This is a genomic window from Crenobacter intestini (assembly GCF_004919095.1).
GTDB lineage: Bacteria > Pseudomonadota > Gammaproteobacteria > Burkholderiales > Chromobacteriaceae > Craterilacuibacter > Craterilacuibacter intestini.
This window is the reverse complement of the sequence record NZ_STGJ01000001.1, coordinates 56,982-282,334: the sequence shown is the minus strand read 5'-3', so window position 1 is coordinate 282,334 and position 225,353 is coordinate 56,982. Positions and strand designations below refer to the sequence as shown.

Annotated in this window: 201 protein-coding genes, 1 tRNA gene, 1 other RNA gene and 3 riboswitches (2 of these 206 cut by a window edge); of the genes, 117 read left to right on the top strand and 86 right to left on the bottom strand. The window is 67.3% G+C overall.

Annotated features, from left to right (window positions below; translation table 11 throughout):
• The 5 genes from E5K04_RS01255 to queF all read left to right on the top strand — a co-directional run.
• Positions 1-104, top strand: the final stretch of a protein-coding gene (locus tag E5K04_RS01255; RefSeq protein ID WP_328591009.1) for an endonuclease. The gene continues 697 nt to the left of window position 1, outside the view; only the last 104 of its 801 coding nucleotides appear in the window; the start codon falls outside the window, past its left edge; its stop codon occupies positions 102-104.
• 104 nt (positions 105-208) lie between these two features.
• Complete coding sequence (queC, locus tag E5K04_RS01250; RefSeq protein ID WP_136551084.1) at positions 209-895, top strand: 7-cyano-7-deazaguanine synthase QueC; 687 nt, start codon at positions 209-211, stop codon at positions 893-895.
• A 1-nt stretch (position 896) separates the two neighbouring features.
• Positions 897-1,871: a 6-pyruvoyl trahydropterin synthase family protein gene (locus E5K04_RS17075; RefSeq protein WP_136551083.1), complete on the top strand. Its 975-nt coding sequence runs from the start codon at positions 897-899 to the stop codon at positions 1,869-1,871.
• On the top strand, positions 1,859-2,485 hold the full coding sequence (gene queE / locus E5K04_RS01240) for a 7-carboxy-7-deazaguanine synthase (protein WP_136551082.1): 627 nt from the start codon (positions 1,859-1,861) through the stop codon (positions 2,483-2,485). The genes E5K04_RS17075 and queE overlap by 13 nt, the downstream gene beginning before the upstream one ends.
• 25 nt (positions 2,486-2,510) lie before the next feature.
• A complete protein-coding gene (gene queF / locus E5K04_RS01235) occupies positions 2,511-2,945 on the top strand; it encodes a preQ(1) synthase (protein ID WP_136551081.1) in 435 nt (144 codons plus the stop codon).
• A 55-nt stretch (positions 2,946-3,000) separates the two neighbouring features.
• Here the strand turns inward: queF and E5K04_RS01230 are convergent, their stop codons facing one another.
• Together E5K04_RS01230 and hdeA are read right to left on the bottom strand one after the other, a co-directional pair.
• Positions 3,001-3,207: a glycine zipper 2TM domain-containing protein gene (locus E5K04_RS01230; RefSeq protein ID WP_136551080.1), complete on the bottom strand. Its 207-nt coding sequence runs from the start codon at positions 3,205-3,207 to the stop codon at positions 3,001-3,003.
• Between the two features lie 145 nt (positions 3,208-3,352).
• Complete coding sequence (gene hdeA, locus E5K04_RS01225; protein WP_235844206.1) at positions 3,353-3,670, bottom strand: acid-activated periplasmic chaperone HdeA; 318 nt, start codon at positions 3,668-3,670, stop codon at positions 3,353-3,355.
• A 232-nt stretch (positions 3,671-3,902) separates the two neighbouring features.
• Between hdeA and E5K04_RS01220 the strand changes: the two genes are divergently transcribed.
• Entirely contained in the window at positions 3,903-5,246 is a 1,344-nt protein-coding gene (locus tag E5K04_RS01220) for a ClC family H(+)/Cl(-) exchange transporter (RefSeq protein WP_168929123.1), read from the top strand.
• Positions 5,243-6,853: a chloride channel protein gene (locus E5K04_RS01215; protein ID WP_136551078.1), complete on the top strand. Its 1,611-nt coding sequence runs from the start codon at positions 5,243-5,245 to the stop codon at positions 6,851-6,853. The genes E5K04_RS01220 and E5K04_RS01215 overlap by 4 nt, the downstream gene beginning before the upstream one ends.
• Positions 6,854-6,864: 11 nt before the next feature.
• On the opposite strand, the gene E5K04_RS01210 is transcribed toward E5K04_RS01215, so the two are convergent.
• Complete coding sequence (locus tag E5K04_RS01210) at positions 6,865-7,779, bottom strand: hypothetical protein (protein ID WP_136551077.1); 915 nt, start codon at positions 7,777-7,779, stop codon at positions 6,865-6,867.
• 155 nt (positions 7,780-7,934) lie between these two features.
• Between E5K04_RS01210 and typA the strand changes: the two genes are divergently transcribed.
• The gene (gene typA / locus E5K04_RS01205) at positions 7,935-9,743 is read left to right on the top strand and encodes a translational GTPase TypA (RefSeq protein WP_136551076.1); all 1,809 of its coding nucleotides are present in this window, start codon (positions 7,935-7,937) and stop codon (positions 9,741-9,743) included.
• Between the two features lie 68 nt (positions 9,744-9,811).
• Here typA and E5K04_RS01200 read toward each other — a convergent pair whose 3' ends face one another.
• Genes E5K04_RS01200 through lptF form a run of 3 tightly spaced genes read right to left on the bottom strand, consistent with a single transcriptional unit; the run spans position 9,812 to position 14,566 of the window.
• Positions 9,812-12,385: a [protein-PII] uridylyltransferase gene (locus tag E5K04_RS01200; RefSeq protein ID WP_136551075.1), complete on the bottom strand. Its 2,574-nt coding sequence runs from the start codon at positions 12,383-12,385 to the stop codon at positions 9,812-9,814.
• 1 nt (position 12,386) lies between these two features.
• Positions 12,387-13,460 carry an LPS export ABC transporter permease LptG gene (lptG, locus tag E5K04_RS01195; protein WP_136551074.1) on the bottom strand — a complete coding sequence of 358 codons (1,074 nt, stop codon included), beginning with the start codon at positions 13,458-13,460 and terminating at the stop codon, positions 12,387-12,389.
• Positions 13,457-14,566 (bottom strand): LPS export ABC transporter permease LptF, encoded by a 1,110-nt coding sequence (gene lptF, locus E5K04_RS01190; protein WP_136551073.1) that lies wholly within the window; start codon positions 14,564-14,566, stop codon positions 13,457-13,459. The genes lptG and lptF overlap by 4 nt, the downstream gene beginning before the upstream one ends.
• Positions 14,567-14,734: 168 nt before the next feature.
• Here lptF and E5K04_RS01185 point away from each other — a divergent pair, with 168 nt between their 5' ends.
• The 5 genes from E5K04_RS01185 (at position 14,735) to E5K04_RS01165 (ending at position 20,403) form a co-directional block, all read left to right on the top strand.
• Complete coding sequence (locus tag E5K04_RS01185; RefSeq protein ID WP_136551072.1) at positions 14,735-16,303, top strand: leucyl aminopeptidase; 1,569 nt, start codon at positions 14,735-14,737, stop codon at positions 16,301-16,303.
• Positions 16,290-16,718 carry a DNA polymerase III subunit chi gene (locus E5K04_RS01180; RefSeq protein WP_136551071.1) on the top strand — a complete coding sequence of 143 codons (429 nt, stop codon included), beginning with the start codon at positions 16,290-16,292 and terminating at the stop codon, positions 16,716-16,718. Before E5K04_RS01185 ends, E5K04_RS01180 begins: the two co-directional genes overlap by 14 nt.
• Positions 16,715-19,297: a hypothetical protein gene (locus E5K04_RS01175; RefSeq protein WP_136551070.1), complete on the top strand. Its 2,583-nt coding sequence runs from the start codon at positions 16,715-16,717 to the stop codon at positions 19,295-19,297. Before E5K04_RS01180 ends, E5K04_RS01175 begins: the two co-directional genes overlap by 4 nt.
• The gene (locus tag E5K04_RS01170; protein ID WP_136551069.1) at positions 19,294-19,854 is read left to right on the top strand and encodes a cob(I)yrinic acid a,c-diamide adenosyltransferase; all 561 of its coding nucleotides are present in this window, start codon (positions 19,294-19,296) and stop codon (positions 19,852-19,854) included. The genes E5K04_RS01175 and E5K04_RS01170 overlap by 4 nt, the downstream gene beginning before the upstream one ends.
• A 69-nt stretch (positions 19,855-19,923) precedes the next feature.
• Positions 19,924-20,403, top strand: coding sequence for a thermonuclease family protein (locus E5K04_RS01165; RefSeq protein WP_235844221.1), 480 nt, complete (start codon positions 19,924-19,926; stop codon positions 20,401-20,403).
• Here E5K04_RS01165 and E5K04_RS01160 read toward each other — a convergent pair.
• From E5K04_RS01160 to trxB, 5 genes are all read right to left on the bottom strand, one after another.
• Entirely contained in the window at positions 20,315-21,214 is a 900-nt protein-coding gene (locus E5K04_RS01160) for an alpha/beta hydrolase (RefSeq protein WP_136551067.1), read from the bottom strand. The genes E5K04_RS01165 and E5K04_RS01160 overlap by 89 nt on opposite strands.
• Positions 21,211-22,614 (bottom strand): PhoH family protein, encoded by a 1,404-nt coding sequence (locus tag E5K04_RS01155; RefSeq protein ID WP_136551066.1) that lies wholly within the window; start codon positions 22,612-22,614, stop codon positions 21,211-21,213. The genes E5K04_RS01160 and E5K04_RS01155 overlap by 4 nt, the downstream gene beginning before the upstream one ends.
• A 54-nt stretch (positions 22,615-22,668) precedes the next feature.
• Positions 22,669-23,166: a peroxiredoxin gene (locus E5K04_RS01150; RefSeq protein ID WP_136551065.1), complete on the bottom strand. Its 498-nt coding sequence runs from the start codon at positions 23,164-23,166 to the stop codon at positions 22,669-22,671.
• A gap of 27 nt (positions 23,167-23,193) precedes the next feature.
• Entirely contained in the window at positions 23,194-23,736 is a 543-nt protein-coding gene (locus E5K04_RS01145) for a Smr/MutS family protein (protein WP_235844204.1), read from the bottom strand.
• Positions 23,737-23,819: 83 nt separating this feature from the next.
• Positions 23,820-24,773 carry a thioredoxin-disulfide reductase gene (gene trxB, locus E5K04_RS01140; RefSeq protein WP_136551063.1) on the bottom strand — a complete coding sequence of 318 codons (954 nt, stop codon included), beginning with the start codon at positions 24,771-24,773 and terminating at the stop codon, positions 23,820-23,822.
• Positions 24,774-24,991: 218 nt separating this feature from the next.
• On the opposite strand from trxB, the gene E5K04_RS01135 reads away from it, so the two are divergent.
• Positions 24,992-26,026 carry an aminopeptidase gene (locus tag E5K04_RS01135; RefSeq protein WP_168929121.1) on the top strand — a complete coding sequence of 345 codons (1,035 nt, stop codon included), beginning with the start codon at positions 24,992-24,994 and terminating at the stop codon, positions 26,024-26,026.
• A 58-nt stretch (positions 26,027-26,084) separates the two neighbouring features.
• On the opposite strand, the gene E5K04_RS01130 is transcribed toward E5K04_RS01135, so the two are convergent.
• The 5 genes from E5K04_RS01130 to glnE form a co-directional block, all read right to left on the bottom strand.
• A complete protein-coding gene (locus E5K04_RS01130; RefSeq protein ID WP_136551061.1) occupies positions 26,085-26,663 on the bottom strand; it encodes a TetR/AcrR family transcriptional regulator in 579 nt (192 codons plus the stop codon).
• Positions 26,660-27,700, bottom strand: coding sequence for a lipopolysaccharide heptosyltransferase II (waaF, locus tag E5K04_RS01125; RefSeq protein ID WP_136551060.1), 1,041 nt, complete (start codon positions 27,698-27,700; stop codon positions 26,660-26,662). Before waaF ends, E5K04_RS01130 begins: the two co-directional genes overlap by 4 nt.
• Positions 27,701-27,761: 61 nt before the next feature.
• Positions 27,762-27,962: a zinc-finger domain-containing protein gene (locus tag E5K04_RS01120; protein ID WP_203525638.1), complete on the bottom strand. Its 201-nt coding sequence runs from the start codon at positions 27,960-27,962 to the stop codon at positions 27,762-27,764.
• A 68-nt stretch (positions 27,963-28,030) separates the two neighbouring features.
• Positions 28,031-28,954, bottom strand: a complete 924-nt coding sequence (locus tag E5K04_RS01115; RefSeq protein WP_136551058.1) for a branched-chain amino acid transaminase — start codon at positions 28,952-28,954, stop codon at positions 28,031-28,033.
• A gap of 49 nt (positions 28,955-29,003) precedes the next feature.
• Positions 29,004-31,691 carry a bifunctional [glutamate--ammonia ligase]-adenylyl-L-tyrosine phosphorylase/[glutamate--ammonia-ligase] adenylyltransferase gene (gene glnE / locus E5K04_RS01110; RefSeq protein WP_136551057.1) on the bottom strand — a complete coding sequence of 896 codons (2,688 nt, stop codon included), beginning with the start codon at positions 31,689-31,691 and terminating at the stop codon, positions 29,004-29,006.
• Between the two features lie 30 nt (positions 31,692-31,721).
• Between glnE and E5K04_RS01105 the strand changes: the two genes are divergently transcribed.
• The 4 genes from E5K04_RS01105 to E5K04_RS01090 all read left to right on the top strand — a co-directional run bounded on the left by E5K04_RS01105 (position 31,722) and on the right by E5K04_RS01090 (position 38,421).
• Complete coding sequence (locus tag E5K04_RS01105; RefSeq protein ID WP_168929120.1) at positions 31,722-35,570, top strand: YhdP family protein; 3,849 nt, start codon at positions 31,722-31,724, stop codon at positions 35,568-35,570.
• 23 nt (positions 35,571-35,593) lie between these two features.
• Positions 35,594-36,397, top strand: coding sequence for a carbon-nitrogen hydrolase family protein (locus E5K04_RS01100; protein WP_136551055.1), 804 nt, complete (start codon positions 35,594-35,596; stop codon positions 36,395-36,397).
• A 15-nt stretch (positions 36,398-36,412) separates the two neighbouring features.
• Entirely contained in the window at positions 36,413-37,858 is a 1,446-nt protein-coding gene (gene tldD, locus E5K04_RS01095) for a metalloprotease TldD (protein ID WP_136551054.1), read from the top strand.
• A gap of 353 nt (positions 37,859-38,211) precedes the next feature.
• Positions 38,212-38,421 carry a hypothetical protein gene (locus tag E5K04_RS01090; protein WP_235844202.1) on the top strand — a complete coding sequence of 70 codons (210 nt, stop codon included), beginning with the start codon at positions 38,212-38,214 and terminating at the stop codon, positions 38,419-38,421.
• A gap of 163 nt (positions 38,422-38,584) precedes the next feature.
• Here the strand turns inward: E5K04_RS01090 and bluB are convergent, their stop codons facing one another.
• The 7 genes from bluB to E5K04_RS01055 all read right to left on the bottom strand — a co-directional run bounded on the left by bluB (position 38,585) and on the right by E5K04_RS01055 (position 46,971).
• The gene (bluB, locus tag E5K04_RS01085; RefSeq protein WP_136551053.1) at positions 38,585-39,238 is read right to left on the bottom strand and encodes a 5,6-dimethylbenzimidazole synthase; all 654 of its coding nucleotides are present in this window, start codon (positions 39,236-39,238) and stop codon (positions 38,585-38,587) included.
• A gap of 31 nt (positions 39,239-39,269) precedes the next feature.
• Positions 39,270-41,636: a phosphoketolase family protein gene (locus E5K04_RS01080; protein WP_136551052.1), complete on the bottom strand. Its 2,367-nt coding sequence runs from the start codon at positions 41,634-41,636 to the stop codon at positions 39,270-39,272.
• A gap of 65 nt (positions 41,637-41,701) precedes the next feature.
• Complete coding sequence (locus tag E5K04_RS01075) at positions 41,702-42,856, bottom strand: iron-containing alcohol dehydrogenase (protein ID WP_136551051.1); 1,155 nt, start codon at positions 42,854-42,856, stop codon at positions 41,702-41,704.
• 105 nt (positions 42,857-42,961) lie between these two features.
• Positions 42,962-43,585 carry a PAQR family membrane homeostasis protein TrhA gene (gene trhA, locus E5K04_RS01070; protein WP_136551050.1) on the bottom strand — a complete coding sequence of 208 codons (624 nt, stop codon included), beginning with the start codon at positions 43,583-43,585 and terminating at the stop codon, positions 42,962-42,964.
• A gap of 52 nt (positions 43,586-43,637) precedes the next feature.
• Positions 43,638-45,104, bottom strand: coding sequence for a PIG-L family deacetylase (locus tag E5K04_RS01065; RefSeq protein WP_136551049.1), 1,467 nt, complete (start codon positions 45,102-45,104; stop codon positions 43,638-43,640).
• Between the two features lie 2 nt (positions 45,105-45,106).
• A complete protein-coding gene (locus E5K04_RS01060) occupies positions 45,107-45,931 on the bottom strand; it encodes an SDR family NAD(P)-dependent oxidoreductase (RefSeq protein WP_136551048.1) in 825 nt (274 codons plus the stop codon).
• Positions 45,928-46,971 carry a glycosyltransferase family 2 protein gene (locus E5K04_RS01055; RefSeq protein ID WP_168929119.1) on the bottom strand — a complete coding sequence of 348 codons (1,044 nt, stop codon included), beginning with the start codon at positions 46,969-46,971 and terminating at the stop codon, positions 45,928-45,930. The genes E5K04_RS01060 and E5K04_RS01055 overlap by 4 nt, the downstream gene beginning before the upstream one ends.
• A 237-nt stretch (positions 46,972-47,208) precedes the next feature.
• Between E5K04_RS01055 and E5K04_RS01050 the strand changes: the two genes are divergently transcribed.
• On the top strand, positions 47,209-47,988 hold the full coding sequence (locus tag E5K04_RS01050; RefSeq protein WP_136551046.1) for a hypothetical protein: 780 nt from the start codon (positions 47,209-47,211) through the stop codon (positions 47,986-47,988).
• Positions 47,989-48,035: 47 nt separating this feature from the next.
• On the opposite strand, the gene E5K04_RS01045 is transcribed toward E5K04_RS01050, so the two are convergent.
• The 11 genes from E5K04_RS01045 to siaA form a co-directional block, all read right to left on the bottom strand.
• Positions 48,036-48,767, bottom strand: a complete 732-nt coding sequence (locus E5K04_RS01045) for a peptidylprolyl isomerase (protein WP_136551045.1) — start codon at positions 48,765-48,767, stop codon at positions 48,036-48,038.
• A gap of 93 nt (positions 48,768-48,860) precedes the next feature.
• Positions 48,861-49,259, bottom strand: a complete 399-nt coding sequence (msrB, locus tag E5K04_RS01040) for a peptide-methionine (R)-S-oxide reductase MsrB (protein WP_136551044.1) — start codon at positions 49,257-49,259, stop codon at positions 48,861-48,863.
• Positions 49,260-49,271: 12 nt separating this feature from the next.
• Positions 49,272-50,363: an aromatic ring-hydroxylating oxygenase subunit alpha gene (locus E5K04_RS01035; protein WP_136551043.1), complete on the bottom strand. Its 1,092-nt coding sequence runs from the start codon at positions 50,361-50,363 to the stop codon at positions 49,272-49,274.
• 208 nt (positions 50,364-50,571) lie between these two features.
• Complete coding sequence (locus E5K04_RS01030) at positions 50,572-50,811, bottom strand: DUF2789 family protein (RefSeq protein WP_136551042.1); 240 nt, start codon at positions 50,809-50,811, stop codon at positions 50,572-50,574.
• Positions 50,812-51,035: 224 nt separating this feature from the next.
• Positions 51,036-52,337 carry a hypothetical protein gene (locus tag E5K04_RS01025; protein WP_136551041.1) on the bottom strand — a complete coding sequence of 434 codons (1,302 nt, stop codon included), beginning with the start codon at positions 52,335-52,337 and terminating at the stop codon, positions 51,036-51,038.
• Between the two features lie 205 nt (positions 52,338-52,542).
• Entirely contained in the window at positions 52,543-53,604 is a 1,062-nt protein-coding gene (locus tag E5K04_RS01020) for an AI-2E family transporter (protein WP_136551040.1), read from the bottom strand.
• Positions 53,605-53,662: 58 nt separating this feature from the next.
• A complete protein-coding gene (gene dsbD, locus E5K04_RS01015) occupies positions 53,663-55,438 on the bottom strand; it encodes a protein-disulfide reductase DsbD (protein WP_136551039.1) in 1,776 nt (591 codons plus the stop codon).
• A 42-nt stretch (positions 55,439-55,480) separates the two neighbouring features.
• Positions 55,481-56,260, bottom strand: a complete 780-nt coding sequence (gene siaD, locus E5K04_RS01010; RefSeq protein WP_136551038.1) for a biofilm regulation diguanylate cyclase SiaD — start codon at positions 56,258-56,260, stop codon at positions 55,481-55,483.
• Positions 56,257-56,640, bottom strand: a complete 384-nt coding sequence (gene siaC / locus E5K04_RS01005) for a biofilm regulation phosphoprotein SiaC (protein WP_136551037.1) — start codon at positions 56,638-56,640, stop codon at positions 56,257-56,259. Before siaC ends, siaD begins: the two co-directional genes overlap by 4 nt.
• 17 nt (positions 56,641-56,657) lie before the next feature.
• A complete protein-coding gene (gene siaB / locus E5K04_RS01000; RefSeq protein WP_136551036.1) occupies positions 56,658-57,200 on the bottom strand; it encodes a biofilm regulation protein kinase SiaB in 543 nt (180 codons plus the stop codon).
• Complete coding sequence (gene siaA / locus E5K04_RS00995) at positions 57,197-59,200, bottom strand: biofilm regulation protein phosphatase SiaA (protein ID WP_168929118.1); 2,004 nt, start codon at positions 59,198-59,200, stop codon at positions 57,197-57,199. Before siaA ends, siaB begins: the two co-directional genes overlap by 4 nt.
• Before the next feature lie 132 nt (positions 59,201-59,332).
• On the opposite strand from siaA, the gene E5K04_RS00990 reads away from it, so the two are divergent.
• Positions 59,333-60,151, top strand: a complete 819-nt coding sequence (locus E5K04_RS00990) for an alpha/beta fold hydrolase (protein ID WP_136551034.1) — start codon at positions 59,333-59,335, stop codon at positions 60,149-60,151.
• 46 nt (positions 60,152-60,197) lie between these two features.
• Here E5K04_RS00990 and E5K04_RS00985 read toward each other — a convergent pair whose 3' ends face one another.
• Positions 60,198-61,397 carry a branched-chain amino acid ABC transporter substrate-binding protein gene (locus E5K04_RS00985; RefSeq protein WP_136551033.1) on the bottom strand — a complete coding sequence of 400 codons (1,200 nt, stop codon included), beginning with the start codon at positions 61,395-61,397 and terminating at the stop codon, positions 60,198-60,200.
• 283 nt (positions 61,398-61,680) lie between these two features.
• Between E5K04_RS00985 and E5K04_RS00980 the strand changes: the two genes are divergently transcribed.
• Complete coding sequence (locus tag E5K04_RS00980) at positions 61,681-63,351, top strand: putative bifunctional diguanylate cyclase/phosphodiesterase (protein WP_168929117.1); 1,671 nt, start codon at positions 61,681-61,683, stop codon at positions 63,349-63,351.
• Between the two features lie 46 nt (positions 63,352-63,397).
• Here E5K04_RS00980 and E5K04_RS00975 read toward each other — a convergent pair whose 3' ends face one another.
• The 5 genes from E5K04_RS00975 to E5K04_RS00955 form a co-directional block, all read right to left on the bottom strand.
• On the bottom strand, positions 63,398-64,627 hold the full coding sequence (locus tag E5K04_RS00975; RefSeq protein ID WP_136551031.1) for a branched-chain amino acid ABC transporter substrate-binding protein: 1,230 nt from the start codon (positions 64,625-64,627) through the stop codon (positions 63,398-63,400).
• Between the two features lie 134 nt (positions 64,628-64,761).
• A complete protein-coding gene (gene hemH, locus E5K04_RS00970) occupies positions 64,762-65,850 on the bottom strand; it encodes a ferrochelatase (RefSeq protein ID WP_136551030.1) in 1,089 nt (362 codons plus the stop codon).
• A 44-nt stretch (positions 65,851-65,894) separates the two neighbouring features.
• Complete coding sequence (locus E5K04_RS00965; RefSeq protein ID WP_136551029.1) at positions 65,895-68,189, bottom strand: DNA translocase FtsK; 2,295 nt, start codon at positions 68,187-68,189, stop codon at positions 65,895-65,897.
• 62 nt (positions 68,190-68,251) lie between these two features.
• Positions 68,252-69,352, bottom strand: a complete 1,101-nt coding sequence (locus tag E5K04_RS00960) for an anhydro-N-acetylmuramic acid kinase (RefSeq protein WP_136551028.1) — start codon at positions 69,350-69,352, stop codon at positions 68,252-68,254.
• Between the two features lie 17 nt (positions 69,353-69,369).
• Positions 69,370-70,710, bottom strand: a complete 1,341-nt coding sequence (locus E5K04_RS00955; protein WP_136551027.1) for a M23 family metallopeptidase — start codon at positions 70,708-70,710, stop codon at positions 69,370-69,372.
• Positions 70,711-70,960: 250 nt separating this feature from the next.
• Here E5K04_RS00955 and E5K04_RS00950 point away from each other — a divergent pair, with 250 nt between their 5' ends.
• The 6 genes from E5K04_RS00950 to E5K04_RS00925 all read left to right on the top strand — a co-directional run bounded on the left by E5K04_RS00950 (position 70,961) and on the right by E5K04_RS00925 (position 78,588).
• A complete protein-coding gene (locus tag E5K04_RS00950) occupies positions 70,961-71,989 on the top strand; it encodes a hypothetical protein (protein WP_136551026.1) in 1,029 nt (342 codons plus the stop codon).
• A complete protein-coding gene (gene recJ, locus E5K04_RS00945) occupies positions 71,980-73,662 on the top strand; it encodes a single-stranded-DNA-specific exonuclease RecJ (RefSeq protein ID WP_136551025.1) in 1,683 nt (560 codons plus the stop codon). Before E5K04_RS00950 ends, recJ begins: the two co-directional genes overlap by 10 nt.
• A gap of 9 nt (positions 73,663-73,671) precedes the next feature.
• Positions 73,672-75,135 carry a DNA recombination protein RmuC gene (rmuC, locus tag E5K04_RS00940; protein ID WP_136551024.1) on the top strand — a complete coding sequence of 488 codons (1,464 nt, stop codon included), beginning with the start codon at positions 73,672-73,674 and terminating at the stop codon, positions 75,133-75,135.
• A 3-nt stretch (positions 75,136-75,138) separates the two neighbouring features.
• Complete coding sequence (locus E5K04_RS00935; RefSeq protein ID WP_136551023.1) at positions 75,139-76,065, top strand: LysR substrate-binding domain-containing protein; 927 nt, start codon at positions 75,139-75,141, stop codon at positions 76,063-76,065.
• 76 nt (positions 76,066-76,141) lie between these two features.
• A complete protein-coding gene (locus tag E5K04_RS00930; RefSeq protein ID WP_136551022.1) occupies positions 76,142-77,272 on the top strand; it encodes an adenosine deaminase family protein in 1,131 nt (376 codons plus the stop codon).
• The gene (locus tag E5K04_RS00925) at positions 77,269-78,588 is read left to right on the top strand and encodes an NCS2 family permease (RefSeq protein WP_136551021.1); all 1,320 of its coding nucleotides are present in this window, start codon (positions 77,269-77,271) and stop codon (positions 78,586-78,588) included. Before E5K04_RS00930 ends, E5K04_RS00925 begins: the two co-directional genes overlap by 4 nt.
• A 129-nt stretch (positions 78,589-78,717) precedes the next feature.
• On the opposite strand, the gene E5K04_RS00920 is transcribed toward E5K04_RS00925, so the two are convergent.
• Together E5K04_RS00920 and E5K04_RS00915 are read right to left on the bottom strand one after the other, a co-directional pair.
• Positions 78,718-79,212, bottom strand: coding sequence for a GAF domain-containing protein (locus tag E5K04_RS00920; RefSeq protein WP_136551020.1), 495 nt, complete (start codon positions 79,210-79,212; stop codon positions 78,718-78,720).
• A gap of 2 nt (positions 79,213-79,214) precedes the next feature.
• Positions 79,215-80,114 carry an esterase/lipase family protein gene (locus E5K04_RS00915; protein WP_136551019.1) on the bottom strand — a complete coding sequence of 300 codons (900 nt, stop codon included), beginning with the start codon at positions 80,112-80,114 and terminating at the stop codon, positions 79,215-79,217.
• A 280-nt stretch (positions 80,115-80,394) separates the two neighbouring features.
• On the opposite strand from E5K04_RS00915, the gene E5K04_RS00910 reads away from it, so the two are divergent.
• The 9 genes from E5K04_RS00910 to cobA all read left to right on the top strand — a co-directional run bounded on the left by E5K04_RS00910 (position 80,395) and on the right by cobA (position 92,153).
• A complete protein-coding gene (locus E5K04_RS00910) occupies positions 80,395-81,645 on the top strand; it encodes a CmpA/NrtA family ABC transporter substrate-binding protein (RefSeq protein ID WP_136551018.1) in 1,251 nt (416 codons plus the stop codon).
• A 10-nt stretch (positions 81,646-81,655) separates the two neighbouring features.
• Positions 81,656-82,528 carry a nitrate ABC transporter permease gene (gene ntrB / locus E5K04_RS00905; RefSeq protein ID WP_136551017.1) on the top strand — a complete coding sequence of 291 codons (873 nt, stop codon included), beginning with the start codon at positions 81,656-81,658 and terminating at the stop codon, positions 82,526-82,528.
• A gap of 1 nt (position 82,529) precedes the next feature.
• Positions 82,530-83,324: an ABC transporter ATP-binding protein gene (locus E5K04_RS00900; RefSeq protein WP_136551016.1), complete on the top strand. Its 795-nt coding sequence runs from the start codon at positions 82,530-82,532 to the stop codon at positions 83,322-83,324.
• A gap of 70 nt (positions 83,325-83,394) precedes the next feature.
• Positions 83,395-83,970, top strand: a complete 576-nt coding sequence (locus E5K04_RS00895) for an ANTAR domain-containing response regulator (RefSeq protein ID WP_136551015.1) — start codon at positions 83,395-83,397, stop codon at positions 83,968-83,970.
• Positions 83,971-84,042: 72 nt separating this feature from the next.
• Positions 84,043-85,557, top strand: a complete 1,515-nt coding sequence (locus E5K04_RS00890; RefSeq protein WP_407920068.1) for a helicase HerA-like domain-containing protein — start codon at positions 84,043-84,045, stop codon at positions 85,555-85,557.
• 215 nt (positions 85,558-85,772) lie between these two features.
• Positions 85,773-88,205, top strand: coding sequence for a nitrite reductase large subunit NirB (gene nirB / locus E5K04_RS00885; RefSeq protein ID WP_136551013.1), 2,433 nt, complete (start codon positions 85,773-85,775; stop codon positions 88,203-88,205).
• 25 nt (positions 88,206-88,230) lie between these two features.
• On the top strand, positions 88,231-88,557 hold the full coding sequence (gene nirD, locus E5K04_RS00880; protein WP_136551012.1) for a nitrite reductase small subunit NirD: 327 nt from the start codon (positions 88,231-88,233) through the stop codon (positions 88,555-88,557).
• Positions 88,550-91,237 (top strand): nitrate reductase, encoded by a 2,688-nt coding sequence (locus tag E5K04_RS00875; RefSeq protein ID WP_136551011.1) that lies wholly within the window; start codon positions 88,550-88,552, stop codon positions 91,235-91,237. The genes nirD and E5K04_RS00875 overlap by 8 nt, the downstream gene beginning before the upstream one ends.
• Before the next feature lie 160 nt (positions 91,238-91,397).
• The gene (gene cobA, locus E5K04_RS00870; RefSeq protein ID WP_136551010.1) at positions 91,398-92,153 is read left to right on the top strand and encodes a uroporphyrinogen-III C-methyltransferase; all 756 of its coding nucleotides are present in this window, start codon (positions 91,398-91,400) and stop codon (positions 92,151-92,153) included.
• 111 nt (positions 92,154-92,264) lie between these two features.
• Here cobA and E5K04_RS00865 read toward each other — a convergent pair whose 3' ends face one another.
• From E5K04_RS00865 to E5K04_RS00855, 3 genes are read right to left on the bottom strand one after another with little or no spacing between them, the layout of a single operon-like run.
• Entirely contained in the window at positions 92,265-93,677 is a 1,413-nt protein-coding gene (locus E5K04_RS00865) for an efflux transporter outer membrane subunit (RefSeq protein ID WP_136551009.1), read from the bottom strand.
• A complete protein-coding gene (locus E5K04_RS00860) occupies positions 93,674-96,838 on the bottom strand; it encodes an efflux RND transporter permease subunit (protein ID WP_136551008.1) in 3,165 nt (1,054 codons plus the stop codon). The genes E5K04_RS00865 and E5K04_RS00860 overlap by 4 nt, the downstream gene beginning before the upstream one ends.
• Positions 96,839-96,854: 16 nt before the next feature.
• A complete protein-coding gene (locus tag E5K04_RS00855; RefSeq protein WP_136551007.1) occupies positions 96,855-98,048 on the bottom strand; it encodes an efflux RND transporter periplasmic adaptor subunit in 1,194 nt (397 codons plus the stop codon).
• 443 nt (positions 98,049-98,491) lie between these two features.
• On the opposite strand from E5K04_RS00855, the gene E5K04_RS00850 reads away from it, so the two are divergent.
• The 9 genes from E5K04_RS00850 (at position 98,492) to E5K04_RS00810 (ending at position 110,141) form a co-directional block, all read left to right on the top strand.
• Positions 98,492-99,949, top strand: a complete 1,458-nt coding sequence (locus E5K04_RS00850; RefSeq protein WP_136551006.1) for an OmpP1/FadL family transporter — start codon at positions 98,492-98,494, stop codon at positions 99,947-99,949.
• 130 nt (positions 99,950-100,079) lie between these two features.
• On the top strand, positions 100,080-102,455 hold the full coding sequence (locus E5K04_RS00845) for a 3-hydroxyacyl-CoA dehydrogenase/enoyl-CoA hydratase family protein (RefSeq protein ID WP_136551005.1): 2,376 nt from the start codon (positions 100,080-100,082) through the stop codon (positions 102,453-102,455).
• Between the two features lie 100 nt (positions 102,456-102,555).
• The gene (locus E5K04_RS00840) at positions 102,556-103,758 is read left to right on the top strand and encodes an acetyl-CoA C-acyltransferase (protein WP_136551004.1); all 1,203 of its coding nucleotides are present in this window, start codon (positions 102,556-102,558) and stop codon (positions 103,756-103,758) included.
• Between the two features lie 469 nt (positions 103,759-104,227).
• Positions 104,228-104,662 (top strand): type IV pilin protein, encoded by a 435-nt coding sequence (locus E5K04_RS00835; protein WP_136551003.1) that lies wholly within the window; start codon positions 104,228-104,230, stop codon positions 104,660-104,662.
• A complete protein-coding gene (locus E5K04_RS00830) occupies positions 104,626-105,147 on the top strand; it encodes a GspH/FimT family pseudopilin (protein ID WP_136551002.1) in 522 nt (173 codons plus the stop codon). The genes E5K04_RS00835 and E5K04_RS00830 overlap by 37 nt, the downstream gene beginning before the upstream one ends.
• Complete coding sequence (gene pilV, locus E5K04_RS00825) at positions 105,147-105,566, top strand: type IV pilus modification protein PilV (RefSeq protein WP_136551001.1); 420 nt, start codon at positions 105,147-105,149, stop codon at positions 105,564-105,566. Before E5K04_RS00830 ends, pilV begins: the two co-directional genes overlap by 1 nt.
• A gap of 17 nt (positions 105,567-105,583) precedes the next feature.
• Positions 105,584-106,783 carry a PilW family protein gene (locus E5K04_RS00820; protein ID WP_136551000.1) on the top strand — a complete coding sequence of 400 codons (1,200 nt, stop codon included), beginning with the start codon at positions 105,584-105,586 and terminating at the stop codon, positions 106,781-106,783.
• Positions 106,771-107,349 (top strand): pilus assembly PilX family protein, encoded by a 579-nt coding sequence (locus E5K04_RS00815; protein ID WP_136550999.1) that lies wholly within the window; start codon positions 106,771-106,773, stop codon positions 107,347-107,349. Before E5K04_RS00820 ends, E5K04_RS00815 begins: the two co-directional genes overlap by 13 nt.
• A complete protein-coding gene (locus E5K04_RS00810) occupies positions 107,346-110,141 on the top strand; it encodes a PilC/PilY family type IV pilus protein (protein WP_136550998.1) in 2,796 nt (931 codons plus the stop codon). The genes E5K04_RS00815 and E5K04_RS00810 overlap by 4 nt, the downstream gene beginning before the upstream one ends.
• Positions 110,142-110,173: 32 nt before the next feature.
• Here the strand turns inward: E5K04_RS00810 and E5K04_RS00805 are convergent, their stop codons facing one another.
• Positions 110,174-111,352 carry a vWA domain-containing protein gene (locus E5K04_RS00805; protein WP_136550997.1) on the bottom strand — a complete coding sequence of 393 codons (1,179 nt, stop codon included), beginning with the start codon at positions 111,350-111,352 and terminating at the stop codon, positions 110,174-110,176.
• A gap of 101 nt (positions 111,353-111,453) precedes the next feature.
• Here E5K04_RS00805 and E5K04_RS00800 point away from each other — a divergent pair, with 101 nt between their 5' ends.
• The 9 genes from E5K04_RS00800 (at position 111,454) to E5K04_RS00760 (ending at position 123,607) form a co-directional block, all read left to right on the top strand.
• Positions 111,454-112,881, top strand: a complete 1,428-nt coding sequence (locus tag E5K04_RS00800) for a coniferyl aldehyde dehydrogenase (protein ID WP_136550996.1) — start codon at positions 111,454-111,456, stop codon at positions 112,879-112,881.
• Positions 112,878-113,399: a hypothetical protein gene (locus E5K04_RS00795; protein ID WP_136550995.1), complete on the top strand. Its 522-nt coding sequence runs from the start codon at positions 112,878-112,880 to the stop codon at positions 113,397-113,399. The genes E5K04_RS00800 and E5K04_RS00795 overlap by 4 nt, the downstream gene beginning before the upstream one ends.
• Positions 113,396-114,991 (top strand): GMC family oxidoreductase, encoded by a 1,596-nt coding sequence (locus E5K04_RS00790; protein WP_136550994.1) that lies wholly within the window; start codon positions 113,396-113,398, stop codon positions 114,989-114,991. The genes E5K04_RS00795 and E5K04_RS00790 overlap by 4 nt, the downstream gene beginning before the upstream one ends.
• Before the next feature lie 154 nt (positions 114,992-115,145).
• Entirely contained in the window at positions 115,146-116,450 is a 1,305-nt protein-coding gene (locus E5K04_RS00785) for a TolC family protein (protein WP_136550993.1), read from the top strand.
• Positions 116,451-116,460: 10 nt separating this feature from the next.
• Entirely contained in the window at positions 116,461-117,375 is a 915-nt protein-coding gene (locus E5K04_RS00780) for an HlyD family secretion protein (protein ID WP_136550992.1), read from the top strand.
• A gap of 5 nt (positions 117,376-117,380) precedes the next feature.
• Positions 117,381-119,300: an ATP-binding cassette domain-containing protein gene (locus E5K04_RS00775; RefSeq protein ID WP_205700257.1), complete on the top strand. Its 1,920-nt coding sequence runs from the start codon at positions 117,381-117,383 to the stop codon at positions 119,298-119,300.
• Positions 119,297-120,451, top strand: coding sequence for an ABC transporter permease (locus tag E5K04_RS00770; protein ID WP_136550990.1), 1,155 nt, complete (start codon positions 119,297-119,299; stop codon positions 120,449-120,451). The genes E5K04_RS00775 and E5K04_RS00770 overlap by 4 nt, the downstream gene beginning before the upstream one ends.
• Complete coding sequence (locus E5K04_RS00765) at positions 120,448-121,575, top strand: ABC transporter permease (protein WP_136550989.1); 1,128 nt, start codon at positions 120,448-120,450, stop codon at positions 121,573-121,575. Before E5K04_RS00770 ends, E5K04_RS00765 begins: the two co-directional genes overlap by 4 nt.
• Positions 121,576-121,627: 52 nt before the next feature.
• Positions 121,628-123,607: a diguanylate cyclase domain-containing protein gene (locus E5K04_RS00760; RefSeq protein WP_136550988.1), complete on the top strand. Its 1,980-nt coding sequence runs from the start codon at positions 121,628-121,630 to the stop codon at positions 123,605-123,607.
• Positions 123,608-123,688: 81 nt separating this feature from the next.
• Here the strand turns inward: E5K04_RS00760 and E5K04_RS00755 are convergent, their stop codons facing one another.
• From E5K04_RS00755 to E5K04_RS00745, 3 genes are read right to left on the bottom strand one after another with little or no spacing between them, the layout of a single operon-like run.
• Positions 123,689-124,333: a TetR/AcrR family transcriptional regulator gene (locus E5K04_RS00755; protein WP_136550987.1), complete on the bottom strand. Its 645-nt coding sequence runs from the start codon at positions 124,331-124,333 to the stop codon at positions 123,689-123,691.
• 5 nt (positions 124,334-124,338) lie between these two features.
• Positions 124,339-125,235, bottom strand: a complete 897-nt coding sequence (locus E5K04_RS00750; RefSeq protein WP_136550986.1) for a mechanosensitive ion channel family protein — start codon at positions 125,233-125,235, stop codon at positions 124,339-124,341.
• A 16-nt stretch (positions 125,236-125,251) separates the two neighbouring features.
• A complete protein-coding gene (locus E5K04_RS00745; protein WP_136550985.1) occupies positions 125,252-126,862 on the bottom strand; it encodes a peptide chain release factor 3 in 1,611 nt (536 codons plus the stop codon).
• 127 nt (positions 126,863-126,989) lie between these two features.
• Between E5K04_RS00745 and E5K04_RS00740 the strand changes: the two genes are divergently transcribed.
• The 9 genes from E5K04_RS00740 (at position 126,990) to E5K04_RS00700 (ending at position 133,485) form a co-directional block, all read left to right on the top strand.
• Positions 126,990-127,604, top strand: coding sequence for a riboflavin synthase subunit alpha (locus E5K04_RS00740; RefSeq protein WP_136550984.1), 615 nt, complete (start codon positions 126,990-126,992; stop codon positions 127,602-127,604).
• On the top strand, positions 127,601-128,272 hold the full coding sequence (locus E5K04_RS00735; protein WP_136550983.1) for a Dph6-related ATP pyrophosphatase: 672 nt from the start codon (positions 127,601-127,603) through the stop codon (positions 128,270-128,272). Before E5K04_RS00740 ends, E5K04_RS00735 begins: the two co-directional genes overlap by 4 nt.
• Before the next feature lie 50 nt (positions 128,273-128,322).
• A complete protein-coding gene (gene ribBA, locus E5K04_RS00730; protein WP_136550982.1) occupies positions 128,323-129,435 on the top strand; it encodes a bifunctional 3,4-dihydroxy-2-butanone-4-phosphate synthase/GTP cyclohydrolase II in 1,113 nt (370 codons plus the stop codon).
• Positions 129,436-129,547: 112 nt separating this feature from the next.
• Entirely contained in the window at positions 129,548-130,015 is a 468-nt protein-coding gene (gene ribH / locus E5K04_RS00725; RefSeq protein ID WP_136550981.1) for a 6,7-dimethyl-8-ribityllumazine synthase, read from the top strand.
• 37 nt (positions 130,016-130,052) lie between these two features.
• Positions 130,053-130,508: a transcription antitermination factor NusB gene (gene nusB, locus E5K04_RS00720; protein ID WP_136550980.1), complete on the top strand. Its 456-nt coding sequence runs from the start codon at positions 130,053-130,055 to the stop codon at positions 130,506-130,508.
• 52 nt (positions 130,509-130,560) lie between these two features.
• A complete protein-coding gene (gene thiL / locus E5K04_RS00715; protein ID WP_136550979.1) occupies positions 130,561-131,514 on the top strand; it encodes a thiamine-phosphate kinase in 954 nt (317 codons plus the stop codon).
• The gene (locus E5K04_RS00710; protein ID WP_136550978.1) at positions 131,511-131,996 is read left to right on the top strand and encodes a phosphatidylglycerophosphatase A family protein; all 486 of its coding nucleotides are present in this window, start codon (positions 131,511-131,513) and stop codon (positions 131,994-131,996) included. Before thiL ends, E5K04_RS00710 begins: the two co-directional genes overlap by 4 nt.
• Before the next feature lie 58 nt (positions 131,997-132,054).
• Entirely contained in the window at positions 132,055-133,050 is a 996-nt protein-coding gene (locus E5K04_RS00705) for an FUSC family protein (protein WP_205700255.1), read from the top strand.
• Positions 133,051-133,122: 72 nt separating this feature from the next.
• Positions 133,123-133,485: a hypothetical protein gene (locus E5K04_RS00700; protein WP_136550977.1), complete on the top strand. Its 363-nt coding sequence runs from the start codon at positions 133,123-133,125 to the stop codon at positions 133,483-133,485.
• Between the two features lie 4 nt (positions 133,486-133,489).
• Here E5K04_RS00700 and E5K04_RS16610 read toward each other — a convergent pair whose 3' ends face one another.
• Entirely contained in the window at positions 133,490-135,004 is a 1,515-nt protein-coding gene (locus tag E5K04_RS16610; protein ID WP_168929115.1) for a PilZ domain-containing protein, read from the bottom strand.
• 96 nt (positions 135,005-135,100) lie between these two features.
• Between E5K04_RS16610 and E5K04_RS00690 the strand changes: the two genes are divergently transcribed.
• From E5K04_RS00690 to E5K04_RS00665, 7 genes are all read left to right on the top strand, one after another.
• Entirely contained in the window at positions 135,101-137,287 is a 2,187-nt protein-coding gene (locus tag E5K04_RS00690; RefSeq protein WP_168929114.1) for a patatin-like phospholipase family protein, read from the top strand.
• A 73-nt stretch (positions 137,288-137,360) separates the two neighbouring features.
• On the top strand, positions 137,361-137,792 hold the full coding sequence (locus tag E5K04_RS00685) for a Fur family transcriptional regulator (RefSeq protein ID WP_136550974.1): 432 nt from the start codon (positions 137,361-137,363) through the stop codon (positions 137,790-137,792).
• Entirely contained in the window at positions 137,789-138,721 is a 933-nt protein-coding gene (locus E5K04_RS00680; RefSeq protein WP_136550973.1) for a CobW family GTP-binding protein, read from the top strand. Before E5K04_RS00685 ends, E5K04_RS00680 begins: the two co-directional genes overlap by 4 nt.
• Positions 138,718-138,846, top strand: coding sequence for a hypothetical protein (locus E5K04_RS16985; protein ID WP_268907619.1), 129 nt, complete (start codon positions 138,718-138,720; stop codon positions 138,844-138,846). The genes E5K04_RS00680 and E5K04_RS16985 overlap by 4 nt, the downstream gene beginning before the upstream one ends.
• Positions 138,843-139,586, top strand: coding sequence for a metal ABC transporter ATP-binding protein (locus E5K04_RS00675; RefSeq protein ID WP_136550972.1), 744 nt, complete (start codon positions 138,843-138,845; stop codon positions 139,584-139,586). Before E5K04_RS16985 ends, E5K04_RS00675 begins: the two co-directional genes overlap by 4 nt.
• Positions 139,583-140,464 (top strand): metal ABC transporter permease, encoded by an 882-nt coding sequence (locus E5K04_RS00670; RefSeq protein ID WP_205700253.1) that lies wholly within the window; start codon positions 139,583-139,585, stop codon positions 140,462-140,464. Before E5K04_RS00675 ends, E5K04_RS00670 begins: the two co-directional genes overlap by 4 nt.
• A gap of 30 nt (positions 140,465-140,494) precedes the next feature.
• The gene (locus E5K04_RS00665; RefSeq protein ID WP_136550971.1) at positions 140,495-141,379 is read left to right on the top strand and encodes a metal ABC transporter solute-binding protein, Zn/Mn family; all 885 of its coding nucleotides are present in this window, start codon (positions 140,495-140,497) and stop codon (positions 141,377-141,379) included.
• Here E5K04_RS00665 and E5K04_RS00660 read toward each other — a convergent pair.
• Positions 141,363-142,037 carry a sulfite exporter TauE/SafE family protein gene (locus E5K04_RS00660; protein WP_136550970.1) on the bottom strand — a complete coding sequence of 225 codons (675 nt, stop codon included), beginning with the start codon at positions 142,035-142,037 and terminating at the stop codon, positions 141,363-141,365. The two genes, E5K04_RS00665 and E5K04_RS00660, sit on opposite strands and share 17 nt — an antisense overlap.
• Positions 142,038-142,243: 206 nt before the next feature.
• Between E5K04_RS00660 and E5K04_RS00655 the strand changes: the two genes are divergently transcribed.
• A complete protein-coding gene (locus E5K04_RS00655; protein WP_136550969.1) occupies positions 142,244-143,026 on the top strand; it encodes an enoyl-CoA hydratase in 783 nt (260 codons plus the stop codon).
• Here the strand turns inward: E5K04_RS00655 and E5K04_RS00650 are convergent.
• From E5K04_RS00650 to dapF, 3 genes are read right to left on the bottom strand one after another with little or no spacing between them, the layout of a single operon-like run.
• The gene (locus E5K04_RS00650) at positions 143,023-143,595 is read right to left on the bottom strand and encodes a hypothetical protein (RefSeq protein ID WP_136550968.1); all 573 of its coding nucleotides are present in this window, start codon (positions 143,593-143,595) and stop codon (positions 143,023-143,025) included. The two genes, E5K04_RS00655 and E5K04_RS00650, sit on opposite strands and share 4 nt — an antisense overlap.
• Positions 143,574-144,179 (bottom strand): DUF484 family protein, encoded by a 606-nt coding sequence (locus tag E5K04_RS00645; RefSeq protein WP_136550967.1) that lies wholly within the window; start codon positions 144,177-144,179, stop codon positions 143,574-143,576. Before E5K04_RS00645 ends, E5K04_RS00650 begins: the two co-directional genes overlap by 22 nt.
• Before the next feature lie 3 nt (positions 144,180-144,182).
• A complete protein-coding gene (gene dapF, locus E5K04_RS00640; RefSeq protein WP_136550966.1) occupies positions 144,183-145,013 on the bottom strand; it encodes a diaminopimelate epimerase in 831 nt (276 codons plus the stop codon).
• Between the two features lie 107 nt (positions 145,014-145,120).
• Between dapF and E5K04_RS00635 the strand changes: the two genes are divergently transcribed.
• The 4 genes from E5K04_RS00635 to E5K04_RS00620 all read left to right on the top strand — a co-directional run bounded on the left by E5K04_RS00635 (position 145,121) and on the right by E5K04_RS00620 (position 147,922).
• The gene (locus E5K04_RS00635; protein ID WP_136550965.1) at positions 145,121-145,732 is read left to right on the top strand and encodes a TetR/AcrR family transcriptional regulator; all 612 of its coding nucleotides are present in this window, start codon (positions 145,121-145,123) and stop codon (positions 145,730-145,732) included.
• Between the two features lie 46 nt (positions 145,733-145,778).
• Complete coding sequence (locus tag E5K04_RS00630) at positions 145,779-146,282, top strand: DUF4442 domain-containing protein (protein ID WP_136550964.1); 504 nt, start codon at positions 145,779-145,781, stop codon at positions 146,280-146,282.
• On the top strand, positions 146,279-147,124 hold the full coding sequence (locus E5K04_RS00625; RefSeq protein ID WP_136550963.1) for a crotonase/enoyl-CoA hydratase family protein: 846 nt from the start codon (positions 146,279-146,281) through the stop codon (positions 147,122-147,124). Before E5K04_RS00630 ends, E5K04_RS00625 begins: the two co-directional genes overlap by 4 nt.
• 234 nt (positions 147,125-147,358) lie before the next feature.
• Entirely contained in the window at positions 147,359-147,922 is a 564-nt protein-coding gene (locus E5K04_RS00620) for a DJ-1/PfpI family protein (protein ID WP_136550962.1), read from the top strand.
• Here E5K04_RS00620 and E5K04_RS00615 read toward each other — a convergent pair.
• Together E5K04_RS00615 and E5K04_RS00610 are read right to left on the bottom strand one after the other, a co-directional pair.
• Positions 147,903-148,181 (bottom strand): ribbon-helix-helix domain-containing protein, encoded by a 279-nt coding sequence (locus E5K04_RS00615; RefSeq protein ID WP_136550961.1) that lies wholly within the window; start codon positions 148,179-148,181, stop codon positions 147,903-147,905. The genes E5K04_RS00620 and E5K04_RS00615 overlap by 20 nt on opposite strands.
• A 109-nt stretch (positions 148,182-148,290) precedes the next feature.
• A complete protein-coding gene (locus E5K04_RS00610; protein WP_136550960.1) occupies positions 148,291-149,055 on the bottom strand; it encodes a sulfite exporter TauE/SafE family protein in 765 nt (254 codons plus the stop codon).
• A 117-nt stretch (positions 149,056-149,172) separates the two neighbouring features.
• Here E5K04_RS00610 and E5K04_RS00605 point away from each other — a divergent pair, with 117 nt between their 5' ends.
• On the top strand, positions 149,173-149,862 hold the full coding sequence (locus E5K04_RS00605) for a Clp protease ClpP (RefSeq protein ID WP_136550959.1): 690 nt from the start codon (positions 149,173-149,175) through the stop codon (positions 149,860-149,862).
• Positions 149,863-149,883: 21 nt separating this feature from the next.
• On the opposite strand, the gene E5K04_RS00600 is transcribed toward E5K04_RS00605, so the two are convergent.
• The 3 genes from E5K04_RS00600 to argE all read right to left on the bottom strand — a co-directional run bounded on the left by E5K04_RS00600 (position 149,884) and on the right by argE (position 153,036).
• Positions 149,884-150,411 (bottom strand): hypothetical protein, encoded by a 528-nt coding sequence (locus E5K04_RS00600; RefSeq protein WP_136550958.1) that lies wholly within the window; start codon positions 150,409-150,411, stop codon positions 149,884-149,886.
• Between the two features lie 2 nt (positions 150,412-150,413).
• Positions 150,414-151,787 carry a sodium-dependent transporter gene (locus E5K04_RS00595; RefSeq protein WP_136550957.1) on the bottom strand — a complete coding sequence of 458 codons (1,374 nt, stop codon included), beginning with the start codon at positions 151,785-151,787 and terminating at the stop codon, positions 150,414-150,416.
• Between the two features lie 76 nt (positions 151,788-151,863).
• Entirely contained in the window at positions 151,864-153,036 is a 1,173-nt protein-coding gene (gene argE / locus E5K04_RS00590; RefSeq protein ID WP_136550956.1) for an acetylornithine deacetylase, read from the bottom strand.
• Positions 153,037-153,134: 98 nt separating this feature from the next.
• Here argE and ffs point away from each other — a divergent pair.
• Both ffs and E5K04_RS00580 read left to right on the top strand, forming a co-directional pair.
• Positions 153,135-153,233: signal recognition particle sRNA small type (ffs, locus tag E5K04_RS00585), an RNA gene on the top strand.
• A gap of 273 nt (positions 153,234-153,506) precedes the next feature.
• On the top strand, positions 153,507-153,839 hold the full coding sequence (locus tag E5K04_RS00580; protein ID WP_136550955.1) for a helix-turn-helix domain-containing protein: 333 nt from the start codon (positions 153,507-153,509) through the stop codon (positions 153,837-153,839).
• Positions 153,840-153,948: 109 nt separating this feature from the next.
• On the opposite strand, the gene E5K04_RS00575 is transcribed toward E5K04_RS00580, so the two are convergent.
• On the bottom strand, positions 153,949-154,401 hold the full coding sequence (locus E5K04_RS00575; RefSeq protein WP_136550954.1) for a universal stress protein: 453 nt from the start codon (positions 154,399-154,401) through the stop codon (positions 153,949-153,951).
• Positions 154,402-154,526: 125 nt separating this feature from the next.
• Between E5K04_RS00575 and E5K04_RS00570 the strand changes: the two genes are divergently transcribed.
• The 4 genes from E5K04_RS00570 (at position 154,527) to E5K04_RS00555 (ending at position 157,286) form a co-directional block, all read left to right on the top strand.
• Positions 154,527-154,970: an acyl-CoA thioesterase gene (locus E5K04_RS00570; RefSeq protein ID WP_136550953.1), complete on the top strand. Its 444-nt coding sequence runs from the start codon at positions 154,527-154,529 to the stop codon at positions 154,968-154,970.
• Entirely contained in the window at positions 154,967-155,383 is a 417-nt protein-coding gene (locus E5K04_RS00565) for a tellurite resistance TerB family protein (RefSeq protein ID WP_205700251.1), read from the top strand. The genes E5K04_RS00570 and E5K04_RS00565 overlap by 4 nt, the downstream gene beginning before the upstream one ends.
• A gap of 84 nt (positions 155,384-155,467) precedes the next feature.
• The gene (locus tag E5K04_RS00560) at positions 155,468-156,322 is read left to right on the top strand and encodes an AAA family ATPase (RefSeq protein ID WP_136550952.1); all 855 of its coding nucleotides are present in this window, start codon (positions 155,468-155,470) and stop codon (positions 156,320-156,322) included.
• 1 nt (position 156,323) lies between these two features.
• Positions 156,324-157,286, top strand: coding sequence for a tyrosine recombinase XerC (locus tag E5K04_RS00555; RefSeq protein WP_136550951.1), 963 nt, complete (start codon positions 156,324-156,326; stop codon positions 157,284-157,286).
• On the opposite strand, the gene E5K04_RS00550 is transcribed toward E5K04_RS00555, so the two are convergent.
• On the bottom strand, positions 157,218-157,877 hold the full coding sequence (locus E5K04_RS00550; RefSeq protein ID WP_136550950.1) for a DUF1345 domain-containing protein: 660 nt from the start codon (positions 157,875-157,877) through the stop codon (positions 157,218-157,220). The genes E5K04_RS00555 and E5K04_RS00550 overlap by 69 nt on opposite strands.
• Positions 157,878-158,056: 179 nt before the next feature.
• On the opposite strand from E5K04_RS00550, the gene E5K04_RS00545 reads away from it, so the two are divergent.
• The 4 genes from E5K04_RS00545 to prmB all read left to right on the top strand — a co-directional run bounded on the left by E5K04_RS00545 (position 158,057) and on the right by prmB (position 162,081).
• Positions 158,057-158,650, top strand: coding sequence for an aminodeoxychorismate/anthranilate synthase component II (locus E5K04_RS00545; protein WP_136550949.1), 594 nt, complete (start codon positions 158,057-158,059; stop codon positions 158,648-158,650).
• A gap of 4 nt (positions 158,651-158,654) precedes the next feature.
• Positions 158,655-159,683: an anthranilate phosphoribosyltransferase gene (gene trpD / locus E5K04_RS00540; RefSeq protein ID WP_136550948.1), complete on the top strand. Its 1,029-nt coding sequence runs from the start codon at positions 158,655-158,657 to the stop codon at positions 159,681-159,683.
• 51 nt (positions 159,684-159,734) lie between these two features.
• On the top strand, positions 159,735-161,114 hold the full coding sequence (locus E5K04_RS00535) for a phosphomannomutase/phosphoglucomutase (protein WP_136550947.1): 1,380 nt from the start codon (positions 159,735-159,737) through the stop codon (positions 161,112-161,114).
• 64 nt (positions 161,115-161,178) lie between these two features.
• Entirely contained in the window at positions 161,179-162,081 is a 903-nt protein-coding gene (gene prmB, locus E5K04_RS00530; protein ID WP_136550946.1) for a 50S ribosomal protein L3 N(5)-glutamine methyltransferase, read from the top strand.
• Between the two features lie 49 nt (positions 162,082-162,130).
• On the opposite strand, the gene E5K04_RS00525 is transcribed toward prmB, so the two are convergent.
• Complete coding sequence (locus E5K04_RS00525) at positions 162,131-164,308, bottom strand: putative bifunctional diguanylate cyclase/phosphodiesterase (protein WP_136550945.1); 2,178 nt, start codon at positions 164,306-164,308, stop codon at positions 162,131-162,133.
• A 180-nt stretch (positions 164,309-164,488) separates the two neighbouring features.
• Positions 164,489-168,445, bottom strand: a complete 3,957-nt coding sequence (gene purL / locus E5K04_RS00520) for a phosphoribosylformylglycinamidine synthase (protein WP_136550944.1) — start codon at positions 168,443-168,445, stop codon at positions 164,489-164,491.
• Between the two features lie 148 nt (positions 168,446-168,593).
• Here purL and E5K04_RS00515 point away from each other — a divergent pair, with 148 nt between their 5' ends.
• A complete protein-coding gene (locus E5K04_RS00515) occupies positions 168,594-168,932 on the top strand; it encodes a P-II family nitrogen regulator (protein WP_136550943.1) in 339 nt (112 codons plus the stop codon).
• 147 nt (positions 168,933-169,079) lie between these two features.
• Here E5K04_RS00515 and E5K04_RS00510 read toward each other — a convergent pair whose 3' ends face one another.
• Positions 169,080-170,072: a zinc-dependent alcohol dehydrogenase family protein gene (locus tag E5K04_RS00510; protein WP_136550942.1), complete on the bottom strand. Its 993-nt coding sequence runs from the start codon at positions 170,070-170,072 to the stop codon at positions 169,080-169,082.
• An 88-nt stretch (positions 170,073-170,160) separates the two neighbouring features.
• The gene (locus tag E5K04_RS00505; protein ID WP_136550941.1) at positions 170,161-170,952 is read right to left on the bottom strand and encodes an outer membrane protein assembly factor BamD; all 792 of its coding nucleotides are present in this window, start codon (positions 170,950-170,952) and stop codon (positions 170,161-170,163) included.
• On the opposite strand from E5K04_RS00505, the gene rluD reads away from it, so the two are divergent.
• The 9 genes from rluD to fghA all read left to right on the top strand — a co-directional run bounded on the left by rluD (position 170,951) and on the right by fghA (position 181,785).
• On the top strand, positions 170,951-172,039 hold the full coding sequence (rluD, locus tag E5K04_RS00500; RefSeq protein WP_136550940.1) for a 23S rRNA pseudouridine(1911/1915/1917) synthase RluD: 1,089 nt from the start codon (positions 170,951-170,953) through the stop codon (positions 172,037-172,039). The two genes, E5K04_RS00505 and rluD, sit on opposite strands and share 2 nt — an antisense overlap.
• Complete coding sequence (gene pgeF / locus E5K04_RS00495; protein ID WP_136550939.1) at positions 172,026-172,763, top strand: peptidoglycan editing factor PgeF; 738 nt, start codon at positions 172,026-172,028, stop codon at positions 172,761-172,763. Before rluD ends, pgeF begins: the two co-directional genes overlap by 14 nt.
• A 312-nt stretch (positions 172,764-173,075) precedes the next feature.
• Positions 173,076-175,892: a ribonucleoside-diphosphate reductase subunit alpha gene (locus E5K04_RS00490; RefSeq protein ID WP_136550938.1), complete on the top strand. Its 2,817-nt coding sequence runs from the start codon at positions 173,076-173,078 to the stop codon at positions 175,890-175,892.
• A gap of 63 nt (positions 175,893-175,955) precedes the next feature.
• Entirely contained in the window at positions 175,956-176,531 is a 576-nt protein-coding gene (locus E5K04_RS00485; RefSeq protein WP_136550937.1) for a hypothetical protein, read from the top strand.
• Positions 176,532-176,547: 16 nt separating this feature from the next.
• A complete protein-coding gene (locus E5K04_RS00480) occupies positions 176,548-177,612 on the top strand; it encodes a ribonucleotide-diphosphate reductase subunit beta (protein WP_136550936.1) in 1,065 nt (354 codons plus the stop codon).
• 659 nt (positions 177,613-178,271) lie between these two features.
• Positions 178,272-179,111: a macro domain-containing protein gene (locus E5K04_RS00475; protein ID WP_136550935.1), complete on the top strand. Its 840-nt coding sequence runs from the start codon at positions 178,272-178,274 to the stop codon at positions 179,109-179,111.
• A gap of 1 nt (position 179,112) precedes the next feature.
• Positions 179,113-179,673, top strand: a complete 561-nt coding sequence (locus tag E5K04_RS00470; protein ID WP_136550934.1) for a TIR domain-containing protein — start codon at positions 179,113-179,115, stop codon at positions 179,671-179,673.
• A gap of 93 nt (positions 179,674-179,766) precedes the next feature.
• Positions 179,767-180,882 carry an S-(hydroxymethyl)glutathione dehydrogenase/class III alcohol dehydrogenase gene (locus E5K04_RS00465; protein WP_136550933.1) on the top strand — a complete coding sequence of 372 codons (1,116 nt, stop codon included), beginning with the start codon at positions 179,767-179,769 and terminating at the stop codon, positions 180,880-180,882.
• Positions 180,883-180,936: 54 nt separating this feature from the next.
• A complete protein-coding gene (gene fghA, locus E5K04_RS00460; RefSeq protein WP_407920067.1) occupies positions 180,937-181,785 on the top strand; it encodes an S-formylglutathione hydrolase in 849 nt (282 codons plus the stop codon).
• 522 nt (positions 181,786-182,307) lie between these two features.
• Here the strand turns inward: fghA and E5K04_RS00455 are convergent.
• Complete coding sequence (locus E5K04_RS00455) at positions 182,308-184,188, bottom strand: methyl-accepting chemotaxis protein (RefSeq protein ID WP_168929113.1); 1,881 nt, start codon at positions 184,186-184,188, stop codon at positions 182,308-182,310.
• A gap of 201 nt (positions 184,189-184,389) precedes the next feature.
• Between E5K04_RS00455 and E5K04_RS00450 the strand changes: the two genes are divergently transcribed.
• The 3 genes from E5K04_RS00450 to E5K04_RS00440 all read left to right on the top strand — a co-directional run bounded on the left by E5K04_RS00450 (position 184,390) and on the right by E5K04_RS00440 (position 188,284).
• Entirely contained in the window at positions 184,390-184,884 is a 495-nt protein-coding gene (locus tag E5K04_RS00450) for a prolyl-tRNA synthetase associated domain-containing protein (RefSeq protein ID WP_136550930.1), read from the top strand.
• Between the two features lie 57 nt (positions 184,885-184,941).
• The gene (locus E5K04_RS00445; RefSeq protein ID WP_136550929.1) at positions 184,942-186,537 is read left to right on the top strand and encodes an EAL domain-containing protein; all 1,596 of its coding nucleotides are present in this window, start codon (positions 184,942-184,944) and stop codon (positions 186,535-186,537) included.
• 217 nt (positions 186,538-186,754) lie between these two features.
• A complete protein-coding gene (locus tag E5K04_RS00440; RefSeq protein WP_136550928.1) occupies positions 186,755-188,284 on the top strand; it encodes a YfcC family protein in 1,530 nt (509 codons plus the stop codon).
• A 49-nt stretch (positions 188,285-188,333) separates the two neighbouring features.
• On the opposite strand, the gene E5K04_RS00435 is transcribed toward E5K04_RS00440, so the two are convergent.
• From E5K04_RS00435 to E5K04_RS00425, 3 genes are all read right to left on the bottom strand, one after another.
• Positions 188,334-188,759: a hypothetical protein gene (locus tag E5K04_RS00435; protein WP_136550927.1), complete on the bottom strand. Its 426-nt coding sequence runs from the start codon at positions 188,757-188,759 to the stop codon at positions 188,334-188,336.
• A 28-nt stretch (positions 188,760-188,787) separates the two neighbouring features.
• On the bottom strand, positions 188,788-189,306 hold the full coding sequence (locus E5K04_RS00430; RefSeq protein ID WP_136550926.1) for a nucleoside 2-deoxyribosyltransferase: 519 nt from the start codon (positions 189,304-189,306) through the stop codon (positions 188,788-188,790).
• A gap of 66 nt (positions 189,307-189,372) precedes the next feature.
• On the bottom strand, positions 189,373-189,702 hold the full coding sequence (locus tag E5K04_RS00425) for a hypothetical protein (RefSeq protein WP_136550925.1): 330 nt from the start codon (positions 189,700-189,702) through the stop codon (positions 189,373-189,375).
• Between the two features lie 67 nt (positions 189,703-189,769).
• On the opposite strand from E5K04_RS00425, the gene E5K04_RS00420 reads away from it, so the two are divergent.
• A complete protein-coding gene (locus E5K04_RS00420; RefSeq protein ID WP_136550924.1) occupies positions 189,770-190,474 on the top strand; it encodes a hypothetical protein in 705 nt (234 codons plus the stop codon).
• On the opposite strand, the gene E5K04_RS00415 is transcribed toward E5K04_RS00420, so the two are convergent.
• The 4 genes from E5K04_RS00415 to sbcD all read right to left on the bottom strand — a co-directional run bounded on the left by E5K04_RS00415 (position 190,471) and on the right by sbcD (position 197,097).
• Entirely contained in the window at positions 190,471-190,863 is a 393-nt protein-coding gene (locus E5K04_RS00415) for a hypothetical protein (protein WP_136550923.1), read from the bottom strand. The two genes, E5K04_RS00420 and E5K04_RS00415, sit on opposite strands and share 4 nt — an antisense overlap.
• Positions 190,860-192,335 carry a hypothetical protein gene (locus tag E5K04_RS00410; RefSeq protein WP_136550922.1) on the bottom strand — a complete coding sequence of 492 codons (1,476 nt, stop codon included), beginning with the start codon at positions 192,333-192,335 and terminating at the stop codon, positions 190,860-190,862. Before E5K04_RS00410 ends, E5K04_RS00415 begins: the two co-directional genes overlap by 4 nt.
• Positions 192,336-192,496: 161 nt before the next feature.
• The gene (locus tag E5K04_RS00405; RefSeq protein WP_136550921.1) at positions 192,497-195,880 is read right to left on the bottom strand and encodes an AAA family ATPase; all 3,384 of its coding nucleotides are present in this window, start codon (positions 195,878-195,880) and stop codon (positions 192,497-192,499) included.
• A complete protein-coding gene (gene sbcD / locus E5K04_RS00400; RefSeq protein ID WP_136550920.1) occupies positions 195,877-197,097 on the bottom strand; it encodes an exonuclease subunit SbcD in 1,221 nt (406 codons plus the stop codon). Before sbcD ends, E5K04_RS00405 begins: the two co-directional genes overlap by 4 nt.
• 150 nt (positions 197,098-197,247) lie before the next feature.
• Here sbcD and E5K04_RS00395 point away from each other — a divergent pair, with 150 nt between their 5' ends.
• From E5K04_RS00395 to E5K04_RS00385, 3 genes are read left to right on the top strand one after another with little or no spacing between them, the layout of a single operon-like run.
• Positions 197,248-197,757, top strand: a complete 510-nt coding sequence (locus E5K04_RS00395) for an Mpo1 family 2-hydroxy fatty acid dioxygenase (protein WP_136550919.1) — start codon at positions 197,248-197,250, stop codon at positions 197,755-197,757.
• Positions 197,754-198,395, top strand: a complete 642-nt coding sequence (locus E5K04_RS00390) for a phosphoribosyltransferase (RefSeq protein WP_136550918.1) — start codon at positions 197,754-197,756, stop codon at positions 198,393-198,395. The genes E5K04_RS00395 and E5K04_RS00390 overlap by 4 nt, the downstream gene beginning before the upstream one ends.
• A gap of 11 nt (positions 198,396-198,406) precedes the next feature.
• A complete protein-coding gene (locus tag E5K04_RS00385; protein WP_136550917.1) occupies positions 198,407-198,691 on the top strand; it encodes a hypothetical protein in 285 nt (94 codons plus the stop codon).
• Between the two features lie 3 nt (positions 198,692-198,694).
• On the opposite strand, the gene E5K04_RS00380 is transcribed toward E5K04_RS00385, so the two are convergent.
• Positions 198,695-200,059 (bottom strand): MBL fold metallo-hydrolase RNA specificity domain-containing protein, encoded by a 1,365-nt coding sequence (locus E5K04_RS00380; protein ID WP_136550916.1) that lies wholly within the window; start codon positions 200,057-200,059, stop codon positions 198,695-198,697.
• An 11-nt stretch (positions 200,060-200,070) separates the two neighbouring features.
• The gene (locus tag E5K04_RS00375; RefSeq protein WP_205700249.1) at positions 200,071-201,069 is read right to left on the bottom strand and encodes a zinc-dependent alcohol dehydrogenase family protein; all 999 of its coding nucleotides are present in this window, start codon (positions 201,067-201,069) and stop codon (positions 200,071-200,073) included.
• Positions 201,070-201,185: 116 nt separating this feature from the next.
• On the opposite strand from E5K04_RS00375, the gene E5K04_RS00370 reads away from it, so the two are divergent.
• The 3 genes from E5K04_RS00370 (at position 201,186) to E5K04_RS00360 (ending at position 203,432) form a co-directional block, all read left to right on the top strand.
• The gene (locus tag E5K04_RS00370; RefSeq protein ID WP_205700248.1) at positions 201,186-202,208 is read left to right on the top strand and encodes an NAD(P)H-dependent amine dehydrogenase family protein; all 1,023 of its coding nucleotides are present in this window, start codon (positions 201,186-201,188) and stop codon (positions 202,206-202,208) included.
• Positions 202,209-202,262: 54 nt separating this feature from the next.
• Positions 202,263-202,961, top strand: a complete 699-nt coding sequence (gene aqpZ / locus E5K04_RS00365) for an aquaporin Z (RefSeq protein WP_268907617.1) — start codon at positions 202,263-202,265, stop codon at positions 202,959-202,961.
• A 165-nt stretch (positions 202,962-203,126) separates the two neighbouring features.
• Positions 203,127-203,432 carry a cupin domain-containing protein gene (locus E5K04_RS00360; protein WP_136550915.1) on the top strand — a complete coding sequence of 102 codons (306 nt, stop codon included), beginning with the start codon at positions 203,127-203,129 and terminating at the stop codon, positions 203,430-203,432.
• Here the strand turns inward: E5K04_RS00360 and E5K04_RS00355 are convergent.
• Entirely contained in the window at positions 203,401-204,432 is a 1,032-nt protein-coding gene (locus E5K04_RS00355) for a DNA-binding protein (RefSeq protein ID WP_136550914.1), read from the bottom strand. The two genes, E5K04_RS00360 and E5K04_RS00355, sit on opposite strands and share 32 nt — an antisense overlap.
• 147 nt (positions 204,433-204,579) lie before the next feature.
• Between E5K04_RS00355 and moaA the strand changes: the two genes are divergently transcribed.
• On the top strand, positions 204,580-205,554 hold the full coding sequence (gene moaA, locus E5K04_RS00350) for a GTP 3',8-cyclase MoaA (RefSeq protein WP_136550913.1): 975 nt from the start codon (positions 204,580-204,582) through the stop codon (positions 205,552-205,554).
• Between the two features lie 64 nt (positions 205,555-205,618).
• Here the strand turns inward: moaA and E5K04_RS00345 are convergent, their stop codons facing one another.
• Positions 205,619-205,822 (bottom strand): cold-shock protein, encoded by a 204-nt coding sequence (locus E5K04_RS00345; RefSeq protein ID WP_136550912.1) that lies wholly within the window; start codon positions 205,820-205,822, stop codon positions 205,619-205,621.
• A 90-nt stretch (positions 205,823-205,912) separates the two neighbouring features.
• Between E5K04_RS00345 and E5K04_RS00340 the strand changes: the two genes are divergently transcribed.
• Complete coding sequence (locus tag E5K04_RS00340) at positions 205,913-206,815, top strand: DUF3313 domain-containing protein (protein ID WP_168929112.1); 903 nt, start codon at positions 205,913-205,915, stop codon at positions 206,813-206,815.
• 23 nt (positions 206,816-206,838) lie between these two features.
• On the opposite strand, the gene E5K04_RS00335 is transcribed toward E5K04_RS00340, so the two are convergent.
• The 5 genes from E5K04_RS00335 to thiC are packed head-to-tail and all read right to left on the bottom strand — an operon-like array spanning position 206,839 to position 211,733.
• Positions 206,839-207,804: a thiamine phosphate synthase gene (locus E5K04_RS00335; protein ID WP_136550910.1), complete on the bottom strand. Its 966-nt coding sequence runs from the start codon at positions 207,802-207,804 to the stop codon at positions 206,839-206,841.
• Positions 207,805-207,807: 3 nt separating this feature from the next.
• Positions 207,808-208,602 (bottom strand): thiazole synthase, encoded by a 795-nt coding sequence (locus E5K04_RS00330; RefSeq protein ID WP_136550909.1) that lies wholly within the window; start codon positions 208,600-208,602, stop codon positions 207,808-207,810.
• A 1-nt stretch (position 208,603) separates the two neighbouring features.
• Positions 208,604-208,807, bottom strand: coding sequence for a sulfur carrier protein ThiS (thiS, locus tag E5K04_RS00325; RefSeq protein ID WP_136550908.1), 204 nt, complete (start codon positions 208,805-208,807; stop codon positions 208,604-208,606).
• A gap of 10 nt (positions 208,808-208,817) precedes the next feature.
• The gene (locus E5K04_RS00320; RefSeq protein ID WP_136550907.1) at positions 208,818-209,864 is read right to left on the bottom strand and encodes an FAD-dependent oxidoreductase; all 1,047 of its coding nucleotides are present in this window, start codon (positions 209,862-209,864) and stop codon (positions 208,818-208,820) included.
• A 3-nt stretch (positions 209,865-209,867) separates the two neighbouring features.
• Positions 209,868-211,733 (bottom strand): phosphomethylpyrimidine synthase ThiC, encoded by a 1,866-nt coding sequence (gene thiC / locus E5K04_RS00315; RefSeq protein ID WP_136550906.1) that lies wholly within the window; start codon positions 211,731-211,733, stop codon positions 209,868-209,870.
• Between the two features lie 106 nt (positions 211,734-211,839).
• Positions 211,840-211,950, bottom strand: a riboswitch (TPP riboswitch).
• Positions 211,951-212,118: 168 nt separating this feature from the next.
• Between thiC and E5K04_RS00310 the strand changes: the two genes are divergently transcribed.
• A tRNA-Tyr gene (locus tag E5K04_RS00310) sits at positions 212,119-212,203 on the top strand.
• 49 nt (positions 212,204-212,252) lie between these two features.
• Here the strand turns inward: E5K04_RS00310 and E5K04_RS00305 are convergent.
• Positions 212,253-213,548 carry a D-serine ammonia-lyase gene (locus E5K04_RS00305; protein ID WP_136550905.1) on the bottom strand — a complete coding sequence of 432 codons (1,296 nt, stop codon included), beginning with the start codon at positions 213,546-213,548 and terminating at the stop codon, positions 212,253-212,255.
• 147 nt (positions 213,549-213,695) lie between these two features.
• Positions 213,696-213,780, top strand: a riboswitch (glycine riboswitch).
• 1 nt (position 213,781) lies between these two features.
• Positions 213,782-213,874: riboswitch (glycine riboswitch) on the top strand.
• A 96-nt stretch (positions 213,875-213,970) separates the two neighbouring features.
• Here E5K04_RS00305 and E5K04_RS00300 point away from each other — a divergent pair.
• The 3 genes from E5K04_RS00300 to E5K04_RS16980 all read left to right on the top strand — a co-directional run bounded on the left by E5K04_RS00300 (position 213,971) and on the right by E5K04_RS16980 (position 215,025).
• Entirely contained in the window at positions 213,971-214,585 is a 615-nt protein-coding gene (locus E5K04_RS00300) for a trimeric intracellular cation channel family protein (protein WP_136550904.1), read from the top strand.
• Between the two features lie 79 nt (positions 214,586-214,664).
• Complete coding sequence (locus E5K04_RS16605; RefSeq protein ID WP_168929111.1) at positions 214,665-214,811, top strand: hypothetical protein; 147 nt, start codon at positions 214,665-214,667, stop codon at positions 214,809-214,811.
• A gap of 88 nt (positions 214,812-214,899) precedes the next feature.
• On the top strand, positions 214,900-215,025 hold the full coding sequence (locus E5K04_RS16980) for a hypothetical protein (protein ID WP_268907616.1): 126 nt from the start codon (positions 214,900-214,902) through the stop codon (positions 215,023-215,025).
• Between the two features lie 68 nt (positions 215,026-215,093).
• Here the strand turns inward: E5K04_RS16980 and E5K04_RS00295 are convergent, their stop codons facing one another.
• The gene (locus E5K04_RS00295; RefSeq protein WP_136550903.1) at positions 215,094-217,940 is read right to left on the bottom strand and encodes a DNA translocase FtsK; all 2,847 of its coding nucleotides are present in this window, start codon (positions 217,938-217,940) and stop codon (positions 215,094-215,096) included.
• Between the two features lie 79 nt (positions 217,941-218,019).
• Entirely contained in the window at positions 218,020-218,853 is an 834-nt protein-coding gene (locus E5K04_RS00290) for a hypothetical protein (protein ID WP_136550902.1), read from the bottom strand.
• Between the two features lie 140 nt (positions 218,854-218,993).
• Between E5K04_RS00290 and E5K04_RS00285 the strand changes: the two genes are divergently transcribed.
• The 5 genes from E5K04_RS00285 (at position 218,994) to E5K04_RS00265 (ending at position 225,065) form a co-directional block, all read left to right on the top strand.
• Positions 218,994-219,863 carry an NAD(P)-dependent oxidoreductase gene (locus tag E5K04_RS00285; protein ID WP_136550901.1) on the top strand — a complete coding sequence of 290 codons (870 nt, stop codon included), beginning with the start codon at positions 218,994-218,996 and terminating at the stop codon, positions 219,861-219,863.
• Positions 219,857-220,648, top strand: coding sequence for a hydroxypyruvate isomerase family protein (locus E5K04_RS00280; RefSeq protein WP_136550900.1), 792 nt, complete (start codon positions 219,857-219,859; stop codon positions 220,646-220,648). The genes E5K04_RS00285 and E5K04_RS00280 overlap by 7 nt, the downstream gene beginning before the upstream one ends.
• A gap of 59 nt (positions 220,649-220,707) precedes the next feature.
• Positions 220,708-221,874 (top strand): pyridoxal phosphate-dependent aminotransferase, encoded by a 1,167-nt coding sequence (locus tag E5K04_RS00275; protein WP_136550899.1) that lies wholly within the window; start codon positions 220,708-220,710, stop codon positions 221,872-221,874.
• A gap of 372 nt (positions 221,875-222,246) precedes the next feature.
• Positions 222,247-223,764, top strand: coding sequence for a DEAD/DEAH box helicase (locus E5K04_RS00270; RefSeq protein ID WP_136550898.1), 1,518 nt, complete (start codon positions 222,247-222,249; stop codon positions 223,762-223,764).
• Positions 223,765-223,868: 104 nt separating this feature from the next.
• Positions 223,869-225,065, top strand: a complete 1,197-nt coding sequence (locus tag E5K04_RS00265; RefSeq protein ID WP_168929110.1) for an alkaline phosphatase family protein — start codon at positions 223,869-223,871, stop codon at positions 225,063-225,065.
• On the opposite strand, the gene E5K04_RS00260 is transcribed toward E5K04_RS00265, so the two are convergent.
• Positions 225,066-225,353 carry the 3' end of a hypothetical protein gene (locus tag E5K04_RS00260; protein WP_136550896.1) on the bottom strand. The gene runs 702 nt beyond the window's last position, so 288 of the gene's 990 nt are visible here — the last part of the coding sequence; the start codon falls outside the window, past its right edge — the gene reads right to left on this strand; it ends in the stop codon at positions 225,066-225,068.

Below are 225,353 nucleotides of genomic sequence, written 5' to 3'. Positions count from 1 at the left end.
GGGAGCGCGAGCGCGACGCGCGCATCGTGCGCGTGCAAGGCTCGGGCAACCCCTTCGTCAGCCAGGGCGCGCGCATCGACAGCGTCTGCCCGCGGGCAAGCTGAGGGCAGGGTGGCCACCTCGATGACGTCAAGGTAGAATCGCCGGCGCGCCGCGGGACCTCGCGGTTGCGCCCGATCCACTTCGACTGTTTTTCGAAGGACCCACCATGAACCACGCCTTACCGGACCCGGCGTGCGCGCTTGTCGTGCTCTCCGGCGGGCAGGACTCGACCACCTGCCTTTACTGGGCCCTCGCGCGCTACCGGCGCGTCGAGGCCGTCACCTTCGATTACGGCCAGCGCCACCGCGTCGAGCTCGATGCCGCCCGCACCATCGCCCGGATGGCTGGCGTCAGCCAAACCGTGCTGCCGATCGACACCTTTGCCGCACTGGGCGGCAACGCGCTGACCGACAGCGGCATCGCCCCCGCCGCGGTTGAAGCGGGCGCCTTGCCCAACACCTTCGTGCCCGGCCGCAACCTGGTCTTCCTCACTTTCGCCGCCGCGCTCGCCTACCAGCGTGGACTGGGCGAGATTGTCACCGGCGTCGCCGAAGCCGATTACTCGGGCTACCCGGACTGCCGCGCGCATACCCTGGCCGCGCTGGAGGGGGCGATCAACCTCGGCATGGATACCCGCATCCGGCTGGTTGCGCCCCTGATGGCGCTCTCCAAGGCCGAAACGGTCGCGCTCGCTGCGGAAGTCGGCGCGCTGGACGCGCTCGCGTACAGCCACACCTGTTACGAGGGGGAAGTGCCGCCTTGCGGGCGTTGCGTGTCGTGCGAGCTGCGCGCGAAGGGCTTCGCCGAGGCCGGCGTCGCTGACCCGTTGATTTCCCGAACCCGGGGGCGCTGACATGACCGTGCTCTCTTGTAGCGGCGCCGGATTCGACGCCGCGCGCACCCTTGCGCGCGTGCGCCACGGCCATGGCTTCTTCGCGCAGGCAATCTCGCCGCAGCCGCTGGAGATGCTTGCCGGCGAGCTGGCCGCGGCCTGCGCCTCGCTCACCCTGTGCGACCTCGACCCGCTGTTCGCGTCCCCCGACGATCTGACGCTCGCGCGCCACCTCGCGTCCTGCCTGTCCGCGCCCGCGGAGCTTGCGCTGCGCTCGGCGCCGGAGCTGGGCGTCAGGCGTCTCGCGGGCGGGGATGAACACGTGTGGTTCGACACCCGCTTCGAGGCGGCGCACCAGTTGCCCAATGTGCCCGCCGGCCACCCGTGCGGCCGCCTGCACGGCCACGGCTTTGGCGTGCGCATCGAGGCGGACGCGGCTCGCGCGACGCACGCGTCGCTAGCTGCCGCCTGGCAGCCGCTTGCCGCGCGGCTCGAACACCGCCTGCTCAACGAGATTGCCGGCCTTGCAAACCCGACCAGCGAGGTGCTCGCCGCCTGGCTGTTCGCCGAGCTGGACGTCGACGGGCTGGTGGCGGTCGAGGTGTACGAGACGGCGAGCGCCGGCAGCCGTTTTGACGGCGGGCGCTGGACGATCTGGAAGACGCTGCGCTTCGAGGCGGCGCGCGCCTTCGACGCCGCCGGCCGCTACACCGGCCACAGCTACCGGCTGCGGCTGAGACTCGCCGGCGACGCGCTGGACGCCGAGCTTGGCTGGCTGCGCGACTTCGGCGACGTCAAGCGCGCGTTCGCGCCGCTCTACGACGCGCTCGACCATCACCTGCTCGACACCTTGCCGGGGCTCGCCGCGACCGACTGCGCGTCGCTGGCGTCTTATATCGGCGAGCGTTTCGCCATGCCGGCGCTCGCGGGTGTCGACGTGCTGCAAAACGGCCACGACGGCGCGCTGTGGCGCAAGGAGGCGGCGTGTACACGGTAAGGGAGCTCTTCTACACCTTGCAGGGCGAGGGCGCGCAAGTCGGCCGCGCGGCGGTGTTCTGCCGCTTTGCCGGCTGCAATCTGTGGAGCGGGCGCGAGGCCGACCGCGAGCGCGCTGTCTGCCGCTTCTGTGATACCGACTTTGTCGGGGTTGGCCCGGACGGCGGCCGCTTTGCCGACGCAGCTTCGCTCGCCCGAGCGATCGCCGGCTGCTGGCAGGGTGGCGACGGCGCGCGCCTGGTGGTGTTCACCGGTGGCGAGCCCCTGCTGCAACTGGATGCGGCGCTGATCGGCGCCGTGCACGCGGCGGGTTTCAAGATCGCCGTCGAGACCAACGGCACGCTTGAGGCGCCGGATGGCATCGACTGGCTGTGCGTGAGCCCGAAGGCCGGTGCCGACTGGGTGCAGCGGTGCGGCGACGAGATCAAGCTCGTCTACCCGCAGCCTGGCCTGATACCGGCTGCGGTCGACGCCTCGGGCTTCACGCACGCGTGGCTGCAGCCGATGGACGGCCCCGATCGCGCCGCCAACACGCAAGCCGCGATCGACTACTGCCTGCAGCACCCGCGCTGGCGGCTGTCGCTGCAGAACCACAAACTCGTCGGCCTGCGCTGAGCAGGCCTTGAATGGAAAGAACGACATGCAATTGCACCAGAACCTTCACGCGCTGGGGAACGGCCAGACGCGTTACCGCTACGACTGTCCGGACGCGTCCTTGCTCGAGCGCTTTCCCAACCCTTTCGCGCGCGGCGAGCTGAACCCCGCCGGGGTGAGCGGCAGCCTGAACATCAGCTGCCCGGAATTCACCAGCCTGTGCCCGATGACCGGCCAGCCGGACTTCGCGACCATCGTGATCGACATGGTGCCCGACGCGTGGTGCGTGGAGTCCAAGTCGCTCAAGCTCTATCTCGGTTCGTTCCGCCAGCACGGCGAATTCCACGAGGCGTGCATCTGCCGCATCTGCAACGATTTGGTGGCGCTGCTCGAACCCCGCGAAATCGTCGTCGAGGGACGCTTCACGCCGCGCGGCGGCATCCCGCTGTGGCCGCGCGCGAGCTGGCGCAAGGGAGCCTGACACACAATAAAGACACGCCCGCGAAGCGGGCGTGTCTTTTTGACGGACAGACGACTTATTTGACGCCGTGGCCGATCGCGCCGCCGATCGCGGCGCCGCCGACGGTGCCCAGCGTGCTGCCGTCGGTCAGCACCGAACCTGCGACGCCGCCGATGGCCGCGCCGACGGCGGCGTTTTTCTGTTTCTGCGTCATGCCGGCGCAGCCGCTGAGCACGGCGGCAAAGGTCAGCATCAACAGCGATTTGGTCAGGACGGGTTTCATTCTTGATCTCCTTGGATTTGCGCAGCGTATGCGCGGACGGGTATGCGCTATGACAGACGGCGGCTCCCGCGGTTCCGCGGCCTGGCCTGCTCAAAACCAAACACCGCCAGCGTGCTGGCGGTGTTTTTTTCGTGGCAACGCGGGCTTAAATTTTGGCCTTGGCCTTGTCCCAGCCGGCCTTGAGCTTGTCCCAGAAGCTGGCCTTCGGCGCCTTCTGGCATTCCTGCACGACTACCGGCACGACCTTCTCGATGCCGTCCATGTCCATCACCGCGTCGACCGGCTTGTTCTTCTTGTTGAAGCCTTCGGCGAAGTAGATCGCCTTGGGTTGGTAGCTTTCGTCGAGCGCCAGGAAGTCTTCGCATTTCCACTGGGAAACCGGCTTCTTGGCGGCAGTGGTGGCGGCCATGCTCAGGCTGCTGGCGGCAAGCAAGGTCGCGACGACCAGGGTCTTCTTCATCATCTGTCTGACTCCGTATGGGTGAGGGAGGCCGACGCGGCGGGGAGGGTGCCGCGTCGCCTCTAACGGCATAGGTGTTACGCGCATGTTTTGCAAACTGCTAGCTGTACGTCATTGGTAATCCACGCTCGCATTATCTAAACCCTAGTAATACGGGCAAATCGGCCCGGCTTGAATTCAGGGGGATGCATGGACAGGCGCGATGAGTGGCGGGCGGCTTGCCAGGGAGGCGTGGATGAGTGAGCCGCTGCCACCGGGCAAGCCGGGCGAGGGTACCGACCACCTGGCGGGTATCGTGCCGCTGGCGCTGGTCGCCGTGTCCGCCGGCGTGCTGATCGGCCTGGTCGGCGGGAGCTTCCGCGTCGCGGTCGAGCATGCCGGCACGCTGTTTAACGAGGTGTACGCGTGGCTGCGCACGCTGCCGCCGGCGTACGGCTTTGCGGGGACCTTGGCGGTCGCCTTGTTGCTGACCGCGCTACCGCTTTGGCTGACCGTGCGCTTCGCGCCAGAGGCTGCCGGCAGCGGCATCCAGCGGGTCGAGGCGGTGTGGCTGGGCGAGATCGCGCCGGTGAAGAACCGCGCGTTCTTGCCGGTCAAGTTCTTCGGCGGCATCCTCACGCTGTCGTCCGGTTACGCGCTCGGGCGCGAGGGGCCGGTCGTGCAGATGGGCTCGGCGATCGGCGCCTGGGCCGGCCGCCGCTTCGGGCTGAGCGTGCCCGAGCAGCGCAACCTGATCGCGGCGAGCGCGGGCGCGGGGCTCGCGGTGGCGTTCAGCGCGCCCTTGGGGGGCTTGCTGTTCACCATCGAGGAGCTGACCCGCTCGGCCGGCGCGCGGCTGGTGATCGCCGGCATGATTACCTGCGCGGTCGGCGTGCCGGTCGCGCAGTACTTGGTCGGCGACGCACCGGTGTTCGCGCTGGCGATGCCGGATGAACCCAGGCTCGCTTCGCTGCCAGTGTATTTCCTGTTCGGTGTCGCCTGCGGCGTGCTGGGCACCTTCTACAACCGGGTGGTGATGGGCACGCTGAACCTGATGGGGCGGGTGCGGCCGCTGTGGCGCGCTCCGGCCAGCGCCCTGGTGCTCGCCTTGACGCTGTGGTACCTGCCCTTTGTCGGCGGCAACGGCGAGGCGCTCAACCAGGCGGTGCTAGGCGGCGCCTTCAGTGGCGGCGCGCTGGCGATCCTGCTGTTCACCCGCTTCCTGTTCGGCCCGTTCAGTTACGGGGTCGGCCTGCCCGGCGGCCTGTTCGCGCCGATGCTGGCGCTGGGTGCCGTGGCCGGTGCCTTGCTCGGGCTTGCCGGCGAACATGTATGGAGCGGGCTGGGGCTTTCGATGAGCGCGTGCGCGGTGGTCGGCATGGCGGCGCTCTTTTCGGCGTCGGTGCGCGCGCCCCTGACCGGCATCGTGCTGATCATCGAGATGACGGGCGCGAGTTCGCTGACCCTGCCCCTGCTGCTTGCTTGCCTGCCGGCGGCAATCGTGCCGTTCTGGCTGGGTGACGCGCCGATCTACGAGTCGCTGCGCGAGCGCATGCTCGCCGCGCGCGCAGCAGCGGCAAGTGATGAGGGCGCGAAATGAACGACGCGCACCTGCGCATGCCGCCGGCCTTGCGGTTGCTGTTGCTCGCCTTGGTGGTCGGCGTGGTCGCCGGCGCCGGCGCGGTGCTGTTTCGCGCGCTGATCGCCCTCTTTCACAATCTTTTGTTTCTGGGGCGCTTCTCGTTCGCCTACGACGCCAACGTGCATACGGCCGCCTCGCCGTGGGGCTGGGCGGTCGTGCTGGTGCCGGTACTGGGTGCAGCGGGCGTCGCCTACCTCGTGAAGAACTACGCGCCCGAGGCTAAGGGGCACGGCGTGCCCGAGGTGATCGACGCGATCTATTTCAACGACGCGCGGATCCGGCCGCAGGTGGCGGTGGTCAAGTCGCTCGCCTCGGCGCTGTCGATCGGCAGCGGCGGCTCGGTCGGACGCGAAGGCCCGATCATCCAGATCGGCGCCGCGTTCGGCTCCACGCTCGGCCAGTGGCTGCCGCTGCACACCCGCGAACGGGCAGTGCTGGTCGCGGCAGGCGCCGGCGGTGGCATCGCGGCGACGTTCAACACGCCGCTGGGCGGCGTGGTGTTCGCCATCGAGCTGATGCTGCCCTTTGTCACCGCGTCGACGTTGTTGCCGGTGGTGGTGGCGACCTTGACCGCCACCGCGATAGGCCGGGCCTTCTTCGGCGTGCTGCCCTCGTTCAGCGTGCCGGCTCTCGAACACGCGGTCGGCGCGTCCGTGCCGGTCACCGCCTACCCCTGGTTCCTGCTGCTGGGCGTGATCGTCGGGGCTCTGGCATGGGCGATGACGCGGGGCGTGTACTGGATGGAAGACAGGTTCGACGCCCTGCCGGGCAACTACTACACCCGCCATATGGGCGGCATGCTGCTGGTCGGCCTGGTGCTCGCGCTCTTCATGCATTTCTCGCCGTTGCTGGGGCAGCCGGCGCACTACTACGTCGAGGGTGTCGGTTACGCGACGATCATGGACATCCTGCGCGGCGAGCTTGCCGCGCCGGGCTTCCTGGTCTTGCTGGTCGTGGCCAAGCTGCTGCTCACGCTGCTGACGCTGGGCTCGGGCGCGTCGGGCGGGATCTTCTCGCCGGCGATGTTCATCGGCGCCGCCGCCGGCGCCGCCTTCGGCGTGCTCGTCTCGCCGTGGCTGCCCGGCGTGTCGCCGGCGCACTTCGCTTTGGCGGCGATGGCCGGCATGGTTGGCGGGACGACCGGCGCGGTGGTGACCGCGGTGGTGATGGTGTTCGAGATGACCCGCGACTACACGGTGATCATGCCGATGATCCTGACCGTCGCGGTCGCCGCGGCGCTGCGCGAGCGGCTGTTGCCGGCGACCATCTACACGCTCAAGCTGGTCAGGCGCGGCCACAAGGTGCCGCAGGGGCTGCAGGGGTTTGCCGGTACGCTGAGTTGCCGCGACGTGATGTCGCCGGTGACCGGCGAAGAAGAGGGCCCCAGCCTGCTGTTGGACGCCGGTTTGCCGCTGACGCACGCGCTTGCCCGCATGCAGGCGGCGGGGAGTGATTACGCGGTGGTCACCGAGGCGGCCGAATCCGGCGGCGTGCGCCGGATCGGCGTGATCGGCCCGCGCGAGGTGGCGCGTGCGCTGTCGCGCGACGCGCACCTCGCGCCCTGAGTGGGCCAGTCTCAGCGCGCCGGGGCGAGCGCCTCGATCAGCGCGACTTCCTGCGTGTAGGAGAGCGCCTTGAGCTTGTCGAGCAGGGCCTCGCCGTCGACCTTGAAGCGGCGGTCGAGTTCCTCGTCGAGGATGCGCGCCTCGATGGCCAGCCACAGGCCTCGGCAAGACGCCGCTTCTTCGAAGTGCACGCCCTCGAGTACGGTGGCGACCAGCTTGAGTTCGGCGTCATCAAAGCGGCGCGACAGCATCAGCTGCTCGCGGCGGATGATCTCGGCGTAGCGCTCGAGCATCTCGTGGGTGCGCGCGTCGCCGGCAGCCGGTGCTTCGGTGCTGGCCGTGGCGGCCTGCGCTGCCTGTGCCGCCTGCGCGCGCAAGGCCGGGTCGAACCACGCCTCGATCTCGGGGGCGAGCGCCGGCAGGTCGTGCTGCCAGGCTTCGTACAGCGCGTCGCGAAAGCGCGAATTGTCGGTGAACGAGAGCTCGTCGAACGACATCGCCGGCATCAGGCCTTCATCCAGGCGGCGGTTGCCGATCCAGATATTGCCCTGCTTGTCCTTGGTCACCGGCGCGCGCCAGAGCCCGTGTTCGCCGGTGGCCAGGTTGTCGACCGCGAGCTCGAGCCTCGGCGCCGGGCAGTCCGCCTCGTCGCTGCCGTCCGCCTCGGGGACGAAATGCAGGGTCAGGTCGAACAGCTCCTGCTTGCGGATATGCAAGAGTTGCAGCCCGTCGTGGTAGCCGGCAAGCGTGAAGCGGCCGTCTTCCTCGTAGACCGCGACGTCGTGCGGCCCCTTGGCCGGGTGGATCAGGCGGGCGCCCAGCTCGTCGGCCAGCGCGTTCAGTTCGCCTTCGGCGGTGTCAGACTTGGCGGTGTAGCCGGTGCGGTAACCGGCGTGTTGGTGCCATAGTGCGTTCCAGTCGTACATGTATCCTCCGTCATTTTTTGCCGTTAAATCGGCATTCGCCGGCATTATAAGCGAGGTATCTGCCTGAGCCGGCGGCAAATTTTTCTTGGTGATGGGTCAGTCGTGATACTATCTGACCCATTTTTCGCTCCAGCTCCTTTGAGTACGCAGAGACAATGAACCGACAGATCCGCAATATCGCCATCATCGCGCACGTTGACCACGGCAAGACCACCCTGGTCGACCAGTTGCTGCGCCAGTCCGGCACCTTCCGTGATAACCAGCAGGTCGCCGAGCGCGTCATGGACAGCAACGACCTCGAAAAGGAACGTGGCATCACCATTCTGGCCAAGAATACGGCCATCGAATACCAGGGCATCCACATCAACATCGTCGACACCCCTGGACACGCCGACTTCGGCGGTGAGGTCGAGCGCGTGCTGGGCATGGTCGACGGCGTCGTCCTGCTGGTCGACGCGGTCGAAGGCCCGATGCCGCAGACCCGCTTCGTGACCAAGAAGGCGCTGGCGCTGGGACTCAAGCCCATCGTCGCGATCAACAAGATCGACCGTCCGGGCGCGCGTCCGGACTGGGTGGTCGACCAGACGTTCGACCTGTTCGACAAGCTCGGCGCGACCGACGAGCAGCTCGACTTCCCGATCATCTACGCGTCCGGCCTGAACGGCTTCGCCAAGCTTGAGCTGGAAGACGAGTCGGCCGATATGCGCCCGATGTTCGACATGATCCTCGAGAAGGTGCCGGCGCCGGAAGGCGACGTCGACGCGCCGCTGCAGCTGCAAATCTCCGCGCTCGACTACTCGACCTATACCGGCCGCCTGGGCCTGGGCCGCATCCTGAACGGCCGCATCAAGCCCGGCCAGGTCGTCGCCGTGATGAACCACGAAGAACAGGTCGCGCAGGGCCGCATCAACCAGGTGCTGGGCTTCAAGGGTCTCGAGCGCGTGGCCGTCGAAGAAGCCGCTGCCGGCGACATCGTGGTGATCTCGGGTCTGGAAGACATCGGCATCGGCGTGACGGTGTGCGACCGTGACCAGCCGATCGGCCTGCCGGTGCTGTCGGTCGACGAGCCGACGCTGACCATGGACTTCATGGTCAACACGTCGCCGCTCGCCGGTACCGAAGGCAAGTTCGTGACCAGCCGCCAGATCCGCGACCGCCTGACCAAGGAACTGTTGACCAACGTCGCGCTGCGCGTCGAGGATACCGAAGACGCGGACATCTTCCGCGTGTCCGGCCGTGGCGAACTACACCTGACCATCCTCTTGGAAAACATGCGCCGCGAAGGCTTCGAGATGGCCGTCGGCAAGCCGCGCGTGGTGTTCAAGGACATCAACGGCGAGAAGTGCGAGCCGTACGAGAACCTGACCGTCGACGTCGAGGACAGCTGCCAGGGCGCGGTGATGGAAGAACTCGGCCGTCGTCGCGGCGAGCTGACCAATATGGAATCCGACGGCCAGGGTCGTACCCGCCTCGAGTACCACATCCCGGCACGCGGCCTGATCGGTTTCCAGGGTGACTTCATGACCATGACCCGCGGCACCGGCCTGATGAGCCACGTGTTCGACGACTACGCGCCGGTGAAAGCCGACATGCCAGGCCGTCACAACGGCGTGCTGATCTCGCAGGAAAACGGCGAAGCTGTCGCCTACGCTCTGTGGAACCTGGAAGACCGCGGCCGCATGTTCGTGTCGCCGGGCGACAAGATCTATGAAGGCATGATCATCGGCATCCACAGCCGCGACAACGACCTGGTCGTCAACCCACTCAAGGGCAAGAAGCTGACCAACGTGCGCGCGTCCGGTACCGACGAAGCGGTGCGCCTGACCACGCCGATCAAGATGACGCTGGAGTCTGCAGTCGAGTTCATCGACGACGACGAAATCGTCGAGATCACCCCGCAGTCGATCCGCATGCGCAAGCGCTTCCTGCAGGAGCACGAGCGCCGCAAGTCGAAAAACGCCTGATCGTAGCGTCAAGAAAGCCCGGTTCTAAGAACCGGGCTTTTTTGTGATTAGAGCAGCGAGGCGTATGTTCAGAGCTGCAGCGCGGCTATCAGCTCGCCTTCCAGCGCGAGCAGGGTCTTGTCGTCGTCGGCGCCGTCGGCGCGCAGCAGGAACGCGTCCTCGACGCGGCTGCCCAGGGTCATGATCTTCGCCGAGTGCACGCTGAAGCGGTAGGCCGAGAGCAGGGCGGTGACGCGGGCGAGCAGCCCGGGGCGGTCGCCGGCGACGATGGACAGCACATAGCGGCGCGGCGAGTCGTCCGGCTGCAGCGAGACCTGCGGCTGGATCGGGAAGTGCCTGAGGTGGCGGTCGAGGCGGCCGCCGCGCGGGGGCGGCAGCGCGTCGCCGCGCAGCAGTGCCGCGGCGAGCTCGAACTCGATGAAGTTGATCATGTCTCGGTAGTCGTCTTCGTGGTGTTCGGGGATGAACACGTGGAAGGTGTCGAGCGCGTAGCCTTGCGTGGTGGTGTGTACGCGCGCGTCGGCGATGCTGTAATGGGTGCGCCCGAAGAACGCGCAGATGCGCGCGAAGAGTTCCGGCGCGTCGTGCGTGTAGACCAGCACCTCGATGCCGTCGCGGGTGGCGGCGAGCCGCGCGCGCACCACGGGCTCGGCGCTGTCGACGCTGCGGCCCAGCACGCGTGCGTGCCAGGCGATGGTCGACGCCTCGTGGCGCAGGAAGTAGACGGTGTCGAGCGTCTGCCACAGCCTCGTCTCGGCTCCGTCCGGGATCGCGCGCAGGCGCAGTTCGGTGCGGGCCTGCGCCTTGCGCTCGTCGACGACCGACTCGCGGTCGACCTGGCCGCCGTGTTCGAGCACGCGCAGCGTCGCGTGGTAGAGGTCCTCGAGCAGCTTGGCCTTCCAGCTGTTCCACACCTTGGGGCTGGTGCCGCGGATGTCGGCGACGGTGAGCAGGTAAAGCGCGGTCAGCCGGCGAGGGGTGGCGGCAATTTCGGCGAAGGCGACGACGGTGGCCGGATCGTAGATGTCCTGCTTTTGCGCGACCGCCGACATGGTCAGGTGCTCGCGCACCAGCCAGACCACCAGTTCGCGGTCCTCGAACGGCAGGCCGTGCGTCTGGCAGAATTCGGCGGCGTCGACCGTGCCCAGCAGCGAGTGGTCGCCGCCGCGGCCCTTGGCGATGTCGTGGAACAGCGCGGCGATATACAGGGTTTCGGGGCGCTCGAAGTCGCCGATCAGGCGGCTTAACAGCGGGTATTCATGGTTGAACGCCGGCACGGCGAGACGCCTGAGGTTGCGCACCACCATCAGGATGTGCATGTCCACCGTGTACGCGTGGAAGAGGTCGTGCTGCATGCGCCCGATGATGCGGCCGAACGCAGGCAGGTATTTACCCAGCACGCCGTACAGGTTCATCCGCCTGAGCGTGTGGGTGAGCCCGCTCTCGCGGAAGATCTGCACGAAGCGTTCGCGGTTGCGTAGCTGGCGGCGGAAGCGCTCGTTGATGTGCCGGCGCGCCCGCCACAGCGCGCGCAGCGTGCGCGGCGCCATGCCGGTGAGCTCGGGGTGGCGCTGCAGGTGCAGGAAGGCGTCGAGGATGGCGCCCGGGTCTTCCTCGAACACGTCCGGCCGGCGGATGCCCAGTAGGTCGTTGACCGTGTAGAAGCGCTCGTCCAGCTCGCGCACCACGCGCGGCAGCGGGCAGAAGATCAGCGCGCGCAGATTCGGCAACAGCACGCCCGAGAGCTGGCTGACCGTGCGCGAGGCCTTGTAGTAGGCCTGCATCATCTCTTCGCTGGCGCGCCGCGCGCTGGCGTCTGCGTAGCCGATTGCCTGCGCGGTCTGCTGTTGCAGGTCGAAAATCAGCCGGTCTTCGCGGCGCCTCGCCTGCAGGTGCAGCTCGATGCGCAGCCGCTCGAGCTCGCGTTCGCTGACGCGCAGCATGCGCGCCTCGCTCGGCGTGATCACGTCGCGCTCGACCAGCATCTGCCAGCTGCTGCCAAGGCCGATCGCGCGGGCGAGCCACAGGATGGTGTGCAGGTCGCGCAGGCCGCCCGGGCTCTCCTTGATATTGGGTTCGAGGTTGCTGGTGCCGGCCAGGTTCTTGTTGTGGCGCTGCTGTTGCTCGAGCAGCTTGCCCTCGAGAAAGCGCAAGGGTTCGCGGGTTTTTTCGAGCGCGGCGATCAGCGTGCCGTGCAGCCCGGGGTCGCCGGCGAGCAGGCGGTTTTCGAGGAGGGTGGTCTCGACGGTGATGTCGGCGCGCGCCTCGGTCAGGCATTCACCGTGCGTGCGCACGCTGTGCCCGACTTCTAGGCCGATGTCCCACAGGATGCCGACAAAGCGGCTCAGCGTCTCGTCGAGCGCATCGTCGTGGTTGTCCGGCAGCAGGACCAGAAGGTCGATGTCGGACGCGGGAAACAGCTGGCCGCGGCCGTAGCCGCCGACGGCGACGAGCGAGGCGCGCGCGCCCAGTTCGAGCGCGTGCCAGATGCCGGTGAGCAGGGTGTCGATCAGCGCGGCGTGGCGGCTCAGGTAGTCGCGCGGCTCGCTATGTTGCCGGTAACGCTCGGCGAGCGCCTGACGGCCCTGCTGCAGTTTTTGACGCCAAAGTTGGCACTGGGCAAAGCCGTCGCAGGCACTCATGCTAGCGTTTCTCCTGTCGGGAAATGGCGAAGAGTCCGGCGATCAGGAAGACGAGTGAGGGGACGGTCGCCGACAGGATGGGGTTCCAGTCGTACAGCAGGCCCAGGTGTCCGAACAGCCGGTTGCTGAAATGGAAGGTGATGCCGAGGCAAATGCCGGTAAAGAGCTTGATCCCCATCTCGCTGTGCCGGCTTTGCACCGGCGTGAACGCCAGTGCGACCAGCGCCATCGAGATGCACGCGAGCGGGTAGAAGAGCTTGCTCCACAACGCGATCTCGTAGCGCTGCGTCTTCTGGTGGTTAGCCTTTAGGTGCTCGATATAGGAAAACAGGTTGTACGCCGACATCTGCTCGGGCACGACCAGCAGCACCGACAGGATGTCCGGTTGCAGCACCGACTTCCATTCAAGCGTCGGGTAGTCCTTCACCAGGATGCGGTCGGGGGTGATCGTCGAGTCGCGCACGCCGGTGAGTTCCCACACGCCGTCACCGACGTAGCGGCCGCTCTCGGCGTAGCGCTGGCGGGTCAGCGAGAAGGCGGCGTCGTAGGTGTAGATGCGGACCTTGCGCAGCGTGGTGTCCGGCAGCATCTCGTCGATATTGATGAAGTTGTTGTCGTCCTTCGCCCAGACACCCGAGCTGAATTCACGCGTCACCAGCGACTGGGTGCGTTCGAGCTTGAAGCGCTCGGCGGTACGCTCGGACCACGGCGCGCCGAATTCGCCGAGCAGCAGCGCGGCGGTCGCCGCGAACGCGCCGAACAGCAGCAGGGTGCGTGCGACCTGGCCGAGCGAGACGCCGGCGGTGCGGATCGCCGCATACTCGGAGGTGGTCGCCAGCTGGGTCATCGCGACCATGCAGCCGATCAGCACCGCCAGCGGCATCAGCTCGTATGCGTGGCCGGGCATCAACAGGGCGACGTAGGCGAGCATCGCCGCCGCGTCGTAGTCGCCGCGGCCCACGCGCGGCAATTCCTTGATCACGTCGAAGAACGCGTAGAGGCCGACCAGCGCGATCAGCGTGAAGATGCTCGCCGCGACAAAGCGCGACAGCAAGTATTGGCGCAACTGTTTCATCGCTGGCCTCCGGTCTTCTGCTTGCCAAGGCGGGCGCCGATGAAGCCCGTCGGGCGGCTGCGGTACCAGATCAGCGCGAGCGCGATCGCGAGCATGATGAAGTGCATGGGCAGGATGCCGAGCGCCGAGCCCAGCTTGTCGGCCTTGATCCAGTCACGGAACAGCCACAGGCCGTTCTGGTAGGCAAGGTAGGCGCCCAGCGCGACGAGCAGGTTGTACGCGTGGCCGGCGCGCGGGTTGTAGTAGGCAAGCGGGATGGCCATGAGCGCGAGGATGAGCGAGGAGAGCGGCAGCGACAAGCGCCACGCCAGCTCGGCACGCGCCTTGGGCGAATTTTCGGCCAGAAGGGCGGCAGTCGGCATCATGTCGACGTCGGCGATCGCCTCGATCAGCTTGGGTGGCGCGCCGATGCGTACCGTGTAGCGCTCGAACTTGCCGACCTCGAAGTCGCCGCGGCCGGCCTCGCCCAGGTAGCGGTGGCCGTTTTCAAGCACCAGTTCGCGCTCGCCCTTTTCGTTTGTGCGCACGAAACCGCGTTCGGAGAAGATCGTCGACAGGCCGTTTTCCTCGACCGAACGCACGAACAGGTTGCGCGCGGCTCCCGTGGCCGGGTCGAAGCGTTCAATGAAATAGATGCGCCGCCCGCCTTGCGCCTCCTTGAATACGCCCGGCGCGATCGCGCTGATTTCCTCGCGCTGCTTGAGCGTCTGCGCGTATTCGCTGCTGCGCGTCTGCGCCCACGGGCCGATCACGGTGGTGCCCAGCCCGATCAGCAGCGTGAAGGGCAGGGTGAAACGCAGTACCGGGCCGATCCAGGCAGACAGCGGCTGGCCGGCGGCGAACCAGACCGCCATCTCGTGGTCGCGCCAGGCGCGGCCGAGCACGACCAGCACGCTGACGAACACGGTCAGGATCAGCACGACGGGGAAGAAGCCGAGCGACCAGAAGCCGACCAGCGCGGCGACTGCTTCGTTGGCGACGCGTCCTTGCGCGGCGCGGCCGAGCATATTGATGGTCTGGGTGGTCAGGAGGATCAGGAACAGCACGAGAAAGACCCCGATGCTGGTCGTCGTCAGCTCGCGCGTGAGGCTTTTTCGGAAAAGCATGTGCTAAAGCGCCTGTTTTTGACAATTTGTCAAAAGCGTATGGATAATGGGAAATACACTCGGTAACGGGTTTGTTCTGGCTTTTTTGCGCTCCGTCAGGAGCCCCGCCCGCCGGCGGCATCCCGCCGGTGCCCAGTTCTGGATACGCCAAGCATCGGGAGCAGTCTTATGGAGTTTAACATCAAAAGTGGCAGCCCGGAGAAGCAGCGCGTTGCCTGCGTGATCGTCGGGATTTACGAAACCCGCAAGCTTACGCTGGCGGCCGACCTGCTCGACCGGATCTCCAATGGTTTCATCAGCGACGTGATCCGCCGCGGCGACATGGAGGGCAAGCTCGGCAGTACCCTGCTGCTGCACTCGGTGCCGCATACGCTGTGCGACCGCGTGTTGCTGGTCGGGCTGGGCAAGGAGCGCGAATTCCGCGCCAAGGAATACCGCGAGGCGACCCGCGCGGCGGTGCGCGCGCTGGGGCAGACCGCGTCGGGCGAGGCGGTCAGCTACCTGTCCGAACTGACGGTCAAGAAGCACGACGTCGAATGGATGATCGAGCAGGCGTGCGTGGTCACCCTCGATACGCTGTACCGTTTCGACACCTACCGCAGCAAGGCGGACGAGCACGGCCGCGAGCTGCGCAAGCTGACGCTGGCCGTACCGCGCCGCAGCGACCTCGCCGACGGCGAGCGCGGCCTCGCGCGCGGCCTCTCGATTGCCGCCGGCATGAAACTCGCGAAGGATCTGGGCAACACGCCGGGCAACGTGTGCACGCCGGCCTACCTCGCCGAGACTGCGCGCACGCTGGCGGCCGATTTCGGCGCCGAGACCAAGGTGCTCGGCCGCGAGGAAATCTCGGCGCTGGGCATGGGCGCCTTCCTGGCCGTTGCGCAGGGGGCGGACACCGAGCCGCAGTTCATCGAGCTCGTGTACCGCGGCGCGGCCGACGCCGAAGAGAAGCCGCTGGTGCTGGTCGGCAAGGGCATCACCTTCGACTCGGGCGGCATTTCGCTCAAGCCCGGCGAGGGCATGGACGAGATGAAGTACGACATGGGCGGCGCCGCCGCCGTGCTCGGCACCTTCCGTGCGGTGGTCGAGATGAAGCTGCCGATCAACCTGGTCGCGCTGGTGCCGACCTGCGAGAACATGCCGTCCGGCCGCGCGCTCAAGCCCGGCGACATTGTCACCTCGATGGCCGGCAAGACCATCGAAGTGCTGAACACCGACGCCGAGGGCCGGCTGATCCTGTGCGACGCGCTGACTTACGCCGAACGCTTCGAGCCTGCCGCGGTGATCGACGTGGCGACGCTGACCGGCGCGTGCATCATCGCGCTGGGGCATGTGGCGACCGGACTTTACAGCAACCAGGACAGCCTGGCGCGCGATCTGGCCGCGGCCGGCGAGGAAGTCGGCGACCGCGCATGGCACATGCCGCTGTGGGACGAGTACCAGGAACTCCTGAAGAGCCCGTTCGCGGACATGGCGAACATCGGCGGCCGCCCGGGTGGCAGCATCACCGCCGCCTGCTTCCTTGCGCGCTTTGCCAAGGCGTACGACTGGGCGCACCTCGATATCGCGGGCACCGCGTGGAAGAGCGGCAAGGACAAGGGTTCGACCGGTCGTCCGGTGCCCCTGCTCGTGCAGTTCCTGCAGGACAGGGCCGATATCGCGCTGGGCCGTACCGTCCGCCGCGGCCGTCCGCGCCGAGACGCGCACGATACGCACGACGTCCATGACGCGGATTGATTTTTACACCAAGGTCGCCGACCCGGCCGCGTTCGCGTGCCGCCTGGCGGCGACCGTCCAGCGCAAGGGCGAGCAGCTCTTCGTGCTGCTGCCCGACGAGGACGCGCTCGGACGGTTTTCTACCCGGCTGTGGAGCATCGCCGATACCGCCTTCGTGCCGAACTGCCGCTTTGACGCGCCCGAGGCCGCCCAGACGCCGGTCTGGCTCGGCCTCTCGGCGGCCGACGGCGTTTCGCGCAAGGTGTTGCTGAACCTGGGCGACGCAGCGCTTGCGCGACCCGGCGAGTTTGAGCGTATCCTCGAAGTGATCGGCGTCGACGACGCCTCGCTTGCGCGCGCCCGCGAGCGTTTCCGCCAGTACCGTGCGGCGGGCTTCCCCATCGAACACCACGACATGCAGCACCTGAAACCATGAGCCAAGCCAACCGCCCCGCTGGCGTGCCCGACAACCTGCCTGTGCTGACCGAAGTCGTCGAGTACGCGGACGACGCGCCAACAGCGGCAGACGAGCCGCTCGCGCTCGAGATGCCCGCCGAACTCACGCTGGACGAACTGTTGCCGCCGCCGGCGGCCGCCGTGTTCGAGACGCTGCCCTCGCTCGACCTCGACATCCCGGAGCCGGCCGAAGCGCTGCCGGCCGCTGACATCGATGTCGCGCCCGAAACCGCGCCGCTGGCGACTCGCTGGAGCGAGCCGGTGGTCAGCCCCAAGGCCTGGCAGGCGACGCCGGCGGACGAGCTCTTCGCAAGCCCGTGGGTGGCCGCGCCGCGTGCGCTGCCACCGGCTGCCAGTGCCGAGCCGCAACTCGAGGCGGTGGTGGACGCAGAGATTCCCGAACTCTCGCTCGACGACCTGCTGTTCGAAGCCGATATGCCGGCGAGTGGGCAGGTGAGTGAAGCCGCGGCCGAAATGGCGGCCGCGTGGGCGCAGCTTGCGCCCGCCGGTGCCGTGTCGCCTGAGCCGGAGCAGGTGTCCGGACTTGAGTTGCCGCCAGCAGAGGCCGCCGGGGAGCCGCCGCTCGACGAGTTGCTGGGTGAGCTGGCGTGGCCGCAGGCGACGGCCGATACGCTCGAGCCCGCTTTGCGCATGCCCGAAGCGCTCGCTTTCGCTGAGGCTGCCCCAGTCATGGCGGCGTCCGCTGCGATGGCGGCCCCCGAGTCCGGGAGCGAAGAGGCGGTCAGCGCACTGCCGCTGGTCGAGAACCCGTTGCAGGCGGCCGGCTTTGCCAGAGAGTCCCCGGTTGAGCCAGCCCAGGCCGTCGAGCCGTTGGACGCGGCCCCGTCAATTGGCGCGGCGCCGGTGGGCTTGCAGCCCGAAGCGCAGGCCCATGCAGTGGATGCGGACGCCGCCGAAGCTGAACCGCGTGCCGATCTGCTAGTTCAGGCCTTGCCGGAGGTAGCAGCGTCTGCGCCAGCGGTGCCGCTCGTGCCGCCGGCCGCCCAGCCCCTCGAGGCGGTGTCCGATGGGCAAATGCCGGGTTCGGAACAGTTTGAGGCGCCGTCGGCGTGGCCGGTTGAGCCTGAACTTGCCGTGCCGGACCTGCAAGCAGTCAATGAAGACACAGAGGCCCTGGCTCCTGCCGCAGGGCTGGCAGCGGCCGGTGCGTGGATGGCGCCCACGGATATTGCCGTGCCGGCAGCACCGGAAAGCGTACCGTCCCTGCCCGACGTCGTGCTGCCGGCCGCGGCCGAAGCGGGGCTGGAATCTTTCGCGCCGGCAGCGCAGGAAGCCGTAGCTGAAGACGTCATGCCGGTGCCGGCAGAAGCCGCGTTGCCCGAGCCGCTGGCGCCCGCTGTGGGCTTGGGGTTCGCGCACGAATCGGCGCCAGCCGAGGCGGAAGCCGGCTTGCCGGCCATGTCTGCCGCGCCCGCCGGGTGTGCCGATGTTGCCCCACAGCCAGCCGACAACCTCCCTGCCGGTGACTGGCCGCAGGAAGTCGAGGCGCCTGCATTCGCAGCGTCTATGCAGCCCGAGGTTGCACCACTTGATCTGGAACCAGCGCTGGGAGCGGTCGGGCAGCTTGCGATGCAGCCCGACTTGCCGGAGGTGGCTGACGTTGCCCTGCCGGCCGGTGCCGAAGCCATGCCGGCAACCCTTGCCGCCGTGCAGCTCGAAGCCGCGTCCGGCGAGGTGCTGCCGGAAACCTTTGCCGGCTTGGGCGCAGGCAGCCTGTCCGGCGTGGTGGCGCCAGTTGCCGGCTTCGAGCCGGCCGCCGGGGTGCCGGCTATGAACGCAGCGCCCGCTCTTTCAATCACGCCGCCTGAACTGGCCGAGCCTGAACAGCCTTTCGGCCTGGCCGAAGCGTTCTTCGACGCGCCGGCAGTCCAGTCGTTATCGACGGCGCTCGAGGTCAGCCTGCCCGAAGCCGTGGATGCGCCTGCCGCGCTGCCGGTAGCCGGGTGTGTGGTCGAGGCTCAGCCGGACGCGGCCGCGTCGGCGGCGATGCCCGAGGCGGTGTACGCCGAGCAGCTTGAAGCGCTGCAGGCCGAGCCGCAAGCCCCCGTGCCGGAGCCGGAGCTGCCTGATGCCGCGCAGCCGGTCGCAGGGATGGCCGAGGTGGCAGCGGACGAGTCCGCGCCTGCGGTGGAGAGCGCGGCGGTGATCGCGGAGGGCCTTGCAGAGCCGGAACTGGCGCAGGATGTACAGGCCGTGGCAGGGGCTGCCGCCGTGGCTGGTCTTGCCGTTCACTCGGGTGCCCAAGTTGCCGCGGACGAAGATGTAGCTGTCCAGCCAAAGGAAAGCACTGCGGAACGGGTCGCCGTTGTCGACGAGGCGGCGCTCTTGGAGGCGATCTACCAGCGTATCCTGCCCAGGATGCGGGTCGAGCTGTCGCTGTGGCTGCAGGACGCGATCGAGAACCAGACCCGCCACCTGCTCGTCGGCGTGATGCAGCAGATGCGGGAAGACTACGACATGCTGTTCGGCGAGACGCTGCGCGAGAGCATCCGCCAGGCGATCAACGACATCGAGACCAAACATAAGGACGAGCAATGACTGACCGGCTGACCAGTATCGTGACCCGTGGCGGGGACGACGGATCGACTTCGCTGGGCGATGGCCGGCGCGAGCACAAGGACGCGCCGCGCATCTGCGCGCTGGGTGAGGTCGACGAGCTCAACTGCGTGGTCGGGCTGCTGCGCGCGCAAGACGGCGCGTTGGCGCACGACGCGCTGTTGTGCGCGATCCAGCACGACCTGTTCGACCTGGGCTCTGAGCTCGCCGTCCCCGGCTATTCGGCGCTGACCGACGCCGCCGTCGACCGGCTGGAGGCGGCCGTCGAGGCGCTGAACGCCGCCTTGCCGGCGCTCAAGGAATTCATCCTGCCAGGTGGCAGCCAGGCCGCCGCGGTGGCGCATCAGGCGCGTTCGGTCGCCCGCCGCGCCGAGCGCGCGCTGGTCGCACTCTCGCGTTTCGAGGAAGTGTCGATGAGCGCGCGCCGCTATCTGAACCGCCTCTCCGACCTGATGTTCGTGCTCTCGCGCGTGCTCAACCGAGAGGCCGGCGTGCCCGACGTGTTGTGGCAGCCGCGCCGCGATACGTCCGGCGGGTAAGGCGCGATGCGCCGCCTGCTCCGTTTGTGGTCGGCCGCGCCCCTTACCCGGAAATTAGCCGCCGTGGCCATGCTGGTCGCGGCGGTTTTCGTTTTATGGCCGCATGAGGCGGGGCAGTGGCGGGTCGCCGCCGTCGCCGACGGCGATACCCTGCGCCTGCTGTCTCCAGCGGGAGAGACGGTGCGCGCGCGGCTGCAGTTTGTCGACGCGCCGGAGCTTGCGCAGGCGGGCGGCCCGGCCGCCCGCGACGTGCTGTTGCGGCTGGTCCGAAGCGGGGCGATCGTCTGGCGCAAGGCGTCGACCGACGCTTACGGGCGCGAACTAGGGTCGCTGGAAGTGGCGGGCGAAGACGTCGCGCTGGCACTGCTCGGCGAGGGCTGGGCGTGGCATTACCGGCGCTATGCGCAGGCGGAGCAGCCGGCGGCCGACTACCGGCGTTACCGGCAGGCTGAGGTGGCCGCTAGGCAGGCACGGCGAGGGCTGTGGGTAGATCCGGCGGCCGAGCCGCCCTGGCGCTGGCGCCAGCGTCACCGTGACCGGCGGCCGTAGCGGGAAGGGTTACCTCGAGCCAGTTGAAGATGCGCTGGCAGGCGGCCTCCCAGCCCGCGTCCAGCATCAGCATGTGTCCGGCACCGGGCAGTATTTCCGCCGTGCCGCCGAGTGCCCGTGCGGTGTCGGCGATGTCCTGTGGCGCGACGATGCGGTCGAGCCCGCCGCCGAGCACCAGCGTGGGCGGCGGTGCGCTGCAGGTGTCCGGCCACTGCAGCCACGGCGCCCAGCACTGCATGTCGATGATGGCGCGGGTGCTTTCGTGCTGCGCGCGCTCGGCCATCAGCCGCATGTCCTCGACCGCCGTGTCCGGCGAAAACAGCAGTTCGCGCAGCGACGCCTCGGCATCGGCATCGGTGCGCCCCGCCGAACCCTGGAAGCGGTTAAGCGCGGCGAGCAGCGCCGGCGCCTCCGAGGCCAGGCGCAGCGTCGATCCGGCCAGCCCGGCAGGCGGTACCGGCGCGAGCAGCGCAAGGCCGGGCAGCGCATGGCGGCGGATCAGCTGCTGCGCGACGTAGCCGCCCATCGAGTGCGCGATAAGGACCGGCAACGCGGGCAGGCGTGGCAGCGTGGCTGCGACGTCCGCCATGTAGTCGTCGATGCTTGCCGCGTCCAGCCAGTCGCGCCCCTCGCTTGCGCCGTGGCCGGACAGGCTCAGCGCGTAGCAGTCGAAACCGTGCGCGGCGAACCACGGCATGAAGTGGCGCTGCCAGCACCACGCCGCGCAAAACGCGCCATGCACGAAAAGGAGCGGCTGCGGCCGGGCAGTGCCGGCTGCAGCCTGTTGCACGAGTTCGAGCTTGCGCGTCACAGGGCGTCCGCCGCGAAGTCGGCGAGGCGCGAGCGCTCGCCGCGTTGCAGGGTGATGTGGCCGCCGTGCGCCCAGCCCTTGAAGCGGTCGACCACGTAGGTGAGTCCCGAGCTGCCTTCGCTCAGATACGGCGTGTCGATCTGCGCGATATTGCCCAGGCACACCACCTTGGTGCCGGGGCCGGCGCGGGTGATCAGCGTCTTCATCTGCTTGGGCGTGAGGTTCTGCGCCTCGTCGATGATCAGGAACTTGTCCTGGAAGGTGCGCCCGCGCATGAAGTTCAGGCTCTTCACGCGGATGCGCGAGCGCAGGAAGTCGCCGGTTGCCGCGCGCCCCCAGTCGCCGCCGTCGTCCTCGCTCTTGCCCAGCACCTCGAGGTTGTCCTCGAGCGCGCCCATCCACGGCGCCATCTTCTCTTCCTCGGTGCCCGGCAAGAAGCCGATGTCCTCGCCGACCGGGATGGTCACCCGGGTCATGATGATCTCGTTGTAGCGCTTGCTCTCCAGTACCTGCGAGAGGCCGGCCGCCAGCGTCAGCAGCGTCTTGCCGGTGCCGGCCTGGCCCAATAGCGACACGAAGTCGACCTCGGGGTCGAGCAGCAGGTTCAGCGCGAAATTCTGCTCGCGGTTGCGCGCGGTGATGCCGAACACGTTGTTCTTGGCGTGGCCGTAGTCCTTCAGCGTCTGCAAGGTCGCCTGCCGGCCCTGCTGGGCGACGACCCTGACCGTCAGCGGGCTGGCGCCTTCCTGCCACAACAGCTGGTTGAGATAAAGCGCGGGGACGTCCGGCCCCTCGATGCGGTAGTGGTTGCGGCCGTGCTCGGCCCACGACTCGATCTCGCGGCCGTTGCGCTCCCAGAACGCCTCGTCCAGCTCGCGCGCGCCCGAGTACAGCAGGTCGGTGTCCTCGAGCACCTTGTCGTTGAAGTAGTCTTCGGCGTCGAGCCCGAGCGCGCGCGCCTTGATGCGCATATTGATGTCTTTGGACACCAGGATCACGCCGCGATCGGGGTGCAGTTCCTTGAGCGCCATCACGATGCCGAGGATCTGGTTGTCGGCCTTGCCCACCGGCATCGAGCCGGGCAGCACGCTGTGGATCGCCTGCGTCTGCAGGATCAGCCGGCCGCTCGCCTGCTCGTGGCTGGCCGGAGCGAGCGGGATGCCGGATTCGATGCGGGCGGGGGAAGACTTGAGGATCTCGTCGATGAAGCGGCTGGTCTGGCGGGCGTTGCGCGCGACCTCGGACATGCCGGTCTTGTGCATGTCCAGCTCTTCGAGCGTGATGATGGGGATGAAGACGTCGTGCTCGGCGAAGTGGAACAGACAGGTCGGGTCGTGCAGCAGCACGTTGGTGTCGAGGACGAACAACTTGTCGGGACGGGACTTCTTGCGCGTGGCCATGAGACTTTCCCCTCGGTTGGCGGCGCCGCGGGCGCGGCGCCCGGTTTCTTGCGTTTACAGCGACTGCAGGTAGGCAAGCACCTCCTGGGCGTGGCCGTCGACCTTCACCTTGCGCCAGGCGCGCAGCACTCGGCCGTTCTCCCCGATGACAAAGGTGCTGCGCTCGATGCCGCGCACCTGTTTGCCGTACATGTTCTTCTGGCGGATCACGTCGAAGGCCTGGCAGGCGACTTCGTCCGGGTCGGACGCAAGCTCGAAGGGCAGGGTGAACTTCGCCTTGAAATTCTCGTGCGACTTGAGGCTGTCGCGCGAGAGGCCGACCACGGTCGCGCCGGCGCCAGAGAAGGCGGCAAAGAGGTCGCGGAAGGCGGCCGCCTCGTTGCTGCAGCCTGGCGTGTTGTCTTTCGGGTAGAAGTAGAGCACCAGCGGCTTCGCCGCGGTCGCCGGGTTGAAGGTGGTGCCGGAGGTGGCGGCCAGCTCGAAATCGGGGCAGGTGCCGCCCTCCGCGAGCGGTGCGCCTGCGATGACTTCAGCCTGTTTTACGTTTTCCATTGATGACATTGTATATACCCGTTGCTTTCAAGCATAGTCGGTGGAAGGGGGCGCCGCGCGGCGCAACAGCACCAGCAAGGCGCCCTGGCCGCCGGAGGCGGCCGGTGCCGGGGTGAACGCGAGCACATGCGGATGGCAGGCGAGCCAGCGGCGCACCATGCGCGGCAGCACCGGTTCGCCGCGCGAGCCGTAGCCCATGCCGTGCACGACGCGCACGCAGGCGCCGCGGCTGCGCGCGCGGTGCAGGAACAGCGCGAGCGCGCCGTGCGCCGCATAACGGTCCATGCCGTGCAGGTCCAGCGTCGCGACGACCGGGAAGTGGCCGGCGACAAGTCGTTTGAGGGTGGCACGCGCGACGCCCGAGGCGAGGTGGGTGTCCGGCTCGTCGCCGCGGTCTAACCAGCCGCTCATCTGCTGGACGATCGCCGCGTCGGGCAGGGCGCCGCTGCTCGGCTCTGTCCCCGCGCGGCGCGGCCAGTGCGGCGGCGCCGGGCGTGCCGGGTAGGCGCGCTGGCTGTCCTTGAGCGGGCGCACGTCGGCGTGGAGCGCGGCAAAGTCGGGCTCCGGCACGGGGGCGGGCGCCGACGGCAAAACAGCCGGAGCTTTGGGCTCCAGCTGTTTTTTCAGCGCCTTCAGTTGTGCGCGGTGCGCTTTCACTTCAGGGCGTCAAGGTAGCGCTCGGCGTCGAGCGCGGCCTGGCAGCCGGAGGCCGCGCTGGTGACCGCCTGGCGGTAGATATGGTCCTGCACGTCGCCGGCGGCGAACACGCCTTCGATGCTGGTCGCCGTCGCGTTGCCGTCGCGGCCGCCGCGGGTGATCAGGTAGCCGGTCGCGTCCATCTCGAGCTGGCCCTTGAAGATGTCGGTGTTCGGCTTGTGGCCGATCGCGATGAACACGCCCATCAGCGCGATCTCTTCCAGGGTGCCGTCGTTGAAGCGCAGGCGCGCGCCGGTCACGCCGGAGGCGTCGCCGAGCACTTCGTCGAGCTGGGCGTCGAGTTTCAGCGTGATCTTGCCTTCGGCGACGCGTGCCATCAGCTTGTCGACCATGATCTTCTCGGCGCGGAAGGTGTCGCGGCGGTGGATCAGCGTGACGTGGCGGGCGATATTGGCCAGGTACAGCGCCTCTTCGACCGCGGTATTGCCGCCGCCGACCACGGCGACGTCCTGGCCGCGGTAGAAGAAGCCGTCGCAGGTCGCGCAGGCGGACACGCCCTTGCCCATGAAGGCTTCTTCGGACGGCAGGCCAAGGTACTGGGCGGACGCGCCGGTGGCGACGATCAGCGCGTCGCAGCTATAGGTGCCCATGTCGCCGATCAGGCGGAACGGTTTCTGGCCCAGCTCTACGCGGTGGATCTGGTCGAACAGCATTTCGGTGCCGAAGCGCTCGGCGTGCTGCAAGAAGCGCTGCATCAGCTCGGGTCCCATCACGCCGTCGGCGTCGGCCGGCCAGTTGTCGACCTCGGTCGTCGTCATCAGCTGGCCGCCCTGTGCCATGCCGGTGATCAGCACCGGCTTGAGGTTGGCGCGCGCGGCGTAGACGGCGGCGGTGTAGCCGGCCGGGCCGGAACCGAGGATCAGCAACGGGCTGTGGCGGGTTTCGCTCATGGTGCAAAGTCCTGTCTGACGTGGGATGTCGCCGATTCTACCAGTTCGCGCCCTGCTCGGTGTTTAAACGCCGCAATCGGACGATAGGATCTGGCTATGCTGTGAAACTGATGACTGGCGGATTGCTTGACGCAGGTCACATGAAAGCCATCCAATCAAAATTAGTATATGCACATGTTTTGTCGATTAGGCCAAGCGCCTTACTAGGAGCCACAAGCATGCCACGCAATCTGTTCAAGTTGTCCGCCTTCGCCCTCGCGCTGGGTTTCTCCGCCGTCGCGCAGGCCGCGCCGCACGGTGAGGTAGCCGCGCGCGAGATGGTCCACGTCGCGACCGCGTTCAAGGGCCGCATGGCCGGCACCGCGCAGGAGAAGGCCGTCGCCGACTATCTGGCCGGCAAGTTCCGCGCGATGGGCTATCAGGTGGTCGAGCAGCCGTTCACTTCCTCGTTCGAATACGAGAAGGCCGACAAGCAGAAGGAAAAGCGCGAGGTGAAGTCGCTCAACGTGATCGCGACCAAGCCGGGCAAGGACGACAAGGTGGTGATCGTCGGCGCGCACTTCGACTCGCGCACGCCGAAGAAAGACGGCGACATCGGCAAGATCGGCGGTGCGGGCCTCGAGGGGCTGGACGACAACGCGTCCGGCGTCGGCATGCTGCTCGAACTGGCAGACCAGCTCAAATCCGTGAAGACCAAGCATACGATCAAGTTCGTCGGCTTCGGCGCCGAGGAGCTGGGCCTCTTGGGCGCCAAGGACTACGTCGCGCGCATGACCGACACCGAGCGCGGCAATCTGGTCGCGATGGTCAATATGGACAGCCTGATCACCGGCGACAAGATGTACTTCCACGCCGGCAAGAACACCGTCGCCAAGGACGCCAAGGCCGGCCACGCGCGCGACCGTGCGCTGGCAATCGCCAAGAAACTGGGGGTTCAGGCCAGCACCAACCCGGGCCTCAACAAGGAATACCCGAAGGGTACCGGCTGCTGCTCGGACCAGGAAGTATTCGACGAGGCCGGCGTGCCGGTGCTCGCGGTCGAGGCGACCAACTGGGAGATCGGCGACAAGGATGGCTATGAGCAGACCACCAACAAGGCGATCAAGGACGGCATGAGCTGGCACCGCCCGGACGTCGACAACGTCGCCAACCTCAAGCGCGTGTTCCCGAACCGTGTCGAACAGCGCGCGCGCGACTTCAGCCGCGTGCTGACCCCGCTGGTGATCGAGTTGGCCGGTGGCAAGGCCAAGTAAGCCGATACGGCGCAATGAAAAACGGCCCCGGAAGGGGCCGTTTTTCATTGCGCCGGCGTCAGTCTTTCAGCGTCAGCGCCATGATCTGGTCGGCCAGCTCGGCGACGCCCAGCGTGCCTGATCGGTTGTACCACTGTACCGTCCAGTGCAGGCTGCCCAGCAGCGTGCGCCTGAGCAGGCGGGTATTGGCCTTGACGAGGCCGGCGGCGGCCGCCTCGTCGAGCACCTGCTGCCACAGCGCCTCGTAGCGGTCGCGCAGCACGATGAGGCCGGGGCGGGACTCTGACGACACGCTGCGCCACTCGTAGAGCATCACCTCGAGCGCGGCCTGGTTCTCGCCGAGCAGCGAATTGAGGTGCACGTGAAAGAGCGCGCGCACCCGTTCGAGCGGTTTGTTTTCGCGTGCAAGTGCGGCGGCCAGCTGTTCGGTGGTGCGGGTGATGCCCAGCGCCATCACCGCGACCAGGATCTCCTCCTTGGTGCGGAAATGGTAGAACAGGCTGCCGGACTGCATGCCGGCGGCGGTGCCGATGTCGCGCACGGTGGTGCGCTCGTAGCCCTGGTCGCGGAACAGGCGGGCGGCGATGCGGACAAGTTCCATCCGCCGGGTGTTGTCTTCTGGCAGGGTCAGGCTCATGGTGCGGGCGTGGTGGTGGGCGGGTGGCGGGCGATCAGTTGCAAGGCGGCGTCCCATACCTGCTGGGGCATGAGCTTTTGCAGGCAGTCGGTGTGGCCCAGCGGGCAGTTGCGCTCGAAGCACGGGCTGCACTCGAGGTTCAGCGAGACGATGCGTGCCTTGTCGGTGAGCGGCGGGGTGAAGTCGGGGCTCGACGAGCCGTACAGGGCGACCAGCGGCTTGCCCAGGGCCGCTGCGACGTGCATCAGCCCCGAGTCGTTGCAGACGGCGAGGTCGATGCGCCCCATCAGGTCGATCGCGTCGGCCAGCGAGGTCGCGCCGCACAGGTTGTGCGCCGCGCCGCCCGACAGCGTGGCGATCTCCTCGCCGATTGCCGCGTCCTTGTCCGAGCCGAACAGCCAGGCCTGCCAGCCCGCGTCGGCAAACGCGCGCGCGAGCGCGGCAAAGTGCCGGGAGGGCCAGCGCTTGGCCGGGCCGTACTCGGCACCCGGGCACAGCGCGACGGCGGGCTTTTGCGCGTCAAGCCCCAGACGGGCGGCGACTTTGGCGCCGGCTTCACTGTTGGCGTGCAAGGCGGGGTAGGGAATGGGCGCGGCGGGTGCTGTGCCCGGCGCCTCGGCCAGCGCGCAGAAGCGCTCGACCATGCGCGGCAGCGCGTCCTCGTCCAGCTCGCGCATGTCGTTGATCAGGCCGTAGCGCATCTCGCCGGTGAAACCGGTGCGCTTGGGGATGCCGGCTAAGGCCGGGATCAGCGCGGCCTTGAGCGAGCCGGGCAACACCACCGCCTGGTCGAAGTCCTGTGCGGCGAGCTTGCGCGCGACGCGCCAGCGCTCGGCGAGCCTCAGGGCGCCGTGGCCGAAGGGGTTGAGGTGGGAGGCGGTCACCTCGGGCATGCGCTCGAGCAAGGGGCGCGTCCACGCCGGCGCGAATACATGCACTTCGGCGCCGGGGTTGCGCTCGATCAGGCGGCGGTACAGCGGTTGCGCCATCACGCCGTCGCCGACCCACGAGGGGCCGATCACCAGGATTTTCTTCATAGAGTGGTCAAGCAAAAAAGGTGCGGCAAGCGCACCTTCGCCAGCCGGTACGGGCCGCCTGTCAGTGGTGGTGGCCGACCGGGCCGGTCAGTTTGTAAAGGGTGCCGCAGTAAGGGCAGCGGGCCTCGCCGCCGAGTTTCACGATCGGCAGGAAGACGCGCGGGTGCGCGTTCCATTTGACCATGTCGGGCATCGGGCAGGCCAGCGGCAGGTCCTTGGCCGTCACTTCGATCACGCGTTGGGTGTTTTCGGTCAGTTCCATGATGGTTCTTTGTTGCGTTGGTTGTGGTTGTTCTGCCGCGCAAGGGGCCGAGTATAGCGCCGGCGGCCTCAGCCGACCAAGGTCAGCCAGTGCGCGTAGCGCGCGTCCTCGCCCTTGACGATCGCGAAGTAGCGGCGCTGGATCTCTGTGGTGACCGGGCCGCGGCTACCCGCGCCGATCACTCGGTTGTCCAGCTCGCGGATCGGCGTGATCTCGGCGGCGGTGCCGGTGAAGAACGCCTCGTCCGCGCTGTACACCTCGTCGCGGGTGATGCGTTTCTCGACCAGTTCGAGGCCCATTTCGGCGGCGATGGCCAGCACGGTGTCGCGGGTGATGCCCTCGAGCGCGGAGGTGAGGTCCGGCGTGTAGAGCTTGCCGCGGCGCACGAGGAAGACGTTCTCGCCCGAGCCTTCGGCGACGAAGCCGTCGACGTCCAGGAGCAGCGCCTCGTCGTAGCCGTCGCGCGTCGCCTCCTGGTTGGCGAGTATGGAATTCATGTAGTTGCCGTTGGCCTTCGCCTTGCACATGGTCACGTTGACATGGTGGCGGGCGAACGAGCTGGTCTTCACGCGGATGCCCGTCTCCAGGCCTTCCTCGCCAAGGTAGGCGCCCCACGGCCAGGCGGCGACGATCAGGTGCACGTCGTTTGCCGGCGGCGCGACGCCCAGCTTGCCCGAGCCGTAGAACGCCATCGGCCGGAAGTAGCAGGACTTGAGGCCGTTCTCGCGCACGACGGCCAGGTGCGCGTCGTTGATCGCGTCGCGGCCAAACGGGATGTCGATGCCGAGGATGTGCGCCGAGCGCAGCAGGCGGTCGGTGTGGTCGGCCAGGCGGAAGATCGCCGGCCCCTTGGCCGTCTCGTACGCGCGCACGCCCTCGAACACGCCCATGCCGTAGTGCAGCGTATGCGTGAGTACATGCGTGGTCGCCTCGCGCCACGGCACCAGTTTGCCGTCGTACCAGATCCAGCCGTCACGGTCAGCCATCGACATCGTCTTGCTCCTGAGGTGGGCGATATACCATGCGATTATACAGGCCGAATCAGGTTTGCGGCGCACCGGTCCCGGCAAACAGCGTGTCCCACAGCGCCGCGACCTGCCGGTAGTGCGCGCGCAGGGCGTCGTCGACCTCAACCGCGCGCACTTCGGCGAGGCGCGAGGCGTGCTGCAGGCGCCGGAAGTGGCGGTAGGCGGCCTGGGCGTCGGCGGCGAGCGTGGGGGCTATCAGCCCTGCCTGGGCCGCGACGGCCAGCAGCGCGATGGTGCCGGTGTTCGCGGTCAGCGCGGGGAGCTTGTGCGCGTGGGCGAGGATCAGGTACTGGACGATGAACTCGGCGTCGATGATGCCGCCCGTGGCGTTCTTCACGTCGCTGTCCACCGCCGGGTGGCTCTCGCGCATGCGCGCGCGCATCGCGACCACTTCGGCGGCCAGCGCTTCGGGCACGCGGCGCTGGCACAGCACCGCGCGGCGGATCGCCTCGAAACTTGCGCCGATGGTTTCGTCGCCGGCGACAAAGCGCGCGCGGGTCAGCGCCTGGTGCTCCCACACCCAGGCCTCGCTTTGCTGGTAATGCTCGAACGCGTCGACGGTGCTCACCAGCAGCCCGCTTTGTCCGTTCGGGCGCAGCCTCAGGTCGATGTCGTACAGGACGCCCGCGCTGGTGGTGCTGGTCAGCCAGGTGGTCATCTTGCGCGCGAGCCGCGCGTAGAGTTCCGGCGCGTCGGCGTGCACGTCGTCGTAGAGGAAGATCAGGTCGAGGTCAGACGCGTAGCCCAGTTCCTTGCCGCCGAGCTTGCCGTAGCCGACGATGGCGAAGCGCGGGGTGTCGGTGTGCCGGCTACGGATGTCCAGCCACGCGTACTTGAGTGTCGCGGCCAGGGTGACGTCGGCCAGGCGCGACAGTTCGTCCGACAGCGCTTCCAGCGTCCACATCCCGGCGATGTCCTGCGCGACCAGGCGGAACACCTGCGCGTGCTGGAAGTGGCGCAGCGTATCCATCTGCGCCTCGGCGTCGCCTGCGTTCTCCTGCATGCCGGCGTCGAGTTCATGCGCGAGCCTGTCCCAGTCGGGGCTCGCGTAGAGCACGCGCGCGTCGAGCAGCTCGTCAAGCAGGATGGGGTGGCGCATCAGGTAGCCCGACACCCAGCTGCTCGCCGAGCACAGCTGCGCGAGCCTTTGCAGCGTCTGGGGGTACTCGGTGAGCAGCGCGAGGTAGGACGCGCGCCGGCTGACCGCCTCCAGGAGCGCGAGGATGCGCGAGAGCGTCGCGTCCGGCTGCGCGAGGCCGCCGGCGACCTCGATCAGCGGCGGCAGCAGCGCGTCGAACTTGTGCTGGCTGGTGGCCGGTAGCTGGCGGTAGCGCTGGCTGCCGGCCAGGGCGGCGAGCTGGCGGGCGACGGCCGCGGCGTCCTCGTAGCCCAGGCGCGCAAGCGCAGGGGCTGGGTCGGTCTCGCCGTTTTCCCGGATGTCGCGCCACAGACCGGCAAGCGGGTGTGCGGGCGCGTTCTCGGTCGGCAGGAAGAACACCTGCTCGAAGTGGCGCGTCACGTGGCGGCGGTGCACGTTGAGCGCGGCCATGAAGGCGTCCCAGCCCTCCGCGCCCATGCTGTGCGCGATGGCGCGCCGTGCGTCTTCGGTCTCGGGCAGTGTTTGCGTCTGCGCGTCGTCAACATACTGCAGCCGGTGCTCGAGGCGGCGCAGGTAGTCGTAGGCGGCTTCGAGCTCGGACACCGCGTCGTCTTCCATCAGGTGCATCGCCTTGAGGGCGGCGAGCGTCTCGCGGGTGCCCTTGAGCTGCAGCCGCTTCTCGCGGCCGCCGCGGATCAGCTGGAACACCTGCGCGATGAACTCGACCTCGCGGATGCCGCCCGGCCCCAGCTTGATATTGGCCGCCATGTCGCGGCGGGCGACCTCGCGGCGGATCTGCGCGTGCAGTTCGCGCATCGCGCCGTACGCGCCGTAGTCGAGGTATTTGCGGTAAACGAAGGGGCGCACCAGCTCGGCGAGCCCCGCCGCGTCGCCGGTGACGGCGCGGCCCTTGATCCACGCGTAGCGCTCCCACTCGCGGCCCTGGGTGAGCAGGTAGTTTTCCAGCGCGGCAAAACTCATCACCAGCGGGCCCGAGTCGCCGTAGGGGCGCAGGCGCATGTCGACGCGGAATACCAGTCCGTCGGCGGTGGTCTCGCTGATGATGCGTATGATCTCCTTGCCCAGCCGCGTGAAGTACTCGTGGTTGGAGGTGACGCGCGCGCCGGTGGTCTCGCCGTCCTCGGGGTAGACGAAGATCAGGTCGATGTCGGACGAGACGTTCAGCTCGAAGCCGCCCAGCTTGCCCATCGTGACGACGATCAGCTGTTGCGCATCGCCACTGTCCTCGCCGGTCGGCGTGCCGTAGCGCGCCAGGGACGCGCGCGCGGCGGCCTCGGCGCGCACGATGGAAAAGTCGGCCAGCTGGCTGATGGTGGTCACCACCTCGTCCAGCGGGGCGAGGCCGGCGAGGTCGCGCGCGATCAGGCGCGCCATTACCGCCTGGCGCAGCCGGCGCAGCGCCCCGATCAGCGCGTCCGCACCATCCAGCGTGTCCCAGCTGGCGAAGGCGGCCATTTCTTCGGGCGTGAACGGCTGTTGCAGGTGAGCCTCGAGCTCGGCGAGGCGCTCGGGTCTAGCCTGAAAAAGTCGTTCCAGATAGAAGCTGAAGCGGCGGGCGCCGGCGATGGCCGTCTCTGGCATATAATACGGACCCCAAGTGATGACAAGATCGTGACCGAGCATTCTAACCCCACGCCCGCGACGCCGCTCAAGCGTTTGCGTGCCGCATTCGGCGCCCTGCCGCTGTCCGCGCTATTGCGCTGGGGCGGCCGCGCCTTGCTCGCGTTCGCCGCGCTGTGGGTGCTCGTCGCGCTCGCGCTGACGCTCGCGTGGAACTTCTGGCTGCAACCAAGGTTGCCCGAGGTGAAGGCGAGGCTCGCCGCCGAGCTGGGCGCGCTGATCGGCCGGCCGCTCACCATCGGCACTCTCTCGGCGAGCTGGCAGGCGCTGGAGCCCACGCTTGCCGTCGGTGACATCCGCATCCGCAACGCCGACGGCAGCGACCTGCGCGTGGGTGAGGTGGCGTTGACGCCTTCGTGGTCGTCGCTGTGGCACTGGCAGCCGCGCTTTGCCAGCATCCGCGTGCAGGGGCTGGAGCTTGCGCTGACGCGCGCGCGCGACGGCAAGTTGAGCCTCAACGGCATCCCGCTCTCGGGCGAAGGCGGCAAGGGCGAGGGCGAGCGCGTCGTCAACTGGCTGATCGCCCAGCCGTCCATCGTCGTCGATGCCAAGCGGCTCGCCTGGCACGACCTGCAGGTCGGCGTCGGCCCGCTGACGGTGTCGGACACCCGGTTGACCCTCAAGGACACCCTGCTTGGCCACCGGCTGCGCCTGGAAGGCCGCCCCGACAGCCGTTTTCTCGGCAGCTTCCTGTTCACCCTTAGCTGGCGCGGCGACGAGCTCTCGCGCTGGCGCGAATGGATGGGCGACGCGCAGCTGGTCGCGCGCGACGGCCGCTTCGGCTGGTGGGAGCGCTACGCGCCCGAGTTGCCGCTGGCCAGGCGCGGGCGCGCCAGCGTTGACATGCGCGCAGCGTTTGCCGGCGGCGAGCTGACCGTGCTGGCCGGCACCGCCCTGCTCGAACAGGCGGCGCTGGCGGGGCAGGGGGGAGAACAGCTTGCCCTGCCCAAGGTGGCCGGGCGCATCGACTACCGGCTGGAGGGGAACGGCGAACATGTGCTCGCCGCCGACCAGCTCTATCTCACCACCTCGCGCGGCCCATTGTTCGAGAACAGCCGGCTGAGCGCACGCTGGGGGACGCAGGGCGGCGAGGCCAGCGCGAGCGGGCTCGACCTTGCGCCCCTGTTGCCGGTGCTGATCGCGGCGCGCTTGCTGCCGGAGAAACCCTGGTCGACCGCGGCGCTGACCGGCAACCTGAGCGAGCTTGCCGCGTACTGGCAGGGTAAACCGTCCGCGCCGCAAGGCTACCGGGTCAGCGGGCGGTTCAGCGACCTTGGCTGGCACACGGTCGGTGCCTTACCCGGTGTGGCCGGCGGCTTCTCCGGCCGCGTTGCGTTCAGCGATCAAGGCGGCTCGGTGGTGCTCGCCGGCCGCGACGTGACGGTCAGCGCGCCGGAAATCTTCGAGCGGCCGTGGCAGCTGTTGCGCGCCGACGGCGAGGTGAGCTGGCAAAAGCAAGGCAACGCCTGGCAAGTGAAGTTACCTGGCCTGAAACTGGTCACCGGCGACTTCGAGGGCGAGGTCGGCGGCACGCTGGGCGTGCAGTCCGGCGGCGCGCTGCTGGCCGACTTCAAGGCGCGCGTGCCTGAGGTTGCGTTGACCCGTGTCGAGCGCTACCTGCCACGCGAATTGGGCGAGGAGACCCTGCTCTGGTTGCGCGAAGCGCTGCTTGGCGGACAGGGGCGTGAGGTCGAGGCGGTGCTGCAGGGCGACCTGAACGCCTTCCCGTTTGCCAAGGGCGAGGGCGGCCGCTTCGCGCTAAACGCGAAGATCGTCGACGGCGCCTTGCGCTTCGAGCCTGACTGGCCGGCGATCGGCAAGATAGACGGGCGGCTCGAACTCTTGAACGACAACGTGACGGTGCGCGCGAAAAGCGCGCAAAGCGCGGGCGCGGCGCTTGCCGACGTGGTGGTGCGTCTGCCCGACCTTGCTACGCAGGACGCGCGCCTCGACATCGCGGGGCGGGTCGACGCGCCGCTGTCCACCATGCTCGCGTATACGGTGAAGAGCCCGGTTAACGGCTATCTGGACGGTTTCCTTGGCGAGATTTCCGCCACCGGGCAGGCGAAGCTCGGCCTCAAACTCGACATCCCGCTGGAGGCGCCCGAGAACACCCGCGTGAAGGGGACGCTCGCGCTCGCAGGGAACGACTTGCGTTTTACCGGCCTGCCGATCCCGCCGGTGACGCGCGCGAAGGGCGAGCTCGTTTTTACCGAGTACGGCGTCGACATCGCCGGCATGTCGGCCGAGGTGTTCGGCGCGGCGCAGCGGCTGAGCGCCCGGAGCACGCCGGACGGCGTGTCGCGTTTTGCCATCCGCGGCGAGGCCGACACCCGGCGCCTGGTCGGCTACTACCTCCCGCCGCTCGAGCGTTTCGTGGGGGGTGTTAGCCCGATCGACATCGACTTCACGCTGAAAGACGGCGACCTGGTCTCGCTCCTGGCGAAAAGTCCGCTGACCGGCACCCGCATCGACGTGCCACCCCCCGCCTTCAAGGCCGCCGACGCGCGCTGGCCGCTTGCGTTGTCGATCAAGCCGGTGCGCGAGGACCTGGAAATCGACTGGTCACTGGAAGGGCACGCCGCAGGCGTGGTCCGGCTTGACGGGCGCGGCGATTTGAAGGGCGCCAGCGTCGGCGTCGGCCGCGCTCCGCCAGCCTTGCCCGCGCACGGGCTCGCCGTCGGCGTTGCCGCGCCCGCCCTCGACGCCAGCGCGTGGCTGGCGCGGTTGGGCGGCGCAGGCGGTGCTGCTTCGCACGCAGGGCCTAGCCTGCCACCTTGGCCGGTCAGCGTCGACGTGAGGACGGCCAACATTGTTGCCGGCGGCAAGCCGCTGGGCGCAGTAGATTTTTCCACGCTGGTCGATGCGCACGGCGCGCACGGCGACGTGGACAGCGCCCTGCTGGCTGGCCGCTACCGCTATGACGCGCAGGCCGCCGCGCTGCAACTCGACCTGGACCGCCTCAAGCTGCCGCTGCCCGAGCTGGGCGGCGCGGGGGCTACGCCCGCCAGGCTGCCGGCGCAGCTGGTCCGGCTGGTCGACGTGAAGATCGCCAACGTCTACTACAAGCAGCTCGATCTGGGGCGCCTGAACGCGCGCCTGAGCGCGCTCTCTGGCCAGTTGCGGCTGGGTTCGGCCTCGCTGGTGTCGCCGGCCGGTGCGATCGAGCTGACCGGTACCGGTCTTGCTCCTGACGCCGGACGTTTTGCGCTGGCGGTGCGCTCGGCCGATATCGGCGCGCTGCTGACCCGCTTCGGCATGCCCGGCGCGGTCAGCGGCGGGCAGGGCGCGCTGACCGGCGAGCTTGGCTGGCCGGGGGCGCTCGGCGACTTTTCGGTCGAGAAGCTCAGCGGCAACCTGCGGCTGGACGTGAAGGACGGGCGTTTCGCCGGTTACGACCCGAGCGTCGCGCGCCTGTTGTCGGTGTTGTCGTTGCAGTCGGTCGGCAAGTTGTTGAGGCTCGATTTTGCCGGCGTGTTTGACAGGGGCTTTGCGTTTGACAGCATCAAGGGCAATATCGCGGTGAACGACGGGGTGTTCGCGACGGAAAGCCTGCAACTGAAAAGCGTGCCGGCGACGGTGGCGATCGCGGGCAAGGTCAACCTCAAGACCGACACGCAGGCCTTGACGGTGACGGTGACGCCGAGGCTCAGCCAGGGCGTCGCGCTGGCGGCGGGCGCGGCGATGCTCAACCCGATTGCCGGGATCGCGACGCTGGCGGCCGAGACCATCCTCGGCAATCCGTTCGACAAGGTGTTCCGCAGTGTCTACAAGGTCAGCGGGCCGATCGCGGACCCCAGAGTCGAGCGGGTCGAGTCGGCGCTGGCAAGGCCCAAATGACGGCCATGGCAAAAGGAGGGGGGATGGATCGCTTGAAGGTCGCCGCGGTGCAGATGGTGTCGACCACCTCGGTGGACGGGAACCTCGCTCGGGCGCAGGCGCTGGTGGCAGAAGCCGCGGCAACTGGCGCGCGCCTGGTCGTGCTGCCCGAGTATTTCTGCCTGATGGGGCAGCGCGACACCGACAAGCTGGGTGTCGCCGAGGCGCACGGCGACGGCCACTTGCAGCGCGCGCTGGCCGAACTGGCGCGCGAGCACCGCATCTGGCTGGTCGCCGGCACCCTGCCGCTTCTCTCGCCCGAGCCGGGCAAGGTCTACAACAGCACGCTCGTCTACGCGCCTGACGGGCGCGAGGCGTGCCGCTACGACAAGGTGCATTTGTTCGGCTTCTCCGGCTTGGGCGAGCGTTACGCCGAGGCGGACACCATCCTGCCGGGCGATGCCCCCGCGAGTTTCGGGATGCCCGGCGCGCAGGTCGCGCTCGGCGTCTGCTACGATCTGCGCTTTGCCGAGCTCTTCCGCTCGCTAGCGCCGTTCGACGTGCTGGTGTTGCCGGCTGCATTCACCGCGATTACCGGCGAGGCACACTGGGAGGTGCTCCTGCGCGCACGCGCGATCGAGAACCAGTGTTACGTTGTCGCCAGCGCGCAGGGGGGCTTGCACGAAAACGGCCGGCGCACCTGGGGTCACAGCATGATCATTGACCCCTGGGGCCGTATCGAGGCCTGCCTGCCCGAGGGCGAGGGCGTCGTGGTCGCCGAACTTGACCCGGCGCGGCTCTCTTCGGTGCGTGCCCGGTTGCCGGCGCTGGATCACCGCGTCTTTTGAGAATCCAAGGAAACCATGAACCCACAACACGAACAACTGGCGCAGGAACTGATACTCGCACCGGGCAGCGTCGACGAGGCGGTGCTCGAGGCGACTTTCGCGCGCCTCTCCGCGCCCGGCGTCGACTACGCCGACCTCTACTTCCAGCGCACCCGCAACGAGGGCTGGAGCCTGGAGGAGGGCATCGTCAAGGCCGGCAGCTTCAGCATCGACCAGGGCGTCGGCGTGCGTGCGGTCAGCGGCGACAAGACGGCGTTCGCGTACGCCGACGAGATCAGCGCGGCGTCGCTTACGCGCGCGGCCGACACCGTGCGCGCGATCGGCCACGGCAGCGGCGTGCTGCAAGTCGGTGCCCCCAGGCCCACGCGCGGCACCGTGCTTTACCCGGCGAGCGACCCGGGCAACGCGCTTGATGCGGCCGCCAAGGTCGAGCTCCTGCACCGCATCGAAAAAATCGCGCGCGCGATGGACCCCCGCATCATCCAGGTGATGGCGAGCGTCGCCGCCGAGTACGACGTGGTGTATATCGCGCGTGCCGACGGCGTGCGCGCGGCCGACGTGCGCCCGTTGACCCGGGTTTCGGTGCTGGTGATCGTCGAGGAAGACGGCCGGCGCGAGCAGGCCGGTGCCGGCGGCGGCGGCCGTTTCGATCTCGCGTACTTCACCGACGAAGTGGTGACCGGCTACGTCGAGCGCGCGGTTCGCGAGGCGACCACCAATTTGCGCGCGCAGGCGGCGCCGGCCGGGCAGATGACGGTGGTGCTCGGCGCAGGTTGGCCGGGGGTGCTGCTGCACGAGGCGATCGGCCACGGACTGGAGGGCGACTTCAACCGCAAGGGCACCAGCGCGTTCGCCGGGCGCATCGGCGAGCGGGTCGCCGCGCCGGGGGTGACCATCGTCGACGACGGCACCTTGCAAGGCCGGCGCGGCTCGCTTTCGGTCGATGACGAGGGCGAACTCACCCGTACGACGACGCTGATCGAGGACGGCATCCTCAAGGGCTATATGCAGGACGCGATGAACGCGCGCTTGATGGGGATGGCGCCGACCGGCAACGGCCGGCGCGAGTCGTACGCGCACATCCCGATGCCGAGGATGACCAACACCTATATGCATGCCGGCTCGCACGACCCCGAGGAGATCATCGCGTCGGTCAAGGATGGCCTCTACGCGGTCAACTTCGGTGGCGGCCAGGTCGACATCACCAGCGGCAAGTTCGTGTTCTCCGCGTCCGAGGCGTGGAAGATCGAGAACGGCAAGCTCGCCTACCCGGTCAAGGGTGCGACGCTGATCGGCAACGGCCCGGAAGTGCTCAAGTACGTGGGGATGATAGGCAACGACCTCGCGCTGGATACCGGCGTCGGCGTGTGCGGCAAGGAAGGGCAGAGCGTGCCGGTCGGCGTCGGCCAGCCTACCCTGCGTATCGACGGCGGGCTGACGGTCGGCGGCACCGGCGGCTGACCCGGCACGGCCGGCCGCAAGCCTTGCGCTTGACGGCCGGCCGTTCTTGCTGTAAAAACCACGGCCTTGCAGGTTTTTTGACGTTCACGCTTCATCCTCACGCGCCTTCGGCGCTCCTTCACGGGGTTCTACCCCCTGTCTTCAAGCGGATGATTCCCCTGGCCGGGCTGGTTCCCGCGCCACACTGCGTTCGTCCACGCAAACCTTCAAATCGAGACCGCGGCTGGCAGGATGCTGGCCGCAACTTTTGGATCGCGCCCGCCCCGCCGTCGCATTGCCGTCACATTCGGCAGGCACACTGGCACTCGCATGAGCCATGGGAGGACGCAGCAATGACAAGAAAGACAAACGAAATGACCGAGAAAACCGGAACCCTGATGACCATCGCCCAACTGAAGGCGGGCTACCGCGTGTGCGAACACCTGGACTGCGGCGCGGTACGCCACTACGAAGTGCTGAAAGTCGCGCCGGCCGGACGCCGCGTGGAAGTGACCTTCGCGACCCATTGCGGCGCGGACAGCGTCAGCTACCCCGCCGACGCCTTCCTGTACGCGCACGTCTAAGGGCGTGCCCGCCAGCTCGCGCTCTGACGCGAGACAAGGCAAAAACGGCTGGGGAAGCGCAGTGCACAGAGGGCCATGCGCATTCCTGAACCGTCTTTAACGCCGCATCGCGGCCGCACGGATTCCGGGCGGCCGCGCCCGCCTCAGCCAAGCAAGGGCGGCTTCATTCGCCCGCCTGTCCCCAGCCGTTTTCAAACACCAGCGCCTCGCGCGCGCGCGGGCTGTCCCAGCCGGCGCTCTTGAGCATGGGCTCCGGGTAGAACTCGGGCACCGGCCCGATGCACAAGAGCGCGACCGGCGCGCTGCCCGCGGGCAGCCCGAACATTTCGCCGACCACCTCCGGGTCGAAGATCGACACCCACCCCAGGCCCAGCCCCTCGGCGCGCGCGGCGAGCCACATGTTCTGGATCGCGCACGCGACCGACGCTACGTCCATCTCGGGCAGTGTGCGCCGGCCGAGCACGTACTGTTCGCGCGCGTTCGGCAAGGCGACCAAGAGCAGCTCGGTGCACTCGCGGATCCCTTCCAGCTTGAGCCGGCGCACCTCTTCTGCGCGCTCGGGGATCGCCGCCGCGGTGCGCGCGCATTCTTCCTTCACATGGCAGTGCAGCGCCTCGCGAAGGCGGGCGTCCGTCACCCGCACGAAGCGCCACGGTTGCATGTAGCCGACGCTGGGCGCGAGCAGCGCGGCGTCGATCAGCCTGCCCAATTGCCCGTCTTCCATCGGCGCGCCGGTAAAGTGGCGCATGTCGCGCCGCTCGCGCATCACGCGGTAGATGGCGGCGATATCGGCGTCTGGGTAGCGGTGCGCGTTCATGGCGGGGTCTCTCGGCTAAGGGGGCGACATTCTAGCAAAGCGGCGCGCCGTCTTGCGAGCGCCCCAGCGCTGCGAGGATGGCCGCCTTGTCGCAACGGTTGGCCGCGAGCATGCCGGCCTCGTCGAGGGTGCCGCCCGCGTTGAGGTAGCCCAGCGCGTGCCAGGCGCCGGCGCTGTTCGCGATCGGCCACAAGAGCCCGGTCAGCGTATGCGCGCGGGTGTGGCCGCACAGCACGCGCGTCGCGCCGGCCGGGAACGCCGCCTCGCGCGCCGCGGGCGGCACGCAGTACGCGCGCTCGGTGTCATCCCGCCCGTCCTGCAGTCGGGCAGGCTCGATCAGCGCGACCACCTCGTGCGCGACGCCTTGCATGGAGAGCGCGGCGGACGCGGCGAGGCACTCGCGTAGCTGCGGCGCACCCACCGCGATCAGTTGCAAGGCCTTGGGCGCGTCGCCCACGCTTTGCACCACCGCCCAGCCTTGCGCGACGGCCTCGCGCGCGGCCTCGGCGTCCAGCACGCGTGCGTGCACGCGCTTGGGGACGACCAGGTGGTAGATACGGCCGCTGCTCGCGTAACAGGCGTGCAGCGCGGCGACCGCGCTGTCGGCGTCGACCGGGTACAGCACGCGGCAACTGTCGGCCATCTCGCCCAACAGCGCCTCGGCGAGCGTCGGGTCCTGGTGCGACTGCTCGTTCTTGCCGTTCTCCCAGGTGTGTGAGGTCGAGATCACCGGCAGCGAGCGCCAACCGGTGGCCTGCCCGGCCTCGCGCAGGTGGCGCGCGAAGATGATGTCCTGGCGCAGCGCGCCGAGCATCTTGACCGCGAACGCCTCGTAGCTGGCGACCAGCGCGAGCCCGCCCTTGTTGGCGATCGCCGCGCACACCACCGCTTCCTCGTTGAGCGCGGTGATCACCGCCCCGTCAAGGCTTTCGGCGATGCCAGGTTCAGGCGCGAGCACGCGGTGCTTCAACTTGTCGAGCGTGCGGCACAGCCTGTTGCTGCGCATCTCGTCGGGGTTGCCCACGCGCACGCGAAGCCCAGGGTTGGCGTCGACGATGTCACAGAACGCCAGGTCGATCGCGTCCATCGGCGAGAGCGGGCCTGCCGGCAAGCGGGTGTGAGGCAAGGCGGGGCAGGGTACGTCGCGCCTGGCGAGCGGATGGTCACGCTCGGGCGGCCGCCCCTGCGTTTCGTGGGTGGCGAGCGCCGCGCGCGCCTCCTCGATCGCCTGAGGGCTTTGCCAGAGGAGTGCAGCGCCCGCGTTGAAGAGCGCGCGCGCGTCGGCGTCGGTGGCCGGGTTGGCGGGCAGCGGCAGGTTGTGCGCGGCCTGCGTGCCCGCGCCGGGGAAGCCCCAGCCCTTGTCGGTGACCGCGATTACATACGGCAGCGGCACCGGCAGGCGGGTGCGGCCGGCAGCGAGCGCGCCGGCGGTCGCCTGCAATCTCTCCTCGGCGTCTATGACCGCGCAGGCGTAGGCAGCCGGGTCGCGCCCGTCGATCAGTACCGGCGCGAAGCCGTTGAGCCTCAGGTGCGCGTCGAACCAGGCGACGCCGTCCGTCCGGCCCATGCTGGTCTTCTGGTCGATGCGCCGGCCGTTGGCGATCATCACCGGCACCGCCAGCCCGCAGTCATCGGGCCGCCACCAGCGCGCCATCCAGTCGCTGCCGCGCTGCTCCTCGAACGCGCCGTCCGACAGGAAGGCGACCAGCCGCTCACCCGGCAGCGGCAGGTGCACGTACTGCAGTTCGGCAAAACCGAGGTAGCCGCCCTCGATCAGCGCGCCGGCAGTGTGCGCGTTGACGTGGCTGCCCAAGGGAGAGGCTGGACGTCCGTGCGGGTCGGTCTCGTACGAGTAGAAGTCCTGCGCCAGACGGCTCAGCCCCGCGTCGCTGACGTCGTAGCGCGCGGCGTGCGCGGCGCCCATGTTGCCGGCGAGCACGTTCAGCGCGTCGACGCCGGCCACGCAGTGGCCTTGTCCCATCAGCCAGGCGCGGGTGTGGCCGCTCAGGGCGTTCGCCGCGAGGTAGCCCGCGTAGGCGACGGCGATGTTCAGCGAGCCGCCGGTGTGGCCTTCCGGGGCGCTCTTGAAGTCCTCGGCAGCGAGCGGCGCGCCGTCCAGCCGCACCCGCCGCGCGTAAGTCATGTGCGCGACCAGCCACATGCCGGCAGAGGCGAGGGTGTCGGCCGCCTCGAAGCGGCGGTAGACGGCGGCGACGTCGGCGGCGAGCCCCCCGGCGACGAGGCGCGCGGCGAGCGCGTGCACCGCGAGCTGCACGCGCTCGCCGTGGCGGATCGGCCCCTTGCCCGCCGCCCAGCGCGCGAAGGCGGGGTCGGCGCTGCGCAGCAAGGCGGCGTGGCGCTCGGCGCGGAACAGGGTCTCTTCGCTCTCGGTGCTCATCGTGCGCTCCTTCCGGCGGGCGTGATGAGAAAAGCATACGCCGGCGCAGGCCGGCGGTCACCCGCTTACAGCGCGATCTCGAGCACCCGGCGGATGCGCGCCTCATCGAGGTCGCCGCGCTCGCCCAGCCGGGTGAGGCCATGTTCGGCGAGCTTGGCGATAACCGGTGCGATGTCCGCCGCCTGCATGCCGTCGTCTGCCAGGTGCGCGGGCGCGCCAAGCTCAGCGAAGAAGCGGCCCGTCGCGGCGATGGCCGCGCCCACGCGTTCATCGGCGCTGCCGCCGGTGATGCCCCACACCCGCTCGCCGTATTGCAGCAGCTTGTCGTGCTTGCCCCCGCGCTGGACGGCGAGCACGGCCGGGTAGAGCGCGCCCAGCGTCCTGCCGTGGTCGATGCCCAGGCGCGCGGTCACCGCGTGGCCGATCATGTGCGCGGCCCAGTCGTGCGGCACGCCGACGCCGATCAGCCGGTTAAGCCCCAGTGTCGCGCACCACATCATGGTGCCGCGCAAGGCCAGGTCGTCTGGCTTGGCCAAAAGCGCGGGGCCGGTCTCGATGAGCGTCAACAGCAGGCCCTCGGCGAAGCGGTCCTGCACCGGCGCGCCGGCAGGGTAGGTCAGGTACTGTTCGAGCACGTGCACGAAGGTGTCGACGACGCCGTTGGCCGTTTGTCTTGCCGGCAGTGACAGCGTGGTCGCCGGGTCAAGCAGCGCGAAACGGGGGAACAGCAGGGGGGACGAGAAGTCGAGCTTGTCGCCGCTGGCGCGGCGGCTGATCACCGCGCCGTCGTTCGACTCGGAACCGGTCGCAGGCAGGGTCAGCACTACGCCCAGCGGCAGCGCGCGGGCGAGCGGCTCCTGGGCAGAAACCAGTTGCCACGCGTCGCCGTCGTGGCAGGCGGCCGCGGCGATGAACTTGCAGCCGTCGGCGACCGAACCGCCGCCGACCGCCAGGATGAAGTTAAGCGATTGTTCCCGGCACAGGCTTGCCGCGCGCAGCAGGGTATCGGCGTCAGGGTTGGCTTCGATGCCGGAAAATTCGGTGACGTGAAAGCCGGCGAGCGCGCGGCGGATGGCAGGCAGCGTGCCGTTTCGCTCGGCGCTGCCGCCGCCGCTAGCCAGCAGCACGCGGCTGCCGGACGGGATCAGATGGGCGACTTCAGGCAGGCGGCCGGCGCCGAAAACGATGCGGGTAGGGTTGTAGTAATCGAAGGCTTGCATGGCGGATCGGGCTCAAGGCTTGTGCGCGGACGGGATGCCCGCGCCTTGCCCAACCGTAACGCCGGCCTTGCCGTGCAGGTGTTGCGCAAAATCAGACAGGCCCGCTTACAGCACCCAGCCTGCCACGCTGACCACCATGCACAGGCTGCCGCCCAGCACGAAGAGATGCCAGATGCCGTGGCCGTGGCGGATCTTCTCGTCGTTGATGAACCAGTACACGCCCACGCTGTAGGTGACGCCGCCGGCTACCAGCCAGGCGAGCCCCGCCGTGTCGAGGTTCTCGGACAGGGGGCTCGCGGCCACCACCGCGACCCAGCCCATCACCAGGTAGATCAGCAGTGACAGCCAGCGGCTCGGGCTTTTGCGCCCGTAGGTGAGCTCCTGCACGATGCCGACGATGGCAAGCCCCCACACCACGCCCAGCAGGCTCCAGCCCCACGGCCCCTGCAGGGTGACCAGCGTGTAGGGCGTGTAGCTGCCGGCGATCAACAGGTAGATCGCGCAGTGGTCGAACTTCTGCAGCACGCGCTTGGCGCGCCCCTGCACCGAGTGGTACAGGGTGGAAATCAGGTAGAGCAGGACCAGCGTGCCACCGAACACGCTGGCGCCGACGATGCGGTACGGGTCGCTGCTGCCGACGGCGACCGTCAGCATCCAGAGCAGCGCGCCGACGCTGGCAACGGTGCCCAGCAGATGGCTGATCGCGTTGAAGCGTTCCCCTTGGTACATGGCAGGTCCGATCGTATGGGTGGTTGTTTGCCGTGGCGGCGTGTTCTGGTGGCTATGGTCGCCCGCCCGCGGTGTCCGGGTCAAGGCTGGGCTGTGCCGCTTCGCCCGCTGCCGGCGCCGGCAGTGCCGACCTAAGCCCTGCAAACGACGCGAAGGCGTGGACGCGGGCGAGCCTGGCTAGGCAGAGCAGCCTGGCCGCCTGCTGCCAGCGGCGCGGCCCGACCAGCAGGCCGAGCGTGGCGCGGTCCTGCCTTGCCAGAAGGCGCAAGGTGTCGAGCCCCTTGTCCGGCAAGGGGCGCAGTGTGAGCCGCGGGTCGGCCAGGCGTGCGCACTCCGCGGCGGCTTCCGGCGCGGCGTAGACGTCGATGCGCGCGTGCGGGTAGGCAGCGCGCAACGCCGGCAGGTCTTCCGCCCAGCGCCCGGATGGCGTGAACGCGTAAAGCGCGAGCGCTTGCGGGCAACTTGCCGGCAGCAAGGGCGCCGTGGCCGGGCGTGCCTGCCAGAAATCCGGGCCGGGTAGCCTGTCCAGCGTGTGCAGCACCTCGCCGCGGCCCTTGCTCGCCGCCAGCAGCTCTTGCCAGATGGCCTGCGGCTCGAATTGCGAGCGGTAGAGCCCGCACAGCCGGCGTTTGGCTTCCTCGGTGTCGCCCAGCCCCAGCTGTTCGCTCTTGATGCGGCAGCCGGCCGCCCTGAGCCTGGCCAGCACCTGATGGGCGGCGCCCGGCACCCGCGCCGCGTAAGGCAGGTCCTCGTACAGCCTGACCGTCGGCGTGGCGGCGCCCGCGCGCGACAACACGCTGAGCCAGGCGTCGCGCGTCGCGACATGGTCGGCGTGGCCAAGCCCCAGCGGCAGCCACACTTCCGCGTAGCGGGAAAGGTCGACCGTTTCGCTGATCAGCGTTTTGAGCGTGTCGATGTCGGCAGTACTCGGTGGCCGCCCGACAAAGGCGCCGATCGCCGCGAGCGCGCGCTCGATCACGGCCGCATCGTCCGCGTCCAGCCCGTACGGGCGCAGGTGGCGCAGCGGCGCATCCTCGAAACCGAGGGCAAGGTGGTGCCCGGCCAGCATCGCGGCGGCGAGCCTTGACTCGGCGCAGCGCAGCGCGCTGACCTCGCGGGTGCGCGGCAGCGGGTTGCCGGGCTGCCCTGCGCTGCGGGTGAAATTGCTGCGGCCGACGGCGCTGACGAGGGTAAAGACGCACGATTCGCGCAGCGAGAGCATGTGCGCGCCGATGCTGAAGACCGCGTCATCCATATGTGGCTCGGCCACCAGCACAGGCCGCCGCGTCGCGGGGAGGTCGGCAGGCGCGGCCTCGATGCACCAGCCAAGCGCGGCGAAGGCCGCGAGCCGCCCGTTTTCGTACTCGTTGGCAGGGCTGAGTTCGCCCGCTTGCTGCAGGCGCCGCCAGAGGCCGGCGTCGGCCGCGTCAAGCGTGGCCAGCGTGCCGCCCGTCAGCTCGCCAAGCCGCCCCTCGGCGTCAAGGCGCAGGTTGGGGTTGGCCAGGAAGCGCGTACGCATGCCTAGCCCGCCGCGGGTATCGGCATGGGAAGCAGCGCGACGGCCTGCGCGCGACAGAGCGCAAGCACGTCCTGCTGGTAGCCGGCATCCAGCAGCGGCGGAGGCGCAAGCCACCGCCCATCGCTGACGATGCCGGCCGGTGGGCCACCCGCGCCGAGCATGGTGACCAGTTCGCGGGCGGCCGCGTCCGGCGTGCGCATGCGCACGAAGTGTCTCAGCAGCAAACGCCACGGCATGCCGCGGCCGAGCGTCATCGGCGTGCGGCAACTGCCCGGGTCGAAGCCGCAGACTCGGATGTCGTCTTTCGCGTAAGCAGCTTGTAGCGCGAGACCCAGTGCGGCGAGCGCGCGCTTGCTGCGCGCGTACGGGCCGAATACCGGCACGAAGGGCTGGGTGGGGCGGGCCAGCTGGTCGATTTCGCTGGCGCGGGTGTCCGCCTCGTAGATCACGGCCGAAACCAGGTTGACGATGCGGCCGTTGCCGGCTCGCGCGAGTGAGGCGCGCAGGGCCTGCATCAGGACGAAGGGCGCGAGCGTGTTGACGGCGAAGTGGGCTTCGACACCATCTGCGGTGTAGCGGTAGTCGCCGAGCATCAGGGCCGCGTTGTTGACCAGCAGGTCGACGCACGGGTAGTCCCGCGCGATCGCGTGCGCGGTGTGCGCGAGATGCGCGGTATCCGTGAGGTCCGCGAGGCGCGCGTCGTCGCCTGGGCCGGCGCGCCGGTTGACCGAGACCACGTGATAGCCCGCGTGGGCCAGACGTCGGGCCAGTTGGCAGCCGATGCCGGAGGTGGTGCCGGTGACGACGGCGACCGGGCGCCGCGTCATTCGGTTCTTACGCCGCCGCCGCCCTGGCCCGCCAGCGGCGTGTAGCCAAGGCGACCGGCCACCCTCTTGGCCAGCCGCCCGCCCTGTTTGAGCAGGCGGCCCAGGCTATGGTTGAGCGCGTAGGCGTGGGCGAGCAGGCGCTTGCCCCGGTTAAGCCGTACCGGCAGGTCCTGCCGTACTGCCGCAACCTCCATCAGGTGCGGGTAATCCTTGCGGAGCTGCCGGTATTCGGCGGCGTGCCAGGGTTCATTGCCGCCGGCGCCAAGCAGACCCAGGAAAACCTTGCGAAAGGCCAGGTAGGCCAGCTCGTCCGGGTAGCGCCCGAGCAGGCCCTGCTCATCCAGTGTCTTGCGTACGTAGTGGTAGGCGCGGATGTCGTCGTGGATATAGCGGCCGGCCTGTCCGGTCAGGCTGCCTTGCCGGCGCACGTAGTGGTAGCAGGCGCCGTCCAGCTTGCTAACGCTGCTTGCGTGGCAGAAGGCGGCCACGTCGACGCACATGTCCTCTGAGTAGCGGATGTGTTCGGGGTAGCGGATGGCGTTCTCGACCAGCAAGGCGCGCCGGTAGACACGGGTCGGCGGCCACGACGGTGCCTGCAGCGACAGGACGTTGGACAGCCATCCGGCCTGGCTGGCGGCGGCGGGTAGCGTGATTAGCTCGCTGTGTTCGGGGTAATCGACCCTGAGGTCGGTCACCAGGATGTCGCACGGTGTCTCGGCTAGTTGGCGCGCGATGCGTGCAAGGGCGCCTGCGTCGATCCAGTCGTCACCGTCGAGTTGCCAGAGGTAGTGGCCCCGTGCCGCGTCCAGCGCCGCGTTTCTTGCTGCCGAAACGCCGCGGTTGGGCTGGGTTAAGACACGCAGGCGAGCGCACTGGTAGATGGCGATGACTTCGCTGGTGCGGTCGGTCGAGCCGTCGTCGATCACGATCAGCTCGTAATCGTCGAAGTCCTGTGTCAATACCGAGCGCAGGCAGCGGCCGATGTATTTCTCGATATTGTGCGCGGTCACGACGACCGAGAGCAGGGGCGCTTTGGGCATGGATTTTTGTGTATGGAAAAGGTCAGGTCGAGCAAATGTTTGTGTTTCCTTCTGTTGAAATAGACCTTGCGGCCATACCCGGCAAGCCCCTGTCATGAATATTGTCAGCTTGAATATCCATGGGTATCGCTTAGCGTTGAGGAATAGGGGTGCGGCGCTCGCTGGTGCTAAGACGTGTGCCGCGGCCTGTCGGCGCAGGGACGCGGCAGGGGGCAGCCGGAAAGGCGAGGGGGTGCTATGTCTGCGAAGGTCATCAGGTTCGACGTCGACCGTATCGTCCGCGTATTGTGTGCGGCGGTGGTCGCGCTATTGGTGCTGAGTGTGCTGTTCGAGTGGCTGAAAATGCACAGAGGAGCCGAGCGGGTGTTCGGCATCCGCAACTTCTTTGCCGTCGACGAAGAATACAACCTGCCTAGCGTGTTCTCGTTCCTCGACATGCTGTTTGCGGCCCTGCTGCTTCTCCTGCAGGCGAGGCTGGAGCCGGCCGCCAGATTGAAACGCTACTGGACGGGGCTGGGCTGCGTGTTTGTCTATCTGGCATTTGACGAGTTGCTGCAGATTCACGAGCGGCTGGGGCCGATCATGCGAGCCGAGTTCGGCGTCACCCACGGCGTGTTCTACTTTGCCTGGTTGCTGGCCGTGCTGCCGCTGGTCGCCGTATTCGGGCTGGTCTACCTGCGCTTCCTGTTGTGGCTGCCCAGACGGCTGGCGTGGGGGCTGGTGCTGGCAGGTGCCGTCTTCCTGTGCGGTGCGGTCGGTGTGGAGATGTTCGGCGGCTGGTACTCGGAGCAGTACGGCGAGACGAACCTCGGCTACAAGCTGATCACGACTCTGGAAGAAGGCTGCGAGATGTTCGGCGTCTTGTTGCTGGTCAGGTTGATGCTGCACCAACTGGCGCCCAGGGGTGCCGTCAGTGTCGACTTCAACGTAGCGGCGCTGCCGGCGCCACAGGCAGGTACGGACAGGGTCGCGTCCGGCAGCGCGGCAGGCCGCGGGCCGTGGCAGAAGCGCGGCTAGGCGCGGGCAAGAAAAAACCGGGACAAGCCCGGTTTTCTCGTTCCGGCTTACAGGGCCGGCATCGTGTAGCCTTCGATCTTGGCGTCGCGCACCAGCGAGGCCAGGTACTCGTGCATTGCCTTGCGGCCGGCCATCTCGTTCAGGTACTGGACCAGGCGCGGCTTGATCTCGTCGAACGACACGCTGCCACCTTCGTGGCGGGCGTCGACCTGGACAATGTGGTAGCCGAACTGGGTCTTCACCAGCGCAGGGGCGAGTTCGCCAGCGGCGGTGCCGAACACGGCCTGCTCGAACTCGGGGACCATCTGGCCGCGGCCGAAACGGCCGAGGCTGCCGCCTTGCTGGCCGGACGGGCAGGTCGAGTGTTCGCGGGCGAGCGTCTCGAAGCGCTCCGGGTTGGTTTGCAGCTCGGCGAGCACGCCCTCGGCCTTGGCCTTGACCATGGAGTCGGCGAAGTCGTCGGCGCCTGCGGCAAACAGGATGTGGCGCGCTTCGGCGCTGTCGCCCTGGCTGAACTGCTCGGGGTATTGCTGGTAGAACGCCAGCGCGTCTTCTTCGCTCACCGGGGTGTAGGCGAGTTCCTTGTCGAGCAGGGCGCCGATCACCTCGCCCTCGTTGTCGCCTTCGATGCCGCTCGCGCGCGCCTTTTGCAGCAGCAGCTGGTGCAGGACAAGCTGCTGGATGGCGCCGTCGCGCGGGCTCGGGTTGTCCTGGTGGTTGGCAAGTTCTGCCTCGATCTGCGCTTCGCTGAGTTCGACGCCGTTAACGGTAATGGCCATGAAAAATCCTGTCTGAAAAAAAAAGGCGCGCCGCCTGGCGCGCGCGGGAAACTTACCACAGCCAGATGGGGGCTGTCGTGGGAAAGGCAAGCGCTAATCATCCGCGTCGAAGCTGAGCGCGAGTGAGTTGATGCAGTAGCGCTCGCCGGTCGGCGGCGGGCCGTCCGGGAATACATGCCCGAGGTGCGCGTCGCAGCGCGCGCAGCGCACCTCGGTGCGCAGCATGCCGTGGCTGGTGTCCTCAAGCCGCCGGATCGCGCCTTGTGCCGCCTCGTGCCAGAAGCTCGGCCAGCCGCAGTGCGATTCGAACTTGGCGGTCGACGGGAACAGCTGCGCGCCGCAGCAGGCGCACAGGTAGCGGCCGCGGCGCGTCTCGGCGAGCAGGGCGCCGGAGAACGGCGGCTCGGTGCCGCCTAGCCGGGTGACGCGGAAAGTCGGCGCGGGGAGCCTGTCGCGCCACGCCTCAAGGTCCAGTTCCAGTTTGTCGGTCACGGAGGCCTCCTGTCAGAGCTTGCCCATCCGGGCGCGGTACCAGCGGTGGAAGTGCTGCATGCCAAGCTCGGTCGGGTCCTGGTAGGGGCCGGTCTCGTCAAGCCCCGCCTGCCACAGCGCCTTGCGCCCTTCGTGCATGCGCAGGCAGATCTCGTCGTCTTCGCTGGCCGTCTCGAAGTAGGCGGCCTGCTCGGCGGCGATGAACTCGGGCTCGAACCAGACGATGTCTTCCGGGTAGTAGAATTCGGTGGTCACCGTACACTTGTCGACGCCGCGAGGCAGCGCGCAGCTGACGACGATGCAGTGCGGATAGCACTCGACCATGATGTTGGGGTAGTAGACCAGCCAGATCGCGCCGAACTCGGGCATGCGGCCGGCGTAGCGGCGCAGCACCTCGTCGTGCCACTGGCCGTATACCTTGCTGCCGGCGCGCGCGAGGCGGTTCTTGATGCCGACTGTCTGCACATGGTAGTGCTCGCCCCATTCCCAGCTGAGCGCCCCGCAGTCGACGAAGTTGCCCAGCCCCGGGTGGAAGGGGTCGACGTGGTAGTCCTCCGAGTACACCTCGACGAAGGTCTTCCAGTTGAAGTCGTAGTCGGTGCTGTGGCTCGAGTGCCAGGCGAAGCCGGAGAAATCGATATGGTGGGCGACGCCCAGTTGCTCGAGGTCGCGCGCGACATCGCGGCGCGCGTCGAACGCCAGGCCGTGCCACTCGGTGAGCGGCGTCTGCGCGAGCCCGACGCAAGGCGTTTCCGGGAAGTGCGGCGCGCCGATCAGCTCGCCCTTGCCGTCGTACGTCCAGCCGTGCAGGTTGCAGGTGATGGTGCGCCCGTTGCCGCGGCCCTGGTAGATCAGCGCCTGGCGGTGGCGGCAGACATTGGAAACGACCCTGAGCCTGCCCTCGACGTTGCGCAGCATGCGCGCGTGGCCTGTCCAGGCGAGCGTGTGGTAGTCGTCGGGCTTGGGCACCATCAGGCGGTGGCCAAGGTAGATGGGCGCGTCGGCGAACAGCCGCGCCTCTTCCTGCGCGTGCACGGCAGGGTCGAAGTAGCAGCGCACCGGCAGTTGCGGCGCGTCGAGTGATGGTGTTGCCAGATCAGACATTATTCCCACACCCCCAAAGATCCGAAGATATAAGACCAGCCGAATCCCGCCCGCGTCACTTGCGCGGGCGCTGCCACCGGTGAAGGCGGCGGGTTTCGAGGGGGGGGATTGTGCCCACTAAGCCGCCCCGGGGCAAGATGCAATTTGTATAAACAGGCCTCTTGCACGGCGCGAGGGCCGAAGGCACGACTCTTGCACTTTTGGAAGCTTAAGGCGCGCGCCTGAGTTCGGCGTCGAGCAGGTCGACCGCCTCGGCCCAGTCTGCGTCCTCGTCGCGCTCCTCGCGCAACAGCTCGCTTTGCGCGGGACGCCAGAACGGCGCGTCTTCCAGCCGGACCGCAGGGGGCAGCGGCGCATGCGTGCGGATGAAGGCGTCGATCGACGCGTGGTCGGCGGCGAGGCCGAGCTGGGCAAACAGCAGGTGCAGCGGGTGGCGGTGCGGGTGCATGGCGCGGCTCCGGGTGGGTAGATGACGAGACCAGCGTAGACGCAGCCGGCGAGCCTTGCCCGGCTTGCGTAATTTTTGTACGGATGCTGTGCCGGCCTTGATTGGAAAAGGTTTTTTGTAGAAATGTGCGTAAATTTGAGTGGTTTTTCCACAGTTTCTGTGGAAAAACAGTGAGCGCAAAAAAACGCGCACCGAAGTGCGCGTTGGAAAAAGCTACCGATGCCTTACTTGACGCGGGTAAATTTAACCGGGCCATCAACGGCATTGACTGTCAGTTCGTCACCGCTGACCGCCATGGGCAGGCTTTGCAGGACATCCTTGGTAGACACCGGGTTACCCACCGTGCCCTTGTTTGCCGTTTCCGCCGTCGCGTGAGACAGGCCCCACCAGCCCGTTTGGTCGTACATCACACTGTACTTGAGCAGGTTGTCCTTCCATTCGTAGCGGCCTTTTTCGAAGCCGTTACAGTTAGACGTGCTCTTGTTGGCGATGTGGGTAGGCTCCAGCGGCGATGCACGGTCACATTCGTTGCTGCCTACTTCGGTGATCACGTATTTCGTCTTGAAACCGAACACCGGATCCGGGTCACTGTTAAGGCCTGTGTTGTAGAAGCTCAGCAGCACCTTGTTGTTTCCTGCCTGAGCCACCCACGAGCCGAACAACGGCAGGTCGGCACGCGGCGCCAGCTTGTAGAAGGTCGGCTTGTCCACGCTGTCGGCGATGGTCAACAGGCCATCCTTGTCTAGGCTTGCCCTGAACTTGCCGATCGGGTGCGACAACCCCCATTCGCCGTTGGTGTCTACCTCCCGGGTGGTGGCCAGCGTGCCGTCTACAGCGTTCCAGTCGTATTTGCCCCACTCGATGCCAGCCTGGCCCAAACTGTCCGCTGTACCCTCGTGTGCAAGGACATAGCTGCCGTCCGCCATGAAGGTCACCAGTACCATCGGTGCGATTTCATCGTTGAGCCGCCAGGTGCCGACCAGCTGCTTGCCAAGTTCAGGCTGAACGTTCCCCAGCGTTTCGTTCAGATGTTCGGCGGCGGCATCGTCGTCGACCCAGGCAAGCCCTGTGGTCAGTGCCTTGGCCTTGTCGTCGAAGTCGGGCGCCTTGAAGTCGAGCACTGCGTTCTTCAGCCGTTCGATGTCCTCCGTGCCGATACTGATGCGCCCGTCGCTGGCGTCGTCCAGCGTCTGCAAGAGCTGGGCGATGTTGACGGCGACCGTTCCGTTGCCCGCGGCCAGCGTCAGCGGTGTCACCAGTTCGCCTGCCTTGGCTGGCGGCAGAACGACGCTACCGATGCTGAAGGTGACCGTCTCGCCAGGGCGGTACTGGAAGGTGCCGCCGCTGCCGGTCGTGCCGCTCAGCGTTTCGGTGCGGTACGCGATGCCCTCGACGGGGGCGTCGATGAACTTGCCGGTCAGCGTGGGCGCTTGCGTGCCGCCGGACGATCCTCCACCTCCGCCACCACCACAAGCCGCCAATGCGAGCGGAACCAGAAGGGCGAGCCATGTTTTGCGTGCAGACATTTTCGTTCTCCTCGTACGGGGTTTATCCCCAGCTCATCTTCAACATATGCTTGGCATAAATGGCGGGTTTGATTTAAGTCAAGCGCCATGATGGGTGAGCGCGAAACGTCGCATTTCTGCAGCGCCACGGCGCTAAAGCTGTTGCGAAAAATAAAAAGACCCGCCAAAGGCGGGCCGGTGCGTGTTGTGGCGCAGGGGAAAGCGTTCAGCCGGCGGGGTGCTCGGCCTCGCCCAGCCAGTGGCGGTACAGCGTCAGCGCGACCGCGAGCAGGGTAGGCCCGATGAAGAGGCCGATCACGCCCCACGCCAACAGGCCGCCGATCACGCCCATGAAGATCATGATCAGCGGCATCTGCGCGCCCTGGCTGATCAGCAAGGGCCTCAACACATTGTCGACGGTGTTCACGAGCAGGAAGCCCCACAACAGCAGGAACACGCCGTACGCGTTGTCACCGGTGTAGAACACCCAGCCGGCGGCGGGCAGCCAGACCAGCAGGGTCGGCAACTGGGCGACGGCGAACACGAAGCACAGGAAGCCCAGCGCCAGCGCGCCTGGCACGCCGGCGATCAAGAGGCCGATCACGCACAGGATGGTCTGCGCGAGCGCGGTGCCGACCACGCCGTTGGAGACGCTGCGCACGGTGCGTGCGACCACTTCGGCAAGGTCCCCTGCGGGGGAGCCGCCCAGCTTGCTCAGGGTCAGGTTGGCGCCGTCCCACAATTCGTCGCCCTTGGTCAGCAAAAAACCGGACAGCACGATGGCGAGGATGATCTCGAGCAGGCTGAAGCCGACGCTGGCGCCTTGTTCGAGGATCCACAGCGCGACCTTGTTGACGGTCGGCCTGAGTTTCTCGAGCATGCCCGGCAAGTCGCCCTGTACCGACAGCCAGAACTGGGTCAGCTTGTCGCCGGCAAGCGGGATGCGCTCGAGCCAGGCGGGCGGCGGCGGCAGCGGCGCGTGGCTGAGCGTCTCCAGCGACTGCGCGTCGGGCAGTACGTGCGCGAGCTTGACCGCCATCAGGCTGATCGGCCCGGCGATGGACAGCATCAGCAAGGACGAGACCAGCAGCGCGGCGAGCCCACGCCGGTGGCCGATCAGGTGCGCGAGGCGCAGGTACCACGGCCAGACCGAGATCGAGATGATGGCGGCCCAGATCAGGGCGCCGGTGAACGGCAAGATCACTTTCAGGCAGGCGCCGAGCAACAGCAGCACCGCGCCGATGCGCAGCACGGTCATCACGTTGATGGCAGGGGTTTCGTTTTGCATGGTTTCCGGTCGCAATGGGATGCGTACAGTCTGGCACGCGCGCGCGCGTGCCGCAGGGTCAGGCCTTCAGCGCCGCGGCGAGCGTGGCCGCGTCGACAAAGCCGGTGTAGCGGGCGCGCTCCTGGCTTGCCGCGTCGAGGATGATCAGGCCGGGTGGCCCCCATAGCCCGTAGCGTTTGAGCAGCGCCTGTTGTTCGGGGCTATTGGCGGTGACGTCGACCCGGATCGCGGTGTAGGGCGCGAGCGCGGCGCGCACGGCGGGGTCGGGAAAGGTGTCCGCGTCCATCTCCTTGCAGCTCACGCACCACTGCGCGGTAAAGTCGATCACCGCCGGGCGGTTTGCCGCGCGCGCGTCGGCAAGTTGGCGGTCAAGCCCGGCGCTGTCGGTGACGGTCTGCCAGTTGTCGGGCGGGCGCTTGTCCTCGGCGGACGCCTGCGCGGCGAGCCAGGCCAGCGGCCGGGCAGGGTCGCGCTCGCCGGCGAGTACGCCGGCCAGTTGCGCGGCGCCGACGATAAACAGCGCAAGGCCAAGCGCCTTGCCCAGCTTGCGTGCGGCGCCCGCGTTGCCGGGCAAAGCCTCGAAGGCGCGCAGGAAGACGGCCGAGCCGATCGCAAGCGCCGCCCACGCGAGCATGACAAGTGCCGGCGGCAGGAAGGGCGCAGCCATGCGGATGGCCAGCGCCAGCATCACCACGCCGAACACCGCCTTCACCGTCTTCATCCACGCGCCGGCACGCGGCAGCGCGTGCCCGCCGAACAGCCCCAGCAGCAATAGGGGGGCGCCCAGCCCCAGGGCCATCGCGTACAGGGCCGCGCCGCCGAACAGCGCGTCCCCGCTCGCGCCGATATAGCCAAGCGCCAGCGCGAGCGGCGGTGCGACGCAGGGGCCGACCAAGAGCGCGGAGAGCGCGCCCATCAGCGCGACGCGTGCGAGGCGCCCGCCGCCGATGCGGTTGGAGCGCTCGGCGATACGCGACTGCCAGCTGCTGGGCAACTGCAGGGCGAACACGTCGAACATCGACAGCGCCATCAGCACCAGGAGGGCGCTGGCCGTCAAAACGACGGCCGGCTGCTGCAACCAGACGGTCAGCAAGGCGCCGGTCATGCCGGCGGCCACGCCGACGGCGGTATAGGTCAGCGCGAGGCCCTGCACGTAGGCAAAAGCGAGCACGAAGCCACGGCGGCGGGTGATGGCGGCGCCTTCGCCGGCGATCAGCGCCGAGACGATGGGTAGCAGCGGGTACATGCAAGCGGTCAGCGCCATGCCCAGGCCCGCAGCAAAGAAGAGCGCGAGGGTGGCCAGCGGCGGGCCGTCGCCGAGGCTGGGTCCGGCGCCGCCTGAGGCCGGCGCGCCAAGCCACGCGGCGAGTGCACCCTGCTTGGTGTTGTCACCTACTTTCAGCGTCTGCGTGACCGGCGGATAGCAGACGCCGACGTCCGCGCAGCCCTGGTAGCGCACCTCGAGCGCGGTGTCTGCCGGCGCGTCGGCCGAAAGCGGCAGGGTGATGGACAGTGTGCTGGTGTAGATCTGCTGCAGGCCGAAGAAGGGGTCGTCCTTCTCCTTGCCCGCGGGCAGCGCGGGGACCGTGACGGCGCCTGCCGGGATCGGGCGGATGCTGATGCGTTCGCGGTACAGGTAGTAGCCCGGCGCGATCTCGAAGCCGAGCCTGAGGGTATTGCCGTCGCGGCTCAGGCTGGGGGCGAACGCCTTTTCCGGCGGCAGCAAATCGTCCTGCTCGACGGCTTGGGCCGGCAAGGCGAACAGCACGATGAGCAGGGCGGCAAAGACGGCAAACAGGCGGGTGCGGGTCAGGCCGCAGGATGTATTCGGCATGGCTGGATTGTCGGGGGGCGCGCGCCCGCTGGCAAGCCTCAACTACGCATCGACGGCGACCCGGTCCCGCCCGGCGCGCTTGGCGCCGTACATCGCGCGGTCGGCGCCGGCCAGCAACTGGGTGAGCGTCTGGCCTGCGTGGGCCTGGGCGACGCCGAAGCTCATCGTCATCGCGGGCAATGCGCCGTCAGGCGCCGGCGCAAGCGCCTTGAGCGCCACGCGCAAGGATTCGACCAGCGTCAGCGCGCCGGCGAGCGCGGTCTGCGGCATCAGCAGCAGGAACTCCTCGCCGCCCCAGCGCGCGCACAGGTCGCTCGCGCGGATCCGTCCTTCCAGCGTGCAGGCGACCAGGCGCAAGGCCTCGTCTCCCGCGCCGTGCCCCCAGCCGTCGTTGATGCGTTTGAAGTGGTCGACGTCGCCCAGCGCGATGCAGAAGGGCTCGCCGCCGCGGGCGAGCCGCTGCAACTCGGCCTCGATCCGGCAGTACATGTAGCGCCGGTTGTAAAGGCCGGTCAGCTCGTCGCGCTCGGACTGCTCGCGCAATTCGTCGTTGAGCTCCTGCAAAGACTTCTGGTAGCGGTCTGAAATGCGCAACAGCCGCGTGAGCTGGCGCAGCTGGCGCTCGTAGCGGTCGGCGTACCCCATCCCGCGCTCGCGCTCGGCGCTCTGGTAGCGGTCGGCGATGCGGGTGAGCCGTTCCAGCGCGTGGGCGTGTTCGCCGTAGCGCCGGTAGAGCTCGGCCAGCGCGTCATGCAATGGATGGTCCTGCCATTGCGGGTCGGCCAGCAGCGCGGCAATCCGCGTATCCAGAAGGTCGCTCATCGGGTTTCGCAGGCCTCGATGGTGAAGGGGAAAGTGCAGTCTTCGCGGAACTCCTCGGCCAGTTCGGCGACCCGCTCGTTGTCGCTGTCGTAGCGCCAGGTCAGGCTGACGTCGCGCCCGGCCTGGAACGCCTCTTCGGCCTGGTCGAGGATGTCCATCAGGATGCGAACGCTGCTGGTGTTCAGGTAGAGCAGGGCAAGCTCGAGCCGCAGCGGCGCGTCGCCCTGCGCGAGGTGCTGCTTGACCCACGCCATCAGCGGCGCGAAGAATTCGAACGCGTGCTCTGGGTAGGAGTCGCCGGCCAGTTGCAGGGTGCCGCTTGTGCTGTCGGTGCGGATCATCGGGGTCGAGTTGGTCGCGATAATGTTCAGTTCGTTCACTTTGTTGCCTCCAAAATTCAGATGACGACCTGCAGGCTGAAAAAGCCCAGCGCCGGGTCCATGCGCTGCAGGAAGGCCGCCGGCGGCTGGCTGGCACGCCGGGCGATGTCGATCAGGCCTAGCCCCGCGCCGCTGGCCGAGTCAGGTTCGATCGGCGCGCGCAACTGCGCCTTGTAGGCTGCCTTGAGCGCGGCCTTGTCGAGCTCCGCCAGTGCCTCGACGCGGGCGAGCAGCGCTTCGCCGTCCGCGTACTGCACCACGTTGCCGGCGCACACCTCGTAGCGGCCGTCGGCGCGGTGCGAGATGACCAGCGTCGCGCCGGTGTGCACGTCGGGGACCGCGTTGCGCGACGTGTAGTGACGGATGTTCTGCGTCAGCTCGATGTAGATCGCGAACACGTCGGTGATGGACGAAGGGGAAGCCTCCAGTGCCTCGAGGTGGCGCCTGAGCGCGAGGCCGATCTCCTCGATCAGCGTGGCCGAAAACGGGCCGTTGAAGCTCATCAGGATGGCGTTGCGGTCGAAGGTCTCTCTGAGGGCGAGCAGGTCCTGTGGTTTCATGCGGTCTCCAGGGCGCAGGGCGCGACACCGAATACGGCGATGTCGTCCAGTTGGGCGTTGTGGGTCTGGTAAGCGTCAAGCGTGGCGGCGAGCGCGACTCCGCGTTCCGGCCAGGGCAGGCGGGCAAGAGATGAGAGCGCCGCTTCGAAGCGGGCGCGGCCAAACGCGCGCAGCGGCTCTCCGCCGCGCTGGTCGAGCAGGCCATCGCTAGTCATGTACAGCGCGAGGCTCGGGCTCAGCGCGAGGCGCTGGTTGACGGGGGCGGGCGGGCGCTTGTCCCCCAGTGCACGTCGGTCGCCGCCGAGCACGTGCACGGCGTCGCCGTCGGCGCAGTAGAGATCCATGTGCGCGCCTGCGAAGGTCGCGCTGCCGCTTTCGTGGCAGACATGGCAAAGCCCCGCGTCCATCGTGGTGCTTACCTGGGCATTGTCCGCGGCGAAGCGGCCGCGTACGGCGGCGTCCATCGCGCAGAGCAGGGCGGCAGGGTCGTCGTCCGGCGCCTCGAGCAGGGCGGTCTTGAACGCGGCGTGCGCGAGCATGGTCATCAGCGCGCCGGATACGCCGTGGCCGGCGCAATCGACCAGACCGAACAGGAAACCGTGGCGGGTCGGTGCAAACAGGTAAAGGTCGCCGCTGACCACGTCGCGCGGGCGCCACAGCAGCAGGTGGCGGGCCGGGAGCGCCGCGCCGAGCGCGGCATCCGGCAGGATGCCCTGCTGGATCAGGCTCGCGTAACGGATGCTGTCGGACACCTTGCGGTGCGTCTCGCTGAGCGTGCGGTGGGCGTCGCCCAGCGCCTGCGTGCGCTCGGCGACCTTGTCCTCGAGTTCGTGTGTATGCGCCTCGATGGTCGCCGAGAGCTGGCGGCAGGCGTCGGCGAGCTGGCCCACTTCGTCGCTGCGGTGAACCGGCACCCGGGTCGTGTAGTCGCCAGCGGCCATGCGCCGTACCGCTGCAGTCAGCCGGGTCAGGGGCCTGAGCAACTGGTGGTCGAGGCTGGCGGTGAGCAAGAGCAGGCTCAGCAATAGCAGCACGCCTACCGCGGCGAACGCGCCCCATAGCAGCGAAGCGTCGCCCGCAGCGACTTGCTGCGGGTCGACCGTGGTCACGTTGAACCAGTCAAGCAGGGGCAGGTAGGCCACGGCGATCACCTGTTCGCGCCCGTCGAGCCGGCCGACCAGCGTCTTGACCCTGCCGTCCGCGGCGGCGGACGCGAGCGCCGCGGCCAGCGCATCGCGTGCCGCGGGTTCAGCCAGGTGGCCGGCGAGGCGCTGCGCGTCGGAGGTCGGCCCTGCCGTGCCGAAAGCGATGTTGGCGCGGTCCTGGTGCGCGCGGATCACGCCTGCGCGGTCGAGCAGCAGGCCGCCCACCCCGGGACGGCTGCCGTGCACATACTGCTCGACAAAGGGTTGCAGCGACAGGCCGGTGCCGATCACGCCGAGGCCCTGGCCGCCGTCGCGCACCTGCACGTTGAACCACAGCATGCTGCGCTGCAGCGTCTGGTTGACGTCGATATTGACGCGGTAAGCCTTCTTGCCGTGCAAGGTGGTGTAGAACCAGCGGTCGTCCGCCTTGCCCGCCTGCAGGCCGTAGCGGGCGGCGTCGCTGAACGGCAGTTTGTTGTCGTTGTAGTAGTAGTAGCCGGAGGCGGCGGGCACCACGAAATAGGACTGGTCGGTGAACAGCTGGCGGTACGATTCGGCTTCGGCAAAGAAGATCCGGCGGTTGTCCGGGTCGTCCTCGTCGCGCATGAAGGTGCGGGTCAGCTCGGCGTCGGCCAGCTTGCGCGCGAGCGCGAGTTCCCGGCCGATCGGGGCGAGCAGTTTCTCGCGGTTGAGCGCCGCGTGCTCGCGCGCGAAGGATTCAGCCAGCCGCGTCTGCACGCGGTCCATCGCGAACAGGCCGACCGCCGCGGCGATGGCCAGCGTGAGCACGGCAAGCAGCGCGGTCATGAGGACGACGCGGGCGCGGATGCCCAGATGGCGAAGGATGTTCGGCATGCGCTTGATCGGTTGCTCCGGAGCGGCGGTGGGCGGATTGTAACGATACGCCATCGCAATGACAAACAGTTGATATCATTGCAGGCTGCATGACATCAAAGCAAAAAGAAGACCAGCACGAGGACGAAAATCATGTCGTACACCGCGCACCTTCCGCGGCCACCGCTACACTTCGCGCACGCCAACAGCTTCCCGGCGAGCGTGTACCGCAAACTGCTCGCCGAGCTCTCCCTGCACTACGAGGTGGGCTTCATCGACGCCATCGGCCATAACCCGGCGTTTCCGGTTTCCGATTGCTGGCCGCACCTGGTGCGCGAGACGATCGCGCATATCGAGGCGAACTACCGCGAGCCGGTATGGGGCGTCGGGCACTCGCTGGGCGGCTTCATGGTGTTCTACGCGGCGATCGAGCGGCCCGACCTCTTTCGCGGCATCGCGATCCTCGACTCGCCGCTGATGGGGCCGATGCGCTCGCGCGGCATCTGGCTTGCCAAGCGGCTGGGCTTCATCCACAAGGTGACGCCGGGCAAGAATACGCTCACCCGGCGCGACAACTGGGCGGGGGTCGACAGCGTGCGCGACTATTTCGCGAGAAAGCCGATGTTCGCGCGCTGGGACGCCGACTGCCTGGCCGACTACGCGCGGCACGGCACGGTCGACAACGGCGCGGGCGGGCGCCGCCTGAAGTTCAGGCCAGCCATCGAACACGCGATCTACTGCACCTTGCCGCACAACCACCCGCGACTTAGCGGCCGGCTCAAGGTGCCTGGCGTGTTCGTCGCCGGCGCCGACTCGGACGTGCTCCGCAAGGGGGACCTTGCGTGGATGCAGCGCCATTTCGGGCTGCACGTCGTCCACCAGCGCGGCAGCCACCTGTTTCCGCTCGAGCACCCGCTGGAGACCGCGCATCTGCTGCGCGCCCAACTGGAGCGGCTGGCAGGGCGCGCGTGAAAAAGCCCGGCAGTGGCCGGGCTCGGGCAGGGCGTGTGTGTGGGGGTTACTTGGCCGCGGACGCCGCCTGTGCGGCAGGGGCTTCGACCGTCTTCCAGGCGCCGTTCTCCAGCCGGTACAGGGTGACGGTGCCGCCGACGATATCGCCCTTGGCGTCGAAGGCGATCGGGCCGGTCACGCCGTCGAGCTTGGTCTTCGGCAGTTCGGCAAGGTACTTGGCCGGCTCGGCCGAGTCCGCGCGCTTCATCGCGTCGATCAGCACGCGGGTCGCGTCGTAGGTGTACGGCGCGTACGCCTGGATGTCGCCGCCGAAGCGCTTCTTGAAGCGCTCGCTGAACGCCGCGTAACCGGGCATCTTTTCCTTGGACGCGCCTGCGCTCGACGCGTAGCTGCCGTTGGCCGCCTCGCCGCCGAGCTTGACGAATTCGGCGGTGTTCACGCCGTCCGCGCCCATGTACGGCACGGTGAGGCCGACCTTCTTCATCTGCTTGACCATCGGGCCTGCCTGCGCGTCCATGCCGCCGTAGAACACCAGGTCAGGCTGGCTGCCCTTGATCGAGGTGAGGATGGCCATGAAGTCGCTGGCGCTGTTGGTGGTGTACTCGCGCTTGACCACCTTGCCGCCGGCCGCCTCGACCGCGCGCGCGAAGTCGTCGGCCAGGCCCTGGCCGTAGGTGCTGCGGTCGTCGATCACCGCGATCTTCTTCGCACCGAGTGCGCCCACCGCATGCGCAGCCAGCGCGTTACCCTGCTGGGTGTCGTTGGCGATGATGCGGAAGGTGTTGGCGTAGCCTTGCTGGGTAAACTTCGGGCTGGTCACCGACGCGGCGACCATCGGCACGCCGGCGTCCGAATAGATGCGCGAGGCCGGGATGGTCGCGCCGGAGGTCAGGTGGCCGACGACGCCGGCGACGCCGGCGTCGACAAAGCGCTGCGCGACCTGGGTAGCGACCTTGGGGTCGGCCTGGTCATCTTCAGAGACCACCTCGAACTTGACCTTCTGCCCGCCAAGCGTCACGCCTGCCGCGTTGGCTTCCTCGATGGCGAGTACCACGCCGTTGTCGCTGTCGCGGCCCCAGTGGGCAAACGGGCCGGTCAGGGGGTTGGCCGAGCCGATCTTGACGACCTGGACGTTGTCGGCTGCCGCAGACGACGCGTCGCCGGCCGCGGTTTCGGTAGCCTGCTTGCCGCAGGCGGCGAGGGTGGCGAGCGCCAGTGCGCCCAGGGTGAAACGGAATGCTTGCATGGTGTGCCCTTTGATATGAAATGGAGGTTTCGTTTTTAGGGTCCAGCAGCGTTCAATGCTTGTGGCACTGTATGCTTCGGCGCGGCGGCTTGCCGTACCGGCTTTAATCGATTGGATGCAATCGATTAATGACATGCCGTTATATTTATCGCACTGTGGCCATCAGGTCAATTGTATTGCCGGTTTATAAAAGATTGTTAATGTTGCGTGGCGCTATCAAAAGAGAGTAATTTCGCGCACAATGATTAGGGATTACTTAACCTTGCCAAAGGCCTTTGTGCTGATGAACTCTCTGCCTGCTCTGACACAGGTCCCAGATGAAGACATCCGTAGTGACCTCGTGTTGCCGTTGCTGCTAGAAAACTCCCCCGAGAGCATTGTCGTCACCGACGCCGGCGCGAATATCGTCTATGCCAACCCGCGTTTTTGTGCTTTGACCGGTTACCGGATGGACGAATTGATTGGCTGTAATCCCCGTGTGTTGAAGACCGGTCACATGGATGACGAAGCCTATCGCCAGATGTGGCAACAGTTGAGTCGGGGGGAGCCGTGGCGCGGTACCTTCCTGAACCGGAAGAAAAACGGCGAGGTGTATTGGGAAGACGCGCGCATCCTGCCGGTATGTGACGAAAGGGGTCTGATCGTTCGCTATCTGGGAATCAAGGAAGAAATCAGTGAGCACCTGCGCATGCAGGAGAAGCTTGCGCGTCTCGTCCATTACGACGCGTTGACTGGGCTTGCCAACAGTGAGCGGCTTGGGGCGGAACTGAGTCGGCTGAGTCTCGACAGCCGTGACGGTTTGCTGCTTTTCTGCATGGACCTCGACGGCTTCGGGAAACTGGCTACCCGGCTTGGGGCGCTTGGCACAGATGCGTTGGTCTGTGAACTGGCCGACGGTCTGTCCTTGCTGGCGGGCGAGGGCGGGGTCGCCGCGCGGCTGGGTGACGACGAATTTGCATTGCTCGTAAACGCCAGCGAAGGGTCTCATCTCGCGACGGCCATTCCCGAATTACTTGCCACGCTGACCACGCCCTTGTCCGCGAGTATCGGTGAGGCTCGCCTGCCGGCTTCGCTAGCCGGACAACAACCTGCGGCGCATCTGGTCAGGCATGCAATGGAGGCCATGCATGCGGCCAAGCACGCCGGAGGTAACCGCCTAGTCGTGTACGGCAATACTGGCACTCACGAAGCGCCGCCGTACTGTCCGTCGCGAAACATGCTCGAAGATGGATCGCTCATCCTGTTCTACCAGCCCATCGTCCATTCGGACGGCTCGCTCGCCGGCGTGGAGGCTCTGCTGCGCAGGCGGCGGCCCGGTGGCATCTACCTGCCGCCTGCGGACGTACTCACCACATTCGCCGCCGATGGCATGGAGTGCGAACTCGACCTCTATGTGCTAGGTCTGGCGCTTTCACAAATCGTCTGCTGGCTGAAGTCCGGACGTGGGGTCGACGTATCCGTCAACCTGCATGCGCAGACACTGCAGTCACCTAGATTTGTCGATACGCTGGCTTCAATGCTGAAGGCTCATGGGCTCTCCGACAAGCCACACCTAACGCTCGAGATTCTGGAGGGCGTCGCTCTGACTGACCTTGCGTATGCGAGGAAAGTCGTCTCTGAATGTAGAGCGCTGGGTGTCGGGGTCGCAATTGATGACTTCGGCAGTGCGTATGCGTCGCTCGGTTACCTGAGGAGCCTGCCGGTTACCCGAGTCAAGCTTGAGCGCACTTTCGTGCAGTCGATGTTCGACGACGAGGGCGCACGGGTGATCGTCGAGAGCGTGCATGCCTTGGCCGGCGCCTTCGGTGCAGAGCTGGTCGCCGAAGGCGTTGAAACCGAGCGTCACGTACGGCACCTGGCGACATTGGGTCCGATGCTGATGCAAGGCTACGCGTTTGCGCACCCCATGACGGTCGCTGATTTCGACGCCTGGCGTGCTACCCGCTCGCCATAAAAAAGAAAAGCCGCCCTGGTGGGCGGCTTTGCGAGGCTAGGCAGGCTTACTGGGCGGCGCTGGCAGCCGGCGCGGAAGCCGCTGCGGCCGGGGCGGCGGCGCCGCCGACGGTGGTCAGCACTTCCCACTTGCCGTTCTTGACCTGATAGACGGTGACCGAACCGTTCTTGATGTCGCCAACCTCGTCAAACTGCAGGTTGCCGGTCACGCCGTCGTGGTTGGTCTTGCCGACTTCCGGCAGGTACTTGGCCGGTTCGGTCGAGCCGGCGCGCTTCATCGCGTCGACCAGGATCATCACCGCGTCGTACTCGTACGGTGCGTAGATCTGGATTTCCTGGCCGTTGAAACGCTTCTTGAACTTGTCGTTGAAGTTCGCGAAGCCCGGCAGTTTTTCCTTCGGCTGGCCCGGGCTGGCGGCCAGCTGGCCTTCGCTCGACTCGCCGGCGAGCTTGATGAATTCCGGGGTCTGCCAGCCGTCGCCACCCATCAGCTTGGCCTTGATGCCCAGGCGCTGCATCTGCTTGGCCAAGGGGCCTGCCTGCGCGTCCATGCCGCCGTAGAAGATCACGTCCGGGTTGGTCGCCTTGATCGAGGTCAGGATCGCGTTGAAGTCGGTCGCGTTGTTGGTGGTGAACTCGCGCTTGACGACCTGTGCGCCCTTGGCCTTGACCGCGCCTTCGAACTGGTCGGCCAGGCCCTGGCCGTAGGCGGTGCGGTCGTCGATGATCGCGACTTTCTTCGCCTTCAGATTGTCGACCGCGAATTCGCCCAGCGCCTTGCCCTGCTGGATGTCGTTGGCGATCACGCGGAAGGTGGTCTTGAAGCCCTGCTTGGTGTAGTCAGGGTTGGTCGCCGACGGCGAGATCTGCGGGATGCCCGCGTCGGAGTAGATCTTGGACGCCGGGATGGTGGTACCCGAGTTCAGGTGGCCGACCACGCCGGCGACGCCCGCGTCAACCAGACGCTGCGCGACCTGGGTGCCGATCTTCGGGTCAGCCTGGTCGTCCTCGGACACCAGTTCGAACTTGACCTTCTCGCCGCCGATTTCGGTGCCTTGTGCGTTCAGCTCCTCGATAGCGAGGATGGCGCCGGCTTCGTTGTCCTTGCCGAGGTGGGCGATCGGGCCGGTCATCGGCGAGACCTGGCCGATCTTGACGACCTTCTCGCCGGCCGCTGCCGGTGCCGATGCGTCGCCGGTCTTGGCTTCTTCCTTGCCGCAGGCGGCGAGGGTCATGACGGCGGCGGCGATGATGCTCAGACGGGCAATGTTTTTCATCCCTGTGTTTCCCCTGGTTGTCCTTGTTGGGTTGGCCGGCGATGTCGCCGGCATGAGCACAGTTTATGTTATTCGCCCGCCGGTATGTCAATCGGGTTTCGTGCGCGTTATGGCTTTCAAAACAAATAAAAATTTTATTGCGTCGCACCGACGGATTTGGCAATTTCCAATCGGTTAACCGGTTTAACCTTGGTATTTTGAGTCCAGTCGCCGAGTGAGGCGACGGTGATCCGTCCGAGCGCGGCGATCCAGTCGGCACTTTCGTTCAGGCAATCGATATAGCGGTAGTCGCGCCCGCCCGCCGCCATGAAGGCCTGCTTGCCTTCCATCGCGATTTCCTCGAGCGTCTCCAGGCAGTCGGCGACAAAGCCCGGGCACGCGATGTCGACGCTGTGCACACCCTCTTTGGCGAGTTTCTCCAGAGTCGGCTCGGTGTAGGGCTGCAGCCATTCGGCGCGCCCAAAGCGGCTCTGGAAGGTCACGATATAGTCGTCACGGCTCAGTTCCAGCGCCTCGGCGAGCAGGCGGCCGGTCTTCAGGCATTCGCAGTGGTAGGGGTCGCCCATCTCCAGCGTGCGGTGCGGTACGCCGTGAAAGCTCAGCACCAGCTTTTGCGCGCGGCCGTGGATCGCCCAGTGCGCGCGGATGCGTCCGGCCAGCGCGCCGATATAGCCCGCGTCGTCGTGGAAGTGCCGTACCGTGCGCACTTCCGGCATGTTGCGCATCTTTTGCAGCAGGCGGAACACCGCGTCGAGCGCGGTGCCGCTGGAAGAGCCTGCGTACTGCGGGTAGAGCGGAACCACCACCAGCCGCTCGACGCCTTGCTTGCGCATGCGCGTGAGGGTGTCCGCCACCGACGGGTTGCCGTAGCGCATCGCGAAGTCGACCACCACGTCCTGCAGGCCGTGCTCGCCGAGCCAGCCCTTGAGCAGTTTTGTCTGGCGCTGCGTATGCACGAGCAAAGGCGAGCCTTCCGCGGTCCACACCGACGCGTACTTGGCGGCGGATTTCTTGGGCCTCAAGGTGAGGATCACGCCGTTGAGGATGGGCCACCAGAGTAGACGCGGGATCTCGACGACGCGCCTGTCCGACAGGAATTCCTTCAGGTAGGGGCGCAGCGCCTTGGCCGTCGGCGCCTCGGGGGTGCCCAGGTTGATCAGCAAGACGCCTGTCTTGGGCGTGTAATCGTGGCGGAACTCTGGCTCTGGCAGGAAGTCGGGCATGGCGTCTGTTTTTTATGGGTTGGCCCGGCGTTTGCCGGGCGGTTTCACATTTCTTCGCGGGCGGGCACCAGTACGGTGCGGTTGCCGTTGGTCTCCATCGCGGAGACGATGCCGGCCGCTTCCATCTGCTCGATCAGCCGCGCGGCACGGTTGTAGCCGATGCGCAGGTGGCGCTGCACCGAAGAGATCGACGCCTTGCGCGTCTTCATCACGATGGCGACCGCCTCGTCGTACAGCGCGTCCGCTTCGCCGTCCGGTGCCGCGCCACCGGCCGCGTCGCCCGTTTCGCCGTCGCAGCCGCCGGTGAGGATGCCCTCGACGTAGTCGGGCGCGCCGGTGGATTTGAGGTACTCGACCACATGGTGCACCTCTTCGTCGGCGACGAAAGCGCCGTGCACGCGGTTGGGGTAGCCGGTGCCCGGCGGCAGGAACAGCATGTCGCCCATGCCCAGCAGCGCCTCGGCGCCCATCTGGTCGAGGATGGTGCGGCTGTCGATCTTGCTCGATACCTGGAAGGCGACGCGGGTCGGGATGTTGGCCTTGATCAGGCCGGTGATCACGTCGACCGACGGGCGCTGGGTGGCGAGGATCAGGTGGATGCCTGCCGCGCGCGCCTTCTGCGCGAGGCGGGCGATCAGCTCCTCGATCTTCTTGCCGGCGACCATCATCAGGTCGGCGAGCTCGTCGATCACCACCACGATCAAGGGCAGGGTATCCAGCGGCTCCGGCGTCTCGGGGGTCAGGCTGAACGGGTTGGGGATCTTCTCACCGGCCTTTTCGGCCTCGCGGATCTTCTGGTTGTAACCGGCGAGGTTGCGTACGCCCAGCTTGGACATCAGCCGGTAGCGCTTCTCCATCTCGGCCACGCACCAGTTCAGCGCGTTGGCCGCGTGCTTCATGTCGGTGACCACCGGTGCCAACAGGTGCGGGATGTCCTCGTAGATCGACAACTCGAGCATCTTCGGGTCGACCATGATCAGGCGCACTTCCTTCGGGGTCGCCTTGTAGAGGAGGGACAGGATCATCGCATTGATCGCGACCGACTTGCCCGAGCCGGTGGTGCCGGCCACCAGCATGTGTGGCATCTTGGCGAGATCCGCGATCACCGGCTGGCCGGCGATGTCCTTGCCCATCGCCATAGTGAGCTTGGACGCGTTGTCCTGGTAGAGCCCAGAGCCGACGATCTCGGAGAGCCGCACGATCTGCCGCTTGGGGTTGGGTAGTTCGAGGCCCATGTGGGTCTTGCCGGGGATGGTCTCGACCACGCGGATCGACACCAGCGAGAGCGCGCGCGCCAGATCCTTCATCAGGTTGACGATCTGCGCGCCCTTGACGCCGACCGCCGGCTCGATCTCGTAGCGGGTGATCACCGGGCCCGGGTAGGCGGCGACCACCTTCACTTCGACGCCGAAGTCGGCGAGCTTGCGTTCAATCAGGCGCGAGTTGAATTCGACCGTGTCCGGCGAGACCGGGTCCTGCTGCGCCTTGGCCGGCTCGAGTAAAGTGAGCGCCGGCAGTTCGGTGTGTTCACCGTCGGCAAACAGCGACGCCTGCACTGGCTTGGCGAGCGCGGGGGCGAGCGGGATGTCGAGCACCGGCGGCTCGATGCGCACCGGCGGCTTGTCGGCCTGCTTCTGCTTTTCTTCCTGTACCTTGCTTTCGCGCTTTTCCTTGATGAGAGCGCCGACCTTGCGGTCTTCCCGCGCCTGGTGGCGCTGGTAGAGGCGCAGCACGAAGTCCTCTAGTGCGCCGCCGACGCGCTCGGAGAGCTCGAGCCAGGACAGGCCGGTCCACAGGGAGACGCCGGAGGCGAAGGTGACGATCAGCAACAGTCCCGCGCCGGTGGTGCCGAAGGCGTGGGTCAGCAAGTTGGCGACGCTCTCGCCGAACAGGCCGCCGGCGGTCAGCGGCAGCGACAAGGCCTTGTCCGAGAGCAGCATGGATTCGATGCCGGCGCTGCCGACCATCAGGCAGGCGAAGCCGGCCAGCGTCGGCCACGGCGGCGGCGCCTCGTTGGCGCCCTGGCCCAGCTTGCGGTAGCCCAGCGCGATGCCGGCCAGGCACAGCACGATCAGCCACCACGCCGAGTAGCCCCACAGGTAGAGCAGCACGTCGGAGAGCCAGGCGCCGAAGCTGCCGCCGTAGTTGCTGATCTCGCCTCCGTCGACGCTGTGCGACCAGGAAGGATCGGTGATCGAATAGCTGGCGAGGCTGATCACGAGGTAGACGGCGCTGGCGGCCATCAGCAGCCACCACGCCTCGCGCAGCAGGCTGGCGAGATGCGGGGGCAGGGGAGTCTTGGAGTTTTTTACGGCTGCTTTGCGTTTGAATAGACGCATGTCACTTGTTCATGTCCTGTGGTTGCGCCCGATTATAACGGCTTGTGCCGTGTTGCGACGCGTCAGCGCGGGTAGAGTGCGCCGAGTACCCGGTTTCCGGCGGCGCCGGTGACCGCAGGCAGGTTGCCGGACAGGCGGTGGACCAGGCGGCGGGCGAGCCAGGCAAACGCGGCGGCCTCGACCTGGTGCACGGGCAGCCCGAGCGCGGCGGTGTCGCCGACGGTAGCTTCGGGCAGGCGCGCAGCCAGGCGGCGTACCAGCGCCCCGTTCAGCGCGCCGCCACCGCACAGGTAGAGCTCGCGGGTCGCCGGCGCGTGCTGGCGCACCGCGTCGGCGATGGACGCGGCGGTCAATTCGAGCAGCGTCGCCTGCACGTCGGCGGGTGCCACATGCGGGTGGTGCGCGAGGTGCGCGTCCAGCCAGGCAAGGTCGAACAGGTCGCGGCCGGTGCTCTTGGGCAGCGGCGCGGCGAAGTAGGGCTCGGCGGCGAAACGCGCGTAGAGCGCCGCGTCGACACGGCCGCTGGCGGCCCACGCGCCGTCCGCGTCGTAGGGCTGGCCGGTGTGGCGCCGGCACCACGCGTCCATCAGCATATTGCCCGGGCCGCTGTCAAAGCCGGTCACCGTCTCGCCCGGGGTGAGCCGCGTCAGGTTGGCGATGCCGCCGATATTGACGATGGCGCGCGCGGCGCCCGGGTGCGCGAAGCATTCGTGGTGGAAGGCCGGCACCAGCGGCGCACCCTGGCCGCCAGCGGCGATGTCGCGCGAACGGAAGTCGCAGCCGACGTCGATGCCGCAGTGCTCGGCGAGCAGCGCGCCGTTGACGATCTGCAAGGTGTAGCCGTCTTGCGGCGCGTGGCGCACGGTCTGGCCGTGGCAGCCGACAGCGGTGACGTCGCCTGAGGCCACGCCGGCCTTCGCGAGCACCGCGGCGACGGCCGCCGCGTAATGGCGGGAGAGGGTGTTGGCGAGCAAGGCCGCGCGCGCGAGCTCGTCGGCACCGACCGGCTGCAGCGCGAGCACCGCGTCCCGCAGTTCTGCTGAAAACGGCACGAAGGCGTCGGCCTCGACGGCCAGCGTGCCGGCCTCGTCAAATCGCACCAGCACCGCGTCGACGCCGTCGAGGCTGGTGCCGGACATCAGCCCGATATAGCGTTCGGCCATGGCTCGCCCCTGTTTGCCTAGTCGAGCTGGGCGACGTTGACCGGCAGTGCGCGCAACAGCGCGAGGCGGGTCTCCAGCGCCTTCTGGTTGGCGGCGAACTTGCCCTTCTCGGCGCGGGTGAGTTCGCGGGCCGGCATCGCGACGGTGACCGGGTTGACCGTGTCGCCGCCGACGCGCACTTCCATATGCAGGTGCGGGCCGGTCGAGCGGCCGGTGCTGCCGACGTAGCCGATCAACTCGCCGGCCTTCACCGTCTTGCCGGACTTCATGCCCGGCGCGAAGCGGCTCATGTGCGCGTACAGCGTGGTGATGCCCTTGCTGTGCGCGAGGCGCACCACGTTGCCGTAGCCGCTGTCGCGGCTGGCCGAGGCGACGCGGCCGTCGGCCGGCGCGTAGATCGGCGTGCCGGTCGGCGCGGCGTAGTCGATGCCCTTGTGCATGCGCATCCGCTTGAGGATGGGGTGGAAGCGGAAGCCGTAGCCCGAGCTGACCCGCGCGCCCTTGACCGCCTGCAAGGAGAAGCCCTTCTTCAGCGGCTTGCCGTTTTCGTCGAAATAGGCGCCGGTTTCGCTGTCGAAGGCGTGGTAGAACGCGCTGTGGCGCTCGCCACCCTTGATGATCTCTACCGCGTCGATGTTGCCGCTGCTGATCGGCATGCCTTCGTAGTACATGGTCTGGTACACGAGGTTGACGCGGTCGCCGCGCTTGAGCGACTTGAAGTCGAAGCTGTCCGAGAAGATGTCCGAGAGCTGCGCACGCACTTCGGAGGGGACGCCGGCCTGCGCGAGCGCGCCGTAGGCGCTGCCCTTGATCTCGACCGAGCGCACCGTGGCGATGGTCTCGGTCGGCAGCGGGTCGGTGCTCGCCTGCCAGACGCCGCCACGGTTCTCCAGCACCACCAGGACCTGTTCGCCGTTCTCGTCGTCGTTCAGGAAGCGCAGGGTGAAGAGTTCGCCCTTGTCGTTGGTCTGCACCGACAGTGTCGCGCCGGCCCGCAGCTTGAGCACGTCGGCCGGCACGCTGCCCGAATACAGGAAGCGCCGTGCGTCGGCGTCGCCGATGCCCAGCCGGTTGAGCAGGTGGCCCAGCGTCTCGCCGCGCTGGATCTGTGCTTCGCGCCAGTAGCGGGTGGTGTCCGGCGCGGTGCTGGTGAAGGCGGGCAGCGCGAGGCGTTCGCTGATCTGCTGCACGGTCGGCAGCGGCTGTTCGGCGGCGCTTTTCTCGTCGGCGGCGACGGCGACCGTGGTCACCACGCCAAACAGCGGCAGCGCGGCGACCACGCCCAGCCATGCGAATTTGTGGTTGGCGATGAAGCCGGCCATCTTTTGCGGGATGGCCTGCAGTTTGCGATAATCCATGTCCTGCCTGTCCTGTGCCCCTAAGGGCTTTGGCGCCATTGCCGGCGTGTTGCGGCAACGGGCAAAAAATTCGAAAAGCCGATGCTATCAAAAAAGTGTCGGCGCTAAAAGAAAAAATCCCACTCAAAACAAGGGGATGGTGCGCGTGCGCCGGCGATGCTTATGGCAAGACTAATTTGGTGCGCCGAGGTTCCGTGCCATGAATTTTGTTTTGCGCGCCTATCTCCCATTTTTATCCGGATTGAAACCGATGAAGTTGACGCTGGCCCTGCCCGGCCTGGTCTGGCCGGACGGCCACGACGCGAAGGAAGTGCTCTCAGGCCTGCCGCTCCCCGCGCTCGCCTACCTGCTTGGCCGCGGGGCGCTCTGCCCGGCGCCTGCCGCCTTGTCCGCCTTGCAGGCTGGCCTGTTCGGCGCCGGGGCGCTCGCGCCGGCCCGCGCGCTGGCCGCCCAGGCCGGCCTTGACGCGGCAGGTGGCGACTACCTGCTGGCCGACCCGGTGCACCTGCGGGTGAACCGTGACCGCGCGGAGCTCGCCGACGTGGGCATCATGAAGCTGACGCAGGCCGAGGCGGACAGCCTGGTCGCGGCGCTGAACAAGCTGTTCGGCGAGGATGGGCTTTGCTTTCACGCGCCCGAACCCGGGCGCTGGCTCCTGCATGTGCCGGCGCTGCCCGACGCCCGCCTGACGCCCTTGTGCGACGCGCTGGGCGAAGACGTCAACCGCCTGCTGCCTGCCGGCGCGGACGGCCTGCGTTGGAGCAAGCTCCTGGGCGAGATACAGATGCTGCTCTATACGCATCCGGTCAACGACGCGCGCGCGGCGCGCGGCGAGCCGACCGTCAACAGCGTGTGGCTGTGGGGCGGTGGCGCGCCCGAAGCGGCCGCCGCACTCGAAGGTCCGGTTTACTGCGACGACGCGTGGCTTGCTAGCTGCGCCAAGGCGCGCGGTGCGGCGGTGCAGCCCTTGCCGTGGGAGGCGGACGCCGTGCTGGAGGGCGGGCAGGACGCGCTGGTATGGCTAGACCGCTTGCTCGCGCCGGCCCGCTACCGCGACGCGTGGGGCTACCGCGAGGCGCTCGCCGAGCTTGAACGCGCTTGGTTCGCCCCCTTGCTGGCTGCGCTTAAAGCAGGCCGGTTGTCCGAGCTTGAAATCCTGTGCGACGGCGAGTCGGGCTTCGCGCTGACCGTCCGCGCGGCCGACCGCTGGCGCTTCTGGCGCAAGGCAAGGCCGCTCGCCTCGGTGGTAGGCGAAACACTGGAGGCGCCATGTCCTTGATCCGTACCCGTGAGGCGCCGTCCGCGGCGACGCGCGCGCTCGCCGAGCAGGGCGTACACCCCTTGCTTGCGCGGGTGTTCGCCGCCCGCGGCGTCACCGACGCGTCCGACGTCGATTATCCGCTCGCCGGCTTGTTGCCGTGGCAGACGCTGAAAAACATCCACGCGATGGCGGCGCGGCTGGCCGGCGCGATCGCGCGGCGCGAGAAGCTGCTGGTGGTCGCCGACTACGACGCCGACGGCGCGACCGCCTGCGCGCTGGCGGTGGAGGGGCTCTCGCGGATGGGCGCGGTGGTCGACTACATCGTCCCCAACCGCTTCGAGTACGGCTACGGGTTGTCGCCGCAGATCGTCGAGCTGGCCGCCGGCCTCTCGCCCGACGTGATTGTCACCGTCGACAACGGCATCGCCAGCGTCGACGGCGTGCAGGCAGCGCGCGCACGCGGCATCGAGGTGCTGGTCACCGACCACCACCTGCCGGGCGACAGCCTGCCCGACGCTTTGATCGTCAACCCAAACCAGGGCGATTGCCCGTTTCCGTCCAAGAACCTGGCCGGCGTCGGCGTGATGTTCTACGTGCTGCTGGCGCTGCGCGCGCATATGCGCGAGACGGGCGCGTTTGCCGACGGCAAGGGCCCCAACCTTGCCGAACTCCTGGACCTGGTCGCGCTGGGCACTGTCGCCGACGTGGTGAGGCTGGACCGCAACAACCGCATCCTGGTCGAGCACGGCCTGCGCCGCATGCGCGCAGGCAAGATGTCGCCGGGGGTCGCCGCGCTGTTCCGCGTCGCCGCGCGCGACGCGAAGAAGGCCAATACATTCGACCTCGGGTTCACGCTGGGGCCGCGTCTGAATGCCGCCGGCCGGCTGGACGACATGAGCCTCGGCATCGCCTGCCTGCTGTCCCGCGACGAGGAGAACGCGACGGCGCTGGCTGGCGAGCTCGACCGCCTGAACCGCGAGCGGCGCAATATCGAGGCGGGCATGCAGGAGGAGGCGCTCGCCGACCTGGCGCTGGTCGATGCCGAGGGGCGCTATACGCTCTCGCTGTTCCACGACGACTGGCACCAGGGCGTGGTCGGCATCGTCGCCTCCCGCCTGAAAGAGCGGTTCCACCGGCCGACCATCGTGTTCGCGCCGGGCGACGACGGCGAGATCAAGGGCTCCGGCCGTTCGATCGCGGGCTTTCACCTGCGCGACGCGCTCGACCTGGTCTCAAAGCGCCACCCGGGGCTGATCGTCAAGTTCGGCGGCCACGCGATGGCGGCCGGACTGACCGTCAACGCGCACGCCTTCGATGACTTCTGCCGCGCGTTCGAGGCGGTCGGCCGCGAGCTTTTGACGGCGGACACCCTCGAGCGGCTGATCGAGACCGACGGTGCGCTGCCGGCCGACTGCATGGTGCTTTCCTTTGCCGAGCAACTGGGCGCGATGGTGTGGGGGCAGGGCTTCCCGGCGCCGACCTTCCAGGGGCGCTTTTACGTGGTCAGCCAGCGCGTGGTCGGCGGCAAGCACCTGAAGCTCAGGCTGATGCGTGACGACGCCGAATTCGACGGCATGTTCTTCAACCACGGCGAATGGCTGCCCGAGACGGTGGACGCGGTCTACCACCTGGCCGCCAACGAGTGGCAGGGCCGCAAGGAATTGCAGGTGTATATCGACCATGTGCTGTAAGGAGCGGACATGGGGTGGCTGATCGGGCTGATGGGCGGCGTGCTGGCGGGCGGCGGCGTCGCGGCCTTGTGCCTGCGCGGCCGCGCCGCGCAGGCTTTCCGTCAGGGGCAGGACGAGGGCCGGCTGGCAGCCGCCGCGCTCGAAGGGCGGCTTGATGCGCTGACAGGCCAGCTGGCCGACGCGCGCGCGCGCGAGGCCGCGCAGGGCGAGGCGTGCGAGGAGATGCGCGCGCTGCTGGCCGACGCGCAGCAGAAGCTCGGCGCCTACGGCGCGCGCGCGGCGCGGGTGCCGGAACTCGAGGCGCGCACAGGGCAACTGGAAGCCGCGCTGGGGGAGGCGCGCAGCCACGCGGCCAGCCTGCAAAGCCAGCTCGCGGCGCAGGCGGCGCATCACGAGGAAAAGCTCGCGATGCTCGCGTCGGCGCGCGCCGAACTCTCCGACCAGTTCCGTGCGCTGGCGGGCGAAATCCTGGAAGAGAAGACGCAGCGCTTCACCGAGCACAACCGCGAGCAGGTCGGCCTGCTGCTCACGCCCCTGTCCGAGCGGCTGGGCGAATTCGGCCGTCTGGTGCAGGACACCTACGACAAGGACAGCAAGGAGCGGCTGACGCTGGAGAACGAACTCAAGCGGCTGACCGCGATGAACGCGCAGCTCGGGGAGGACGCGCTGGCGCTGACCCGCGCGCTGACCGGTGGCAACAACAAGGCGCAGGGCACCTGGGGCGAGATGGTGCTGGAGAAGGTGCTCGAGGCCTCGGGCCTCACGCGCGACCGCGAGTACCGCGTGCAGGTGGCGGACACGGTCGACACCGGCGAGGGCGTGCGCCGCTACCAGCCGGACGTGGTGATCGACTTGCCCGAGGGCAAGCAGCTGGTGGTCGACGCCAAGGTGTCGCTCAATGCCTACGTGCGCTACACGGCGGCCAGCGACGAGGCCGAACGAGCGCGCGAGCTCGCCGCGCATATCGCCGCCTTGCGCACGCATATCCGCACGCTGTCCGAGAAGCGCTACCAGGACCTCTACCAGCTCAAGACGCTGGACTTCGTCTTCATGTTCGTGCCGGTCGAACCGGCTTACCTTCTGGCCGTGCAGCACGACATGTCCCTCTTTAGTGAGGCGTTCGAGCGGCGGATCATGATCGTCGGTCCGTCGACCCTGCTGGCCACCCTGCGCACCGTCGAGAGCATCTGGCGTTACGAGCACCAGAACCGCAACGCGCAGGAGATCGCGCGCCAGGGCGGGCTGCTGTACGACAAGTTTGCCGGCTTCGCCGAGACCTTGGAGAAGGTCGGCCGCCAGCTCGACACCGCGCGCGACAGCCACGCGCAGGCGATGCGCCAGTTGAAGGACGGCCGCGGCAACCTGATGTCTCGCGCCGAGAACCTGCGCCTGATGGGCGTCAAGGCGAGCCGCCAGCTGCCCGCGCACCTGCTGCCGGACAGCGCCGACCCAGGCGGCGCAGACGAGGACTAGCCGGTGGACACCAAGTGGCTGCTCGATTTTGTCGCGCTCGCCGAAGAGCGGCATTTCTCGCGCGCGGCCGCGCGCCGGCATGTCACCCAGCCGGCGTTCGGCCGGCGCATCCAGGCGCTCGAGGCGGCGGTTGGCACGCCGCTGGTCGAACGCGGCACCTCGCCGGTCACGCTGACCGGCGCCGGGCGGCAGTTCCACGCGCTAGCGCGCGGCCTGCTCGCGCAACTGGACGAGGGGCTCGAACTGGTTCGCGGCGAAGAAAACGCGCTTGAGACGCCCATCCGCGTCGCCGCGCCGCACGCGCTCGCCTCGCGGCTGCTGCTTGACTTGCTGCAGGCGGGCGCCGGCGGTTGCCGCACGGCGGTCGAGGTGATGCGGGTGGACGAGGCGGCCGAGGCGCTGCTCGACGGCCGCATCGACTTCGTGCTCGGCTTCGACGTGATGGCGCTGATGGCGCCGCCTTACCGTCACCTCGCGCTGGGCGACGGGCATTTCCTGCTGGTGTCGGCGCCGGGGTCGGCCGGCAAGCCGTGCTTCGATCCGCGCGTGTCCAGCGTGCCCTACCTGCGCTACAGCGCCGACGCCTACGGGGCACGGCTGATCGCGCGGCACAATGCCGACGCCGGCCTGCAACTCGCGCCGGTGTTCGAGACGTCGATGTGCCAGTTGCTGGCCGAAATGGCCTTGCGCGGGCAGGGCGTCGCCTGGCTGCCCGACGCGCTGATCGAACACGAGCTGGCCGCGGGCCGGCTAGCCGCCGTCGCGCCCGGCATCCTGCGCATCCCCTACCAGGTGCGGCTCTACCGCTCGCCCGCCCGCCAGGGCGAGGCGGCCGAGCGGATGTGGGCGTCGCTCGAGGCACGGCTCGCCGGCAACTGGCGGCTGCTTGCGCCGTGGCGAGCGCAGCTTGCCGATGCCGATCCGGCATAAGGCGTTGCGAATCAGCATTTCACAGCGCGCGGCCGATCCGGACAATCGCCCGGGTCGTCCATCCGTCCCTGTTGCCATGAAACCCGATTCGCTGTCCTTGGCCGACTTCTACCGGCTCATTCCCAAGGTTGAACTGCACTACCACCTGTTAGGCGGCGTGCGCGTTGCCACCATGCTCGATCTCGCCCGCAAGTACGCGGTGCCGCTGACCGGGCGCGACGCCAAATGCTATTACCGCGCCCACCAGGCCGAGACCGGCGAGGCGCGAGGCGGCATCGCCGCGCTCGAGTGCCTGTACGGCCTGATGCGCGAGGCGGACGACTACGCGCGGGTGCTCGAAGAAGTGGCCGAGGACGCGCACGCGTGCGCGGTGCGCTACCTCGAGCTCTTCTGGAACCCGAGCGACACCGTGCCGGCCACCGCCGACGTCGTCGCGGCGCTTGCGTCGGCCATCGTCCGGGTCGAGGCGCGCTTAGGGATGCGGGTGCGGCTGATCGCGTCGATCAACCGCGAGAAGTCGCCGGAAGAGGCGGCCGCGATGGTGCGGGAAGTCGCCCTGCTGGCGCACCCCTTGGTGATCGGCGTCGGCATCGACTACCGCGAGGAAAACGCGCCGATCGAGCGCTTCTGGAAGGCGTACCGGCTAGCCGCCGCCGCCGGCCTGCGCCTGACCGGCCATTGCAGCGAATTCGGCCTGCACTGGCGCAACGTGGAGACCGGCGTCGAGCTGATCGGGCTGGACCGCGTCGACCACGGCTACACCATCGTCGACGCGCCCGAGCTTGCCGCGCGCTACGCGCTTGAGGGCGTGCCCTTCACCGTGGTGCCGTCGAACACCTGGTACCTCCGCCAGTGGCCCGACCACGCAGAGTGGCGGCGCCGCCACCCGATCCGCGCGATGGGCCAGCTGGGCCTGTCCATCGTGCCGGCCACCGACGACTGGCATATCCACGCGACCGACGCCGCCAACTGCTACCGCACCCTGGTCGAGGATTTCGGTTTTGACCTCGACAGCCTGCGCGCGATGCTGGAAGTCTCGGTGCGCGCAAGCTGGCTGCCGGAGCAAGACAAGGCGCGGCTGGGCGACGCCTGGCTCGCCGAATTCGACGCGCTGCGCGCGCGCCTTGCGTTTGAACCCGACATCGACGAGGCGTGGCGCATCACCTACCGGCCGCGCTTTGCCGTAGCTGCGGAGGGCCAGCCATGAACACGCTCGCCCACAAGCTCGATACCTGTTTCTCGTTGACGGCGCAGCACAGCAGCGTGCGCCAGGAGCTGATCGCCGGGCTGACCACCTTCACGACCATGGCGTATATGGTCGCGGTGGTGCCGGGCATGCTCGCCAAGGCGGGGCTGCCGTTCGGCGCCGCGCTGACCGCGGTGATCCTGATGACGGTGCTGACCACGCTGGCGATGGGGCTCTACACCAACCGGCCCTTCGTGCTGGGGCCGGGCTTGGGCAGCGTCGCCATCTACTCCTACACCCTGCTCGGTGGCGGCGTGCCGCTGGCGGTCGCCAACGGCATCGTGCTGGTCAGCGGCCTGCTCTTCATGGCGGTGTCCTTCCTTGGCGTGCGCGACTTCGTGGTGCGGGTGATCCCGCACGGGGTCAAGGTGTCGGTCGGCGTCGGCATCGGCCTCTTCATCGCGCTGCTCGGCTGCAAGCAGGCGGGCATCGTCGTCGCCGACGCCAGGAAGAACGTGCTGGTGTTCGGTGACCTGTCGGCGCCTTCGACCCTGCTGGCGATCGCCGGCTTCTTCCTGGTGCTGGGCCTGTCGGTGCGCAAAATACGCGGGGCGATCATCCTCGCCATCGCGCTAATCACGCTGGCCGCCCTGCCGCTGGGGCTGACCCGGCTGCCGGCGTCGCCCCTGTCGATGCCCGAGTCGATCGCGGACTTGTCCTTCCAGGTCGATCTCATGTCGGCGCTGTCGCCGGCCTACCTGCCTTTCCTGCTTGCCTTCTTCATCCCGGACTTCTTCTCGACGCTCGGCACCCTGCTCGGGGTCGGCGCGCAGGCGGGCTACCTCGACAAGGACGGCAACCTGCCGGGCATCGACCGCAACTTCCATGTCGACTCGACCGCGACCGCAGCGGGCGCGCTGGTTTCCTGCCCGGTGCTGACGACTTACGTCGAGAGTTCGGCCGGGGTCGAGGCGGGCGGGCGCACCGGCCTGACCGCGGTGTTTGCCGCGCTGTGCTTCGCGCTCGCGCTGTTTGCCGCGCCCTTGGCCGGGATGATCCCGACCGCCGCCACCGCGCCGGTGCTGATCTATATCGGCGTCGGCATGATGGCGTCGATCCGCAAGGTGAACTTCGACGACGTGACCGAATGCCTGCCGGCCTTCGTCTGCATCGCGGTGAGCATCTTCAGCTTCAACGCGGGCAACGGCATCGCCGCCGCGATGCTGGTGTACGCCTTCATGAAGCTCGCGACCGGCCGTTACCGCGAAGACCACTGGTCGGTGTACGCGATCGCGCTGCTGATGGTGTACTACTTCTCCGTCGTCGCCAGGCATTGAGCGGGCTGGGGTTTGGGAGCGCCCGGCCGGGTATGCGCTGAAATACGGCCCTGTCCAACAGCCCGTAGCCCACTCGCCCAAAAACAGACCCCCTGTCGATGACAGGGGGTTTTGTGTTTAAGGGGTCGGTCAGCCCTGCGCGCTCAGGCAGGGCGCGAACAGCGGGATCAGCGCCTCCAGCGAGGCGCGGTCGGTGTCGTCGAAGTCGGCCAGATGCACGGAGTCGATGTCGAGCACCGCGGCGACGCGGCCCGCGCAGTCGGTGAGCGGCACCACGATCTCGGAGCGCGACAGTGACGAGCACGCGATATGGCCGGGGAAGGCGTCGACGTCGGCGACCACCAGCGTTTCATTTCTTGCCCACGCGCTGCCGCACACGCCGCGCCCGTGCGGGATGCGCGTGCACGCGACCGGCCCCTGGAAGGGGCCGAGCACCAGCGTGTCGCCCTCGACCCGGTAAAAGCCGACCCAGTGCCAGCCGAAGGCCTCCTTCAGCGCAGCGGACACGTTCGCCATCACCGCGATGGCGTCGGTGTCCGAGCCGATCAGGGCAGCGAGTTGCGGCAAGAGTTCGCGGTAGCGGCCGGCCTTGTCGGCGGCGGTAACAGTCAAGCTGGCGGACATTTTTAGTTTCTTTCTGGTGGATGGGTGGCGGCGAGCGACGCGCAAGCATGCGCGAGCGCGCGGCCGGAAAAGAGCAGCGCGAGGTGGCCGACGCCGGCGAGTGGCACGTCCTGCATGCCGGGAAGCTTCTGGCCATCCTGCGGGCAGACGAAGTCGTCGTGCGTCGCGCGCAGCGAGACCGCGTGCGGCGGCAACGGCCCTTTAGCGAGCGCGGCGAGGAAGGGCGAGGCGGGTTCCATCTGCCGGGCGTTGCGGCCCATCCCCAGGCGGGCGAGCGCGCTGCCCCGGTGCGGCGTCGCCAGCGTCATGAGTAGCGGCACCCGCGCGTCCGGATTGTCCTTGAGGTAGGCGCGCGACACCAGACCGCCCATGCTGTGGCCGATCAGCAGTACTTCTTCGGCACCGGTCGCGGCCGAGACTTCGCGGATGCGGGCAGATAGTACGCCGGCCAGGGCGTCGATATCCGCCCACGGCGGATCCAGGCTGACGGTGGCGACCACGTGGCCGGCGGCCTCCAGGCGGCGGCGCCACCACCACCACACGCCGCGGCTGCAACCGTAGCCGTGCACCAGCAGCACCACCCGGCGTGCCGGGCGCAGCCTGTCCGGCCGCATCCACAAGCCTTCCAGCGGCAGCAGCACGACAAAGCACGCGAGATACGCAGCGAACTCGGTGAGCAGCATCGTCAGCCAGCCCCAGGCCCCCAAGCGCGGCGCAGCCGACGCGTGCGCGCGCGAGAAGCCCCAGATGAAGGTCTGCTGCAATGCACGCACGGCAAGCACGGCGGCCAGGGCGAAGGCGAAAGCGGCAGGCCAGGCGTGCCCCAGCACGCCGTGACCGACGGTGGTCCAGATCAGGAGTTCCAGCGCGATCAGCGCGAAGAGCAGGGCAGGCATCGTCATGACGAAAGCTTCGCGGCAAACGGCACGGCGCGTCAAGTTGCCGCCTTTGGTGCACGCCTTGCACTTGTGCGGTGCATCAAAACCCCGGACCGGTGTGCAGGCACACCTGTAGGCCAGTATCCATGCGCCTTGCACTGCTTGGCACGCCCCTTGCTAAGGATGGGGCAAGGCCCGCCAACGGCGGCGGGTTTCAGGCGGACAACGGCGTCCGCCGGCGTGAGCCCCCCCGGGGCCCGCGCCGGCGGACGCCTTTTTCATGGGAAGACGAAGGAGGCACACGATGGGCATGGACGACAAGGCAGGCAACACGGGCGGCGCGCGCCGCGACTTCCTCAGGGGCGCCGTTGCGGTGCTGGGTGCGGTGCTGGCGCCAACGCTGCCGGGCGTCGCGATGGCGTCGGCGCTGAAGCCGGAGAAGACCGAGGTCAAGGTCGGCTTCATCCCGCTGACCGACTGCGCATCGGTGATCGTCGCCTCGAAGATGGGCTTCGACAAGAAGTACGGCATCACCATCGTCCCGTCCAAGGAGGCGAGCTGGGCCGCGGTACGCGACAAGCTGGTCAACGGCGAACTCGACGCGTCGCACGCCCTGTACGGGCTGGTTTACGGCGTGCACCTGGGCATCGGCGGGCAGAAGAAGGACATGGCCGTGCTGATGACGCTCAACCAGAACGGGCAGGGCATCACCCTCTCCAAGCAGCTCAAGGACAAGGGCGTCACCAGCGGTGCGGCGCTGGCCAAGCTCGTCAAGGCCGAGCCGCGCGAGTACACCTTCGCGCAGACCTTCCCGACCGGCACCCACGCGATGTGGCTCTACTACTGGCTGGCCGCGCAGGGCATCAACCCCTTGAGCGAGGTCAAGACCATCGTGGTGCCGCCGCCGCAGATGGTCGCCAACATGCGCGTCGACAATATGGACGGCTACTGCGTGGGCGAGCCGTGGAACGCGCGCGCGATCGCCGACAACATCGGCTTTACCGTTGCCACCACCCAGGAGGTGTGGCCGGACCACCCGGAAAAGGTGCTCGGCACCACCGGCGACTGGGTCAGGCAGAACCCGAACACCGCGCGCGCGCTGGTCGCCGCGCTGCTTGAGGCGTCGCGCTATATCGACGACCCGAAGAACCGCCCGGCAGTGGCGCGCATGATCGCCGATAAGGCCTTTGTCAACGCGCCGGCGCCGGTGATCGAGGGGCGCTTTACCGGCGCTTACGAAGACGGGCTCGGCCGCAAGTGGCAGGACGCGAAGCCCATGAAGTTCTTCGACGGCGGCAAGGTCAACTTCCCCTACCTGTCGGACGGCATGTGGTTCCTGACCCAGCACAAGCGCTGGGGCCTCATCAAAACCGACCCGGACTACCTGGGCGTCGCGCGGCAGATCAACCAGCTGGCCGTCTACCGTGACGCGGCGAAGCTCGCCGGCGTGCCGGTGCCCAAGTCCGAGATGCGTACTTCCAGGCTGATCGACGGCGTGGTGTGGGACGGCAAGAACCCGGCGGCGTACGCGGCCAGCTTCAAGATCAAGGCGTAGGGGGTAGACCATGATGAGCAAGACCCTGGACATCCGCGTGGCAAGGGGCAAGGCGGCTAGGCGAGCCTTGCCGCTGCCGGCGCTCCTGGAGCCGCTGCGCGCACCCTTTGTCGCCGTGACGCGCACGCTGGTACCGCCCGCGCTCGGCATCGTCACCTTTTTGCTTCTGTGGGTGCTGGTCGCGCAGGGCAGCGGCGGCAGTCTGCCCGGCCCTGCCAGCACCTGGCGGGCCGCCGTGCTGCTGTTCGCCGACCCCTTCTACCAGAACGGCCCGAACGACCAGGGCATAGGCTGGAACGTGCTGATGTCGCTGGGCCGTGTCGGCGCGGGCTTCGGCCTTGCCGCGCTTGTCGGTATCCCGCTGGGCTTCATGATCGGCCGCTTCGACTTCCTCTCCCGCATGAGCGCACCGGTGATCAGCCTGCTCAGGCCCGTCTCGCCGCTGGCGTGGCTGCCGATCGGCCTCTTGGTATTCAAGGCTGCGGGGCCCGCGTCGATCTGGGTGATCTTCATCTCGAGCATCTGGCCGATGATCCTCAACACCGCGGCCGGCGTGCGCGCGGTGCCGCAGGACTACCTGAACGTCGCCCGGGTGCTGCGCCTGTCCGAATGGAAGGTGTTCGCGGTGATCCTGCTGCCCTCGGCGCTGCCGGCCATGCTGACCGGCGTGCGCTTGGCCGTCGGCGTCGCGTGGCTGGTGATCGTCGCCGCCGAGATGCTGACCGGCGGCGTCGGCCTCGGCTTCTGGGTGTGGGACGAGTGGAACAACCTCAACGTCGAACACATCATCATCGCGATTTTCGTCGTCGGCATCGTCGGGCTGCTGCTCGAGCAGGCGCTGGTCTGGCTCGCACGCAAGGCAAGCTTCGGGGAGGAACACTGAAATGGAACGTTATGTGGAGCTAGACCAGGTCGGCATGCACTTTGACGGCAAGAAGGGACGCTTTGTCGCGCTCAAGGACGTGAACCTGACCATCGCCCGTGGCGAGTTCGTCTCGCTGATCGGCCACTCCGGCTGCGGCAAGTCGACCGTGCTTAACCTGATCGCCGGCCTGCTGCTGCCGACCGACGGCATCGCGCTGGCCAATGGGCGCGAGATCGCCGGGCCTGGGCCTGAGCGCGCGGTGGTGTTCCAGAACCACAGCCTGCTGCCCTGGCTCTCCTGCTGGGGGAACGTGCACCTTGCGGTCGAGCGGGTGTTCGGTGCGCGCGAGACCCGCGCCCAACTGGCCGAACGCACCGACGCGGCGCTGGCGCTGGTCGGCCTCACCCACGCCCGCGACAAGCACCCGCACGAGGTGTCAGGCGGCATGAAGCAGCGGGTCGGCATCGCGCGGGCGCTGGCGATGGCACCCAAGGTGCTGCTCTTGGACGAACCCTTCGGTGCGCTGGACGCGCTGACGCGCGCTCACCTGCAGGACGAGCTGATGGGCATCGTCGAGGACACCGGCAGCACGGTGGTGATGGTCACCCACGACGTAGACGAGGCGGTGCTGCTGTCCGACCGCATCGTGATGATGAGCAACGGCCCGGCGGCGACCATCGGCGACATCCTCGAGGTGCCGGTTGAGCGACCGCGCGACCGACTTGCGCTCGCGACCGACCCCGAGTACCAGCGCCTGCGCGCCGAGGTGCTTGACTTCCTGTACCGCCGCCACGCGCGCCCCGAGGCCGCGTAAGCCGGCAACTCCGCCGCCGTGCCCGTTTTCGGGCACGGCGTTTGCTCTTTAAGATGCAGGAGGCGCAACCATGCTCAAAATTCTGCTGGTCAACGACGGCGAGGGCCGTACCCGGCTGCTCAGGGACGCGCTGGGCGCGGCCGGCGTGCGCGTGATCGGCGAGATCGAGGCGTGCGCGGACCTTGCGCGGGTGCTCGACGCGCTGCGCCCCGACATGGTGCTGATCGACACCGACGCTCCCTCGCGCGACACGCTGGAGGCGGTCTGCGTGGCCAGCGAACACGGTGGCCGGCCGGTGGTGATGTTCACCGACGACGGCCGGCGCGACAGCCTCCGCGCGGCGATCCGCGCCGGGGTGTCGGCCTACGTGGTCGGTACGGTCGACGGCGCGCGGGTGGAGAACGTGCTCGCGGTCGCCGCCGAGCGCTTCGAGGTGGAGCGCACGCTGAAAGACGAGCTGGCCGAGACGCGCACCCGGCTCGCCGAGCGGCAATGGGTCGATAAGGCCAAGGGTCTGCTGATGCGCCTGAAGCAGCTCGACGAAGACGAGGCGTTCCGCCTACTGCGCACGCAGGCGATGCGCGAGCAAAAACGCATCGGCGAGGTCGCGCAGGCGATGGTCGAGGCGGCGGGCTGGCTCGCCTAGCAGGCAGGCGGCGCCAACGGCGGCTAGGCTCAATCAGGATGGTTATTTCTGCCTGAAGGAGCTGCCATGAGCATTCCCCCGCTGCGCATCGCGCGCGCATCCGCGACCGACCTTGAACTGTTGCCCGCCCTGGCCAACCGCCACGGCCTGATCACCGGCGCGACCGGCACCGGCAAGACCGTCACCCTGATGCGCATGGCCGAGGCGTTTTCGCGCATCGGCACCCCGGTATTCGTCTCCGACGTCAAGGGCGACCTCGCGGGGCTGGGCGCCGCGGGCGAAGCCGGCGTCAAGCTCGCCGAGCGTTGTGAAAAGCTGGGGATGCCGCTGCCGGAGATGGCCGCGTGCCCCGTGGTGTGCTGGGACGTGTTCGGCGAGCTGGGCCACCCCTTGCGCGCGACGGTGTCCGACATGGGCCCCTTGCTGCTGGCGCGGCTGATGGGGCTCAACGACCTGCAGCGCGACCTGCTGCAGATGGTGTTCCGCATCGCCGACGACAACGGCCTGTTGCTGTTGGACCTGAAAGATTTGCGCGCGATGCTCGCGCATGTGGCCGAGCACGCGAAGGACTACGCGGCGCGTTACGGCAACGCGAACGCGGCGTCGGTCGGCGCGATCCAGCGCGCCTTGCTCGCGCTGGAAGAGGAAGGCGGCGACGCCTTCTTCGGCGAGCCGATGCTGGACATCCGCGATCTGATGCGCCGCGACGCAGCCGGGCACGGCGTCGTCAACGTGCTGGCCGCCGAGCGGCTGATCCGCTCGCCGCGCGTCTACGCAACTTTCCTTTTGTGGCTGCTCGCCGAACTCTACGAGACCCTGCCCGAAATCGGCGACGCCGACGCGCCGGTGCTGGTGTTCTTCTTCGACGAGGCGCATTTGTTGTTCGACGACGCGCCGCCGGCGCTTATCGACAAGGTCGAGCTGATCGTGCGCCTGGTGCGCTCGAAGGGCGTCGGCGTCTATTTCGTCAGCCAGAACCCGCTCGACATCCCGGAAACCGTACTCGGCCAGTTGGGCAACCGCGTGCAGCACGCGCTGCGCGCGTACAGCCCGCGCGACCAGAAGGCGGTGCGCGTTGCCGCCCAGACGCTGCGCGCCAACCCGGCGTTCGACGCGGAACAGGTGATCGCCGAACTTGCCGTCGGCGAGGCGCTGGTGTCCTTCCTGCAGGCAGACGGCGCGCCGTCGGTCGTCGAACGCGCGTGGGTCTACCCGCCAGGCTGCCGGCTGGGGCCGTTAAGCAGCGACGAACGTGCGGCGCTGGCGCGCGCCTCGGGCATGGCCAGCCGCTACGATACCCCGCTCGACCGGGAATCCGCGTACGAGAAGCTCGCCGCGGGGTACGCCGCGGATGCCTCCGGCACGCCAAACGGCGCCACCGCACAGACGCCCGAGGCCGGGGGAGAGGGCGGCGGGCTCGCCGCCACCTTGTCGGGCATCCTGTTCGGCAGCCGCGGGCCGCGCGGCGGCCGCCACGAGGGCGTGCTCGAGTCGGCCGCCAAGAGCGTCGCCCGCGCCGCCGGCTCCAGCGTCGGGCGCGAGCTGGTCCGCGGCATCCTGGGGTCCTTGCTCGGGCGGCGGCGTTAAAAGGGTGCAGGGGCACCGCTTTGGTGCACTGCAGCGGGGAATCGGACGGGCCTGGCCGGCAAAGCAGGGGGTGAGCGGCTGGCACGGCAGTTGCTAAGGAGGGGCAGGGGCGCGCGCCAACGGCGGTGCGGGCCATCGCAAGGACAACGGGGTCCGCTGGCGCAAGGCGCCGGCGGGCCCTTTTTTCATTCTGCCTGTCAGGCAAGGAGAACACGATGGGCCGCAAGAAACTCGTCATGGTCGGCAACGGCATGGCCGGGGTGCGTACGCTGGAGGAGCTGTTGAAGCTCGCGCCCGACGCGTACGACATCACGGTATTCGGCGCCGAGCCGTGGGGTAACTACAACCGCATCCTGCTCTCGGCGGTCCTCTCGGGCGAGCAGGCCTTCGACGACATCATCCTCAACGACCCGGCGTGGTACGCCGACAACGGCATCACGCTGCACCTGAACGCCCGGGTCAGCCAGATCGACCGCGCGCGCCGCGTGGTGCGCACCGACGACGGCCTAGAGGCGCCGTACGACCGCCTGTTGCTCGCGACCGGCTCCAACGCCTTCGCGCTGCCGGTGCCGGGCAAGGATCTTGAGGGCGTTGTCGCCTACCGTGACTACCACGACGTCTGCGCGATGCTTGACGCCGCAGCCAGCCACCGCCACGCGGTGGTGATCGGTGGCGGCCTGTTGGGGCTGGAGGCGGCTAACGGGCTGGCCGCCCGCGGCATGCAGGTAACGGTGGTGCACCTCGCGCCGTGGCTGATGGAGCGCCAGCTCGACGCGCAGGCGGGGGGGCTGCTCAGGGGCTCGCTGGAAGCGCGCGGCATCACCTTCGCGCTCTCGGCGCAGACGTCGGCGCTGCTGGGCGACGAGACGGGTCGCGTGCGCGCCCTGCGCCTCGACAACGGCACCGAGATCGCCGCCGACCTGGTGGTGATGGCCGCCGGCATCCGCCCGAACACCGCGCTTGCCGAGCAGGCCGGCCTCTATTGCCACCGCGGCGTCACGGTCGACGACACCCTGCAGACGTTCGACCCGCGCATCTACGCGGTCGGCGAGTGCGCGAGCCACCGCGGCGTCGCCTACGGCCTGGTTGCGCCGCTGTTCGAACAGGCGAAAGTGGCGGCCAACCACCTGGCCGGCCACGGCATCGGCCGCTACCTGGGCAGCGTGACTTCGACCAAGCTCAAGGTGACCGGCATCGACCTCTTCTCCGCCGGCGACTTCATGGGCGGCGAGGGCACCGAGGCGATCACCCTGTCCGACCCGATCGGCGGCGTCTACAAGAAGCTGGTGATCCGCGGCGACCGCCTGGTCGGCGCCTGCCTGTACGGCGACACCGCCGACGGCGCGTGGTACTTCCGCCTGATCCGCGAGGGCAAACCGGTGCACGAGATCCGCGAGGCGCTGGTGTTCGGCGAGTCGGCACTGGGGGATGTCGGCCACGGCGGCGAGAACCGCGCGGCGTCGCTGCCGGACTCGGCCGAGATCTGCGGCTGCAACGGCGTGTGCAAGGGCACCATCGTCAAGGCGATCCGCGACAAGGGCCTGTTTACCGTCGACGCGATCAAGCAGCACACCAAGGCAGCCAGCTCGTGCGGCTCGTGCACCCAGCTGGTCGAGCAGGTGCTGATCAACACGGTGGGCGGCGCGGCGGACGTGACGCCCAAGGGCGAGAAGCCGGTGTGCGGCTGCACCGCCCTCAACCACGCCCAGTTGCGCCAGGAAATCCGCGACCGCCACCTCACCAGCATTCCCGAGGCGATGCGGGTGCTTGAGTGGCGGGCCGCGGACGGCTGCGCGACCTGCCGCCCGGCGCTCAACTACTACCTGATCTCGACCTGGCCGGGCGAGGCGAAGGACGACGCGCAGGCGCGGCTGATCAACGAGCGCGCGCACGCCAACATCCAGAAGGACGGCACTTATTCGGTGGTGCCGCGCATGTGGGGCGGCGTCACCAGCGCCGACGAGCTGCGCCGCATCGCCGACGCGGCCGACAAGTACCAGGTGCCGCTGGTCAAGGTGACCGGCGGCCAGCGTATTGACCTTCTGGGCGTGAAGAAGGAAGACCTGCCCGCAATCTGGCAGGACCTGGCGATGCCGTCCGGCCACGCCTACGGCAAGAGCTTGCGCACGGTGAAGACCTGCGTCGGCAGCGCGTTCTGCCGCTTCGGCACCCAGGACTCGACCGCGATGGGCATCGCGCTGGAAAAGGACCTGTTCGGCATGTGGAGCCCGGCCAAGGTCAAGCTCGCGGTGTCCGGTTGTCCGCGCAACTGCGCAGAGTCCGGCATCAAGGACGTCGGCTTGATCGCGGTCGACTCGGGCTGGGAAATCTACGTCGGCGGCAACGGCGGCATCAAGACCGAAGTCGCGCAGTTCCTTTGCAAGGTCGCCTCGTCCGACGAGGTGCTCGAAGTCACCGGCGCCTTCCTGCAGCTTTACCGGGAAGAGGCGTTCTATCTGGAGCGCACCGTGCACTACCTGACACGGGTCGGCCTGGACCACGTGAAGGCGCGGGTGCTGGACGACGGCGAGGCGCGCGCGGCGCTCTACGCGCGGCTCAAGTTCGCGCTGGGCTTCGAATCCGACCCGTGGCAGGCGCAGATCGCCGACGCTGCCAAGCGCCGCCAGTTCGAAACGCTGGCGGTGTAGGCCGGCGCAACAGGAGATAGGACAAATGAACGACTGGATCAGGGTGTGTACGGTAGAGGAAATCCCGGCGCAGGGCGCACGCGTGCTCAGGCAGGCGGGGGACATCGACATCGCGGTGTTCCGCACCGCGGCCGACGAGGTGTTCGCGTTGCGTGACCGTTGCCCGCACAAGGGCGGCCCGCTCTCGCAAGGTCTGGTGCACGGCAAAACCGTCACCTGTCCGCTGCACAGCTGGACGATTGAGCTTGACACCGGCAACGTGCGCGCGCCGGACACCGGCTGCGCCGGCCACCTGCCGGTGCGCGTCGAGGCGGGCGAGGTGTTCGTCCGGTTGGGCCGCCGCCATGGCTAGCGAAGACGGCGGGATCGGCAGGACGGTCGCGTCGGTGTGCTGCTACTGCGGCACCGGCTGCGGGGTCAGCCTCACGGTGAAGGACGGGCAGCTTGCCGCCGTGGACGGGGACGCGTCCCACCCGGCCAACTTCGGCCGCCTGTGCAGCAAGGGGCGCACCCTCGGGCTGACCGTGCGGCGCGACGAGGCGCGGGTGCTGTCGGCGCAGCTGCGCAGGACGCGCGGCGCGCCGCTTTTGGCTGTGCCGCTCACCACCGCGCTCGATGCAGCCGCGGACAGGCTCGCCGACATCATCCGGCGCGACGGACCGGACGCGGTGGCGTTTTACCTGTCGGGCCAGTTGCTGACCGAAGACTATGTGGTGTTCAACCAGCTGGCGCGGGGCCTGGTCGGCACCCGCCATATCGACAGCAATTCGCGGCTTTGCATGTCGAGCGCGGTGTCGGCGTACAAGGCGTCGTTCGGCGCCGACGCGCCGCCTTGCAGCTACGAGGACCTGGATTTCGCCGACTGCGTGCTGATCGCCGGCGCCAATCCGGCGTACGCACACCCGGTGCTGTTCAGGCGGCTGGAAGAGGCGAAGGCGCGCCGCCCCGGCATGAAGGTGGTCGTCATCGATCCCAGGCGCACCGATAGCGCGGAACTGGCCGACCTGCACCTGGCCATCGCGCCGGGCACCGACGTCGTGCTGTTTCACGCGATGCTGAACCAGCTGGTCTGGGATGGCCTCATCGACGAGGCGTATGTCGAGCGCCACTGCGAGGGTTATCTGGAAGCCAAGTCGCGGGTGCGCGAATTCACCCCCGAGCTCGCCGCCGGCGTGTGCGGGTTGGCCGCGGCCGACATCGTCCAGGCCGCGCGCTGGTTCGGCGAGGCGGGCGCGGCGCTGTCGCTCTACACCATGGGTCTCAACCAGTCGGCCGCCGGCGTCGACAAGAACCGCGCGCTGATCAACCTGCACCTCGCCTGCGGCCAGCTGGGCAAGCCCGGCGCCGGCCCCTTCTCGCTGACCGGCCAGCCCAACGCGATGGGCGGGCGCGAAGCCGGCGCGATGGCGACGCTGCTGCCCGGCCACCGCGACCCGGACAACGCGGTGCACCGCGCCGAGGTCGCCGCTGCGTGGGGGGTTGCGTCGCTGCCCGCGGGCCCGGGGCTGACCGCGGTCGAACTCTTCGACGCGGTGGGCGCCGGGCGCGTGAAGGCGGTGTGGATCGCGGCGACCAACCCGGCGGCCAGCCTGCCCGAGCAGGCGAAGGTGCGCGCGGCGCTTCAGAAGGCGGAGCTGGTGATCGTCTCCGAGGCGTTCGCCGGCACCGACACCCTCGCGTTCGCCGACATCGTGCTGCCGGCGGCGACCTGGCCGGAGAAGGACGGCACGCTGACCAACAGCGAGCGGCGCGTCTCGCGGGTACGCGCGGCCTTGCCGCCGCCGGGCGACGCGCAGGCGGACTGGCAGCTCGCCTGCGCCGTCGGCACGCGGCTGGCCGCGCGCATCGCGCCGGAGCGTGCGCATCTCTTCGCCTACACGGCGCCGGCCGACATCTTCGCCGGACACGCGGCGCTGACCGCCGGGCGCGACCTCGACTATTCGGCGTTAAGCCATGCGCTGATCGACGCGCAAGGCCCGCAGCAGTGGCCGTTCCGGCAGGGGGCGGGGCAGGTGCGGCTGTACACGGACGGCGTGTTCGCCACTGAAGGCGGCCGTGCGCGCTTCGCCGCGCCGGCCTACACGCCGGTGGCCGACGTGGTCAACGCGCATTTTCCGCTGCGCCTGACCAGCGGCCGGCTGCGTGACCAGTGGCATACCGCGGCGCGCACCTCATTGGCGGCGCCCCTGTTGCGCCACGTCGAGGCGCCCGCGCTGTCGATGAACCCGGCCGACCTTGCGCGCCTCAGGCTCGCGCCCGGCGCACTCGCCCGCGTGCGCTCGCGCCGCGGCGAACTGGTGCTGCCGGTGGCCGCCGAGGAGGCCGTGCGCGCCGGCCACGCCTTTGTCCCCATGCACTGGGGACGCGCGTGGATGGCGGGGGACGGCGTCAATGTATTGATGAATGGCGCGCTCGACCCGATGTCGCGCCAGCCCGAACTCAAGCACGCCGCGGTCGCGGTGACGCCGGCGAACCTTGGCTGGCAGGCCGAGGCCTTCGTCGCCGGCGACGCGCCGCTGTTGCGCGGGCGGCTCGCGCACTGGCTCGGGGCGTTCCCCTTCGCGCAGCTGGTGGCGGTCGCCGACGCGGGCGGCGGGGTGTGGCTGCGCGTGGCGGCGCAACAGGCGCCCGACGCGGCGCTGCTCTCCGGGCTTGCGCGCGACTTCGGCGTAACCGACGCCGACCTGAAACTGGACGACGCCGCGCGCGGCGTGCTGCGCCGGGTCGCGCTGGATGCGGGGCGGCCCCGTGCCTGGCTGCTGTGCGGCGACACCCGCGCGCGCGACGCGCTGCGTGACTGGGCCGACGGCGGCGCGGCGCCGCAAAGCGCGGCGGCCCTGTTCGGCGCGGCGACGGGCGCGCGAGGCCGCGTGGTATGCGCGTGCATGGGGGTGCGCGAGGACGCGATCGACGCGGCGATCGGCCGTGGCGCCGACCTGGCGGGCCTGAAACAGGAACTGGGTTGCGGCACCGGCTGTGGCTCGTGCGTGCCGGAAATCAATGGGCGGCTGAACAGGGTGTGTGCCGTGTAAGAGTGTGTTCACGCTCTCGCGAGCGAGGGCGAGGCAAGGTGAAAACGGCTGAGAAAGCAGAATGTACAGCTTGTACATGAGCATTTCGAAACCGTTTTCAACGCCGTATCGGTGATGCACAGCAGATCGTGAACAGGCTCTGAGGGCAAGGAGGCAGGACATGGGACAGGGAAAGGTTTGGCTGGTGGGCGCGGGGCCTGGGGACGCCGAGTGGCTGACGCTGAAGGCGGCGCGCGTGCTCGCCGCGTGCGAGGTGTGGCTCATCGACGACTTGGTCGACAAGAGCGTGCTTGAGCTTGCCGGGCCTCAGACCCGCGTCGTGCGGGTGGGCAAGCGCGGCGGCTGCAAGAGCACGCCGCAGGCCTTCATCCTGCGCCTGATGTTGCGTTACGCGCGGCAGGGGCGCTCGGTCGCCCGCGTCAAGGGGGGCGACCCCTTCGTGTTCGGTCGCGGCGGCGAGGAATGGGCGTGGCTGGCCGAACGCGGCGTGGAGGTCGACGCGGTGGCGGGCGTCAGCGCCGGGCTTGCCCTGGGCGCGGCGCTGGGTCTGCCGCTGACGCACAGGCAGACGGCACGCGGCGTCGCGCTGGTGACCGCGCACACCACCGACGGCACGCGTCCCAACTGGCAGGCGCTCGCACAAAGCGCGCTGACGCTGGTCATCTATATGGGGATGCAGGACATCGCGGCGCTGCAGGCAGAGTTGCAGGACGCGGGGCTGCCCGAGCACACGCCAGTGCTGGTCGCCGAGCGGGTCGGCTGTGCCGGCCCGCGTTCGCGCGCCATGGTGCTGGGCACGCTTGCACGCTCCGTGCGTGAGGCGGGCCTGGCGAGCCCCGCGCTGGTGGTGGTCGGCGAAGTGGCCGCGCTGGCAGCACGGCTGGGGCAGGCGGCGGCCGACCGGCGCTGCGCGTAGCATCCTGTCACGCAAGAGGGGCGATCGGGCAAGGAAGCGGCCGGTCAGACGGTGTGCACTTGGGTACACACCGCCTGGCCGGCCGATTTACTGCCGCCGCAGGGAAGGGGCTTAGCGCGCCGGTGGCGGCGTATTGAGCATGGCCGCGCGGTCGACCCAAGTGCCGCCGAACACCAGGTAGAGCTTGGCCGCGTCGCCGAGCTGGCTGGTGCGCGCCTGTGCCTGGCTGATCTCGGCCGCGTACAGCTGGCGGCGGGCGTCGAGCACGGTCAGGTAGGGCGCGAGGCCACCGTCGTACTGCAGCCAGGCAAGGTCTGCGTACTCCTTGCTGCTGCGCGTGAGCGCCACTTCCGACGCGAGCTTGCGCCCGTCCGCGCTGTACTGGCTCAGCGCATTCTCGACGTCGGCGAATGCCTGCTGCACGGTCTTCAGATACGTCTGCTCCGCAGCGCGCTTCTTCGCCTCGGCGCTGCGCACCTGGCCGAGCGTCGAGCCGCCGGAGAACACCGTGCCGGCCACCGCGGCGCCGACGCCCCAGATCGAGGTGCCGCCCTTGAAGAGGTCGCTCAGCGCGAGGCTGACGTTGCCCGCGTTGCCGGTCAGGCTGATGGTCGGGAAGAACTGCGCGCGGGCGACGCCGATCTGTGCGTTGGCCGCCACCAGTTGCCGCTCGGCCTCCAGGATGTCCGGCCGCTGGGTGAGCAGGGACGACGGCAGTGCCGCCGGTACCTGCGGCAGCGTCAGCGCGTCGATATCCTTGCCGCGTTTGATCGGGCCGGGGTTGCGCCCGAGCAGGAGGCTCAGCGCGTTCTCGCTCTGCGCGATCGACGCCTCCAAGGGCGGGATCGCCGAAAGCGCCTGCTGGTACTGGCTCTTCACCTGTTCGACGTTGATGCGCGCGACCGCGCCGTAACGGAACTGCAGCTCGAAGAGCTTGACCGTCTCCTCGTAGCTTTGCGCGGTGCGCCGGGTGATCTCGAGCTGGCGGTCCAGCCCGCGCAGTTGCAGATAGCCCTGCACCACGGTGCCGGTCACGCTCAGGAGCACCCCGCGGCGCGCCTGTTCGCTCGCGGCAAGCTGTGCCTTGGCCGCCTCTCGCTGCCGGCGCAAACCGCCCCACAGGTCAATCTCCCAGCTGGCGTTGCCGAGGAACTGGTAGCTGTCGGAGCTGCTGCTGTCGCCGGCGAGCCTTTGCGTAGAGGTCACCCCTCGCTGGCCGTTCAGCTGGTAACCCAGTTGCGGGTAGAGTGCGGCCGACGCCGTCGTCAGTTGCCCGGCGGCGGCCTCGACGTTGGCCAGCGCAATCGCGAGGTCGCGGTTGTTACGCAAGGCCTCGTCGACGTAGGCGTCGAGCACCGGGTCGCCGAAGGCGCGCCACCAGGCGTCGTCCAGTACCGCCGCCTGCGCGTCCTTGGGCAGGCCGCTGAAGGCTTGCGGAGTGTCAATGGCCGGCTGGCGGTAGTCGGGGCCGACCGCGCAGCCTGAGACCAGCGCGAAGAGGGTCAGGTAGGCGATGTTCTTCATGGCTGGCCCTCCTTGTGGCCGGCGGTAGCCGGCTCGGGCGTTTCGCTAGCCTTGTCTTTACCTTTCTCGCGCCAGCGCTCGAACAGATAGTAGAAAAGCGGCACGAAAATCAGTGCGAGTGTCGAGAGCAAGATCATGCCGCCGACGATGCCGGTGCCGATCGAATGCCGCGAGTTGGCGCCACTACCGGTGGCGAGCGCCAGGGGCAGTGTGCCGAAGATGAACGCGAGCGAGGTCATGATGATCGCGCGCAGGCGAAGCTCGCCCGCGTCGACCGCTGCCTCGACCAGGCTCTTGCCGGCCTGGCGCTGGATCACCGCGAATTCGACGATCAGGATCGCGTTCTTGGCGGCCAGACCCACCAGCACCAACAGGCCGATCTGCATGTAGACGTCGTTGTCCAGCCCACGCAGCCAGGTGGCGAGCAAGGCGCCCAACAGGCCGAACGGCACTGCCGAAATCACCGCCGCCGGCAACGCCCAAGACTCGAACATCGCGGCGAGGATCAGGAACACCATCAGCATGCCCAGCACGAAGATGAAGATCGAGTCGTTGCCCGAGGTGGTCTCCGAGTACGACAGGCCGCTCCACGCGTAGCTGTAGCTGGAGGGAAGTGCCTCGGCAGCGGTTTCCTCAAGCGCCTTGATCGCCTGCCCCGAGCTGTAGCCGGGCGCCGGCGAGCCGGTTACCTGTACCGCCGGGAAACTGTTGAAGTGCGACATCAGCGCCGGGCCGTTGGTGAAGCGCGTGTTCACCAGTGCCGAGAGCGGCACCATGTCGCCGCTTTGCGAGCGGGTATACACATGCGCGATGTCCTCGGGCGTCTGCCGGAACTTGGCGTCGGACTGCAGGGTGACGTCCCACACCCGGCTGAACTGGTTGAACTGGCTGGCCCGCAGCGAGCCGAACTGCGCCTGCAGGGTGGACAGCACGTCGTTCACCGGTACGCCGATCAGGTTGCTGCGCGCGCGGTCGATGGTCACCTTCAGTTGCGGGCTGTTGGCGTTGAAGGTGCTGGTCATGCGGCCAAGTTCCGGCCGCTTGGACGCCGCCTGGATGAAGCGCTGCACGGTCGCCTGCATCTGCTCGGGGCCGTCGGTGCCGCGGTTCTGGATCCAGAGCTCGAACCCGCCTTGCGTGCCGATGCCGGGGATGGGCGGCGGCACGATGGGGATCACCGTGCCCGCAGTCATCGACTGTGCCTGCGCGCCGATCTTGCCAGAGACTGCAAACACCGATTCATCTTCTCCGCTGCGTTCGCTGAATGGTTTGAGGCCGATGAAGGCGGTCGCCGCGTTCGACTTGACCTGGCCGTCGAGCAGACTGAAGCCGTCGATCAGTGTGTTGAACTGGACAGCGGGCTGGTCACGGATGATCTTGTCCATTTCTTCGCCGGCTTTGGTCGTACGCTGCAGGCTGGCCGCTTCCGGCATGATCAGTGCGGCCATCATGTAGCCTTGGTCTTCCTGCGGCACGAAGCTGGTCGGCACCGTGCGGAACAGCTGCCACAGCCCGACCAGCATCACGGCAAGGCACAGCAGGGAAAAGAACGCCTTGCGGATCACCAGGTGTGACAGCCGGCCGTAGGACTTGGTGGTGCGCTCGAAGAAGCGGTTGAACGCGGCGAACGGGCCCTTGGTCGGCGGTGGGGTGCGCTTGAGCAGCAGCGCGCACAGCATCGGGGTGAGGGTCAGCGCCGAGATGCCCGACACCAGCACGCCACTGGCGATGGTCGCCGCGAACTGCTTGTAGAGCTGGCCGGTGGTGCCCGAGATGAACAGCGCCGGGATGAACACCGCCGAGAGCACCAGCGTCATGCTGATCACCGCGCCGGAGACTTCCTCCATCGACGCGATCGCCGCCTCCTTGGGCGTCATCTCCGGGTGGTCGTGCATCATCTTCTCGACGTTCTCGATTACCACGATCGCGTCGTCGACCACCAGACCGATCGCCAGCACCAGTCCGAACAGCGTGAGCAGGTTGATCGAGAAGCCCAGCGCGTAAAGGCCGATAAAGCCGCCCAGTAGCGACACCACGATGGCGACGCCGGCGATCAGCGTCGCGCGCAGGTTCTGCAGGAACAGGTAGATCACCACGATGACGAGCACCATTGCCTCGATCAGCGTCTTGACCACCTCCTTGATCGAGTCGCGCACGAAGTCGGTGGTGTCCAGCGCGATGTTGTATTGCATCCCCTGTGGAAAGTTTGCTTTAAGGCCTTCAAGCGTATTTCGGACCGCGTCAGAAACATCTAGTGCGTTGGCACCTGGCGCGAGGTAGATACCGATCGCCGAAGTCGGCTTGCCGTTGAAGTAGCTAGAGCTGTTGTAGTACTGGCGGCCCACCTCAACACGCGCGACGTCCTTCAGGCGCACCACCGCGTTGCCATCCTGCGAGGCCTTGAGGATCATGTCCTCGTAGACGGATAGGTCGGAGAATGCGCCGTCGGTGACCACCGGGAAGGTCATCTGCACCTCGCCCTCGCTCGGTGCCTGGCCGATCTGGCCGGCGCCGACCAGCGCGTTCTGCGAGGAGACCGCGTTCTTCACGTCGGTGGTGGTAACGCCGAGCGACGCCATGTTGCGCGGATTCAGCCAGATGCGGATCGCCTGGTTGGGCGTGCCGAACAGCGAGGCCTGGCCGGCGCCAGGCACGCGTTTGATCGCGTCCAGGATGTTGACGTTGGTGTAGTTGTCCAGCTGCTGCGCGTTCATCTTGCCGCTCTGGTCGGTGATGGTCAGTACCATCAGGATGCTCGACGACTTTTTCTGCACCGACACCCCGTTCTGGGTGACAATTTGCGGCAGTTGCGGCGTGGCGAGGTTGACCCGGTTCTGCACCTGCACCTGCGCGATGTCCGGGTCGGTCGCCAGGTCGAAGTACGCACTGATGGTGACGTTGCCGCTGGAGGAGCTGCTGGAGCTCATGTAGAGCAGGTTGTCGACACCGGTGATCTGCTGTTCGATCGGCGCGGCGACGGTCTGCGCGGCGGTCTGCGCGTCGGCGCCGGGATAGTTGGCGGTGACCTGCACCTGTACCGGCGCGATGGTCGGGTACTGCTCGATCGGCAGGCCGGACATCGCCAGCACGCCGATCAGCGAGATCACGATCGACACCACCGCCGCGAAGATCGGCCGTTCGATAAAGAAGCGGGAGAACATGGTTATCCTCCCGGGTTCAGGGTTGGGTGGCGGCCGGGGCAAGGCCCAGCTCGGCGTTGACTTGCGCGTCGCTCAAGGGCTTGATCTTGAGCGGGGTGTCCGGGCGCAAGGTGGCGACGCCGTCGACGACCACCTGCTCGCCGGGTTTCAGCCCGCTCTCGATGAACCAGCCCTTGTCTTGCCACGGGCCGACCTCGACCGTGCGGTACTCCGACTTGCCGCCCTTGCCGACCACCCACACGTAGTTGCTGCCCGCACCCTGTTGGACGACCTTTTGCGGGACGAGGATCGCGTTGGGGCGGGTGGCGCCGGTCAGGCGGATGTTCACGTACTGGTTGGGCATCAACACGCCGTCCGGGTTGGGGACCGACGCGCGGACCATGAAGGTGCCGGTGTCGCTGTTGTAGAAGGGCGACGCGAAGGTGATCTTGCCGGTCTGCCCGTACTGCTGGCCTTCGCCGAGCAGGATCTCGGCGTTGAACACGCCGCCGGGCGGCGTCTTGAGCAGGCCCTTGCGCGCGGCGGCGTCCAGACTCTGACGTTGGCTCTCGGACATGCTGAAGTTCACCCACATCGGCGAGAGCGTCGCCACCGTCGTCATCTTGCTGTTGGTCGCGCTGATATAGGTGCCGACCGACGGGATCGCCATGCCCGACACCCCGTCGACCGGCGAGGTGATCACCGTGTAGCTGAGGTTGAGCTCGGCCTGCGTCACCGCCGCCTCGGCCTGCTTCACGCTGGCCATCGCCTGCTGGTAAGTGCCGGTCGCGTTGTCTAGGTCGGCCTGCGCCGCTGCGCCCCTCGGGGTCAGCTCCTGGTAGCGCTTGAGGGTGAGCCGTGCCGTCTCCAGCGCCGCCTGGCTATTGGCCAGTTGCGCGCGCGCGGAATCGAGCGCGGCCTTGAACGGGCGCTGGTCGAGCACGAACAGCGTCTGCCCCTTCTTCACGCGGCCGCCTTCGGTGTACTGCTTGCTGTCGAGATACCCTGCGACCCGCGCGTTGATATCGACGTTCTGCGAGCTCTCGACCCGCGCGACGTAGGTGAAGCTGACCGGCACGTCGCGCGCGGCGACCTTCATCGCGGTCACGGCGGTTGCCGCCTGTTGTGGAGGCGCCTGCTCCTTGCCGCAGCCGCTGACGGCGATGGCCAGCAAGAGCAAGGGCAGGGTGCTGCCGGCCTGCGCAAGTCGCAATTCTGTTTTTGGTTTCATGCCCGCTCCTGAGGGTCGGTCGATCGGATGCCGGCCGCGTTGCACGCCGGCTACACTACGAACATCGTGCCGACCAGCTGGTCTGGCACTGAGATCCGGGGGCCGCCTGCGTGGAAGCGCAGACGGCCCTTTTTATCTTTACACCCTAGTGCAAGCGGGCAAGATTGCACGCTGCGTATGCATTGGAGGTGGCTTGTCGACGGGGCGTGGCAGGGAGCGGGTGCGGCGGGATGGCCCGCATCATGCTGCGGGGGTATTCACACGAAATAAAATCGGGTACATTCACCCGCATGGATTCAAACGTTCGTTTGGAACGCGCAATTAGAACGATCAATCTAAAAACTGGTGGAAATACTCTAGGGCTCTGGTAGTATCGCATTGCCTTGCAATATGCGGGCAACATAGGCAAACAACATCAAAGTCGCACACAGAGGGACACACACATGAAGCTCAAGCACCTCAGCCTGTCCGTGATGCTGATCGGAGCCACTTCCACCGTTTTCGCTTCCGGCTACCACTTCGGTACCCAGTCGGTCAGCTCGCAGTCGACTGCCAACGCGAGCGCCGCCGAGGCGTCCGACGCGTCGACCATCTTCTACAACGCCGCTGGCATGACCAAGCTGGAAGGCACCAATTTCTCCGGCGCGCTCAATGTTGTCGCCCCGAGCGTTAAGTACAGCAATGCCAAGGGTACCTACCCAAGTGGGGTTGCGATCAAGGGGTCTACCGACGGCAAGTTGACCGACGATGTCGTTCCGGTTGCCCACCTCTACCTGACTCAGCAGCTCAATGACAAAGTGACGGCGGGTCTCGGTATCTACGTGCCTTTCGCATCGAAAACTGAGTATCAGCGAGACTCCGTGCTTCGTTACAACCTGAACGAAACCGAACTCAAGACAATCGACATCAATCCGACTATCGCGTTCAAGCTGAATGACCAGCACTCGGTGGCCGTAGGTGTGGTGGCGCAGTATGCGGAAGCCAAACTGCGTCAATACGCAAACTTCGGTGCGCGCGTGCCTGCTCTTGCTGGCGCGTTGGGCTTGACGCTGCCCCCGCTGCCTCCCGGCATGACTACCGATGGCACGGCTGATGGCTACGCGACGGTCAAGGGCGATGACTGGGGCTTCGGTTTTAATCTGGCCTGGCTGTGGGACATCAATGATAACGCTCGCGTAGGTGTGAACTATCGTTCGGCCGTGAAACATACGCTGGAGGGTAATGCCCAATGGACGTTACCATCCAATGTGGTCATCGGTGGAAAACCGGTCTTGACACCTACGCAGGCTGCGCAGGCGCAAGCCACGTTGCGTAAGCTCGGCTACGCTGCTGACGAGTCTGCCAAAGTTGACATCAAGACTCCCGAATCGCTGTCGCTGCACGGCATGTACAAGTTTGATCCGAAGTGGACCGGCTTTGCAGATCTGACCTGGACCCGCCACTCACAGTTTGACCGGGCAGAGATCGTGTACGGCAACGCTAAGCCCGGTCCTGGTGGACTGACGCCGAATACGAACAAGACGATTTTGACTCCGTCCTGGCGTAACACCTACAAGGTGTCGCTAGGGGGTGCCTACGATTACAGCGAGCCGCTGCAACTGCGTGCTGGTATCGCCTACGACAAGACCCCAGTGCCGTCGGAAGACAAGCGTCTCGCGACCATGCCTGACAACGACCGTATCTGGTTCTCGTTTGGAGGCAACTACAAACTGAACAAGGCCTCTTCGATCGATGCGGCGTACAGCTTCATCAAGATCCGTGACGGCTCGGCCAAGGTCAACGGCTACTGCGGTGGTTCGGTGCCTGGCCAAGTTAACTGCGTCTCCAGCTACACCAAGGGCTCCGCTGACTACAAAGCCTACGCCAACATCCTTGGCGTGCAGTACAACTACCGCTTCTAAGTCCCCTCCGGTGGATTTGGGAGCGTGAGTTCTCGGGGTGGGGCGCCGCAAGGCGGCCCACCCTCAGATGCAAGACGGCCCTGGAGGGGCGCCGTCTGATGATTGTTGTGTTTCAACCAACGAGGAAACCATGTCTCAATCCAAATTCATCGTACGCAAGGTCGCCGTGCTCGGCGCCGGCGTGATGGGCGCGCAGATCGCTGCCCATCTCGTGAACGCCAAGGTGCCGACCGTGCTGTTCGACCTGCCGGCGAAAGAAGGCGACAAGAACGGCATCGTACTCAAGGCCGTCGACGCGTTGAAGAAGCAGAAGCCGTCCCCGTTGTCGAACAAGGAAGCCGTGCTGCACATCACGCCGGCCAACTACGAAGACCACCTGCACCTCCTGAAGGACTGCGACCTGGTGATCGAGGCGATCGCCGAGCGCGCCGACTGGAAAGCCGACCTCTACCGCAAGGTCGCACCGCACCTGGGCGAACACACCATCTTCGCCACCAATACCTCCGGCCTGAGCATCAACATGCTCGCCGACGCCTGCCCGGAAAGCGTCCGTCCGCGCTTCTGCGGCGTGCACTTCTTCAACCCGCCGCGCTACATGCACCTGGTCGAGATCATCCCGTGCGTGACCAGCGAGGCAGGCATGCTCGACAACCTCGAGCGCTTCCTGGTGACCACCCTTGGCAAGGGCGTGATCCGTGCCAAGGACACCCCGAACTTCGTCGCCAACCGCATCGGCGTGTTCTCGATGCTGGCGACCATCGCCAACGCCGAAAAATTCGGCATCCGCTTTGACGTGGTCGACGACCTGACCGGCCCGCGCCTGGGCCGCCCGAAGTCCGCCACCTTCCGTACCGCCGACGTGGTCGGCCTCGACACCTTCGCCCATGTGGTCAAGACCATGGACGATACGCTGCCGGCCGACCCGTGGCACCCGCTCTTCAAGTCGCCCGAGTGGCTGCAGAAGCTGATCGCCGACGGCGCGCTGGGCGCCAAGGCCAAGCGCGGCATCTACAAGAAGGACGGCAAGATGATGCTGGTGTTCGACCCCGCTGCGGGCGAATACGTGGCAGGCGGCCAGAAGGGCGACGACGCGGTTAAGGAAATCCTGAAGATTTCCAACCCGGCCGAGAAATTCAAGAAGTTGCGCGAAAGCAGCCACCCGCAGGCACAGTTCCTGTGGGCGTGCTTCCGCGATGTGTTCCACTACATCGGCTTCCACCTGGCCGACATCGCCAACTGCGCGCGCGACGTCGACTTCGCGATCCGCTGGGGCTTCGGCTGGAGCGTCGGCCCGTTCGAGACCTGGCAGGGCGCCGGCTGGCAGCAGATCGCCGCTTGGGTGGCCGAAGACATCGCCGCAGGCAAGTCGCTGGGTAACGCGCCGCTGCCGGCCTGGGTGCTGGAAGGCGACCGTGCGGGTGTCCACTTCGACGCGGGTTCGTTCGACGCCGCCTCCGGCAAGCTGGTCGGCCGCTCGCAGCTTGACGTCTACGCACGCCAGCTCGCACCTGCCAAGGTGCTGGGCGAAACCAACGCGCCGCTGGGCGAGACCGTGTTCGAGAACGCCGGCGTGCGCGCGTTCACCACCGGGGACGACGTGCTGGTGGTGTCGTTCAAGTCCAAGGCACACGCGATCGGCCCGGACGTGATCGACGGCCTGAACGCCGCGCTCGACATCGCCGAAGACCGCTTCAAGGCGCTGGTGATCTGGCAGACCGAAGAGCCGTTCTCGGTCGGCGCCGACCTCGCCTCGATGATGCCGGCCTTCATGATGGGCGACTGGGACGCGATCGAGAACGCGGTGACCCGCTTCCAGGCCATGTCGATGCGCCTGCGCTACAGCCAGGTGCCGGTGGTCGCGGCGACCCAGGGTTACGTGTTCGGCGGCGGCTGCGAATTCGTGCTGCACGCGGACCGCGTGGTGTCGCACCTCGAGAGCTATATCGGCCTCGTCGAAGTCGGCGTCGGCCTGCTGCCGGGTGGCGGCGGCTGCAAGGAATTCGCGATGCGCGCGGCTGCCGAGGCGCGCGGCGACATCCTGTCCGCGCTGAAGGAATACTTCATGACCATCGCCATGGCCAAGGTCGCCACCAGCGCCGCCGAGGCGCAGGAAATGGGCTTCCTGAAGAAGGCCGACGTGGTGGTGTTCAACGCGTTCGAACTGCTGTTCGTCGCCAAGAGCGAAGCGCTGGCGCTCGCCAACGCAGGCTACCGCCCGCCGCTCAAGAGCAAGGGCTTCCCGGTGGCCGGCCGCGCCGGTGCCGCGTCGATCAAGGGCCAGCTCGTCAACATGCTGGAAGGCCGCTTCATCTCCGAGCACGACTACTTCATCTCCGGCCTGATCGCCGACGTGATGTGTGGCGGCGACGTGGAGCAGGGTACGCTGGTCGACGAGCAGTGGCTGCTGGGCCTCGAGCGCAAGGCGTTCATCACGCTCCTGAAGCACCCGAAGACGCAGGCGCGCATCGCTAACATGCTGACCACCGGCAAGCCGCTGCGCAACTGACGCGACGCTCGCAACGCATAGACAGACTTAAAGCGGCAGGGCGGCCGGCCACGAGGGGCCGCCCGGCGCGCCAGACGCGCACCGCAGGAGAAAACAAGGTATGACCAAGCAAGTACAAGAAGCGTATATCGTCGCCGCCACCCGCACCCCGGTGGGCAAGGCGCCGCGCGGCATGATGCGCAACGTGCGCCCGGACGACATGCTCGCGCATGTGATCCGTAGCGCCATGGCGCAGGTGCCGGAACTCGACCCGGCGCTGGTCGCCGACGTGGTGACCGGCTGCGCGTTCCCGGAAGCCGAGCAGGGCCTCAACATGGCGCGTATCGGCGCGCTGCTGGCTGGCCTGCCGGACACCGTCGGCGGCATCACCATCAACCGCTACTGCTCATCCGGCATCAACGCCGTGCAGATGGCGGCCGACCGCATCCGCCTGGGTGAAGCCGACGTGGTGATCGCCAGCGGTTCCGAGTCGATGTCGATGGTGCCGATGATGGGCAACAAGGTGTCGCTCAACCCGGAAATCTTCGCCCGCGACGAAAACCTGGCCATCGCCTACGGCATGGGCCTGACCGCCGAGAAGGTTGCCCAGCAGTGGGGCATCTCGCGTGAAGACCAGGACGCGTTCGCCGTCGAATCGCACCGCCGCGCCATCGCCGCCATCGAGTCCGGCGCGTTCAAGGCCGAGATAAGCCCGCTGACCGCGACCTACCGCACCCCGAACCTCGAGACCGGCGAAGTCATCGTCAAGACCCGCGTGCTCGACACCGACGAAGGCCCGCGCGAGGGCACCTCGATCGAGGGCCTGGCCAAGCTGAAAACCGTGTTCGACGCCAAGGGTTCGGTCACCGCCGGCAACAGCTCGCAGATGTCCGACGGCGCAGGCGCCGTGGTGCTGGTCTCCGAGAAGGTGCTCAAGCAATTCAACCTGACCCCGCTCGCGCGTTACGTGACCTTCTCGGTCAAGGGCGTGCCGCCGGCGATCATGGGCATCGGCCCGAAAGAGGCGATCCCCGCCGCGCTGCGCCAGGCCGGCATCTCGCTCGCCGACATCAAGTGGATGGAGCTGAACGAGGCGTTCGCCGCACAGGCGCTGGCGGTTGCGCGTGACCTGGAGCTCGACATGAGCGTGGTCAACCCGCACGGCGGCGCGATCGCCCTGGGTCACCCGCTGGGCGCCACCGGCGCGATCCGCGCGGCGACCCTGGTGCACGGCATGCGCGGCCGCGGCGAAACGGGTTACGGCATGGTCACCATGTGCATCGGCACCGGCATGGGCGCCGCAGGCATCCTCGAGATCCTGTAAGCCTGACTCTATGTGCCGGTTCAGCCGGTGCTCCCGTAAAGCCCCCGGCCTTGGTCGGGGGCTTTTGTTGGCGGGTACCCTTGAGCAAAGTCATGTGGCTTGCAGAAAGAGGCGGGCGATGGAGGCTGACGCGTGGGGCGATTTCAGTTACGACCATCTCGGCCGTAAGACAGTTGCTGGTGAGGATGCCGTGGGCGCGACGGCTGGGTTGTTGCAAATAAGTAACAAGAAATTTCTGTCGCCTACATAGGCAAAACTGTGCGCAGCGCACCGCTGACGTGCGTAAGCCCTTGTATCGTTGGCTTTGCGGTGTTCAGGGGCGGCCACGGGTAATCACCCTTTTCCTGCTCGCCTAGGAGTAACCTACCATGCGGGTGTTTCATGCGTACGAAGTTCAGCCTGGCGAAGTAAAATCCAAATTGGGTGATTGGCTATTGCCATAAAAAGGGGCGCATAGGCTGGGGGCAACATGAAAAACGGATTTACCCTGATCGAGATGATGATCACGGTCGCGATCATCGGCATTCTCGCTGCGATCGCATGGCCAGCGTATACGGATTATCTGGTCAGGGGGCGCATCAGCGAGGCGCACGGCATCCTGTCGACCTGGCGGGTTCGTCTCGACCAGTTCTATCAGGACAACCGGCACTACGGTTCGAGTGCAAACGCTTGCGGTGTATCAGAAGCGATACCCGCCAACTCTCCCTTTACCTACAGCTGTAACTGGGGTGCAGTCGGAACCAACCAGGGCTTCACAGTCACCGCCACTGGCACTGCCGGCGGCGTAATGGCTGGCTACACCTTCACGATCGATCAGACCGGCACCAGGGCAACTACCGCGTTCCCGGGCTTGTCCGGCAGCGCAGCATGCTGGTTTACCAGCAATGGACAGACATCATGCTGAGGCGTTTTGCCGGTTTCACGCTGGTCGAGGCAATGGTCAGCGTGGTCATCCTGTCCATCCTCGCCGCGCTGGCCTTGCCGTCATTCAACCAGATGGTCGCCAACTTCCGGGTTCGCACGGCGGCCGAAGCGATGCTGAACGGACTGAAACTTGCGCGCTCCGAAGCGGTGCGCCGCAATGCGCAGGTCAGTTTTACCGCCAGCGGTACTGGTTGGACTGTCGCACAAGTCGCGCCGGCGGCAACCCTGCAGACACGTCCGGCCGCAGAAGGCGGGCGCGGACTGACGACGAGTTATGCCGGCGGAAATACTGCCGTGACTTTCCAGGCAAACGGGCGGGTGCTAGCCGGTGCGGCATTGACCGAGATCACCGTTTCCTCCGCTGTCACGGGGGCCGATACGCTGAGGGTGAATCTCGGGCTGGGTGGTTTGGCCCGTCTGTGCAACCCGGCAATCACCGCTGCCAACGATCCGCGAGGCTGCTGATGGCTGTATTTCATTCCAGACAACGTGGCGTGTCGCTGATCGAAGCGCTGGTCGCTATCTTGCTGTTTTCGCTGGGCGTACTTGGTCTGATCGCACTGCAGGGGCGTGCGGTCTACTTGAGTTCGGATGCCAAATACCGGGCCGATGCGGCTTTTCTGGCCGACAGCCTGATCGGCCACATTGCGGTAGCTGATCAAAGCAACCTCGACGTTTTCGCGACGCCAGCAGCCAGCGGGACGATCACCGGCGATTGGGTGGCTGAAGTGGTGGCGACCCTGCCAAATGCCACAGCGCAGACACAGACGGTTGCCGTCAATAAGGCAGCGCGCGAGGTCACGGTCACCCTGCAGTGGCGGTCAAACCCGAATGAAGACCCGCCGCGCAAACATCAAGTCATTACCGTGCTGCCACCGCAATAAAACCAGGGAGAAACAGCGTGAAAGCACTGAGCATTCATCGAAGCAGCCGGGGGTTTACCTTGGTCGAGCTGATGGTCGGCATCACGGTCGGCCTGCTGGTCGTGCTGGCGGTCACCCAGTCGGTCGCTTTCGTCAGCCAGCAGCGCAAGGCAACCACCGGCGGCAACGATGCGCAGGAGAATGCGCAAGCTGCGCTGGTTTATCTGGACCGCGCCCTGCGCAATGCTGGCTACGGCTTGTACGGGCGGAGTAGTGAGATGTCCTGCACGTCTTATAACGTGAAATATGATAATCCAAGTGGCGCAGATATTATTGTTAATGGGGGAGCAGATATATCGACAGTCCCGGGTATTGTGACGCCACTTAATGGAATGGTGGTGCGTATCGAAAGTGGGGTTGATAGCGCGCCTGATGGGTTGACATTCTATCAGGCAGGCCCTTCGGCAGTGACCCCGCTGGGGGATGATGGCTCAATTAGAATTGTCGGGAATAAACCACAAGAGTCGGCAAATTTCGATGTGGATAAGACTGTCGGAGTCTCTGATGGAGACGTTGTTTTAATCCGGGATCCAAATAATTCGGCCACACCGTGCACTCTTTTTACGGTAACTAAAGTTACCAGTGCAGGGCCTGACTCAAAGATCCAGCATAATTCAGGGCAAAAGGGAGCTTACAATCTCCCTGGTGGTCAAATTAACAAAACATTTACTAACTACAGTTACCCTGCGGGCTCAATTATTCAGCGCGCAAATACGACATCTGTTAGCACGTATCTGATTTCTTCGAACCAGCTGGCGGCCTGCATGTCCAGTTTGACCGCGTGTGTCGGCAATAGCCAAACCCCACTGGTCGACGGCATCGTCCAGCTACAGGCGCAGTACGGTATCAGCGCCAACGCAACCTCCAAAGAAGTGACTGAATGGAAAGATCCGATCGGCGTTTGGGCAAACCCGAGCCGCGAGGACGCCAAACGTATCCGCGCGGTGCGCTTGGTAGTGGTCGCCCGCAGCGCAGAGGCTGCTCCCGACGAAGTAACGGCCGCGTGCACCAATGCCGCCAAGGTCGCCAACTTCGGACCGTGCTCTTTCCAGGATGCGGCGGCGCCAGTGATTGACCTGCGTAATGTCCCCCGTCCGACTGGTCGCGATTGGCAAAACTACCGCTACCGCGTGTACACCGCAGTGATACCGCTGAGGAACGTCGTATGGAACCTCTAAGCAAAGGGCGTCGCCAACGCGGGGCGGTGCTGTTTGTCACGCTGATCGTGCTGGTGGTGTTGATGCTTGCCGGCGTCGCCGTGGTGCGCTCGATGGAAACGTCCAGCCAGATCGCCGCCAATACTGCCTTCCGGCAGGCGACCATGCAGGCGGCGGATCGCGCGATCGTCCATGCACTCAACAAAATGCCCAGCCTTGTCAACGATAGTGCGGGCAATACGGGGGTCGCCAACCTCTACCTTGCTACACGCTCGACCAATAAAGACGATTTTGATACACGTGGCATCCCCAAGGCGATCAATTGGGCCAACGTCAGCTGCACCAACGATGACGGTACCAACGGCAATTGCGCGGCGAACAACGGTGACTACCGCTTCCAGTACGTGATCGAACGGCAGTGCTCGTCCAACCCGACTTTAACCGATGAAGTAGACGTCAAGAAAAAGTGCGCGTACGAATTGACGGGTGGGGCGGTTGAGGTCAGGTACCGCGTGTATATCCGGGCACAGGGGCCGCGTGGCACCGAGTCGTTTTACGAGGTGATGTTGGGAGGGGCATACAATTGAAAAACGCTCGAAATATTTTACTGGCAGGTACGGTCGCCGCTTTCCTGCCCGTTTTTTCGGTAGCTGCGGTGTCAATTAGCGATGTGCCGCTGGCGGTTAAAAATAACGTCCGCACAAATTTCATATTCATGCTTGACGATTCTGCTTCGATGGGGAGTATGAGCCCAAAAATTGGCAATAAGTACCGAATCGATATAGTCAAGAGCGCCTCCACGGCTGTATTGGATAAGCTACCAAAAGATAAGTCGCGAGTCGCATTAGTAACCTTCGCTAATGCAAAATCTGGCTATGGTAAAAATGGTGGGGAGCTTGATTATGCATTGACCGATTTGACATATGCATCTTTGACTGATATTAAAGAAAGTATTCAACAGCTGTCTGCTAGTAACTACACGCCTTTGTCCGAAACGTTGTCAGGAATCGGAAATTATCTTGCACGTGAATCAGGCTCAGAGTCTATAAAATTTGTTGATTCGAATGGAATGAGTCAAGCTGTCTCGCGAACGGATTTCTTTGCTCAAAATAACACTGGGAGGGGCGAACTAGTCGGGGCATCAACGGCCACACCTGCGGTGCAATATTGGTGCCAGCGCTCGAATATTATAGTGATGACCGATGGAAATCCGACGGAAGATGTAGGGCTGTCAGACAATAGATATCTGCGTGACTATGACGGTGATTGTTCAAAACCTACTAGTGGCTGTGGACAATACGATAGAAAAGGCACTCTGACTACAGAAAATAGTCATCCAAATACTAAGCACCCAGTTGGTACAGTCCACGATTACGAAGATGGCGAATTGAAGGGTAGTAAAAAAACACTTGAGTATGGCAGCGATTACCTGGATGACGTGGCGCAAGCCCTGCACGAGGTTGACTTGAGGCCGGATTTAAAGCCGCCGCCAGGCAAGAATAAAGGGAAGTTAATTTCCGTTTACATGATCGGCTTTGCAGATTCGACGCTAAAAAATTCACCGCTCATGCAGGAGGCGGCTTGGCAAGGTGGCGGTGGCAAGCTGTTGTTTGCCACCGACGAAGCTGAGCTTACGAAAACTTTTCAGGAAGCGATCGACGACGCATTCTCCAAGGAAAATGCTGCAGCGGCAATTGCAGTCGTCAATCCTCACGTCGAGGTCGACGATGCCGCGTATGCGTCGCGCTACAGTTCGGCCAACTGGAGCGGCGACCTGAGGGCCTACCGGCTTGACCCCAGCACCGGTATCCCTGTTGTAACACCTGAGAAAGAGTACGAGTGGTCTGCTGCCAAAATGCTCGCCTCACGCCAAGCGAATACTCGCTATGTAGTGACTCATAACGGCAGCACGGTTACGAGCCAGCCAAAGGGTGCGACTTTTGGTAATACAGCAACGACAGGGCAATCTGTTGCAGCTCTTCGAACGGTCCCCCTTGGCGATATCGTCAATGCCGAGCCGGTGATCGTCAAATACCCGGATGGACGCACTGTCGTGTTTCAGGCTGCCAACGACGGCATGTTGCACGCATTCGAGGGCAAACTGGACGGTGGTGGCACCGAACTGTTCGCCTATGTGCCGCGCGCGCTGTATACGGGATCGACTCCGGCACTGTCGGCGACTACGCGCCCGCTCGCCTCCGTCGCCGATCATAAATTTTTGCTCGATGCGACTCCCGCTGTCGCCGACATCGATGGTAAAAAGCTCTTGGTTGGTGGGCTTGGCAAGGGCGGCAAGGCGTATTACGCGCTTGACATTACCAGTCTGCCTGCTGATCCCATCAAAGCTAAAGAGACCGATTACATCGGCACGGTGAAGTGGGAAGTCACCCCACCCAACGCAGGCTTCAGCTTTGCGACGCCGCTGATGGTCAATACCAGCAATGGCTGGCGCGTGGTGGTGCCTTCCGGCTACCGCGCGCAAGGCGACAATGGTTCTGGTTACGTGTTCCTGCTCGACCCGGCGGACGGCAGCGTGAAAATGACCATCCCGACAGGTGAGGCTGGAGACCTTGCCTACCTTGCCAAACTGCAGGACGCTGGGGCAGCAGCCGTGGTCGACGTGATCTACGGCGGTGACACCCAAGGCAACCTGTTCCGCTTCAACCTGAAGGACGGCAAGGCGATACGCGTCGCACAACTAAAGGATGGCAGCGGTGTGGCGCAACCGGTCACTTCGCCGCCGCTGGTGACCGCTGGCAGCAAGGCCGGCGAGTACAAGGTGTTTGTCGGCACCGGCCAGTATTTGGACGAAGCCGATATCACTTCGACGCAGTTGCAGACGCTGTACGGAGTGATCGATGACAGTAGCGTGGCTGCACCAGTGTTGCCCTCCATCCGAGGTAGCAATGGCGCCAGCTGCCCGACGGGCGGTGGTGATGGTGCATTCGTCTGCCAAACCCTGACCGGCGACGATTCGTCAGGCTATACGGTGAGCGCCAACGCCCTTGGTAGTAAGAAGGGCTGGTACGTCGACCTGCCGGTCAGCGGGTCTCGCATCATCTCGCAGGGGGCGCTGTCGCGCGGCGGCGTGCTGGTCTACACCGCCAACAAGCCGACCAATAAGCCGTGCGAACCCGGCGGCACAAGCTATTTGTTGACGGTCAGCCCGAGCAACGGCGGCCAGTTGGCCGACAAAGAGAAGGGGATGGTAAAGATCAGCACTGCGTTGGGTAGCCGGCCGGTGCTGGTCGAGACCGCCGACGGCGAGCGTGCGCTGGTGCGTCATGCCGACCAGACTTTTACCAGCACCAAATTGTGGTCTCCCCAAGTGCCGGGCAAGGCGAAATTCAGAGTCCTGTCGTGGCGGGAACTGTTGTAGCTGCTGCGAGCGGGGGGGCGGCTGGGCAATGCTCAGCCCCGCCTGAGCCCCCGCATCGCGCGGGTGAGGCCGTCTACCGTCAGCGGGAACATGCGGCCTTCCATGCGTTCCTGCAGCATGGCAATCGACTGCACGTAGGGCCAGCGCGACGCGTCCTCGGGGTTCAGCCACGCCGCGTGGCGAAAATGCTGGGTGAGGCGTTTGAGCCACACTTCGCCGGCTTCCTCGTTCATGTGTTCGACGCTGCCGCCGGGGTAGGCGATCTCGTACGGGCTCATCGTCGCGTCGCCGACGATCACCAGCTTGTAGTCCTGGCCGTAGGTGTGGATCAGGTCCCACACCGGCAGGGAGCTGGAGTGCCTGCGCGCGTTGTCTCGCCACACCGTCTCGTACACGCAGTTGTGGAAGTAGAAGGTCTCCAGGTGCTTGAACTCGCTGCGCGCGGCGGCAAACAGCGATTCGCACACGCGGATGTGGTCGTCCATCGACCCGCCGATGTCGAACAGCACGATCACCTTCACCGCGTTGTGTAGCTCGGGCTCCATTTGCAGCGAAAGATGGCCGGCGTTGTGCGCGGTGGCGGCGATGGTCGCGGGCAGGTCGAGCACTTCGGCGCTACCTTCGCGCGCGAATTCGCGCAAGCTGCGCAGCGCGACCTTCAGGTTGCGGGTATCGAGTTCGCTGTCGCCGTCCAGGTTGCGAAATTCGCGCTTGTCCCACACCTTGACCGCACGGCGGTGGCGCGACTTCTCCTGCCCGACGCGGATGCCTTCCGGGTGGTAACCCCAGGCGCCGAACGGGCTGGTGCCGCCGGTGCCTATCCACTTGTTGCCGCCCTGGTGCCGGCCGTGCTGCTCCGCCAGCCGCGCCTTCAGCGTCTCCATCAGCTTGTCCCAGCCCAGCGCCTTCAGCGCCTGCTTCTCTTCGTCGCTCAGGAATTTCTCGACTTGTTTTCTTAGCCATTCCTCGGGCAGTTCGCGCGCGTCGTCAGCGAGCGACGATTCGATGCCGTGCGCGAAGCGCGCGAACACCTGGTCGAAGCGGTCGAAGTGGCGCTCATCCTTGACCAGCACGAGCTTGGCCAGGGTGTAGAAGTCATCGACGCGGCCGAAGGCGAGGTGTCGGCGCAGCGCGTCCATCAGCACCAGCCATTCCTTGATCGAGACGGGGACGCCGGCTTCGCGCAGCGCGTAGAAGAAGTCGAGTAGCATGATATGCGGGTGGTGACAGCGTCAGGCGATTGGCTTAGAGTGAAAATACTATGACAAACGACCGTTTGAACGGTCGCCCGGCCACACGAGGATAACATCATATGGACGCACCGACCGCCCCGCTCATGCTTTCCGGCGACCTTGCCGCGCGGCTCGACGCCCTGCGCGGCGCGTGGCGCGCCGACCCCGACCCCCCGCTCGCCGCGCGGCAGCGGGTGCTGGATGCGCTTGGCGAAATGCTGCTGAACCATAAGGGCGAGTGGGGTGCCGCGGTATCTGCCGACTTCGGCCACCGGAGCGACACCGAGACGCGGCTTGCCGAGCTGTTTCCGTCGATGGAAGGCATCCGCCACGCGAAGAAACACCTGGCGCGCTGGATGAAGCCGCAAGGACGGCCGGTGTCTTTCTGGTTCAAGCCGGCGCGTGCCCATGTCCGGCCCCAGCCGCTGGGCGTCATCGGCGTGATCGTGCCGTGGAACTACCCCGTCTACCTCGCGGTAGGGCCGATGTTGGCCGCGCTTGCCGCCGGCAACCGGGTGATGGTCAAGATGTCGGAGTTCACGCCCAAGACCGGCGCGCTGATGGCCGCGCTTTGCAAGCGTTACCTCGCCGGCTGGGTCGACGTGGTGGAGGGCGACGCGAACGTCGCCGCCGCTTTCTCGGCGCTGCCGTTCGACCATCTGCTGTTCACCGGGTCGACCGCGGTGGGCCGCCACGTGATGCGCGCGGCGAGCGAGCACCTCACGCCGGTGACGCTGGAGCTGGGCGGCAAGTCGCCGTGCATCGTCGCGCCGGGGTTCGACGCGCGCCGCGCGGCCGAGGGCATCGTGGTCGGCAAGATGCTGAACGCAGGGCAGACCTGCGTCGCGCCGGACTACCTGCTGGTGCCAGAGGGCGAGGCACCGGCGCTTGTCGACGCGGTCAAGGCCGCCGCCGCGCGCATGTACCCGACGCTCGCCGCCAACCCAGACTACACGGCCATCGTCAACTCGCGCCACCACGCGCGGCTCACCGGTTTGCTCTCTGAGGCGGCCGCGCAGGGCGCACGGCTCACCGAGGTCAACCCCAAGGCGGAAGACCTGGCTGCCTGCGGCAAGCTTGCGCTCACGCTGGTCGAGGGTGCGCCGGAGGGCACGCGGCTGATGCGGGACGAGATCTTCGGCCCGCTGTTGCCCATCGTGCCTTACCGCAGCTTCGACGAGGCGCTCGCCTACGTGAACGCGCGGCCGCGCCCGCTGGCGCTCTACCTCTTCGACACCGACAAGGCGCGCATCGCCCGCGCCGAGCGCGAGACGATCGCCGGCGGCATGTGCGTGAACACCACGGTGCTGCACGTCGCGCAGGACGACTTGCCGTTCGGCGGCGTCGGCGCGTCCGGCATCGGCCACTACCACGGCCACGAGGGCTTCCTCACCTTCTCCAAGCTCAAGCCGGTGCTGACCATGCCGCGCCTCAATACGCTGTGGCTGCTGCATGCGCCGTACGGCGCGCGCGCGCGCTGGCTGCTCGCAAGGATGCTCGGCCGATGAGGGCCGACCGCCGCCGTTTCATTAAGGGAAGCCTCGCCGCTTCTCTGCTGCTCGCCGGCGCGGCCTGGCTCGCCCGGCCCGACGCGACGCAGCCCGTGCCGCTTGCCGGTGCGCGTTTCCTGCAGGGGCAGGACGCGCCCATGCTCGGCGCGCTGGCCTCCCCCATGTTGGGGCTCTCGCTCACCGCAAGCGAGCGCGAGGCCGTGCTGCGCGGGGTGGACGCGGCGGTGGCCGGCATGCCGCTGGCGGTGCAGGCCGAGGTGAGGCAGCTGTTCGACCTGATAGGCTCCAACTGGGGCCGGCGCTACTTGGCCCGGGTCACGCCCGCCTGGGGTGAGGCCAGCGCCGCCGAGGCCGCGGCCTTTCTCGAGCGCTGGCGTACCGCGCCTATTGCGTTGTTGCGCGCCGGCTATCAGGCCTTGCACGCGCTGATTAATGCCGCGTGGTACGGGCAGGCGCCAAGCCACGCCGCCATCGGCTACGCGCGGCCCGAGTTCGCGAGGCGCTTGTTCGAATGACCAGCCCAATCCAAGACACCTCGCTGGATGGCCTCGCCCGCGGCTGGCGGGTCACCGACGCGTCCACGCTCAAGGCGAACCAGAACCTCGAATGCGACGTGGTGATCATCGGCAGCGGCGCCGGCGGCGGCATGGCGGCCGAATCGCTGGCGCGGCGCGGCCTCTCGGTGGTACTCATCGAGGAGGGTGGCTTGCTTGGCGCGAGCCGCTTCAGGATGGACGAGGCGCTCGCCTACCCGGAGCTCTACCAGGAGTCCGCCGGGCGGCAGACGGCGGACAAGGCGATCACCATCCTGCAGGGGCGCACCGTCGGCGGCTCGACCACCGTCAACTGGACGAGCTCGTTCCGTACGCCCGCCACCACGCTGGCCTGGTGGCGCGACGCGCACGGCCTCGCGGGGCTGACCGACGCCGAGATGGCGCCGTGGTTCGCGCAGGTGGAGGCGCGCCTGTCGATCGACACCTGGGCGCTGCCGCCCAACCCCAATAACAGCGTGCTGGAGAAGGGTTGTGCGGCGCTGGGTCTCTCCAGTGCGCGCATGCGCCGCAACGTGAAGGGCTGCTGGAACCTCGGCTACTGCGGGATGGGCTGCCCGACCAACGCCAAGCAAAGCATGCTGGTGACCACCATCCCCGCCGCGCTCGACGCGGGCGCGCATCTGCTTACCCGCACCCGTGCCGAGCGCCTGCTGCTGCAGGGCCGCCGTGTGACGGGGGTGTCGCTTGCCGCCTTGGGCGCGGACGGCATCCGCCCAAGCGGGCCAGTGCTGACCGTGCGCGCGCGCGAGGTGGTGCTCGCCGCAGGCGCCATCGGCACGCCGGCGATCCTGCTGCGCAGCGGCGCGGCCGACGCGTCGGGCCAGACCGGCAAGCGTACCTTCCTGCACCCGGTGGTGCTCTCCGGCGCGGTGATGCCCGAGGCGATCCGGCCGTGGCAGGGCGCGCCGCAAAGCGTGTACTCGGACGAATTCCTGCACCGCTGGCCGCTGGCCGAGCGTGTCGGCTACAAGCTCGAAGTGCCGCCCATCCACCCGGTGCTGCTCGGCACCACCCTGACCGGCTTCGGCAGCGCGCACCGCGAGCAGATGCGGCAGATGCCCAACCTCAACGTGATGCTCGCGCTCACCCGCGACGGCTTCCACCCGGACAGCCAGGGCGGGCAGGTGAAGCTCAGGGGCGACGGCTCGCCGCTGCTCGACTACCCGCTGAGCGAACCCTTGTGGGACGCGTTCCGCCACGCCTGGCTGACCATGGCCGAGCTGCAATTCGCCGCCGGCGCGCAAAGCGTGCTGACCGTGCACGAGGACGCCGCGCCTGCGCGCACGCTTGCCGAGGCGCACGCGCAGCTGCAGGCGCTGCCGCTCGAGGTACTGCGCGCGCGGGTGGTCAGCGCGCATGTGATGGGCGGCGCGGCGATGGGGCAGGACGAGCAAAGCGGGGTGGTCGACGCGTACGGCCGCCACTGGCAGTACGACAACCTCACGGTGGTCGACGGCTCGGTGTTCCCCACCAGCATCGGTGCCAACCCGCAGCTGTCGGTGTACGCCTTCGCGGCGCGCAGTGCCGACGCGCTGGGCAAGCGGCTGGCCTAGCGCGCGCGCTGCGCTTGCCCGCCCCTGCACCCGGCCCGCGCTGGGTGTCGTTTTTTTGGCGCAGCAGAGCAAGGCTGTCTGACCCAGCTCAAGCCCGGATCATGCCTATGTGTTAAAATGCTAATGAATAGTCATTCATTTATCAGGGGTCGGCATGAAGGCCTTGCTCGGTGGTGTATGCCTGTGTGCGGCGTTCGCCGCGCACGCGGAATCACTGGAACAGGCGTGGCAGGCGGCGCTCGCCAATAACCAGGCGCTGTTTGCTGCGGGTCTCAGGGTCGAGGCTGGCGCGGCGACGCTCGAGGCCGCGCAGGCGGCGGCGGGCCCGGCGCTGGCGGTGAACGCCGACCTGCGCCGCTTTGACCGCGCGCCGCAAGGCCGGGTCGACCTCTCCGCGCTGAGCGGCGTGCCGCAGCTTGCGCCGCTTGGCCTGCCTGCCGAGGCGAGGTTCGACTTGACCGACCGCGTGAACACCTATGCCGGCGTGCGGGCGACACTGCCCCTCTATACCGGCGGCGCGCTGGACGCGATGGCGGCGGGCGCACGCGCCGGGCAGGACGCGGCGCGCGCGCGCGAGGACGCGCTGCGCCAGTCGCTCAAGCTTGCGGTCGGGCTCGCCTACCTGGACGTGCTGCGCGCCGAGGCGCTTGGCAAGGTCGCCTTGCAGCAGGTCGCGACGCTGAGCGCCTACCGGCGCGACGTCGGCAACTTCTACCGCGAGGGCGTGGTGGCGCGGGTCGACGTGCTGGGCGCGGACACCGCGCTTGCCGCCGCACAGGGGCGGCGCATCGAGGCGGACAACGCGCTGGAACTTGCGCGTGCCGCGTACAACCGCTATCTGGGCCGTCCGCCGGCAAGCGCGGTGAGCGTCAGCGACCCGCAGCTTGCCGCGCCGGGGCTTACCGCCGCTTACCTTGCCGGGCGCGCCGGCAGCCGCGCCGAACTGGCCGGGCTGGAGAAGCTCGCCCAGGCGCGCAGCGAAGCGGCGCGCGCCAAACGCGCCGACGCGGCGCCGCAGCTGGCCGCGTTCGCCGCGTACGACTGGCTGGACAACCCCAACCTCGTGCGCAAGGGCGCGGCGTCGGTCGGCGTCGGCATGCACTGGCAGCTGTTCGACGGCGGACTCGCGCGCGCCCAGGCGCGCGCGCTCGAACGCGAGGCCGACGCGCTGCTGGCCGAACGTGCCGACACCGAGCGCGCGATCACGCTCGAGCTTGCGCAGGCGGCAAGCGAGCTTGCCAACGCCGAGGCCCGCTTCAAGGTGGCCGACAGCGCACTTGCCCAGGCCGCCGAGCAGCTGAAGATCCAGACCAACCGCTACCGCAACGGCCTCGCGACGCAGACCGACGTGCTCGCCGCGCAGACCATGCATTTTGACAGCCAACGCAACGCCGAAGACGCCCGCTATGGGTGGCAGGCCGCCAGCCTGCGCCTGCGCCGCGCCGCGGGCCTCCTGTAAGGGGACGAAAATGCCGAAGAAAACACGAATCCTTGCCGTAGCGGGACTTGCCCTGGTCGCCGTGCTGGCGGTTGGCGCGTGGTGGCTGAACCGCGCCCCCGAGCTGCCGGCGGGGCTCTTAGCCGTTAACGGCCGCGTCGAGGGTGACCGCACGCTAATCAGCACCAAATATCCGGGACGGCTCTCCGAGGTGCTGGTCGGCGAAGGCGACACGGTGCGCGCGGGCGACGTGCTGGCCCGCCTGTCGTCGGAGGAAGTCGACGCGCGCAAGGCGGCGCTCGACGCGAAAGTGATGCAGGCTGAGGCGGCGCTCTCCCGTGCCCGCGCGCAGGCGGCGCAGGCCGAGCGCGACGCACGCCGTTTCGAGGCCTTGCTCGCGCAAGGCTCGGTCGAGCGGATGCGTGCCGAGCAGATGCGCCTGATGGCGACCCACGCGCACGAGGCCGTGACCCAGGCACGCGCGCAACTGCAGGAGGCGCAAGCGGGCGCCCGCGAAGTTGACAGCATGCAGGCCGAGCTGACCCTCAAGGCGCCCACGGCAGGCGTGGTGCTCAGCCGCCTGCGCGAGCCGGGCGAAGTGCTCGCCGGTGGTGGTTCGGTGTTCGAGCTTGTCGACCTCGACAAGCTGCACCTGAAAGTCTACGTGCCCGAGCGCGAGATCGGCCGCGTCGCGCGCGGCCAGGCGGCCAGGCTATGGATAGACGCGCTGCCGGACGCGCCGTTCGACGCGAAGGTCAGCCAGATCGCCGCGCGCGCCGAATTCACGCCCAAGGAAGTGCAGACCGCCGACGAGCGGGTCAAGCTCGTGTACGCGGTGAAGCTGAATGTCGCGGCCAACCCCGGCCACCGTCTCACCCCCGGGGTGCCGGCCGACGCGGTGATCCGCATCGACTCAGCGACCCCGTGGCAGAAACCGCGCTGGTAGACGCCATGCCAGACTGGGTGATCCGCAGCGAAGGCTTCGGCAAGCGATACGGCAAGCGCCAGGCGGTGTCCGGCATCAGCCTCGCCGTGCGCGCGGGCGAGCTGTTCGGGCTGATCGGCCCGGACGGCGCGGGCAAGTCCAGCCTGATGAAGGCCGTCGCCGGCGTGCTCAAGTACGACAGCGGCACGCTTGAGGTATTCGGCACCGACATGGCGCGCGACGCGGCGGCCGAGTCGGTCAAGGCGCGCATCGGGCTGATGCCGCAGGGGCTGGGGCAGAACCTGTACGGCGACCTCTCCGTCGAGGAGAACGTCGACTTCTTCGCGAAGCTGCGCCTGGTGCCCGATGAGCTTGCGCGCGAGCGCAAGGAGAAGCTGCTCGGGGTGACCCGGCTCGCCAACTTCCGTACGCGGCCGATGAAGCAGCTCTCCGGCGGCATGAAGCAGAAGCTTGGTCTGGTGTGCACGCTGATCCACGCGCCTGAGCTGATCGTGCTAGACGAGCCGACCACCGGCGTCGACCCGGTGTCGCGCCGCGACTTCTGGCAGATCCTCGCCGAGCTGGTTTCTTCGCAAGGGCTGTCCGCCCTGGTGTCGACCGCGTACATGGACGAGGCGAGCCGCTTTGCGCGGATGGCGCTGATGCACGAGGGCAGGGTGCTCGCGCAGGGGCAGCCCAAGGAGATCCTCGCGCTGCGCGCGGGCAGCGTGGTCAGCTGCGTGCCGCACGAGCAGGTGCGCGCCCGCGCGGCGCTCGCCGCGAACTACGCGCAGGTCGAGGCGCTCGGGCCGCGCCTGCGGGTGTTCGTGCCCGAGCTTGCGCGCGAGGCGGCCGAGGGCGCGGTCACCCGGCTGATCGACGCCGCGGGCGGCGCCACCGCCTACGACTCGGGCGAGGCGGAGCTGGAAGACGTGTTCGTCGCGCTCCTGGCCGGCAGCCACACGAGCGCGGACGCGGGCGAGGCGTCGGCAGCGCCTGCCGCCGCGGGTAACGCGGCGGCACCGGCGATCGAGGCGATCTCGCTGGCGCGCCGTTTCGGCGATTTCGTCGCGGTGTCGGACGTGAGCTTCACCGTGCGCGAGGGCGAGATCTTCGGCCTGCTGGGCGCCAACGGCGCCGGCAAGACCACTGCGATCAAGATGCTGACCGGCATCCTGCCGCCGAGTAGCGGCGGCGGGCGCATCGCCGGCGTCGACATCGCCCGCGAGCTTGGGTGCGTCAAGTCGCGCATCGGCTATATGTCGCAGGCGTTCTCGCTCTACCTCGACCTGACGGTCAGCGAGAACATCCGCCTGTACGCCGGGTTGTACGGGCTTACGCGCGCCGAGCGCGCCGCGAGGCTGGACTGGGTGCTCGAGATGGCCGGCCTGCATGCGCTCGCCGACACGCTGGCTGCCGAGCTGCCGATGGGCCAGCGCCAGCGCCTCGCGCTCGGGTGCGCGCTGGTGCACCGTCCGCGCGTGCTGTTCCTGGACGAGCCGACCTCCGGGGTCGACCCTGTCGGCCGGCGCGCGTTCTGGGACGTGCTGTTCCGCCTCTCGCGCGTCGACGGGGTCGCCTTGCTGGTGACCACCCACTACATGAGCGAGGCCGAGCACTGCGACCATCTGGCGCTGATGTTCGCCGGGCGCATCGTCGCCGACGCGACGCCCGGGGCGATGAAGGCGGCGCTCGAGCAAGACATGGGCGCGCTGTACGAGGTCAGCGGCGAGAAGGCGCCGGCCTTCGCGCCGGTGCTCGCCGCCGCCGGCATCACCGGGGTGTCCGTACACGGGCGCAACCTGCACGTACTGTGCCGCGATGGCGCGCGCCTGACGGCGCTGGCGGGCGGGCAAGGCGGCTTGCAGGTGCGCGCGCGCGCGCTGACGATGGAGGACGTGTTCGTCGAGCGGGTGCGGGCGCTGGAGAAGGAGGCCGGGCGATGAAGCTTGAGCGGGTACGGGCGCTGGCGTGGAAGGAGTGGCGCGAGATCGTGCGCGACCGGCTCTTTTTCGCGCTCGCCTTCGTGGTGCCGGCGCTGTTGATGGTGCTGTTCGGTTACGGGCTGTCGTTCGACGTGGAAAATGTGCCGTTCGCGCTCATCGACCACGACCGGAGCGTGCAAAGCCGCGACTACGGCTACCGCTTCATCGGCTCGCGCTACTTCGACTTCAAGGGCTACGCCGCGGACGAGGCGGACGCCTACGACTTGATCGCGGGCGGCGAGGTGCGCGCGGTGCTGGTGATCCCGCCCGGTTTCGGGCGCGACCTCGCGCAAGGCCGGCCTGCCCGGGTGCAGACGCTGATCGACGGCACCTTCCCCAACCGCGCGCTGACCATCCGCGGCTACGTGAGCGCGATCAACGCCGAGCGTTCGCTCGACTCGGCCGCGAACTATCTGGCCGCGCGCAGCGGCACGCCTTACGCCGACGTGCGCGCGCGATTGCAACCGGTCTCGCTCGAGGTGCGCTACCTCTTCAACGAGGCGGTGCTGAGCATCTGGTCGCTCGCGCCCAAGCTGATCATGCTGATCCTGATGATCTCGCCGCCCTTCCTGACCGCGCTGGGGGTGGTGCGCGAGAAGGAGAACGGCTCAATCTTCAATATCTACGCGTCCGATATCAGCCGCGGCGAGTTCCTGCTGGGCAAGCTTGCGCCCTACGTGGCGATCTCCTGCGTGAACAGCCTGTTGCTGTGGCTGATGGCGGTCGGCCTCTACCGGGTGCCGTTCAAGGGTGACTTCGCGTTCTTCGCGCTCGCCAGCATGGTGTACGTGGCGTGCACCACCGGCATCGGCCTCGTGGTGTCGGTGCTGGTGCGCACGCAGATCGCCGCGATGATCGTCACCATGGTGATCACGCTGATCCCGGCGGTGCTCTATTCGGGGCTGATCATCCCGGTGGCCTCCCTGTCGGACGCTGCGTCCTTCGTCGCGCACGCAATGCCGGCGATGTACTACGCGGACATCGTGGCCGGCTGCTTCCTCAAGGGGGCAGGGGGCGCCGAGCTGTGGCGGCCGCTGCTGGTACTCGCGCTCTACGCCTGCGCGCTGTTTGCCGCCGGCTACGCGCTTTTCAGCAAGAGGCCCGCATCATGAACGCGCTGTCACGCTGGTGCTTGCAACTGAGGGTGATGTTCGGCAAGGAGCTGCGCCAGCTGGGACGCGACCGCGTGCTGCTCGCCTTCATCGTGTACGCGTTCACCGTCGACATCTTCCTCGCCGCGTCCGGGGTGTCGCTGCAACTGAAGCTGGCGTCGACCTTTGTGCAGGACGTCGACCACAGCAGCGCCTCGCGCGAACTGGCCAGCCGTTTCTTGCCGCCTTACTTCCAGGTGAAGGGCGCGCTGGAAGACGAGCGCGCGGCGGACGCGGCGCTCTCAAGCGGGCGGGCGATGCTGGTGCTGACAGTGCCGGCGGGCTTCGGCGAAGACCTCGCGCGCGGCGAGCCTACCCACGTGCAGCTGCAGGTCGATACCAGCAACGCGGTGCTCGGCTTCCTGGCCGCCAGCTACGCCGAGCAGATCGTCGCGCGCTTCGGCCTGGAAACGCAGCAGGCGGGCAAGACGCCGCTGCCCGTGATCGAGAACCGCACGCGGGTCTGGTTCAACCCCAACCAGGAAGACAGCTGGTTCATGGGCATCTCGGAGCTCCTGAACGTGATCACCATCTTCTCGGTGCTGTTGCCGGCGGCCGCCGCCGTGCGCGAGAAGGAGCGCGGCACCATCGAGCAGTTGCTGGTCAGCCCGCTCACCCCGCTGCAGATCCTGTTGCCCAAGGTGCTGTCGATGACGGTGGTGATCCTGGCCGGCACGGCGCTCGCGCTGTTCTGCGTGCTCAGGCCGTGCTTCGGCGTGCCGATGGCCGGCAGCGTGCCGGCGTTCTTCGCGCTGACCGCGCTTTACGTGTTCACCAGCGCGGGCTTCGGCCTGCTGGCGGCGACCGTCGCGCGCAACCTCGCGCAGGCTGGGATGCTGACCATCCTGATCCTCGCGCCGATGCTGTTCCTCTCTGGTGCGTGGACGCCGCCGGAGGCGATGCCCGAATGGCTTGCGGTATTCACACACTTTTCTCCGTTGTATTATTTCATCAATATTTCATTTGGCCTGCTACTGAAGGGACAAAGCGTCGCCGCGTTATGGCCTTCGGTGTTCGACATGATGGCGCTGGGCATGGCTGCTTTCGCTGCCGGCTTGTTGCGCTTCAGAAGGCAGTTCGGTTAATTTGCCCATTTTGGATATATTTGTCCGCCAAGGGCGGGCGACGCCCGTCATCATGCTCTCATTCCGTCAACGCTTGTATTGCCCGGGCACGCTGGCCCGCCAGGCCGCGCTTTGGGTCTGCGCGCTGTCGCTGCTGGTGGCCGCGCTGGTCTGGGCGCTGGGCAGGCTATGGCTGATTCCGGCCATCGAGACAGGCGAACGTGCCGCCGCCAGCGCCGAGGCACTGCGCATGCGCGACAGCTACCTTGAGGCCGCGTCGGGCATGGTGCGCGCACAACGGGACTGGACGCGCTGGCAGCAACTGGCCGACGCCGCCAACGGCGTGGGGCTCGAGCACCTGCTACCCTACGTCAGCCCGGCGCGCCTGGCCGACCTCGGCGTCGACTGGGTGGCCCTCTTCAAGCCTGACGCCTCTACCGTCTTCACGGCAGAACTCTCCGGGCGGCAGGTGATTTTCGACAGCCAGCGCCTGGCCGGCGCGCTGCGCCCGGACAGCGAGTTCGGCCGCCACCTGTACCGTCTTGCCGCCTCGGGCGACCCGTATGTGATCTCGGGCATCGTCCGCTTTCCGACCGGCCCTTACTATATTTCGCTCGCGCCGGTGCAGGGCCTGCACGCGAGCGGCGAGCCGGCCGGCTTCCTGCTGTGGGCCTCCCGCGCCGACCGCATCGTGCTCAGGAGCCAATCGACCTTCCTGCGCAACAACACCCGCGTGCTGTCGCTGACCTCGCGTCAATTGCCTGACGAGGTGGTCGCGTGGCGGAATGCAGGCCGGACCACCGATGCGCCGCTGACGCTGATGCGCAGTTATCGTGTCGACAGCTGGATAGGCGTGAGCGACCTGGACGGCCGCCCCGCGCTCTTCCTCGGCCAGAGCCTGCGCCGGGACCAGTCGCAGCTTGCCTCCGCGCAGGTCAACCGGCTGGCCCTCATCGCCGTCGCCGCGATCCTGCTGGTCGGTCTGGCCGCGGTATGGGTCGTGCAAAGCCGGCTGGGCGCGCGCCTCGCCGCGCTGGGCGGCGCGCTGCGGCGCCTGGAACGCCCGGGTCAGGTCGAACCGCTGGCGATCCGCGCCGACGACGAGCTTGGCGAAGTGGTCCGCGCGGTCAACACCCTGATCGGCCGCAAGAATGCCGCCGAGGCGGGACGGGTGATCAGCGAGCAGCGTTTCGAGCACCTGTTCGAGCACCTGGCGCACGGGCTGCTGCTGGTCGAAGGCGGGCGGGTCGTCCAGGCCAATCCGGCTGCCGGCGAGCAGTTTGGCGACTGTCTGCCGGGCACGGCACTTGCCGGGCTTTTCTGCGATGACGACGCGCGGGCGATGGCGATATGCGCGCGCTGCGCGGAGCCCGCGGGCCAGCAGGTGTCCTGGCGCGGTCAGTGCCGGCTGCTCGGACGTAGCGGTGCGTTCGAAGCGGAATTGACGGCCACCCGCCTGCCCGGCGCGGACGGAGGCGGCTTGTTGCTGCAGGTCGACGACATCAGTGAACGCGAGGCGAACTGGCACGCGGTTCGCCAGCTGGCGTTCCACGACGCGCTGACCGGCCTCGTCAACCGGACATTATTCCTCGACCGTCTCGAGCACAGGCTGGCGCAGGACGCGCGCGCGGGTGGCACATTCGTGCTGATGTATATGGACCTGGACGGCTTCAAGGCGGTCAACGACCATCTGGGGCACGCGGCGGGCGACAGGGTGCTGCAGGTCGCCGCTCAAAGGATGGCTGCCTGCCTGCGCGACGGGGATACCCTGGCACGCCTGTCGGGGGACGAGTTTGCCTTGCTGCTGGAGGGCGAGCCGGGGCACGGGAGGGTCGTGCAGATCGCAAACAGGCTGCTCGCCGAGCTGAAAGCGCCGATCGTGCTTGACGGCGGGCCGGTGAGGGTGTCGGCCAGTATCGGCGTGCTCCTCGCGCAGGCTGCCGGCATGTGCGCGGCGACCGCGCTCGAGCGGGCGGACGCCGCGATGTACCGGGCCAAGCACGCGGGCAAGGCGGGCATCGCCTTCTGGGACGGGACGCCCCTGACTGCCTGAACCCATCGGCCGGCGCCTGTGCGCGCGCAGACTCGGCCCAAGTAGCCGGTGCCGGCCAGGGCTGCCGGCCTGGACAAGAGGCTAGCGGTAGCGCGCGTCGAGCGCCTTGAAGCTTTCGAGGTGGTCGGCGCTGACGTAGGGGCGCATCAGCGCGAGCACCTGGCGTGCGCCGCGCCGGCCGGTGTCCGGCGAGATCGGCACCTTGGGCTTGGCCGACTGCTCGAACGCGTACCAGAACTTGACGACGATCCAGATATTGACCGCCAACAGGCTGATGGTTTCCTCGTCGTCGAAACGGAGGAAGCCCGACTGCTGGAAGCCCTTCAGGAAGGCGATCATCATCGGCTGCAGTTCGGTACCGATGAAGTGGTGGTACTCGGCCTGCATCTGCGGGTTGCGCGAGAGCAGCCCCGGCAGGTCGTCGAACATGAAGCGGAAGCGCCAGAAACCCTGGAAGATCGCGTCGAGGTAGCGCGACAAGTCGTCGACCGTCGGCGCGCGGTCCGCCGGCGGCGTCAGCTGCTCACGGATGAAGGCCTCGTACTCGCGGAAGATCTGGAAGACGATCTCTTCCTTGTTGCGGAAGTGGTAGTACAGATTGCCCGGGCTGATGCCCAGGTGCGCCGAAATATGGTTGGTGGTGATCGCCCGTTCGCCGTGCTCGTTGAACAGCTTGAGGCTCTCGATGATGATCTTGTCGTAGGTTTTGATCCGGGTCTTGCTCATGGGAATCAAGCCTGTTGGGAAGGTGAAGGTTGGACGTTGCCTGCCGAAGCGTCGTCGGCAGGCTCGGGGAAGGCCTCGCGCAGGAAATGCTTGAGGATGAGCTGCTCGGTCCGCTGACGCGACTTGGCGGGCAGCGCGATGCGCAGGCTCAAGAGATAGCTCGTGTCGTTCAGCGTCTGCACCGACACCCGCGGCTCGACCGACGGGGTGTCCAGGTGGTGGATCGCCTCGATGCGCGACATATGCCTTTGCGCGGCGGCAAGGAAGGGCGCGACGGCGTCCTGGGCGGCGGCGAGCAGCAGGCGTTCGGCGCGCGCGGGCGGCAGGCTCAAGGGCAGGGTCAGCTTGACCGTGTGCACGACGTACTCGCCCATGTAGTTTTCCTGGATCACCGGCTGCGTCAGCAGCAGGCTGTGCGGGAAGGCGAGGGCGCGGCCGGTCATCTGGTGGCTGTCGTGCTCGGGGCCGATTTCCATCACCGTGGTGGTCAAGAGGCCGATGTCGACCACCCGCCCGCGGATGTGGGCGACCTCGATGTGGTCACCGAGGCCGTAGCTGTTCGACGCGCTCCGAAGCAGGCCGCCGGTCAGGCACATGATCAGCTCCTTGGTCGCCAGGATCACCGCGGCGGCAAACGCGAGCATCGACACCGCGATGGTCTGCAGCTCGGACGCCCAGATCAGCGCGATGCCGGCGACGCCGGTGATGAACAGCACGTTGCGCGCGGTGATCGACCAGCGCCGCCTGTCGTCCAGCGTCCAGTCGGTGTTGGCGCCGATGGCGCGGCCGATCGCGATCCTGAGCGCGACCAGCACGGCGACGAGCACGCCCGAGCGCACGATGTCCGCGGCGTAGCTGCCGCGCATCGTCTGCCAGAATTCGTACAAGTCACCCGCCGCCATGTCCGCTCCGCAATGCTCAGTCGTTCAGCTTGACCGCGTGTTCGCGCGTCTCGTGGAACACGATGTCCGGCCAGCGCTCCTGCGTGAGCTGCAGGTTCACACGGTTGGGCGCGAGGTAGGCAAGGTTGCCGCCGGCGTCGACCGCGATATTGCCCGCCAGCGCCTTGACGAAGTCGTCGAGCTTCCTGCGGTCATCGCAGCTGAACCAGCGCGCCGACCAGATGCTGGCTGACTCGAAGATCGCGTCGACGCCGTACTCGGCCGCCAGACGCGAGGCGACCACCTCGAACTGCAGCACGCCGACTGCCCCCAGGATCAGGTCGCCGCCGGTCTCCGGCTTGAACACCTGCACCGCGCCTTCCTCGCCCAGCTGCTGCAGGCCCTTGGCCAGTTGCTTGAGTTTGAGCGGGTTGCGGATGCGCACCGAGCGGAACATCTCCGGCGCGAAGAACGGGATGCCGGTGAACGACAGCGCCTCGCCCTCGGAGAACGAGTCGCCGATCTGGATGTTGCCGTGGTTGGGGATGCCGATGATGTCGCCGGCAAACGCTTCCTCGACGATCTCGCGGTCGTGCGACATAAAGGTCACCACGCTGGACGCCGCGATGTCGCGGTTCAGGCGCAGGTGCTTCATCTTCATGCCGCGCTCGAAGCGACCCGAGCACACGCGCATGAAAGCGATGCGGTCGCGGTGCTTGGGGTCCATATTGGCCTGGATCTTGAACACGAAGCCGGAGAATTTCTCCTCGGCCGGGTCGACCACGCGCACCGTCGCGTCGCGTGGCTGCGGGGCGGGCGCCCAGTCGATCAGCGCGTCGAGGATCTCGCGCACGCCGAAGTTGTTGATCGCCGAGCCGAAGAACACCGGGGTGAGCTCGCCGGCGAGGAATTCCTCGAGGTTCCACTCGTTGGACGCGCCCTTGACGAGCTCGATCTCCATGCGCAGCTGTTCCATTTCCAGCGGGAAACGCTGGTCGAGCTCGGGGTTGTCTATGCCCTCGATCAGCTCGATATCGGTGATCAGCCGGTCGGAGCCGGCCTCGAACAGGATCACCTGATCGGTCAACAGCGAGTAGACACCGCGGAAATTCTTGCCCATGCCGATCGGCCAGGTGATCGGCGCGCAGCGGATCTTCAGCACGTTCTCGACCTCGTCAAGCAGCTCCAGGCTGTCGCGCACTTCACGGTCGTACTTGTTCATGAAGGTGACGATAGGCGTGTCGCGCAGTCGGCATACGTTCAGAAGCTTGATCGTCTGCTCCTCGACGCCCTTGGCCGCGTCGATCACCATCAGCGCGGCGTCGACCGCGGTCAGCACGCGGTAGGTGTCTTCCGAGAAGTCCTGGTGGCCCGGGGTGTCCAGCAGGTTGACCGTGTGTTCGCGGTAGTCGAACTGCATCACGCTCGAGGCGACCGAGATGCCGCGCTGCTTCTCGATCTCCATCCAGTCGGAAGTCGCGAACTTGCCGCCCTTCTTGCCCTTGACCGTGCCGGCCATCTGGATCGCGCCGGAGAACAGCAACAGCTTCTCGGTCAGCGTGGTCTTGCCCGCGTCGGGGTGGGAGATGATGGCGAAGGTGCGCCGGCGGGCGGCCTCGGCGGCGATACGGGTCAACTCGGTGGACATTGCGCGTTCGGGGTGGGGATTTCGTAAACCGCGCATTGTACCGAATTTTGCCAAGGCTCGCCGGGCAGCCATTTCATGGTGTTGCAGGTACAATGTCGGCATCCGATTTTGCGCAGGATCTTCCAGAATGTTTACCGGGATCGTCCAGGGGATGGCCGAGCTTGTCGCCGTCGCCGAAAAGGAAAATTTCCGCACCCACAAGGTGCGCCTGCCCGAGGCTTTGCTGCCCGGCCTGCAACTGGGCGCATCGGTCGCGCACAACGGCGTGTGCCTGACCGTGACAGGGATCGAAGGCGACGTCGTCGCGTTCGACCTGATGCAGGAGACGCTGCGCGCGACCAACCTGGGCGCACTGAAGGTTGGCGACCGGGTGAACGTCGAGCGCGCCGCGCGTTTCGGCGATGAGATCGGCGGCCATGCGATGTCCGGCCACGTGCTGTGCACGGCGCCCATCGTCAGCGTGATTGACACGCCGAACAACCGCACCGTGCGCTTCGCCTTGCCCGAACCTGTCCGCAAATACGTGTTCGACAAGGGCTACATCGGCATCGACGGCGTCAGCCTGACCGTCGGTGACGTGAAAAACGGCGAGTTTTCCGTCTTCCTGATCCCCGAGACACTGGCGCGCACCAAGCTGGGTGGCTGCGCGGTGGGCGACATCGTCAATATCGAAGTCGACCCGCAGACGCAGGCGATCGTCGACACCGTCGAGCGCGTGCTCGCGCAAAGGGCGTCCGCATGATCGCGAAAGACACGCCGTTTGTCGCGTCGTACAGCGGCGGCAAGGATTCGACGCTCGCCCTGTGGCGCGCGGTGCGCGCGGGCGCACGTCCGCTTGCGCTGCTGACCATGCTCGACGAGACGGGCGAGCGCAGCCGCTCGCACGGCGTCTCCCCTGCGGTACTGGACGCGCAGGCCGCCCTGCTGGGCTTGCCGCGCATCAGCGGGCACGCGAGCTGGGGCGATTACGAACGCGTGTTCGTCGAGAAGCTGGGGCACGCGCGAGAGATGGGTGCTGCGGCCGCGGTGTTCGGCGACATCGACCTCGTTGCGCACCGGCAATGGGAAGAGCAGGTGTGCTTAGCGGCGGGCCTTGCGCCGGAGCTGCCGCTATGGGGCGAGGACAGGCTTGCCCTGGTGCGCGAGTTTGTCGACGCGGGCTTTACCGCGCGCATCGTGGTGATCCGCCGCGACCTGATGGCCGACGATTATCTGGGGCAGGTGCTGGACCACGCGCTGATCGCGCGGATGCTCGCCGAGGGGATAGACCCGTGCGGCGAGGCAGGCGAATTCCATACGCTGGTGACCGGCGGCCCCTTGTTTGGCGCACCGCTCGCGCTGGATGTGCGCGGGGTGCGCGCGGATGGTAATTACCTGAGCCTTGATTTTGGGCTTGCCGCCAGCATTTGAAGTTTGCATACATAGAACGCAGGGATGGTCCCTGTTACAAAGGCTGAAAAATGAAGATCTCCCCCATCCAGGACATCATCGACGATATCCGTGCCGGCAAGATGGTCGTGCTCGCCGACGCCGAAGACCGCGAGAACGAGGGTGACCTCGTGATGGCGGCCGAGCATGTGAGCGCCGACGCGATCAACTTCATGGCCAAGCACGGCCGCGGCCTGATCTGCCTCACGCTGACCGCCGACAAGTGCGAGGCGCTCGAGCTGCCGCTGATGACCAGCAAGAACGGCACGCCCTTGGGTACCAACTTCACGGTCTCGATCGAGGCCGCGCGCGGGGTGACCACCGGCATTTCGGCGGCCGACCGCGCGCGCACCGTGCAGGCGGCCGTCGCGCGCGACGCGCAACCGTCTGACCTGGTGCAGCCGGGGCATATCTTCCCGCTCAAAGCGGTCGAGGGTGGGGTGCTTGCGCGCGCCGGGCATACCGAGGCGGGTTGCGACCTGGCCGGGCTCGCCGGGCTCGCGCCGGCGTCGGTGATCTGCGAGATCATGAACGACGACGGCACCATGGCGCGCATGCCAGAGCTGATCGCGTTCGCCGAGCAGCATGGCCTGAAGGTGGGCACCATCGCCGACTTGATCGCCTACCGCAGCCGCACCGAGAGCCTGGTCACCCGTACCGGCTCGCGCGAGATCGTCACCCCGTTCGGCGAGTTCGAGCTGCACGTGTTCCGCGACACCACCGGCGAGGACACCCATCTCGCGCTGGTCAAGGGCGACATCCGCGCCGACGATGAGGTACTGGTGCGCGTGCACGAGCCCTTGTCGGTGATGGACCTGCTCGATCCGCTCGCCAGCGCGCACAGCTGGACGCTGCCCTTCGCGCTGGAGACCATCGAAGAGGCGGGCAAGGGCGTGGTCATCCTGCTGCACCGCACCGAGAGCGGCGACGACCTGGCCGCGCGCGCGTTGCCGGTGCCTGGCGAGGCGACCCCGCGTGCCGCCTGGGACAGTAAGTTCTTCGGCATCGGTGCGCAAATGCTCAAGGCGGTCGGCGTCGGACGCATGCGCCTGATGGCCTCGCCGGTTAGCCTGCCGTCGATGGTCGGTTTCGACCTGGAGGTCGCCGGCTTCTGCCAGCCGCAATCGCTGCATATCGACATCTGACCCTTGTTTTGCCCGTGCCCGCCGCCGCCCGCGTGCACGGGCACGTGTTTTCCGGTAAAATCCCGCGCCTTGCCGCGCAAGGCGCGCCCACCCCCATGAGCAGGAGAGCAGCATGCTGGACGCCGTCCGTCGTATCGAATCCAACCTCAACGGCCAGGGCCTTCGTGTCGGCGTCGTGATGAGCCGCTTCAACGAGGATGTCTGCCACGGCCTGCGCGACGCCTGCCTGTCCGAGCTGTCCGTGCTGGGCGTCGCTCCGGCCGACATCACGCTCGCCTCGGTGCCCGGCGCGCTGGAAATCCCGCTGGTGCTCAAGACCATGGCCGAAAGCGGCCGCTTCGACGCGCTGGTCGCGCTGGGTGCGGTGATCCGCGGCGAGACCTACCATTTCGAGCTGGTTTCCAACGAGTCCGGCGCCGCCGTCACCCGCGTGACGCTGGACGCCGCCTTGCCGATCGCCAACGCGATCCTGACCACCGAGACCGACGAGCAGGCCGAGGTGAGGATGGAAGAGAAGGGCCGCGACGCGGCCCGCGTGGCGGTCGAGATGGCCAACCTGCAAAAAGCCCTGCGCGGCTGAACACCTGCCGCGCCCGATCTTTAATAAGGACAACACCATGAAAACCGCACGCCGCCGTGCCCGCGAGTTTGCCGTACAAGGCATCTACGAGTGGCTGCTGAACCCGGAAACCCCGGCTTCGCTGATCGAGAAGCACCTGCGCGAGAACGACTACTTCGTCAAGGCTGACGAGGCGCTGTTCCGCAACCTCCTGTACACCGTGATCAAGGACGCGGCCGAACTCGGCCCGCTGGTGGACCGCTACCACGAGCGCAAGGCCGAAGAGGTCAGCCCGGTCGAGCGTTCGGTGCTGCTGATGGCCGCGATGGAACTGACCCAGCTGCCGGAGACGCCGTACCCGGTGATCATCAACGAGGCGATCGAGATCACCAAGACCTTCGGTGGCACCGACGGCCACAAGTTCGTCAACGGCGTGCTCGACAAGCTCGCTGCCGACGTGCGCGCCGAAGAGGTCGCCCGCCAGAAGTCGCGCCGCCAGGGCGCGCAGGGCTGAGTCTGCCACCCGCTACACGCACACCCGCCACGGCGGGTGTTTTTTTGCCCAGATGAACGAATTCCAATTGATACGCCGCTATTTCGACCGTCCCGCGCCGGGCGCCGTGCTCGGGGTGGGCGACGACGCGGCCATCCTCGCACCCGCGCCCGGCATGGAACTGGTGGTGACCACCGACATGCTGGTCGAAGGAAGGCACTTCTTTGCCGGTACCGACCCCGCGTCGCTCGGCCACAAGACGCTGGCGGTCAACCTGTCCGACGTTGCCGCGATGGGTGCGCGCGCGCGCTGGGCGACACTGGCCGTCGCCCTGCCGGCGGCCGACGAGGCGTGGCTCGCCGCTTTTTCACGTGGATTTTTCTCGCTGGCCGATCGCCATGACGTCGACCTGGTCGGTGGCGACACCACCCGCGGCCCCTTAACGCTGTCGGTCACGCTGATCGGCGAAGTGCCGGCCGGGCAGGCGATCCGCCGCGACGGCGCAGTGGCCGGCGACGACATCTGGGTCAGTGGCGAGCTGGGTGGGGCGGCGCTGGCGGTCGCGGCGCGCTACGGCCGCGCGCCGGACGTAGGCTTAGACACCCTCCGTAATGCGGCGCGGCGGCTGGACTGGCCCGAGCCGCGCCTGCAGCTGGGTGAGCGCCTGCGGGGGCTGGCCAGTGCCGCGCTGGATGTCTCCGACGGGCTCACTGGCGATCTTGCGCACCTATGCGAACGCTCGGGCGTCGCCGCCGAGCTGTGGCTATCCGCGCTGCCTTGTGCCGAAGCGTTGTTGGCACTGCGATCCTCGGCACCGGCGCTGTTCGCCGCTGGCGGCGACGATTACGAGCTGTGCTTCACCGCGCCGCGTGCGCACCGTGCGGCCATCGAGGCCTTGCCGGCCGAGCTTGGTCTGCGGCTCACCCGTGTCGGCAGGGTGGCGGCGGGCGAGGGTGTTCGCCTCTTGGACGCGCCTGATGGTGCGCCCGTCCTTCTCACGCACACGAGCTACGACCACTTCCGATGACCAAACCCGACTTGCGTTTCCTGCTGGCCCATCCGGCCCACTTCCTGGCCCTGGGCTTCGGCAGTGGCCTCGCGCCGCGGGCGCCCGGCACCTTCGGCACGCTCGCCGCTTTTCCGCTTTTCGTCTTGTGGCTGTGGCTGGGGCTGCCCGAGGGACTGATGCTGCTGCTCACCGCCTTCCTGTTTGTCGCGGGGGTGCCGATCTGTGCGCGGGCAGGGCGCTCGCTCGGCGCGCACGACCCCGGCGCCATCGTGTGGGACGAGATCGTCGCCATGCTGCTGGTGCTGATCTACGCGCCGCCCACCGCGGCGGGCTGGCTGCTGGCCTTCGCCCTGTTCCGCCTGTTCGACATCGTCAAGCCCTGGCCGATCCGCGTGGTCGACGCGCGTGTCGGTGGCGGGCTGGGCGTGATGCTCGACGACCTGTTTGCCGCCGTGTTCGCGCTGGCCGTGCAGGCCGCCGTGTGGCGCGTGCTCGCCTAGGTGAGCGCGATACCTTGTGCGCGTCTACAACGGCAGGGTTGCCGGGAGATCCTGACCGATGGACGCCACGCGCCCTTTACCTTCGCCGACCCGCGCCGATATGCGTCGTGGCGTGTTGTTCGCGCTCGCACTCGGCATGCCTGCGCTCGGCGGCATCGCCTGCGGCGAGCCGCTGCTGGGCGCCTTCGTCGCACTGGGTGGCCTGTTTGCGTTGACCATAGACCCCCGCGCGCGCGCCGTTTCGCGCACGGTCGCGGTGCTGGCGGGTGCCCTGCTGGTGATCGGCTGCGCGGCGCTGGGGCTCTGGTTTGCCGGCCATCGCTGGGCGGCGCTGTCCGCGCTGCTGCTGGTGAGCTTCCTCGCCGGCCAACCCAAGCCCGAGCACGCCTACCTGAGCCTGCTGGGCAAGTATGCGGCGTCTGCGCTGGTGCTGGCCGAGCTGGGGTTTCCGGCGACGATGGCGCTGGGCGTCGCTTACTTTGCAGGGGCGGTTCTTGCGCTCGCGCTCGCGCTGGCCGCCGGCTTCGAGCAGGCGACCGCATCCCCCTGGCGCGAGATCGGCGCGGTGCTGGGCGGCGACACCAACGGCCCCTTGTACGGGCTGACGCTGCCGCTGACCATCCTGCTGGGCACGCTCAGCGCCCAGGCGCTTGACTTCGTCGAGCCCGGCTGGGTTGCGCTGACCATCCTCTTTGTCATGCATGTTGACGACGCGCTGGCGTGGCGGCGCATCCGCGAGCGCATCATCGGCACCGTCGCCGGCGTGGCGCTTGCCTGGCTGCTACTCGTGTTCCTGCCGGGGAACTGGCCGCTGCTGGCGTCGATTGCCTTGCTATCGGCTGCGTATCCCTACGCCTTGCGTGCCGACTACCTGGCCTTCAGCGCGGTGGTGACCGCGCTCGTGTTGCTGCTGATCGACGTCGCCCGCCTGCCGGGCGGCGATCTCGGACTGGTTGGCTGGCGCTTGTGGGCGACCTTGCTGGGCTGTGCCTGGGTCGGCGCCTCGCTGGTGATCATGCACGCGTTGCGGCGTTTCATCCCGCGCTGGCGCTAAGCGGCAACTCGCCGAAAGGCCCGGTGCGTGCTATGATTCCGCCCCTTTGTCGTGACCCGTCACCTATAGCGCATGAGAGACCCCTGCGACCATTACACCGGCGACCTGATCGGCGGCCTGCGCAAGAAGCCGGGCCGCAAGCCGCTGGGCGAGCGCGCGATGACCGTGGCCGAGCGCAAGCGCCGCAGCCGCGAATTGCGCCGCCGCCGCCTGCAGGAGCTGTCGGTGACGGTCGAGCTCTCGCGCGAGGCGCAGAAGTCGCTCGACAAGATGATCGAGTGGTGGGGGGTCAGCAAGAAGGAGGCAATCAACCGGGCCTTGCTGATCGCCTGTGCGTCGCAAACCGGCCGGATCGGCACCCTGTTCGATACCGACCCCGCCTTTTACCAGCACCTACCCCCGGTTGACGCCAAGTCGGGCGGGGGCAGGCGCTGAGGCCTCAGGCGCCGACCCTGTCCAGGGTCTCGAAGTCGACCTGCGCGGCCTCCTCGAAGGCCGCGGTGCGCTGCTTGACGCGGATCTGGTATGCCTTGCCGTTGGCGCTGAAAATCAGCGGCAGGTCCTGCCTGGCCAGCCGCTCGGGGATCAGCAGCATCCTCGCCGAATTGCGCGCGTTGGCCTGGGTGACATAGAGCGCAGGCAGCGGCGCCGAGTTCTCCCCGGGCTCGCCTTCGGACAGGCCGACCACCAGCGGGTTCTCCGCGATGATCTCGACCCCGACGCGGGTGCCGCCTTCGGCCAGCCGCTGAATGCGGCGGATCATGCCCAGCGTGCTGTCCAGCGAGGCGCTGGACAGCCAGATCAGGCGGCCGAGCTTCAACTGGTCGATGTCGCGGCCGAGAAATACCAGGCCGACGCCGGTCGGGCTCACGTCGCTGATCTTCCAGTTGTCTTCCTGCGCGCTGCCGGCGCCCTGGTAGAGCTTGAGTGCGAGGGCGATGCGTTCGAGGCCAACCTCGACGCGGGCGTCGGTATAGGTCGTCGTGCGCTCGTGGCGGCGCATCGACTTGCCGCCGTCCTGGCTCCAGCGGGTAGACAGTTTCTCCAGCAGCAACTGCCAGTCAGGCTCGGCAAGCCTGGGGACCGCAGTGAGCAGGCTGTCTGGGATCTTCTGCTCGAAGGCCAGCATCAGGTCGGCCAACCGGTTAAGGACAGACTCGCCAGACCAGTAGCGGCAACCATTGCCGGTGGTGCCGCGGCGCATCAGTTGCGGCGGCTGCGGCTTGTCGAGGTTGATCACGTACTGGAAGTCGGTCGCGACCGGGTCCCGCGTCAGGTGGACTTCCTCAATCAGGCGCTGCAGCAGGCGGTCGACCCCCTCGATCTCTTGCGGCAGCAGGTTGTCGGTCTGCGCCAGATGCAGCATCGCCGCACGGATCAGCGTCGCCTCGCAACTGGCGGGGCTTTGCGTCTCGTACGCGCGGATGGCTTCGCGGGCAAAACCCTGCGATTCGGCAAATGCGTAGATGTGGTAAGCCTGCTGCCAGGTCGACCCGTCGGCGGACAGGTAGCGCAGGGCGCTCCACTTGATCAGGCTGAGCTGGTGCTGCAGCGCGCGCAACGCGCACTGCTTGAGCGCGCCGTCGGTCGGCACCTTGCCGCGCTGCGCCTGGCGCAGGCAGATCTGGTAGCCGTTGGAGAGCTCGGACAGGTAGGACAGGATGCTCGGCAGGTGCAGCTGCGGGCGGCCGGTGTTGGCCAACAGGTCGCGGCAGATCTTCTCGTGGAAGCTGTACGCCTTGTCGTCGACGTAAGCGAGTGCCTGCATGCGCTCGGGCAGCGGCACCTCGACGTCGGCGTTGAGCTTGGCGACCGCCTTGATGATTTCGATGAAGGTACTGTAGAACTCGGCCTCGGGCAGGTTCTTGGCAAGCTGGGTGACGCTGGTGGCCGTGGCGTGGGACGTCGAACCACGACCGGCGAGCGTGCCGAAAAAAGCCTTGAGGTCAAACATATCGTAAGATACTCGCTGTCTACAGTTTTTTTTAAGAATAGGCGATTCTACCCGTTTGCCGCCTTGCCGCGAAGGGATGCGCCGCCGTTAATCGCCATGAAACGCTTACTGATTGTTGCAATCCTGCTCGGGCGGTTCGCCAGTTCGGCGCTGGCCGCGGATGCGGCCCCGGCGCCGCGGATCGGCGTCGTGCTGGGCGGCGGCGGCGCGCGGGGCTTTGCCCACCTAGGCGTACTGCAGGAACTCGACCGCCTGGGCATCCCGATCAGCTGCATCGCCGGCACCAGCGCAGGCGCCCTGATCGGCGGCATCTACGCGAGCGGCCAGCCGCTGGACAGGCTGGAGGAAACCTTCGCGCACACCGACTGGGACCAGCTGACGTCCGGCAAACCCAGGCGCGAGGACGTACCCTTTTCGCGCAAGCGCGAGGATGTCCGCAACTACCTAGACCTGAGCGTAGGCATCGAGGACGGCAAGCTCAAGCTGCCGCGCGGCGCGATCAACTCGCAGCCTGTCGACCTCTATATCCGCTACCTGACCCAGGGCATTCCGGCCGGCGACTTCGACCGGTTGCCCATCCCGTTCAGGGCGGTGGCGACCGACCTTGCCAACGGCGACGCCGTCGTTTTCGACAAGGGAGACCTCGCGACTGCCTTGCGTGCCAGCATGGCGGTGCCGGGCGTGTTCGACGCGGTCGAAGTCGACGGGCGCTTGCTGGTGGACGGCCTGCTCGCGCGCAACCTGCCGGTGTCCGACATCAAGGGGCGCTGCGCGGACGTGGTGATCGCCGTCGACGTCGGCGAGCCGCTGAAGAAGACCGAAGACATCCGCTCGTGGTTCGACGTGCTCACCCAGAGCCTGAATTTCGGCGTCAGCCGCAACGTCGCCGAGCAGAAGAAGCTGCTGGGCCCGGACGACATCCTGATCACGCCCGCGCTGGGCGACACGCCGGTCACCGCGTTTGCAGACAGCCCGCGCATCGTCGAGGCCGGTCGGGCCGCAGTGCGCGCGCAGGCGGCACAACTGGCACGCTACGCGGCAGACCCCGCGGCCTACCAGCTCTGGAGGGCTTCGCTCCCGCAAACGACGCCGGGGCGGATTGAATCGGTCAAGGTCGACGCGCCTGCCGGCCGCAGCCGGCGCCTGCTCGAGGACAAGCTGGCCGTGCCCGCGGGTGGCCAGTCGCAATCGGCCTTTCTCGCCAATTTGCAGGACGTGTTCGCCGAGGGCGACTACGACCGGCTCGCCTACCGCGTCGAGGGCGACAATGGCGAGCGCGCCGTCGTCACGCCGAAGCCGCGTGCGACCGGACCCGACCTGTTGCGTTTTGGCGTCAGCATGGAAGGGGCCAGCAACGGCGACGCGACCTTCGCGGTACTGGCGAGCCACCGGCGCACCTGGGTGAACGAGGCGGGGGCGACCTGGTTCAACGAGGCGAGGATAGGCGAGAGCCTGTATTTCGGCAGCGAGCTCTACCAGCCGCTGAGCCCGACTTCCCCGTTCTTCCTTGCCGGCGGTTTGCGCGTGAGCAAGGATGCCTTCTCGCTGTATACGCCAGAGCACGACCGCCGCGCCGACCTGAGCCTGCGCGACTCGCGGGTGTCGCTGGCCTCTGGCGTCGCGCTGGGGCGTTACGGCGAATGGCGGCTGGGTCTCTTCAGGGGGCAGGTCGATACCGGGCTCAGAGTCGGCGACCCGGGCGAGTTTCCTAGCGCGAGCTACCGGCTGGGCGGTGTGGAGACCCGGCTGACGATCGACCAGGTCGACAATCCGCGCTGGCCGCGCAATGGCTACGCGGTAAGGGTCGACGTGCAGCGCGCGCTGCCTGACTGGAGCGCGAAAGACTACGAACAGCTGGTCAGCTACGACACCGGCTTCGATTACGTGCACACCACGGGCGCAGACCTGACCTGGCGGCTGACCGGCAAGGCCCGCGGCAGCACGCAGGAAGGCGCCAACATCGCCTCGCTCGGCGGCTTCCTCAACCTGTCGGGCTACCAGAACGACGAACTGCTCGGCCAGCGCGCGGCGCTGGCGCGGCTGATGGGCTACTGGCGGGTCGCCTCGCTGCCCTCCGCGCTGGGTACCGGCATCTACGTCGGCGCGTCGGCCGAGGTCGGCCGTATCTGGAACGGCCTGTGGGACGGCAAGGACAGCGAGTGGCTGCCGGCCGCCTCGGCCTTCGTCGGTGCGGACACCCTGTTCGGTCCGCTGTTCCTCGGGGTCGGTAACGGCAGGGGCGGGCGCTGGACGGCCTATTTCTACCTCGGGGCAGACTACTGAGCCTCTCCGGCGGCTTGACGAGGCAATGTTATAGTATAACAATCGCGTGTTTCGATCCGACCGGAACGCGCCGATGAACACAAGCGACTATCTGGCCGCCGCCGACGCCACCTGCGCGGCGAGCGGCACCAGGCTGACCGCGTTGCGCCGCCGTGTGCTCGAGCTGGTGCTGGGCTACCCCGGGGTGGTCAAGGCCTACCAGGTGCTCGCCGACTTGCAGGCCGAGCGCGGTGTCGTCGCGCCCCCCACCGTCTACCGCGCGCTCGACTATCTGGCGCAGCAGGGCATGCTGCACCGGGTGGACGCGCTCAACGGCTATATCGTCTGCCACCATTTCGAGTGCAGCCACCGCGCGTTGATCCTCGCCTGCGAGCGTTGCGGCAAGGTCACCGAACTCTCCGGCGACGACGCCTTCGCCGCGCTGTCGGCCTCGGCCAGCGCCGCCGGTTTCGTGCCGCGCGAACAGACGCTGGTGCTCACCGGTTGCTGCAAGGAGTGCGCATGAACAAGACCCCGATCAACCTGATCACCGGCTTCCTGGGCGTGGGCAAGACCACGGCCCTGCGCCACCTGCTCGCGAACCGTCCGGCCGGCGAGCGCTGGGCGGTCATCGTCAACGAATTCGGCGAAATCGGCATCGACGGTGCTGTCCTTGACGACGGCGAATTGCCCGTCGCCGAGATCGCCGGCGGCTGCCTGTGCTGCGCGGCCGGCCCGCAATTGACGGTGACGGTCGCCAACCTGATCCGCCGCCACCGCCCGCAGCGACTGCTGATCGAGGCGAGCGGGCTCGCGCACGCGGCCGGCGTGATCGACGAACTGCGAGAGAAGCCGCTCGCTGACGGCGTCGAGGTCGCCGCGACGCTGACGCTGGTCGACCCGCGCCAGTTCGTCGACCCCGGCTACGCCCGCAACCCGCTGTACCGCGACCAGATCGCCGTCGCCGACGTCCTTATCGCGACCAAGTGCGACCTGGCCGACGCGACGACGCTTGAGCGTTTCGCCCAACAGGCGGCCGCGCTGTTTCCGGCCAAGGCGCTTGTCGCAGAGGTATCCAACGGCGCGGCCGACCCTGTCTGGCTTGCCATGCCCGCTGCACCGCGCCCGCGTTACCGGCCGGCCGTGCCCAGCGGCGAGACGGGGGGCTGGGTAAGCGCCGGCTGGTCGTTCGCCGCGGACCGCGACTTCAACGGCGAGCGTTTGACCGCGTTTTTCGACGAATTGCCGGGCCGGGTGCCCGGACTGGTCCGCGCCAAGGGCGTGTTCCGCGTGCTGGGTAGCTGGGTGTGGCTTAACTGGAGCGCCGGGCAATGGGGGGCAAGCCAGTTCGCGTGGCGGCGCGACAGCCGTTTCGAGTTGATCGCACCGGCCATCGATGAGGCGACCCTCGAGGCCGCGCTCGCCGGGTGCCTGGAGCCGGAGGCTCAGCCATGAGCGCGAACCACCGTCCGCTGCGCACCTTGTTGATGCGCTCTGCGCTCGAGCGTTTGCTGGGCGCCGCCGTGCTGCTGGCCCTGTTGTGGCTGCTCGTATTCTGGGCACTGGGAGAGGTCGCGTGAAGATCATCCTCGACAACCTGACCGTCTCCTACCGCCGCCACCCGGCGGTCCACCACGCCAGCGGCACCTTCGCCGAGGGCGAGGCGACCGCCATCTTCGGCCCCAACGGCGCTGGCAAGAGCACGCTGCTCAAGACCATGATCGGTGCGTTGAGGCCGGACGAGGGGCATGTCCGCTTTGACGGCGGCTCACTCGCCGATATCGCGTACCTGCCGCAGCAGTCGGAAATCGACCGCTCCTTGCCGGTGACGGTGACCGACCTGGTCGCCACCGGCCTGTGGCGGCGCACCGGCGCCTTCGGCGGTGTCGACACGGCCTCGCTTGCCAGGGTCAGCGAGGCGCTGGCGACCGTCGGCCTGTCCGGTTTCGCCTCGCGGACCATCGATGCGCTCTCCAACGGCCAGTTCCAGCGCGTGCTGTTCGCCCGCATCCTGGTGCAGGACGCCCGGCTGATCCTGCTCGACGAGCCCTTCAACGCGGTCGACGCCAAGACCACCTTCGACCTGCTCGAACTGGTACGGCGCTGGAAAGAAGAGGGCCGCACGGTGGTCGCCGTGCTGCACGACTACGAACAGGTGCGCGCCTATTTCGCGCAGACCCTGCTGTTGGCGCGCGAAGTGGTTGCGTGGGGCGCGACCGCGTCGGTGCTCACCGACGACAACCTGCGCCGCGCGCTCGACAAGGTCGCCGTCTGGCACGCGCACGCGCCGGTCTGCGAAACCGCCAGGGAGGGGGCATGATCCTGCACATGCTGTACGAGACGCTGATCGCGCCGTTTGCCGAATTCGCCTTCATGCGCCGTGCGCTGGTCGCGTCAGTCGCGCTGGCGCTGGGCTCTGCACCGATCGGCCTGTTGCTGGTGATGCGCCGCATGAGCCTGATGGGCGACGCGATGAGCCACGCGGTGCTGCCGGGCGCCGCCATCGGCTTCATGCTGGCCGGCCTTTCCCTGCCCGCGATGAGCATCGGCGGCTTTGTCGCCGGCGTGCTGGTCGCCGCGCTCGCCGGCATCGCCACCCGCTACACCTCGGTGCGCGAGGACGCGAGCTTCGCCGCCTTCTACCTGATGTCGCTGGCGGCGGGCGTGCTGCTCGTGTCGGTCAGCGGCAGCAACGTCGACTTGATGCACATCCTGTTCGGCTCGGTGCTCGCCGTCGACGACGCGGCGCTGCTCCTGGTCGCCTCCGTCGCGACGGTGACGCTGCTCACGCTGGCCGTGATCTGGCGCGCGCTCCTGATCGAGTGCCTGGACCCGGTGTTCCTCTTCTCGATGCGCGGGCACGGGCCGTGGTGGCACCAGCTCTTCCTGCTGCTGGTGGTGCTTAACCTGGTCGCTGGCTTCCAGGCGCTGGGCACCCTGATGGCGGTCGGCCTGATGATGCTGCCCGCGATCAGCGCCCGGCTATGGGCGCGCAGCGTGGGCGGCATGCTGGTCGCATCGGTTCTGATCGCGACAGTCAGCGGCGTGGGCGGCCTGTTGCTGTCCTATCACGTCGAGTTGCCGTCCGGCCCCGCGATCATCCTGCTCGCCGGCGTGATCTATTTGTTGTCGCTGCTGGTCGGCAAGCAAGGTGGCGCCTTGCCGCGCTACCTACGCGGGCGCCATCTCGCCGAGTAGCTGCGGCGACCCCCATTCATTGGAATCCAAATGAAAAAAAATCTGTTGTTATGCGCCGTGTTCGCGTTGGCGGGCACGGCTTGGGCCGCGGCGCCCATGCCGGTTGTTGCGAGCTTCAGCATCCTCGCCGACCTGACCCGCGAAGTAGGCGGGGAGCGGGTCGACGTGGTGCCGCTGGTTGGCGCCGACCAGGACGCGCACGTCTACCAGCCGCGGCCGGCCGACGTGAAGAAACTGGGTGCGGCGAAGGTCTTCGTCGTCAACGGGCTGGGCTACGAGGGCTGGGTCAGCCGGCTGGCGAAGACCTCAGGCTTCAAGGGCGTCAACATCGTCGCGACCCAGGGGGTAAAACCCCTGCAAGCCGGGCACGACGATCACGGCCATGACCACGGCGGTGTCGACCCGCATGCCTGGCACGATCCAAAACGCGTGGTTCAGTACGTGAAGAATATCGAAGCGGGGCTCGCCAAGGCGGACCCGGCCGGGCGCGACTATTACCGCACCCGCGCTGCCGCGTATACGCAAAAAGTCGAGGCGGCCGACGCGTGGGCGGCGAAAGCGTTCGCGGCCGTGCCGGCCGCGCAACGCAAGGTGCTGACCTCGCACGACGCGTTCGCCTACCTTGGGGACCGCTACCAGATCCGCTTCCTGTCCCCGCGCGGCGTCTCGACCGAGGCCGAGGCGTCGGCGAAGACGGTCGCCACCCTGATCCGGCAGGTCAGGCAGGACAAGGTGAAGGCCGTGTTTGTCGAAAACATGAGCGACCCGCGCCTGATCGAGCAGCTGTCGCGTGAGGCTGGCGTCAAGGTCGGCGGCCGGCTGTACTCGGATGCGCTCGCCGGCAGCGCGCCGGCCAACAGCTACCTCGGCCTGTTCCGCACCAACGTCGGCGCCATCGTCAGTGCGCTGCGCTGATTAACAGGCGTGCCAGCGGCCACGCGCCGCTGGCGACTACCGCCAGGCCGGCCACACGGCGCAGCCAGGGTTTTTGCAGCCAGGCGCGCAAGCGGCTGGCAAACCAGCCCATCAGCAGCAGGTTGGGCAGTGTGCCGGCGCCGAAGGCCAGCATGGCCAGCGCGCCGCCGGATGCGCTGCCGCTGGCCAGCGCCGAGAGCGACGCGCTATAGACCAGCCCGCAAGGCAGCCAGCCCCATAAGGCGCCGACCAGTAGCGCCTGCTGCGGCGAGCGTACCGGGATCAGCTTGCGCGCGAGTGGCTGCAGGCGCCGCCACAAGGGCACGCCCAGTCGCTCGATGCGCGTGGTCCACCCCGACCAGCCGGCGATATACAGGCCCATCAGCACGATCACCAGGTTGGCGACCACGAAGAGCGCGACGCGCACGCTGGTAAACGCGGCGTGTTCCAGGAGAAGTGCGCCGGCAGCGCCGAGCAGGGCGCCAACGAGCGTGTAGCTGGCGACGCGCCCCGTGTTGTAGCCAAGCAGCAGCGGCCACGGCACGCGCCCTTGTCCGCCGGCGCTCAGCGCGGCGACGATGCCGCCGCACATGCCAAGACAGTGGCCACCGCCGAGCAGGCCTGCCATCAGCAAGGCAAGGTAACTGGTTTCGAGCATGGTCAGTCCGGAGAAACCCGCATTTTAACAGCGAAGTTGACGCTAGACTTCACGTTGGCTTGTCTATAACGCATGAGATACCCATTCGGGAAATCTGGGGTTGTTGCAAATGGGAGGCCTTTCATTTGCATTGACTGATTTTCAAGGGATAATTGACAGAGCTTCGTCAGCAGCGCATGCCGGCGGTTAATGGAACAGGAGACACTATGAAACCCGTCGTCGTCGAGAAACTGGGCTCGACCGCGATCGTCACGATCGCACACACGCCGGTCAACACGCTGAACGAGCAGGTGCTGCTCGAGATCGAGCAGACGGTCGGGCAACTGGCGCTGGACGAACACGTCCGGGCCATCGTCCTCACCGGTGCCGGCGAACAGTATTTCTGCGCGGGCATCGACATGACCATGTTCATCAGCGGCGACAAGGCGCATGCAGCCGAAGTGGTCGACGCCTTCCGCCGCGCTCAAGGCGCGATCAAGTCGTTCGCCGGGGTGACCATCGCCGCGATCAACGGTTACGCCTTGGGCGGCGGTCTTGAGCTTGCGCTCAGTTGTGATTACATGGTCGCCGAGCGCGGCGCGGTGCTGGGCATGCCCGAGGCAAGCGCGGGGCTGGTGCCCTTTGGCGGCGGCAGCAAGTCACTCGCGCAGAAGGTCGGACTCGCCTGGGCCAAGCGCATGATGCTCGGCGGCGAGACGCTGGACGCGGGCAAGGCGTACGACATCGGCCTGATCGAGGAGGTGGTCGAGCCTGGCTTCTCGAAAATCGTCGCGGTCAGCCTTGCCGGCAAGGTCGCGCGGCAGGGCGAGCAGGCAGTCATCCTGACCCGCAAACTGATCGACGACAGCGTCTCGCACGACATGGACGCCCAGCTTGCCGCCGAAAAGTCGGCCTTCATCAGCCTGGTCGGCAGTGCCGAGCAACTGGAAGGCGTGCACGCTTTCCTCGAAAAACGCAGTCCGTCTTGGGTGGTCGAGGACGAGGATTAAGCCCAGACCAGCACGAGCCAGCTCACCAGCTGACGCAGGGGCTCGGCCACCGCAGCCGCCATCGCGCAAAACAGCGCGCAGCCGGCCAGCGCCACATGGCTGACCGAGCGCCCGTCACTGCACGCGCCAAGGAAAGCCCAGCCTGCGTACAGGATGGCCGCCGTCGCGCCGGGCGAGAACAGGTAGGTCGCGAGCAGAGACGGGGTGTGCAGCGCGCCCAGCAGGATCCCCGTTTGGCCAGCGACGCAAGCGAGCAGGAACAAGGCGCCGCGCCCCGAGAGCTGCGTGCGGGTCAGGCCCGGGCGCACGCAGGCGGGCAGCCAGATCAGCGCGAACAGTGCGAGCCACAGGTAACCGTAACTTAAGGGCAGCAACCAGCGGCCGGACTGCCAGGGCAGTAGCGTATCGAATGCACCGGCGAGCAACAGGTAAGCACTGCCAGCTGCCAGCAACAACAAGCCATGCGGGCGGGCGCGTGACAGGCACAGGCCGTGCAGCGCGTACAGGACGGGCAGTGCGGCCAGCAACCAGTGCGCCGCGATGCCCGTCAGGACGCGCGGGTCCGCCACAGCGCCGCCGACAGCAGCTCGGCAATCCGCACCAGATAGTCGGTGGCGACACCGGCACAAAAGCGTCGGCTGTCTTCACTCGCGAATACGGCAAGGCCGAAGGCCGTGCCGTCCGGGCTTCTTAACGTAGCCAAAGCGAACGACTCGGGCGCCGGGCCTGCCGGCAGCAGGGCGATCACGCGCTCGCTGGCGTAAGGGCCGCAGTAGGGCGCCGAGAGCCGTTCGGCGTAATCGGCAAGCGGGTCGGCTGCACCAGGGAAAAGGTGCAAAGCCGTACGCGGCAGCCCGAAGGTTTCGGCAAAGCAGGTGAGCGACGCCCGGATGCAGGCATCCTGGCTGTCGGCGCCCGCAAGCAGGCAGGCGAGCCTGTGCAGGCGTGCGAGCAATATATCGTTCTCGCGGGCCCGCTCGAGCAGGGTGTCCAGCTCGTCACCCAACTGGGCGACGCGGCCTTGCCAGGCCCGCAGTTGCAGTTGGGAGAGCGGCAAGACCTTGCCTTCACCCACGGTGATCGGCAAGTTGGCGTGCTCGCGCACGAAATCGGGGTTGGCCTGCAGCCACGCGCGTACCTGGGCTTCCTGCATCGCTCAAACCTCGACTTCGCCGGTGAACACCGTGACGGCGGGGCCGGTCATCCGTACCGGCGTGTCGTCGCCTTGCCAGCTGATAGTGAGGTCGCCGCCACGGGTGTGCACCTTGACTTCATTCTCGAGCAGCCCCTGGCGGATGCCGGCGACCACCGCCGCGCAGGCGCCAGTGCCGCAGGCGAAGGTTTCGCCTGCGCCGCGCTCAAACACGCGCAGGCGGATTTCGGTGCGGTTCAACACCTGCATGAAACCTGCATTGACGCGCTGCGGGAAGCACGGGTGCGACTCGACGCGCGGCCCGACATCGCCGACCGGGTAGCTATCCACGTCATCGACCACGATCACCGCGTGCGGGTTGCCCATCGATACGCAACTGACCTCGACGGCCTCGCTGCCGAGGTTCAGCGGGTAGCGCAGCCCTGGCGCCTCGGCGACAAACGGGATCTCTTCCGGCGCGAAGCGGGGCCGCCCCATGTCGACGCTGATCGCGCCTTGCGCGTCCATTTCCGGCACGATCACGCCGCGCTGTGTTTCCACCCGGAGCGCGCGCTTGTTGGTCAGCCGCTGCTCTGTCACGAATTTCACGAAACAGCGCGCTCCGTTGCCGCATTGCTCGACTTCGCCGCCGTCGTTATTGAAGATGCGGTAGCGGAAGTCGTTGTCCGCCGACTCGGGCGACTCGACCAGCAATAGCTGGTCGAAACCGACGCCGAAGTGGCGGTCGCCCAGCTGGCGGATTTTTTCCGTGGTAAGGGTGACGGTCTGGCGCACGCCATCGATGACGATGAAGTCGTTGCCTAGCCCGTGCATCTTGCTGAATTTTACTTTCATGCATGCGGCCCGATTGAGACAGCCGACATCATAAACGATGTTGCCGCACTGCGGCACTTAACGACATCGGCATTGACAGCTTACTGACCGGTAAGTAGAGTCGCCGCATGAAATGCGACCCGTCCGCACGCGGCGATACGCGCCGCAAGATCCTCGACCTCGCCGAAGGGCTGTTCCTTTCGCGCGGCTTCGCCGCCTTGAGCTACCAGCAGGTCAGCAAGGTGCTCGGCGTACGCAACGCAGCCATCCACTACCATTTTCCGCACAAGACCGACCTGGGCGTCGCGCTGATCCAGCGCTACCGCCGCCGCTTCGAGCGCTTTGTCGAAAGCCAGGCGGAACTCGGGGCGGTCGAGCAGCTCATCAACTATTTCGAGCTGTCGACCGTCTATTTCAGCCGCGACCGGCAGATCTGCCCGAGCGGCGTGCTGTCGACCGAATATCCTGCCTTGCCGGACGAGATGCAGCAGGAGGCGCTGGGCTTTGTCGGGCAGATGCGTGCGTGGGCGGTCGCCATCGCGGGCAAGGGCAGGGCGGAGGGCTGCATGCGCTACCCGGGCGAGCCCGAGGCGATGGGGCTTTTGATGTTCAGCGCGCTACAAGGCGCGCTGCAGCTCGCACGCGTCGAGCCTGACGTGCTGCTTGCAGTGAAGGCGCAGATTTGCCGGCTGCTGGACCTGCCGCCTGACGCCATCGACGCGGGCAGCACCACACCATAACAAGACGCCAAACAACCGGGCTTCGCGCCCGCACACGGGGAAATCCATGGCCTTTGTCCAAAACCGCATGAGCCGGATCGCCGGCAAGACCCGCGCCCTGCCGGCATCGCTGCGCAGCATGGTACTCAGCCGCGTGTTCGGCCGCGTCGTGCCGTTCCTTTCAACGGCGGGGGTGCGTTTCGAGGAAGTCGGCAGCCACCGCCTCGCCGTCTCGATCGCCAACCGCCGCCGCGCGCAGAACCATATCCGCGGCGTGCACGCGGCAGCGATGGCGCTACTGGCGGAAACCGCGACCGGCTTCGTGGTCGGCATGAACATGCCCGACGACAAGCTGATGCTGCTCAAGTCGATGCACGTCGACTACCTGAAGCGTTCGCAAGGCGCGATGCGCGCGGTCGCCACCTTGCGCGACGACGACATCGTGCGCTTTCACCACGAGGAGCGCGGCGAGATCAAGGTGCCGGTCACCGTGACCGACGAATCCGGGCAGGCGCCGATCGAATGTACGATGGTCTGGGCCTGGCTGCCCAAGAAGAGGGAGGAGAAATGAGCGAAACAAACAAGGGCTGCGCGGAGGTGCCCGCGCTGGAGACGTTCCGGGTCGAGCTGGTCGGCCAGGTCGCACATGTGCGCTTCGCGCGCGCCGACAAGGCCAACGCGCTGAACGAGACGATGTGGCGAGAACTGGGCGAGGCCTTCGCCTGGTGTGACGAGACGCCTGAAGTGCGCGCCGTGGTGCTGTCCGGCGAAGGGCGGCATTTTTCCTCGGGCATCGACCTCTCCATGCTGATAGGCGTGCAGCAGGCCGTCGCCGACAAGTGCGACACGCGCAAACGCGAGAAACTGCGCAAGCTGATCCTGCAACTGCAAGACAGCGTCAGCAGCCTGGAGATGTGCGGCAAGCCGGTGATCGCCGCGATCCACGGCGCTTGTGTCGGAGGCGGGCTGGATATCGCGCTGGCGGCCGACTTCCGGTACGCGAGCCGCGACGCGGTGTTCAGCGTTAAGGAAGTCGACATGGGCATGGTGGCCGACGTCGGCACCTTGCAGCGGCTGCACCATGTGGTCGGCCAAGGCGTCGCGCGCGAAATGGCGCTGACCGGTTGCGACGTGGACGCTAGCCAGGCGCTGTCGTGGGGGCTTATCAACCGGGTGTTCGATGACGCGCAGTCGCTGATCGACGCCGCGCTGTCGGTAGCGGCGTCGATCGCCGCCAAGAGTCCGGTCGCGGTGCGCGGCAGCAAGCACGTGATCAACTACAGCCGCGACCACAGCGTCGCCGACGGCCTGCAATATATCGCGACGTGGAACGCGGCGATGCTGATGTCGGAAGACATCCAGCAGGCGATGATGGCGTCGATGAGCCGGCAGGTGCCGCAATTCCGAGACTGAAGTCTTGTAGGGTGCGGGCGGCGCGGAATGCGCCGCCCTTTATTCTGACCTATGACTTCGCATAATGTACATTATGTAAAATAATGTGGCTGTTCTCGTGGAGCTATGCTGCCCGTCTTCATGCGTAGTAACCGGCTACTACCCTGCGGCCTGCTGAAACCGGCATGCTCCTGCCGAGGCTGCCGCACCCGCTGCGGGCGGCCTCTAGCCGATACAACAACATGGAGAACACCGATGAGCAAGCGCATCCTGATTATCTGCGGCGACTACGTCGAAGACTACGAATTGATGGTGCCTTTCCAGACGCTGCAGGCCTTCGGCCACCACGTCGACGCGGTCTGTCCCGGCAAGGCCAGTGGCGAGCAGGTCCGCACCGCGATCCACGACTTCGAGGGCGACCAGACGTACAGCGAAAAGCGCGGCCACAATTTCACGCTGAACGCGAGCTTCGACGAGGTCGACGTTGCTTCGTACGACGCGTTGCTGGTGCCCGGTGGCCGTGCGCCCGAGTATCTGCGGCTCAACGCGCGCGTGCTGGACATCGTGCGCACGATGGTCGACGCGGGCAAGCCCATCGCCGCCATCTGCCATGGCGCGCAATTGCTGACGGCGGCCGAAGTGGTGCGTGGCCGCCGCATCTCGGCCTATCCGGCCTGTGCGCCCGAGGTCACGCAGGCCGGTGGCGAATATGTGGGTATCGGCCTTGCCGAGGCGCTGGTCGACGGGCAGTTCGTGACCGCGCCGGCCTGGCCTGCGCACCCCGCTTGGCTCAAGGCCTTCAACGCACTGCTTGGCTGAGCCTGCGCTCAAGGTAGGTCGTGCAGACGACGCGCAGCAAGGAGGCGAGGTTGCCGACCTCGCCCCTTCGCTGCGTGACTTCCGACTGGAGTTCGGCAATGAACGAGCTGGTCTTGCGCCCTTCCCCATCAGCCATCTCGTCGAGCAGTTGCCAGAAGCGGCGTTCGAGGCGGACGCTGGTCACCTGGCCTTGTAGGCGTAGCGAACGGGACTGCACCTCGTAGAGGGAAGGATCGGTCGAAGCGTAGAGTTCGCACATGGACGCACCTGCGAGGCGGCTGGGAGCAGGCAGTCTGCCAGTCTTGCGGCGCCTCCGGCAACTCTATTGTCATGATGGACTTGATGCGATCCCGCACGCCCTCTTCCCGCTAAGCGCCGGTAAACGTGTCCCAGGCCAGCTTGCAGATCAGCGTGCTGGTCAGCAGCAAAAAGAGGATGCGCACGAAGCCGGCGCCCTTGGTGATCGCCAGCCGGGTGCCGACCATCGCGCCGGCCATATTGCACGCGGCCATCGGCAGCGCGTACGCGAAAATCACGTTGCCGCTGGGGATGAAGAACAGCAGCGCGGCGACGTTGGTCGACAGGTTGACCACCTTGGCCGACGCGGATGCGTGCAGGAAGTCGAACGCGAAGAAGCGAATGAACAGGAACATCAGGAAGCTGCCGGTGCCCGGCCCGAACAGGCCGTCGTAAAAGCCGATCGCGCCGCCGATCAGCACGCCGAGCGCCATTTCACGGCGTCCGATGGCCACCGGCTTGTGCAGCTTGCCGAAATCCTTCTTCCATAGCGTGTAGACCGCCATCACCACCAGCAGCACCAGTACCATCGGCCGCAATAGCGCCTTGGGCAGCAGGCTGACCGCAGCCGCCCCTGCAAACGACATCACGAAGGCGGCGATGGCGGCCGGCAGCACCAGCGGCCACGCGATGTTCACCCGGCGCAGGTAGCTGCGCGCCGCCGACAGGGTGCCGACCGCCGAGGCGAACTTGTTGGTGCCGAACAGCGTCGGCGCGGAGACTTGCGGTAGCGCGTTGAAGAGCGCCGGGATCTGGATCAGGCCGCCGCCGCCGACGGCCGCGTCGATCAGCCCAGCCATGAAGGCGAATACGCACAGGAAGGAAAGGGTCAGCATGGGGGTGTTGGCGTGATGAGTACGATATTCTATGCCATAACGCTGCGCTGCCTTCGCACTTTATTGCTTCAAAATGGTCTAAGAAACATGGAGCGACCCATGAACTAGGAGCACGCCATGAGCAGACGTTACCCCCTGCCCGAACAGGCGCCGGAAGAGGAAGAGGGAATGGACACGATCGTGCCGGCCTATCAGCGTTTCGAGAGCCAGATCACCGCGCGCCAGATTTCGTTCTACCTGTCCGGCGAGATCCTCGAGCCGCGCTATTACGCGGAAATCCTTTACACGCTGCGCACGGCGAGCGAGCACGACGTGGTGTTCTTCCACCTGAATACGCCGGGCGGTAACTTCGACAGCGGGCTGCAACTGATCAACAACATGCTGGCGACCCGCGCGCACGTGGTGACCGTGCTCGAGGCGCGCGCGTACTCGATGGGTGCCCTGCTCTTCCTGTCGGGCGACGAATTGATCGTGCACGACAACTGCCAGCTGATGTTCCACAACTACACCTCGGCGCTGATGGGCAAGGGCAACGAGCAGCAGGCGCAGGTGCTGGCGATCGGCAAGTGGTTCGCCAAGGTGATGCAGAACATCTGCCTGCCCTTCCTCAAGGACGAGGAACTCGCGCGCATCCTGCGCGGTGAGGATATCTGGATGGAGTCGGAGGAGATCCGGCGCCGTCTGGTACGCATGCTGCCGGACGAGGCGGAAGACAAGCCCAAGCGTCGCGGCCGCAAGAGCCTGCCGGCGACGCTGGAGGCCGAAGCGGTTCCCTCCCCGACCGAGCCTGCCAAGAACAAGGCCTAGCCAGGTAGTGACGGGCGCGGGTCAGCCGGCCATCGCCGCAGGGTCGAAGTCGCACGGCGCGTTGTCGTGCTCCCACGGGCGCTCCCCCCTGCCCGCTTCCGCCTTCTTTAGCGCCGCCCTGCGCGCGGGCGTGTCAAACAGCGCGTCCCGGATCCGCGCGATGGCCGCGTACATGTCCTGCGGCCCCATCCGCGAGCGCGCGAGCACCCCGGGGCTGTAGGCGCAGTCGAACGCCCGGGTCAGGCGGTTGCCGGCGGCAAACTGCTGGTCGGGCTTCGCGTCGGCGAGCGTCGCCAGCTTCTGCCAGCTTCTCGCGACCTGCATCAACGCCGCGTGGGACACCCCTGAGTAATCCTGACGGATCATGCGCCCCACGTCGTCGCGGACCAGGTCGCCGTCCCGGTCCGGCGAAAACAGCCTGCCGGCCTCCTTGGCAGGCCGGGCCAGGCGCCCAAGCTCGGGCGCCGGCACCAGCGCTGCCAACGTGGCAAACACCGCCAGCAGCAACAAGACCTGCCACAGGCGCCGGCGCACGTGCAAGGAGGCCACGGTCAGATCAGCCCCAGCCCGCTGAGCATCACCGCCAGTACCAACAGCGGCGTCACGTAGCGCAGCAGGAAGAACAACTTGCGCAGCAAGGCTTCGTTGGTGAGCGCGCCGTGGTTGGACAGTTCGGCCTTCATCTTGTCAAAGCCCCACACCCAGCCGACGAACAGGCACAGCGCGATGCCGCCGGCCGGCATGATCAGCTTCGAGCTTACTTCGTCAAACAGGTCGAACATGTTGAAGCCGAACAGCTTGAAGTCGGCCAGCAGGCTGCCGGAGAGCGCGCAGGTCGAGCCGATCAGCGCGAGCAGCAGCAAGGTTGCCACCACCGCCTTCGGGCGGCTGATACCGAAACGGCCGTTGAGTACCGATACCGGCACCTCGAGGATGGACAGCATCGCGCCGGTCGCTGCGATCGCGGTCAGCACGAAGAACAGCACCATGAACACATGGCCGAACGGCATGCTGGCGAACACGGCCGGGATGGTGATGAAGACCAGCGACGGGCCGGCGGCCGGCTCGAAGCCGAAGGAGAACACCGCCGGGAAGATCGCGATGCCGGCGAGCATCGACACGAAGAGGTCGGCCGCCATCACGCGCACCGTGGTCGCCGGGATGTTCTGGTCGTCACGGAAGTAGCTGCCGTAGGTGATCATCGTGCCCATGCCGATCGACAGCTTGAAGAAGGCGAGCCCCATCGCGGTCAGGATCACCGCACCGCTGATCTTGGAGAAGTCGGGCGTAAAGAGGAAGGACAGGCCCTCGGCCGCACCGGGCAGCATCAGGCTGCGCACGCACAGCACGATCAGGAGCAGGAACAGGATGGGCATCAGCTTCTTGGTCACCGCCTCGATCCCCTTGGAGACACCCATCAGCAGGATGCCGCCGATGAAGGCGAGCACCAGCCACTGCCAGAGCAGCGACTGTACCGGGTCGGAGACCAGCTGGCCGAACGCGGCCGAGGTGACCGCCGGGTCGCTGGAGAGGATGCTGCCGCCGATTGCCTTGAACACGTAGGCAAACACCCAGGCTGCCACCTCGGAGTAAAAGGCCATGATCAGGAAAGCCGCCAGCACGCCGAAGGCGCCGACCAGCCACCAGGGCTGTCCGCGCGGCGAGAACTGCACCAGGGTGGTCACCGCGTCACGTTTGGCGGCCCGGCCGAGCATGATCTCGGAAATCATCACCGGCAGGCCGACCAGCAGGGTCGCCAGCAGGTAGACGACCAGGAAGCCCGCGCCGCCGTTAGCGCCGGTCAGGTAGGGAAATTTCCAGATATTGCCGAGGCCGACGGCCGAACCGAGTGTCGCGGCGAGGACGCCGAAGCTGGAGGTGAAGCCGTCGCGGACGGCTTTGGCGGAAGCATCTTGTTGTGTCATGTCGGTGCTTGCTATTTGGTTGGATGGAATCTTGCCGCGCGAATTTAGCTTGGCCGCCGCGCGGGCGCAAACGGTTTCAGGCCCGCCGCTCGATCAGTTGCGCCGCCAGCCTGTCCAGCCAGCGGTCACACAGGGCGAGCTGGCTGCGCTCGACAAATTCGTCGGGCTTGTGCGCCTGCTCGATCGAGCCTGGGCCGCACACCACGGCCGGCACGCCCAGCCGGCTGAAATGGCCGGCCTCGGTGGTATACGCGACGCCGAGGCCGCTGCCGTGTTCGCCCTGCGCGGTCAGCCAGTCGCGTAGCGGGTTGTGCTCGCCGCTTTCGAAGGCGGGGCAATGCACCAGCGACTCAAACGCGATCGCGGATTCGGGCGCGGTCATGCGCATCTCTTGCTGCAGCCGTTCGGCCTCGGCGGCGACCTGCCGGTAGAAGTGCTGCGGATCGTCACCTGGCAGCCAGCGGCACTCGAAGATGAAGTCGCACGCGCGCGGCACGATGTTCGGTGCACTGCCTCCCGAGATCCAGCCCGTCTGCAGCGTGTTGTAGGGGACGTCGAACAGCGGCGCGCGCCGGCCCGCCTGCTTTTCGTTGTCGGCCAGGCGGCGGATGAAGCCCACCAGTTGCGCGGCGTACTCGATGGCGTTGACGCCCTGATGGGTCAGCGAGGAGTGCGCGGCGCGCCCATGCACCTGGCAGCGCCAGTGGGCGATGCCCTTGTGCGCGACGATGGCCTGCATCAAGGTCGGCTCGCCGACGATGCAGCCGGCCAGCGCCTCCCCGCTCTCGAGCACGTCGTCGATCATGCGCGACACCCCCAGGCAGCCGACTTCCTCGTCGTAGCTGACCGCGATCGCCAGCGGCAGTCGCTTGGCAACGCCGGCTTCGGCAAAACGCGCGAACGCCGCCAGCACGCAGGCGAGGAAGCCCTTCATGTCGGCGCTGCCGCGGCCAAACAGACGTCCGTCGCGCAAGTCGAGCTTGAACGGGTCGGACGCCCAGTGCTGCCCGTCGACCGGCACGGTGTCGCTGTGGCCGGACAGCACCACGGCGTCCTGCCCTGCCCCACCCAGCCGCGCGTACAGGTTGGCCTTGCCGCCGGTGTCGTCGTGCGTGAGGCGCACGCTCACGCCCAGCGCTTCGAGCTGGCCGGCCACCTCGTCGATCAGCGCGAGGTTGCTGTTGCGGCTGGTGGTATCAAAGGCGATCAGGCGGGCGAGCAGCTGCTCGCTGGGTGTCAGTTCGAACATGGCATCCGGGGGCGAAAGGATAGGCAGCCCTACCTTATCATGCGGGACTACGGTTGGGGTTGCTGTTAATCACTTTTGTCTATATAGTGCGAAGCCGTGGCGGGTCTCCCCGCATTGCACCGTAGTGAAACTGGTCAGGTCCGGAAGGAAGCAGCCACAGCTATCACGTGCAAGTGCCGGGGGTTAGGCTCGCCACCCTCACGTTCTACCCTCCTGTTGTACCCCTTCCTCTTGAAGAACCCTGGCTGTAACCCCACTTGAATTTTGTTATTGCGACGGAATGTTTCATTTCCGCGTCATTAAGCTCGTATACCGCTGTACTTCTACATTAGCCGTACCTAAAATTAGATCCAGATAATATTTCAGCACCCAACATGCATTGTACTTGGTCACTTGCTGATATTTGCTATGGTACAGGGTGTGCAACGCCCATAACGACAATTACTCTTTCATAAGCTGAGGAATTCACCATGAAACTCTTTGAAAAGATCGCGAACCCGCGCGAAATCCGCCGCAAACTTGGCCTGAACCAGCAGGAATTCTGGAGCCGCATCGGCGTGACCCAGTCCGGCGGCTCCCGCTACGAGAGCGGCCGCAACATGCCCAAGCCGGTACGCGAACTGCTGCGTCTCGTGCATATCGAGCAGATCGACCTGGCCAAGGTCAAGCGCGAAGACTTCGAGATCGTCGAGTATCTGAAGGAAACCCATCCGGACCTGTACAAGAGCCTGCGCAAGGCGGTGCGTGCCCGCATCGAAGCCCAGGAAGGCGAAGCGACCGACGCGGTCGGCGTGCACGGCTAAGCCGTCCGCATCATCGCCACGCAAAAGGCCCGCCCGGAACCACCCGGCGGGCCTTTTGCTGCGCTCGTCATGCCGCCAGGCAAGACCGGCGGCATGCACAAGGCCAGCTTCAGTCTTCTTCCTGACTACGCACCAGCAGCACCGGCACGTCCGTCAGCTTGAGCAGACCCTCGGCGACGCTGCCCATCAGGATATGCATCAGGCCGCTGTAGCCGTGGGTGCCCATCACGATCAGGTCGGCGCCCCACGCGTTGGCGTCATCCATCAGCACCGCGGAGATCTTGTCGCCCCAGCTCTCGAGGATCTGCATCTCCGGCTCGACGCCCTGCTCCCGCGCGACCTGCGACGCCTGCTCGAGCACCTGACCACCGGCCTGCTTGATCGAATCCTGCAATTCGCTGGCGTCGAGAAACTCCGTGCCACCCCAGCCGAATTGCGCGAGGTCGACCACATGCACCAGACGGACGCCGGCCTGCATAGTCTTGGCCAGCTGGCAGGCCTCGACCAGCGCCTGCTTGGACGTCTGGCTGTCGTCGACCGGGACGAAAATACGGTTGTACATTCTGCTCTCCTGAGGTTTCGTAATGCCTTATGAGACTAGTCTAACAAAACAGAATGCTCCGCACTTGATTCAGGTTAAGGACGCCCGTATTCTGCCCCGACCTCTTCCTGAACCTGCATCCCGCCATGGCCCGATTGCAACTGCCCGCCCCGTCGCCCATCCTGTTCGAGACCCGGCTTGAGGTCAGGATCGGCGACATCAACTACGGCGGCCACCTCGCCAACGATGCCGTGCTCGGTCTCGCGCACGAGGCGCGCGTGCGTTTTCTGAAGAGCCTGGGCTACAGCGAGATGGACGTCGAAGGGCTTGGCATCATCATGGCCGACGCGGCGATCTGTTACAAAAACCAGGCCTTTCACGGTGACGCGCTTTGCGTGCGGGTCGGCCTCGCCGACTTCAACCGTTATGGTTGCGACATCCTCTACCAGATTGTCGATGACAACGGCAGCAAGGAAGTGGCAAGATTGAAAACAGGGGTCGTGTTCTTCGATTACACGGCCCAGAAGGTAGCCCGCATTCCGGCGGCTTTCGCCGCCCGCTTCGCGGACCTGACTGGAGAATTGACTTGAACCGTTACGCGAACAACTCACCCGAAGCGATCGCCCGCCTGGTCGCCCTCTTCATGGTGACCGACGGCCATATGGACGAGCGGGAACTGGATACGCTCGAGAAGCTGCACGTGTACGAGCTGATCGGCCTGCCGCGCAAGCGCTTCTTGACCATCCTCACCGAACTGTGCGACGCCTTCGCGGACGCCGAGCGTGAAGACGGCTCGATCGCGCTGCTCGACAAGGAACGCGTCGACGACTACCTCTCGCTGGTGACCGACCGCACCAAGCGCCTGCTCACCTGTGCGCTCGCGCTGGATGTATGCAAGTCCGACGGCAGCATCGGCGACGCCGAGATGGCGCTGTTGCGCTACATGATGGGCAGCTGGCGGATCTCCCTGGATGACCTGGAAGCCGAGCTGATCCGCCGCTGAGCCCGCAGGTTATCCGACAGAGCCGCCCAAGGGCGGCTCTTTGCATGGACAGCCAGCGCAAGACACGACAAGGAAAACCGACCCATGAAGCAACGCTTTACCGGCAGCAGCCAGTATGTCGCCACCGACGACCTGATGCTCGCCGTCAACGCCTCGATCACTCTCGAGCGGCCCCTGCTGATCAAGGGCGAGCCAGGCACAGGCAAGACCATGCTCGCCGAGGAGATCGCGCGCGAGCTTGGCCGTGAGCTGATCGTCTGGCCGATCAAGTCGACGACCAAGGCACAGCACGGCCTGTACGAATACGACGCGGTGTCCCGCCTGCGCGACTCGCAACTGGGGGACGCGCGCGTCAACGAGATCCGCAACTACATCGTCAAGGGCAAGCTGTGGCAGGCGTTCGAGGCCGATACCGCGCCGGTGCTGCTGATCGACGAGATCGACAAGGCCGACATCGAGTTCCCGAACGACTTGCTGCGCGAACTGGACCAGATGGAATTCTTCGTGCACGAGACGCAGGAATTCGTGCGCGCGCGCGTGCGCCCAATCATCCTGATCACCTCGAACAACGAGAAGGAGCTGCCGGACGCCTTCCTGCGCCGCTGCTTCTTCCACTACATCCGCTTCCCGGAGCGCGACACCATGCAGGCCATCGTCGACGCGCACTACCCGGGGCTCGCGCCGCAGCTGGTCAGCGAGGCGCTCGAGCTCTTCTTCGGTATCCGCGAATTGCCGGGGCTCAAGAAAAAGCCGTCGACGTCCGAGTTGCTCGACTGGCTGCGCCTGCTTGACGCCGAAGCGGTCAGCACCGAGCAATTGAGGCAGAGCCAGGCCGCTCAGGCGTTGCCGCCGCTGGCAGGCGCGCTGCTGAAAAACGAGCAGGATACGCAGCTGTTCGGCCGCCTGCTGCAGATGGCCCGCCTGCGCCGGGGGGCCTGACATGGACTGGGCCGCGGCAAGGCAGGGCTTTTGCTCGACGCTCGCGCTCGCCGGGCGTAGCCCGGACACGCTTGCCGCGTATACGCGCGACATCGGCCTGCTGGCCTCTGCCTACCCCGACGTCGCGCCCGGGTGCCTTGGCCGCGCGCAACTCGCGCGCGAGCTCGCGCGCATGGCGCAGCGCGGGCGCTCGCCGCGCACCATAGCGCGCACCCTGTCGGCCTGGCGGGCCTTCCAGCGTTACCTGATCGACCAGGGCGCGCGTGACGACGATCCCTGCCACGGCCTCAAGGCACCCAAGGCGGCGTCCCGCCTGCCCAAGTCGCTGCCGGTCGAACGCACCATGCAGTTGCTCGACGCGTCGCAAGACGGCGACGAGGCACTGCTCGCACGCGACCTCGCGATGTTCGAGCTGTTCTACTCGGGGGGCTTGCGCCTGTCTGAGCTGGCCGGTCTGACGCTTGCCGACCTTGACCTCGCCGGCGACGCTGTCAAGGTGCTGGGCAAGGGCGGCAAGGAGCGTGTCTGCGCGGTCGGCGCCAAGGCGAAAGACGCGATCCGGGCCTGGCTTGCGCTGCGCGCGCCGATGGCCCGCTGCGACGCGCTGTTTGTCGGCGCGCACGGCGCGCCGCTGGGCAAACGGCAGATCCAGCTGCGGCTGGCCGCGTGGGCCCGGCAAAGCGGGGTGGGCCGCCACGTGCACCCGCACATGCTGCGGCACTCGTTTGCCAGCCACCTGTTGCAGTCGTCGGGCGACTTGCGCGCGGTGCAGGAGATGCTGGGGCACGCCAACCTGTCGACCACCCAGGTCTACACCTCGCTCGACTTCCAGCACCTGGCCCGCACGTACGACCAGGCGCACCCGCGCGCGCACCTCGCGGGCCGCACCCCCGTCTCAGCCGCCAAGCAGCCCGGCCGCCAGGTTGACGGTCAGTCCGAGGATGAACAGGTTGAAGACGAATGAGAGCATGCCCTGCAGCAGCACCAGCCGTCGCACGCGGGCGCTGGCGATGCCGACGTCGGCCGTCTGGTTGGTCGCCGCGATGGTGAACGAGAAATACAGGAAGTCCCAGTAGTCGGGCTCTGCCGGTTCGTCGGGAAACTGCAGGATGGGTTTGGCGGGGTCGGCAAGATAAAAGAGGTGCGCGTAGTGGACCGCGAAGCAGGTCGGCAGCAGCAGCCACGCGCTCGTGAGCGTGACGACAGTGAGCGCCACATGCCAGGCACCGTGACTGGCCATCGCAAGCTCGATGACGATCGCGGCGACGCTCATCAAGGAACCCGTGCAGACCAGGGCGAGCACCAGCGCGGCGCTTTCGTCCTCGCGTACCGCGTGGCGGCGGATATGGTGCGGCCGCGCGGAAAAGACGACCAGCCACAGGCCGATCAGGTAGGTCCACGCCGTGACGTTCCACGCGAGCAAGGCCCTGAGCAGCAGGGGGCTGTCGGCAGGCAGCAAGAACCACGCCGCCGCGCCCAGCGCCAGCGCGAAGGTGAGCCTGGGGCGCGTACCGACCAGGGCACGGACCCGCTGGGAAAACGACGCTTTACGCATGCGCTTGACCGGTGAAAAACCATATCGTACTGCGCAAGGGGTGGGCGGGTCATCCAATGCCGTTAGCGCAGTTGTTTAACTTGAGTCGCCGTTGCATGATGTTGTGATTGCTGCGGCAGTCTACGGGCGATGCGTGGCCAAGGCCGTGCAGCCCCTCACTTGAAGGCTTTGTTCAAACCATGCTGTTGATGATCGACAACTATGACTCGTTTACCTACAACCTCGTGCAGTACTTCGGCGAGCTCGGGCAGCGAGTGCGCATCCACCGCAACGACGAGATCACGCTCGACGAGATCGAGGCGCTCGCGCCCGACTACCTGGTGATCTCGCCCGGCCCCTGTTCGCCTGCCGAGGCGGGCATTTCGGTGCCGGCGATCCGCCATTTCGCGGGCAAGCTGCCCATCCTCGGCGTCTGCCTCGGCCACCAGAGCATAGGCGCGGCGTTCGGCGGCGAGATCGTGCACGCCAAGGAATTGATGCACGGCAAGGTGTCCGACGTGCACCACCGCGACCTCGGCATGTTCCGCGGCCTGCCCGACCCAGTGGTGTGCACCCGCTACCACTCGCTGGTGATCCGCCGCGAGACGATGCCGGATTGCCTGGAAGTGACCGCGTGGACCGACGACGGCGAGATCATGGGCGTACGCCACAAGACGCTGCCGATCGAGGGCGTGCAGTTCCACCCGGAGGCCATCCTCACCCAGCACGGCCACCGCATGCTGGAAAACTTCCTGACCGAATTCGCCCCCGCGGCACGCCAGCAACAAGGATGAAGCGATGATCACCGCCCAGGCCGCCCTCAACCGTCTGATCGACGGCAACGAACTCTTCTACGACGAGATGCTCGACCTGATGCGCCAGATCATGCGCGGCGAGATCCCGCCCGCGCTGACCGCGGCGATCCTGGTCGGCCTGCGCGTCAAGACCGAAACCGTGCTCGAGATCGCCGCCGCGGCCGCCGCGATGCGCGAATTCGCGACGCCGGTCCCGCTCACGCGCCGCGAGCACCTGATCGACATCGTCGGCACCGGTGGCGACAAGTCGCATACCTTCAATATCTCGACCACGGCGATGTTCGTGGTCGCCGCCGCCGGCGGGCGCGTCGCCAAGCACGGCAACCGCGCGGTCAGCTCCAGCTCCGGCAGCGCCGACGTGCTCGAGGCACTCGGCATCCGGCTGACGCTGAAGCCCGGGCAGGTCGGCCAGTGCATCGACGAGCTGGGCGTCGGCTTCATGTTCGCGCCCAACCACCACAGCGCGATGCGCCATGTCGCGCCGGTGCGCAAGGAGCTGGGCGTGCGCACCATCTTCAACATCCTGGGCCCGCTGACCAACCCGGCCGGCGCCGACAACCAGTTGATGGGCGTGTTCCACCCCGATCTCGTCGGCATCCAGGCGCGCGTGCTGCAGCAACTGGGCAGCCGCCACGTGATGGTCGTGCACGGCCGCGACGGGCTGGACGAGATCACCATCTCGGCGCCGACCATGGTGTGCGAACTGAAGGACGGCTGGATCCGCGAATACGAGATCGCGCCGGAAGACTTCGGCTTTGCGCGTGCGGAGCTCTCGGCGATCCGCGCCGAGACGCCGGAACAATCCCGCCAGACGCTGCTTGCGGTTCTTGACGGCGCGCACGGTCCGGCGCGCGACATCGTGCTCCTCAACGCGGGGGCGGCGATCTACACCGCCGGCCTCACCGACACGCTGCCGGACGGCGTGGGGCTCGCCCGCAGCGTGCTCGACAGCGGTGCCGCGCGTGCAAGGCTCGATCAACTGGTACAATTGAGCCAATCCCTCGCCGCATGAACTGACCGACGGCCGCCAGCAGGCGGCCGCCGCATTTTGGAAGCAAGACTGATGAGCCACTCGCTTAGCAAAGACATCTTCAAGGCCTACGACATCCGCGGTGTCGTCGGCAAGACGCTGACCCTGGACGCGGCCCGCCTGATCGGCCAGGCGCTGGGTTCGCTCGCGCGCGAACAGGGTGTTGCCGCGCTGGTGGTCGGCCGCGACGGCCGCCTGTCCGGCCCCGACCTGTCCCGTTCGCTGTCCGACGGCATCCGCGCCGCAGGTGTCGACGTGATCGACGTCGGCCGTGTCGCCACGCCCATGCTGTATTTTGCCGCGTACGAGCTGGGCACCCTCTCCGGCGTGATGGTGACCGGCAGCCACAACCCGCCCGAGTACAACGGCTTCAAGATGATGATGGCCGGCGGCACGCTCTCCGGCGACGAGATCCAGGCGCTATTGCGCCGCATCGAGACGGGCGAGTTAGCTACCGGAGATGGCGGCTACCGCGAGCAGGACATCAGTGCCGCCTACCTTGACCGCATCACCGGCGACATCAAGCTCGCACGCCCGATGAACGTCGTCATCGACTGCGGCAACGGCGTCGCCGGCGCCTTCGCGCCGACGCTGTACCGCCGCCTTGGCTGCAAGGTGCGCGAGCTCTTCTGCGAAGTCGACGGCAACTTCCCCAACCACCATCCGGACCCGGCCAAGCCGGAGAACCTGCAGGACGTCACCGTGGCCCTGGCCAAGACCGACGCCGAGATCGGCCTCGCCTTCGACGGCGACGGCGACCGGCTGGGCGTGGTCACCAAGGAAGGCAACATCATCTGGCCGGACCGCCAGCTGATGCTGTTCGCCGCCGACGTGCTCGAGCGCAACCCGGGCGCGCAGGTGATCTACGACGTGAAGTCGACCCGCCTGCTCGCGCCGTGGATCCGCGACAACGGCGGCGTACCGGTGATGTGCCGTACCGGCCACAGTTTCATCAAGGCCAAGATCAAGGAGACCGGCGCGCTGATGGCCGGCGAGATGAGCGGCCACGTGTTCTTCAAGGAACGCTGGTACGGTTTCGACGACGGCCTGTACGCCGGCGCCCGCCTCCTGGAGATCCTCTCCAGGGTGGAAGATCCGTCTGCGCTGCTGAACGCGCTGCCCAACGCGGTGTCGACCCCCGAGCTCAACATCAAGCTCTCGGCCGAGGGCGAGAACCACGCGCTGATCGAGCGCCTGCAGCAGAGCGCGCGCTTTGACGGTGCTGAAGAGGTCATCACGCTGGACGGCCTGCGCGTCGAATACCAGGACGGCTTCGGCCTCGCGCGTGCGTCGAACACCACGCCGGTGATCGTGCTGCGCTTCGAGGCCGACAATGCCGACGCGCTCGAGCGCATCAAGGCCAACTTCAGGCAGGTGCTCGCCGCCGTCACCGACGCCGAACTGCCGTTCTGACGCGCCTGCCCTTCCCTTTGCGGGCGTGCCTGGGGCACGCCCTTCTCACTGGAAACGTAAAAACATGTACGAACAAGCCGCCAAGGAACTGACCACGGTACGCGACTTGCTGCGCTTTGCGGTGTCGCGCTTCAACGAGGCCGGGCTGAGCTACGGCCACGGCACCGACAACGCGCACGACGAAGCCGCCTACCTGATCCTGTCGCTGCTCAAGCTGCCGATCGACACGCTCGAGCCCTACCTCGACGCCCGCCTGCTGCCCAGCGAAGTGACGACCGTGCTCGACGCGATCGCACGGCGCGCGCTCGAGCGCGTGCCGGTCGCCTACCTCACGCACGAGGCGTGGCAGGGTGAATTCAGCTTCTACGTCGACGAGCGCGTGCTGGTGCCCCGCTCCTTCATCTACGAACTCCTGGGTGAGCCCCTCACGCCGTGGATCGAGCACCCCGAGCTCGTGCACCGCGCGCTCGACCTGTGCACCGGCTCCGGCTGCCTGGCCATCCAGCTCGCGCACCACTACCCGGACGCCGAAGTCGACGCGGTCGACATCTCGCTCGATGCGCTGGAAGTCGCCGCGATCAATGTCGAACACTACGGCCTGGATGAACAGATCCAGCTGATCCACACCGACATGACCGAGGGGCTGGAGGAGACGTACGACCTGATCGTCTCCAACCCGCCGTACGTGGACGAGGAGTCGGTCGACGAGCTGCCGCCCGAGTACCTGCACGAACCGGAAATCGCGCTGGGTTCCGGCCGCGACGGGCTCGACGCGACCCGCGTGATCCTCGCCGAGGCAAGCCGTCTGCTCAACCCCAAGGGCGTGCTGCTGGTCGAGGTCGGCCACAACCGCGACGTGCTCGAGGCCGCCTACCCGGCCCTGCCGTTCACCTGGCTCGAGACCAGCAGCGGCGACGGCTTCGTGTTCCTGCTCACCCGCGAGGAGCTGGTCGAAGCCGGCCTGTAAGCGCTGGGCTCGCAAGAAAAAACCGGGGCTTGCCCCGGTTTTTTCTTGGTCAGGCGGCGACCTCCTCGGAGCAGCGCCAGTCCTCAAGCCAGAGCTCGAGCGTCTCGGCCGACATCGGCGGCGAGATCTCGTAGCCCTGCCCGTCTTCGCACCCCAATTCGAGCAGCCGCTGCCAGATCGCCTGGCTCTCGATGCCCTCGGCCACCAGCCGGCGGCGGGTGTGGCCGGCGTAGGCAACCATGCTGCGGATGATCGCCTCGTTCTCGGGCGAGTCGATCAGGATGCGCACGAAACGCTGGTCGATCTTGATCGTGTCAAAAGGCAGTTGCTGCAGGTGCACCAAGGACGACGCGCCTGTGCCGAAGTCGTCGAGCGCGACGCGCAGGCCGAGTTCTCGGCAGCGCGAGAGCTTGCCGGCGATCTGCGTCGCCTCCTGCTGCGACAGGGTCTCCAGCACCTCGATCTCCAGCGAGTCCGCCTCCAGCGTATGGTGTTCGAGCAAGCCCTCGATGAGCGGCAGGAAGCTCTCGTGCTTGAGCGACAGCGCAGACACGTTGACGCTCATCGACAGCTTGCGCCCGGCCGACTGCCAGCGCGCAAGGCTGGCCACCGCCTCGGCGAGCACCCAAGCGTCGAGGCGGCGCATCAGGTCGCAGGTCTCGATCGCCGGAAAGAACACGCCCGGCGGGACGAAGCGGCCGTTTTGCCGCCAGCGCACCAGCGCCTCGACGCCGGTCACGCGGTGGCTGACCAGGTTGATCTTGGGCTGGTAGAAGAGCGCGAGCTCGCCCGCCTCCAGCGCCAGCGCAAAGTCGGCGCGCAGCTTGTGCAGGCGGCGGATCTCGATATCCATCGCCTCGTCGTAATAGTGCCAGCCGCCCCCGCCGCCTTGTCTTGCGCGGATCAGCGCGAGATCAGCCCGGCGCAACATCGCCGAGGCGTCGCTGCGTTCGCCCTTGTCGACGACGATGCCGGCGCTGACGGAAAGCTCGACCGACTCGATGCCCAGCTTGATCGGCAGCGTCAGCGCGGCGACCACCCGCTCGAGCACGGCGTCGACGGCTTCGCGGGCACTGTCGCCGTACACGGCAAAGCGCGCCGCGCCTATCCGCGCGGTGCCGCCGCAGTGCCGGCTCAGGCGGTCGAGCCGGCGCGCGCACTGGCGCAGCAACTCGTCGCCCTGCGCGTGCCCCAGACGCGCGTTCAGTTCGTGAAAACCGTCGAGCGCGACCACGATCAGCCAGCGCGCCGGCACCTGCAGCGCGTCGATCAGTTCGAGCAGGCGCTGCCGGTTCGGCAAGGCGGTGGTCAGGTCGTGTTGCGAAACATAGGTGAGCCGTTCGCTCGCCTGCGACTCGGGCTGTGCGGGGTTGCCCAGCAGGGCGGCAACAAGCTTGAGCTGGGCCAGCGTCTGCGCGTCGTTATCCAGCCCGGCCGCCAGCAAGGCAAAGCGCGGTGCGGGGCCGGGCGTGCCGACGCACAGCGCACCCTCGCCGTGCCAGGGCTGCCCGGCCGATGCCGCGTCGAGTGCGGCACGCAGCGCCGCGTCCGGCAGCAAGCGCTGCGCGCCGCTGACGCGGTGCGCGCCGGGCAAGGCGTAACAGGCAAGCGACATTCCGTGACGTTGGGCGCTGTCGCACAACAAGGCCGGGGTCAGCGCGGTGTCCAGGCCGGCCAGCTCCGCCAGCCAGCCAGGCGGCAAGGCGCGCGCGGCGGGGGCGGAAACGGTGTTCGATGCGAGCGAGCGGCAGGCGGACACCTGCATCAGCAGGTCGATCTGGATGCGGCGGCGGGCGGCTTCGCGCACTTCGCCGCGCACGGCCTCGTCGAGGCGCAAACCGTGCAGGGCCTGGTCGACGGCGCGCACATGCACTTCCGAGAGGCCGGCCAGCAAGGACGGGCACAGGCCGAGCTTGCCGTGGATGCGCCCCATCGCGGCTGCCCTTTCCTGCGCAGCGGCGTCCAGCGGGAGGGCAAACAACTGCTCGTGGTGGCGTTGCTGGCCGTCGATCAGGGCGCGCAGCGCCGGGCCGAGCTTGCGCGTCAGCGTCTCCAGCGGCGGTGCCGCTTCGAGCAGGTAGCCGAAATAGCGGTGGCCGAAGGCGTCGTCGGCGCACGCAAGATTCGCGCCGTGCTCGGCAAGGCAAGCCGCATGCGAAGCGCTGAAACCGACCAGACGGCACACCTCGTCCAGAACCGGCAAATTGGCTGTGATGGTTGTATTCATGTTGCCCTGCTGCTGCAGTGTCTTTTGTCTGGCGGGATGTGCGCGCCTGGCTCCTCCCGGCAAGGCGGCATGCCGCCGATTACCGATCGATGTATATTAAATCGCCACGGGGGCGGCTGTAAACAAATCTGGATAAAAGAAAAAGGGGAGCCTTGAAGGCTCCCCTGCCGTGCCGGTGGCTTAACCGACCCAGCGCCGCGCGTTGGCGAACATGCGGAACCAGGCGCCGTTCTCGCCCCAGCCCTCCGGGTGCCAGCTCATCTGCACGGTCCGGAAGGTACGCTCCGGGTGCGGCATCATGATGGTGAAGCGGCCGTCGGCCGTCGTCACGCCGGTGATGCCGGCGGGCGAGCCGTTCGGGTTCATCGGGTAGGTCTCGGTCGGACGGCCGCCGAAGTCGACGTAGCGCAGCGCAACCGCCACCTCCGCCTGCGCGCCCGGCGCGAACACCGCGCGGCCTTCGCCGTGGCTGACCACCACCGGCAGCTGGCTGCCCGCCATGTCGGCCAGGAACAGCGACGCCGACGCCGGCACTTCAACCATGGTGAAGCGTGCCTCAAACTGCTCGGACGCGTTGCGCTTGAACTTCGGCCACGCCTCGGCGCCCGGGATGATCTCGGACAGGTTGGACATCATCTGGCAGCCGTTGCACACGCCCAGCGCGAAGCTGTCGTCGCGGCCGAAGAAGGCGGCGAACTCGTCGCGCGCACGCGGGTTGAACAGGATGCTCTTCGCCCAGCCCTCGCCCGCGCCCAGCACGTCGCCGTAGCTGAAGCCGCCGCAGGCGGCAAGGCCCTTGAAGTCGGACAGGCGGGTGCGCCCGGCGATGATGTCGCTCATGTGCACGTCGACCGCCTCGAAGCCGGCGCGGTTGAACGCGGCCGCCATCTCGAGCTGGCCGTTGACGCCCTGCTCGCGCAGTACGGCGATGCGTGGTCGCGCGCCGAGGTTCAGGTAAGGCGCGGCCGGGTTTTCGGTCGGCTCGAAGGTGAGTTCGGCGAACAGGCCGCGGCTCTTGTTGTCCGAGAGCAGCAGGTATTCGCTGTCGGCGCACGCCGGGTTGTCGCGCAGGCGCTGCATGCGGTAGCTGGTCTCGCTCCACGCGCGCTGCAGGTCGGTGCGCGGCTCGTTGAACAGCTCCTCGCCACGGTGCTTGATCACGAAGCGGTCCTTGCTGTTGATCTTGCCCAGCACGAACAGCTCGCGGCCGATGCCGGCCTTCATGAAGCGCGAGATCACCTCGGAGGTGTGCGCCTTCTTCACCTGCAGCACCGCGCCGAGTTCCTCGTTGAACAGCACGCGCATGATGCGGCCGTGCGTCGCCGCTTCCGGCGTCGGCTGCACGAAGTCGGCGATATAGCGCTGGGTGTTGCGCCGCTCGATCACCAGTTCCTGCAGGTCGATGCTGATGCCGACGCGTCCGGCAAACATCATCTCGGCGAGCGTCGCGAACAGGCCGCCGTCCGAGCGGTCGTGGTACGCCAGCACCATGTTGTCGCGCAGCAGCGACTGCATCGCGTCGAAGAAGCTGGCCAGTTGCAGCGGGCTTTCCACGTCTGGTGAGCGGCCTTCCATCGCCTTCCAGACCTGGCCGTAAGCCGGGCCGCCCAGGCGGCAGCGGCCGTAGCCCAGGTCGATCAGGATCAGGTCGGTGTCCTTGTCGGACTTCAGCTCCGGGGTGACGGTCTTGCGCACATCCTCGACCGGCGAGAAGGCGGAGACGATCAGCGACAGCGGCGCGGTGACCGCTTTCTGCTCGTCGCCCTCTTTCCACACCGTCTTCATCGACAGCGAGTCCTTGCCGACCGGGATGCTGACGCCGACCTGCTGGCACAGTTTGGAGACGGCCTCGACGGTGTCGTACAGCGCCGCGTCTTCGCCCGGGTGGCCGGCGGCGGCCATCCAGTTGGCCGACAGCTTGACGTTGCCGATATTGCCGACAAAGCTCGCCGCGATATTGGTCAGCGCCTCGCCGACCGCCAGGCGGCCGGACGCGGGCGCGCTCAGCAGCGCGGCCGGCGTGCGCTCGCCCATCGCCATCGCTTCGCCGCGGTAGGAGTTGAAGCCCATGGTGGTGACGGCCACGTCGGCGACCGGCACCTGCCAGCGGCCGACCATCTGGTCGCGCGCGGTCATGCCGCCGACGCTGCGGTCGCCGATGGTGATCAGGAAGCTCTTGTCGGCGACGGCCGGCAGGCGCAGCACGCGGTAAGCGGTTTCCTTCAGCGGGAAGCGCGCGGCGTCGAACACCACGGTCTCGCGTTCGACGCGCTTAACGTCGCGCTGCATGCGCGGCGGCTTGCCCAGCAAGACGTCCATCGGCATGTCGACCGGATTGTTGCCGAACACGTCGTCACGCACCTGCAGGTGGCCTTCTTCGGTCGCGGTGCCGAGCACGGCGAACGGGCAACGCTCGCGCTCGCAGATCGCGCGGAAGGTTTCCAGGTCGTCCGGGGTCACCGCCAGCACGTAGCGTTCCTGCGACTCGTTCGACCAGATCTGCATCGGCGTCATCCCCTTGTCTTCGAGGTTGACCTTGCGCAGTTCGAAGATCGCGCCGCGGCCGGCGTCGTTGACGAGTTCGGGGAAGGCGTTGGAGAGGCCGCCGGCGCCGACGTCGTGGATGGACTGGATCGGGTTCTGCTCGCCCAGTTGCCAGCAGCGGTCGATCACTTCCTGGCAACGGCGCTCGATTTCGGGGTTACCGCGCTGCACCGAGTCGAAGTCGAGGTCGGCGCTATTGGCGCCGGTATCCATCGACGAGGCGGCACCGCCACCCAGGCCGATCAGCAGGCCCGGCCCGCCCAGCTGGATCAGCAAGGCGCCGACCGGGATGCGGTTCTTGTGGATTTGCGCAACCTGGATGTTGCCGACGCCGCCGGCGATCATGATCGGCTTGTGGTAGCCGCGCATCTCGCCCGCGTACAGCTCTTCGAAGGTGCGGAAGTAGCCGGTCAGGTTCGGGCGACCGAATTCGTTGTTGAACGCGGCGCCGCCGATCGGGCCGTCCAGCATGATCTGCAGGGGCGACGCGATGCGGTCTGGGCGGCCGTATTCGGCCTGATTGTCGCTGTAGCGCTCCCACGGCTGGGTGAAGCCCGGGATGTTCAGGTTGGAGACGGTGAAACCGGTCAGGCCCGCCTTCGGGCGCGAGCCGCGGCCGGTCGCGCCCTCGTCGCGGATCTCGCCGCCGGAGCCGGTGGCGGCGCCCGCGAACGGCGCGATCGCGGTCGGGTGGTTGTGCGTCTCGACCTTCATCAGGATGGCGGTCGGCTCGCGGTTGAAGGCGTAGCTGTTGTCGCCGGCCGTCGGGTAGAAGCGGTCGATGAAGCCGCCCTCGATCACGGAGGCGTTGTCGGAGTACGCGACCAGCGTGCCTTCCGGGTGCGCATCGTGGGTGTCGCGGATCATGCGGAACAGCGACTTGGCCTTCTCTTCGCCGTCGACGGTGAACGACGCGTTGAAGATCTTGTGGCGGCAGTGCTCGGAGTTCGCCTGCGCGAACATCATCAGCTCGACGTCGGTCGGGTTGCGGCCGATGCGGGTGAAGTTTTCGACCAGGTAGTCGACTTCGTCGGCCGACAGCGCAAGACCCAGTTCGCCGTTGGCGGCCAGCAGCGCGTCACGCCCGCCGCCGATCACGTCAACCGAGGTCAAGGGCTGCGGCTCGATATGCACGAACAGGCGCGCCGCGTCGTCAAGGCCCGGCAACACCGTCTCGGTCATGCGGTCGTGCAGCAAGGCGGCGACGCGCGCACGCGCCGCTTCGTCCAGCGGCGACGCCGACTTCACGTAGTAGGCGGTGCCGCGCTCGATGCGGCCGACTTTCTCCAGGCCGCAGTGCTGCGCGATATCGGTGGCCTTGGACGCCCACGGCGAGAGTGTGCCCAGGCGCGGCGTCACCAGGAAGAGTTCGCCGTCGGGGCGCGCTGCGAGCGGCGCGTCGCCGTAGACCAGCAGCTTTTGCAGCGTCTCAAGCTCGCCGGCCGAGAGTTCGGCCGAGCATTCGGCGAAGTGCCAGAACTCGGCGGCGATGGCCAGCGGCGGCAGGCCAGCTTCACTCGCGCTTTCCAGCAGTTTTTCCAGACGGAACGAGGACAAGGCAGCACCGCCCTGCAGCTTGAGAAGGTAAGACATTCGACACCCGCGACAAATATCAGGGAAGCGCGTAATAATACAGGATAATGGCTTTTTTTATAAGGCACGCGGATGCTTTTCAGCATTGTATAGGTCATATCCGCGCGCCGGCGATACGATCGCCCGATAGCTTTACCTGGAGAAACCGATGAAGAAAATTGAAGCCGTCATCAAGCCGTTCAAGCTCGACGAAGTGCGCGAGGCGCTGTCCGAGATTGGCATCAACGGGCTGACCGTCACCGAGGTCAAGGGTTTCGGCCGCCAGAAGGGCCACACCGAACTCTACCGCGGCGCCGAATACGTGGTCGACTTCCTGCCCAAGGTGAAGATCGAGGTGGTTCTCGGCGACGACCTGGTCGAACGCGCGATCGAGGCGATCATCGCGGTGGCTCGCACCGGCAAGATCGGCGACGGCAAGATCTTCGTCTACCCGGTCGAACAGGTGGTGCGCATCCGCACCGGCGAGACCGGCGAAGAGGCGGTCTAAGCCCAGACGGCCGGCCTCAAGGCCAGCCAACGCCAAACGCCCCTTGACGGGGCGTTTGTTTTTTCTGCCATCCACCCTCCGGGCGCACAAGCCGGCCAGCGCCGGCCTTGTCGACGCCCGCCCTGTCGCCAGGCGCCACCCCTCACGTCAGACGCCTACACGCACGACCACCTTACCCTCGGCGCCGCCCGATTCGACCAGTCGGTGCGCGTCGGCTACCTGCGTCAGCGAAAACGTGTGCGGATCGATATGCGGGCGCAGCAGGCCGGCGTCCGCCAGTTGCGCGATGCGCGCGAGCCGCTCGCCGACGCGGGCAAGCGAGCCGCCGTGCACGAAGGGCGACAGCGAGAACACCACCGACAGGGTGAGCCCCTTGCCGTGCAACGGCGAGAGGTCGTGCGTCGAGCGCGCGGCGATGGCAACCACCTGAGCGCCCGGCGCGGCGGCGGCAAACGACGCGTCGAGCGACGCGCCCCCCACGCTGTCGAACACCACGTCGAAACCGCGCCCGCCGGTCAGCCTTGCAACGTAAGATGCGACCGGCTCGTCGCGGTAGTAGACGACTTCATCGGCGCCCAGCCGGCGCGCAAGTCTGCCCTTCTCCTTGCCGGACACCGTCGCCGTGACGCGGCAGCCGGCCGCGCGCGCGATCTGCACCGCAATGTGGCCGACGCCGCCGGCGCCGCCCTGCACCAGCACGCCCTGCCCCGGGCTTACCCTTGCGCGCTCGATCAAGCCCTCCCACGCGGTGAGCGCGACCACCGGCAGCGCAGCCGCCTCGACCATGTCGAGCGCGTCGGGCTTCCTGGCCAGCAGGCGCGCGTCGGCCAGCACGTATTCGGCGAGCGCGCCCTGGTGCGAGCGCAGGCCGCCGATCAGGCCGAACACCGCGTCGCCTGCTGCAAAAGAGGTCACCCCGTCGCCGACCGCGTCGACGATGCCGGCGACGTCGCCCTGCAACAGCGCCGGGAACGCCGGCGAGAGCGGCACCGCACCCGCACGGATCTTGCAGTCGATCGGGTTCACGCTGGTGGCCATCACCCGGATGCGCACCTCGTTCGGCCCCGGGTGCGGCCGCGTCAGCGTCGCCTCCTCGAATACGTCCACCCCGCCACAGCGGTTGATCAGCATCGCCTTCATGGTCGTCCCTTCCTGCTTCTACGCGCAAAAAAAGGGCGCCCGCCGTTGCGGGCCGCCCTGTCTGTCCTTCAGGCGCCGGACAACCGGCTTACCAGAACTTCCACCACGCGACTTCCTTGACTTGCCACGGCTGCTGCAGCCACTGGCTGTTCGGGTAGTTGAGCTTGAGTACGCGAGCCGAGTCGGCCGACAGGTCCTTCATGCCCAGCTTGTCGTAGGCGACCACCATGATTGCCAGCGCCTCTTCGTTGTGGCCGGTGTTGCTGTACTCCTTGACCACGTCCTGCGCACGGTTGGCGGCGGCCAGCCACGCGCCGCGCTTCATGTAGTAGCGGGCGACGTGCATCTGGTGGCCACCGAGGGCGGCGACCAGTTGCTGCATCTTCTCGGTCGCGTCCGCGCTGTACGGGCTTTGCGGGAAGCGCACGGTCAGCTCGCGGAAGGCGTTGAACGCCTCGTGCGCGGCGCGCGGGTCGCGCTCGCTCATGTCCTGCCCCGCCCACTTGGCGAGCGTCGTGCTATCGTCGTTGTAGTAGACGAGGCCCTTCAGGTAGTACATGTAGTCGAGGTTGGGGTGCGCCGGATACAGGCGGATGAAGCGGGTGGCCGCGGCGAGCGCCAGTTCAGGCTCCTGGTCCTTGTAGTGGGTGTACGCCTGATCCATCAGCGCCTGCTGGGCGTAACGGCCGTACGGGTAGCGCGCCTGCAGCGTTTCGTAGAGTTTGATTGCGCGCGTATAATTACCGCTGTTCAACTCATCCTTCGCTTCGCCGTAGATCTTCTCGACCGTCCAGCCACGCGTCTCGTCGTTCGGTTCGCTGGTTGAGGCGCACCCGGCGAGGCCCGCCACCATCAACACCGCAGCAAGATATCTTTTCATGACCAATCCTTATTTCGATGGCGACGATTATAACGACATCCCGGAAGAAAACGGGAGTCTCGCGGCACGCGAACTGACCGTGCCGTTCTCGTTCGCCGGCGAGCGCCTCGACGGCGCGCTCGCCAAGCTGCTGCCCGAGTACTCGCGCAGCCGGCTGACCCAGTGGATCAAGGACGGCCTCGTCACCGTCGACGGCAAGGTGGTCGCCGGCAAGACCAAGCTGATGGGCGACGAAACCGTGCGCGTCGAGGCGGTCGAACTGCCCGAGGAAGCCGCCTACCAGCCGGAAGACCTGCCGCTGAACGTGATCTACCAGGACGAGCACATCCTGGTCGTCAACAAGCCCGCCGGCATGGTGGTGCACCCGGCTTCCGGCAACTGGTCGGGCACGCTTTTGAACGCCCTGCTCTTTCACTACCCGGAAATTACCCGCGTACCGCGCGCCGGCATCGTGCACCGGCTGGACAAGGAAACCAGCGGCCTGATGGTGGTCGCGCGCACCGTGCCCGCGCAGACCGAGCTGGTGCGCCAGATGCAGGCGCGCAGCGTCAAGCGCATCTACCGTGCGATCGCCGACGGCGTGGTGCCGTTCGACGGCAAGATCGACACCCTGATCGGCCGCGACCCGCACAACCGCCTGCGCATGGCGGTGGTGAAGTTCGGCGGCAAGCAGGCGATCACCCACGTGCGCGTGCTCGAACGCTTCCCCTACCACAGCTATATCGAGTGCCGCCTGGAAACCGGCCGCACCCACCAGATCCGCGTGCACATGCGCGAGGCCGGCCACCCGCTCGCCGGTGACCCGGTGTACGGCAACCCGCGCCACAAGATGGACGAGGCAGCCAGCGAGGCCGTGAAGGCGCTCGGCCGCCAGGCGCTGCACGCGTACAAGCTCTCGCTCGTCCACCCGGTCAGCGGCCAGACCATGAACTGGACCGCGCGCCTGCCCGACGACATGAAGTCGCTGCTCGCCGTGCTGCGCGGCGAGACGGGCGAGATGCTCAGCGCGGGCGAAGACTGGGAAGACGACGAAGAGTGGGACGACGAGGACGACGGCGACGTGGAGGTGTTGTATGTCCGCGACTGAGTACCTGTCGGCCGGCTGGGCGGCGCCCTCCCGCGTACGCACGCTGGTGACCACCCGTGCCGGCGGCGAGAGCCAGGCGCCGTGGGCCAGCTTCAACCTGGCGATGCACGTGGGGGACGACGCGCTCGCCGTCGCCCATAACCGCGAGGCACTGCGCGCGCACCTGCCGGCCGAGCCGGCCTGGCTCAACCAGGTGCACGGCGTGCACGTGGTCGACGCCGGCAAGCTGGGTGGCACGGTGCCGGACGCCGACGCCAGCGTCGCGCACGGCGCGGGTGCCGTCTGCGTGGTGATGACCGCCGACTGCCTGCCGGTGCTGTTCTGCGACAAGGCGGGCTCGGTCGTCGGCGCCGCGCACGCCGGCTGGCGCGGCCTGGCCGACGGCGTGCTCGAGGCGACCGTCGCCGCGATGGGCGTACCCCCCGGCGAGATCCTCGCCTGGCTCGGCCCCGCCATCGGCCCGGACGCGTTCGAGGTCGGCGCCGAGGTCCGCGCGCACTTTGTCGCGCACGCGACCGAAGCGGCCGCAGCGTTCAGCGACATCGGCGAGGGCAAGTACCTTGCCGACATCTACCTGCTCGCCCGCCAGCGCCTGGCCGAGGCGGGCGTCACCGATGTCAGCGGCGGCGAACACTGCACGGTGATCGAGCGCGATCGTTTCTTCTCGTACCGGCGCGACGGCGTCACCGGCCGCATGGCGAGCCTGATCTGGCTCGAACCGTAAGCGCCCTGCCCGCCCCGCGACAAAACCCGGCTTTACGCCGGGTTTTTGTTTGTCCGCCGTCTGCGATACACCCACTACATGTAGTGCTGATGCAAATTCGCCACCGCAATATCGCTGAAACAGCGCGTCTTTATCCTGTCTGAAAAAATTTTTCGCGCCGCAAAGCCAGCCGCCACAAGGGCTTGCGTATTTATACGTCATGTCAAGCCTTGCGAACGCCCTGCAGCGACACTACCATTTGCGCATCAATAACCATCAAACACAATATGTGGTGTAGTGGCGGGTGCCGCTGCCACCATGCGGAGAGCTTCGATGCAATCGACCGTAGACAGCCAACTGGCGACCGAGATGGGCCGCGCCGCCGCGCCCGCGGCCGACGTCATCCACTACATGACCATCCGCCGCAACGGCGACGTGGTCGCCTTCGAGCCGGTGAAGATCTCGATCGCGGTGAGCAAGGCCTTTTTGGCGGTCGCCGGTGGCAGCCACGCCGCGTCGGCCAGCCTGCGCGACAAGGTCGCCCGCCTGACCGAAACCGCGGTCGGCGCGCTGATGCGCAGGAAGCCCGACGGCGGCGCCATCCATATCGAGGAGATCCAGGACCAGGTCGAGCTCGCGCTGATGCGCGCGGGTGAACACGACGTCGCCCGCGCCTACGTGCTGTACCGCGAAGCGCACGCCAAGGCGCGCGCTGCCGAGGCTGCCGAGCCGGCCGCCGAGGCCGTACCGGCGCTGACGGTGGTGCACGCCGACGGCCGCCACGCGCCGCTGGACGTCGCCGCGCTGCGCGCCGAGGTTGCCGCCGCCTGCGCGGGCCTGCCGGAAGCTGACGTCGAGGCATTGCTCGCCGACACCCTGAAGAACCTGTACGACGGCGTCGCGGCTGAGGAAGTGTCGCGCTCGGCGGTGCTCGCCGCGCGCGCCCGCATCGAGCAGGACCCGGCGTACGACTACGTGACCGCGCGCTTGCTGCTGGGCGCGCTGCGCGCCGAAGTGCTCTGCGAGCCGGTCAGCCAGGCCGGCATGGCCGCCGCCTACCCGCACGCGCTCGTGCGCAGCATCCGCGGCAATATCGACGCCGGCTTGCTCAACCCCGAACTCGCCAGCTTCGACTTCGCACGCCTGGGCGCCGCGCTCAAGCCTTCTCGCGACCTGAAGTTCGGCTACCTGGGCCTGCAGACGCTGGCCGACCGCTACTTCCTGCATGTGGCGGGCGTGCGCAGCGAACTGCCGCAGGTGTTCTTCATGCGGGTGGCGATGGGGCTGGCGCTGAATGAAACCGACCGCGAGGCGCGCGCCATCGAGTTTTACGAACTGCTCTCCAGCTTCGACTTCATGAGCTCGACGCCGACGCTGTTCAACGCCGGCACCCGCCACAGCCAGCTCTCCAGCTGTTACCTGACCACCCTCGCCGACAGCCTGGAAGGCATCTTCGACGGCATCAAGGACAACGCGCTGCTCTCCAAGTTTGCCGGGGGCCTCGGCAACGACTGGACGCCGGTGCGCGCGCTGGGCAGCCATATCCGCGGCACCAATGGCGTAAGCCAGGGCGTGATCCCGTTCCTGAAGGTGGTCAACGACACCGCGGTGGCGGTCAACCAGGGCGGCAAGCGCAAGGGCGCGGTGTGCGCCTACCTCGAGACCTGGCACGCCGACATCGAGGAATTCCTCGAGCTGCGCAAGAACACCGGCGACGAGCGCCGCCGCGCGCACGACATGAACAGCGCCAACTGGATCCCCGACCTCTTCATGAAGCGGGTGATCGCAGGCGAAGAATGGAGCCTGTTCAGCCCGGCCGAGACGGGGGACCTGCACGAGCTGACCGGCGCCGCGTTCGAGGCGCGCTACGCCCACTACGAGGCGCTGGGCCGCGCGGGCAAGCTGGCCGTCTACCGCACGCTGCCGGCCACCACGCTGTGGCGCAAGATGCTGACCATGCTGTTCGAGACCGGCCACCCGTGGCTGACCTTCAAGGACCCGTGCAATCTGCGCAGCCCGCAGCAGCACCTGGGCGTGGTGCACAGCTCCAACCTGTGCACCGAGATCACGCTGAACACCTCGGCCGACGAGATCGCCGTGTGCAACCTGGGGTCGGTCAACCTCGCCGCCCACCTGACCGACAGCGGCGAGCTCGACGACGCGCACCTCGCGCGCACCGTCAGCACCGCCATGCGCATGCTCGACAACGTGATCGACCTCAACTACTACCCGGTCGACAAGGCGCGCAACGCCAACCTGCGCCACCGCCCGGTGGGCCTGGGCATCATGGCGTTCCAGGACTGCCTGCACCGCCTGCGCATCCCGTACGCGAGCGACGCGGCGGTGGCGTTCGCCGACCGCGCGATGGAGCGCGTGGCCTACCACGCGTACTGGGCGTCGACCATGCTTGCCGAGGAGCGTGGCCGCTACCCGAGCTACGAGGGCAGCCTGTGGTCGCGCGGCATCCTGCCGCAGGACAGCATCGCGCTGCTCGCCGAGGCGCGCGGCGGCCTGCTGGAGATGGACCGCAGCGAGACGCTCAACTGGCAACCCTTGCGCGAACGCATCGCCCGCCACGGCATGCGCAACTCGAACTGCCTGGCCATCGCGCCGACCGCGACCATCTCCAACATCGTCGGCGTGTCGGCCAGCATCGAGCCGACCTACCAGAACCTGTTCGTCAAATCGAACCTGTCCGGCGAGTTCACCGTGATCAACGAACACCTGGTGCGCGACCTGAAGGCCGCCGGGCTGTGGGACGAGGTGATGGTCGCCGACCTCAAGTACTTCGACGGTAGCCTCGGCCGCATCGACCGCGTGCCGGGTGAGCTGAAAGCCCTGTACGTGACCGCCTTCGAGATCGACGCCAAGTGGCTGGTGGAGGCCGCCAGCCGCCGCCAGAAGTGGATCGACCAGGCGCAGAGCCTCAACCTGTACGTGGCCGGCGCCTCCGGCAAGCTGCTCGACGAGCTCTACAAGCTCGCGTGGCTGAAGGGGCTGAAGACCACCTACTACCTGCGCACGCTGGCCGCCACCAGCGCCGAGAAGTCGACCGGCCGCGGTGGCGAGCTCAACGCCGTGCCGACCGCCCCCGAGCCTGAGGCGCGCTTCTGCTCGATCGACAACCCCGACTGCGAGGCGTGCCAGTAAGCGGCTAGCGGGGCTACAACGGGGGTACGCTGTTTGAAACCATCCAATCGAAAGGACAAAACCATGCGCACCCTCGCTGCCCTGCTCCCCGTCTTGTTCGCCACCGGCTGCACGACGATGGCCGACCGCCTGCAAGGTTCGCTCAACCCGCCGCCGGGCGAAGGCTACGCGATCTTCTCGCTGACCGGCCGCACGCAGGACGCCAGCCGTTCGAGCGCCAGCGTTGAATGGCGCGGGCTTACCAATACCCTGTCGGGCAATGTGTACGCCAGCATGGGCACCGACACCGTGTTCGGCCCGAACGGCGACATGGCCGAGGGCAAGCTGGAACTGCTCACCCTGCCCGCCGGCCGTTACGAGCTGACCCGCGCGTACGGCTACTGGCCGACCGACACCGGCCCGTTCGGCAACGCGTTCACGCAGATCAGGAGCTTCACGCTCAATACCCCCTTTACCGTCGAGGCGGGCAAGGCGGTGTACCTCGGCCAGGTGCAGGTCCAGATGGACTTCAGGCCGACCGTGGAGCTGGGTGACGCGCAAACGCGCGACTTCGCCCACATGAAAAACGTCTGGAAGATAGACAACCTGAGCCAGGTGGTGGTGGCGCCGTTTGCGCCGCGCACCATCCCGGCCAACTGAAAACACAGGAAAGCCCATGCTGCATTTTGAAGAAGAAACCCGCGCCGCCACCCCCGCCCCGGCCGCCGGCCGCGTCAACGCCGTCGACAAGCGGGTGATCAACGGCGCGACCGACGTCAACCAGCTGGTGCCCTTCGCGCACAAGTGGGCGTGGGACAAATACCTCGCCCAGTGCGCCAACCACTGGATGCCGCAGGAAATCAACATGCAGCGCGACATCGAACAGTGGAAGACCGGGCAGTTGAGCAGTGACGAGATGCGCATCGTCAAGCGCAACCTCGGCTTCTTCACCACCGCCGACAGCCTGGCCGCCAACAATATCGTGCTGGGCACCTACCGCCACATCACCTCGCCCGAATGCCGGCAGTTCCTGCTGCGCCAGGCATTCGACGAGGCGATCCACACCCACGCCTACCAGTACATCGTCGAATCGCTGGGGCTGGACGAAGGCGAGGTATTCAACGCCTACCACGAGATCGGCTCGATCCGCGCCAAGGACGAATTCCTGATCCCCTTCATCGATACCCTGTGCGACCCGGCCTTCAAGACCGGCACCCAGCATGCCGACCAGCAGTTGCTCAAATCGCTGATCGTGTTCGCCTGCATCATGGAAGGGCTGTTCTTCTACGTCGGCTTCGTGCAGATCCTCGCGCTCGGCCGCCAAAACAAGATGACCGGCGCCGCCGAGCAGTACCAGTACATCCTGCGCGACGAGTCGATGCACTGCAATTTCGGCATCGACCTCATTAACCAGATCAAGCTGGAAAACCCGCAACTGTGGACCGAACCATTCAAGCAGGAACTGCTCGGCCTGTTCCGCCAGGCGGTGGAACTGGAATACGCGTACGCCGAAGACACCATGCCGCGCGGCGTGCTGGGCCTCAACGCCCCGATGTTCAAGGAGTACCTGCGCTTCATCGCCAACCGCCGGCTGCAGCAGATCGGACTGAACCCGCTCTACCCCAACGCCAACAACCCCTTCCCGTGGATGAGCGAGATGATTGACCTGAAGAAGGAAAAGAACTTCTTCGAGACGCGGGTGACGGAATATCAGACTGGTGGGGCGTTGAGTTGGGATTGATTTGGCCCACCGTCAAACCCCACCAAGCGTGACATAAAGCTCAATTCACTCGGCGTTGGCTGAAACCATCAATTCCTGCTCCGGATTCAGCCACGCTGTTCCTGCCAGTGGCCAGTTGTGCACCTCGCCTGACCCGCGCATACGGCCCGGCCGCCTGAGCCAGTAGCGCGACCTCATCTTGGCGCGTGAGATCGACGGGTAGATGTCTGGATGGATTGGCTCGAAGTACCTCACCCAGTTTGGGCTAGCTTGGCATCAGCACTTCGCGACATAAGGAACAGCAACACAGACAAAACCTGATTTTTCGTGGATGTAGAAACCTGCCCACCCACAACCAGCTAGTCAAGAAAGCGGCAGCCCTCCTCCATTGCCATTTCGCGAGGATGTCGATGATGGTGAAATCCGCACAAAACACCAGACACAATTGACATATCACTGCCCGATACGTACGCTGTAATACTGCACCGCAACGCCTCGCACAGCATGCAAAGCAAGCGGGGCGCGACAATCCCATCTGGCTGAGTAATTTCAGGCATCTGTAACACCACGTGTTTGAAATCAATGGAAAAGCACGTGGTGTCAGTAGTTATGCAGAAAGGGTAAATATACACTTGCACAGGCGTATACTTAACGCCAGTGGTTCATAATCCAGTTCGCAGATGAAAATACTACACAACATTTACCTTGGCATAAAGCGTCACCCACTAAAATTCTTGGTCGAGATATTCTTTGCTTACAGCGCCCTTTGGACGCTAGTCGAGTCGGGGTCCTACTTTTTTCAAGACATTAAGCCACAAGGCATTCTTTGTTATCTCGTGCTCGTTTTTATCGGCATCCTAGCTGCTTGCATACGCGCATACCAGCACCGCTCCTTTAGCTTCAAGATTAGCCATTCCAATACTGAAGTCACCGTTTCGTTCGGTGATTTATTTGACCATGGCGGATATCTCGCCATCCCAGTCAATGAGTTTTTTGATAGCAAGCTCGGACTCCCCGTCTCGCCAAAGTCGCTGCACGGAATAGTAGTTGACAAATTCTTCGGCGGTCATCCAACCTCGTTTGACCAGCTTCTCACAGTCGACCTCGCCAATACACCAGGACAAGATATTCAACGTGCTAACGGAAAGACGCGCCGATATCCAATCGGCACCACGGCCTCTATAAATACAAATTCACATCGGTTTCTTCTGTTCGCGCTATGCACTACTGATATTGTCACATTCAAAGCGTCCGCGACGATACCCGACTTGGTACGAGCACTTGAAGGCTTGTGCGCAAGAGCTCGTGTTGTGCTTGGAGGCGAAAGACTGATTATACCTCTCGTCGGCTCTGGATTATCCGGCATCGGCTTGCCCGCCAATCAACTCCTACAGCTAATTCTCTTGGTGCTCGTGAACGAGACTAAGAAGAACCAAGTCGCCTTGGATATCGAGATCGTGATTCATCCTGACCGATTTGATGAAATTGATTTTCACCTAATCGAAAACTTCTGGAGGTAACGTGGCATACCGTAACGGCACCTATGTAGCCTTTCATGCTGGCGGCACAACTAACCCAACAGCTTCAGATATAAAGTATTACAACACTATGAAGATGTGGTGTGCTAACAAGAATATAAATTTTTCACTGATCAATAGTCACGAAAAGACATCTGCTGTTCGAGACTCGTCGACTAGGGACACCCTTCGGCGAGCTCTAGTGGCGCGATTGAAAAACTCCAAGCATATGGTACTCATTCTTACGGCCGAGACAAAGAACGACACCGACTGGGTGCCGTTCGAAATCACTTACGCAGTCGATAAGTGCCAAATGCCGATCATCGCGGCATATCCAGACTTCGAATCGATACTGGCACCAGCACAGCTTTCCAATTATTGGCCGCAAGCTCTAGCTACTCGAATTTCAAATGGCACAGCTCGCGTGATTCACATCCCATTCAAAATGATTGCAGTACTCGACGCCATCGACCAATTTGGCATCGGGAATATCAAGTATCCCACCAATGGCTACGGCTTCTACAACCGAGAAACGCAAATTCAATGGGGCCTAATCAAGCCCTAACATTCGTAGCAGGGGGCGGCCCGCCCAACCCCGCTTATACAATCAAATATTCTGATATGCTACGAATCCTAGCCGAACAAGGAGAGTGGCATCATGACTATCAAATCTCGCGCCGCCGTGGCCTTTGCCGCCGGAGAGCCGCTGCAAATTGTCGAAGTCGACGTCGCGCCGCCGCAAAAGGGCGAGGTGCTGGTGCGCATCGTGGCGAGCGGCGTCTGCCACACCGACGCCTTCACCTTGTCCGGCGACGACCCGGAGGGCGTGTTCCCGGCCATTCTCGGCCATGAAGGCGGCGGCATCGTCGAAGCCGTCGGCGAAGGCGTGACCTCTCTTTCAGTGGGCGACCACGTGATCCCGCTGTACACCGCCGAATGCCGCGAGTGCAAGTTCTGCAAGTCCGGCAAGACCAATCTGTGCCAGGCGGTGCGCGCAACGCAAGGCAAGGGCCTGATGCCGGACGGCACCACCCGCTTCTCTTACAAAGGGCAGCCGATCTACCACTATATGGGCACCTCGACCTTCTCCGAGTACACGGTTGTGCCGGAGATTTCGCTCGCCAAGATCCCCAAGGACGCGCCGCTGGAAAAGGTGTGCCTGCTCGGCTGCGGCGTCACCACCGGCATCGGCGCGGTGCTCAACACCGCCAAGGTGACGGCCGGCTCGACCGTGGCCGTGTTCGGCCTGGGCGGCATTGGCCTCGCCGCCATCATCGGCGCCACCATGGCTAAGGCCGCGCGCATCATCGCGGTCGACATCAACCCGGACAAGTTCGCCAAGGCGCGCGAGCTAGGCGCCACCGACTACATCAACCCCAACGACTACGACAAGCCTATCCAGGACGTGATCGTCGAGTTGACCGACGGCGGGGTCGACTACTCGTTCGAGTGCGTCGGCAACGTCAAGCTGATGCGCGCTGCGCTGGAGTGCTGCCACAAGGGCTGGGGCGAATCAACCATCATCGGCGTGGCCGGCGCCGGGCAGGAAATCAGCACCCGCCCGTTCCAGCTGGTGACCGGCCGCGTCTGGCGCGGCAGCGCCTTCGGCGGCGTGCGCGGGCGCACCGAACTGCCGGCTTACGTGGACAAGGCGCAAAAGGGCGAGATCCCGCTCGACACCTTCATCACCCACACCCTGCCGCTGGAAGAAATCAACCAGGCGTTTGCGCTGATGCACGCGGGCAAGAGCATCCGCACCGTCATCCACTTCTAACGCACGCACGCCGGGCCGCCCGCGCGCGGCCCGCGCCGGGAGGCTTTCATGGATCTGGAAAAACTTTCCGATAGCCTGTGTTTTGGCGGGCGCCAACAGCGCTGGCGCCATCGCTCGGCAACGCTTGGCTGCGAGATGAGCTTCAGCGTCTACCTGCCGCCTCAGGCGGAGGCCGGCGCGCCGCTGCCGGTGCTGTACTGGCTGTCGGGGCTGACCTGCACCGACGAGAACTTCGTGCAGAAAGCCGGCGCCCAGCGCACGGCGGCCCAACTGGGGCTGATCCTGGTCTGCCCGGATACCAGCCCGCGCGGGGCCGAGGTTGCCAGGGCGCCCGACGGCGAGTGGGACCTTGGCCTTAGCGCCGGCTTTTACCTGAACGCTAGCGAAGCGCCGTGGGCTAGCCACTACCGCATGCACGACTACGTCGCCGACGAGTTGCCGTCTCTTATCGAGGCGCACTTCCCGGCCAGCGACCGGCGCGCGATCAGCGGCCACTCGATGGGCGGCCACGGCGCGCTGGTCACCGCCTTGCGCCGGCCGGGGCGCTACCGCTCGGTGTCGGCGTTCGCGCCGATCTGCCACCCCTGCGACTGCCCGTGGGGGCAGAAGGCGTTCCGGCACTACCTGGGCGACGACGAAAGCCGCTGGCAGGCATGGGACGCCAGCGTGCTGATCGGCCAGGCGCAGGAGCGGCTGCCGCTGCTGATTGACCAGGGCGAGGCCGACGCCTTCCTCGCCAGCCAGTTGCGCCCGGAAGCGCTCGTGGCGGCGGCAAGCGCCGCCGGCTACCCGCTGACGCTGCGCAGGCACCCGGGTTACGACCACAGCTACTTCTTCATCGCCAGCCTGATCGACGAGCACCTGCACCACCACGCGAAGGCGCTTGGCCGCCTGGCGTCATAGGGCTGCCAACCCTGCCCGCGACGACCGGTGTGGCCAGGGCATATGAATGGCTACGCCGTAATTAAAAGTTGGGGGTGCTGTTGCGGACATCGCGGGCTGTTCTTGCGCCAGTCTCCCTTCCGCGTAGGCTCGCGCCGGCAACAAAGGTGCTGGCGAGGTTTTAAGCTGGCCCTTGTTCGAGCGATTCGACGGTAGCGAATACCCCGCTGGGCGAATCAAAGATTCGCACGCATGGAGTTGGCCAGCGCCTCGCCAGCGTCTTTGTTGACGGGGAAGTCGCGAGCCTTCGGGGGCGCTTGGGATGCAAGGGGCTTGTCGCCACAAGCCCCTTGCCCGTTCGTATTCCCTCGCGCCGCTACGCTTGCCGCGCTCGGTCAGCGCGGAAGCGGCACTCAAACACGTCCGCGCAGCGGACACAAAACCCTGGCTCAACCTGCCAACTTACTGTTGGGTATCGCCATACAAAAACCGGCCAGACATACGTCTGGCCGGTTCCGTTTTTAGCAAGGCAGCCAAGCCGCGTTACAGCTTGAACCGCCCGAACTCGTCGCCCATGCGGCGGGCGGCGGTGTTGAGCGCCTCCAGCGTGCTGCTGACGTCCTGCAGCCGGCTGTCGTTTTCCAGCACCTGGCCGTTGATTTGCTCGGTGCTCTGAGCGATCTGGGTGGTCGCCACCTGCTGTTCGCTGGTCGAGTGGCTGATTTCACCCATCTTGCTGACCACCTCGCCCATCGCACGGCGGATGCGCTCGATCTGTTCGACGGCGTCGCGGGTGACGGTAACGCCGTCTTCCACCGACCCGACGGTGCGGTTGACGTCGCCCACGGCCTGCTCGGTCTCCTCGCGGATGGTTGCCACCATGCCGGCGATCTGCTGGGTCGCCTGCGCGGTGCGTTCGGCAAGCTTCCTCACCTCGTCGGCGACCACCGCGAAGCCGCGGCCCTGTTCGCCGGCACGCGCCGCCTCGATCGCGGCGTTCAGCGCCAGCAGGTTGGTCTGGTCGGCGATGTCACGGATCACGTCGGTGATGCCGGAAATTTCCTGCGAGCGGGTGTTGAGCACGCCCAGCATGTCTTCCAGCGAGCGCACCGAACCTGCCGTGCTCTCCATGCCGGTGCACAGGCGGCTGATGCCCTGCGCGCTCTCTTCCAGTTCGCCGCGCGTCGCACGCACCAGCTGGTCGGCCTGCTGCGCGCCGTCGGCGATCTGCGCGATGCTGACGGTAATCTGTTCCAGCGTGGCCGCGTTGGCGCTGGAGACGTCGGACAGGCTGCTCGAGCCGGCCGCCACTTCGCTGACCAGGCGGCTGGAGTCGGCCACGCCACTGGCGACCTGCCCCGCCTCGCCGCGCAGGCTGCCGAACAGCGTGCGCAGGCCGGCGACGAAGGTGTTGAATGCCTCGGCGGTTTGCGCGATCTCGTCCTGCCCTTTCACCGGCAGCGCACGGGTGAGATCAGCGTCGCCCTGCGAGATTTCGCGCATCGCGTCGCGCAGGCGGGTCAGCCCGGCGAGCATGCCGCCGATCACGGCGCCGCCGACCAGCACCAACACCAGCATCACGCCGACGGTCGAGCCGCCCAGCAGGTAGCTCAGGCGGGTGATCGGCGCGTCGAGCAGCGCCTCGTCCATCGCCACACCGGCGATCCAGTCGGTTCCATCGACCGGGTGCAGGGCGACGACCATCTCGCGTCCGTCGACCACGATGGAGCGCCCCTCGTCTTCGGCCGCCATGCTGGCGATCTTGTCGCCGGTCAGCATGGGGGCGACCTCGGACACCGGCTTTTGTACATGCTCGGCCTGCGGGAAGGCAATGACGGTGCCGTCCTTGTCCAACAGGAACACGTAGCCGTCGGCGCGCACCTTGCGCTCGGCCAGCTGCGCGAACAGCTTGTCGACCAGCACGTCGGCGGCGATCACGCCGGCGAACGCGCCGTTTTCCTTGAACGGCACGCTCAGGGTGACCGCCAGCTTCTTGCTGAGCACGTCGACGTAAGGTTTGGACAGCGCAGCCTCGCCGCTTTGTTTGGCCTGCTGGTACCACGGGCGGGTGCGGGCGTCGAAGCCGGCCGGCAACACCTTGCCTTGGTCGGATACGAAGCGGCCGTCTTCGTAGGCGACGCCCAGGTTCTCGAAGCCGCTGATGCGCGCCTGGCGGTCGATCAGGCGCGGCAGGTCGGCCGCCTGCGTTTCGTCGTCGATGCTGCGCGCGTCACGCAGTTGGTCGGTATACCACTGGCCGAGCAAGTCGGCCTCGCTGCGGGCGAGCGAGCTGATCTCGGCGTCGCTGCTGTCGATCAAGGCGCGGCGCATCTGGGTAAACGAGATGGCAAACAGGATGGCTGCCAACAGCAGCAACAGGCCGGCGCACAACAACACCAGCCGAGCTTTCAGGGTCTTGAACACGGACGCTCCTCGTTGGGCCGGCGCAGGTGGTAGTCTCAGCCATGGCCGGCAACTTTGCATAAAACGTACGCACAGTATATCCATATACGCTTATGTTTTAATGGATATCTACTCAAATCGAGGATGCTACTTGCGAAATGCTCAATAACGGGACGGCCAATCCATTTGACAAGTCAAGTTGGCGTGCATTAGCTTTCAAACATGGAATCTACGCTCTATGCCTTGCTCGATCGCAACGCCCTACCCTACCTGCGCTACACCCATCCGCCGGTGTACACCTGCGAAGAGGCGGCGCGGCTGTGCCCGGCCATGCCCGGCGCCGAGACCAAGAACCTGTTCCTGTGCGACAACAAGGGCAAGCGCCACTTCCTGGTGACGGTGCCGGCCGACGCGAGCGTGGACCTGAAGGCACTGGCGCCGCTCTTGGACGCCAAGAGCGTGCGCATGGCGTCGCCCGAGCGCTTGTTGCGCTGCCTGGGCCTGACCCCGGGTGCGGTCACCCTGCTGGCCACCTGCAACGACACAGACCACGCGGTCGAGGTGGTGATCGACCGCGCACTGTGGGACGCCGACGCGGTGCTCGCGCATCCGCTCGTCAACACGGCGACGCTGTCCTTGCCGCACGACACGATGGTTCGTTTCCTGGCCGTGACCGGGCATACGGCCCGGGTCATCGACGTGCCGCGCCCCGCGTAAGACACGGCGCCTTCCTTTTCCCACGGGCGCGACGCGCCTGTTTTCTGCCGGCACCCGATGAACCGACGCCATACCGTACCGTTCGCCTTCGCGGCCGCCATCGCCGCCACGCTGGCGGTCGCCGCCATTTCGTCCGCCTTGCTGTTCTGGCAATTCAACGCCGAGCTCGACCAGCAGGTCCGCCCGGCGCAGGCACGCAGCAGCCGGATGGTCGACACGGTGTTCGCCGAACTGGCGGCAGGCAGCCGCTATGCGCTGGCGCTCTACCGTGCCAACCCTGATTGCACCGCCATCAAGCCGCGCCTCGCTCAGTGGGAGTTCGCGCGCCCCTTTGTCAGCGCCCTGCTGGTCGGCGACCGCGACTGGCAGCTTGTGTGCAGCAACTACAATACCGGCCTCTCCTGGCGGATGGACCCGCGCCCGGATAACAGCTTCACCGTGCTCTACCCCAACCAGCCACCGGCGCAGCCGGCACAGCGCCTGCCCTTGCTGTACCACACGCGCGTCGGCGACGGCTTCACGGCCAAGACCAGCGTGCCGCTGGCTGCGGCGACCCTGATGCTCGACAACGCCGAGCACGACCTGTTCGAGCACCAGCTGCTGGTCAACGGCAAGCTCGCCGGCACCGGCCTGCCTCCCCCATCGGCAAGTCCGGACGAACTTGTGTGGGCGCACGGCAGCCCGCGCTACCCCTACACGATCCGGACACTGCTAAGCACCCGCAATCGCGACACCCTGTTTATCCAGCAATCGCACACCGCCCTCATGGCCCTTGCCCTGTTGTCGCTGAGCGTCGGCGTGTTCGCCTACGTGTGGCTGCGCCGCAGACTGGGCATCGAAGAGTTGCTGCATCAAGCCTTGCGTCGCGACGCTTTCGAGCCCTATCTGCAGCCGATCGTCGACGGCCGCGACGGGCAACTGGCCGGCGCCGAACTCCTGATGCGCTGGCCGGGCGCGCCCGAACACTATGGGCGGCCGGATCTCTTCATCCCCCCGGCCGAGCAAAGCGGCCAGATCGTGCCGATGACCTGCGCGATCATGGCCAGGCTCGAGGCCGCTCTCGCAGGGCACCGCCTGCCGCCAGACTTTCACCTGAGCGTCAACGTGGTGCCCGCGCTTTTGACCGCCCCGGCCTTCCACGCGCGCTGTGCCAGCCTCGCCGCAAGGCTCGCCCAGGACAATGCGCGGCTGTTGCTGGAAGTCACCGAGCGCCAGCACGCCTCGCTCGACACGCTGCCGCCAGCACTCAGCGGACTGCTCGACCGCTACCGGATCACGCTGGCGATCGACGACTTCGGCACCGGCCGCAACAACCTCGCGACGCTATACGACTGCCAGCGGGTCTCGGTGCTGAAGATCGACCGCAGCTTTGTCGACGGTTACCGGCCTGGCGACGACAACCCGCTGCTTGACGCAGTGATCATGATCGGGCGGCGCATGGGGTTTGAGCTGGTCGGCGAAGGCGTCGCCGACGAAGGCGTGCGCGCCTACCTGCTGGCGCTCGGCGTCCACTACCATCAGGGCTTCCTGTACGGCCATCCGGTGCCCGTGGCCGACTTTCTCCGGCATCTGGACGCACACGCAGTTAGCACAGCCGGCGCAGCTTTGCCGCCGCTTGCAGCCCGTTCCGAGCACTCTATTCAAATTTACTAATACTTGACGCCAATCAAATGACACATGCGCCGAAGGGGTTGTCTGGCAACGCCATCGGCGTATGGTGGCGCTTGCGATAGCGCTATCGATTTCACGGGTCGCCTCCACGACCAGCCGGCCACAAGCCGGCTGCCTGCGGCCGGCACACGCCTGCCGCCCTGCCGCGCGCGACCTTGCCTACCGGCTTTTGCCGGGTGACTTCGACAAGGAGCGTCGCATGAGTACCACGCCCCCACGCTGGCGGCTGTTCAAGACCTTTCCGTCCGCCTTCACCATCCTGTTCCTGATCATGCTGGTCGCCATCGGGCTGACCTGGATCGTCCCTGCCGGCGCCTTCTCCAAGCTGTCGTACGACAAGCCCGCGCAATCGCTGGTCGTCACGCCGCCGACCGGGGCGAGCCACAAGGTGCCGGCGACGCAGGCCGAACTTGACCGGCTGGGCGTCAGCATCGACGTCAAGCAGTTCGTCGACGGCACCATCCGCAAGCCGATCGCCATTCCCGGCACCTACGAGCGGCTGCCGCAGTCGCCCAAGGGGCTGGCCGACGTCACCGAGAGCATGGTCAAGGGCACCATCGAAGGTGTGGACATCATCGTGTTCATCCTGGTGCTGGGCGGGCTGATCGGCGTGGTCAACTCGACCGGCGCGTTCAATTCGGGCCTGGTCGCCCTCTCCAGGAAGGCACAGGGCAACGAGTTCCTGTTCGTCGCCCTGGTGTGCACGGTGATGGCGCTGGGCGGCACCACCTGCGGGCTGGAAGAAGAGGCGGTCGCCTTCTACCCCATCCTGGTGCCGATCTTCCTCGCGCTGGGGTACGACTCCATCGTCTGTGTCGGCGCCATCTTCCTCGCCGCGTCGATGGGCACCACCTTCTCGACGATCAACCCGTTCTCGGTGGTGATCGCCTCCAACGCGGCCGGCATCGTGTTCACCGAGGGCATCCTGTGGCGGGTGTTCGGCCTGGTGGTCGGCACCGCCACCGTGATCGGCTACCTCTACTGGTACTGCAAGCGGGTCAAGGCCGACCCGAGCTTCTCCTACACCTACGAGGACAGCGCGGCCTTCCGTGCGCGCTTCCTGGAAGGCGGCTCGCTGACCGAGGCCGAACCCCTGACGCTGCGCCGCAAGCTGATCCTTGCGCTGTTCGTCGCGGCGTTCCCGCTGATGGTGTGGGGGGTGATGGCCGGCGGCTGGTGGTTCCCGCAGATGGCCGCGTCCTTCCTCGCCATCGCGATCATCATCATGTTCATCTCGGGCGAAGCCGAGAAGGACCTGGTCGACGCGTTTACCAAGGGCGCGTCCGAGCTGGTCGGGGTGTCGTTGATCATCGGCCTCGCCCGTGGCGTCAACATCGTGCTCGACCAGGGCATGATCTCGGACACCCTGCTGCACTACGCGTCGGGCCTGGTGGCCGGCATGCACGGCAGCGTGTTCGCGGTCGCGCAGATGCTGGTCTTCACCCTGCTGGGCTTCGTGGTGCCGTCCTCGTCGGGTCTTGCCGTGCTGTCGATGCCTATCATGGCGCCGCTGGCCGACACCGTCGGCATCCCGCGCTACATCGTCGTCTCGGCGTACAACTGGGGGCAGTACGCGATGCTGTATCTGGCGCCGACCGGCCTCGTGCTGGCGACCACGCAGATGCTGGGCATGCGTTTCAACCACTGGGTGCGCTTCGTGCTGCCGATGGTCGGCTTCGTGCTGGGCTTCGGCGCGCTATTGCTGGTGGCGCAGGTGATGCTGGCCTGAGCTTCGCCAACCGGCAAATGGTGGCAGGCGGCACCCGCCGCCTGCCTTTTCACTTTGAGGGCGGGTTGACGGCAAACAGCAGCAGCCGCGCGCGCCGGCAGGCGCGGTCTTCACATACGCCGTGCGCCCACAATTCACCATCGCCGAACATCACCCCGTCGGCGTTCTCGAACAGGGCGTCCGCGACCTGCGCGCGCACCTTGGCAATCAGCGCGGGGGAAAACACCCGGCCGTATTCGCGGCGCAAGGCGCTGCGCGCGACCAGCCTCACCTTGCCCGGCGCGACGTTGACCCTGAGCGGCCACTGGCTGAGGCGCGCCAGGCGCCGCGTGTCGTGGTGGGCGAGCGCGTCCTGCACCTCACGCGCGAAAGCGGCAATTTCCGCCCGGGTAAAACCGCTGGGCCCGACCGGTTCGGCCAGCACAGGCCCCGCCATGAAGAGCGACAGGCACAGCACCACGGCGACCCACTCCATCCTTGCGGCTAACCCGGCCATATCGGGCCTAATGTGCCGCCGGGCGCAGGAAGGCGGCCAGCGCGGCGACCGCCGCCTCGCGCGTCTCGTGACACTGCGCGCTCACGGCGAGCATCAGGTTCAGCGGCAGGCCGAAGTTCTCGACCGCCATCCCCTCCGCGTCGCGGAAGGCGTCGGCATCGGCCGTCAGCGGCACCTCACCGGCCAGCCGGCGCAGCATCGGCACCGCCGGCACATTGTAGGCGAACACCGGCTTTTTCAGCGCGGCGGCGTAGCCCAGTTCGAAGGCGGTGCCCGAGTCGGGTTCGGTGCCGCGAAACCACGCGAGGTTGGCGAGCACCGCGTCCGCCTCGGCGATGCGCGCGATATTGGCCTGGTAGATGGCGCGGGCCAGTTCGGCCGGGGCTTCGTTCGCGGAGAGTTCGCCATCCAGCGGCGAGACGCCCTCCAGGCCTAGCGCGGAGAGTTCGGCCTTGAGGTGGGAGAAATAGGCGTCGGCGTTATTGCGGAACACGTCGGGGCCGGCCAGGTAGATTTTCAGGGACATCGGGCTACTCCGCTTGCAGGTTTGATTCGGCTTCTCTCTGGCAGACAGGCGCCGGCTAGCCAAAGTTCAGGGCAGGTCTTCCAGGTGGCAGCTACCCGGCGCGAGCGCGCGCACCGACTCGACGTTGAGCCGGTAACCCCCGGCGTCGGCGCTTGCCCGCGCCAGCAGGCTTGCCTGCACGGTGCCCGCACCCGCCTGCCACGCCGCATCAAAACGCCCGGCCTCGCTGGCGGGCAGCACCAGCCGGTAGCGCGTCTTGAGAGCATTGCAGCGCACCAGCACCCATTGCGCGTCCACGCGCGCGAGCGTCCCCTGGAACAGGTCGGCCGCCATGGCCGATGGCACGGCCAGCGTACTGGCGGCGAGCAAGGCAGCGTACCGCATCCGGTCATGCATCAAGACATCCTCTCAGGATAGGGAAAAACCAAATGGAAGACAGGCGTGAGGGCGGTAAAATTGCGCCATGAAAAAACTGTCCCCCCTGTTTGCCGCGCTGGCGCTCGCCGGCTGCGCGAGCCACGCCCCCGACACCGCCGCGCCCCTGCCCGGCCCCGACTGGCAGGTGGTGCGTGGCCAGTGGCAAGGCGTGGGCGACAACGGCGTGAACGGCAACTGCCTGACGCCCGACCAAAGGCGGCCGAACAGCAGCTGCGGCGGCGACAAGATGGCGGTGCTGCGCTCGCGCGTGCCCTTGCCGGCCAACTACCGCGTCGAGACCGAGATCGTCGTGCACCAGGGCGTGCTCGCCGAACTGATGCTGTCGTGGCACGAGGCGCGCTTCACCCGCTTCGTGATGTACGGCATCGACCGGCGCGCGTACGCGGGGGTCGGCTACCTGCGCCTGCCGGACATCGACCGCGGAGAGCCCTCGCGGGTGCAGTCGGCATTCGAGCTTTACACCGGCCGCCGCTACCGGCTCGCCGTCAACGTGTGCAACCGGCAGTTGACCGCGTGGGTCGACGGCCAGCCGCTGCTGCGCCACAGCGACCCGCAGCTTGCCGGCGGCGTGCTGGGCCTGCGCGCCAACGGCAGCGTGAACTTCTACAAGCTGCGGGTGAAGCCGCTGGACGATTTCGACTGCCCGCGCGACTTTGGCGGCGGCGACTTCATGCGCGACGCCGAGGGCATGCTGCCGCCCGAGCCCGCCCCGATCTGCTTTAGCTGCTAGTCGCCCAGCCGCGCGACCGGCCACAGCCGCTCTTCGGCCCAGAACGCCCAGCCGGCGCCTGCCACGCCGGGCAAGCCGGTCCAGTCGAACGCACGGCGCACGGCAAACAGGCCGTAACCCTCGACCATAAGCGCGCAGCGCGGCAGCAGGCCAAGTTCGGAGCGATCGCGGTTGGCCAGCGTGCTGGCGCGCTGCGCGACCCAGCGCCCGTCAGGCAGGGCGATCTCGACACGGTAGGCAAGCTGCCCGTCCTGCCGGCTTTCCGACACGCGCATGGGCTGGGCGCGCTCGCCCGGCCACTGGATCTCGTAGCGGCCGGCCAGGCCCGGACAGTCCGCTGCGACGGCCACGCCATGGGCCAGCAGCAGCCCCAGGGCCAGATACCTCATGGCGAGGCCTCCCCGAAGGCGGTGCGGTACACGCAGTAACCCGCCTCACCGCCGAGCGCGACCGTCCTTCCGCTGTCGCCGACCCGCAAGGCAAGCTCGCTGTAATGGCCGTCGGCCAGCGGACACGGGGCAAGCGTGCCGCGGGCACCGTCCTGCAAGTTGACCCAGGCGACGTGCCGGTCTTCAAAGCCCTCACCGTCCGGCCACAGGTAGTAGTGCCCGGCAGGCGAAAACGCCCCCAGCATGTGCAGGCCGCCAGCCAGATCGAACTTCTTGCCGGCACGGCGCACGCGCACCTTGCCGTCTTCGCCCAGCATCTGCAGCGCGCGCCCGTCGGCGGACGCGCGCACGGCATAGACGTCGCCGAAGCCGGCACCTGCCAGCGTTTCGGCGGCAATGGCCTCGTCGCCATGGGCGAGGCGGATCCGCCACGCCTCGTCCTGCCACACCTTCCACGCGGTAAGCGCGCCTTCGCGGGCGAACAGCACCGGCCGTGCGTCGGCGACCTGCTCGCGCGCTTCGCCACCGGCCTGCCACTGCGCGACGCCGCTCACCACCGTTTCGGTGGTGTCGGCACCAAGGCCGGCGAGCGCGAGCAACTGCTTGCGGAAGGCGGAAAAACGCGCGGGGTCGTCGATCCCGGCTTCATCGAGGTACAGCGCGCGCGCGCTGTGGCGGTAGCCTGCCCCGGCCTGCCACCACCAGGCACGGTAGCTGCCGGTGGCCGCCGCGTCGCCGCTCTGAGGGCGCACAAAGTAATAACCGACCGCGGATTTAAGGTCGTGGCTGACTGCGACCGCGTCGCCCCAGTCGCCCTCTGCTGGCCCCTGCAGGCTGCGCATCAGGCCTTGGCGCGCAAAGGTGTCCGCGTCCGGGCGGCGGCTCAACCCGAAAACCCGGGCGCCGTCGGCCGACACCGCGAACGGCAGCCACAAGGGCTCGGGCAACAGGCGGTAGCCCCGGCCGGCCTGCCACAGGAACCCCTGCGGCACGTCGCCCGCCTTGGCCTGCAGCCAGCCGGCCACCGTGTTGCCGTCGGCGCTGGCGTCGATCACCCCGCTGAAGGCGGCCGCGCCGCGCGGCAGCAGCCGCTCGCGCGTGCCGTCCCGCCCGATGCGCCACGCGTCGAGCGCGCCGTTTTCACCGGCGCCGAGCAAGGCCTGCCGCCCGTCGCCGCTTAACAGGACGCGCTGCACGTAGGCAAAACCCTGGATGGAGCTGAGGCGGCCGCCCGTTTCGAACACTGGCGCGCCGCCGAGCAAGGGCTCGGCGCGGTAGCCTTCCTCGCCCAGCAGTTCGGGGCGGATCTTCAGGCGCGCAACCAGCGCGGGCGGCAACGGCGCCGCCTTGGACAGCGCGAGCCGCGTGCCGCCGTCGGCCGATTGGGCGACAAGGCGCAGGCCGGCGTGTTCGACCGGCGCGGCCAGCACCACGCACGGGGCGGCCAGCAATAAGGGGATCAGGCCACGCATCAGAAGCCCCCGAACACGCAGTAGCCGTCCGGCTGGCTGACGGCCAGCGTGCCGCCGTCGGCCGACAGGTACACCAGGCCGGCGCCAGGCCCGCCGAAGTCGCATTCGCGCGCGGCGGCCGGCCCGTCCTGCCAGCGCGACCAGCGTGAACAGCACCGCCTTCAAGGTGCGGGCACCGTGCGCACGCGCGAGTGGCCGACGCCGGCGCCCTTCTCGACGCGCACCTGCACCGGGATGCGCGCCTTCATCGCGTCCACATGGCTGATCACGCCGATCAGGCGGCCATCAAAGCCCAGCGCGTCGAGCGCGTCGAGCGCGACGTCCAGCGTCTCGGCGTCCAGCGTGCCGAAGCCCTCGTCGAGGAACAGCGTGTCGATCGGCCGCTGGTGGCTGACCAGGTCCGACAGCGCGAGCGCGAGCGCGAGGCTGACCAGGAAGCTCTCGCCACCGGACAGGGTACGGGTGTCGCGGCTGACGTCGCCCTGCCAGGTGTCGACGATCGCCATCTCCAGCTCGGTACCCGCCTTGCGCGCGAGCCGGTAGCGCGGGTGCAGCCGCGCGAGCTGGCGGTTGGCGAGCATCACCAGTTGCTCGAGCGTCAGCCCCTGCGCGAAGCGGCGGAACTTGTCGCCGCGCGCCGAGCCGATCAGCGCGTCGAGTTTCTGCCACAGCTCAAGGTCCGCGCGCAGCGCGGCCAGCCTCGCCTGCGCGCCGCCCAGCGCCTCGCGCTCGCGCGCGTCGTCGGCGAGGCGCGCGTCGGCCTCGCCGATCTGGCGTGCCACCGTCTCCAGTTCGGCGGCGGTATCGGCCTTCTGCACCTGCAAGTCATCCGCGCGCTCGCCCGGCGCCACCGCTGCCTCGCACGCGTCGAACGCAGCACGGGCGAGCGCAAGCGCTTCGCTGGCGTCCTTGAGTGCCTGCGCGCGGGCGGCGAGGCCGGCGGCGAGCTGTTGCCGCGCGGCGGCACTCAGGCGGGCGGCGGCAAACGCCGCCTCGTCGATAAATACGCTGTCTGAAAGCGCCGCGCACCACGCGTCTTCCGCCGCGCTGGCCGCGTGTTCGGCCTCTTCTTGCCGCGCGCGGGTCTCGCTTGCCGCGGCACGCGCACCCGACAACGCCGACTGCGCGGCGTCGAAGGCGCGCTCCAGCGCGTCGGCATCTATCGCTTGCTGCGCCACGTGCGGCAGGGCCTCGCCCCATTTAGCCACCCGCGCACGCCAGCGCGCGGCCGCCTGCTGCAGCGCCTCGGCCCGCGCGCCGTGCGTGGAGAGCGCGGCGGCAAGCGTTTGTAACTGCCCCGCGCGGCTCTGGAAGGCTTGCCAAGCCGCCTCGCGCGCACGAAGCCACGCGGCGCTGTCCGCGGGCGGTTCGCTGCCCAGCGCGGCGGCGAGCAACTCGCCAGTGGCGGCCAGTTGCCGGGTGGCGTCGGCGACGCGCGCCTGTTGCGCGGCGCATAGCGCGTGCTGCGCGGCGTGCTTCTCGTCGGCGAGCGCCTGCGCCGTTCGGCAGTTCGCCAGCGCGTCTTTCGCGCCGGCCAGTTGCTCGCGTAGCGCGGCCATCGCCGTCTCGGCCGCCTCGCGTGCCTTCAACTGCCGTTCGATGACCGCAAGCGCCTCGGCGGCGCTGTCGATTGCGGCGGAAAGGCTGCCTGCGGCAAGCCCGCCCGCCTCCGCCAGCCAGCGCCGGGCAAGCGCGTCGCCCTCGGCGTCTTGCATTGCAAGCTGCTTCACCGCCGCCTTGTGTTCACCCTCGGCTTGCCCCAGGTCGGCTGCGGCCTGCTGCCCGGCCGCGAGGATCGTCTTGAGCTCGGCCTCCGCCCGCTGCAGCTTCGCCTGCGCGGAGTCCGCATCCGCCAGCGGTGCGCCGTCCTGCGAGGGGTGTTCGAGTGCGCCGCATAGCGGGCAGGGCTGGCCTGCTTGCAACATGTCACGATGGGCGCTCAGCTCATCCATCCGCCGAGCAAGCTTGGCAAGCTCCTCCAGCGTGTCGACCTGCGCCTTTTGCAAGCGGTAGCGTTCACGCTGCTGCAGGTAGTCCGCCTCACAACGTTGCTGTTTGGACAGCGCGGCGGCGACGGACGCGTGCGCCACGGCGACGGCGCCGGCGTTGCGCGATTGCGCGTCGGCCAGCGCCTGCAGGGCGCCCAGCCGTGCCGCCTCCTGGTGCACGGCGCGCCAGCGCGCCTGCAACGCAGGCAAGGCGTCGCCCGACAGGGCGATTGCGTGCGCCTCTTCCAGCGCGCTCGCTTGCCCGGCGAGGGCCGCGAGCGCGGTCTCGGCGCCCGCCACCCCCTGCCGCGCCGCGTCCTGCGCCTGCGCGTGACGAGGCAGCGCCTGCCGCGCGGCCGCGAGCGTCGCCGCTTCACTGGCGAGCGCTTCTGCTTCGCGTGCTTGCCGCGCGAACAGCGCGCGCCATTCGGGCAGCGCTTCGCCAAGTTGCGCGTCATCCGCGTGCGCGTGTTGCAGGGCGGCCAGTGCCTGTTGCCTATCAAAGAGCCGCGCGCCTTCATCGGCGTGGCCAGCCAGAGCAGCCTCGGCACCGGCGGCCGCGGCGGCGAGCGCTTGGCCGGCGCGGGCGTGCGCGCCCTGTTCGGCCGCGGCTGCCTGCGCCGACGCTTGGCGCGCGGCAGCCAGCGCCGCGCGGGCGCCCTCCCTTGCCTGCCACGGCGCCGTCAGCGCCTCGGCCGCGTCGGCGTGCGCGAGGCGCGTACGGTCGGTTTCATCCTGCGAGCCCGCAGCTTCGGCGGTGGCGAGCCTGGCCGCGGCAGCACTACGCGCGGCGTCGGCCCGGCCCAGCGCGTCGACGCGCGCCAGCCGCGCCTCGATCGACGCCAGCGACTCGCGGCCTGCATGCTGGCGCAGCACAAGCGTGTCGCGGTTCTCTGTCAGCTCGGCTAGCGCGTCGTCGTCCAGCACACGGATGCCCGCCGAGGTGGCTTCCAGCTGTGCGCAGGCCTCGCGCGCGCTGCGGGTGCGCTCGAACACCCGCTCGGAGATGCGGCCGTACACCTCGCTGCCGGTCAGCTCTTCGAGCAAGGTGGCGCGCTCGTTGGCGTCGGCGTTGAGGAAGGCCGCGAAGCCGCCTTGCGCGAGCAGCACCGACTTGGTGAAGCGGCCGAAGTCGAGGCCGGTCAGCGCCTCGGTCTGCCGCAACTTGTCGTGCACCTGGTTGGCGAGGATGGTACCGTCGGCACGCGCAAGCTCGACGCGCGGTGCCTGCAGCGCGCCGTCGGCCTTGTCGCGCGCGCGGCGCTGGCTCCAGAACGCGCGGTAGCGCACCGCGCCGACCTCGAACTCGACCTCGGCCAGGCACTCGGCGGTGTGGCGGGTCATCAGCTCGTTGCTGCCCTGCGATAGCGTGTCCAGCCGCGGGGTCTTGTGATAGAGCGCGAGGCAGATCGCGTCGAGCAGCGTGCTCTTGCCGGCGCCGGTCGCGCCGGTGATCGCGAAGAGGCCGCTGCCGGCGATCGGCGGGCGGTCGAAGTCGATGCGCCACTCGCCGGCGAGCGCGTTGAGGTTCTTCAGCCTGAGCGAGCAGATCTTCATTGCGCGTCCTCCGCTGCGAGCGTGTGCACCACTTCGTCAAAACGCGACACCAGCGCCAGCCGGGTTGCCTCGTCGATTTCTTCTGCGGCGAGGCGGCGCGCGAATACCTCGGCCGGCGTGAGTTCGGACAAGGTTTCGCGCGCCGTGCGCTCGAGCGTGGCAGACGCCTGGCCGCGCGCGCGGCGCACCCTCAGCACGTCCAGCGGCAGCTCGCCGACCATGCCGGCGACGCGCCCGAGCAGGTCGTTCAGGTAGTCGTCCGACACCACCTCGACGTCGACCCACGCCCGCTCGCCCGCTTCCAGCTCGCGGGAAAGCGCGCTGAGCCTCGCCGGCAGTACCGCAAGCGAGCCGCTGACGGACAACAGGCGCTGGAAGCAAGGCACCGCCAGCGGCGTCACCCGCACGGGTTCGCCCGGCGCAAGGTCGACCAGCAGCACCTCCTTGTCCTGCGCGGCCTCGTCAAAGCTCAGCGCCAGGGGCGAGCCGCTGTAGCGGATATGCTCGGCGCCGCCGACCTTCTGCGCGCGGTGGATGTGGCCGAGCGCGATATAGTCGGCCGGCGGGAAGCTGGCGGTCGGAAACGCCGCGAGCGAGCCCACGTAGATTTCGCGCACCGACTCGCTGCTGCTGGCGCCGACCGTGGTCAGGTGGCCGCTGGCGACTACCGGCAGGCCGCCGTGCGTCTCGGCCAGCGCCCTGGCGTACGCCCACAGCCGCGCGTAGTGGTCGGCCAGCGCCCCGGCGAGCGCGCGCGCCTTGTCCTCGCCGCTTTGCCCGGCCTCGCTTTTGGCCAGTTCGCGCGCACGCAGGAAGGGCACCGCGCACAGCACGGCGCCTGGTTCGCCCGCGCGCGTGCTGAGTAGCAGCGCCTGCGCCTCGATATTCTCAGCCGCCGCCTCGATAACCGTCGCGCCCAACTGGCCGAACAGCCGCTTGTTCTCGGCGAGCACCGCGGGCGAGTCGTGGTTGCCGGCGAGCAGCACCAGCGTCACCTGATGGCGCGCGAGCGCGACGACCAGGTCGTTCAGCGCCTCGCGCGCGTAGCTCGGCGGCGAGCCGGTGTCGAAGATGTCGCCGGCGACCAGCACCGCGTCGACCCGGTGGGTGTTGACGGTATCGACCAGCCAGCCGAGGAACGCCGCGTGTTCGGCCTGGCGGTTCTTGCCCATGAAGTGCTGGCCCAGATGCCAGTCGGAGGTATGCAGGAGGCGCATGGCGATTTGCTGTAAGGGGATGGCGCCAAGTGTACCGCGCCCCCTGCCCTTGCTGCAGCGCAAGCTTGCCGCGATGACAAAAACATGACGATCATCAGGAACCGGCGCACCTGCACGCGCCGGCCATACTAAGACCACGAGGAGCGCACCATGAAGACCGTCACCGAACAGCTGTCCACCTACGCCGCCTACCACCGCGACCGGCGCAATATCGTCAGCCACTTTTTCGGCATCCCGCTGATCGTCGTCGCCGTCGCGACCCTGCTAGGCCGCACCGAACTCCTGCCCGGGCTCACCCCGGCGACGCTGGTTACCGCCCTGTGCATCGCCTACTACTTCATGCTCGAGCACACGCTGGCGCTGGCGATGGCCGTCTTCATGGGCGTCGCGCTATGGCTGGGGCATTGGCTCGCCTCGGGCAGCCAGGCCTTGTGGCTTACCAGCGGCGTCGGCCTCTTCGTGACCGGTTGGGCGATCCAGTTCGTCGGCCACTTCTGGGAGGGGCGCAAGCCCGCCTTCGTCGACGACCTGATGCAACTGGCGATCGGCCCGCTGTTCATCGTCGCCGAGTGGCTGTTCGCGCTCGGGCTGTTGCCGGCGCTGGCGGCCGAAATCGAACGGCGCGCGGGGCCGGTGCGCGGCGCGGGGACACACGCATGATCTTCGAGGACCGCGTCGACGCCGCCCTGCGCCTGGCACCCAGGCTCGCCGCGCTGGGCCTTGCCAACCCCCTGTGGCTGGCGATCCCGCGCGGCGCACTGCCGCTGGCGGTGGCGCTTGCAGCCAGGCTTGGCGGTGAAGTCGACGTCGTGCTAGTGCGCAAGCTTGGCGCGCCGGGCAACCCGGAGTTCGCGGTTGGCGCGCTGGCCGAAGACGGCCAGTGCATCGTGCTGCCGTGGGCGCGGCAGGCCGGCGCGGATGAGGCGTGGATCGCCGCCGAGCGCGCGCGCGAGGCGGTGAAGATCCGCGCGCGGCGTGCTCTGCTGACGCCGCAGCGTCAGGCTTGCCCGGCCACCGGACGCGACGTGGTGGTCATCGACGACGGCATGGCGACCGGCGCGACCATGCAACTGGCGCTGATGTGCGTGCGCGCCGAGCAACCCGCGCGGCTTGTCTGCGCGGTGCCGGTCGCCTCGCCCGACGCGCTCGCGCGGGTGCGTGCGCTCGCCGACGACGTGGTCTGCCTGTCGGCGCCGGCCGACTTCTCCGCGGTCGGCCAGCATTACCGCGATTTCGCGCAGGTCAGCGACGAAGACGCCGCGTCCTTGCTGCGCCGCGCGCGCGGCGAACACCCCTGAAGGAGAGCGCCATGAGCACCATCGTCATCCACGGCCACAACTTCGTCAAAGCGCTGCTCGACAGCCAGTCCTACGGGCCGCAACTGATCGAGTCGGTCAACGCCTACCTCGCCTACCTGACCGAGCAGGCCGAATTCGCCGGACACTCCGTCGAGGTCGACAACAGCGACGGCGGCGAGGGCGCCTGGCATGTCGAGGCCGGGCAGGACAGCGCCGAGGCCGCGCGCGCCGACGCGTTCATGCGCGAACGCGTCGAAGGCTTCTGGCGCTGGCACCAGCAAAGCGGCCGCGCCTGAGCCTTAGCCGTCGGCGAGCAGGTGGTGCTCGCGGTGTTCGGGCACGCACACGTCCCAGCCGAAGCGGTGTTCGATGCGCCGCCTGAGCGCGTCGGCCGCCTCGGCCTCGCCGTGCAGCACGAAGGTGCGGATCGGCGGCGCCTCGAAGCCTTCCAGCCACTGCACGATCTCGTCGGCGTCCGCGTGCGCGGACAGGTGTTCGAGCGAGACGACCTCGGCGTTGATCGGCACGTCCTGCCCGTGGATGCGCACGCTGGCTGCGCCGCCGACGATCAGCGCGCCGCGGGTGCCACCGGCCTGGAAGCCGGCGAACAACAGGGTGTTGCGCTTGTGCGGGCCGAACGCCTTGATATGGTGCAGCACCCGCCCGCCGGTCGCCATGCCGCTGCCGGCGATGATCACGGCGGGGTGGTCGATGCGGTTGAGCGCCTTCGACTCCTCTACCGTGCGCACCCAGTGCACGCCCTGGCACATGGCGGCGACCTCGTCCTGCCCAAGCTTCAGGTCGTCGTGGAATTCGTAGAACAGCTTGGTGACCTCGGTCGCCATCGGGCTGTTCAGGTAGATCGGCACGTTGGGCAGGCGCCTGGCCTGCTTGAGCCGCCACAGGTGCAGCAGCAGCGTCTGCGCCCGCTCGACGGCGAAGGCCGGGATCACCACCACGCCGCCGCGCCTGACCGTGCGCCGCACCACGTCCTCCAAGAGCGCCTCGGTGTCCTCGGCCGGGTGGCGCCTGTCGCCGTAGGTCGACTCGACAAACAGGTAGTCGCAGCGTGCGACGCGTTCGGGCCGGTACAGCATCGGGTCGTGCGGCCGCCCCAGGTCGCCCGAGAACAGCAGGGTCTTGTCGCCGACCTTCAATTCGGCCATCGCCGCGCCGAGGATATGCCCGGCTTGCCTGAGCGTCAGCGTGATGCCCGGCGCGATCAGCCTTGGCGTGTGCAGCGGCAGCGGCGCGAAGCGGTGGCTGACCCGCGCCGCGTCCTGTTCGGTATAGAGCGGCTTGGCCGGCTGGTGGCGCGAATAGCCGCGCCGGTTCGCGTACTCGGCCTCCTCTTCCTGCAGGCGGCCACTATCGGCGAGCAGGATGGCGGCCAGTTCCGCCGAGGCCGGCGTGGTGTGGATCTCGCCGGTGAAGCCGTCCCTCACCAGCGCCGGTAGGTAACCCGAGTGGTCGAGGTGGGCGTGGGTGAGCACCACCGTGTCGATCTCGGCAGGCGGCACCTCGAAAGGCTGCCAGTTGCGCAGTCGCAGCTGCTTGAAGCCCTGGAACAGCCCGCAGTCGACCAGCACCCGCCGTCCGTCGTATTCGACCAGCGTCTTGCTGCCGGTCACCGTTCCGGCCGCACCGAGAAAACTCACACGCATCTTGCCCTCCTTCACGTTAAGCCCGGCACCAGCACCGCCGCGCCCTGCAAGCGAGAGCAGCGCAAGTCGTCCAGCGCACGGTTGGCCTCGCCAAGCGGGTAGGCGTGCGCATGCACCTGCAAGGGCAGCGTGCCTGCCGCGGCCAGAAAATCCAGCGCGTCCTGCCGGGTCAGGTTCGCCACCGATTCGATACGCCGCTCGCCCCACAACAAGGCGTAGGGGAACGACGGGATGTCGCTCATGTGGATGCCGGCGCACACCACCGCCCCGCCCCGGCGCACGCTCGAAAGCGCCAACGGCACCAGTTCGCCCGCCGGCGCGAAGATCAGCACCGCGTCCAGCGGCACCGGCGGCGCTGCACTCCCCGCCCACACCGCGCCGAGCGAGCGCGCGAATGCTTGCGCGGCGCGGTCGCCCGGCCGGGTCAGCGCGTACACCTCGCGGCCCTGCTGGGCGCATACCTGGCAGAGCAGGTGCGCGGCCGCGCCGAAGCCGAACAGGCCGATCTTGTGTGCGCGCCCGGCCTTGTTGAGCGCGCGCTGGCCGATCAGCCCGGCGCACATCAGGGGCGCGCTGTGCACGTCGTCGAGCGCCCCCGTCAAGGCAAAGGCGTAGCGTGCGTCGGCGAGCATATAGGCGGCGTAACCGCCGGGCAGCGTATAGCCGTGAAAGCGCGCCGCGACGCACAGGTTCTCCCGCCCCGCCCTGCAATCGGCGCAGGCGCCGCAGCTATACCCCAGCCAGGGCACGCCGATGCGCGCACCGACCGCGAGCCCCGTCACCTCCGCCCCCAGCTCGGCGACCGTACCCACCACCTCGTGCCCCGGCGTGACCGGGTAGACGATGTCCGGCAATTCACCGTCAATTACATGCAGGTCGGTGCGGCAGACACCGCAAGCGGCGACCTTCACCAGCACCTCTCCGGGCCCGGGCGAGGGCACCGGCAAGTGCACGCGCTTAAGCGGCTGCCCCGGCCCTTCCGACACCATCGCCATCATCTGCGCTTGCATGCGCGTCCTCCCTCAGCCTATGCCGCTGGCGGCGAAGCCTTGTTGCGCCATGTCAAATGTATGGCCGCGCCGGCGCTTTACGATAGTCCATGATGGCAACCGAAAAGGAGCAAGTCATGGAACAGATCCGCGTCATCCAATACGGCTGCGGCAAGATGGGCCGCATCATGCTGCGCTACCTGCACGAGAAAGGCTGCCGCATCGTCGGCGCGATCGACGCCGACACGGCGCTTGTCGGGCGCGACGTCGGCGAGGTGGCCGGCCTCGACATGCGGCTGGGCGTGCAGGTGGCCGCGGACGCCGAGGCGGTGTTCGCCGGCTGTGACGCGCATGTCGCGCTGATCGCGACGCGCAGCCTGATCGGCGAGCTCGAGGACGCCTACACCCTCGCCGCGCGGCACGGGGTGTGCGCGCTGTCGACCTGCGAGGAGGCGTTCTACCCGTGGACGACGGCAGCGCCGCTGACCAACCGGCTCGACCGACTGGCCAAACAGCACGGGGTGACTTTATCCGCCTCGGGCTACCAGGACGTGTTCTGGGGCAAGCTGGTGTCGGCGCTGGCCGGCGCGACCCACCGCATCGAGCGCATCGAAGGGCTGTCCAGCTACAACGTCGAGGATTACGGCATCGCGCTGGCCGAGGCGCACGGCGCCGGCCTGTCGGCCGATGAATTCAGGCGGCAGATCACCGACGCGGAGGCGCTGCCTTCGTATATGTGGAACAGCGCCGAGTGGCTGGCTGCGGAGCTGGGGTTCAGCGTGCGCAGCGTCTCGCAGGTACTCGAACCCATCCTCGCGCCACACGATGTCAAGAGCGCGACGCTCGGGGGCACCATCCCGGCCGGCCACGCGCTGGGGATGCGCGCGGTGGTCACGCTTGAGACTTACCAGGGGGTGGTGATCGAGGCGCAATGCGTCGGCAAGGTCTACCTGCCCGGCGAAGTCGACCGCAACGACTGGACCGTGCGCGGCGAGCCGACCACCACCTTGCAGATCGCCGCGCCGGACACCGTCGCGCTGACCTGCGCGACGCTGGTGAACCGCATCCCGCAGCTGCTTGCCGCGCCGCCGGGCTTCGTCACCTGCGACCGTCTCGCCGCGCCGCGTTACCAGCCCTACCCGCTGGGCCTGCCCGACTAGGCGCCGGGCGCGCGCGTGCCTGCTATAACGACCGCGTACCCACTTGAGGAGAGCATGATGAAAGCGTACGCGGCCGAACTGATCGGCACTTTCTGGCTGGTGTTGGGCGGCTGCGGCAGCGCGGTGCTCGCCGCGGCCTTCCCGCATCTGGGTATAGGCTTTGCCGGTGTCGCGCTAGCGTTCGGACTGACCGTACTCACCGGCTGCTACGCGGTCGGCCATATCTCGGGCGGCCACCTGAACCCGGCGGTCACCGTCGGGCTGTGGGCGGGCGGCCGCTTCGAGGGGCGCCATGTTCTGCCCTACATCATCGCGCAGGTCATAGGCGGCTTGATCGCCGGCGGCGTGCTCTACTTGATCGCCAGCGGCAAGGCGGGGTTCTCGACGGCCGGCGGCTTCGCCAGCAACGGTTACGGCGCGCACTCGCCCGGCGGCTACGACCTGGCGTCGGCGGCGCTGATCGAGACCGTGATGACGATGATGTTCCTGTTCGTGATCATGGGCGCGACGTCCAGGAAGGCGCCTGCCGGCTTCGCGCCGATCGCGATCGGCCTGTGCCTGACGCTGATCCATCTGGTCACCATCCCGGTCACCAATACCTCGGTCAACCCGGCACGCAGTACCGGCGTCGCCCTGTACACCGGCGGCTGGGCGATTGAACAGCTCTGGCTGTTCTGGCTCGCGCCGCTTGTCGGCGGCGTGATCGGCGGCCTGCTTTACCGTTGGCTGAATGATGAACGGTCACTCGCCTGATCGGTTAGTCTAAAAAAAACCCGTATCACACAGCGACATTCTCTTTCAAAACATCCACTTCCGTGGAACCGGCCGGTTGCAACGCGGGTCACTCTGGCTTTACGTTGCAGCCATCCCTTTTGCCAAAAAGGCAAAAGTCGCGAACCGGATAGAAAGAGAACACGAATGACCGAGATGATCTGCCACACCCCGGCCTGTTGTTGTCAGGATCAACCGAACCCGCCCCTGCGTCTCGAGCAGAGCGAGATGCGCCTGTGCCGGGTCGAGCCGGGTGAGCACGCTTACGAGGCGCACCCAGCGACCGAATTCATCGTCTGCCTGCAAGGCGCGCTCCTGCTGGAAGACGCCGACGGCGGCCGCGTGCAGGCCGACCCGGGCGAGGTGATCGAGATCCCCGCCGGCGTACGCCACCGCTTCGCGCCGCCATGCGACGCGGCCATCATGCGCCTGACGCCCCAGCTTTCGGCGTAAGCAAGCCTTGCTGCGCGGCCTCAAGCAGGCCGACAATTGCGCCGGTGGGTACGCCTCCCTCCTCTTCCCGGGTGCCCGCCAGCGCCGTCATCCGCTCAGGCAGTTGTTGCCAGGCCGCCTGTAACGCGGCGAGCGCCTGGTGCGCGGTTTCGGCCTCGCTGCGCGCCTCGCTGCCGGCTTGCTGCGCGGCAAGCAACTGGCCGTCCAGCCGGCCGATTTCGCGTTCACGTTCGGCCAGCCTTTCGCGCCACTCATCAGACAGGCGGCCGTGTTCGCGCCTCATCTGGCGCAACGCGTCCTCGGCGGACGCCTTTTCTTCCTGCATGCGCCGCCGCTCGTCCTCGACCTGTTCGTACAGGCGGATGCGCAAGCCTTCCAGCCGCTCGTAGGCGAGCGCCTCACGCCGCTCGGCCGTCTCGCGCGCGTGGGCAAGCTCTACCCTGGCCTGCGCGTCGCGCTCGGCCTGCCTCGCCTGCGCGTCGGCCTGCGCGTCCGCCAGGCGCCGCGCCGCCGCGTCGCGTTCGGCACCGAGCGCCGCCAGCTGGGTGCGCAAGGTGGCAAGCTCGTCGGACAGCAGCACGGCCTGGGCCTTCGCCTGCGCAAGCTCCTGGTGCGTCGCGGCCAGGTCGAGCCGCAAGGACGCGACGCGCTGCGCTTCTTCGTTCTTTTCCGCCTCCAGCGCCGTACAGGCCTCAGCGAGGGCATCGCGTTCGGCAAACGCCTCGCGCCGCGCGTCGGCCAGCGCGTCCTCCGCCTGCTGGCACGCCTGCTGCCATACCGCATTGAATGCCGCGCCCAGTGCCGCCGGCCACTCGGGGCGGCGGTTCGCCGCCGCGGCGCGTGCGAGAAAGTCCTTGCGCCAGGCCTTCAGCGTATTGTTGATCGTCGTGTTCGAACCGGTGCCCAGCCGCTCGCGCACTTCAACCACCGTCGGCCACACCCCTTCGGCCAGTAGCTCCTGCGCAGCTGCGCGAATTTTTGCGTAAATATCGTCGGCCATGATAATTCCTTACGTATGACGTGAATTATATCATGGCATCACACCATCAAGCCGCAAGCTGGCACGCTTCGTGCATCGAACCGGCAAGCCTCTGCCCATCTGGTTTACAATGACGACACGTTTCAACCAAGCCAAGAGCCTTTCGCCATGCTGAGCGACCGCTTCGGGCGCACCATCGACTACCTGCGCGTCTCGGTCACCGACCGCTGCGATTTGCGCTGCACCTACTGCCTGCCCAAGGGCTTCAAGGGCTTCGAGGAGCCGGCCAACTGGCTGACCTTCGACGAGATCGAACGGGTGATCGCCGCGTTCGCGCGCCTTGGCGTGCACCGCTACCGCCTGACCGGTGGCGAGCCGCTGCTGCGCAGGAACCTGCCCGCCCTCGCCCGCAAGCTGACCGCCCTGCCGGGCGTCGAGGACTTGTCGCTGACCACCAACGCGACACAACTGGCCAGCCAGGCTGCGGCACTGACCGACGCGGGCGTCAGCCGCATCAACGTCAGCCTCGACTCGCTCCAGCGAGACCGCGTGCACGCGATCAGCGGCAGCGACTGCCTGGACAAGGTGCTATCCGGACTCAAAGCCGCATCGGGCGCCGGCTTCAGGTCGGTCAAGGTCAATATGGTGCCAATGGAGGGCGTGAACGACGACGAGATCGAGGCGATGGTCGCGTTCTGCATCGAACACGGCTTCATCCTGCGCCTGATCGAGGCGATGCCGATGGGACAGACCGGGCAGAACACCCGCGGAGTCGACCTGAACGCGCTGCTGCCACGGCTGCGCGAACGCTTCGACCTTCACCCCTCTTCGCGCGAACTCGGCGGCGGCCCGGCACGCTACTGGGAGCGCGCCGACGGCAAGTTCACGCTGGGCCTGATCACGCCGATGTCGCAACACTTCTGCCCGACCTGCAACCGCGTACGGCTGTCGGTCGACGGCACGCTCTACATGTGCCTGGGACAGGAGGCGAGTTACGAGTTGCGCCCGCTGTTGCGCGGCGGCGCCAGCGACGCCGAACTCGAGGCGGCGATCCGCGCCGCGATCGAACTGAAGCCCGAACGCCACGAATTCGTCGAGTCGCCGGGCAAGGTGGTGCGTTTCATGTCGATGACCGGCGGCTGAAACGCCACCGGCCACAAACAAAAAGCCCCGCGATGCGGGGCTTTTTTCAGATCAGGGCTGTAAATTACAGCGGCTGGATCTTGGTAGCCTGCGGGCCTTTTTGACCCATGCCCGGCTCGTAGGAGACCTTCTGGCCTTCCTGCAGGGACTTGAAGCCCTGGGACTGGATTTCGGAGAAGTGCGCGAACAGGTCGCTGCCGCCTTCGTCCGGAGTGATGAAGCCGAAGCCCTTAGCGTCGTTGAACCACTTAACGGTACCGGTAGCCATGATGAATTCCTTTTGGGATTACTGTGGGTGGGCGTGAGCCCGGAAATGCATGACGATCAAGGAATGAAGCATGGAACAAGGAAGTACCGCTTGGCCTACGATGTCGCAATGATTCTGCTGCTTGAAGATCCTGCGAGAAACGTTATACGCACCTTGAGCAGCATCGTCAATCATCCGCCCTCCGCAATGTGTGGTTTTTGGCTAAAAATCATTCTGGAATATTTTTCCGACCAGACTTTAATCAAGAGAGATAAACGGCCGCGCACAGCACCCCCTCCCTACACGCCACATGGAGTCCACCCGATGAAAATCAGGTCAATCGCCATGGCCGCATTACTGGCCACCACCCTGGCCGGCTGCGCCAGCACCCGCGGCACCAGGATCAGCGAAGGCAGCGCAGTCGCAGAAATGCCGCAAGCCGGGTTCCTGACCGACTACTCCCGCCTGCAACCGCAAGACCGGGGCACGTTGCAGTACCTCGACCGCTCCGCCAGCCTCAAGCGTTACAACAAGCTCATGCTCGAACCCGTCGCCGTCATCCTGAGCAGCAACCCGGAATACAGCGATAACACACTGCCGCCAGCCACCCAGGCACGCATCGCGGACGGCATCACCGCCGCCATGAAGAAGGAACTTGGACAGGATTTCCAGCTCGTCAACACGCCCGGCGCAGACGTCCTGCGCGTTCGCCTCGCGCTGACCGGCGTACAGGCGGTCGACCCCGCGCTAACCCCTGCCGACTTCATCCCTGTCAAGGCAATCTTCAACGCCGGGCGCGCGATGGCAGGCCAGTCGCCGCGCGTGGCGGAACTGACCGGCGAGGTGGAAGTCCTCGATGCCAACAACCGCCAACTAGGCGCAGCCATTTTCTCGCGCAAGGCAGACACCTCCCTCTCCCAAGGCGTCCGCCTCTCATGGAGCGACCTGGAGGCGCTCTCCCAAGCGTGGGCAAAACAACTGCACATGCTGCTGCTGCGCGGCAAGAACCGCTGAAACCGTTCGCGCGGCCGCGCCTGTCAGATGGCGGGCTGAGGCCATGCCGGAGCACGAAACCCGGGCGTCACGCCTTGCGCCGCCCCCGCCAGGCGCGAGATCCGTCTGGCCAGCTGTGATCTGCCAAGCTGCAAGCCACGCACCACACACGCGGCGGCCGGCCCCGCACCCATCGCCCAAGCCACATCCCGTTCGTCGAGCAGGCCGCCGATGGCGACGACAGGCGCGGGACTCACCGCGACCCACCACGCCAGGTTGTCCAGCCCTTGCGCCCGCCACGGCATGTCCTTGGTCGTGGTCGGCCTGACCGGCCCGCACGCGATATAGCTGGGCGCGCAGCCAGCCGCCCGGGCCATCTCCCACGGGCAATGGCTGGACAAGCCCAGCCTTTGCGTGCCGGCACGCGCACGCAAGACGCGCACCGCAGCTTCCGGCAGCGCCGCCAGGTCCTCCTGCCCCAGATGCAGGCCGGCCGCGCCTTCACCAGCCCCGAGCACGGCGGCGTAATCGTCGTTCACCCACAACTGCGCGCCGTGTCGCAGCGCAAGCAGTCTGGCGCGGGCCAGCTCGCCAGGCACGAGCGGCCGCTTCACTCTTAACTGCACCAGACGCAAGCCGGCCGACAGCCCCCTTTCAAGTGCAGCCAGATCGGCGACGATGCCGTAAAGCGGCGACGGCGCGGCAAACGGCGCGAAGCGTACGCCCTCGCACGCCCATGGCGGCGCGTCACCCAGCCCCAACCAGGGCAGGCGGCCGCGCACGGACAACGACGCGAGCACTGCCGCGTCCGCCTCCCCATGCCCTGCCGCCGCTGCGCACCGCCAGGCTTCAGCCAGCGCAGCGAGTGGCGCCCCCCGGTGGCCGACCAGCACCCCGCTCGCCTCGCCCGTGCTCAGGCGGTCGACACCCTCGCCCTCATCGATCAGCCAGCACGCCTCGCCACCGGCCTTGGCCGCCAGAAATTGCTCCGCATGGGTCGTGAAACGCATGGCTCAGCCCACCAACAGCGGCTGGCCGCACACCGGCGTGCTTGCCACCGCCATCGGCTGCGGCGCCATCACCCCCGCGAGATAACCCGCCCGTGCGCCGGCGACCACCCGCGCGAACGCACGCGCCATACCCACCGGGTCGCCGGCATGCGCGATCGCCGAATTGAGCAGCACCGCATCGAAGCCCAGTTCCATCGCCTGCGCCGCGTGCGCGGGCGAGCCCAGCCCCGCGTCGAGCACCAGCACCGCCTGCGGCAGGCGCGCGCGCAAGGTGGCGAGCGCCCACGGGTTGAGCAAGCCCTGCCCCGAGCCGATCGGCGCGCCCCACGGCATCAGCACCTGGCAGCCGGCATCGAACAGGCGCTGGCACAACAGCAAATCATCGGTCGCGTACGGGAAGACGGCGAAGCCTTCGCCGACCAGCGTTTCGGCCGCTTCGAGCAATTGCCAGGGGTCGGGCTGCAAGGTGTACTCGTCGCCGACCACCTCAAGTTTCACCCAGTGCGTGCCATAGAGTTCGCGTGTCATGCGCGCGAGCGACACCGCCTCGGCGGCGGTACGGCAACCCGCGGTATTCGGCAGCAAGCGCACGCCGCGCGCAGTGAGGCGCGCAAGCAGGCCGGCGAGAAAGCCGTTGTCCCCGCCGGACGCCAGCGTGCGGCGCAGGCCGACCGTCACCACTGCCGCCTCCGACGCGTCGACGGCGTCGGCGAGCACCGCGGGCGAAGGGTAAGCAGCGGTGCCGACCATCAGGCGGCTAGCCAACCGCTCCCCATACGCTTCGAAACTGTCTTCCATATCAGCCCCCGACAATAGGCTGGAACAGCGTCACCCGCGCGCCATCCGCCAGCAAGAATCCTGCGCGCGCGCTGCGCGGCACGAATACCCCGTCCACCGCGGTCGCCACCGCATCACGGGCGACGCCCTGCATGTCGAGCAGCGCGTCGAGCGTCAGCCCCTCGGCAAGCGCCAGCGGCACATCGTCCAGTTCTATCCTGATCATCCGTTTTCCTTCAGTTGAGCCCCGCACCAGAGAGCGCGTCTTCAAGCAGCGCCGGCGCGACCAGCCAGCCGTGGCGGAACAGCCCGCCGACCCGCAGCAGGCCGTCCGCCAGCTCGATACACGGCAGGTTGTCCGGCAAGGCCGGGCGCAGGTTGGTTTCCATATGCACGACGCGCGCTTCGGCGAGCGCGGGCATGGCACTGACCGCCGCGCCCATCAGTTCGAACGCGCTGCGCACACTCACCGGCGAACGGTCGGCACTCTCGATCTCACTGGCGCCGACCACCACCACGTCGCCCGGGCGCGGCACCAGATAGACGCGATGGCGCGCATGCATCAGGCGCAAGGGCCGCCCGAGCGCCACGCCGGGCGCATGCAGCCACAGCACTTCGCCACGCACACCGCGCAGGCTTGCAAATCCCGCACCGACGCCGCGGGCGTCGATGGCCAGGTCGCAGCCATGCCGCACGCCCGTCGACGTGACCACACAGCCCGGCGCCACCGTCGCCACCGGCTCGCCCCAGCGCCAGCGGGCGTGGCTTGCCTCGGCAAGCGCAGGCAACACCCGCTGTGGGAAGACCTGTCCCTCGCCGGCCAGCCGCCAACCCTTAAGCCCCGGCGCAAGCGCAGGCTCCAGCGCGGCAAGCGTGGCAGTGGCAAGCGCCTCGGGCGTGCCGATGTCCGGCGCCAGCGCGAGGCGGGCCAGTACCCGCGCGGCCGCACCGTGGTCGGCCGGGTGCGCAAGCAGCAGCGAGTCGTCAAACCGCGCAAAGGCAGCGGCGGCGTCGCCAGTCGCCTGCGCCAGCGCCGCCGCGATTTGCCGCCAGCCCTCCAGCGAGCGTAGCCCCAGCCGCGCGATGGCGGCTGGCGCGTGCTCGAGCTCGGCCAGCGGGCTTAACATGCCGGCCGCGGTAAAGCCGGCCGCGCCTTGGCCGCCCAACCCGGCGCCGGGGCCCGGCGCCGGGTCGAACACCGTCACGCGATGGCCGCGGCGCGACAGCTGCCACGCGGCCAGACGGCCGGCGACCCCGGCGCCGGCGATCGCGATGCTCGCCATCGTTCAGCCTTCCTGGATAGGGATGTAGAGCTCGCTACCCGCCTCGCGGTAGCGGCGCGAAGCCTCGGCCATGCCAGCCGAGAGCGCGTCCGCCTCGGCCAGCCCCTGCTCGGAGGCGTAGGCGCGCACCTCCTGGGTGATCTTCATCGAGCAGAACTTGGGGCCGCACATACTGCAAAAGTGCGCGCTCTTGGCCGCCGGCGCAGGCAAGGTCGCGTCGTGGTAGGCGCGCGCGGTGTCCGGGTCGAGCGCGAGCGCGAACTGGTCTTCCCAGCGGAACTCGAAGCGGGCGCGGCTCATCGCGTCGTCGTGCGCGCGCGCGCCGGGGTGACCCTTGGCGACGTCGGCCGCGTGCGCGGCGATGCGGTAGGCGATCAGGCCCTGCTTGACGTCGTCGCGGTTCGGCAGGCCCAGGTGCTCCTTGGGCGTCACATAGCAGAGCATCGAAGTGCCCATCCAGCCTATCATCGCCGCGCCGATGCTAGATGCGATATGGTCGTAGCCGGGCGACACGTCGATGGTCAAGGGCCCCAGCGTGTAGAACGGCGCCTCGTGGCAGAGGCGCAGCTGCTCGTCCATGTTCGCGCGGATCATGTGCATCGGCACATGGCCCGGCCCCTCGATGATGGTCTGCACGTCGTGCCGCCACGCGACCTGCGTCAGTTCGCCCAGCGTCTCAAGCTCGGCGAACTGCGCCGCGTCGTTGGCGTCGGCGAGCGAACCCGGGCGCAGGCCGTCGCCCAGCGAGAAGGTCACGTCGTACGCCTTCATGATTTCGCAGATCTCTTCGAAATGCGTATAGAGGAAGTTTTCCCGGTGGTGCGCGATGCACCACTTGGCGAGGATGGACCCGCCGCGCGAGACGATGCCGGTGCGCCGCTGCGCGGTCAGCGGCACATGCGCGAGGCGCAGACCGGCGTGGATGGTGAAGTAGTCGACGCCCTGCTCGGCCTGCTCGACCAGCGTGTCGCGGAACAAGGTCCAGCTAAGATCCTCGGCGACGCCACCGACCTTCTCCAGCGCCTGGTAGATCGGCACCGTGCCGATCGGCACTGGCGAGTTGCGCAGGATCCAGTCGCGCGTGGTGTGGATGTGGCGGCCGGTGGAGAGGTCCATCACCGTGTCAGCACCCCAGCGCGTCGACCACACCAGTTTTTCGACCTCCTCCTCGATCGACGAGGTGACCGCCGAGTTGCCGATATTGGCGTTGATCTTGACCTTGAAGGCACGGCCAATCGCCATCGGCTCGAGCTCGGGATGGTTGATGTTGGCCGGGATCACCGCGCGGCCGCGCGCGACCTCGTCGCGCACCATCTCCGGGGTGATCGCCTGCAGCGCGAAATCCAACGCTTCACCGGTAAGGCGCGCCTCGCGCGCGACATCCCCCAGATACTCGCGCATCCACTCGCGCCGGCCGTTTTCCCGCAGCGCCACATATTCCATTTCGTCGGTGACGATGCCGCGGCGCGCGTAATGCATCTGGGTGACGTTGGCGCCGGAGCGGGCGCGGCGCGGCGTGCGCTGCAAGCCGGCGGAGAGTTCGCGCAGGCGCGCGAAGTCCGCGTCGTCGCGTGCACCATCGTCCCCCAGCGTCGCAGCACGGCCCGCATAGGTTTCGGTGTCGCCGCGCAGCGCCAGCCACGGCGCGCGCATGGCGGCCAGCCCCTGACGCACGTCAAGCGCGCAGGAAGGGTCGGCGTAGGGGCCCGAAGTGTCGTACAGGGAAACCGTTTCGCCATTGGTGAGCGCGATTTCGCGCAGCGGCACCCGGATGTCGGGCCGGCTACCGGTGAGATACGCCTTGCTGGAGGCGGGAAAGGGCTCGCAGGCAGCGGCGAGCAGGGCGGCAAAGCGGTCGGGTGCGTTCATGGCGGCCTCGGTAGCGTTAGGGTCAACGCTCCGGGGCTTGCGAGTGCGGCGGACGTGGCTCCAGCCCCCGTTCGGGTACTGGAACCTGCGCGCCCGCGGCAGCGGGCACGTACGTCCTGGCTCTTCTTACGCCGGTATTATCCGGATCAAGTCCATCGGGTTCGGTTGTCACCATCTCAGCTGGGCCTCGCAAGGCCCGGCACCCCGGAGCAGACGCCGATCTTGGATGCATTTATCATTACCGTCAACCACGGCACGGCGGGCTTACTGATCCAACACGCCCCTGACACGCCCACTCCCAAGCGCAAAACCGGCAAATTTGATAATCAACCGTAAAAAAACTTGACGGCCGCGGACGGAACAGGCAATATGCTCCTCCTCAAGTGGAGGGATTCCCGAGCGGTCAAAGGGATCAGACTGTAAATCTGACGGCTCTGCCTTCGAAGGTTCGAATCCTTCTCCCTCCACCACCCGATGCAAAAAAAGACGCCTTGCGAGGCGTCTTTTTTATTGCCCGTCTTACGCGTGCCACAAGGGCACGCCCAGCGACAGCTGGCGCACCCCTTCGGCCAGGTCCGCCGCCATCACTTCTTCCGGCACCTGGGCGCCGCCGGTTGCCCACGCCAGGTGCAGGGTGCCGAGCGGCAGGCTGTCGTTTACGCGCAGCATGCCCGGCACGCCGGCCAGCGCCGAAGGCTCGAGGCGCAGGTTTTCGCTCTCGGCCAGCGCCGCCTGCAAGCGGTAGAGCACGCCGTCGTCGACCGTGTAGCAGCCGTCGACGAGCCGAAAGAGCGCACGCGAGACCAGCGCCGACGGCCGGGCGACGGCGAGCCCGTCAGCGCGGGTCGCGTTGTCCAGCCCCAGGTCGTATACCGAGGCGTTTTCGAACAAGCCACTGGCGAGGCCGAACAGCATCGCCGGCGAGTGGGTCGGCTCGGCAAAGTAACAGCGCACCGCGTCGCCGAAGGCAAGCTTGAGCCCGTAGGCGATGCCGCCGGGCGCGCCACCCACCCCGCACGGCAGGTAGACCGCCAGCGGCCGCTCCGGGGCAATTACCTCGCCAGCCTGCGCGAGCTGGCGCGCCACTTCGGCGCCGGCCAGCGCGTAGCCGGTGAACAGCGCCAGCGAATTTTCGTCGTCGACAAAATGGCAGCCGATATCGGCCGCCGCCTCGGCGCGGCCGGCCGCGACCGCCGCGCCGTAGTCGCCCGTGTGCTCGACCACGTTGACACCGGCCGCGCGCAGGCGCGCCTTCTTCCACTCGCGTGCGTCGGCCGACATGTGTACGGTCGCGGCAAAGCCCAGCCTGGCGGCAAGGGTGCCGATCGCGAAACCGAGGTTGCCGGTCGAGCCGACCGCGACCTTGTGCCGCGCGAACAGCGCACGGCATTCGGGCGCGTCAAGCGTTAGCGCACCATCCACCGGCAACCTGTGCGCGAGCGCGAGCGCCTCGGCGTGCGCGAGCACCTCGTAAAAGCCGCCGCGCGCCTTGACCGACCCCGCCAGCGGCAGATGGCTGTCGAGCTTCATCCACAGCGCACCCTGCCCCGCCCCCATCGCCGCCTGCAGTCTGGGCAGGCAAACCAGCGGCGACTCGATCACTCCGCCGCCTTCCTCCTGCCCGAACAGCCGCGCGAGCGTTTCCGCGTGGCGCGCCAGGCGAGCGCGGGCGGTGTCAAGCGCGGCCGCGTCCAGCGGCACGTCCGCGAGCGCCCCGGCGGCAGCGACACGTGAGGGGTTGATCCAGCAGGTTTCCTGATACGCACGCAGCGCCCCGAACAGTACCGACTCTGCGGCGACTTGACTCCCCAGCATCCAACCTCCAGCTCAAGGCGGGGCAAGGCTCCGCCGACAAAATATGACTTTACCACGTAAAGGTCATAATAAATGCCATCCGCTATCCAAATTACCAAAACTCAAACACAGCCGGTTGACTCAAACACGCGCGCCGCTTAACATCCGCGCTCCCCCGCAGGAGAGCGGCCGCAAGGCCCGCCGAAGGCGCAAACTCCCATGATCGCTCAGGCAAACAGACTGCGGGTTTTTTGATACGCCGATTGGAGAGCGGCCGCGTCGCGGCCCACCGAAGGGGCAGCCGGCCTTGCGCCGTAAACTCTCAGGTAAAAGGACAAGGGGAGAGGCAAACACGCGGCCATGCCGCAGAAAGGCCTTGCCATGTCCGGCACGTCTGGCGCTCATTTTCCGTATCCCTGCCACCTCCTGCCGGAGGTGCGCGCATGCTGACCCTGATCTACCTGATTGCGATCACCGCCGAGGCGATGACCGGCGCGCTGGCGGCCGGCCGCCGCAACATGGACATCTTCGGCGTAGCCGTGATCGCCTTCCTGACTGCCCTTGGCGGCGGCACCGTGCGCGACATCGTGCTCGGCCGCTTCCCGATCGGCTGGACGCAACACCCCGAGTACATCTACCTGGTGCTCGGCGCAGGCCTCATCGCCATCCCGCTGGCCCGCCATATCCAGCGGCTGACGCCGCTCTTCTTGTTCCTCGACGCGTTGGGCCTGGTCGCCTTCACCGTGATCGGCTGCGACGTCGCGCTGGGCATGGGTTACGCGACGCCGGTGGTGGTGATGGCCGGCATGATCACCGGCATCGCCGGCGGCGTGATGCGCGACGTGCTGTGCAACCGCGTGCCGGTGGTGTTCCGCCAGGAGCTGTACGCCAGCGTGTCGCTGGTGGTCGCCTTTGCCTTCATCCTGATGGTCAAGCTGGGCGTACCGCAGGAAGTCGGCATCTTCACCAGCTTCTTCGTCGGCGTCGTGCTGCGCATGGTCGCGCTGCGCTGGCAACTGGGCCTGCCGGTCTTCTCCTGGCAGGGCGCGCAGCACTGAGCTTGCAGCGCCACGCCTGCTATGCCATCACGTAAGGGCGGCGCCTTCGCGCCGCCCCTTTTGTTCGATGGAGTCCGCCATGAAGTCGAAAACCCCGACCCTGCTGCCCTTCGGCCAGGCCTCGAGCATCGCGCCGACGCCCAACCCGGCACGTCCGCACGCCCGACCGACCCCGCCGCGCGCAACCCTGCTGCCTGTCCGCCACCGCATCGGCCGCCACACCTGAGGGGCTTGACGCTAGGTGGGCCGCCCCCATATAAACTGAACGAAACCGTCCGGATGCGGACGGGAAACGCCGACAGGGAGTACGAGCGATGAAGCAATGGATCCGGCAACTGGCAAGAGAGCTTGAGCGGGCACTACAGGGGCTGCTGTCCCCGCAACCGAAACTGGTCCCGATCCGCGTGCGCAACGAAGCCTCGCCACGCCGGTACCGCTGACCCCTGCCCCCTCCAAACAAAAAGCGCGGCTAAAAAAGCCGCGCTTTTTTACGTCCGCCCGTTTGACCTTACTCGCGCGAAGACACCAGCACCGTGCGGTTGCCGTTGCTCTCCATCGCCGAGACGATGCCGGAGGCTTCCATCTCCTCGATCAGCCGCGCCGCACGGTTGTAGCCGATGCGCAGATGGCGCTGCACCGAAGAGATCGACGCCTTGCGCGTGCGCAAAACGATCTCGACCGCCTCGTCGTACAGCGGGTCCGACTCGGCGCCTTCCTTGCGCGTCGAGGCCTGCTGCTCGTCGTCGGCTGCCGCCTCGCCGGTCAGCAAACCTTCCACATAACAGGGCTCGCCCTGCGACTTCAGGTGTTCGACGATCGCGTGCACCTCGTCGTCGGTGACGAAGGCGCCGTGCACCCGCTGCGGGTAGCCGGTACCTGGCGGCAGGAACAGCATGTCGCCTTGCCCCAGCAGGCTCTCCGCGCCCATCTGGTCGAGGATGGTGCGGCTGTCGACCTTGCTCGACACCTGGAAAGCGATGCGGGTCGGGATGTTCGCCTTGATGAGGCCGGTGATCACGTCGACCGACGGGCGCTGGGTGGCAAGGATCAGGTGGATGCCGGCCGCGCGCGCCTTCTGCGCGAGGCGCGCGATCAGTTCCTCGATCTTCTTGCCGGCGACCATCATCAGGTCGGCGAACTCGTCGACCACCACCACGATGAAGGGCATGGGCTCGAGTGGCTCCGGGTCGTCCGGCGTCACCGTGAACGGATTGGTCAGCTTGTGACCGGCAGCGGCCGCTTCGCGCACCTTCTGGTTGTAACCGGCGAGGTTGCGCACGCCCAGCGCGCTCATCAGCCGGTAGCGCTTTTCCATCTCGCCGACGCACCAGTTCAGCGCGTTGGCGGCGAGCTTCATGTCTGTGACCACTGGCGCCAGCAGGTGCGGGATGTCGTTGTACACCGACAATTCGAGCATCTTCGGGTCAATCATGATGAAGCGAACCTCGTCGGGCGTCGCCTTGTACAGCATCGACACGATCATCGCGTTGACGCCGACCGACTTGCCCGAGCCGGTAGTGCCGGCCACCAAGAGGTGCGGCGCTTTGGCAAGGTCGGTCACCACCGGCTCGCCGGTGATGTCGTGTCCCAGGCACAGGGTCAGGCGCGAGCGGGACCCCTGGAACGCGTCAGAGGCGACGATCTCGGACAGACGGATCATCTGCCGGGTCGGGTTGGGCAATTCGAGGCCCATGCAGGTCTTGCCGGGGATGGTCTCGACCACACGGATCGACGCGAGCCCCAGCGCGCGCGACAAGTCCTTCATCAGGTTGACCACCTGGTTGCCGCGCACGCCGACCGCCGGCTCGACCTCGTAACGGGTGATCACCGGCCCCGCGTATGCGTCGACCACCGCGACCTTCACCTTGAATTCGGCGAGCTTCTCCTCGATCACGATGCCGCGCTCGATCAGCGCGTCCTGGTCGCACACCGTCGTCTTGGTTGAGGCCGGCAGCAACAATTCAAGCGCAGGCAATTCGTGCCAGCTTGCGGCCTCGCTCGCCGCAGGCGCGCTGTCGACGACCTGCCAGGCCAGACCGGACGCATGCGCGGACGGGGTTTCCGGTGCCAACGGCGCCGGCGTATCGTCGAGCACCTGCCAAACGAGGCCCGCCGGCTGTACGGCAGGCGCAGAAGCTACCGGCTGCGCGGCCGCGCTGGATTCGCCAGGGGCTTGTGCCGTTACACCCTCAACCGCATCCGGCACATCAGCGGCCACGTCCTGCTCCGGCGCTTCGTCTTCCAGCAGATGCCAGACCAGGTCGCCGCGCTCGATGGCGCCCCCCCCCGCAGCGGGCGGGTACTGCGCGGCAGGCGGCACGGGCAGCGGGTCAGCTACTGCAGGTGCCGGCCGGGCAGGTGCAAGCTCGGGCACCGCCAGAACGCCCTGCGGCGTTACCGCGACAGGCGCCGCGACGACGGGCTCGGCGAGTGTCGCTGTTGCCGGTACGGCGGGAACGAACACCACCTCGGATGCCGGCCTGAACGGGGCGGCATCCGTCGGCACCGGTGGCTGTGACGCGGCCGGCGCTTGCGGCGGCAGCACCCAGCCCTGTTCCTCGCGCGGCATGGGCACGGACGGCGCTTGCTGGGCGTGGCGGGGCGCGGCGGGCTTGTGCGGCACGAACACCACGTCGGCGGCAGGCCGGAACGACGGCGGCGCCGTAGGCGGCGCGACCGGTTTGTTTCGCCTGGGCAAGTCGACCTTCAAGAGCGGCAATTCACCCTTGGATGGCTCGGCGACCACTGCCTTCGGGTGCAACTGGCGCACCGTCTCGCGCACGGTTTCGAGCGCGATGGTCGGCAAGGCCGGTTCGGGCGCGCCCTGCCCCGTCTCGCGCCGCTGGCGGCGACGGCTTTCGGTCTCCAGGTTGCGCTGCACGTCGTTCAGGCTGATCTCTGGCAAGGCGGATGTCGCGCCTGCCGGCGATGGCGTCTCGGCGCGCTTCTTCACGAGGTGGCGCGGAATGCTGGTGATCAGCTCCGCCTGAGGCAGGGGCTGACTGGGCGCGGCAACACGAGGGGGCGGCGTCAGCACGGGCTCAGGCGCGGACTCGGACCCTGATTCGGGACTTGTCCGCCCGACTGCGACCGGCTCCTCACCCAGATCCAGGCTGCGCCGCGGCGGGCGTACCGGTGCACCCTGCACGGGAAGGATGGATGCGGCCGGCTTGCCGCCCAACCTGGGCGAGAAGTCGTCCGGTGCCACGCTGAACGGCTCGTCGGCGTCGTCGATAAAGCCGAACGCGCGCGCGCGCAGCCACGCGAGCACGTCGCGCGGCGACATGCCGCGCCGGTAACACCAGAACGCCCCTGCCCCGAGGGCAGACAGCACGAACAAGGACAGCCACATCATCGTCTAGGGTTCGCTGCGGGAAATCGATAGAAAGCGTTGATTGTACGCGGCGCGCCAGGGCACGTCAGCCGCGAGACGCTCAGCGCGGCTGCACCCAGACGAGGCGCGAGTTCGCCTTGTCTTCGCCAAACTGCTGGCGGCGCCAGTAGCCCTGCGTGCCATACGACACGCCCGTGACAAGTTCGGGATAACGGCAGTGGGTGACTTCGACGTAACCCTGGGTTAGCAAGGCGCTGCGCGCCTTCTGGCGGGCTTTCGGCGTCGCGCCCGAGGCCGCAGCGGCCACCAGCTCGGCAGGCGCCGACGCCTCCCATTCGCGGGCAAGCTCGGCCTTGGGCTGGGTCAGTACCGAGAGCGCGCCGATCACGGCATTGAGGAGCGGCTGCCACACCTCGGGGACTTCGGCCAGTTGCGGCGCAAGCTCGCCCGGGTAGCCGACCCGCAGGGCGATCATGGGCTCGGCCTCTTCCAGCCAAGCCGTGCTGTCGTCGCCCAACGCGGCGCCGATCAGGACCAGGTCGAGCGCGGCGTCGCGGCTGTCGTGGTAGAGAAAGGCGCCGCCCAGCCCTTCGACGTGCAGGAAGCACGCCTCGGCCGGCAGGCGCAAGGTGTCGGGCAGTTGGGTCGGCAAGCGCGTCGCGGCGAGCGCTCCGGCGAGTGCGCCGTCCAGGTGTGCGATCACGCGGCCGCCGCGCACGAAGCAGCCGTAGGCGAGCGCGAGCAGGCCTTCGTTGCGACAGGTCTCCTCGCTGACGGCGAATACCTGCGCCGCACGCTCCAGTTCGCGGCGCACCGCCTCGGCCAGGCCTGCGCTGGCGTCTTCCAGCTTCAGGGTCTGGCTGAAAATCTGCCCGGCGCGCTTGGCCCACGGGCGGGTGGCGGCATAACGCTGCGCTGCGTACGGCATTGACATCGCGGATCCTCGCTCGAAGAAAAAGCGCGCATTCTAGCGAAAGTGGGCATTGCAAAGAACCCTGCGCGCAAAACTTGCCATAGGCATTGCTGTTCGCCCAATAATCCTGCCATTGCATATCAAGATACAAGGAGCACGCGATGAGACTCGCGTTTCTCGGGCTGGGGCTGATGGGCAGCCGCATGAGCCGCCGCCTCGCCGACGCCGGCTATCGCCTGGCGCTGTGGAACCGCAGCGCGCCTGATGCGCTGGCGCTGCCGGCCGGCTGCATGCTCGCTGCCACGGCCGCGGAAGCCGCGCAAGGCGCCGATATCGTTTTTTGCTGCGTCAGCGACGCGCAGGCTGTCGAAGCGGTCGCCTTCGGCGACGCGGGCGCCGTGCACGGCATGCAACCGGGCAGCCTGTTCGTCGACTGCTCGAGCATCGCCCCCGCCGCGACCCGCGAAATGGCCGCCCGCCTCCACACCCAAACCGGCGCGCGCTGGATCGACGCACCGGTGTCCGGCGGCACCGGCGGCGCCGAGCGCGGCGAACTGGTGGTGTTCGCCGGCGGCAACGAGGCCGATATCGAACGGCTGAGGCCGTGCGCCGCCGCGTTCAGCCGACGCCTCACCCGCATGGGCGACACCGGCGCCGGCCAGCTTGCCAAGCTGTGCAACCAACTGATCGTCGCCAGCAACGCGCTGCTGATCGCCGAGGCGGTCGCGCTGGCCGAACAGGGAGGCGTCGACGCGAGCGCGCTCGCGCCGGCACTCGCCGGCGGCTTCGCCGACTCGCTGCCGCTGCAGATCCTCGCGCCACGCATGAGCACGGACAGCTTCGAGCCGGTGCAATGGAAGGTATCGACCCTGCTCAAGGACCTGGACAACGCGCTGGCCGCCGCCGCGGGCACGCCGCTATTGCCGCTGGCCGCCCGCGCCCGGGAACTGATCGCCGCGCACGCGGCTGCGGGCTACGCAGACGCCGACCTCTCGACGCTGATCCACGGCGCGAGGACGGGCCGATGCTGAAACCCAGCGCCAACCTCTCCACCCTGATGACTTCGCTCCCGCTGGCCGGGCGCTGGGCGCGCGCGGCCGAGGCGGGGTTTGCCGGCGTCGAGATCCAGTTCCCGTACGAGGCAGGCCTCGCCGAGATCCGCCGCCTGCGCGACATGCACGGCCTGCCGCTGGTGCTGATCAACGCGCCGGCCGGCGACCTGATGACGGGCGGCACCGGCCTTGCCGCCCACCCCGATCGCAAGCAGGCGTTTGCCGCCGCGCTTGACACCGCCTGCCGCTGGGCCGACACGCTGTCGGTCCCCGCCGTCAACGTGCTGGCCGGCAGGCTGCCGGCGGACACCTCGGCCGACTGCGCGATGGACACCCTGTGCGACAACCTCGCGCTTGCCGCAGCTCGCCTGGCCGACGCCGGCGCGCGCTGCACCTTCGAGGCGATCAACCGCTTCGACATGCCGGGCTTCCTGGTTGCCAGCCGCGCCGACATGCAGGCCATCAGCGACCGGGTCGGCCACCCCAACCTGTGGTGGCAGTACGACACCTACCATATGGCGCGCATGGGAGAGGACGTACTGACCGACCTTGCTGCCTACTGGCCGCGCATCGGCCACCTGCAGTTTGCCGACACCCCGGCGCGCGGTGCGCCGGGCAGCGGCGATTTCCCTTTCGGAAAACTGTGGCCACTGATCGCGCAACTGCCCTACCCTTTTTACTGCGGCGCCGAGTACCGCAGCGGCGACGACGACCTTCAATGGATGCGGACACTACCCAAGATTGATTTCCATCAAGGAAACTAAACACTATCGATTACAAAATGTCCTCGCAATATCACCACTGACAGGATGAGGACAAAAACATGGATCGTCGTACGCTTCTGAAGTCTTCCGGCATGCTGATCGGCGCACTGGGGCTGGCACCGCTTGCCAGCCGCACCGCCTTCGCGGCGCCAGCTGCCGCTCCTGCCACCACGCCCGCCAACGCGCTCGTCGTGCCGTCCGCCAAGACCCCGTTGCTGCTTAACTTCAACGAGAACTCGCTGGGGATGTCGCCCAAGGCACAGGCCGCCGTGGTCAGCGAACTGCCCAAGGTGTTCCGCTACCCGGACGACGCGCGCGCCGATCTCGTCGGCAAGGTCGCGGCCCGTGCCGGCCTCACCGACAAGCATGTGGTGATCGGCAACGGTTCGAGCGAAGTGATCCAGATGGCGATCCACGCCTTCTGCGGCAAGGGCACCCAGCTCGTCGTGCCGGACCCGACCTTCAACTACGCCGAGCTCTACGCCGAGCCGATGGGCACCAAGATCACCAAGGTGCGCCTGAAGCCCGACACCCTCCAGATCGACCTGCCGGCGATGAAGAAGGCAACCGAGTCGTTCAAGGGCCAGAGCGTCGTCTACCTGTGCAACCCGAACAACCCGACGGCGACCATCCTGCCGGCGAGCGAAATCGAGGCGTGGATCAACAGCGCGCCCGACAATGTATTCTTCATCGTCGACGAGGCCTACCACGAGTACGTGACCGACCCGCGCTACGCGTCGGCCGAGCGCCTGGTGAAGGCCGGCCGCAAGAACCTGGTCGTCGCGCGAACCTTCTCCAAGATCTACGCGCTGGCCGGCCTGCGCGTAGGCTACGGCTACGCCGCGCCCGAGATCGTCAGCAAGCTCGACACCTGGGCGAGCATCGACAACACCAATCTGGCCGGCGCCGTCGCCGCCAGCGCGTCGCTGGACGACACGCCCTTCATCAAGCAAAGCCTGGCCGCGACGGCCCAGTCGCGCCGCATCGTCACCGACGCGCTCAAGGAACTCAAGCTCGCCTACCTGCCCTCGCACGCGAACTTCATCTTCCACCGCGTCAATGCCAGCAGCGCCGACTACCGCGCCGCGATGAAAGTCCGCCACGTGATGGTCGGCCGCCCGTTCGACCACACCGACGGCTGGAACCGCCTGTCGCTGGGCACGCCGGACGAGATGCGCGCCTTCGTGCGCGAACTCAAGGCGCTGCGCGCTGAAGGCAAGGCTTAAGCCTCGCCCGCCCCCAGAACAACCGGACGGCCAGCCCCGTCCGGTTTTTTTGCGCGAAATTTTGTCAAAACCGCCGCATACGCCCGCAAAAATCAATTACTTAGCGGCGTTAATTTGCAGAAATCCTTGCCCATGCCGGTTTTTTCGCGTATTGTGCGCCCCTCACGTCAACGCCGGCCGCCCAGCGAGTGCGGCCTCTGGCGTCATCCTCATCGTCCCTGACCTATCTTCGTAGCTTCGATCTTGCCGCGACCCGACCGCACGGGCGGGCCGTTTATCGCCGCTTGCCAGGTTGGTGCCGATGATTTTTGGCCAAACGGGCTAAAACACGCCTACCAGGCAAACGCCGGCACCCCGGCAAGAAAGGACATCATGAAGTTCTCCGAACTCGGCCTCGAGCCCTCCATCCTCACCGCCCTCGAAGAAGCAGGCTACGAAGAGCCGACCTCCGTACAGGCAGAAGCCATTCCGGCCGCGCTCGCCGGCAAGGACCTGCTGGTTTCCGCGCAGACCGGCTCGGGCAAGACCGCGGCCTTCCTGCTGCCGGCACTGACCAAGATGGCCAAGCGCTCCGACGTCAAGAGCATCGGCCCGCGCGTGCTGGTACTGACCCCGACCCGCGAACTCGCGCAGCAGGTCGAGAAGAACGCCCTCGAGTACGGCAAGCACCTGCGCTGGCTGCGTACCGTATGCCTGGTCGGCGGCGCGCCGTTCGGCTTCCAGATCCGCGCGATCAGCCGTCCGGTCGACCTGATGGTCGCCACCCCGGGCCGCCTGATGGACCACATGCGTTCGGGCCGCGTCGACTTCTCGCGCCTTGAAATGCTGGTACTCGACGAAGCGGACCGCATGCTCGACATGGGCTTCATCGAAGACATCGAGACCATCGTCGCCGCCACGCCGGAAACCCGCCAGACCGTGCTGTTCTCAGCCACGCTTGACGGCACCGTCGGCCAGCTGGCCCGCCGCCTGACCCGCGACCCGCAGCGCATCGAGATCGCCCGCCAGGAATCGGCCGGCACCATCGAAGAACACCTGCTGTACTGCGACGACATGCGCCACAAGGAGCGCCTGTTCGACCACATCCTGAAGGAAGCAGGTTTCGACCAGATGGTGGTGTTCACCGCGACCAAGATCGGTTCCGAAGAGCTGGCCGACAAGCTGTGCGAACAGGGCCACCAGGCCGCCTGCCTGCACGGCGACATGCCGCAAAGCTGGCGTAACCGCACGCTGAACGACCTGCGTCGCGGCCGCATCAAGATCCTGGTCGCGACCGACGTCGCCGCACGCGGCATCGACGTGCCGACCATCACCCACGTGATCAACTACGATCTGCCCAAGCAGGCGGAAGACTACGTGCACCGCATCGGCCGTACCGGCCGCGCGGGCCGCGACGGCACCGCGATCACGCTGGTCGAGTCCAAGGAATTCCACAAGGTGCGCCGCATCGAGCAGTACCTGAAGCGCCAGATCACCGAAGGCGTGATCGCGGGCATGGAACCGACCCGTCGCCCGCCCAAGGGTGGCCCGAAGCGCCACAACCAGCGCAAGCCGGGTTACGGCAACAAGGGCGGCAGCTGGGGCGACCGTCGCCCGGGCGGTGGCGGCTACGGCAAGCAGCGTGAAGGCGGTTACGGCCAGCGTGACGGTGGCCAGCCGCGCGAAGGCGGCTTCAGCCAGGAACGCCGCGAAGGCCAGGCACCGCGCCGTGACGACAACTTCGGCAACCGCCGCGAAGGCCAGGCGCCGCGCCGCGACGACAACTGGGGCAACCGCCGCGAAGGCCAGGGCCAGCGTCGTGACGACAACTTCGGCAACCGCCGCGAAGGCGGCTACGGCAGCAAGCCGCGCGGCGACAACTGGGGCGCCCGCCGCGACTTCAACCGCTAAGCGCTGAAGCAAGCAAGACAACCGCCGGCATGTCCGGCGGTTTTTTGCGTCCAAGCCCTACCAATGCTGGCATAATCGGCTTAGCCAATGCCGGATTTCACGCCATGCCCGACGCAAGCCCAGACCAGGATACCCTCTGCTGGCCCGACTATCAGGGCGGCAGCCTCGTCAACCTCAGCGTCAGCCTCGCGCAAGCAATGGGCGCAGAGATTGCCGGCACCCCGCTCCACCCCGGCCTGCTCGGCCCGCTCGCGACGGAAGGCCGCGACATCGCCCTGCTGCTGGTCGACGGGCTGGGCGACGCGCAACTGGCCAGGCACGGACCTGCCTCCTTCCTGCGCGCGCACCAGAGAACCACTCTCAGCTCTGTCTTCCCGTCGACCACCGCCAGCGCGCTGACCAGCGTGCAGACGGCGACCCCGCCCTCGCAGCACGGGCTGACCGGCTGGGAAATGTACAGCCCCGCCCACCGCGCCATCGTCCACCCGCTGACACTGGGCTGCCGGCACAGCGAAGCGGCTGCGCCGACCCACGGCGCGCTGGCCTCCGCCCTTTACCAGACGCCCAGCTGGTTCGACCGGCTCGCTCGCCCTGCCGTCTGCGTATTGCCGCAGCATCTGGTGCCGACGCCGTTCAGCCGCCACCACGCCGGGCGCACCATGCGCGTCCCCTACCGCGACTGGCCGGCGCTGTTTGCCGCGCTGGAGCAGGCACTCGCCTCGCGCACACCCGCCTTCGTCTACGCGTATACCTCAAGGCTGGACCACGAGATGCACGCGGCCGGCCCCGACGACTGGTCGGTCAGCCGCAGCTTCACCGAGCTTGACGAGCGCATCGAGGCTTTCTGCCAAACGCCCAGACGCCGGCCGCTGACGCTGCTCGTCACCGCCGACCACGGTTTCGCGGCGACGCCGCGCGACAAGCGCGTTGCCTGGGAGACGCTGCCCGAGGCACTGCAGGCGCTACTCGCGCGCCCGCTCTCCGGCGAGGGCCGGGTGCGCTTTTGCCATGTCAGACAGGGGGAAGCCGCGCGCTTTGCCGCGCTGGCGGAGGAAACACTGGGGGAGGTGGCGTGGGTCGAGACGAGCGGGTCGCTGGTCGAGCGCGGCGCATTCGGCCCGCCGCCCTACCACCCTGAACTCATGGCGCGCGTCGGCGACGTGACCTTGCTGATGAAACCGGGGCATACGCTGCGCGACACGCTGCCCGGCGAGCGCTGGCTGCACCTGGACGGCTCGCACGGCGGGGTCAGCCGTGCGGAAATGCGGGTCCCGCTGATCCGCGTCGATATCGACGCCTGATCAGGCCAGACGGTCGCGCCAGGCCGCCAGCGTCTGCCGCGTCAACTTGACCGGGACGATCACCCGCTCGATAGGCTGCAGCTTGCCCAAGGCGACGGTCTCGATATTGAGCGGGATCCCCTCCTCGCCTTCGCCGGGCGAGCGCAGCACGCCCATGCGGTCGAGGAACAGCGACTCTGTCCTCACCGCAACAAAGTCCTGCGGCGCGCTGCACACCTTGCGCACCTGCGCGAGCTTCCCCTCCAGCGTGCCGATCGGCGCGAGTTCGGCGAGCGATTCGTTGATTTC

What these genes read in the sequence shown, in the direction of transcription:
- lptF (WP_136551073.1), bottom strand. Translation starts at nt 14,566, where the DNA reads ATGCTTTTCCGAAAAAGCCTCACGCGCGAGCTGACGACGACCAGCATC.
- E5K04_RS00740 (WP_136550984.1), top strand. Translation starts at nt 126,990, where the DNA reads ATGTTTACCGGGATCGTCCAGGGGATGGCCGAGCTTGTCGCCGTCGCC.
- trxB (WP_136551063.1), bottom strand. Translation starts at nt 24,773, where the DNA reads ATGAGCGAAACCCGCCACAGCCCGTTGCTGATCCTCGGTTCCGGCCCG.
- E5K04_RS01220 (WP_168929123.1), top strand. Translation starts at nt 3,903, where the DNA reads ATGAGTGAGCCGCTGCCACCGGGCAAGCCGGGCGAGGGTACCGACCAC.
- E5K04_RS00370 (WP_205700248.1), top strand. Translation starts at nt 201,186, where the DNA reads ATGGAACAGATCCGCGTCATCCAATACGGCTGCGGCAAGATGGGCCGC.
- E5K04_RS00305 (WP_136550905.1), bottom strand. Translation starts at nt 213,548, where the DNA reads ATGCTGGGGAGTCAAGTCGCCGCAGAGTCGGTACTGTTCGGGGCGCTG.
- E5K04_RS00900 (WP_136551016.1), top strand. Translation starts at nt 82,530, where the DNA reads ATGGAACGTTATGTGGAGCTAGACCAGGTCGGCATGCACTTTGACGGC.
- E5K04_RS00630 (WP_136550964.1), top strand. Translation starts at nt 145,779, where the DNA reads ATGGCCTTTGTCCAAAACCGCATGAGCCGGATCGCCGGCAAGACCCGC.
- E5K04_RS00410 (WP_136550922.1), bottom strand. Translation starts at nt 192,335, where the DNA reads ATGCGTGGCCTGATCCCCTTATTGCTGGCCGCCCCGTGCGTGGTGCTG.
- E5K04_RS00795 (WP_136550995.1), top strand. Translation starts at nt 112,878, where the DNA reads ATGAGGGCCGACCGCCGCCGTTTCATTAAGGGAAGCCTCGCCGCTTCT.
- E5K04_RS00415 (WP_136550923.1), bottom strand. Translation starts at nt 190,863, where the DNA reads ATGAGGTATCTGGCCCTGGGGCTGCTGCTGGCCCATGGCGTGGCCGTC.
- E5K04_RS00445 (WP_136550929.1), top strand. Translation starts at nt 184,942, where the DNA reads ATGAACCGACGCCATACCGTACCGTTCGCCTTCGCGGCCGCCATCGCC.
- ribBA (WP_136550982.1), top strand. Translation starts at nt 128,323, where the DNA reads ATGAAGATCTCCCCCATCCAGGACATCATCGACGATATCCGTGCCGGC.
- E5K04_RS00300 (WP_136550904.1), top strand. Translation starts at nt 213,971, where the DNA reads ATGCTGACCCTGATCTACCTGATTGCGATCACCGCCGAGGCGATGACC.
- E5K04_RS00575 (WP_136550954.1), bottom strand. Translation starts at nt 154,401, where the DNA reads ATGTACAACCGTATTTTCGTCCCGGTCGACGACAGCCAGACGTCCAAG.
- E5K04_RS01215 (WP_136551078.1), top strand. Translation starts at nt 5,243, where the DNA reads ATGAACGACGCGCACCTGCGCATGCCGCCGGCCTTGCGGTTGCTGTTG.
- E5K04_RS00745 (WP_136550985.1), bottom strand. Translation starts at nt 126,862, where the DNA reads ATGTCCACCGAGTTGACCCGTATCGCCGCCGAGGCCGCCCGCCGGCGC.
- E5K04_RS00960 (WP_136551028.1), bottom strand. Translation starts at nt 69,352, where the DNA reads ATGGCCGAACGCTATATCGGGCTGATGTCCGGCACCAGCCTCGACGGC.
- E5K04_RS01030 (WP_136551042.1), bottom strand. Translation starts at nt 50,811, where the DNA reads ATGCACCCGCACCGCCACCCGCTGCACCTGCTGTTTGCCCAGCTCGGC.
- E5K04_RS00550 (WP_136550950.1), bottom strand. Translation starts at nt 157,877, where the DNA reads ATGCGTAAAGCGTCGTTTTCCCAGCGGGTCCGTGCCCTGGTCGGTACG.
- E5K04_RS01210 (WP_136551077.1), bottom strand. Translation starts at nt 7,779, where the DNA reads ATGTACGACTGGAACGCACTATGGCACCAACACGCCGGTTACCGCACC.
- E5K04_RS00785 (WP_136550993.1), top strand. Translation starts at nt 115,146, where the DNA reads ATGAAGGCCTTGCTCGGTGGTGTATGCCTGTGTGCGGCGTTCGCCGCG.
- E5K04_RS01135 (WP_168929121.1), top strand. Translation starts at nt 24,992, where the DNA reads ATGCCACGCAATCTGTTCAAGTTGTCCGCCTTCGCCCTCGCGCTGGGT.
- moaA (WP_136550913.1), top strand. Translation starts at nt 204,580, where the DNA reads ATGCTGAGCGACCGCTTCGGGCGCACCATCGACTACCTGCGCGTCTCG.
- E5K04_RS00330 (WP_136550909.1), bottom strand. Translation starts at nt 208,602, where the DNA reads ATGGAAGACAGTTTCGAAGCGTATGGGGAGCGGTTGGCTAGCCGCCTG.
- queF (WP_136551081.1), top strand. Translation starts at nt 2,511, where the DNA reads ATGCAATTGCACCAGAACCTTCACGCGCTGGGGAACGGCCAGACGCGT.
- E5K04_RS00485 (WP_136550937.1), top strand. Translation starts at nt 175,956, where the DNA reads ATGCGCACCCTCGCTGCCCTGCTCCCCGTCTTGTTCGCCACCGGCTGC.
- E5K04_RS00295 (WP_136550903.1), bottom strand. Translation starts at nt 217,940, where the DNA reads ATGATGTGGCTGTCCTTGTTCGTGCTGTCTGCCCTCGGGGCAGGGGCG.
- E5K04_RS00910 (WP_136551018.1), top strand. Translation starts at nt 80,395, where the DNA reads ATGGGCATGGACGACAAGGCAGGCAACACGGGCGGCGCGCGCCGCGAC.
- E5K04_RS00750 (WP_136550986.1), bottom strand. Translation starts at nt 125,235, where the DNA reads ATGGCGGCGGGTGACTTGTACGAATTCTGGCAGACGATGCGCGGCAGC.
- E5K04_RS00580 (WP_136550955.1), top strand. Translation starts at nt 153,507, where the DNA reads ATGAAACTCTTTGAAAAGATCGCGAACCCGCGCGAAATCCGCCGCAAA.
- E5K04_RS00850 (WP_136551006.1), top strand. Translation starts at nt 98,492, where the DNA reads ATGAAGCTCAAGCACCTCAGCCTGTCCGTGATGCTGATCGGAGCCACT.
- E5K04_RS00515 (WP_136550943.1), top strand. Translation starts at nt 168,594, where the DNA reads ATGAAGAAAATTGAAGCCGTCATCAAGCCGTTCAAGCTCGACGAAGTG.
- E5K04_RS01075 (WP_136551051.1), bottom strand. Translation starts at nt 42,856, where the DNA reads ATGCAAGCCTTCGATTACTACAACCCTACCCGCATCGTTTTCGGCGCC.
- E5K04_RS00965 (WP_136551029.1), bottom strand. Translation starts at nt 68,189, where the DNA reads ATGCGTCTATTCAAACGCAAAGCAGCCGTAAAAAACTCCAAGACTCCC.
- E5K04_RS00815 (WP_136550999.1), top strand. Translation starts at nt 106,771, where the DNA reads ATGGAACCTCTAAGCAAAGGGCGTCGCCAACGCGGGGCGGTGCTGTTT.
- E5K04_RS00955 (WP_136551027.1), bottom strand. Translation starts at nt 70,710, where the DNA reads ATGGATTATCGCAAACTGCAGGCCATCCCGCAAAAGATGGCCGGCTTC.
- E5K04_RS01060 (WP_136551048.1), bottom strand. Translation starts at nt 45,931, where the DNA reads ATGACGCGGCGCCCGGTCGCCGTCGTCACCGGCACCACCTCCGGCATC.
- E5K04_RS00670 (WP_205700253.1), top strand. Translation starts at nt 139,583, where the DNA reads ATGATCCTGCACATGCTGTACGAGACGCTGATCGCGCCGTTTGCCGAA.
- E5K04_RS00770 (WP_136550990.1), top strand. Translation starts at nt 119,297, where the DNA reads ATGAAGCTTGAGCGGGTACGGGCGCTGGCGTGGAAGGAGTGGCGCGAG.
- E5K04_RS01050 (WP_136551046.1), top strand. Translation starts at nt 47,209, where the DNA reads ATGTCTGCGAAGGTCATCAGGTTCGACGTCGACCGTATCGTCCGCGTA.
- sbcD (WP_136550920.1), bottom strand. Translation starts at nt 197,097, where the DNA reads ATGCGCCTCCTGCATACCTCCGACTGGCATCTGGGCCAGCACTTCATG.
- E5K04_RS01230 (WP_136551080.1), bottom strand. Translation starts at nt 3,207, where the DNA reads ATGAAACCCGTCCTGACCAAATCGCTGTTGATGCTGACCTTTGCCGCC.
- E5K04_RS00535 (WP_136550947.1), top strand. Translation starts at nt 159,735, where the DNA reads ATGAGCCACTCGCTTAGCAAAGACATCTTCAAGGCCTACGACATCCGC.
- E5K04_RS01120 (WP_203525638.1), bottom strand. Translation starts at nt 27,962, where the DNA reads ATGGAACTGACCGAAAACACCCAACGCGTGATCGAAGTGACGGCCAAG.
- pgeF (WP_136550939.1), top strand. Translation starts at nt 172,026, where the DNA reads ATGTCCGCGACTGAGTACCTGTCGGCCGGCTGGGCGGCGCCCTCCCGC.
- recJ (WP_136551025.1), top strand. Translation starts at nt 71,980, where the DNA reads ATGTCCTTGATCCGTACCCGTGAGGCGCCGTCCGCGGCGACGCGCGCG.
- E5K04_RS00830 (WP_136551002.1), top strand. Translation starts at nt 104,626, where the DNA reads ATGCTGGTTTACCAGCAATGGACAGACATCATGCTGAGGCGTTTTGCC.
- E5K04_RS01100 (WP_136551055.1), top strand. Translation starts at nt 35,594, where the DNA reads ATGGATCGCTTGAAGGTCGCCGCGGTGCAGATGGTGTCGACCACCTCG.
- E5K04_RS00475 (WP_136550935.1), top strand. Translation starts at nt 178,272, where the DNA reads ATGAAAATACTACACAACATTTACCTTGGCATAAAGCGTCACCCACTA.
- E5K04_RS00555 (WP_136550951.1), top strand. Translation starts at nt 156,324, where the DNA reads ATGGACTGGGCCGCGGCAAGGCAGGGCTTTTGCTCGACGCTCGCGCTC.
- E5K04_RS01180 (WP_136551071.1), top strand. Translation starts at nt 16,290, where the DNA reads ATGACGCGGATTGATTTTTACACCAAGGTCGCCGACCCGGCCGCGTTC.
- prmB (WP_136550946.1), top strand. Translation starts at nt 161,179, where the DNA reads ATGTACGAACAAGCCGCCAAGGAACTGACCACGGTACGCGACTTGCTG.
- E5K04_RS00430 (WP_136550926.1), bottom strand. Translation starts at nt 189,306, where the DNA reads ATGTCCCTGAAAATCTACCTGGCCGGCCCCGACGTGTTCCGCAATAAC.
- E5K04_RS00320 (WP_136550907.1), bottom strand. Translation starts at nt 209,864, where the DNA reads ATGGCGAGCATCGCGATCGCCGGCGCCGGGGTCGCCGGCCGTCTGGCC.
- E5K04_RS16980 (WP_268907616.1), top strand. Translation starts at nt 214,900, where the DNA reads ATGAAGCAATGGATCCGGCAACTGGCAAGAGAGCTTGAGCGGGCACTA.
- E5K04_RS00915 (WP_136551019.1), bottom strand. Translation starts at nt 80,114, where the DNA reads ATGACGATGCCTGCCCTGCTCTTCGCGCTGATCGCGCTGGAACTCCTG.
- queC (WP_136551084.1), top strand. Translation starts at nt 209, where the DNA reads ATGAACCACGCCTTACCGGACCCGGCGTGCGCGCTTGTCGTGCTCTCC.
- E5K04_RS00645 (WP_136550967.1), bottom strand. Translation starts at nt 144,179, where the DNA reads ATGCAGGAAGCCCAGGTACGCGCGTGGCTGCAGGCCAACCCCGATTTC.
- E5K04_RS01020 (WP_136551040.1), bottom strand. Translation starts at nt 53,604, where the DNA reads ATGCAAAACGAAACCCCTGCCATCAACGTGATGACCGTGCTGCGCATC.
- E5K04_RS00635 (WP_136550965.1), top strand. Translation starts at nt 145,121, where the DNA reads ATGAAATGCGACCCGTCCGCACGCGGCGATACGCGCCGCAAGATCCTC.
- E5K04_RS00405 (WP_136550921.1), bottom strand. Translation starts at nt 195,880, where the DNA reads ATGAAGATCTGCTCGCTCAGGCTGAAGAACCTCAACGCGCTCGCCGGC.
- E5K04_RS00655 (WP_136550969.1), top strand. Translation starts at nt 142,244, where the DNA reads ATGAAACCCGTCGTCGTCGAGAAACTGGGCTCGACCGCGATCGTCACG.
- E5K04_RS00270 (WP_136550898.1), top strand. Translation starts at nt 222,247, where the DNA reads ATGAAGTTCTCCGAACTCGGCCTCGAGCCCTCCATCCTCACCGCCCTC.
- E5K04_RS00505 (WP_136550941.1), bottom strand. Translation starts at nt 170,952, where the DNA reads ATGAAAAGATATCTTGCTGCGGTGTTGATGGTGGCGGGCCTCGCCGGG.
- E5K04_RS00805 (WP_136550997.1), bottom strand. Translation starts at nt 111,352, where the DNA reads ATGCTACTCGACTTCTTCTACGCGCTGCGCGAAGCCGGCGTCCCCGTC.
- E5K04_RS01155 (WP_136551066.1), bottom strand. Translation starts at nt 22,614, where the DNA reads ATGGCCACGCGCAAGAAGTCCCGTCCCGACAAGTTGTTCGTCCTCGAC.
- E5K04_RS00440 (WP_136550928.1), top strand. Translation starts at nt 186,755, where the DNA reads ATGAGTACCACGCCCCCACGCTGGCGGCTGTTCAAGACCTTTCCGTCC.
- lptG (WP_136551074.1), bottom strand. Translation starts at nt 13,460, where the DNA reads ATGAAACAGTTGCGCCAATACTTGCTGTCGCGCTTTGTCGCGGCGAGC.
- E5K04_RS00450 (WP_136550930.1), top strand. Translation starts at nt 184,390, where the DNA reads ATGGAATCTACGCTCTATGCCTTGCTCGATCGCAACGCCCTACCCTAC.
- E5K04_RS00285 (WP_136550901.1), top strand. Translation starts at nt 218,994, where the DNA reads ATGAGACTCGCGTTTCTCGGGCTGGGGCTGATGGGCAGCCGCATGAGC.
- bluB (WP_136551053.1), bottom strand. Translation starts at nt 39,238, where the DNA reads ATGAACGCGCACCGCTACCCAGACGCCGATATCGCCGCCATCTACCGC.
- siaB (WP_136551036.1), bottom strand. Translation starts at nt 57,200, where the DNA reads ATGAAACCACAGGACCTGCTCGCCCTCAGAGAGACCTTCGACCGCAAC.
- E5K04_RS00465 (WP_136550933.1), top strand. Translation starts at nt 179,767, where the DNA reads ATGACTATCAAATCTCGCGCCGCCGTGGCCTTTGCCGCCGGAGAGCCG.
- E5K04_RS00705 (WP_205700255.1), top strand. Translation starts at nt 132,055, where the DNA reads ATGGACGCCACGCGCCCTTTACCTTCGCCGACCCGCGCCGATATGCGT.
- E5K04_RS01200 (WP_136551075.1), bottom strand. Translation starts at nt 12,385, where the DNA reads ATGAGTGCCTGCGACGGCTTTGCCCAGTGCCAACTTTGGCGTCAAAAA.
- trhA (WP_136551050.1), bottom strand. Translation starts at nt 43,585, where the DNA reads ATGTACCAAGGGGAACGCTTCAACGCGATCAGCCATCTGCTGGGCACC.
- E5K04_RS00840 (WP_136551004.1), top strand. Translation starts at nt 102,556, where the DNA reads ATGACCAAGCAAGTACAAGAAGCGTATATCGTCGCCGCCACCCGCACC.
- E5K04_RS00385 (WP_136550917.1), top strand. Translation starts at nt 198,407, where the DNA reads ATGAGCACCATCGTCATCCACGGCCACAACTTCGTCAAAGCGCTGCTC.
- E5K04_RS00360 (WP_136550915.1), top strand. Translation starts at nt 203,127, where the DNA reads ATGACCGAGATGATCTGCCACACCCCGGCCTGTTGTTGTCAGGATCAA.
- E5K04_RS16985 (WP_268907619.1), top strand. Translation starts at nt 138,718, where the DNA reads ATGAGCGCGAACCACCGTCCGCTGCGCACCTTGTTGATGCGCTCTGCG.
- argE (WP_136550956.1), bottom strand. Translation starts at nt 153,036, where the DNA reads ATGTTCGAACTGACACCCAGCGAGCAGCTGCTCGCCCGCCTGATCGCC.
- E5K04_RS00775 (WP_205700257.1), top strand. Translation starts at nt 117,381, where the DNA reads ATGCCAGACTGGGTGATCCGCAGCGAAGGCTTCGGCAAGCGATACGGC.
- E5K04_RS00335 (WP_136550910.1), bottom strand. Translation starts at nt 207,804, where the DNA reads ATGCGTTTCACGACCCATGCGGAGCAATTTCTGGCGGCCAAGGCCGGT.
- E5K04_RS00920 (WP_136551020.1), bottom strand. Translation starts at nt 79,212, where the DNA reads ATGTCCGCCAGCTTGACTGTTACCGCCGCCGACAAGGCCGGCCGCTAC.
- E5K04_RS00380 (WP_136550916.1), bottom strand. Translation starts at nt 200,059, where the DNA reads ATGCGTGTGAGTTTTCTCGGTGCGGCCGGAACGGTGACCGGCAGCAAG.
- E5K04_RS00865 (WP_136551009.1), bottom strand. Translation starts at nt 93,677, where the DNA reads ATGAAGAACATCGCCTACCTGACCCTCTTCGCGCTGGTCTCAGGCTGC.
- E5K04_RS00800 (WP_136550996.1), top strand. Translation starts at nt 111,454, where the DNA reads ATGGACGCACCGACCGCCCCGCTCATGCTTTCCGGCGACCTTGCCGCG.
- thiS (WP_136550908.1), bottom strand. Translation starts at nt 208,807, where the DNA reads ATGATCAGGATAGAACTGGACGATGTGCCGCTGGCGCTTGCCGAGGGG.
- thiL (WP_136550979.1), top strand. Translation starts at nt 130,561, where the DNA reads ATGAACGAATTCCAATTGATACGCCGCTATTTCGACCGTCCCGCGCCG.
- E5K04_RS00275 (WP_136550899.1), top strand. Translation starts at nt 220,708, where the DNA reads ATGGATCGTCGTACGCTTCTGAAGTCTTCCGGCATGCTGATCGGCGCA.
- siaD (WP_136551038.1), bottom strand. Translation starts at nt 56,260, where the DNA reads ATGAGCGACCTTCTGGATACGCGGATTGCCGCGCTGCTGGCCGACCCG.
- E5K04_RS17075 (WP_136551083.1), top strand. Translation starts at nt 897, where the DNA reads ATGACCGTGCTCTCTTGTAGCGGCGCCGGATTCGACGCCGCGCGCACC.
- E5K04_RS00660 (WP_136550970.1), bottom strand. Translation starts at nt 142,037, where the DNA reads ATGCTCGAAACCAGTTACCTTGCCTTGCTGATGGCAGGCCTGCTCGGC.
- trpD (WP_136550948.1), top strand. Translation starts at nt 158,655, where the DNA reads ATGATCACCGCCCAGGCCGCCCTCAACCGTCTGATCGACGGCAACGAA.
- nirD (WP_136551012.1), top strand. Translation starts at nt 88,231, where the DNA reads ATGAACGACTGGATCAGGGTGTGTACGGTAGAGGAAATCCCGGCGCAG.
- hemH (WP_136551030.1), bottom strand. Translation starts at nt 65,850, where the DNA reads ATGCCCGACTTCCTGCCAGAGCCAGAGTTCCGCCACGATTACACGCCC.
- E5K04_RS01130 (WP_136551061.1), bottom strand. Translation starts at nt 26,663, where the DNA reads ATGAGCCTGACCCTGCCAGAAGACAACACCCGGCGGATGGAACTTGTC.
- E5K04_RS00620 (WP_136550962.1), top strand. Translation starts at nt 147,359, where the DNA reads ATGAGCAAGCGCATCCTGATTATCTGCGGCGACTACGTCGAAGACTAC.
- E5K04_RS00985 (WP_136551033.1), bottom strand. Translation starts at nt 61,397, where the DNA reads ATGCAAGCATTCCGTTTCACCCTGGGCGCACTGGCGCTCGCCACCCTC.
- nirB (WP_136551013.1), top strand. Translation starts at nt 85,773, where the DNA reads ATGGGCCGCAAGAAACTCGTCATGGTCGGCAACGGCATGGCCGGGGTG.
- E5K04_RS00545 (WP_136550949.1), top strand. Translation starts at nt 158,057, where the DNA reads ATGCTGTTGATGATCGACAACTATGACTCGTTTACCTACAACCTCGTG.
- E5K04_RS01025 (WP_136551041.1), bottom strand. Translation starts at nt 52,337, where the DNA reads ATGTCTGCACGCAAAACATGGCTCGCCCTTCTGGTTCCGCTCGCATTG.
- E5K04_RS00925 (WP_136551021.1), top strand. Translation starts at nt 77,269, where the DNA reads ATGAACACGCTCGCCCACAAGCTCGATACCTGTTTCTCGTTGACGGCG.
- E5K04_RS00510 (WP_136550942.1), bottom strand. Translation starts at nt 170,072, where the DNA reads ATGAAGGCGATGCTGATCAACCGCTGTGGCGGGGTGGACGTATTCGAG.
- E5K04_RS00980 (WP_168929117.1), top strand. Translation starts at nt 61,681, where the DNA reads ATGAACTCTCTGCCTGCTCTGACACAGGTCCCAGATGAAGACATCCGT.
- E5K04_RS00525 (WP_136550945.1), bottom strand. Translation starts at nt 164,308, where the DNA reads ATGAATACAACCATCACAGCCAATTTGCCGGTTCTGGACGAGGTGTGC.
- E5K04_RS01080 (WP_136551052.1), bottom strand. Translation starts at nt 41,636, where the DNA reads ATGAGCACCGAGAGCGAAGAGACCCTGTTCCGCGCCGAGCGCCACGCC.
- E5K04_RS01065 (WP_136551049.1), bottom strand. Translation starts at nt 45,104, where the DNA reads ATGCGTACGCGCTTCCTGGCCAACCCCAACCTGCGCCTTGACGCCGAG.
- E5K04_RS00990 (WP_136551034.1), top strand. Translation starts at nt 59,333, where the DNA reads ATGTCGTACACCGCGCACCTTCCGCGGCCACCGCTACACTTCGCGCAC.
- pilV (WP_136551001.1), top strand. Translation starts at nt 105,147, where the DNA reads ATGGCTGTATTTCATTCCAGACAACGTGGCGTGTCGCTGATCGAAGCG.
- E5K04_RS00570 (WP_136550953.1), top strand. Translation starts at nt 154,527, where the DNA reads ATGGCCCGATTGCAACTGCCCGCCCCGTCGCCCATCCTGTTCGAGACC.
- E5K04_RS00280 (WP_136550900.1), top strand. Translation starts at nt 219,857, where the DNA reads ATGCTGAAACCCAGCGCCAACCTCTCCACCCTGATGACTTCGCTCCCG.
- E5K04_RS00420 (WP_136550924.1), top strand. Translation starts at nt 189,770, where the DNA reads ATGAAAAAACTGTCCCCCCTGTTTGCCGCGCTGGCGCTCGCCGGCTGC.
- E5K04_RS00875 (WP_136551011.1), top strand. Translation starts at nt 88,550, where the DNA reads ATGGCTAGCGAAGACGGCGGGATCGGCAGGACGGTCGCGTCGGTGTGC.
- E5K04_RS00605 (WP_136550959.1), top strand. Translation starts at nt 149,173, where the DNA reads ATGAGCAGACGTTACCCCCTGCCCGAACAGGCGCCGGAAGAGGAAGAG.
- E5K04_RS01055 (WP_168929119.1), bottom strand. Translation starts at nt 46,971, where the DNA reads ATGCCCAAAGCGCCCCTGCTCTCGGTCGTCGTGACCGCGCACAATATC.
- E5K04_RS00560 (WP_136550952.1), top strand. Translation starts at nt 155,468, where the DNA reads ATGAAGCAACGCTTTACCGGCAGCAGCCAGTATGTCGCCACCGACGAC.
- siaA (WP_168929118.1), bottom strand. Translation starts at nt 59,200, where the DNA reads ATGCCGAACATCCTTCGCCATCTGGGCATCCGCGCCCGCGTCGTCCTC.
- E5K04_RS00390 (WP_136550918.1), top strand. Translation starts at nt 197,754, where the DNA reads ATGATCTTCGAGGACCGCGTCGACGCCGCCCTGCGCCTGGCACCCAGG.
- E5K04_RS00290 (WP_136550902.1), bottom strand. Translation starts at nt 218,853, where the DNA reads ATGTCAATGCCGTACGCAGCGCAGCGTTATGCCGCCACCCGCCCGTGG.
- ntrB (WP_136551017.1), top strand. Translation starts at nt 81,656, where the DNA reads ATGATGAGCAAGACCCTGGACATCCGCGTGGCAAGGGGCAAGGCGGCT.
- E5K04_RS00480 (WP_136550936.1), top strand. Translation starts at nt 176,548, where the DNA reads ATGCTGCATTTTGAAGAAGAAACCCGCGCCGCCACCCCCGCCCCGGCC.
- E5K04_RS00930 (WP_136551022.1), top strand. Translation starts at nt 76,142, where the DNA reads ATGAAACCCGATTCGCTGTCCTTGGCCGACTTCTACCGGCTCATTCCC.
- typA (WP_136551076.1), top strand. Translation starts at nt 7,935, where the DNA reads ATGAACCGACAGATCCGCAATATCGCCATCATCGCGCACGTTGACCAC.
- E5K04_RS00625 (WP_136550963.1), top strand. Translation starts at nt 146,279, where the DNA reads ATGAGCGAAACAAACAAGGGCTGCGCGGAGGTGCCCGCGCTGGAGACG.
- E5K04_RS00665 (WP_136550971.1), top strand. Translation starts at nt 140,495, where the DNA reads ATGAAAAAAAATCTGTTGTTATGCGCCGTGTTCGCGTTGGCGGGCACG.
- E5K04_RS00490 (WP_136550938.1), top strand. Translation starts at nt 173,076, where the DNA reads ATGCAATCGACCGTAGACAGCCAACTGGCGACCGAGATGGGCCGCGCC.
- E5K04_RS01035 (WP_136551043.1), bottom strand. Translation starts at nt 50,363, where the DNA reads ATGTCTGATCTGGCAACACCATCACTCGACGCGCCGCAACTGCCGGTG.
- dsbD (WP_136551039.1), bottom strand. Translation starts at nt 55,438, where the DNA reads ATGCCGAATACATCCTGCGGCCTGACCCGCACCCGCCTGTTTGCCGTC.
- hdeA (WP_235844206.1), bottom strand. Translation starts at nt 3,670, where the DNA reads ATGATGAAGAAGACCCTGGTCGTCGCGACCTTGCTTGCCGCCAGCAGC.
- tldD (WP_136551054.1), top strand. Translation starts at nt 36,413, where the DNA reads ATGAACCCACAACACGAACAACTGGCGCAGGAACTGATACTCGCACCG.
- E5K04_RS00790 (WP_136550994.1), top strand. Translation starts at nt 113,396, where the DNA reads ATGACCAGCCCAATCCAAGACACCTCGCTGGATGGCCTCGCCCGCGGC.
- E5K04_RS00690 (WP_168929114.1), top strand. Translation starts at nt 135,101, where the DNA reads ATGAAACGCTTACTGATTGTTGCAATCCTGCTCGGGCGGTTCGCCAGT.
- E5K04_RS00855 (WP_136551007.1), bottom strand. Translation starts at nt 98,048, where the DNA reads ATGAAACCAAAAACAGAATTGCGACTTGCGCAGGCCGGCAGCACCCTG.
- E5K04_RS00710 (WP_136550978.1), top strand. Translation starts at nt 131,511, where the DNA reads ATGACCAAACCCGACTTGCGTTTCCTGCTGGCCCATCCGGCCCACTTC.
- E5K04_RS00895 (WP_136551015.1), top strand. Translation starts at nt 83,395, where the DNA reads ATGCTCAAAATTCTGCTGGTCAACGACGGCGAGGGCCGTACCCGGCTG.
- nusB (WP_136550980.1), top strand. Translation starts at nt 130,053, where the DNA reads ATGAAAACCGCACGCCGCCGTGCCCGCGAGTTTGCCGTACAAGGCATC.
- E5K04_RS00860 (WP_136551008.1), bottom strand. Translation starts at nt 96,838, where the DNA reads ATGTTCTCCCGCTTCTTTATCGAACGGCCGATCTTCGCGGCGGTGGTG.
- purL (WP_136550944.1), bottom strand. Translation starts at nt 168,445, where the DNA reads ATGTCTTACCTTCTCAAGCTGCAGGGCGGTGCTGCCTTGTCCTCGTTC.
- E5K04_RS00680 (WP_136550973.1), top strand. Translation starts at nt 137,789, where the DNA reads ATGAACAAGACCCCGATCAACCTGATCACCGGCTTCCTGGGCGTGGGC.
- E5K04_RS01185 (WP_136551072.1), top strand. Translation starts at nt 14,735, where the DNA reads ATGGAGTTTAACATCAAAAGTGGCAGCCCGGAGAAGCAGCGCGTTGCC.
- E5K04_RS01165 (WP_235844221.1), top strand. Translation starts at nt 19,924, where the DNA reads ATGCTGGTCGCGGCGGTTTTCGTTTTATGGCCGCATGAGGCGGGGCAG.
- E5K04_RS01090 (WP_235844202.1), top strand. Translation starts at nt 38,212, where the DNA reads ATGACCGAGAAAACCGGAACCCTGATGACCATCGCCCAACTGAAGGCG.
- E5K04_RS00760 (WP_136550988.1), top strand. Translation starts at nt 121,628, where the DNA reads ATGCTCTCATTCCGTCAACGCTTGTATTGCCCGGGCACGCTGGCCCGC.
- E5K04_RS00780 (WP_136550992.1), top strand. Translation starts at nt 116,461, where the DNA reads ATGCCGAAGAAAACACGAATCCTTGCCGTAGCGGGACTTGCCCTGGTC.
- E5K04_RS00355 (WP_136550914.1), bottom strand. Translation starts at nt 204,432, where the DNA reads ATGGCCGACGATATTTACGCAAAAATTCGCGCAGCTGCGCAGGAGCTA.
- E5K04_RS16605 (WP_168929111.1), top strand. Translation starts at nt 214,665, where the DNA reads ATGAAGTCGAAAACCCCGACCCTGCTGCCCTTCGGCCAGGCCTCGAGC.
- cobA (WP_136551010.1), top strand. Translation starts at nt 91,398, where the DNA reads ATGGGACAGGGAAAGGTTTGGCTGGTGGGCGCGGGGCCTGGGGACGCC.
- E5K04_RS00755 (WP_136550987.1), bottom strand. Translation starts at nt 124,333, where the DNA reads ATGAGCAAGACCCGGATCAAAACCTACGACAAGATCATCATCGAGAGC.
- E5K04_RS00595 (WP_136550957.1), bottom strand. Translation starts at nt 151,787, where the DNA reads ATGACACAACAAGATGCTTCCGCCAAAGCCGTCCGCGACGGCTTCACC.
- E5K04_RS00950 (WP_136551026.1), top strand. Translation starts at nt 70,961, where the DNA reads ATGAAGTTGACGCTGGCCCTGCCCGGCCTGGTCTGGCCGGACGGCCAC.
- E5K04_RS00685 (WP_136550974.1), top strand. Translation starts at nt 137,361, where the DNA reads ATGAACACAAGCGACTATCTGGCCGCCGCCGACGCCACCTGCGCGGCG.
- E5K04_RS00615 (WP_136550961.1), bottom strand. Translation starts at nt 148,181, where the DNA reads ATGTGCGAACTCTACGCTTCGACCGATCCTTCCCTCTACGAGGTGCAG.
- dapF (WP_136550966.1), bottom strand. Translation starts at nt 145,013, where the DNA reads ATGAAAGTAAAATTCAGCAAGATGCACGGGCTAGGCAACGACTTCATC.
- thiC (WP_136550906.1), bottom strand. Translation starts at nt 211,733, where the DNA reads ATGAACGCACCCGACCGCTTTGCCGCCCTGCTCGCCGCTGCCTGCGAG.
- glnE (WP_136551057.1), bottom strand. Translation starts at nt 31,691, where the DNA reads ATGCCAGAGACGGCCATCGCCGGCGCCCGCCGCTTCAGCTTCTATCTG.
- waaF (WP_136551060.1), bottom strand. Translation starts at nt 27,700, where the DNA reads ATGAAGAAAATCCTGGTGATCGGCCCCTCGTGGGTCGGCGACGGCGTG.
- rluD (WP_136550940.1), top strand. Translation starts at nt 170,951, where the DNA reads ATGACCAATCCTTATTTCGATGGCGACGATTATAACGACATCCCGGAA.
- E5K04_RS00375 (WP_205700249.1), bottom strand. Translation starts at nt 201,069, where the DNA reads ATGCAAGCGCAGATGATGGCGATGGTGTCGGAAGGGCCGGGGCAGCCG.
- E5K04_RS00835 (WP_136551003.1), top strand. Translation starts at nt 104,228, where the DNA reads ATGAAAAACGGATTTACCCTGATCGAGATGATGATCACGGTCGCGATC.
- E5K04_RS00425 (WP_136550925.1), bottom strand. Translation starts at nt 189,702, where the DNA reads ATGCATGACCGGATGCGGTACGCTGCCTTGCTCGCCGCCAGTACGCTG.
- E5K04_RS00845 (WP_136551005.1), top strand. Translation starts at nt 100,080, where the DNA reads ATGTCTCAATCCAAATTCATCGTACGCAAGGTCGCCGTGCTCGGCGCC.
- aqpZ (WP_268907617.1), top strand. Translation starts at nt 202,263, where the DNA reads ATGATGAAAGCGTACGCGGCCGAACTGATCGGCACTTTCTGGCTGGTG.
- E5K04_RS00610 (WP_136550960.1), bottom strand. Translation starts at nt 149,055, where the DNA reads ATGCTGACCCTTTCCTTCCTGTGCGTATTCGCCTTCATGGCTGGGCTG.
- E5K04_RS00435 (WP_136550927.1), bottom strand. Translation starts at nt 188,759, where the DNA reads ATGGAGTGGGTCGCCGTGGTGCTGTGCCTGTCGCTCTTCATGGCGGGG.
- E5K04_RS00345 (WP_136550912.1), bottom strand. Translation starts at nt 205,822, where the DNA reads ATGGCTACCGGTACCGTTAAGTGGTTCAACGACGCTAAGGGCTTCGGC.
- E5K04_RS01045 (WP_136551045.1), bottom strand. Translation starts at nt 48,767, where the DNA reads ATGGCCATTACCGTTAACGGCGTCGAACTCAGCGAAGCGCAGATCGAG.
- E5K04_RS01175 (WP_136551070.1), top strand. Translation starts at nt 16,715, where the DNA reads ATGAGCCAAGCCAACCGCCCCGCTGGCGTGCCCGACAACCTGCCTGTG.
- ribH (WP_136550981.1), top strand. Translation starts at nt 129,548, where the DNA reads ATGCTGGACGCCGTCCGTCGTATCGAATCCAACCTCAACGGCCAGGGC.
- E5K04_RS00265 (WP_168929110.1), top strand. Translation starts at nt 223,869, where the DNA reads ATGCCCGACGCAAGCCCAGACCAGGATACCCTCTGCTGGCCCGACTAT.
- E5K04_RS00395 (WP_136550919.1), top strand. Translation starts at nt 197,248, where the DNA reads ATGAAGACCGTCACCGAACAGCTGTCCACCTACGCCGCCTACCACCGC.
- E5K04_RS01115 (WP_136551058.1), bottom strand. Translation starts at nt 28,954, where the DNA reads ATGTCGATGGCTGACCGTGACGGCTGGATCTGGTACGACGGCAAACTG.
- E5K04_RS16610 (WP_168929115.1), bottom strand. Translation starts at nt 135,004, where the DNA reads ATGTTTGACCTCAAGGCTTTTTTCGGCACGCTCGCCGGTCGTGGTTCG.
- E5K04_RS01170 (WP_136551069.1), top strand. Translation starts at nt 19,294, where the DNA reads ATGACTGACCGGCTGACCAGTATCGTGACCCGTGGCGGGGACGACGGA.
- E5K04_RS00700 (WP_136550977.1), top strand. Translation starts at nt 133,123, where the DNA reads ATGAGAGACCCCTGCGACCATTACACCGGCGACCTGATCGGCGGCCTG.
- E5K04_RS01150 (WP_136551065.1), bottom strand. Translation starts at nt 23,166, where the DNA reads ATGGAAAACGTAAAACAGGCTGAAGTCATCGCAGGCGCACCGCTCGCG.
- E5K04_RS00735 (WP_136550983.1), top strand. Translation starts at nt 127,601, where the DNA reads ATGATCGCGAAAGACACGCCGTTTGTCGCGTCGTACAGCGGCGGCAAG.
- E5K04_RS00975 (WP_136551031.1), bottom strand. Translation starts at nt 64,627, where the DNA reads ATGAAAAACATTGCCCGTCTGAGCATCATCGCCGCCGCCGTCATGACC.
- rmuC (WP_136551024.1), top strand. Translation starts at nt 73,672, where the DNA reads ATGGGGTGGCTGATCGGGCTGATGGGCGGCGTGCTGGCGGGCGGCGGC.
- E5K04_RS00765 (WP_136550989.1), top strand. Translation starts at nt 120,448, where the DNA reads ATGAACGCGCTGTCACGCTGGTGCTTGCAACTGAGGGTGATGTTCGGC.